The 225,044-nt window shown below is 72.9% G+C and carries 213 protein-coding genes, 4 tRNA genes and 2 pseudogenes (1 of these 219 only partly in view); 68 read left to right on the forward strand and 151 right to left on the reverse strand.

What is annotated here, in order from left to right:
* Positions 1-10: 10 nt before the first annotated feature.
* From CFP65_RS15050 to rfbB, 5 genes are all read right to left on the reverse strand, one after another.
* Positions 11-895 carry a glycosyltransferase gene (locus tag CFP65_RS15050; RefSeq protein ID WP_104816582.1) on the reverse strand — a complete coding sequence of 295 codons (885 nt, stop codon included), beginning with the start codon at positions 893-895 and terminating at the stop codon, positions 11-13.
* A 4-nt stretch (positions 896-899) separates the two neighbouring features.
* Positions 900-1,706, reverse strand: a complete 807-nt coding sequence (locus tag CFP65_RS15055) for a glycosyltransferase family 2 protein (protein WP_104816583.1) — start codon at positions 1,704-1,706, stop codon at positions 900-902.
* Positions 1,703-2,101 (reverse strand): DUF2304 domain-containing protein, encoded by a 399-nt coding sequence (locus tag CFP65_RS15060; RefSeq protein WP_104816584.1) that lies wholly within the window; start codon positions 2,099-2,101, stop codon positions 1,703-1,705. Before CFP65_RS15060 ends, CFP65_RS15055 begins: the two co-directional genes overlap by 4 nt.
* A 188-nt stretch (positions 2,102-2,289) precedes the next feature.
* Entirely contained in the window at positions 2,290-3,153 is an 864-nt protein-coding gene (gene rfbD, locus CFP65_RS15065; protein ID WP_104816585.1) for a dTDP-4-dehydrorhamnose reductase, read from the reverse strand.
* On the reverse strand, positions 3,150-4,124 hold the full coding sequence (gene rfbB, locus CFP65_RS15070) for a dTDP-glucose 4,6-dehydratase (RefSeq protein WP_104816586.1): 975 nt from the start codon (positions 4,122-4,124) through the stop codon (positions 3,150-3,152). Before rfbB ends, rfbD begins: the two co-directional genes overlap by 4 nt.
* An 81-nt stretch (positions 4,125-4,205) precedes the next feature.
* On the opposite strand from rfbB, the gene rfbA reads away from it, so the two are divergent.
* A complete protein-coding gene (gene rfbA, locus CFP65_RS15075; protein ID WP_104816587.1) occupies positions 4,206-5,096 on the forward strand; it encodes a glucose-1-phosphate thymidylyltransferase RfbA in 891 nt (296 codons plus the stop codon).
* Complete coding sequence (rfbC, locus tag CFP65_RS15080) at positions 5,093-5,689, forward strand: dTDP-4-dehydrorhamnose 3,5-epimerase (protein WP_104816588.1); 597 nt, start codon at positions 5,093-5,095, stop codon at positions 5,687-5,689. Before rfbA ends, rfbC begins: the two co-directional genes overlap by 4 nt.
* A gap of 102 nt (positions 5,690-5,791) precedes the next feature.
* Here rfbC and tuf read toward each other — a convergent pair whose 3' ends face one another.
* From tuf to CFP65_RS15105, 5 genes are all read right to left on the reverse strand, one after another.
* Complete coding sequence (gene tuf, locus CFP65_RS15085) at positions 5,792-6,985, reverse strand: elongation factor Tu (RefSeq protein WP_104816589.1); 1,194 nt, start codon at positions 6,983-6,985, stop codon at positions 5,792-5,794.
* 193 nt (positions 6,986-7,178) lie between these two features.
* The gene (gene fusA, locus CFP65_RS15090) at positions 7,179-9,284 is read right to left on the reverse strand and encodes an elongation factor G (protein ID WP_104816590.1); all 2,106 of its coding nucleotides are present in this window, start codon (positions 9,282-9,284) and stop codon (positions 7,179-7,181) included.
* A 39-nt stretch (positions 9,285-9,323) separates the two neighbouring features.
* Complete coding sequence (gene rpsG, locus CFP65_RS15095; protein WP_030457432.1) at positions 9,324-9,794, reverse strand: 30S ribosomal protein S7; 471 nt, start codon at positions 9,792-9,794, stop codon at positions 9,324-9,326.
* Between the two features lie 2 nt (positions 9,795-9,796).
* On the reverse strand, positions 9,797-10,168 hold the full coding sequence (gene rpsL, locus CFP65_RS15100) for a 30S ribosomal protein S12 (RefSeq protein ID WP_014144289.1): 372 nt from the start codon (positions 10,166-10,168) through the stop codon (positions 9,797-9,799).
* A 422-nt stretch (positions 10,169-10,590) separates the two neighbouring features.
* Complete coding sequence (locus CFP65_RS15105) at positions 10,591-11,049, reverse strand: DUF1707 and DUF4190 domain-containing protein (RefSeq protein WP_104816591.1); 459 nt, start codon at positions 11,047-11,049, stop codon at positions 10,591-10,593.
* A 282-nt stretch (positions 11,050-11,331) separates the two neighbouring features.
* On the opposite strand from CFP65_RS15105, the gene CFP65_RS15110 reads away from it, so the two are divergent.
* The 5 genes from CFP65_RS15110 to CFP65_RS15130 all read left to right on the forward strand — a co-directional run bounded on the left by CFP65_RS15110 (position 11,332) and on the right by CFP65_RS15130 (position 17,303).
* Positions 11,332-12,138 carry an ABC transporter ATP-binding protein gene (locus tag CFP65_RS15110; protein WP_104816592.1) on the forward strand — a complete coding sequence of 269 codons (807 nt, stop codon included), beginning with the start codon at positions 11,332-11,334 and terminating at the stop codon, positions 12,136-12,138.
* Entirely contained in the window at positions 12,135-13,790 is a 1,656-nt protein-coding gene (locus CFP65_RS15115; protein ID WP_104816593.1) for a transporter, read from the forward strand. The genes CFP65_RS15110 and CFP65_RS15115 overlap by 4 nt, the downstream gene beginning before the upstream one ends.
* Before the next feature lie 227 nt (positions 13,791-14,017).
* Entirely contained in the window at positions 14,018-15,211 is a 1,194-nt protein-coding gene (locus CFP65_RS15120) for a DUF2786 domain-containing protein (RefSeq protein WP_371682533.1), read from the forward strand.
* Between the two features lie 63 nt (positions 15,212-15,274).
* On the forward strand, positions 15,275-16,030 hold the full coding sequence (locus CFP65_RS15125; RefSeq protein ID WP_104816594.1) for a Sir2 family NAD-dependent protein deacetylase: 756 nt from the start codon (positions 15,275-15,277) through the stop codon (positions 16,028-16,030).
* Positions 16,031-16,088: 58 nt separating this feature from the next.
* Positions 16,089-17,303 carry a cytochrome P450 gene (locus tag CFP65_RS15130; RefSeq protein ID WP_104816595.1) on the forward strand — a complete coding sequence of 405 codons (1,215 nt, stop codon included), beginning with the start codon at positions 16,089-16,091 and terminating at the stop codon, positions 17,301-17,303.
* On the opposite strand, the gene CFP65_RS15135 is transcribed toward CFP65_RS15130, so the two are convergent.
* On the reverse strand, positions 17,300-17,788 hold the full coding sequence (locus CFP65_RS15135) for a hypothetical protein (RefSeq protein WP_158702177.1): 489 nt from the start codon (positions 17,786-17,788) through the stop codon (positions 17,300-17,302). The genes CFP65_RS15130 and CFP65_RS15135 overlap by 4 nt on opposite strands.
* On the opposite strand from CFP65_RS15135, the gene CFP65_RS39985 reads away from it, so the two are divergent.
* The gene (locus CFP65_RS39985; protein WP_158702178.1) at positions 17,771-18,070 is read left to right on the forward strand and encodes a hypothetical protein; all 300 of its coding nucleotides are present in this window, start codon (positions 17,771-17,773) and stop codon (positions 18,068-18,070) included. The genes CFP65_RS15135 and CFP65_RS39985 overlap by 18 nt on opposite strands.
* Before the next feature lie 205 nt (positions 18,071-18,275).
* Here CFP65_RS39985 and CFP65_RS15145 read toward each other — a convergent pair whose 3' ends face one another.
* Entirely contained in the window at positions 18,276-19,310 is a 1,035-nt protein-coding gene (locus CFP65_RS15145) for an ADP-ribosylglycohydrolase family protein (RefSeq protein ID WP_104816597.1), read from the reverse strand.
* A 68-nt stretch (positions 19,311-19,378) separates the two neighbouring features.
* On the opposite strand from CFP65_RS15145, the gene CFP65_RS15150 reads away from it, so the two are divergent.
* On the forward strand, positions 19,379-21,631 hold the full coding sequence (locus CFP65_RS15150) for a helicase-associated domain-containing protein (RefSeq protein ID WP_104816598.1): 2,253 nt from the start codon (positions 19,379-19,381) through the stop codon (positions 21,629-21,631).
* Positions 21,632-21,680: 49 nt separating this feature from the next.
* Here CFP65_RS15150 and CFP65_RS15155 read toward each other — a convergent pair whose 3' ends face one another.
* The 14 genes from CFP65_RS15155 to CFP65_RS15225 form a co-directional block, all read right to left on the reverse strand.
* Complete coding sequence (locus CFP65_RS15155) at positions 21,681-22,340, reverse strand: response regulator transcription factor (RefSeq protein ID WP_305778272.1); 660 nt, start codon at positions 22,338-22,340, stop codon at positions 21,681-21,683.
* A 24-nt stretch (positions 22,341-22,364) separates the two neighbouring features.
* Positions 22,365-23,585, reverse strand: coding sequence for a sensor histidine kinase (locus CFP65_RS15160; protein WP_254552401.1), 1,221 nt, complete (start codon positions 23,583-23,585; stop codon positions 22,365-22,367).
* Between the two features lies 1 nt (position 23,586).
* Positions 23,587-24,276 carry a DUF4097 family beta strand repeat-containing protein gene (locus tag CFP65_RS15165; protein WP_104816599.1) on the reverse strand — a complete coding sequence of 230 codons (690 nt, stop codon included), beginning with the start codon at positions 24,274-24,276 and terminating at the stop codon, positions 23,587-23,589.
* Between the two features lie 241 nt (positions 24,277-24,517).
* Complete coding sequence (locus tag CFP65_RS15170) at positions 24,518-28,411, reverse strand: DNA-directed RNA polymerase subunit beta' (protein ID WP_104816600.1); 3,894 nt, start codon at positions 28,409-28,411, stop codon at positions 24,518-24,520.
* Positions 28,412-28,514: 103 nt separating this feature from the next.
* A complete protein-coding gene (rpoB, locus tag CFP65_RS15175) occupies positions 28,515-31,988 on the reverse strand; it encodes a DNA-directed RNA polymerase subunit beta (RefSeq protein WP_104816601.1) in 3,474 nt (1,157 codons plus the stop codon).
* 690 nt (positions 31,989-32,678) lie between these two features.
* Positions 32,679-33,062, reverse strand: coding sequence for a 50S ribosomal protein L7/L12 (gene rplL / locus CFP65_RS15185; protein ID WP_104816602.1), 384 nt, complete (start codon positions 33,060-33,062; stop codon positions 32,679-32,681).
* A 91-nt stretch (positions 33,063-33,153) separates the two neighbouring features.
* A complete protein-coding gene (gene rplJ / locus CFP65_RS15190) occupies positions 33,154-33,717 on the reverse strand; it encodes a 50S ribosomal protein L10 (protein ID WP_104816603.1) in 564 nt (187 codons plus the stop codon).
* A gap of 315 nt (positions 33,718-34,032) precedes the next feature.
* A complete protein-coding gene (locus tag CFP65_RS15195) occupies positions 34,033-34,893 on the reverse strand; it encodes a hypothetical protein (RefSeq protein ID WP_158702181.1) in 861 nt (286 codons plus the stop codon).
* A 152-nt stretch (positions 34,894-35,045) separates the two neighbouring features.
* Entirely contained in the window at positions 35,046-35,978 is a 933-nt protein-coding gene (locus CFP65_RS15200; protein WP_104816605.1) for a hypothetical protein, read from the reverse strand.
* Between the two features lie 152 nt (positions 35,979-36,130).
* Positions 36,131-36,853: a 50S ribosomal protein L1 gene (gene rplA, locus CFP65_RS15205; protein WP_104816606.1), complete on the reverse strand. Its 723-nt coding sequence runs from the start codon at positions 36,851-36,853 to the stop codon at positions 36,131-36,133.
* A gap of 77 nt (positions 36,854-36,930) precedes the next feature.
* Entirely contained in the window at positions 36,931-37,365 is a 435-nt protein-coding gene (rplK, locus tag CFP65_RS15210) for a 50S ribosomal protein L11 (RefSeq protein ID WP_104816607.1), read from the reverse strand.
* A gap of 172 nt (positions 37,366-37,537) precedes the next feature.
* Complete coding sequence (nusG, locus tag CFP65_RS15215) at positions 37,538-38,458, reverse strand: transcription termination/antitermination protein NusG (RefSeq protein ID WP_174805535.1); 921 nt, start codon at positions 38,456-38,458, stop codon at positions 37,538-37,540.
* Positions 38,459-38,684: 226 nt separating this feature from the next.
* Positions 38,685-39,044, reverse strand: coding sequence for a preprotein translocase subunit SecE (secE, locus tag CFP65_RS15220; protein ID WP_104816608.1), 360 nt, complete (start codon positions 39,042-39,044; stop codon positions 38,685-38,687).
* Between the two features lie 151 nt (positions 39,045-39,195).
* Positions 39,196-39,268, reverse strand: a tRNA-Trp gene (locus CFP65_RS15225).
* A 189-nt stretch (positions 39,269-39,457) separates the two neighbouring features.
* Here CFP65_RS15225 and CFP65_RS15230 point away from each other — a divergent pair.
* Positions 39,458-40,693: a pyridoxal phosphate-dependent aminotransferase gene (locus CFP65_RS15230; RefSeq protein WP_104816609.1), complete on the forward strand. Its 1,236-nt coding sequence runs from the start codon at positions 39,458-39,460 to the stop codon at positions 40,691-40,693.
* A gap of 91 nt (positions 40,694-40,784) precedes the next feature.
* A complete protein-coding gene (locus CFP65_RS15235; protein WP_174805536.1) occupies positions 40,785-41,801 on the forward strand; it encodes an adenosine deaminase in 1,017 nt (338 codons plus the stop codon).
* A gap of 117 nt (positions 41,802-41,918) precedes the next feature.
* On the opposite strand, the gene CFP65_RS15240 is transcribed toward CFP65_RS15235, so the two are convergent.
* The 7 genes from CFP65_RS15240 to CFP65_RS15270 all read right to left on the reverse strand — a co-directional run bounded on the left by CFP65_RS15240 (position 41,919) and on the right by CFP65_RS15270 (position 45,755).
* Positions 41,919-43,061, reverse strand: a complete 1,143-nt coding sequence (locus CFP65_RS15240) for an IS30 family transposase (protein WP_371682514.1) — start codon at positions 43,059-43,061, stop codon at positions 41,919-41,921.
* A 166-nt stretch (positions 43,062-43,227) separates the two neighbouring features.
* Positions 43,228-44,268, reverse strand: coding sequence for a UDP-N-acetylmuramate dehydrogenase (locus tag CFP65_RS15245; RefSeq protein WP_104816611.1), 1,041 nt, complete (start codon positions 44,266-44,268; stop codon positions 43,228-43,230).
* 54 nt (positions 44,269-44,322) lie between these two features.
* Positions 44,323-44,745, reverse strand: a complete 423-nt coding sequence (locus tag CFP65_RS15250) for a MaoC family dehydratase (RefSeq protein WP_104816612.1) — start codon at positions 44,743-44,745, stop codon at positions 44,323-44,325.
* Positions 44,746-44,749: 4 nt separating this feature from the next.
* Positions 44,750-45,208, reverse strand: a complete 459-nt coding sequence (locus CFP65_RS15255; protein ID WP_104816613.1) for a MaoC family dehydratase N-terminal domain-containing protein — start codon at positions 45,206-45,208, stop codon at positions 44,750-44,752.
* A gap of 107 nt (positions 45,209-45,315) precedes the next feature.
* Positions 45,316-45,480 carry a 50S ribosomal protein L33 gene (gene rpmG / locus CFP65_RS15260; protein WP_006604855.1) on the reverse strand — a complete coding sequence of 55 codons (165 nt, stop codon included), beginning with the start codon at positions 45,478-45,480 and terminating at the stop codon, positions 45,316-45,318.
* Between the two features lie 83 nt (positions 45,481-45,563).
* A tRNA-Met gene (locus tag CFP65_RS15265) sits at positions 45,564-45,636 on the reverse strand.
* 46 nt (positions 45,637-45,682) lie between these two features.
* Positions 45,683-45,755, reverse strand: a tRNA-Thr gene (locus CFP65_RS15270).
* Positions 45,756-46,021: 266 nt separating this feature from the next.
* Between CFP65_RS15270 and CFP65_RS15275 the strand changes: the two genes are divergently transcribed.
* Entirely contained in the window at positions 46,022-47,278 is a 1,257-nt protein-coding gene (locus CFP65_RS15275) for a hydrolase (RefSeq protein ID WP_104816615.1), read from the forward strand.
* 10 nt (positions 47,279-47,288) lie between these two features.
* Here the strand turns inward: CFP65_RS15275 and CFP65_RS15280 are convergent, their stop codons facing one another.
* The 6 genes from CFP65_RS15280 to CFP65_RS15305 form a co-directional block, all read right to left on the reverse strand.
* On the reverse strand, positions 47,289-48,635 hold the full coding sequence (locus tag CFP65_RS15280) for a hypothetical protein (RefSeq protein ID WP_104816616.1): 1,347 nt from the start codon (positions 48,633-48,635) through the stop codon (positions 47,289-47,291).
* A 142-nt stretch (positions 48,636-48,777) separates the two neighbouring features.
* Entirely contained in the window at positions 48,778-50,805 is a 2,028-nt protein-coding gene (locus CFP65_RS15285) for an APC family permease (protein ID WP_371682418.1), read from the reverse strand.
* A 368-nt stretch (positions 50,806-51,173) separates the two neighbouring features.
* Complete coding sequence (locus CFP65_RS15290; protein ID WP_104816618.1) at positions 51,174-53,051, reverse strand: APC family permease; 1,878 nt, start codon at positions 53,049-53,051, stop codon at positions 51,174-51,176.
* 120 nt (positions 53,052-53,171) lie between these two features.
* Positions 53,172-53,723: a universal stress protein gene (locus tag CFP65_RS15295; RefSeq protein WP_254552402.1), complete on the reverse strand. Its 552-nt coding sequence runs from the start codon at positions 53,721-53,723 to the stop codon at positions 53,172-53,174.
* Positions 53,724-53,804: 81 nt separating this feature from the next.
* The gene (locus CFP65_RS15300; RefSeq protein ID WP_158702182.1) at positions 53,805-54,023 is read right to left on the reverse strand and encodes a hypothetical protein; all 219 of its coding nucleotides are present in this window, start codon (positions 54,021-54,023) and stop codon (positions 53,805-53,807) included.
* Positions 54,024-54,182: 159 nt separating this feature from the next.
* Positions 54,183-54,263, reverse strand: a tRNA-Tyr gene (locus tag CFP65_RS15305).
* 216 nt (positions 54,264-54,479) lie between these two features.
* On the opposite strand from CFP65_RS15305, the gene CFP65_RS15310 reads away from it, so the two are divergent.
* Entirely contained in the window at positions 54,480-54,968 is a 489-nt protein-coding gene (locus CFP65_RS15310) for a YajQ family cyclic di-GMP-binding protein (RefSeq protein WP_104816620.1), read from the forward strand.
* Positions 54,969-55,130: 162 nt separating this feature from the next.
* On the forward strand, positions 55,131-55,811 hold the full coding sequence (locus tag CFP65_RS15315; protein WP_158702183.1) for a hypothetical protein: 681 nt from the start codon (positions 55,131-55,133) through the stop codon (positions 55,809-55,811).
* Positions 55,812-56,097: 286 nt separating this feature from the next.
* On the opposite strand, the gene CFP65_RS15320 is transcribed toward CFP65_RS15315, so the two are convergent.
* Complete coding sequence (locus CFP65_RS15320) at positions 56,098-56,940, reverse strand: hypothetical protein (RefSeq protein ID WP_104816622.1); 843 nt, start codon at positions 56,938-56,940, stop codon at positions 56,098-56,100.
* Between the two features lie 149 nt (positions 56,941-57,089).
* Positions 57,090-57,563, reverse strand: a complete 474-nt coding sequence (locus tag CFP65_RS15325; protein ID WP_104816623.1) for a hypothetical protein — start codon at positions 57,561-57,563, stop codon at positions 57,090-57,092.
* Between the two features lie 161 nt (positions 57,564-57,724).
* Between CFP65_RS15325 and mug the strand changes: the two genes are divergently transcribed.
* On the forward strand, positions 57,725-58,297 hold the full coding sequence (gene mug / locus CFP65_RS15330) for a G/U mismatch-specific DNA glycosylase (protein WP_104820892.1): 573 nt from the start codon (positions 57,725-57,727) through the stop codon (positions 58,295-58,297).
* Here the strand turns inward: mug and CFP65_RS15335 are convergent.
* Positions 58,294-59,187 (reverse strand): LysR family transcriptional regulator, encoded by an 894-nt coding sequence (locus CFP65_RS15335; protein ID WP_104816624.1) that lies wholly within the window; start codon positions 59,185-59,187, stop codon positions 58,294-58,296. The genes mug and CFP65_RS15335 overlap by 4 nt on opposite strands.
* A gap of 152 nt (positions 59,188-59,339) precedes the next feature.
* Between CFP65_RS15335 and CFP65_RS15340 the strand changes: the two genes are divergently transcribed.
* The 3 genes from CFP65_RS15340 to CFP65_RS15350 all read left to right on the forward strand — a co-directional run bounded on the left by CFP65_RS15340 (position 59,340) and on the right by CFP65_RS15350 (position 61,329).
* Positions 59,340-60,344 (forward strand): NADP-dependent oxidoreductase, encoded by a 1,005-nt coding sequence (locus tag CFP65_RS15340; protein WP_104816625.1) that lies wholly within the window; start codon positions 59,340-59,342, stop codon positions 60,342-60,344.
* A 97-nt stretch (positions 60,345-60,441) separates the two neighbouring features.
* Entirely contained in the window at positions 60,442-60,858 is a 417-nt protein-coding gene (locus CFP65_RS15345) for a nuclear transport factor 2 family protein (protein ID WP_104816626.1), read from the forward strand.
* Between the two features lie 132 nt (positions 60,859-60,990).
* Positions 60,991-61,329 carry a DoxX family protein gene (locus CFP65_RS15350; protein ID WP_104816627.1) on the forward strand — a complete coding sequence of 113 codons (339 nt, stop codon included), beginning with the start codon at positions 60,991-60,993 and terminating at the stop codon, positions 61,327-61,329.
* Positions 61,330-61,333: 4 nt separating this feature from the next.
* Here CFP65_RS15350 and CFP65_RS15355 read toward each other — a convergent pair whose 3' ends face one another.
* Positions 61,334-61,735 (reverse strand): YccF domain-containing protein, encoded by a 402-nt coding sequence (locus tag CFP65_RS15355; RefSeq protein ID WP_104816628.1) that lies wholly within the window; start codon positions 61,733-61,735, stop codon positions 61,334-61,336.
* A 190-nt stretch (positions 61,736-61,925) separates the two neighbouring features.
* Here CFP65_RS15355 and CFP65_RS15360 point away from each other — a divergent pair, with 190 nt between their 5' ends.
* Positions 61,926-62,372, forward strand: a complete 447-nt coding sequence (locus tag CFP65_RS15360; protein WP_254552403.1) for a hypothetical protein — start codon at positions 61,926-61,928, stop codon at positions 62,370-62,372.
* 5 nt (positions 62,373-62,377) lie between these two features.
* On the opposite strand, the gene htpX is transcribed toward CFP65_RS15360, so the two are convergent.
* The 11 genes from htpX to CFP65_RS15415 form a co-directional block, all read right to left on the reverse strand.
* Positions 62,378-63,241 carry a zinc metalloprotease HtpX gene (gene htpX / locus CFP65_RS15365; RefSeq protein ID WP_104816629.1) on the reverse strand — a complete coding sequence of 288 codons (864 nt, stop codon included), beginning with the start codon at positions 63,239-63,241 and terminating at the stop codon, positions 62,378-62,380.
* A 107-nt stretch (positions 63,242-63,348) separates the two neighbouring features.
* Positions 63,349-64,911, reverse strand: coding sequence for an NADH-quinone oxidoreductase subunit N (locus tag CFP65_RS15370; protein ID WP_104820894.1), 1,563 nt, complete (start codon positions 64,909-64,911; stop codon positions 63,349-63,351).
* A gap of 51 nt (positions 64,912-64,962) precedes the next feature.
* Positions 64,963-66,507, reverse strand: coding sequence for a NuoM family protein (locus CFP65_RS15375; RefSeq protein ID WP_104816630.1), 1,545 nt, complete (start codon positions 66,505-66,507; stop codon positions 64,963-64,965).
* Between the two features lie 46 nt (positions 66,508-66,553).
* Positions 66,554-68,560, reverse strand: a complete 2,007-nt coding sequence (locus CFP65_RS15380; RefSeq protein WP_104816631.1) for an NADH-quinone oxidoreductase subunit L — start codon at positions 68,558-68,560, stop codon at positions 66,554-66,556.
* Entirely contained in the window at positions 68,557-68,922 is a 366-nt protein-coding gene (gene nuoK / locus CFP65_RS15385; RefSeq protein ID WP_104816632.1) for an NADH-quinone oxidoreductase subunit NuoK, read from the reverse strand. The genes CFP65_RS15380 and nuoK overlap by 4 nt, the downstream gene beginning before the upstream one ends.
* The gene (locus CFP65_RS15390; protein ID WP_104816633.1) at positions 68,922-69,632 is read right to left on the reverse strand and encodes an NADH-quinone oxidoreductase subunit J; all 711 of its coding nucleotides are present in this window, start codon (positions 69,630-69,632) and stop codon (positions 68,922-68,924) included. Before CFP65_RS15390 ends, nuoK begins: the two co-directional genes overlap by 1 nt.
* Positions 69,629-70,192 carry an NADH-quinone oxidoreductase subunit I gene (locus tag CFP65_RS15395; RefSeq protein ID WP_104816634.1) on the reverse strand — a complete coding sequence of 188 codons (564 nt, stop codon included), beginning with the start codon at positions 70,190-70,192 and terminating at the stop codon, positions 69,629-69,631. Before CFP65_RS15395 ends, CFP65_RS15390 begins: the two co-directional genes overlap by 4 nt.
* On the reverse strand, positions 70,192-71,145 hold the full coding sequence (nuoH, locus tag CFP65_RS15400; protein ID WP_371682534.1) for an NADH-quinone oxidoreductase subunit NuoH: 954 nt from the start codon (positions 71,143-71,145) through the stop codon (positions 70,192-70,194). The genes CFP65_RS15395 and nuoH overlap by 1 nt, the downstream gene beginning before the upstream one ends.
* Positions 71,146-71,147: 2 nt before the next feature.
* Positions 71,148-72,377 (reverse strand): NADH-quinone oxidoreductase subunit C, encoded by a 1,230-nt coding sequence (locus CFP65_RS15405; RefSeq protein ID WP_104816636.1) that lies wholly within the window; start codon positions 72,375-72,377, stop codon positions 71,148-71,150.
* Positions 72,374-72,946 (reverse strand): NADH-quinone oxidoreductase subunit B, encoded by a 573-nt coding sequence (locus CFP65_RS15410; RefSeq protein ID WP_104820895.1) that lies wholly within the window; start codon positions 72,944-72,946, stop codon positions 72,374-72,376. The genes CFP65_RS15405 and CFP65_RS15410 overlap by 4 nt, the downstream gene beginning before the upstream one ends.
* A 38-nt stretch (positions 72,947-72,984) precedes the next feature.
* The gene (locus CFP65_RS15415; RefSeq protein ID WP_104816637.1) at positions 72,985-73,392 is read right to left on the reverse strand and encodes an NADH-quinone oxidoreductase subunit A; all 408 of its coding nucleotides are present in this window, start codon (positions 73,390-73,392) and stop codon (positions 72,985-72,987) included.
* 378 nt (positions 73,393-73,770) lie between these two features.
* Here CFP65_RS15415 and CFP65_RS15420 point away from each other — a divergent pair, with 378 nt between their 5' ends.
* Complete coding sequence (locus CFP65_RS15420) at positions 73,771-74,976, forward strand: sensor histidine kinase (protein ID WP_174805537.1); 1,206 nt, start codon at positions 73,771-73,773, stop codon at positions 74,974-74,976.
* A 191-nt stretch (positions 74,977-75,167) separates the two neighbouring features.
* Here CFP65_RS15420 and CFP65_RS15425 read toward each other — a convergent pair.
* The 5 genes and pseudogenes from CFP65_RS15425 to CFP65_RS15445 form a co-directional block, all read right to left on the reverse strand.
* Positions 75,168-76,253 (reverse strand): annotated as a pseudogene (locus tag CFP65_RS15425) (S1C family serine protease).
* 246 nt (positions 76,254-76,499) lie between these two features.
* On the reverse strand, positions 76,500-77,645 hold the full coding sequence (locus CFP65_RS15430) for a glycosyltransferase (RefSeq protein ID WP_104816639.1): 1,146 nt from the start codon (positions 77,643-77,645) through the stop codon (positions 76,500-76,502).
* Entirely contained in the window at positions 77,642-80,533 is a 2,892-nt protein-coding gene (locus tag CFP65_RS15435; protein WP_104816640.1) for a bifunctional glycosyltransferase family 2 protein/CDP-glycerol:glycerophosphate glycerophosphotransferase, read from the reverse strand. The genes CFP65_RS15430 and CFP65_RS15435 overlap by 4 nt, the downstream gene beginning before the upstream one ends.
* A 116-nt stretch (positions 80,534-80,649) precedes the next feature.
* Entirely contained in the window at positions 80,650-82,266 is a 1,617-nt protein-coding gene (locus CFP65_RS15440) for a glycosyltransferase family 2 protein (RefSeq protein ID WP_104816641.1), read from the reverse strand.
* Positions 82,267-82,489: 223 nt separating this feature from the next.
* Complete coding sequence (locus tag CFP65_RS15445; protein WP_104816642.1) at positions 82,490-84,751, reverse strand: serine/threonine-protein kinase; 2,262 nt, start codon at positions 84,749-84,751, stop codon at positions 82,490-82,492.
* A gap of 418 nt (positions 84,752-85,169) precedes the next feature.
* Between CFP65_RS15445 and CFP65_RS15450 the strand changes: the two genes are divergently transcribed.
* Positions 85,170-85,811, forward strand: a complete 642-nt coding sequence (locus CFP65_RS15450) for a TetR family transcriptional regulator (protein WP_104816643.1) — start codon at positions 85,170-85,172, stop codon at positions 85,809-85,811.
* Positions 85,812-85,961: 150 nt separating this feature from the next.
* On the opposite strand, the gene CFP65_RS15455 is transcribed toward CFP65_RS15450, so the two are convergent.
* The 6 genes from CFP65_RS15455 to CFP65_RS15480 all read right to left on the reverse strand — a co-directional run bounded on the left by CFP65_RS15455 (position 85,962) and on the right by CFP65_RS15480 (position 91,664).
* Positions 85,962-86,903 carry a beta-ketoacyl-ACP synthase III gene (locus CFP65_RS15455; RefSeq protein WP_104816644.1) on the reverse strand — a complete coding sequence of 314 codons (942 nt, stop codon included), beginning with the start codon at positions 86,901-86,903 and terminating at the stop codon, positions 85,962-85,964.
* A gap of 141 nt (positions 86,904-87,044) precedes the next feature.
* Positions 87,045-87,944, reverse strand: coding sequence for a L,D-transpeptidase family protein (locus CFP65_RS15460; RefSeq protein ID WP_104816645.1), 900 nt, complete (start codon positions 87,942-87,944; stop codon positions 87,045-87,047).
* A gap of 283 nt (positions 87,945-88,227) precedes the next feature.
* A complete protein-coding gene (gene mqnE, locus CFP65_RS15465; RefSeq protein WP_104820896.1) occupies positions 88,228-89,391 on the reverse strand; it encodes an aminofutalosine synthase MqnE in 1,164 nt (387 codons plus the stop codon).
* A gap of 67 nt (positions 89,392-89,458) precedes the next feature.
* Complete coding sequence (locus CFP65_RS15470) at positions 89,459-90,421, reverse strand: threonine/serine dehydratase (RefSeq protein WP_104816646.1); 963 nt, start codon at positions 90,419-90,421, stop codon at positions 89,459-89,461.
* A 4-nt stretch (positions 90,422-90,425) separates the two neighbouring features.
* The gene (locus tag CFP65_RS15475; RefSeq protein WP_104816647.1) at positions 90,426-90,887 is read right to left on the reverse strand and encodes an Lrp/AsnC family transcriptional regulator; all 462 of its coding nucleotides are present in this window, start codon (positions 90,885-90,887) and stop codon (positions 90,426-90,428) included.
* A gap of 120 nt (positions 90,888-91,007) precedes the next feature.
* A complete protein-coding gene (locus CFP65_RS15480) occupies positions 91,008-91,664 on the reverse strand; it encodes a UbiX family flavin prenyltransferase (protein WP_371682419.1) in 657 nt (218 codons plus the stop codon).
* A gap of 199 nt (positions 91,665-91,863) precedes the next feature.
* Here CFP65_RS15480 and CFP65_RS15485 point away from each other — a divergent pair, with 199 nt between their 5' ends.
* Positions 91,864-92,613: a cyclase family protein gene (locus CFP65_RS15485; RefSeq protein WP_104816648.1), complete on the forward strand. Its 750-nt coding sequence runs from the start codon at positions 91,864-91,866 to the stop codon at positions 92,611-92,613.
* 194 nt (positions 92,614-92,807) lie between these two features.
* A complete protein-coding gene (locus tag CFP65_RS15490; RefSeq protein WP_104816649.1) occupies positions 92,808-93,518 on the forward strand; it encodes an MOSC domain-containing protein in 711 nt (236 codons plus the stop codon).
* Here the strand turns inward: CFP65_RS15490 and CFP65_RS15495 are convergent.
* The gene (locus CFP65_RS15495; protein ID WP_254552405.1) at positions 93,504-94,751 is read right to left on the reverse strand and encodes an RNA polymerase sigma factor; all 1,248 of its coding nucleotides are present in this window, start codon (positions 94,749-94,751) and stop codon (positions 93,504-93,506) included. The two genes, CFP65_RS15490 and CFP65_RS15495, sit on opposite strands and share 15 nt — an antisense overlap.
* Positions 94,752-95,021: 270 nt before the next feature.
* On the opposite strand from CFP65_RS15495, the gene CFP65_RS15500 reads away from it, so the two are divergent.
* The gene (locus CFP65_RS15500) at positions 95,022-95,906 is read left to right on the forward strand and encodes a ParB N-terminal domain-containing protein (RefSeq protein WP_104816651.1); all 885 of its coding nucleotides are present in this window, start codon (positions 95,022-95,024) and stop codon (positions 95,904-95,906) included.
* 64 nt (positions 95,907-95,970) lie between these two features.
* Positions 95,971-96,768 (forward strand): DUF6551 family protein, encoded by a 798-nt coding sequence (locus CFP65_RS15505; RefSeq protein WP_104816652.1) that lies wholly within the window; start codon positions 95,971-95,973, stop codon positions 96,766-96,768.
* Between the two features lie 70 nt (positions 96,769-96,838).
* Here CFP65_RS15505 and CFP65_RS15510 read toward each other — a convergent pair whose 3' ends face one another.
* The 5 genes from CFP65_RS15510 to CFP65_RS15530 all read right to left on the reverse strand — a co-directional run bounded on the left by CFP65_RS15510 (position 96,839) and on the right by CFP65_RS15530 (position 101,313).
* Positions 96,839-97,195, reverse strand: coding sequence for a YciI family protein (locus CFP65_RS15510; protein WP_104816653.1), 357 nt, complete (start codon positions 97,193-97,195; stop codon positions 96,839-96,841).
* A 117-nt stretch (positions 97,196-97,312) separates the two neighbouring features.
* Complete coding sequence (locus CFP65_RS15515) at positions 97,313-97,684, reverse strand: VOC family protein (protein WP_104816654.1); 372 nt, start codon at positions 97,682-97,684, stop codon at positions 97,313-97,315.
* Positions 97,685-97,721: 37 nt separating this feature from the next.
* The gene (locus CFP65_RS15520) at positions 97,722-98,861 is read right to left on the reverse strand and encodes an acyltransferase (protein WP_104816655.1); all 1,140 of its coding nucleotides are present in this window, start codon (positions 98,859-98,861) and stop codon (positions 97,722-97,724) included.
* Positions 98,862-98,962: 101 nt separating this feature from the next.
* Entirely contained in the window at positions 98,963-99,859 is an 897-nt protein-coding gene (gene mqnP / locus CFP65_RS15525; protein ID WP_174805538.1) for a menaquinone biosynthesis prenyltransferase MqnP, read from the reverse strand.
* On the reverse strand, positions 99,856-101,313 hold the full coding sequence (locus tag CFP65_RS15530; RefSeq protein WP_104816657.1) for a menaquinone biosynthesis decarboxylase: 1,458 nt from the start codon (positions 101,311-101,313) through the stop codon (positions 99,856-99,858). Before CFP65_RS15530 ends, mqnP begins: the two co-directional genes overlap by 4 nt.
* A gap of 114 nt (positions 101,314-101,427) precedes the next feature.
* On the opposite strand from CFP65_RS15530, the gene CFP65_RS15535 reads away from it, so the two are divergent.
* From CFP65_RS15535 to CFP65_RS15550, 4 genes are all read left to right on the forward strand, one after another.
* Positions 101,428-101,712 carry a PLDc N-terminal domain-containing protein gene (locus CFP65_RS15535; RefSeq protein WP_104816658.1) on the forward strand — a complete coding sequence of 95 codons (285 nt, stop codon included), beginning with the start codon at positions 101,428-101,430 and terminating at the stop codon, positions 101,710-101,712.
* 446 nt (positions 101,713-102,158) lie between these two features.
* Positions 102,159-103,760: an acyl-CoA carboxylase subunit beta gene (locus CFP65_RS15540; RefSeq protein ID WP_104816659.1), complete on the forward strand. Its 1,602-nt coding sequence runs from the start codon at positions 102,159-102,161 to the stop codon at positions 103,758-103,760.
* Positions 103,761-103,829: 69 nt separating this feature from the next.
* The gene (locus CFP65_RS15545; protein WP_104816660.1) at positions 103,830-104,027 is read left to right on the forward strand and encodes an acyl-CoA carboxylase epsilon subunit; all 198 of its coding nucleotides are present in this window, start codon (positions 103,830-103,832) and stop codon (positions 104,025-104,027) included.
* 156 nt (positions 104,028-104,183) lie between these two features.
* Positions 104,184-105,611 (forward strand): PKD domain-containing protein, encoded by a 1,428-nt coding sequence (locus CFP65_RS15550; RefSeq protein WP_104816661.1) that lies wholly within the window; start codon positions 104,184-104,186, stop codon positions 105,609-105,611.
* A gap of 68 nt (positions 105,612-105,679) precedes the next feature.
* Here the strand turns inward: CFP65_RS15550 and CFP65_RS15555 are convergent, their stop codons facing one another.
* The 7 genes from CFP65_RS15555 to hemL form a co-directional block, all read right to left on the reverse strand.
* A complete protein-coding gene (locus tag CFP65_RS15555; protein ID WP_104816662.1) occupies positions 105,680-106,084 on the reverse strand; it encodes a hypothetical protein in 405 nt (134 codons plus the stop codon).
* A 127-nt stretch (positions 106,085-106,211) separates the two neighbouring features.
* On the reverse strand, positions 106,212-107,351 hold the full coding sequence (ccsB, locus tag CFP65_RS15560; RefSeq protein ID WP_254552406.1) for a c-type cytochrome biogenesis protein CcsB: 1,140 nt from the start codon (positions 107,349-107,351) through the stop codon (positions 106,212-106,214).
* A gap of 3 nt (positions 107,352-107,354) precedes the next feature.
* Entirely contained in the window at positions 107,355-109,100 is a 1,746-nt protein-coding gene (locus CFP65_RS15565) for a cytochrome c biogenesis protein ResB (RefSeq protein WP_104816663.1), read from the reverse strand.
* 2 nt (positions 109,101-109,102) lie between these two features.
* Complete coding sequence (locus CFP65_RS15570) at positions 109,103-109,894, reverse strand: cytochrome c biogenesis CcdA family protein (protein WP_104816664.1); 792 nt, start codon at positions 109,892-109,894, stop codon at positions 109,103-109,105.
* Complete coding sequence (locus CFP65_RS15575; protein WP_104816665.1) at positions 109,891-110,490, reverse strand: TlpA disulfide reductase family protein; 600 nt, start codon at positions 110,488-110,490, stop codon at positions 109,891-109,893. The genes CFP65_RS15570 and CFP65_RS15575 overlap by 4 nt, the downstream gene beginning before the upstream one ends.
* A 129-nt stretch (positions 110,491-110,619) precedes the next feature.
* Positions 110,620-111,270: a histidine phosphatase family protein gene (locus tag CFP65_RS15580; protein WP_104820899.1), complete on the reverse strand. Its 651-nt coding sequence runs from the start codon at positions 111,268-111,270 to the stop codon at positions 110,620-110,622.
* 23 nt (positions 111,271-111,293) lie between these two features.
* Positions 111,294-112,646 (reverse strand): glutamate-1-semialdehyde 2,1-aminomutase, encoded by a 1,353-nt coding sequence (gene hemL, locus CFP65_RS15585; protein WP_104820900.1) that lies wholly within the window; start codon positions 112,644-112,646, stop codon positions 111,294-111,296.
* Positions 112,647-113,076: 430 nt separating this feature from the next.
* Here hemL and CFP65_RS15590 point away from each other — a divergent pair, with 430 nt between their 5' ends.
* The 3 genes from CFP65_RS15590 (at position 113,077) to CFP65_RS15600 (ending at position 114,928) form a co-directional block, all read left to right on the forward strand.
* Entirely contained in the window at positions 113,077-113,559 is a 483-nt protein-coding gene (locus CFP65_RS15590; RefSeq protein ID WP_371682420.1) for a hypothetical protein, read from the forward strand.
* 69 nt (positions 113,560-113,628) lie between these two features.
* Positions 113,629-114,414: a hypothetical protein gene (locus CFP65_RS15595; protein ID WP_254552407.1), complete on the forward strand. Its 786-nt coding sequence runs from the start codon at positions 113,629-113,631 to the stop codon at positions 114,412-114,414.
* Between the two features lie 202 nt (positions 114,415-114,616).
* Positions 114,617-114,928: a DHHA1 domain-containing protein gene (locus CFP65_RS15600; protein ID WP_158702184.1), complete on the forward strand. Its 312-nt coding sequence runs from the start codon at positions 114,617-114,619 to the stop codon at positions 114,926-114,928.
* A 173-nt stretch (positions 114,929-115,101) separates the two neighbouring features.
* Here the strand turns inward: CFP65_RS15600 and CFP65_RS15605 are convergent, their stop codons facing one another.
* The 4 genes from CFP65_RS15605 to CFP65_RS15620 all read right to left on the reverse strand — a co-directional run bounded on the left by CFP65_RS15605 (position 115,102) and on the right by CFP65_RS15620 (position 123,797).
* Positions 115,102-116,451, reverse strand: a complete 1,350-nt coding sequence (locus CFP65_RS15605) for a lipase family protein (RefSeq protein WP_104816668.1) — start codon at positions 116,449-116,451, stop codon at positions 115,102-115,104.
* A gap of 727 nt (positions 116,452-117,178) precedes the next feature.
* Positions 117,179-120,679, reverse strand: coding sequence for a S8 family serine peptidase (locus CFP65_RS15610; RefSeq protein ID WP_104816669.1), 3,501 nt, complete (start codon positions 120,677-120,679; stop codon positions 117,179-117,181).
* Positions 120,680-120,864: 185 nt separating this feature from the next.
* Complete coding sequence (locus CFP65_RS15615; RefSeq protein ID WP_254552408.1) at positions 120,865-121,641, reverse strand: hypothetical protein; 777 nt, start codon at positions 121,639-121,641, stop codon at positions 120,865-120,867.
* Complete coding sequence (locus CFP65_RS15620; protein WP_158702185.1) at positions 121,638-123,797, reverse strand: AMP-binding protein; 2,160 nt, start codon at positions 123,795-123,797, stop codon at positions 121,638-121,640. Before CFP65_RS15620 ends, CFP65_RS15615 begins: the two co-directional genes overlap by 4 nt.
* Before the next feature lie 199 nt (positions 123,798-123,996).
* On the opposite strand from CFP65_RS15620, the gene CFP65_RS15625 reads away from it, so the two are divergent.
* Both CFP65_RS15625 and CFP65_RS15630 read left to right on the forward strand, forming a co-directional pair.
* On the forward strand, positions 123,997-125,049 hold the full coding sequence (locus CFP65_RS15625) for a tyrosine--tRNA ligase (RefSeq protein ID WP_158702186.1): 1,053 nt from the start codon (positions 123,997-123,999) through the stop codon (positions 125,047-125,049).
* Positions 125,046-126,281 carry an ATP-grasp domain-containing protein gene (locus CFP65_RS15630; protein WP_104816671.1) on the forward strand — a complete coding sequence of 412 codons (1,236 nt, stop codon included), beginning with the start codon at positions 125,046-125,048 and terminating at the stop codon, positions 126,279-126,281. Before CFP65_RS15625 ends, CFP65_RS15630 begins: the two co-directional genes overlap by 4 nt.
* Before the next feature lie 68 nt (positions 126,282-126,349).
* Here CFP65_RS15630 and CFP65_RS15635 read toward each other — a convergent pair whose 3' ends face one another.
* From CFP65_RS15635 to CFP65_RS15665, 9 genes are all read right to left on the reverse strand, one after another.
* On the reverse strand, positions 126,350-127,306 hold the full coding sequence (locus CFP65_RS15635; RefSeq protein ID WP_104816672.1) for an LLM class flavin-dependent oxidoreductase: 957 nt from the start codon (positions 127,304-127,306) through the stop codon (positions 126,350-126,352).
* Position 127,307: 1 nt separating this feature from the next.
* Positions 127,308-128,180 carry an LLM class F420-dependent oxidoreductase gene (locus tag CFP65_RS15640; RefSeq protein WP_104816673.1) on the reverse strand — a complete coding sequence of 291 codons (873 nt, stop codon included), beginning with the start codon at positions 128,178-128,180 and terminating at the stop codon, positions 127,308-127,310.
* A gap of 24 nt (positions 128,181-128,204) precedes the next feature.
* A complete protein-coding gene (locus CFP65_RS15645; RefSeq protein ID WP_104816674.1) occupies positions 128,205-129,188 on the reverse strand; it encodes an aldose epimerase family protein in 984 nt (327 codons plus the stop codon).
* A 1-nt stretch (position 129,189) separates the two neighbouring features.
* Positions 129,190-129,981, reverse strand: coding sequence for a phytanoyl-CoA dioxygenase family protein (locus tag CFP65_RS15650; RefSeq protein WP_104816675.1), 792 nt, complete (start codon positions 129,979-129,981; stop codon positions 129,190-129,192).
* Positions 129,982-129,998: 17 nt separating this feature from the next.
* The gene (locus CFP65_RS15655; RefSeq protein WP_158702187.1) at positions 129,999-131,432 is read right to left on the reverse strand and encodes a hypothetical protein; all 1,434 of its coding nucleotides are present in this window, start codon (positions 131,430-131,432) and stop codon (positions 129,999-130,001) included.
* Positions 131,429-133,366 (reverse strand): hypothetical protein, encoded by a 1,938-nt coding sequence (locus CFP65_RS38940; protein ID WP_158702188.1) that lies wholly within the window; start codon positions 133,364-133,366, stop codon positions 131,429-131,431. Before CFP65_RS38940 ends, CFP65_RS15655 begins: the two co-directional genes overlap by 4 nt.
* Before the next feature lie 99 nt (positions 133,367-133,465).
* Positions 133,466-133,615: a hypothetical protein gene (locus CFP65_RS38945; RefSeq protein WP_158702189.1), complete on the reverse strand. Its 150-nt coding sequence runs from the start codon at positions 133,613-133,615 to the stop codon at positions 133,466-133,468.
* 236 nt (positions 133,616-133,851) lie between these two features.
* Entirely contained in the window at positions 133,852-135,126 is a 1,275-nt protein-coding gene (locus CFP65_RS15660) for a hypothetical protein (RefSeq protein ID WP_104816677.1), read from the reverse strand.
* A gap of 27 nt (positions 135,127-135,153) precedes the next feature.
* Positions 135,154-136,011, reverse strand: coding sequence for a TauD/TfdA family dioxygenase (locus CFP65_RS15665; RefSeq protein WP_104816678.1), 858 nt, complete (start codon positions 136,009-136,011; stop codon positions 135,154-135,156).
* Positions 136,012-136,112: 101 nt separating this feature from the next.
* On the opposite strand from CFP65_RS15665, the gene CFP65_RS15670 reads away from it, so the two are divergent.
* Positions 136,113-136,748 (forward strand): HAD family hydrolase, encoded by a 636-nt coding sequence (locus tag CFP65_RS15670; protein ID WP_104816679.1) that lies wholly within the window; start codon positions 136,113-136,115, stop codon positions 136,746-136,748.
* 18 nt (positions 136,749-136,766) lie between these two features.
* Here CFP65_RS15670 and CFP65_RS15675 read toward each other — a convergent pair whose 3' ends face one another.
* The gene (locus CFP65_RS15675) at positions 136,767-138,344 is read right to left on the reverse strand and encodes a class I adenylate-forming enzyme family protein (protein WP_104816680.1); all 1,578 of its coding nucleotides are present in this window, start codon (positions 138,342-138,344) and stop codon (positions 136,767-136,769) included.
* Positions 138,341-138,601 (reverse strand): phosphopantetheine-binding protein, encoded by a 261-nt coding sequence (locus CFP65_RS15680; protein WP_104816681.1) that lies wholly within the window; start codon positions 138,599-138,601, stop codon positions 138,341-138,343. Before CFP65_RS15680 ends, CFP65_RS15675 begins: the two co-directional genes overlap by 4 nt.
* Before the next feature lie 119 nt (positions 138,602-138,720).
* On the opposite strand from CFP65_RS15680, the gene CFP65_RS15685 reads away from it, so the two are divergent.
* Positions 138,721-139,224 carry a PaaI family thioesterase gene (locus CFP65_RS15685; RefSeq protein ID WP_104816682.1) on the forward strand — a complete coding sequence of 168 codons (504 nt, stop codon included), beginning with the start codon at positions 138,721-138,723 and terminating at the stop codon, positions 139,222-139,224.
* Here CFP65_RS15685 and CFP65_RS15690 read toward each other — a convergent pair.
* The 13 genes from CFP65_RS15690 to CFP65_RS15750 all read right to left on the reverse strand — a co-directional run bounded on the left by CFP65_RS15690 (position 139,214) and on the right by CFP65_RS15750 (position 153,470).
* Complete coding sequence (locus CFP65_RS15690; RefSeq protein WP_104816683.1) at positions 139,214-139,723, reverse strand: hypothetical protein; 510 nt, start codon at positions 139,721-139,723, stop codon at positions 139,214-139,216. The genes CFP65_RS15685 and CFP65_RS15690 overlap by 11 nt on opposite strands.
* The gene (locus CFP65_RS15695) at positions 139,720-141,324 is read right to left on the reverse strand and encodes a pyridoxal phosphate-dependent aminotransferase (protein WP_104816684.1); all 1,605 of its coding nucleotides are present in this window, start codon (positions 141,322-141,324) and stop codon (positions 139,720-139,722) included. Before CFP65_RS15695 ends, CFP65_RS15690 begins: the two co-directional genes overlap by 4 nt.
* A gap of 64 nt (positions 141,325-141,388) precedes the next feature.
* Positions 141,389-142,363 carry a ParB/RepB/Spo0J family partition protein gene (locus CFP65_RS15700; protein WP_254552409.1) on the reverse strand — a complete coding sequence of 325 codons (975 nt, stop codon included), beginning with the start codon at positions 142,361-142,363 and terminating at the stop codon, positions 141,389-141,391.
* Positions 142,364-142,503: 140 nt separating this feature from the next.
* Positions 142,504-143,148, reverse strand: coding sequence for a LysE family translocator (locus CFP65_RS15705; RefSeq protein WP_158702190.1), 645 nt, complete (start codon positions 143,146-143,148; stop codon positions 142,504-142,506).
* Positions 143,149-143,256: 108 nt separating this feature from the next.
* Positions 143,257-144,171 (reverse strand): alpha/beta fold hydrolase, encoded by a 915-nt coding sequence (locus CFP65_RS15710; protein ID WP_217368163.1) that lies wholly within the window; start codon positions 144,169-144,171, stop codon positions 143,257-143,259.
* Positions 144,171-145,529 carry a hypothetical protein gene (locus tag CFP65_RS15715; protein WP_104816686.1) on the reverse strand — a complete coding sequence of 453 codons (1,359 nt, stop codon included), beginning with the start codon at positions 145,527-145,529 and terminating at the stop codon, positions 144,171-144,173. Before CFP65_RS15715 ends, CFP65_RS15710 begins: the two co-directional genes overlap by 1 nt.
* Entirely contained in the window at positions 145,526-146,791 is a 1,266-nt protein-coding gene (locus tag CFP65_RS15720; protein WP_254552410.1) for an ATP-grasp domain-containing protein, read from the reverse strand. Before CFP65_RS15720 ends, CFP65_RS15715 begins: the two co-directional genes overlap by 4 nt.
* The gene (locus tag CFP65_RS15725; protein WP_104816687.1) at positions 146,788-147,720 is read right to left on the reverse strand and encodes an alpha/beta hydrolase; all 933 of its coding nucleotides are present in this window, start codon (positions 147,718-147,720) and stop codon (positions 146,788-146,790) included. Before CFP65_RS15725 ends, CFP65_RS15720 begins: the two co-directional genes overlap by 4 nt.
* On the reverse strand, positions 147,698-149,029 hold the full coding sequence (locus tag CFP65_RS15730) for an MFS transporter (RefSeq protein ID WP_174805539.1): 1,332 nt from the start codon (positions 149,027-149,029) through the stop codon (positions 147,698-147,700). The genes CFP65_RS15725 and CFP65_RS15730 overlap by 23 nt, the downstream gene beginning before the upstream one ends.
* 123 nt (positions 149,030-149,152) lie before the next feature.
* Positions 149,153-150,403: an ATP-grasp domain-containing protein gene (locus CFP65_RS15735; protein WP_104816689.1), complete on the reverse strand. Its 1,251-nt coding sequence runs from the start codon at positions 150,401-150,403 to the stop codon at positions 149,153-149,155.
* Positions 150,404-150,508: 105 nt separating this feature from the next.
* Positions 150,509-150,844, reverse strand: coding sequence for a Rieske 2Fe-2S domain-containing protein (locus CFP65_RS15740; protein WP_158702191.1), 336 nt, complete (start codon positions 150,842-150,844; stop codon positions 150,509-150,511).
* Positions 150,832-152,253, reverse strand: coding sequence for an iron-containing redox enzyme family protein (locus CFP65_RS15745; RefSeq protein ID WP_104816691.1), 1,422 nt, complete (start codon positions 152,251-152,253; stop codon positions 150,832-150,834). The genes CFP65_RS15740 and CFP65_RS15745 overlap by 13 nt, the downstream gene beginning before the upstream one ends.
* A gap of 119 nt (positions 152,254-152,372) precedes the next feature.
* On the reverse strand, positions 152,373-153,470 hold the full coding sequence (locus tag CFP65_RS15750; protein ID WP_254552411.1) for a 50S ribosomal protein L11 methyltransferase: 1,098 nt from the start codon (positions 153,468-153,470) through the stop codon (positions 152,373-152,375).
* 397 nt (positions 153,471-153,867) lie between these two features.
* On the opposite strand from CFP65_RS15750, the gene CFP65_RS15755 reads away from it, so the two are divergent.
* The 9 genes from CFP65_RS15755 to CFP65_RS15795 all read left to right on the forward strand — a co-directional run bounded on the left by CFP65_RS15755 (position 153,868) and on the right by CFP65_RS15795 (position 162,961).
* Complete coding sequence (locus tag CFP65_RS15755; RefSeq protein ID WP_104816692.1) at positions 153,868-154,668, forward strand: 2OG-Fe(II) oxygenase; 801 nt, start codon at positions 153,868-153,870, stop codon at positions 154,666-154,668.
* 82 nt (positions 154,669-154,750) lie between these two features.
* Positions 154,751-155,278 (forward strand): methylated-DNA--[protein]-cysteine S-methyltransferase, encoded by a 528-nt coding sequence (locus CFP65_RS15760; protein ID WP_104816693.1) that lies wholly within the window; start codon positions 154,751-154,753, stop codon positions 155,276-155,278.
* A 44-nt stretch (positions 155,279-155,322) separates the two neighbouring features.
* Complete coding sequence (locus CFP65_RS15765) at positions 155,323-156,036, forward strand: 2OG-Fe(II) oxygenase (protein ID WP_104820908.1); 714 nt, start codon at positions 155,323-155,325, stop codon at positions 156,034-156,036.
* On the forward strand, positions 156,026-156,340 hold the full coding sequence (locus CFP65_RS15770; RefSeq protein ID WP_104816694.1) for an Ada metal-binding domain-containing protein: 315 nt from the start codon (positions 156,026-156,028) through the stop codon (positions 156,338-156,340). Before CFP65_RS15765 ends, CFP65_RS15770 begins: the two co-directional genes overlap by 11 nt.
* Complete coding sequence (locus tag CFP65_RS40940; protein ID WP_254552412.1) at positions 156,337-157,179, forward strand: hypothetical protein; 843 nt, start codon at positions 156,337-156,339, stop codon at positions 157,177-157,179. The genes CFP65_RS15770 and CFP65_RS40940 overlap by 4 nt, the downstream gene beginning before the upstream one ends.
* 135 nt (positions 157,180-157,314) lie before the next feature.
* Complete coding sequence (locus CFP65_RS15780; protein ID WP_254552413.1) at positions 157,315-158,763, forward strand: MFS transporter; 1,449 nt, start codon at positions 157,315-157,317, stop codon at positions 158,761-158,763.
* Between the two features lie 44 nt (positions 158,764-158,807).
* Complete coding sequence (gene asnB / locus CFP65_RS15785; RefSeq protein ID WP_104816695.1) at positions 158,808-160,640, forward strand: asparagine synthase (glutamine-hydrolyzing); 1,833 nt, start codon at positions 158,808-158,810, stop codon at positions 160,638-160,640.
* A gap of 99 nt (positions 160,641-160,739) precedes the next feature.
* Positions 160,740-161,948 carry a cytochrome P450 gene (locus CFP65_RS15790; RefSeq protein ID WP_254552968.1) on the forward strand — a complete coding sequence of 403 codons (1,209 nt, stop codon included), beginning with the start codon at positions 160,740-160,742 and terminating at the stop codon, positions 161,946-161,948.
* Between the two features lie 89 nt (positions 161,949-162,037).
* Complete coding sequence (locus CFP65_RS15795) at positions 162,038-162,961, forward strand: L-tyrosine/L-tryptophan isonitrile synthase family protein (RefSeq protein WP_104816696.1); 924 nt, start codon at positions 162,038-162,040, stop codon at positions 162,959-162,961.
* Between the two features lie 56 nt (positions 162,962-163,017).
* Here CFP65_RS15795 and CFP65_RS15800 read toward each other — a convergent pair whose 3' ends face one another.
* From CFP65_RS15800 to CFP65_RS15830, 7 genes are all read right to left on the reverse strand, one after another.
* A complete protein-coding gene (locus CFP65_RS15800) occupies positions 163,018-163,797 on the reverse strand; it encodes an ABC transporter ATP-binding protein (protein ID WP_104816697.1) in 780 nt (259 codons plus the stop codon).
* The gene (locus CFP65_RS15805; protein WP_104816698.1) at positions 163,794-164,900 is read right to left on the reverse strand and encodes an iron ABC transporter permease; all 1,107 of its coding nucleotides are present in this window, start codon (positions 164,898-164,900) and stop codon (positions 163,794-163,796) included. Before CFP65_RS15805 ends, CFP65_RS15800 begins: the two co-directional genes overlap by 4 nt.
* Complete coding sequence (locus CFP65_RS15810; protein WP_104816699.1) at positions 164,901-166,022, reverse strand: ABC transporter substrate-binding protein; 1,122 nt, start codon at positions 166,020-166,022, stop codon at positions 164,901-164,903.
* A 22-nt stretch (positions 166,023-166,044) separates the two neighbouring features.
* Positions 166,045-168,267: a cation-translocating P-type ATPase gene (locus tag CFP65_RS15815; protein ID WP_104820912.1), complete on the reverse strand. Its 2,223-nt coding sequence runs from the start codon at positions 168,265-168,267 to the stop codon at positions 166,045-166,047.
* A 44-nt stretch (positions 168,268-168,311) separates the two neighbouring features.
* On the reverse strand, positions 168,312-168,608 hold the full coding sequence (locus CFP65_RS15820) for a hypothetical protein (protein ID WP_371682421.1): 297 nt from the start codon (positions 168,606-168,608) through the stop codon (positions 168,312-168,314).
* 30 nt (positions 168,609-168,638) lie between these two features.
* Positions 168,639-169,331, reverse strand: coding sequence for a sigma-70 family RNA polymerase sigma factor (locus CFP65_RS15825; protein WP_104816700.1), 693 nt, complete (start codon positions 169,329-169,331; stop codon positions 168,639-168,641).
* 132 nt (positions 169,332-169,463) lie between these two features.
* Positions 169,464-170,261, reverse strand: coding sequence for a PE-PGRS family protein (locus CFP65_RS15830; protein ID WP_104816701.1), 798 nt, complete (start codon positions 170,259-170,261; stop codon positions 169,464-169,466).
* A gap of 692 nt (positions 170,262-170,953) precedes the next feature.
* On the opposite strand from CFP65_RS15830, the pseudogene CFP65_RS42505 reads away from it, so the two are divergent.
* Positions 170,954-171,295 (forward strand): annotated as a pseudogene (locus CFP65_RS42505) (glycosyltransferase); the annotation flags it as partial.
* Positions 171,296-171,606: 311 nt separating this feature from the next.
* Positions 171,607-173,043, forward strand: a complete 1,437-nt coding sequence (locus CFP65_RS15840) for a CoA transferase (RefSeq protein ID WP_254552414.1) — start codon at positions 171,607-171,609, stop codon at positions 173,041-173,043.
* 24 nt (positions 173,044-173,067) lie between these two features.
* On the opposite strand, the gene CFP65_RS15845 is transcribed toward CFP65_RS15840, so the two are convergent.
* The 4 genes from CFP65_RS15845 to CFP65_RS15860 form a co-directional block, all read right to left on the reverse strand.
* Positions 173,068-173,940 (reverse strand): JmjC domain-containing protein, encoded by an 873-nt coding sequence (locus tag CFP65_RS15845; protein ID WP_104816704.1) that lies wholly within the window; start codon positions 173,938-173,940, stop codon positions 173,068-173,070.
* 34 nt (positions 173,941-173,974) lie between these two features.
* Entirely contained in the window at positions 173,975-174,844 is an 870-nt protein-coding gene (locus CFP65_RS15850; protein ID WP_104816705.1) for a JmjC domain-containing protein, read from the reverse strand.
* Between the two features lie 89 nt (positions 174,845-174,933).
* A complete protein-coding gene (locus CFP65_RS15855) occupies positions 174,934-175,125 on the reverse strand; it encodes a hypothetical protein (protein ID WP_104816706.1) in 192 nt (63 codons plus the stop codon).
* Between the two features lie 294 nt (positions 175,126-175,419).
* Complete coding sequence (locus tag CFP65_RS15860; protein ID WP_104816707.1) at positions 175,420-176,430, reverse strand: LuxR C-terminal-related transcriptional regulator; 1,011 nt, start codon at positions 176,428-176,430, stop codon at positions 175,420-175,422.
* A gap of 248 nt (positions 176,431-176,678) precedes the next feature.
* Here CFP65_RS15860 and CFP65_RS15865 point away from each other — a divergent pair, with 248 nt between their 5' ends.
* Entirely contained in the window at positions 176,679-176,924 is a 246-nt protein-coding gene (locus CFP65_RS15865; protein WP_104816708.1) for a response regulator transcription factor, read from the forward strand.
* 22 nt (positions 176,925-176,946) lie between these two features.
* Here CFP65_RS15865 and CFP65_RS15870 read toward each other — a convergent pair whose 3' ends face one another.
* Together CFP65_RS15870 and CFP65_RS15875 are read right to left on the reverse strand one after the other, a co-directional pair.
* A complete protein-coding gene (locus CFP65_RS15870) occupies positions 176,947-177,342 on the reverse strand; it encodes a RidA family protein (protein WP_104816709.1) in 396 nt (131 codons plus the stop codon).
* Positions 177,343-177,471: 129 nt separating this feature from the next.
* Positions 177,472-178,242 carry a Clp protease N-terminal domain-containing protein gene (locus tag CFP65_RS15875; RefSeq protein ID WP_104816710.1) on the reverse strand — a complete coding sequence of 257 codons (771 nt, stop codon included), beginning with the start codon at positions 178,240-178,242 and terminating at the stop codon, positions 177,472-177,474.
* Positions 178,243-178,377: 135 nt separating this feature from the next.
* Between CFP65_RS15875 and CFP65_RS15880 the strand changes: the two genes are divergently transcribed.
* Positions 178,378-178,770, forward strand: coding sequence for a hypothetical protein (locus CFP65_RS15880; RefSeq protein ID WP_104816711.1), 393 nt, complete (start codon positions 178,378-178,380; stop codon positions 178,768-178,770).
* A 219-nt stretch (positions 178,771-178,989) separates the two neighbouring features.
* Positions 178,990-180,111: a PD40 domain-containing protein gene (locus CFP65_RS15885; protein WP_104816712.1), complete on the forward strand. Its 1,122-nt coding sequence runs from the start codon at positions 178,990-178,992 to the stop codon at positions 180,109-180,111.
* Positions 180,112-180,121: 10 nt separating this feature from the next.
* Here CFP65_RS15885 and CFP65_RS15890 read toward each other — a convergent pair whose 3' ends face one another.
* Both CFP65_RS15890 and lysA read right to left on the reverse strand, forming a co-directional pair.
* A complete protein-coding gene (locus CFP65_RS15890) occupies positions 180,122-180,703 on the reverse strand; it encodes a hypothetical protein (RefSeq protein ID WP_104816713.1) in 582 nt (193 codons plus the stop codon).
* A gap of 36 nt (positions 180,704-180,739) precedes the next feature.
* Entirely contained in the window at positions 180,740-182,014 is a 1,275-nt protein-coding gene (gene lysA / locus CFP65_RS15895; protein ID WP_104816714.1) for a diaminopimelate decarboxylase, read from the reverse strand.
* Positions 182,015-182,178: 164 nt separating this feature from the next.
* On the opposite strand from lysA, the gene CFP65_RS15900 reads away from it, so the two are divergent.
* Positions 182,179-182,757, forward strand: coding sequence for a DUF4291 domain-containing protein (locus CFP65_RS15900; RefSeq protein ID WP_254552415.1), 579 nt, complete (start codon positions 182,179-182,181; stop codon positions 182,755-182,757).
* A gap of 44 nt (positions 182,758-182,801) precedes the next feature.
* On the opposite strand, the gene CFP65_RS15905 is transcribed toward CFP65_RS15900, so the two are convergent.
* Together CFP65_RS15905 and CFP65_RS15910 are read right to left on the reverse strand one after the other, a co-directional pair.
* A complete protein-coding gene (locus CFP65_RS15905) occupies positions 182,802-184,439 on the reverse strand; it encodes an RICIN domain-containing protein (protein WP_104816716.1) in 1,638 nt (545 codons plus the stop codon).
* A gap of 148 nt (positions 184,440-184,587) precedes the next feature.
* Positions 184,588-184,827, reverse strand: coding sequence for a chaplin (locus CFP65_RS15910; protein WP_104816717.1), 240 nt, complete (start codon positions 184,825-184,827; stop codon positions 184,588-184,590).
* Positions 184,828-185,055: 228 nt separating this feature from the next.
* Here CFP65_RS15910 and CFP65_RS15915 point away from each other — a divergent pair, with 228 nt between their 5' ends.
* The 4 genes from CFP65_RS15915 (at position 185,056) to CFP65_RS15930 (ending at position 186,475) form a co-directional block, all read left to right on the forward strand.
* Positions 185,056-185,310, forward strand: coding sequence for a chaplin (locus CFP65_RS15915; RefSeq protein ID WP_104816718.1), 255 nt, complete (start codon positions 185,056-185,058; stop codon positions 185,308-185,310).
* Between the two features lie 134 nt (positions 185,311-185,444).
* Complete coding sequence (locus CFP65_RS15920; protein WP_104816719.1) at positions 185,445-185,687, forward strand: chaplin; 243 nt, start codon at positions 185,445-185,447, stop codon at positions 185,685-185,687.
* A 40-nt stretch (positions 185,688-185,727) separates the two neighbouring features.
* Positions 185,728-185,988, forward strand: coding sequence for a chaplin (locus CFP65_RS15925; RefSeq protein WP_104816720.1), 261 nt, complete (start codon positions 185,728-185,730; stop codon positions 185,986-185,988).
* Positions 185,989-186,088: 100 nt separating this feature from the next.
* On the forward strand, positions 186,089-186,475 hold the full coding sequence (locus tag CFP65_RS15930) for a hypothetical protein (protein ID WP_104816721.1): 387 nt from the start codon (positions 186,089-186,091) through the stop codon (positions 186,473-186,475).
* A gap of 110 nt (positions 186,476-186,585) precedes the next feature.
* On the opposite strand, the gene CFP65_RS15935 is transcribed toward CFP65_RS15930, so the two are convergent.
* Entirely contained in the window at positions 186,586-187,248 is a 663-nt protein-coding gene (locus CFP65_RS15935) for a hypothetical protein (RefSeq protein WP_104816722.1), read from the reverse strand.
* Positions 187,249-187,518: 270 nt separating this feature from the next.
* On the opposite strand from CFP65_RS15935, the gene CFP65_RS15940 reads away from it, so the two are divergent.
* The 3 genes from CFP65_RS15940 to CFP65_RS15950 all read left to right on the forward strand — a co-directional run bounded on the left by CFP65_RS15940 (position 187,519) and on the right by CFP65_RS15950 (position 188,772).
* A complete protein-coding gene (locus CFP65_RS15940; RefSeq protein WP_104816723.1) occupies positions 187,519-187,863 on the forward strand; it encodes a rodlet layer protein in 345 nt (114 codons plus the stop codon).
* A 101-nt stretch (positions 187,864-187,964) separates the two neighbouring features.
* Entirely contained in the window at positions 187,965-188,312 is a 348-nt protein-coding gene (locus tag CFP65_RS15945) for a rodlet layer protein (protein ID WP_104816724.1), read from the forward strand.
* 202 nt (positions 188,313-188,514) lie between these two features.
* Positions 188,515-188,772 carry a hypothetical protein gene (locus tag CFP65_RS15950; protein WP_104816725.1) on the forward strand — a complete coding sequence of 86 codons (258 nt, stop codon included), beginning with the start codon at positions 188,515-188,517 and terminating at the stop codon, positions 188,770-188,772.
* A gap of 75 nt (positions 188,773-188,847) precedes the next feature.
* Here the strand turns inward: CFP65_RS15950 and hemB are convergent, their stop codons facing one another.
* The 7 genes from hemB to CFP65_RS15985 form a co-directional block, all read right to left on the reverse strand.
* Complete coding sequence (gene hemB, locus CFP65_RS15955; RefSeq protein WP_104816726.1) at positions 188,848-189,825, reverse strand: porphobilinogen synthase; 978 nt, start codon at positions 189,823-189,825, stop codon at positions 188,848-188,850.
* Positions 189,826-189,943: 118 nt separating this feature from the next.
* A complete protein-coding gene (locus CFP65_RS15960) occupies positions 189,944-191,587 on the reverse strand; it encodes a bifunctional uroporphyrinogen-III C-methyltransferase/uroporphyrinogen-III synthase (protein WP_104816727.1) in 1,644 nt (547 codons plus the stop codon).
* Positions 191,584-192,558, reverse strand: coding sequence for a hydroxymethylbilane synthase (hemC, locus tag CFP65_RS15965; protein ID WP_104820914.1), 975 nt, complete (start codon positions 192,556-192,558; stop codon positions 191,584-191,586). Before hemC ends, CFP65_RS15960 begins: the two co-directional genes overlap by 4 nt.
* A gap of 44 nt (positions 192,559-192,602) precedes the next feature.
* Complete coding sequence (locus CFP65_RS15970; protein WP_104816728.1) at positions 192,603-193,970, reverse strand: glutamyl-tRNA reductase; 1,368 nt, start codon at positions 193,968-193,970, stop codon at positions 192,603-192,605.
* A 67-nt stretch (positions 193,971-194,037) separates the two neighbouring features.
* The gene (locus tag CFP65_RS15975; RefSeq protein ID WP_174805540.1) at positions 194,038-194,898 is read right to left on the reverse strand and encodes a redox-sensing transcriptional repressor Rex; all 861 of its coding nucleotides are present in this window, start codon (positions 194,896-194,898) and stop codon (positions 194,038-194,040) included.
* Positions 194,899-194,999: 101 nt separating this feature from the next.
* Positions 195,000-195,680 carry a 3'-5' exonuclease gene (locus tag CFP65_RS15980; protein ID WP_104816729.1) on the reverse strand — a complete coding sequence of 227 codons (681 nt, stop codon included), beginning with the start codon at positions 195,678-195,680 and terminating at the stop codon, positions 195,000-195,002.
* A gap of 147 nt (positions 195,681-195,827) precedes the next feature.
* Positions 195,828-196,106 (reverse strand): glutaredoxin family protein, encoded by a 279-nt coding sequence (locus CFP65_RS15985; RefSeq protein ID WP_254552417.1) that lies wholly within the window; start codon positions 196,104-196,106, stop codon positions 195,828-195,830.
* Positions 196,107-196,202: 96 nt separating this feature from the next.
* Between CFP65_RS15985 and CFP65_RS15990 the strand changes: the two genes are divergently transcribed.
* The 3 genes from CFP65_RS15990 to CFP65_RS16000 all read left to right on the forward strand — a co-directional run bounded on the left by CFP65_RS15990 (position 196,203) and on the right by CFP65_RS16000 (position 199,833).
* Positions 196,203-197,132 (forward strand): HAD family phosphatase, encoded by a 930-nt coding sequence (locus tag CFP65_RS15990; protein WP_104816731.1) that lies wholly within the window; start codon positions 196,203-196,205, stop codon positions 197,130-197,132.
* A gap of 414 nt (positions 197,133-197,546) precedes the next feature.
* The gene (locus CFP65_RS15995) at positions 197,547-198,389 is read left to right on the forward strand and encodes an ECF subfamily RNA polymerase sigma factor, BldN family (RefSeq protein ID WP_371682422.1); all 843 of its coding nucleotides are present in this window, start codon (positions 197,547-197,549) and stop codon (positions 198,387-198,389) included.
* Positions 198,390-198,642: 253 nt separating this feature from the next.
* A complete protein-coding gene (locus tag CFP65_RS16000) occupies positions 198,643-199,833 on the forward strand; it encodes a DUF5667 domain-containing protein (RefSeq protein ID WP_104816733.1) in 1,191 nt (396 codons plus the stop codon).
* Between the two features lie 153 nt (positions 199,834-199,986).
* Here the strand turns inward: CFP65_RS16000 and CFP65_RS16005 are convergent, their stop codons facing one another.
* From CFP65_RS16005 to proC, 9 genes are all read right to left on the reverse strand, one after another.
* Positions 199,987-200,646, reverse strand: coding sequence for a zinc ribbon domain-containing protein (locus tag CFP65_RS16005; protein WP_104816734.1), 660 nt, complete (start codon positions 200,644-200,646; stop codon positions 199,987-199,989).
* 37 nt (positions 200,647-200,683) lie between these two features.
* Positions 200,684-201,694: a lysophospholipid acyltransferase family protein gene (locus CFP65_RS16010; protein WP_104816735.1), complete on the reverse strand. Its 1,011-nt coding sequence runs from the start codon at positions 201,692-201,694 to the stop codon at positions 200,684-200,686.
* A 7-nt stretch (positions 201,695-201,701) separates the two neighbouring features.
* Complete coding sequence (locus CFP65_RS16015) at positions 201,702-202,736, reverse strand: NAD-dependent epimerase/dehydratase family protein (protein ID WP_104820916.1); 1,035 nt, start codon at positions 202,734-202,736, stop codon at positions 201,702-201,704.
* Between the two features lie 162 nt (positions 202,737-202,898).
* Positions 202,899-202,997 carry a 30S ribosomal protein bS22 gene (locus tag CFP65_RS16020; protein WP_003948845.1) on the reverse strand — a complete coding sequence of 33 codons (99 nt, stop codon included), beginning with the start codon at positions 202,995-202,997 and terminating at the stop codon, positions 202,899-202,901.
* A 143-nt stretch (positions 202,998-203,140) separates the two neighbouring features.
* Positions 203,141-203,350 carry a helix-turn-helix domain-containing protein gene (locus tag CFP65_RS16025; RefSeq protein WP_104820917.1) on the reverse strand — a complete coding sequence of 70 codons (210 nt, stop codon included), beginning with the start codon at positions 203,348-203,350 and terminating at the stop codon, positions 203,141-203,143.
* 257 nt (positions 203,351-203,607) lie between these two features.
* Positions 203,608-204,792: an acetoin utilization protein AcuC gene (locus CFP65_RS16030; protein WP_104816736.1), complete on the reverse strand. Its 1,185-nt coding sequence runs from the start codon at positions 204,790-204,792 to the stop codon at positions 203,608-203,610.
* Positions 204,793-204,801: 9 nt separating this feature from the next.
* The gene (locus tag CFP65_RS16035; RefSeq protein WP_104816737.1) at positions 204,802-206,010 is read right to left on the reverse strand and encodes an MFS transporter; all 1,209 of its coding nucleotides are present in this window, start codon (positions 206,008-206,010) and stop codon (positions 204,802-204,804) included.
* A 101-nt stretch (positions 206,011-206,111) separates the two neighbouring features.
* Complete coding sequence (locus CFP65_RS16040; RefSeq protein WP_104816738.1) at positions 206,112-206,771, reverse strand: HAD family phosphatase; 660 nt, start codon at positions 206,769-206,771, stop codon at positions 206,112-206,114.
* Between the two features lie 17 nt (positions 206,772-206,788).
* Positions 206,789-207,610: a pyrroline-5-carboxylate reductase gene (proC, locus tag CFP65_RS16045; protein WP_104816739.1), complete on the reverse strand. Its 822-nt coding sequence runs from the start codon at positions 207,608-207,610 to the stop codon at positions 206,789-206,791.
* A gap of 177 nt (positions 207,611-207,787) precedes the next feature.
* On the opposite strand from proC, the gene CFP65_RS16050 reads away from it, so the two are divergent.
* The 3 genes from CFP65_RS16050 to CFP65_RS39990 all read left to right on the forward strand — a co-directional run bounded on the left by CFP65_RS16050 (position 207,788) and on the right by CFP65_RS39990 (position 210,427).
* Positions 207,788-209,350, forward strand: a complete 1,563-nt coding sequence (locus CFP65_RS16050; RefSeq protein WP_104816740.1) for a PHB depolymerase family esterase — start codon at positions 207,788-207,790, stop codon at positions 209,348-209,350.
* Between the two features lie 85 nt (positions 209,351-209,435).
* Positions 209,436-209,882 carry a hypothetical protein gene (locus tag CFP65_RS16055; protein ID WP_158702193.1) on the forward strand — a complete coding sequence of 149 codons (447 nt, stop codon included), beginning with the start codon at positions 209,436-209,438 and terminating at the stop codon, positions 209,880-209,882.
* A gap of 110 nt (positions 209,883-209,992) precedes the next feature.
* Positions 209,993-210,427, forward strand: a complete 435-nt coding sequence (locus tag CFP65_RS39990) for a hypothetical protein (RefSeq protein ID WP_174805541.1) — start codon at positions 209,993-209,995, stop codon at positions 210,425-210,427.
* A 50-nt stretch (positions 210,428-210,477) separates the two neighbouring features.
* On the opposite strand, the gene CFP65_RS16065 is transcribed toward CFP65_RS39990, so the two are convergent.
* From CFP65_RS16065 to CFP65_RS16085, 5 genes are all read right to left on the reverse strand, one after another.
* Positions 210,478-210,990 (reverse strand): hypothetical protein, encoded by a 513-nt coding sequence (locus CFP65_RS16065; protein WP_104816742.1) that lies wholly within the window; start codon positions 210,988-210,990, stop codon positions 210,478-210,480.
* A 131-nt stretch (positions 210,991-211,121) separates the two neighbouring features.
* A complete protein-coding gene (gene ilvD, locus CFP65_RS16070; RefSeq protein WP_104816743.1) occupies positions 211,122-212,966 on the reverse strand; it encodes a dihydroxy-acid dehydratase in 1,845 nt (614 codons plus the stop codon).
* A 92-nt stretch (positions 212,967-213,058) separates the two neighbouring features.
* A complete protein-coding gene (locus CFP65_RS16075) occupies positions 213,059-213,847 on the reverse strand; it encodes a class I SAM-dependent methyltransferase (protein WP_104816744.1) in 789 nt (262 codons plus the stop codon).
* A 48-nt stretch (positions 213,848-213,895) separates the two neighbouring features.
* On the reverse strand, positions 213,896-214,699 hold the full coding sequence (locus CFP65_RS16080) for a sugar phosphate isomerase/epimerase (protein WP_104820918.1): 804 nt from the start codon (positions 214,697-214,699) through the stop codon (positions 213,896-213,898).
* 312 nt (positions 214,700-215,011) lie between these two features.
* A complete protein-coding gene (locus CFP65_RS16085; protein ID WP_104816745.1) occupies positions 215,012-216,025 on the reverse strand; it encodes a Ppx/GppA phosphatase family protein in 1,014 nt (337 codons plus the stop codon).
* Positions 216,026-216,193: 168 nt separating this feature from the next.
* Between CFP65_RS16085 and CFP65_RS16090 the strand changes: the two genes are divergently transcribed.
* From CFP65_RS16090 to CFP65_RS16100, 3 genes are all read left to right on the forward strand, one after another.
* A complete protein-coding gene (locus CFP65_RS16090) occupies positions 216,194-216,949 on the forward strand; it encodes an alpha/beta fold hydrolase (protein WP_104816746.1) in 756 nt (251 codons plus the stop codon).
* 212 nt (positions 216,950-217,161) lie between these two features.
* Positions 217,162-217,788, forward strand: a complete 627-nt coding sequence (locus CFP65_RS16095; RefSeq protein WP_158702194.1) for a DUF6542 domain-containing protein — start codon at positions 217,162-217,164, stop codon at positions 217,786-217,788.
* Positions 217,781-219,340 (forward strand): LCP family protein, encoded by a 1,560-nt coding sequence (locus CFP65_RS16100; RefSeq protein WP_104816748.1) that lies wholly within the window; start codon positions 217,781-217,783, stop codon positions 219,338-219,340. The genes CFP65_RS16095 and CFP65_RS16100 overlap by 8 nt, the downstream gene beginning before the upstream one ends.
* An 89-nt stretch (positions 219,341-219,429) precedes the next feature.
* Here the strand turns inward: CFP65_RS16100 and CFP65_RS16105 are convergent, their stop codons facing one another.
* From CFP65_RS16105 to CFP65_RS16120, 4 genes are all read right to left on the reverse strand, one after another.
* Positions 219,430-220,395: a cytochrome c oxidase assembly protein gene (locus CFP65_RS16105; protein WP_158702195.1), complete on the reverse strand. Its 966-nt coding sequence runs from the start codon at positions 220,393-220,395 to the stop codon at positions 219,430-219,432.
* Between the two features lie 79 nt (positions 220,396-220,474).
* Positions 220,475-220,840, reverse strand: coding sequence for a hypothetical protein (locus CFP65_RS16110; protein WP_104816750.1), 366 nt, complete (start codon positions 220,838-220,840; stop codon positions 220,475-220,477).
* Positions 220,840-222,162, reverse strand: coding sequence for a WXG100 family type VII secretion target (locus CFP65_RS16115; protein WP_104816751.1), 1,323 nt, complete (start codon positions 222,160-222,162; stop codon positions 220,840-220,842). Before CFP65_RS16115 ends, CFP65_RS16110 begins: the two co-directional genes overlap by 1 nt.
* Positions 222,159-222,452, reverse strand: coding sequence for a hypothetical protein (locus tag CFP65_RS16120; RefSeq protein WP_158702196.1), 294 nt, complete (start codon positions 222,450-222,452; stop codon positions 222,159-222,161). Before CFP65_RS16120 ends, CFP65_RS16115 begins: the two co-directional genes overlap by 4 nt.
* Before the next feature lie 130 nt (positions 222,453-222,582).
* On the opposite strand from CFP65_RS16120, the gene CFP65_RS16125 reads away from it, so the two are divergent.
* Complete coding sequence (locus CFP65_RS16125; RefSeq protein ID WP_104816753.1) at positions 222,583-223,221, forward strand: hypothetical protein; 639 nt, start codon at positions 222,583-222,585, stop codon at positions 223,219-223,221.
* A 7-nt stretch (positions 223,222-223,228) separates the two neighbouring features.
* On the opposite strand, the gene CFP65_RS16130 is transcribed toward CFP65_RS16125, so the two are convergent.
* The gene (locus tag CFP65_RS16130) at positions 223,229-224,512 is read right to left on the reverse strand and encodes an SUKH-4 family immunity protein (RefSeq protein WP_104816754.1); all 1,284 of its coding nucleotides are present in this window, start codon (positions 224,510-224,512) and stop codon (positions 223,229-223,231) included.
* Positions 224,509-225,044: the 3' portion of a toxin glutamine deamidase domain-containing protein gene (locus tag CFP65_RS42120; protein ID WP_158702197.1), read on the reverse strand. It continues 2,494 nt past the right edge of the window; only the last 536 of its 3,030 coding nucleotides appear in the window; the start codon falls outside the window, past its right edge; it ends in the stop codon at positions 224,509-224,511. Before CFP65_RS42120 ends, CFP65_RS16130 begins: the two co-directional genes overlap by 4 nt.

Consider the following 225,044-nt stretch of genomic DNA (forward strand, 5'->3'; position numbering starts at 1 on the left):
CGGACAGGCCCTAACGGGCGGCGTGGCGGAGCATCGCGGAGACGCCGGGGCGGCCCGCGTGCCGGGCGGCGCCGGGGAGCAGGGTGAGGGCGTGCAGGCGGGAGGAGAGGTGGAGCCGGGCCACTTTGGCGGCCTGGGGCCAGCCGAAGGCCTCCAGTCGGTCGGCCGTCTCCAGGAAGAAGCGCTTGGCCTCCTCGAAGCGGTGGCCGGTGTAGGCCTTGGCGGAGGACTCGCTCTCGGCGTGCCGGCGGTAGCTGAAGCAGACCTCGGGGGTGGTGGCCAGGGTCTCCCCCGCGACCAGCAGGTCGATCACCAGGGCGAGGTCCTGGATGACGCCGAGGTCGGCCCGGAAGCCGTACCGGCGGACGGCGTCGAGGCGCCAGCAGATCGAGGGGAAGTAGAGCCAGTTGCCGCGCAGCAGGCTCACCGCGAGCTCCTCGCCACCGAGCAGCGCCCGGCCGGGGCCCTTGGGGGCGTAGAGCTTGCGCTTGGTGCGGTCGGCGAGGGTGTCGTACGGGAGGCCGTCGCTGCCGATCACCTCGACGCCGGGCTGGATCATCGCGGCCTCGGGCTCGCGGTCGGCGGTGGCCCGCACCACGTCCAGGTAGGACGGGCGCATCAGGTCGTCGCAGCCCATCAGCACCACGTACTCGGCCTCGGCCAGCTCCAGGCAGCGGTTGAAGTTGCCGGTGACGCCGAGGTTGCGCTCGTTGCGGAAGTACCGGACCCGGGGGTCGGCCAGCGCCTCGAACCACTCGGGCACGCCCGGCTCGCGGCCGTCGTCCACGACGGTCAGCCGCCAGTCCGCCCCGTTCTGGGCGAGCACGCTGCGCACGGCGGCCTGCATCTGGGCGAAGTCGCCGTAGTACGGCATGGTGATCTCGAAGCGGTGCATCTGCTCAGACCTCGGCCTCGGCCGCGTACTCGGCCGCGTAGCGGGCCGGGCGGGCGGCGAAGGCGGTGTAGTACGAGGAGCCGGGGGCGAGCTCGCGCAGGTCGCGGGGGATCCGGCGGATCATCGCGAGCAGCAGCACCAGCCCGGCGCGGACCAGGTAGATGGTGGCCTTGACCGGCGAGGCGCTGGGCCGGCCGGTGGTGCGGGCGCGCATGGCGACCGGCACCTGGCGGACGGTGAACCCGCAGCGGGCGGCGCCGACCAGGCTCTCCACGGTGTCGCCGAGGTACTCGACGGGGTACCAGCGGGCGAAGAACTCGATCAGCGGCCGGTTGCAGGCCCGGAAGCCGGAGGTGGTGTCGGTGAGCTTGGCGCCGGTGATCCGGGAGAGCACGGCGGAGAGCAGCCGCATCGCCCAGCGGCGCGGGCCGCGGGCCTGGTACTCGCCCTCGCCGGCGAACCGGGCGCCGATCACCAGGTCGGCCTCGGTGAGCTTCTCGAGCAGGGCGGGCACGTAGGAGGGGTCGTGCTGGCCGTCGGCGTCCACCTGGATGGCCACGTCGTAGCCGTGCAGCTGGGCGTAGCGGTAGCCCAGCCGCATCGCGCCGCCGACGCCGAGGTTGTACGGCAGCCGGGCCACGGCGGAGCCGGCCGCGGCCGCCACCTCGGCGGTGCGGTCGGTGGAGCCGTCGTCGACCACCAGGGTGTCCACGTACGGGAGCTGGCGCTTGATCTCGCCGAGCACGCCGGGCAGGCCGTCGGCCTCGTTCCAGGCCGGGAGGATGATCAGGATGCGGCGGGCGCCGGTCATGAGCTGTGCTCCGGGGTGGAGTCGGCCGAGCTGCGCTGCCGGCCGCCGTCCAGCGGCATGCCCTGCTCGGCGAGGTGGGCGCGGATCAGGGCGACGTCCTCGGCCAGCGTCCTGGTCTCGGCCTCCAGCCGGCTGGCCTCCCAGCTCAGGTGCAGGCTGACCAGCAGCACCAGGACGAAGCCGGCGAAGAGCACCAGGCTGACCCCGGAGGCGACGCCCAGGCGGCGGGCGGTGGAGTCCAGCAGGTGCGGGACGAACCCGAGCGGGGCGATCACCAGCCCTATGCTCAGCCAGATCGCCGCGTACTTCTCCCGCAGCTGCTGCCTGCGCAGCAGCTCCAGGATGTAGGCGAGCACCACGATGCCGGTGATCGAGGTGAGAAAGGAGAGTTGCACTGCCGGTGGCGCCTTCCGTGCGCGGGCGGTCCTCGTGGTGCCAGGCCCCGTGGGTGCCTGTGGTGTCAACAGCGTAGAGCAGCCCGGGGTGACGCCACGGACGGGTGACGCCACCGTGGTGACGCCACCCGCGCAGCCCCTAGGGCTCGTCTTCAGACCCCCGCCTGCGGGGCGTCTGAAGACGAGCTCTAGCCGAGCAGGTCGGCGAAGGCCGGGCGCCGGAGCGCCTCGGCCAGCGAGTCGCGCCAGGCCGGCAGCGGGGCGAGGCCGGCCGCCTGCCAGCGGTCGTGGCCGAGCACGCTGTAGCCCGGGCGGGTGGCCGGGCGGGGGAAGGCGGCGGAGCTGGTGGGCTTGATCCGGTCGGGGTCGAGCCCGGTCAACTCGTAGGCGGTGCGGGCGAGTTCGTACCAGGTGGCGCTGCCGGTGGCGGTGCCGTGGTAGATCCCGGCCGGGGCTTCGGCGGCCCGGCCGAGCGCGACCAGCTGTCCAGCGAGGGCCAACGACCAGGTGGGCTGGCCGAGTTGGTCGTCGACCACGTCCAAACTCGGGCGCTGGGCGGCCAGTTTGAGCATAGTGGCCACGAAGTTGCCGCCGTGCTCACCGTAGAGCCAGGCCGTCCGCACGATGTAGCCGCGCTCCGGCAGGAGTTCGAGCACCGCCCGCTCCCCCACCAGCTTGCTGCGCCCGTAGGCGTTCAGCGGGCCGGTGGCGGCGTCCTCCGGGTAGGGCTGCCCGGCGTCGCCCGGCAGCACGTAGTCGGTGGAGACCTGGATCAGCCGGGCGCCGGTCTGCGCACAGGCCTCGGCCAGGTGGCGAACTCCCGTGCCGTTGACGGCGGTTGCCGCCTCCTCGGCCGTCTCGGCGCCGTCCACGTCCGTCCAGGCGGCGCAGTTGACCACCACGTCATGGCCGGCCACGGCGGCCCACACCGCCGCCGGGTCGGTGATGTCCAGCGCACCGCGGTCCAGCGCCGTCACCGGTGCGTCGCCGAGCACCGAGACCACGTCCCGGCCGAGCATCCCGCCCGCGCCGGTCACCAGCCAGGAGGTCACTTGAGGCCCGCCTTGGCCTTGAGCGGCTCCCACCAGGCGCGGTTGTCCCGGTACCAGGCGACGGTGGCGGCCAGGCCGTCCGCGAAGGAGACCTGCGGCTCGTAGCCCAGCTCGGTGCGGATCTTGGTGATGTCCAGCGAGTACCGCAGGTCGTGGCCCTTGCGGTCGGTGACGTGCTCGACCCGCTCCCAGCCGGTGCCGGTGGCCTCGAGCAGCAGGCCGGTCAGCTCCTTGTTGGTGACCTCGGTGCCGCCGCCGATGTTGTAGACCTCACCGGCGCGGCCGCCGCGCATCACCAGCTCGATGCCCCGGCAGTGGTCGGAGACGTGCAGCCAGTCGCGGATGTTGCCGCCGTCGCCGTACAGCGGCACGGTCTTGCCGTCGATCAGGTTGGTGGTGAAGAGCGGGATGACCTTCTCGGGGAACTGGTAGTACCCGTAGTTGTTGGAGCACCGGGTGACCACCACGTCCATGCCGTGCGTGCGGTGGTAGGCCAGCGCCAGCAGGTCGGAGGAGGCCTTCGAGGCGGAGTACGGGGAGTTGGGCGCGAGCGGCCACTCCTCCGTCCAGGAGCCTTCGGCGATCGAGCCGTAGACCTCATCGGTGGAGACGTGGACGAAGCGGCCGACCCCGTGCTTGCGGGCGGCGTCGAGCAGCACCTGGGTGCCGACCACGTTGGTCAGCACGAAGGGCCCGGCCCCCTCGATCGAGCGGTCCACGTGCGATTCGGCGGCGAAGTGCACGACCACGTCGTGGCCGGCCATCACCTGGTCGACCACCTCCGGGTCGCAGATGTCGCCGCGGACGAAGGAGTACCCGGGGTGGTCGGCGACCGGCGCGAGGTTGACCTCGACCCCCGAATAGGTGAGTTTGTCCAGCACGGTGATGCGAGCGGAGGCGTCCGCGCCGAGCAGCGAACGGACGAACTCCGAACCGATGAACCCGGCTCCGCCGGTCACAAGGATGCGCATAGTTCGCGAAGTGTACCGCCGCACGGCCAATTTCCGGGTTCGTCCGGCTACCCGCCGTCATCGCCTGGATAGGCTGCCGCCATGCGAGGAATTCTGCTGGCCGGTGGGACCGGCTCGCGGCTCTGGCCGCTGACCCGCGCGGTGTCGAAGCAACTGCTCCCGGTCTTCGACAAGCCGATGATCTACTACCCGCTCTCCACCCTGGTGATGGCCGGGATCAGCGAGATCCTGATCATCACCACCCCCGAGGACCAGGAGCAGTTCCGCCGGCTCCTCGGCGACGGCTCGCAGTTGGGGCTGCGCCTGGAGTACGCGGTGCAGGAGCGGCCCGAGGGCATCGCCCAGGCCTTCGTGCTGGGCGCCGAGTTCATCGGCACCGAGGGGGTGGCGCTGATCCTGGGCGACAACATCTTCCACGGCAGCGGCCTGGGCACCCGGCTGGCCGAGCACACCGACGAGAAGGGGGGCCGGGTCTTCGCCTACCCGGTGGCCGACCCGCGCGCCTACGGGGTGGTCGAGTTCGACGCCGAGGGCACCGTGCTCTCGATCGAGGAGAAGCCCGAGAGCCCCAAGTCCCGGTACGCGGTGCCCGGGCTGTACTTCTACGACAACCGCGTGGTGGAGATCGCCCGGGCCCTGGAGCCCAGCGCCCGGGGCGAGTTGGAGATCACCGCGGTCAACGACGCCTACCTGCGCCGGGGCGAGCTGCACGTCACCAAGCTCGACCGGGGCACCGCCTGGCTGGACACCGGCACCTTCGTCTCGATGGTGCAGGCCTCCGAGTTCGTCCGGGTGATCGAGGAGCGCCAGGGCTTCAAGATCGGCTGCCTGGAGGAGACCGCCTGGCGGGCCGGCCTGATCGACGACGACCGGCTGCGCGAGCTCGCCGAGCCGCTGCTCAAGAGCGGCTACGGCCGCTACCTGCTGGACCTGCTGGCCGAGAAGGCCCAGAACGAGGAGAACGTCCGTTGAAGTTCCGCGAGTTGAGCATCCCGGGGGCCTTCGAGATCACCCCGCAGCAGCACGGCGACCCGCGCGGACTCTTCATGGAGTGGTACCGCCACGACCGCCTCGCCGAGGTGGTCGGCCACCCGCTGCGCCTGGCCCAGGGCAACCTCTCGGTCTCGGCCAAGGACGTGGTGCGCGGCATCCACTTCGCCGACACCCCGCCCAGCCAGGCCAAGTACGTCTCCTGCGTGCGCGGCGCGGTGCTCGACGTGGTGGTGGACATCCGGGTCGGCTCGCCGACCTTCGGCCGCTGGGAGTTCGTCCGGCTCGACGACGTGGACCGCCGCTCGGTGTACGTGCCGGAGGGCTTCGGCCACGGCTTCTGCGCGCTGACCGACGACGCCACCCTGCACTACGTCTGCTCCGAGACCTACAACCCCACCGGCGAGCACGCGGTGCACCCGCTCGACCCGGACCTGGCCATCGAGTGGCCCACCGAGGTGCCGCAGCTCTCGGCCCGGGACGACGCCGCGCCCACCCTGGCCGAGGCGCTCAGCGCCGGCCTGCTGCCCTCCTACGAGGAGTGCGTGAAGTACACCGAGTCGCTGAAGGTCTGACAACGCCAGAGGGCCCGCCCCCTCCACCGTCCTGACGGACGGGGAAGGAGCGGGCCCTCTGTTGGTCAGACTGAGCCGGAGCCAGTCAGAACCTCAAGGAAATTACTTGAGGATCTTGGTGACCTGGCCGGCGCCCACGGTACGACCACCCTCACGGATGGCGAACTTGAGGCCCTCCTCCATGGCGATCGGCTGGATCAGCACGACCGTCATGCCGGTGTTGTCGCCCGGCATGACCATCTCGGTGCCCTCGGGGAGGGTCACGACGCCGGTCACGTCCGTGGTACGGAAGTAGAACTGCGGGCGGTAGTTGTTGAAGAACGGGGTGTGACGGCCACCCTCGTCCTTCGACAGGATGTACGACTGGGCCTCGAACTCGGTGTGCGGGGTGACCGAACCGGGCTTGATGATGACCTGGCCGCGCTCGACGTCCTCGCGCTTGATGCCACGGAGGAGCAGACCGACGTTCTCACCGGCCTGGCCCTCGTCGAGGAGCTTGCGGAACATCTCGATACCGGTGACCGTGGTGGTGGTCTTGGTGTCCTTGATGCCGATGATGTCGACGGTCTCGTTGACCTTGAGGACACCACGCTCGATGCGGCCGGTGACGACGGTGCCACGACCGGTGATCGTGAAGACGTCCTCGATCGGCATCAGGAACGGCTGGTCCACGGCGCGGGCCGGGGTCGGGATGGCCTCGTCGACGGCGTGCATGAGGCCGAGGAGCTTCTCGCCCCACTCCTTGTCGCCCTCGAGCGCCTTGAGCGCCGAGACGCGGACGACCGGCAGGTCGTCGCCCGGGAACTCGTACTCGGAGAGGAGCTCACGGACCTCGAGCTCGACGAGCTCCAGGATCTCCTCGTCGTCCACCATGTCGGCCTTGTTCAGGGCGACGACGATGTAGGGGACGCCGACCTGGCGGGCCAGGAGGACGTGCTCCTTGGTCTGCGGCATCGGACCGTCGGTGGCCGCGACGACGAGGATGGCGCCGTCCATCTGGGCCGCACCGGTGATCATGTTCTTGATGTAGTCCGCGTGACCCGGGCAGTCGACGTGGGCGTAGTGACGCGCCTCGGTCTGGTACTCGACGTGCGCGATCGAGATGGTGATACCGCGCTGCCGCTCCTCCGGCGCCTTGTCGATCTGGTCGAACGGCGTGAAGGGGTTGATGTCCGGGTACGCGTCGTGCAGCACCTTGGTGATGGCCGCGGTAAGGGTCGTCTTACCGTGGTCAATGTGACCGATGGTGCCGATGTTGACGTGGGGCTTCGTCCGCTCGAACTTCGCCTTCGCCACTGCAGTCCTCCTGAGGACAGTTCTGTACGCCGTGCTGACGTCAGTTGGTCTTTGATCGGGTTGGGCACGGGCCACCGGTTGGCGACCCGCACCGTCCCGCGGTTTGGGCGGAGGAGACCCGGGGGAATCGCGTGGATTCCCCCGGTTCGCCTCCTAATAGCCTAGAGGTTGTGAAACGTCCCGATTACGGGAGTCACTCGCCCTTGGACTTGGCGATGATGTCGTCCGCCACGTTCCGCGGAACCTCGGCGTACGAGTCGAACTGCATCGAGTAGCTCGCGCGACCAGAGGTCTTGCTGCGCAGGTCACCGACGTAGCCGAACATCTCGGAGAGCGGCACCAGCGCCTTGACGACGCGAGCACCGTGACGCTCCTCCATGGCCTGGATCTGGCCACGGCGGGAGTTGATGTCGCCGATCACGTCACCCATGTAGTCCTCGGGGGTGGTGACCTCGACGGCCATCATCGGCTCGAGCAGAGCCGGCGAGGCCTTCTTGGCACCTTCCTTGAACGCCATGGAGCCAGCGATCTTGAACGCGAGCTCGGAGGAGTCGACGTCGTGCGAGGCACCGTCGAGGAGCGTCACGCGGACGCCCTGCAGCGGGTAGCCGGCGAGCACACCGAACTCCATGGCCTCCTGGCAGCCGGCGTCGACCGAAGGGATGTACTCCTTCGGGACGCGGCCACCGGTGACCTTGTTCACGAACTCGTAGCCCTCGCCGGCCTCGATCGGCTCGATCGCGATCTGGATCTTCGCGAACTGACCCGAACCACCGGTCTGCTTCTTGTGCGTGTAGTCGATACGCTCGACGGCCTTGCGGATCGTCTCGCGGTAGGCGACCTGCGGCTTGCCGACGTTGGCCTCGACCTTGAACTCACGCTTCATACGGTCGACCAGCACCTCGAGGTGCAGCTCGCCCATGCCCGCGATGATGGTCTGGCCGGTCTCCTCATCCGTGTTGACCTGGAAGGACGGGTCCTCCTCGGCCAGACGCTGGATGGCGGTACCGAGCCGCTCCTGGTCGCCCTTGGACTTCGGCTCGATCGCGACGCGGATGACCGGGGCCGGGAAGTCCATGGACTCCAGGATGACCGGCTGCTTCTCGTCGGACAGGGTCTCGCCGGTGGTGGTCTGCTTGAGACCCATGACGGCGACGATGTCGCCGGCGCCCACCGAGTCGATCTCCTCACGCTTGTTCGCGTGCATCCGGTAGATCTTGCCGATGCGCTCCTTCTTGCCCTTCACCGAGTTGAGGACGGCGGTGCCGGCCTCGAGACGCCCGGAGTAGACGCGAACGAAGGTGAGCTTGCCCAGGTGCGGGTCGGACATGATCTTGAACGCAAGCGCGGCGAGCGGCTCGTCGTCCGAAGCCTGGCGGACGATCTTCTCTTCGTCGTTGCCCGGCTTGGTGCCCTCGATGCCCTCGATGTCGAGCGGCGACGGCAGGTACTTCACGACCGCGTCGAGCAGGGGCTGGACGCCCTTGTTCTTGAAGGCGGAGCCGCAGAAGATCGGCGTGAAGGCCGACTCCAGGGTGCCCTTGCGGATCGCGGCGACCAGCAGCTCCTCGGGGATGTCCTCGCCCTCCATGGCGAGTTCCATCACCTCGTCGCTGACGTTCGACACGGTGTCGAGGAGCGCCTCGCGGTACTCCTCGGCCTGGTCGACCAGGTCGGCCGGGATGTCGACGGTGTCGTACATCTCGCCCTTGGTCGCCTCGGGCGACCAGACCAGGGCCTTCATCTTCACCAGGTCGACGACGCCGACGAAGTCGGACTCGGCACCGATCGGGAGCTGCATCACCAGCGGGGTCGCGCCGAGGCGGTCCACGATGGTCTGCACGCAGAAGAAGAAGTTGGCGCCCGTGCGGTCCAGCTTGTTGATGAAGCAGATGCGCGGGACACCGTAGCGGTCAGCCTGCCGCCACACGGTCTCGGACTGGGGCTCGACACCGGCGACACCGTCGAACACCGTCACGCCACCGTCGAGGACGCGCAGCGAACGCTCCACCTCGACGGTGAAGTCGACGTGACCCGGGGTGTCGATGATGTTGATGGTGTGGTCGCTGTCATCGAGCGTCCAGTGACAGGTCGTCGCGGCCGACGTGATCGTGATGCCGCGCTCCTGCTCCTGCTCCATCCAGTCCATGGTGGCAGCGCCATCGTGGACCTCACCGATCTTGTACGAGACACCGGTGTAGAACAGGATCCGCTCGGTGGTGGTGGTCTTGCCCGCGTCGATGTGCGCCATGATCCCGATGTTGCGGACCTTGGCGAGGTCAAGGGAGGTTGCAGCCATGGTGGCTCGTTCTCTCTCTGTCTAGTGACGGGGTTCGGACTACCAGCGGTAGTGCGCGAAGGCCTTGTTGGACTCGGCCATCTTGTGGGTGTCCTCGCGACGCTTCACGGAAGCACCGAGGCCGTTGCTGGCGTCGAGGATCTCGTTGAGCAGACGCTCGGTCATGGTCTTCTCGCGACGGGCGCGGGAGTAACCGACGAGCCAGCGGAGCGCCAGGGTGTTGGCGCGGCCCGGACGGACCTCGACCGGCACCTGGTAGGTGGCGCCACCGACGCGGCGGGACTTGACCTCGAGGGTCGGCTTGACGTTCTCGAGCGCGCGCTTGAGGGCGACCACGGGGTCGGCACCGGTCTTCTCGCGGACGCCCTCGAGGGCGCCGTACACGATCCGCTCGGCGGTGGAGCGCTTGCCGTGCAGCAGGATCTTGTTGACCAGCGAGGTGACGAGCGGCGAGCCGTAGACCGGGTCGATGATGACCGGGCGCTTCGGGGCAGGACCCTTACGAGGCATTCTTACTTCTCCTTCTTGGCGCCGTAGCGGCTACGAGCCTGCTTGCGGTTCTTGACACCCTGGGTGTCGAGCGAACCGCGGATGATCTTGTAGCGGACACCAGGAAGGTCCTTCACACGGCCACCGCGGACCAGCACGATGGAGTGCTCCTGCAGGTTGTGGCCCTCGCCCGGAATGTAGGCGGTGACCTCGATCCCGCTGGTGAGGCGCACACGGGCCACCTTACGAAGCGCGGAGTTCGGCTTCTTCGGGGTGGTGGTGTACACACGCGTGCAAACGCCACGGCGCTGGGGGGAGCCCTTCAGCGCGGGCGTCTTGTTCTTCTCGACCTTGTCCTGCCGGCCCTTTCGGACCAGCTGCTGGATCGTAGGCACCGTTTCTCCGTTTTCTGTGTGCCAAGGCTGCGTAAAACTAACCTGCGGTGACCCCAACTCTCCGACCCACGCGGTCGGGTGTGTTGAGCCTCTTGGAGGAGGAATCGCGGAATCCCGTGAGCTGATGTGCACAGCGACGGCGCTCGCGACACCGGAGTACTGCGTACTCCGGCGGCATCGGCCGGTGTGCTTGCACGCACAAGGACCCGGGGACACCCCAGGCACAAGGTCAGAGCGTACCTAGCGCATCGGCGCCGGTCAAAACAAATGCAACGCCGCAGCTCGGCGCCGACGGGGACGGGACACCCGAGTGGCGCAACGGGGTAGCTGCCGTCTTACCACAGACGGCCGCTCCGGGCGAGCCGGGACCACCTGGCGAGCCGGATCCGCGGCGGGCCGCGGGGCAGCCGGCCCGCGACCGGTCAGTGGCCGCCCGCGAACACGGCGACCAGGGCCAGCAGCGCCCAGCCGGCGACCGAGATCCAGCCGAGCACCAGGGCGGCCGTGACCAGGCCCTCACCCTCCTGGCGGCGCTGCTTGAGCTGCCGGGACGCGATGTGGCCGGTGATCACCGCGGGCAGGCCCAGCAGGCCCATGGTGGGCAGGCAGAGCACGCCGAGCACCAGCGAGGCCACCGCCATCGGGTTGGTGGGCGCCTTCGGCGGCGCGGCAGGGAAGAAGGTCTGCGGCACACCCGGCGGGAGACCGCCCAGCGGGCCGGCCGGGAGGTCGGCGGTGAGCTGGGCCAGCTCGCCGTAGGTCTTGGCCGCACTGGCCCAGTCGAACCGCTGGGAGTACTCCTCGGCGGTCAGCCGGCCCTCGGCGTAGGCGGCCTTGAGCACGTCCACCGCCCGGTCGCGGTCGGTCTGCGCGGCACGCATCCCCGGATGGGGCTGCGGAGGCTGACCCCACGGCTGCACGTCCACCAGGCACCTCCCACGGCGACGGGACGCCCCGTGCGCCCCCACTGTCATGGTGCAGGACGAACGGGCCCGCGCGTTAGTTGCAACCCGGGCGCGCCGACGGGGCACGGATCCACCCGAACGGCGGCGACACACCGGCCGACCGGCGGATTCCGGCCCGGCGGCGGGCGGTGAGAGGCTGTCGGCGAAGAGGCTCCGGACCCCAGTCCGGACCAGGCACCAAGCAGGGGGACCAGCGCCATGCAGGCGACCACACCACCGACCGCCGCCGTGAGCATCCACAACCTGTGGAAGCGCTTCGGCGAGCACACCGCCGTCGCCGGGCTCACCCTCGACCTGCCGGCGGGCTCCTTCATCGGTCTGGTCGGCCCCAACGGCGCCGGCAAGACCACCACCCTGTCGATGGCCACCGGCCTGCTCCGCCCCGACCACGGCACCGTGCTGGTGCACGGCGCCGACGTCTGGGCCGACCCGGTGGCGGTCAAGGCCCGGATCGGCATCCTGCCGGAGGGCCTGCGGATGTTCGAGCGCCTCAGCGGGCGCGAACTGCTCCAGTACAACGGCCGGTTGCGCGGCCTGCCGGGCGCCGAGGTGGACCGCCGGGCCGAGGAGCTGCTCACCGTGCTCGACCTGCTCGGCGCCGCCGACAAGCTGGTGGCCGACTACTCCACCGGCATGCGCAAGAAGATCGGCCTGGCCGCCGCGCTGCTGCACAACCCCGACGTGCTCTTCCTCGACGAGCCGTTCGAGGGCGTGGACCCGGTCTCGGCCCAGACCATCCGGGGCGTGCTCAAGCGGTACGCCGCGGCCGGCTCCACCGTGGTCTTCTCCAGCCACGTGATGGAGCTGGTCGAGCAGCTCTGCGACTGGGTGGCCGTGGTGAACGCCGGTCAGATCATCGCCCAGGGTCCACTGGACGCCGTCCGCGGCGACCGCTCGCTGCACTCCGTCTTCCTGGAGCTGATCGGCGTCCGCGAGGACGACGGCGCGGCCCTCGGCTGGCTCGGCGGCGCCGCCGCCCACGACCCCGCGGGTGGCGAGCGATGAGCCGCACCGACCTCGGGGCCGACCCGGCCGCCCGGCCGGCGGATCGCCACCCCCTGCCGGCCGACCGCGAGGTCGTCCGCACGCTCGTCCGGCTCAAGCTCCGGCTGCTCGCCAACGGCCTGCGGCGCAGCCCGCAGCGCCGGGCGGTCTACCTGGTGGGCACCGGCATCGGCCTGCTGTTCGTCGGGCTGATCGCCACGGCCTTCGCCTTCCTGCACGGGCACGCGGGCGCGGCCGACGCCGCCGCGCTGCTGGTCTCCGGGATGACCCTGTCCTGGGCCGCGCTGCCGCTCTTCCTGTTCAGCACCGACGAGAGCGCCGACCCGACCCGGCTCACCATGCTGCCGCTGCGCCCGCGCGCCATGCTGCGCGGCACCCTGCTCGGCGCGCTGATCGGGCCCGGCCCGGTGCTCACCACCCTGCTGCTGACCGGCGCGGTGATCGCCGCCGCCACCGGCGCGGCGGCCGTGCCGTTCGCGGTGCTCGGGGTGCCGCTCGCGCTGGTCACCCTGGTCACGCTCTCCCGGGCCGTCGCGGCCGGCAACGCCCGGCTGCTCTCCTCCCGCCGGGGCAAGGACTTCGCGATCTTCGGCGGCCTGCTCTTCGCGCTGCTGATCCAGGGCGGCAACATCCTTTCGCAGAGCGTCCTCGGCGGGAAGGGCTCCCTGGACCTCTCCGGGCTGCACCCGGTGGCGAGCGTGCTGCGCTGGGTGCCGCCGGTCAGCGCGATCGACGCCGCGCGCAGCGCCGGGGACGGCGCCTACGGCACCGCCGTGGCCCAGCTCGCGCTGGCCGCCGCGCTGCTGGCGCTGCTGCTGCGCTGGTGGGGCGGCACGCTCCAGCAGCTGATGGTGACGGCCGACGCCTCCACCCAGATCGACACCGCCTCGGTCTCCCGCTCCCGGCTCACCGGCATCCTGCCGCCCGGCCGGGCCGGCGCGGCGATGCAGCGGCACCTGCGGTACGCCTGGCGCGAGCCCCGGGCCAAGGCCGCCGTCTTCACCAGCATCGGCATGACGCTGGTCTTCTGCGTGCTCTCGGTGGTGCAGGGCTGGAGCTCGGTGTACGTGGTCGCGGTGGCCGGGCTGATGCTCGGGCTGCAGATGGTCAACCTGTTCGGCATGGACGGCTCGGCGTTCTGGATGGTCGCCTCGACCATCGCCACCCGGCGGGACGCCCGGGACGAGCTGCGCGGCCGGGCGCTCGCGGTGGTCGCGTACGCGGTGCCCAGCGTGCTGGTGCTGGCCCTGGTCCTGGCCGCCGCCACCGGCCAGTGGGGGCAGCTGCCCGCCGCCTTCGGCCTCACCCTGGCCGGCCTCGGCTCGGGCCTCGGCCTGGGCGCGATGCTCAGCGTGCTCGCGCCGTACACCATGCCCGCCGACAGCAACCCGATGCGCAACGCCGCGCCCGGCCAGAGCGGGGTGGTGCTGCTCAACAGCTTCGGCTCGATGGTCGGGGTGGCCGTGCTGACCGCCCCGGTCGGCGTCCTGCTGGGCGTGCTGGCCGGCACCGACTCCCCCACCTGGCCGGTGCTGCTGGTCGGCCCGCTGTACGGCGCCCTGCTGGCCGTGGTCGGGGTCCGGACGGCCGCCGAGCGGCTGCTGCAAAGGCTGCCGGAGATCCTCGCGGTGGCGGTGGAGCGCAGCAGCTGACACCGTGCCCCGGCGCTCCGGCCGGCCGGAGGCCGGTGCCCGTGGCTGCACCGCCCGGGCGGGCCGCCGCGCCCGGCCTATCGGCGCCGCTGCGCCTGGTCCCGACCCTCCGTTCCCCGCCCCCGTCTGCCCGGCCCGCCGCCCGGGCGGCCGCACCCGGCATCATTGGCGGGGTGGGCCGGAGCGAGGGAGAGCGTGGCGTGAACGAGCAAGGCGGGACGGAGGCGCTGCTGGCGCAGGCCGTCCAGGACGTGGTCGCCGCGCAGCCCAAGCGCCTGGACCGGGCGCTGGACGGCGGGGCCTCGCTGCTCGCGGCCTCGGCCGAGCGGTGGCCGGCGGTGAGCCGGGCGGTGCTCGGGCACGCCGAGCAGGCCGTCGGCCGGGCCTGGACGGTGGGCTGGCGGCCGGCCGATCTGGTCCGGGTGGTGCGGCGCTCGCTCGGCCCGGTGCACCTGGCGCTCGCGGTGGACCTGATCGCCGCCGAGGGCCGCCGCCACGGCGCCGCCACGCTGGACCGGCGCTGGCAGGAGCAGCTGCGCGAGCTCGCCGTGGAGGTCTGGTGGGGCCCGGACGAGGCGTACCTGGGCGAGTTCGCCGCCCGGCACCGGCTGGACCGCTTCGCGCTGGCCACCGCCGTGCTGGAGCTCTTCCGGGCCTGGGCCGTGCTGCCGCCGATCACCCCGGTCGGCCCGGCGCCGGGCGCCACCCCGGCCCGTCCGGTCGGCCCGGTGGAGGGCGAGCCCCGGATGCTCTCCCGGATCCGCGCGCTGCTGGCCAAGGCCGAGTCCACCGAGTACCCGGAGGAGGCCGAGGCGCTCACCGCCAAGGCCCAGCAGCTGATGGCCCAGCACTCGATCGACGAGGCCCTGCTGGCCGTGGGGCGGCCGACCGCCGCCACCCCGGCGGCGCTGCGGATCGGTGTGGACAACCCGTACGAGAGCCCGAAGACGATGCTGCTGGACGCGGTGGCGGGGGCCAACCGCTGCCGGGTGGTCTGGGCGAAGGAGTTCGGCTTCTGCACCATCGTCGGCTTCGACGGTGACCTGGACGGGGTGGAGCTGCTCTACACCTCGCTGCTGGTGCAGGCGACGTCGGCGATGCACCGGGCCGGCAGCCGGCAGCACCTGGACGGCGCCTCCCGCACCAAGGCGTTCCGCCAGTCCTTCCTGGTCGCCTACGCGGCGCGGATCCGCGAGCGCCTGGCGGCCGCCACCGAGGAGGCCACCCGGGCCACCGAGGACTCCCGGCTGCTGCCCGCGCTGGCCGCCCGGGAGGCCGCCGTGGACCGGACCATCACCCGGATGTTCCCCAAGCTCACCGCCCAGCGCGTCCGGGTCTCCGACGGCGAGGGCTGGACGGCCGGGCGGGCCGCCGCCGACCGGGCCGACCTGCACGGCCGCAAGGGCGCCATCCGGCGCTGAGGCCCGGGCCGGCTGACGGAAATTGCTCGCGCCGGGGCGGGCGGGCCCGTAGCGTCCGGTGGCATGAGCCGTGACGCCGCGCCCCGCCGCCCCCTGATCGCCGCCCTCACCGGGGCCGGCATCTCCACCGACTCCGGGATCCCGGACTACCGGGGGCCGAACGGGCTCTGGCGGCGGGAGCCGGGGGCCGAGAAGCTGGTCACCTACCAGTACTACGTCGCCGACCCGGAGATCCGCCGCCGCTCCTGGCTGCTGCGTCAGGAGGCGGAGACGCTGACCGCCGAGCCGAACGCGGGCCACCGCGCGCTGGTGGAGCTGGAGCGGGCCGGGGTGCCGCTGCGGGTGCTGACCCAGAACGTGGACGGGCTGCACCAGCGGGCCGGGCTGCCCGACCGCAAGGTGTTCGAGCTGCACGGCACCGCCCAGGAGGTGGACTGCCTCGACTGCGCGGCCCGCACCCCGATGGCCGAGGCGCTGGCCCGGGTCGCGGCCGGCGAGCCCGACCCGGCCTGCCTGGCCTGCGGCGGAGTGCTCAAGCCCGCCACCGTGATGTTCGGCGAGCTGCTCGACACCGAGCTGCTGGCCAAGGCCGAGTCGGTGGCCCAGGCCAGCCAGCTCTTCCTGGCGATCGGCTCCACCCTCCAGGTGTATCCGGTGGCCGGCCTGGTCCGCCTCGCCGCCGAGGCCGGCGCCCGGCTGGTGATCGTCAACGCCGAGGAGACCCCGTACGACCACCTCGCCGAGGAGGTGATCCGCGAGCCGATCTCCACCGCGCTGCCCGCGCTGGTCGGCCGCGTGCTGGCCGGGGAGTTCGGCTGAGGGCGGTGCGTACGATGGCGCCGCTCTGACGTGTCGTGACGGTCGTGACGAGAGGGGTGTGGTCGAGGTGCTGGGGTTCGATCCGGGGTCGGCGGCGTTCGTGGCCGAGCCGTACCAGGCGTACGCGGCGCTGCGGGAGCGGGCGCCGGTGGTGCGGTACGAGCCGACCGGGCAGTGGCTCGTCCCGCGGTACGCCGAGGTCAACGCGCTGCTGCGGGACAGGCGGCTCGGCCGCAGCTACACCCACCGGTTCAGCCACGCCGAGTTCGGCCGCCCCGAGCCGGATCCGGCGCACGAGCCGTTCCACACCCTGAACGACCACGGCCTGCTCGACCTGGAGGGCCCCGACCACACCCGGATCCGCCGCCTGGTCACCAAGGTCTTCACCCCGCGGACGGTCGAGGCGCTGCGCCCGACGGTGGCCGCGCTGGCCGGCGAGCTGGTCGACGGCCTGCTGGCGGCCGGCGGCGGCGATCTGATCGCCGAGGTGGCCGAGCCGCTGCCGGTGGCCGTGATCGCCGAGCTGCTCGGCGTGCCGGCCGCCGACCGGGGCCTGCTGCGGCCCTGGTCGTCCGCGATCACCGGCATGTTCGAGCTCGACCCGACGCCGGAGACGGCCCGCCGCGCGGTGGCGGCCAGCACCGAGTTCTCCGACTACCTGCGCGGGCTGATCCGGCTGCGCCGCACCGACCCCGGGGCGGATCTGCTCAGCGAGCTCGTCCAGGCCCACGACGAGGGCGAGGCGCTCACCGAGCAGGAGCTGATCTCCACCTGCGTGCTGCTGCTCAACGCCGGCCACGAGGCCACCGTCAACACCACCGGCAACGGCTGGTGGGCGCTCTTCCGCCACCCCGGCGAGTTGGCCCGGCTGCGCGGCGCGGTGGACGGGCTGCTGCCCACCGCCGTGGAGGAGCTGATGCGCTGGGACACCCCGCTGCAGCTCTTCGAGCGCTGGGTGCTCGACGAGATCGAGATCGGCGGGGTGACCATCCCGCGCGGCGCCGAGGTCGCCCTGCTCTTCGGCTCCGCCAACCGCGACCCGGCCCGCTTCACCGACCCGGACCGGCTCGACCTCGCCCGCGCCGACAACCCGCACATCTCCTTCGGTGCCGGCGCCCACTTCTGCCTCGGCGCCCCGCTGGCCCGGCTCGAACTCACCGAGTCCTTCGGCGCCCTGCTCCGCCGGGCCCCGGGCCTGCGGCTGGTCCGGGAGCCGTCCTGGCAGCCCGGGTACGTGATCCGGGGCCTGCGCGAGCTCGTCGTCGAGGTCTAGCCCGCCGGGGTGTCCAGGTGGACCAGGCCGGAGACGCTGAAGATCAGGATGGTGTCGACGGTGGCCGGGTGGGTGGCGGCCGGGTGCGGGAAGGTGATGCTCGGGCCCTGCGCGCCGCCGAACTCGGCGGTCTCGCCCGGCTTGATCAGCACCCCGGCCGAGGTGAGCGCGTGCTCGGGCCCCTGGCTCCCGGCGAGGGTGGCCCGGCCGTCCGGCGCCGTGCTCACCATCGACAGGTGCTCGGCCACCTGGCCTTCGTTGCGCACGGTCAGCGTGAGCGCCCCACCCGCGAGCTTCGCGCCGGTCAGCTCCAGGTGCGACCGCGGCCCCTGCACCGAGAGCACCCCCGGGGTGGCCGGCCGGAGGGTAGCGGCGGGCGCAGCCGCGCCGGAAGAGCAACCGGTCGCCAGCAGGGCCGTGGCACCGGCGGCAGCCACCAGCGCGAGGGCCCGGCGGAGAACGGTGGGGTGGGCCGTGGCAGTCATGGCCACCAGTATGAGCACCCTTACGCCCACCCCGGCCGCTGCCCCACCGCTCCCACCGCTCCCACCGCTCCCGCCGCTCCCGCCGCTGCGGCGGCGGCGGCGGCGGCGACGACGGCGGCGACGGCTGCGGCGACGGCGACGGCGACGGCTGCGGCGGCGACGGCGACGGCTGCGGCGGCGACGGCGACGGCGGCGACGGCGACGGCTGCGGCTGCGGCTGCGGCGGCGACGGCGACGGCGGCTGCGGCGACGGCGGCGACGGCGGCTGCGGCGACGGCCTGACCGGTCGGCTGCCCGGCTGACGGACTGACCGGCTGACCGACTGCCTGACCGGTCGGCTGCCCGACTGACCGACTGCCTGACCGGTCAGCTGCCCGACGGGCCGACGGGCCGACGGGCCGACGGGCCGAGCCTCCCGCTTGCTCGCCAGCCGCCCCACCGACCCGCTGCCGCCGACCTACCTGCTCACCGCTCCTGCCGGACCGCCTCAGGCCGGGTAGCGGGCCGCGAGACCGTCCCGGGTGCCGGTGGTGAACGTCGCCACCAGGTCCTCGGCCACCTGGAGGATCACCTCGCGGCCCTCGACCACCGAGGTCCACTCCGCCGGGAGGCCGGCCTCGCCGTACGCGGCGCCGACCAGGTTGCCGCAGACCGCTCCGGTCGAGTCGCTGTCGCCCGAGTGGTTGGCCGCGAGGATCACGGCCTGGCGGGCGTCGGCTCCGGCGAGGGCCGCGTAGACGGCGATGGCCAGGCACTCCTCGGCGACCCAGCCGAGGCCGACCCGCTCCACCGACTCGGAGCTCGGCGTGCCCTCGGCCGCGATGGCGACGGCCCGGCGGAGGGCGGCCACGGTCTCCTCGGCCGAGGGGTGCGCCGCCGTCTGCTCGATCGTCGCGGCGACGGCCTCGGGCAGCTGCGCCCCGGCCGCCACCCGGCTGGTCAGGGCCGCGAAGGCCCCGGCGGCGAGGTAGCCGGTCGGGTGGCCGTGGGTCAACTGGGCCGCCTGGGCGGCGAGTTCGAAGGAGGCCTCCGGCCCGAGCCCGATCAGCCCGAAGGGGGCCGACCGCATCACCGTGCCGCACCCCTTGGAGTGGGCGTTGACCGGGCCGGGCTCGCCGAGCGCCGCCGGGGGCGTGAACTCGCGGTGGTACTCCAGGCCGCTCAGGCAGGCGTTGCCGGGGGCGCGGCGGGCGTAGAGGAAGGGCTGCTCGGCCAGCCAGCCGTCCGGGGCGGTGGGCGCCTCGTCGTACTGGGTGCGCAGCCAGCGCTGGTACGCGGCGTGCAGCGCGGCCACCGGCGGCCGGGTCTCGTGCAGCCGCCCACGGATCAGGCCCTCGGCGGTGAAGAGCGTCATCTGGGTGTCGTCGGTGACCTGCCCGTGCTTGGGCAGCTCGGTGATGCCCTCCGGCCCGTACTCGTCCCGGATCCGCTCCAGCACCTGGAACTCCACCGGCCACCCGAGGGCGTCCCCGACCGCCCCGCCCAACAACGAACCCCGTACCCGCGCGATGAACTCGACCATGCCGCCGAGCCTATCCACTGCCCGGCGCTTCCCATGCCCCGCGCTTCCTAGAATGGAGCGTGGACGAGATGACGGCCTGGCTGGGCTCCCTGACTCCCGAGCGGCTGGCCGCACTGGCGGCGCAGCGCGGCCTGCCCCAGGTGCCCGGCGCCGCCCCCGCCACCCCCGAGCACCTCGCCACCCAGCTGCTCGGCGCCAACTCCGTTCTCACCGCGATGAGTTCGCTCAACCGTCCGGAGCTCCAGACCCTCACCGCGGTGGCGGCGCTGGCCGCCCGGCTGCACGGCCCGGCCGCCACCGACCAGCACGGGCCGGTCGGGTTCGCCGGCACGGGCCCGGTGCGGCGGGCCCCGGCGGGCCGGGCGCCGGAGCCCGGGGAGCGGCTGGTGCCGAGAGCCCTGCTGCTGGCCGAGTTGGGCCCGGCGGCCGAGCCGGTGCTGGCCCGGCTGGTGGCGCAGGCGCTGGTGCTGCCGGTGGCCGGTGAGCAGCTGGCCGTGCCGGCCGTGCTGCACCGCAGGGCCGCCGAACTCCAGGGCCTGGGAAGGCCGTTGGCGCAGCTGCTGCCCGCCGCGCACCGGGCCGCCGAGCTGCGGCGGATCGCCCGCACCCTCGGGCTGCCCGATCTCCCGCAGGACGCCTCCGACCCACTTGCCGACCAGCAGACCGCACGGCTCCTCGAACGGCTCATCGCCGCCCTCGGCGAGGCCGAGCGGCTGCGGCGGCTGGTGGCGCAAGCGCCGCCGGAGGCCGTGGAGTTGCTCGACGTCCTGCTGCCCGGGCCGCCCCGGGTACGGGTCGGCTGCTTCGCGCCGGATCCGGGCACCCACGGCAAGTACCTGCTGAGCGACGGCAGTTCGGTCGATCCGGGTGAGCACTGGCTGGCTGCGCGCGGCCTGCTGTTGCCGGTCGGGGGCGGGCTGGCCGAGCTGCCGTACGAGATCGGTGCGGCCCTGCGCGGCGACACCCCGCTGCCGTTCACCCCCACGCCGCCGGCCCCGCCGACCCACCCGCTGACCAGCCGTCAGCCGGGCCGGGCCCAGGCCGCGGCCGCCGAGGCGGCCGGCCGGGCCGAGCTGCTGCTGCGCACCACGGCCGCCGAGCCGCCGGCCCTGCGCCGCACCGGCGGCCTGGCCGTCCGCGACGCCAAGGCGCTGGCCAAGGCCCTCGCCACCGACGAGCGCGAGACCCGGCTCTGGATCGACCTCGCCGCCAACGCCGCCCTGCTCGCCCCCCACCGGATGCCCGACGGCACCCTCCGGCTGCTCCCCACCGAGCGGTACGACGCCTGGCTGGCCGCCACCCCCGCCGAGCGTCTGGTGCCGCTGCTCGCCACCTGGGCCGTCACCCCGGCGGTCTTCACCCGCTCCCCGGAGGGCGGCGCACTGGCCACCCCGGACGACCCCACCGCCGTCCCGCTCCGCCGCTCCGCGCTGGAGCTCCTGGCCGCCCTTCCCCCGGGCCGAGGCCTGGCCGCACCCTCCGCCGAGACGACCCCCGTGCACCACGTCCGCGACGCCCTCGCCTGGCAGCAGCCGCTCCTCCCGGCCCCGGACCCGGCGGCCGTGGCCGCCACCCTCGCCGAGGCCGACCTGCTCGGCCTGGCCGCCGAGGGCGCCCTCACTCCGACCGGCCACGCCGTCCTCGGGCTGCTGCGCGCCGGTGCGGCCCGGCACTTCCCGGCCGTCCCCGGCGCGGGCCCCGACCTCTCCCGTCACCCCGCACTCGCCGAAGCCGTCAGCCGCTTGCGGGAAGCCCTCACCGGCCAGCTGCCGCCCCCGCAGCGCACCGCCCGGTACCAGGCCGACCTGACGGCCCTGGTGGCCGGCCGCCCGGCGCCCGCGCTGGCGGAGCTGCTCGACGCGGTGGCCGACCGGGAGTCGGAGGGCCAGGCGGTGGTGTGGCGGTTCGGGCCGGCCTCCGTGCGGCGGGCGCTGGACGCGGGGGCCGACCCGGTGGAGCTGGTCGCCGGGCTGGAGGCCGTGGCCGAGGGCGGCCACCGGCTCCCCCAGCCGCTCGCCTACCTGATCGCCGACACGGCCCGCACCCACGGTCGGATCCGGGTGGTCGAGACCGCCTGCTGCCTGTGCTCGACGGACGAGGCCCTCGTCCTGGAGCTCGCGCACAGCCGGGCCCTCGCGCCGCTGGGGCTGCGCCGGATCGCCCCGACCGTCCTGCTCACGGCCGTCTCCGCCGCCGAGACCCTGGCCGGGCTGCGGGCGGCCGGCTACGCCCCCGTGCTGGAGGCCGGGACCGGCACCACGCTGGTGGAGCGCACCCCCGTGCTCCGCTCCACCAGCCAGCTGCCCGAACTACGGCCCTAGCCGGCCCCCCCCGGGTCCCGGGCCCCGGGCCCCGGGCCCCGGGCAGCCCTCAGGACTCCCCCGCGACGACCGCCCCGGCCTCGTACGCGAAGACCACCGCGTGCACCCGGTCGCGCAGGTGCAGCTTGGCCAGCACGTTGCTCACGTGCGTCTTCACGGTGTGCTCGCTGACCGTCAGCTCGGCCGCGATCTCGGCGTTGGACAGGCCCCGGGCGAGCAGCCGCAGGGTCTCCTGCTCCCGCCCGGTCAGCTGGTCGAGCAGCCGGGAGCGCGGCACGGCGGCCGGGCCGCCCGGGCGGCGGGCGGCGAACTCGCCGATCAGGCGGCGGGTCACCGAGGGGGCGAGCAGCGCCTCGCCGGAGGCGACCATCCGGACTCCGTGCACCAGGTCGTCCCGGCGGACGTCCTTGAGCAGGAAGCCGCTGGCCCCCGCGTACAGCGCGTCGTAGACGTAGTCGTCGATGTCGAAGGTGGTCAGCATGATCACCCTGGTCTCCGGGTGGCCGGCGCAGACCTGCCTGGCGGCCTCCAGGCCGTCCATCACCGGCATCCGCACGTCAAGCAGCAGCACGTCCGGCCGGTGCTCGGCCACCGCCGCCACGGCCTGCGCGCCGTCGCCGGCCTCGGCCACCACCTCGATGTCCGGCTGCGCGTCCAGGATCATCCCGAACCCGGCCCGCACCAGCTCCTGGTCGTCCGCGACCACCACCCTGATCAATGCCCAACCCCCGTGTCAGCCCAGTGGCAGCTTCGCGCTCACCAGGAATCCCTCGCCGTCCTCGCGCGGCCCGGCCCAGGCCTGGCCGCCGCAGGCGGCCGCCCGTTCCCGGACGCCGACCAGCCCGCGCCCGCCGGACCACCCGGCGCCACGGGCCCGGGCACCGCCCGGGCCGTCGTCGGCGACGGCGACCTCCAGCGCCTCCCCCGTACGGGTGAGGCGGACGCTCACCCGGCCGGCCCCGGAGTGCTTGACCGTGTTGGTCAGCGCCTCCTGGACGATCCGGTACGCCGCCGTCTCCACGTCCGGGGGCATCGTACGCTGCCCCTCCAGTCGAAGATCGAGATCGACCTCGATCCCGGCCCCGCGCACCCGCTCGGCCACCCCCGCCAGCTCGGCCAGCTTCGGCTGCGGCGCCAGCTGCGGGCCCGCGTCCTCCGTCTTGAGCACCCCGAGCACCCGGCGCAGCTGCACCATGGCGTCCCGCCCGGAGTCGGCGATGGTGTCGAAGGCGCGGACCGCCCGGTCCGGGTCGCTGCGCACCACCACCGGGCCCGCCTCGGCCTGGATCACCATCAGCGAGACGGCGTGCGCCAGGATGTCGTGCATCTCGCGGGCGATCCGCCCGCGCTCCTCGGCCACCGCCCGGGCCGCGTCGCTGGCGGCGCGCAGCCCCAGCTCGTGCGCCCGCTCCCGCTCCAGCGCGGCCAGCCGGCGGTTCTGCCGCACCAGGGTGCCGAAGACGAAGCTGCCCACCGACATCATCAGGCTGAACAGCATCCCGTTGATCGAGTACGTGCCGAGCACGTTCGCCACCACCAGGGCGGCCAGTGTGCTCCAGCGCTGCCACTCCTCGGCCCGGTCGGCCACGGTGTAGATGCCGATCACCATGTAGAGCTCGACCTGCGGCTGCGCGTTGTGCGCCACCACCGAGAGCACCAGCGCGGGCAGGCCGCAGAGCAGCAGCACCAGCGCCGGGGCCCGGCGCCGCCAGGGCATCGGCAGGGCGGTGCTCACCGCCAGCAGGTAGGTCCACCAGGGCCAGCCGCTGTCGTGGAAGACCGCCCAGACCGAGACCACCGCCGAGAGCAGCGCCAGCAGCCCGTCCGCCACGTACGGGCTGACGCCCCGGGGTCTCGCCCATCGCCGCGCCCAGTCCACGTCCGCCCCCTCCGGCTCGGGCGGCCGGCCCGCCCCCGGGAGCAGATCCTGCCGTACCCGCAGGTCGGCGGGCACCTCAGGCCCCCGTGACGGTGACGTCGCCCGTCTGGGTGGTGGCGGTGACGGTCCGGGTGGCGGCAGGGTCCTGCCGGACGCCGACGTTGACGTTGCCGGTCTGCGCCTTGGCGTTCACCTGGTAGGCGGCGGCGGTCGGCAGCTTCAGCCGGATGCTGCCGGTCTCGGTGCTGCCGTGCACCTCGCTGACATCGCCGGTGAAGGTCGCCGAGACGTCGCCGGTCTGGCTGCTCAGGCTGGCCTTCGCCCCGGCCAGCTCGCCGGCGTGGATGCTGCCGGTCTCGGTGCGGGCGTCCACCTCGGCCTTCAGCCCGGCCAGCTGCACCGAGCCGGTGCCGGCCACCACCCGGACCACCGTGCCCGCCGGCACCTTCACCTCGTACCCCACCGCGCAGTCGTGGTCCGGGCAGCTGTACCCGAGGGTCAGCGTGCCGTCGGCGGCCGTGGCGTGGGTCGCGTCCGGCTGCTCGTCCCGGTAGCTGCGGTGCTCGGTGACCTGCACGGCCGTCCCGCCGCCGGTGACCTTCACGTCCCCCGTGTCGCTCCGCACCACCAGCGTCTTCACCGCCTCCCCCACCCCGTAGCTGACGTCCTCGTGCTGCCGGTCGTCGCTCAGGAAGCACCCCGACATCCCGAACAGCACCGCCCCCGTGATCGCCGCCGCACCCAGCACCCGCTTGAACCCGCTCATCCCCGTACCCCCTGCTCGTTCTCCGCCCGGCCTCCCCGGACACCGAGAATCCTGCCCGCCACCCCCCTCACCCCGACTCCCCCGCCCGGGCGGTTTACCCGCCTCCCCCTCAGGAGGGAGTCAGGGTGCCGAGGGGAAGCGGTGGTCCGCCTGCACGAACGGCCCTTTCGGGCCAAGGGTGGGAACGCCGCAGGGCGGCCACCCCGTGAGGGGTGACCGCCCTGGCGGATCAAGCAGGGACTCAGCCGGTGTACGGGCCGTAGTCGTAGTCGTCCAGCGGGACGGCCTGGCCGGAGCCGGTGCCGAAGGGCGACAGGTCGTAGTCGTCGTAGCCGACGGCCGAGTACATCGCGGCCTTGGCCTCCTCGGTCGGCTCGACCCGGATGTTGCGGTAGCGGGGCAGACCCGTACCGGCCGGGATGAGCTTACCGAGGATGACGTTCTCCTTGAGGCCAAGGAGCGGGTCCGACTTGGCGTGGATCGCCGCGTCGGTGAGCACCCGGGTCGTCTCCTGGAAGGAGGCGGCCGACAGCCAGGACTCGGTGGCCAGCGAGGCCTTGGTGATACCCATCAGCTGCGGACGGCCGGAGGCGGGGTGACCGCCCTCGGAGACCACACGACGGTTCTCGGTCTCGAAGCGGCCGCGCTCGACGAGCTCGCCCGGGAGCAGCTCGGCGTCGCCCGACTCGATGATCGTCACGCGGCGGAGCATCTGCCGGATGATGATCTCGATGTGCTTGTCGTGGATCGACACGCCCTGCGAGTTGTAGACCTTCTGGACTTCGGCCACCAGGTGGATCTGGACGGCACGCTGGCCCATGATGCGCAGGACGTCGTGCGGGTTGGTCGCACCCATGGTCAGCTTCTGGCCGACCGCGACCGCCTCGCCCTCGGAGACCAGCAGCTTGACACGCTTGGAGACCGGGTAGGCGATCTCGTCGGTGCCGTCGTCCGGCGTGATGACGATCTTGCGGGTCTTCTCGGTGTCCTCGATCCGCACGCGGCCGTCGGCCTCGGAGATCGGGGCCACACCCTTGGGGGTGCGGGCCTCGAAGAGCTCGACGACACGGGGCAGACCCTGGGTGATGTCGTCACCGGCCACACCACCGGTGTGGAAGGTACGCATGGTCAGCTGGGTGCCGGGCTCACCGATGGACTGGGCGGCAATGATGCCGACCGCCTCACCGATGTCGACCAGCTTGCCGGTGGCCAGCGAGCGGCCGTAGCAGAAGGCACAGGTGCCGACGGCCGACTCACAGGTCAGGATCGAGCGGGTCTTGACCTCGGCGATGCCGTGGCGGATCAGCTCGTCGATCAGCACGTCACCGAGGTCGGTGTTGGCGGTGGCAAGGAGCTTGCCGTCCACCGTGATGTCCTCGGCGAGCATGCGGGCGTAGACGCTGGTCTCGACGTCGTCCGTCTTGCGCAGGACGCCGTCGGCACCGACGGTGCCGATCGCCAGCTTCAGGCCGCGCTCGGTGCCGCAGTCCTCCTCGCGAATGATGACGTCCTGGGAGACGTCGACCAGACGACGGGTGAGGTAGCCGGAGTCGGCGGTACGGAGGGCGGTGTCCGCGAGACCCTTACGGGCACCGTGGGTGGAGATGAAGTACTCCAGCACGGAGAGACCCTCACGGAACGACGCCTTGATGGGTCGCGGGATGGTCTCGTTCTTCGCGTTGGACACCAGACCACGCATACCGGCGATCTGACGCATCTGCATCATGTTTCCACGAGCACCCGAGTCGACCATCATGAAGATGGGGTTCGTCTTCGGGAAGTTCGCGTTCATCGCCTCGGCGACCTCGTTGGTCGCGCGGGTCCAGATGCCGATGAGCTCGCTCTTGCGCTCCTCGTTGGTGATCAGGCCGCGCTCGTACTGGCGCTGCACCTTCTCGGCCTGGGCCTCGTAGCCCTCGAGGATCTGCGGCTTGCTCGGCGGCACGACGACGTCCGAGATGGAGACGGTGACGCCCGAGCGGGTCGACCAGTGGAAGCCGGCCGCCTTCAGGTTGTCCAGGGTCGCCGCGACGACGACCTTGGGGTAGCGCTCCGCCAGGTCGTTGACGATCGCGGAGAGCTGCTTCTTGCCCACCTCGTAGTCGACGAACGGGTAGTCCTCGGGCAGCAGCTCGTTGAAGAGCGCGCGGCCCAGGGTGGTGTCCAGGCGGAAGGACTCGCCCTCGAACCAGGCCGGCTGACCGTCCTCGTCCACCGGCACGGTCCAGCCGCGGGGCGGCACGGTGCCGATCGGCAGGCGGAGCGAGATCGGGGCCTGGACGTCCAGCTCGCGGGCGTCGAAGGCCATGATCGCCTCGGCGGTGGAGGAGAAGGAGCGGCCGGCGCCCTTCACCTCCTCGCGGTCCGAGGTGAGGAAGAACAGACCGAGCACCATGTCCTGGGTCGGCATGGTGACGGGGCGACCGTCGGCCGGCTTCAGGATGTTGTTCGAGGACAGCATCAGGATGCGGGCCTCGGCCTGCGCCTCCGCGGAGAGCGGCAGGTGGACGGCCATCTGGTCACCGTCGAAGTCCGCGTTGAACGCGGTGCAGACGAGCGGGTGGATCTGGATGGCCTTGCCCTCGACCAGCTGGGGCTCGAAGGCCTGAATGCCGAGGCGGTGCAGGGTGGGCGCACGGTTCAGCAGCACCGGGTGCTCGGCGATGACCTCTTCGAGGACGTCCCACACGACCGGGCGGGCGCGCTCGACCATGCGCTTGGCCGACTTGATGTTCTGCGCGTGGTTCAGGTCGACCAGGCGCTTCATCACGAACGGCTTGAAGAGCTCCAGCGCCATGGCCTTCGGCAGACCGCACTGGTGCAGCTTGAGCTGCGGGCCGACGACGATGACCGAACGGGCGGAGTAGTCGACTCGCTTGCCGAGCAGGTTCTGGCGGAAACGACCCTGCTTGCCCTTCAGCATGTCGCTGAGGGACTTCAGCGGACGGTTGCCGGGGCCCGTGACGGGGCGACCACGACGGCCGTTGTCGAAGAGGGCGTCGACCGCCTCCTGGAGCATGCGCTTCTCGTTGTTGACGATGATCTCGGGCGCGCCGAGGTCGAGAAGCCGCTTCAGGCGGTTGTTGCGGTTGATCACGCGGCGGTACAGGTCATTCAGGTCGGAGGTCGCGAAGCGGCCACCGTCCAGCTGCACCATCGGACGCAGGTCCGGCGGGATGACCGGGACGCAGTCCAGCACCATGCCGTTGGGCTTGTTGGTGGTCTGCAGGAACGCGGAGACGACCTTGAGGCGCTTGAGCGCACGGGTCTTCTTCTGGCCCTTGCCGCTGCGGATGATCTCGCGCAGGCGCTCGGACTCCTCGGCCAGGTCGAAGGTCTCCAGGCGGTCCTTGAGGGCCGCGGCACCCATCGAGCCGGAGAAGTACGTGCCGAAGCGGTCGCGCAGCTCGCGGTAGAGCAGCTCGTCGCCCTCGAGGTCCTGGACCTTGAGGTTCTTGAAGCGGGCCCACACCTCGTCGAGGCGGTCGAGCTCGCGCTGCGCGCGGTCGCGCAGCTGCTTCATCTCGCGCTCGGCACCCTCGCGCACCTTGCGGCGCACGTCGGCCTTGGCGCCCTCGGCCTCCAGCTCGGCGAGGTCGGTCTCGGCCTTCTTGGCGCGGTTCTCCAGGTCGGAGTCGCGACGGTTCTCGATCTGCTGGCGCTCGACCGAGACGTGCGCCTCCAGGGACGGGAGGTCGCGCTGGCGACGCTCGTCGTCCACCCAGGTGATCATGTAGGCGGCGAAGTAGATGACCTTCTCGAGGTCCTTGGGAGCAAGGTCGAGGAGGTAACCCAGACGCGACGGGACACCCTTGAAGTACCAGATGTGGGTGACCGGGGCGGCCAGCTCGATGTGGCCCATCCGCTCGCGGCGGACCTTGGCGCGAGTGACCTCGACGCCGCAGCGCTCGCAGATGATGCCCTTGAAGCGGACGCGCTTGTACTTACCGCAGTAGCACTCCCAGTCCCGGGTGGGGCCGAAGATCTTCTCGCAGAAGAGCCCGTCCTTTTCCGGCTTCAGGGTGCGGTAGTTGATGGTCTCCGGCTTCTTGACCTCGCCGTGGGACCACTGGCGGATGTCGTCGGCGGTGGCCAGGCCGATGCGGAGCTCGTCGAAGAAGTTGACGTCAAGCACTGGTCGTCAAGCCCTCTTTCGTGAATCGAGAGTCTGTCTGTTGGTCTGAGGGGGGCCTGGGGGCTGGGCCGGCTCTCAAGGGTGAGAGCCGGCCCGGCCTCCGTCAGACCTCTTCGACGCTGCTCGGCTCGCGCCGGGACAGGTCAATGCCGAGCTCCTCGGCCGCGCGGAACACGTCCTCGTCGGAGTCCCGCATCTCGATGGACGAGCCGTCCGAGGACAGCACCTCCACGTTGAGGCAGAGCGACTGCATTTCCTTGATGAGCACCTTGAAGGACTCGGGAATGCCGGGCTCGGGGATGTTCTCGCCCTTGACGATGGCCTCGTAGACCTTCACGCGGCCGAGGACGTCATCGGACTTGATGGTGAGCAGCTCCTGCAGGGCGTAGGCAGCGCCGTACGCCTCGAGGGCCCACACCTCCATCTCACCGAATCGCTGACCACCGAACTGCGCCTTACCACCGAGCGGCTGCTGGGTGATCATCGAGTACGGACCGGTCGAACGGGCGTGCAGCTTGTCGTCGACCAGGTGGTGCAGCTTGAGGATGTACATGTAGCCGACCGAGACCGGCATCGGGAACGGCTCGCCGGAGCGGCCGTCGAACAGGCGGGCCTTGCCGGTGGAGTTCACCAGGCGCTCACCGTCACGGGTGAGGGTGGTGTTGTCCAGCAGGCCGGTGATCTCGTCCTCGCGCGCACCGTCGAAGACGGGGGTGGCGAGGTTGGTGCCGCCGGTGACGTTGTCGGCGCCGATCGCCTGCAGGCGCTGGGCCCACTCGTCGGCCAGGCCGGAGACGTCCCAACCCTGCTTGGCGAGCCACCCGAGGTGGATCTCCAGGACCTGTCCCGGGTTCATTCGGGACGGGACACCCAGCGGGTTGAGGATGATGTCGACCGGGGTGCCGTCGGCGAGGAAGGGCATGTCCTCGACCGGGAGGATCTTGGAGATGACACCCTTGTTGCCGTGGCGGCCGGCGAGCTTGTCACCGTTGGTGATCTTGCGCTTCTGGGCCACGTAGACGCGGACCAGCTGGTTCACGCCCGGGGGCAGCTCGTCGCCCTCTTCGCGGTCGAAGACGCGGACGCCGATGACCTTGCCGGACTCACCGTGCGGCACCTTCAGCGAGGTGTCGCGGACCTCACGGGCCTTCTCACCGAAGATCGCGCGGAGCAGGCGCTCCTCCGGGGTCAGCTCGGTCTCACCCTTGGGCGTGACCTTGCCGACCAGGATGTCGCCGGTGACGACGTCCGCACCGATCCGGATGATGCCGCGCTCGTCGAGGTCGGCGAGGACCTCCTCGGAGACGTTCGGGATGTCCCGGGTGATCTCCTCGGGGCCCAGCTTGGTGTCACGGGCGTCGACCTCGTGCTCCTCGATGTGGATCGAGGAGAGGACGTCGTCCTGCACGAGGCGCTGCGACAGGATGATCGCGTCCTCGTAGTTGTGACCCTCCCAGGACATGAACGCCACGAGGAGGTTCTTGCCGAGGGCCATCTCGCCCTCGTCGGTGCAGGGGCCGTCGGCCAGCACCTGGTTGACCTCGACGCGGGAGCCCTCGTCGACGAGCACCTTCTGGTTGAAGGCGGTGCCCTGGTTGGAGCGGGTGAACTTGGCGGCGCGGTACGTGGTGTACGTGCCGTCGTCGTTCGCCACGGTGACGTAGTCGGCCGAGACCTCCTGGACGACACCGGCCTTCTCGGCCACGATCACGTCGGCGGCGTCGACCGCACAGCGGTACTCCATGCCGGTGCCGACCAGCGGAGCCTCGCTCTTCAGCAGCGGCACCGCCTGACGCATCATGTTGGAGCCCATGAGCGCGCGGTTGGCGTCGTCGTGCTCGAGGAAGGGGATCATGGCGGTCGCGACCGACACCATCTGGCGCGGCGAGACGTCCATGTAGTCGATCTCGGTGCCCGGGATGTAGTCGATCTCGCCGCCACGACGGCGGACCAGGACACGCGGCTCGGCGAAGGTCAGCTCAGCCGTCAGCGGGGCGTTGGCCTGCGCGATGACGTAGCGGTCCTCCTCGTCGGCGGTGAGGTAGTCGACCTGCTCGGTCACGACACCGTCGATCACCTTGCGGTACGGGGTCTCGATGAAACCGAACGCGTTGACCCGGCCGTACGAGGCCAGCGAGCCGATCAGACCGATGTTCGGGCCTTCGGGGGTCTCGATGGGGCACATGCGGCCGTAGTGCGAGGGGTGCACGTCTCGGACCTCGAAGCCGGCGCGCTCACGGGAGAGACCACCGGGGCCGAGGGCGGAGAGACGACGCTTGTGGGTCAGACCGGAGAGCGGGTTGGTCTGGTCCATGAACTGCGACAGCTGGCTGGTGCCGAAGAACTCCTTGATGGAGGCGACGACCGGCCGGATGTTGATCAGGGTCTGCGGCGTGATCGCCTCGACGTCCTGGGTGGTCATGCGCTCGCGAACGACGCGCTCCATACGGGCGAGACCCGTACGGACCTGGTTCTGGATCAGCTCGCCGACGTTGCGGAGGCGACGGTTGCCGAAGTGGTCGATGTCGTCGACCTCGACCACGATGTCGCGGCTCTCGCCGTCACGCCACTCGGTCTCGCCGGCGTGCAGCTTCACCAGGTACTTGATCGCGCCGATGATGTCCGGCTCGGTGAGCACGCCGGAGTCCAGGGACTCGGCGTTGCCCAGCTTGCGGTTCACCTTGTAGCGGCCGACCTTCGCGAGGTCGTAGCGCTTCGGGTTGAAGTACAGGTTCTCCAGCAGCGTCTGCGCGGCCTCGCGGGTCGGCGGCTCGCCGGGGCGCAGCTTGCGGTAGATGTCCAGGAGCGCGTCGTCCTGGCCCTGGGTGTGGTCCTTCTCCAGGGTGGCGCGCATCGACTCGTACTCGCCGAACTCCTCGAGAATCATCTCGTTGGTCCAGCCGAGGGCCTTGAGCAGGACGGTGACCGACTGCTTGCGCTTGCGGTCGATGCGGACACCGACCATGTCGCGCTTGTCGATCTCCATCTCCAGCCAGGCACCACGCGAGGGGATGACCTTGCAGGAGTAGATGTCCTTGTCGGACACCTTGTCCAGGGTGGAGTCGAAGTACACGCCCGGGGAGCGGACCAGCTGCGAGACGACGACACGCTCGGTGCCGTTGATCACGAACGTGCCCTTGTGGGTCATGAGCGGGAAATCGCCCATGAAGACCGTCTGAGACTTGATCTCACCGGTCTCGTTGTTGGTGAACTCGGCGGTGACGAAGAGCGGGGCCGCGTACGTGAAGTCGCGGTCCTTGCACTCGTCAATGGAGTTCTTCGGCGGCTCGAAACGGTGGTCGCGGAAGGTCAGCGACATCGACCCACTGAAGTCCTCGATCGGGGAGATCTCTTCGAAGATCTCCTCCAGACCGGACTTGGTGGGGACGTCCTGACCACTCTCCAGGGCCGCCTCGACCCGGGACTTCCAGGCCGCGTTGCCGAGCAGCCAGTCGAAGCTCTCGGTCTGCAGGGCGAGGAGGTTCGGGACCTCGAGGGGCTCCTTGATCTTCGCGAAGGAGACGCGGAGCGGGGCGGTGGAATTGGCGTTGTTCGAGGCGTTGCGCGGCGCGGCCAAGAGGGGGGTCCTTCCGAGGGCTCGGAGCTCACTACGCGCGTACCGGCCGGGCCTTGCCGAGGGGATCTCCGGAGGGAAAACACCAGGTCAGGGCAGCGACCACTCCGGGCGACGAGTCACGGAGCAGTTAACAGGCAGCGCAAAGGGACAGTGTAGCCAAAAGGCACACTGCTGACAAGCCCTGATTCGGAGACCGAATCGGACACCCCTTCCTCGCACAACCGTCGACCCGGGCCGAGCCCGGGCCGCCGCAACCTCACGAGGTGTCACTTCCCTGTCGGGGCCCTGAATATGCATCCAGGGCCGCACCGACCGGAAGGCCACCGAGACGTGGGGCGCGCGCTTTGAGAATCGCGCTCCCCAGGTCGTTCGTCAAGGCCCGGCCGAACCGTGGACCTCGCTCCGTACATCGCCGCCGGCCCCCTCCGCGTTACAGAACCCGTGGTGGGAGCCACCGTGGCGACAGCGATCACCATACCCGGCCGTACCGACAGCGGCCGAGCACCGAGCCGCCCGGACTGACAAAGTCCGGATCCGCCGCCCGGCCCGGTCGGTACCCGGACCGGGGCACCCGGAGGGGCCCGGGCCGGGGAACGCAAAAAGGCCGGGCCGGCCACCCCGAAGGGTGGCCGACCCGGCCACGAGGAACTCGCGAGGAGAACCTCAAGCCCCCTCAGAGGGGGCAGGAAGTCACTTGACGGTGACCTTGGCGCCGGCGCCCTCGAGCTGGGCCTTGGCCTTCTCGGCAACGTCCTTGGCGACCTTCTCGAGAACCTTGGCACCAGCGGTGTCGACGAGGTCCTTGGCCTCCTTCAGGCCGAGGGAGGTGAGGGCGCGCACCTCCTTGATGACCTGGATCTTCTTGTCACCGGCGCCATCGAGGATGACGTCGAACTCGTCCTGCTCCTCAACGGCCTCGGCGGCGACAGCAGCGCCACCGGCGGCGGCAACGGCAACCGGGGCAGCCGCGGTGACGTCGAACTTCTCCTCGAAGGCCTTGACGAACTCGGAGAGCTCGATGAGGGTCATGCCCTCGAACTGCTCGAGCAGCTCGTCCTGGGTGAGCTTCGCCATGATGGCGTCCTTCCACTAAATCGGCAGGTGGTGCCGGTAGGTATGGGGTTGGCGGGCGCAGGCCCGCTGCGAGGGGTGAGCCTCGGCCGAATTACTCGGCCGCGGCGTCCTCGGCGGCGGGAGCCGGCGTACCGGCACCGCCCTGCTCGACCTTGTCGCGCAGCGCGTCCACGGTGCGGACGAGCTTCGACGGCAGGGCCTGGAAGACCGCGGCAGCCTGCGAGGGCTTGGCCTTCAGGGCACCCGCCAGCTTGGCGAGCAGAACCTCGCGGGACTCGAGGTCCGCGAGCTTCTTGATCTCGTCGGCGGACAGCGCCTTGCCGTCAAGGACACCGCCCTTGATGACGAGAGCGGGGTTCTCCTTGGCGAAGTCACGCAGAGCCTTGGCCGACTCCACCGGGTCACCGGTGACGAAGGCGACAGCCGTCGGACCGGCGAACAGGTCGTCCAGCGTGTCGATCCCGGCCTCGTTGGCCGCAATCTTGGTCAGCGTGTTCTTCACCACGGCGTACTCGGCGTTCTCACCGAGCGAGCGGCGAAGCGTCTTGAGCTGCTTCACCGTCAGACCGCGGTACTCGGTCAGCACGGCCGCGCTGGACGCACGGAACTTGTCCGTGATCTGCGCAACGTCTGCAGCCTTGTCGGGCCTAGCCATAGGCGTACGCCTCCTTCCGTGATGTAGAAGTCGGGCCGACCGCGAGTGTCGACCATTCCCACCTCGGACACACCAGGCGAAGGAAGCCCCTGCAAAACAGTGAGAGCCCCGGTGCGCAGGCGCACGGGGCTCTAAGTGACCTCGACGGCCTCACGGCAGAACCGTGCGGACCGGAAGTCCAAGCTCCAAACACTCCTGCGCGGGCTGCCTGCGACGAAGCGCAGATCCTTCGGTCGGCCAGCCCTTGCGGGACAGCGCGACAACCAGCGGTCTTTGGCTTCGACTACCGTACCCGACGGGTACCGTCGCACCAAATCAGCCCCTGCCGAGCAGGTCCGGCAGGGGCCGGCCGCCGCCGTCCGTGGTGTCGGCCTCGGCCGGGGCCAGCACCGAGAGGGTGGCACCGGCGTACTCGCTGTAGCGGACGGTGTCGTCCAGCTTGCCGGTGGGGCCGCTGCCGGTGCGGCGGAGCTGGAGCAGCTCGTCCTTGTCGCCCAGCCAGAGGTCGAGGGTCAGCCTGCTCACCCCTCCGGCCGACAGGGCGGCGCGCAGGGCCTCCCGGCGGGGCGCGGGGAGCTGGGTCTGCGCCGCCACGTACGCCGTGACGGTGGTGGCGACCCGGTAGTGGTGGGCGGTGGTCTCGCCCAGCTTCTCCTCCCCCAGCAGCTCGGGGGCCTCCACCGCGGTGGCGGCGGCGAGCGCGACCACCGGGTTGAGCCGGTCGACCAGGCCCGCGTACGGCACCTCGCGCTGACCGTCCGGGCCCGCCGGGGCGGAGAACCGCTCCCAGTGCCGGCCGCCCAGCCGGGCGGCGGTGGCCTGGTCGCCGCCGAGGTAGGCGGTGGTGTCGAGCACCACGGCCTGCTCGGTGGAGCCGGTGCGCTGGAACTGGAGCACGGTCTTGGGCGCCCAGAACAGCATGCCGGTGGCCGCGGTGCCGCCGAGCAGGCAGCTGTAGCGGGCCCGGCGGTCGGTGTGCGCGGCCAGCTCGGCCGAGAGCAGCACCCCGTGCGGGGAGCGGTCGGTTGGGGTGGCTTCCGGGGAGGCGGTGCTCAAACCGGCCGTGGCCGAGGGCCGCCGCTCGGCGCCGGGCTTGGGGTCGGCGGCGCTGGAGCAGGCCGTCGCCACCGCCGCCACCAGGGCCACCCAGGCGCCCGCCCGTACCTGCCGCCGCACCACACGCGCCTCCTCGCTCCGGAGCACCACCCTGCCACGCCCGCGCGGCAGGGCCGAAGCGGGGGCCGGTCCGGTGGCGGCTGCGGCTACGGCTGCGGCTACGGCTGCGGCTGCGGCTGCGGCTGCGGCTGCGGCTGCGGCTGCGGCTGCGGCTACTTGAGCATGTCGGCGAAGTCCATCACGTCGCCGGCGGCCGGGGCCGTCACCTGCGGCGCGCTGCCGAGCGCGGTGTAGCCGACCGTCACCGGCTCCTTGCTGCCGTTGCCCACGTTGTCGCTGCTCTGCTGGACCAGCTCGCCCCCGCCGTTGATCCAGAAGTCGGTGGTCACGCTCGGGCGGTTCTTCTTCAGGGTCGCGGTGACCAGCTGCTTGAGCTGGTCGCTCAGGCCCGGCATGCCGGCGACCAGCGCCTCCACCGGCAGCTCGCTGCGCAGGTGCACGGTGCTCGCCCCGCCGACCTGCTCGCTGCCGACCTTGCTGAGCTTGCCGCCGAGCGCGTTGGCGGTGAGCTGCACGGCCGGGTTGAGGGTCTGCAGCATCGCGGTGAGCGAGCCGGCGTCCTCACCGCCCGGGGCGCCCTGGCCGGCCGACTTGGTGTCCAGCTTGAGCCAGTGCTTGCCGCCGAAGCCGGCCGCCGTCTCCTCGTCCACGCCCAGGTAGAGCTGGTCGGCGGTGACCAGCAGCTTGCCGGGCCCCTCCGGCGTGTTGAGGCTCAGCTCGAAGGCGGCGGGCGCCTTCCAGCTGTACGCGCCGGTGCCGCCCGCCTCCGCGCTGGTGCCGGTCATGGTGAGCTTGGCGCTGCCCGCCTGCTGCATCACGGTGGCCGAGGCCAGCAGCAGCTCCTTGGGCGCCTTCTCCGCCAGCCCCGGGATCGGCGCGGCGGTCGAACCGGGGGCCGTGGCGGGTGCCGTACCGGGGGCGCCCGACCCGGTGGCGGGCGCCGCGCCGGTCGGGGCTCCGCCGGTCGTGGCACCGGCCCGCACCGAGGGGCTCGCCCCGCCGGCCGCCTGGTCGCCCTTCGCCGCCGTCGACCCGCCGCCGCTGCCGCAGGCCGCCAGCAGCCCCGCGGCCAGCAGGGCCGACACCACTCGCACCGTACGCACCACAGACCCCCACACCCGCTGTTCGGCCACTGGCTGCGGACTCTACCCGGGAACGCCGACGGGCCCGTACCCCCGATGGAGGGGGTACGGGCCCGTCGGTCGCGGGACTCGACTACCGAATCCGAGCCTCAGGCTCAGAGGGCGGCCGGGTCCTCCTCGACCAGGAGGTTGCGGGTGCGGTTCGGGTCGACCTGGATGCCGGGGCCCATCGTGGTGGAGACGGCGGTCTTCTTGATGTAGCGGCCCTTGGCGGCGGCCGGCTTGGCCCGGAGGACCTCGTCGAGCGCGGCGGCGTAGTTCTCGACCAGCTGCTCGTCGGAGAAGGAGGTCTTCCCGATGATGAAGTGCAGGTTCGAGTGCTTGTCGACGCGGAACTCGATCTTGCCGCCCTTGATCTCGTTGACCGCCTTGGCGGTGTCCGGGGTCACGGTGCCGGTCTTCGGGTTCGGCATCATGCCACGGGGGCCGAGCACGCGGCCGAGGCGGCCGACCTTGCCCATGAGCTCCGGGGTGGCGACGACGGCGTCGAAGTCCAGACGGCCCTTGGCGACCTCGTCGATGAGCTCGTCGGAGCCGACGATGTCGGCGCCCGCAGCACGCGCGGCCTCGGCACGCTCGCCGGTCGCGAAGACCAGGACCCGAGCGGTCTTACCGGTGCCGTGCGGGAGGATCACGGTGCTGCGGACCATCTGGTCGGCCTTGCGCGGGTCGACGCCCAGACGCATGGCGACCTCGACGGTGCCGTCGAACTTGGTGGTGGAGGTCTCCTTGGCGAGGCGGATGGCCTCGAGGGGAGCGTAGGTGCGGCTGCGGTCGACCTTGACGTCCGCGGCCTTCAGAGCCTTGCTGCGCTTCACTGCTTCTCCTGAAGGTGAATGGAGTTGTGGTGTGGGCCGGCGCTCGGCCCTCCCACGGGGGTGATGACGGGAGGCTGTCAGCCCTCGACGGTGATGCCCATGGAACGGGCGGTGCCGGCGATGATCTTCTCGGCGGCGGCCACGTCGTTGGCGTTCAGGTCGGGCATCTTGAGCTCGGCGATCTCACGGACCTGGGCGGCGCTGAGCTTGGCCACCTTGGTCTTGTGCGGCTCGGAGGAGCCCTTCTCGATGCCCGCGGCCTTCAGGATGAGGCGCGCGGCCGGCGGCGTCTTCGTGATGAAGGTGAAGGAACGGTCGTCGTAGACCGTGATCTCCACCGGCACGATCATGCCGCGCTGCGACTCGGTCGCGGCGTTGTAGGCCTTGCAGAACTCCATGATGTTGACGCCGTGCTGACCGAGCGCGGGGCCGACCGGCGGAGCGGGGTTGGCCGCACCAGCCTTGATCTGGAGCTTGATAAGCCCAGTGACCTTCTTCTTCTTGGGAGGCATGCTCTCTCCGGGTCCTTCTGAGAGGTGGGTGTTGATGCGTACCGGACCGGAGCGACACCCGGTCGTACGGCACACATCCGCCCAGGCTAACGCGGATGCGCCGCTGGACCAAAACGGATTGAGGGTGGGGCCATCGCCCCACCCTCGATCCGAAGCCTTGTACTAGCTCGGGCTAGTTCTTCTGGATCTGGTCGAAGGAGAGCTCGACCGGGGTCTCGCGGCCGAAGATCTCGACCAGGCCCTTGACCTTCTTCGAGTCCGGGTTGATCTCGTTGATGGTCGCCTGCAGGGTGGCGAACGGACCATCGGTGACGGTGACCGAGTCGCCGACCTCGAAGTCGAGCACCTGGACCTCGACCGGGCGGACCGGGTTGGCCTTGCCGGCCTCGCGGGCGGCCTGGCGCTCCACGTCCGGGGCGAGCATCTTGACGACCTCGTCCAGGGTCAGCGGGTACGGGTCGTAGGCGTTGCCCACGAAGCCGGTGACACCCGGGGTGTTGCGGACGACGCCCCAGGACTCGGCGTCCAGGTCGAGGCGGACCAGCACGTAGCCGGGCAGCTTGTTCTGGCGGATCGTCTTGCGGTCGCCGTTCTTGATCTGGACGACCTCCTCCTGCGGCACCTCGGCCTGGAAGATGCGGTCCTCGACGTCGAGGGAGATCGCGCGCTGCTCCAGGTTCTGCTTGACCCGGTTCTCGTAGCCCGCGTAGGTGTGGATGACGTACCACTCGCCCGGCGCGGTGCGCAGCTTCTCGCGGAACTCGGCGACCGGGTCGACCTCGACCTCGGGCTCCTCGACGGTCTCGACCTCGGCGGCGGCCTCGTCCTCGGACTCGGCTGCCTCCTCCTCGGTCTCGTCGGCGGCGACGTCCTCGTCCTCGACGTCCTCGGTCTCGTCCTCGACGTGCAGCGCGGCCTCCTCGGCCGGCTCGAACGCCTCGTCCGCAGCCTCGATCTCGTCCTCATCGGCGTCCGCGCCGTCGATGATCTGCTCGGCCGCCTCGGCGTCAGCAGCCTCAGCCGCGTCCAGCTCGGCGGCGACATCCGCCTCGCGGACGGTCTCGTCGGCGTCGTACAGGGGGGACTCAGACACTGTGGCTGCTTCTTTCCTGGGATGTAGATGGAACGGCCCCGGGCCGCCGGCGAGCTGGGGGGCACGCGCGGACGCGACTCGGTTGACTCAACAGTACCGAGTCAACGGTACTGGCCTCATCCGGTCCGCGCAGACAGCTCGACCCGGGCTCCGCCAGAAGGTGTCTGGTGGCAACCCGGGTCGAGGGTGAAAGCTTGATGCGAGGGGCCCGACGAGGGGGCCCGGCTCAGCCGAAGATCAGCAGGCTGAGCTTGGAGAGTCCGTAGTCCATGCCGGCCACGATGGCCATGATCACGACGACGAAGGTCACGACCACACTGGAGTACTGGACGAGCTCGCTGCGCGTCGGCCAGACGACCTTGCGGAGCTCGGCGATGATCTGGCGGTAGAACAGCGCGGCCCGAGCGAAGACGCTCTTCTTGGCGCGCTTGCCGCCCTTCGCGCCGTCGCCGCCGGCGGCCCTGTTGGCCCGCTTGCGGTCGCGGCGGGAGAGGTTCTCCTCGGCGTCGGCAGGGACCGCGTCGTTCACGCCTGCGGCGGAGTTGCCGCTCTCAGGCGTTGCGGTGGAGCCCGTGGTCTCCGTCACTCGTCCTCACCTGAATCCGGGTCCTGCCGAGGCGTCGCCTACGTACCTGTGGGGGCACGAGCGCTCCGGCGAAAGCAGTGCGGTTTTTGGCCCTCTCCGCATCAAGCCCGCTCGCTCTGTGGAGCGAACGGGCTCGGTACGGATCAAGCAGCAGGGCAAGAGGGACTTGAACCCCCAACCGCCGGTTTTGGAGACCGGTGCTCTACCAATTGAGCTATTGCCCTACGGAGCTTTGCGGCTCCGGAGATGACCACCAACCTACAGCATCCGGGCCTCGGCGTGATGTACGCGTCGGGTGGAGCCGCACTTCGGGAGCCATCGAGCAGTGAGTGTACGGGATTCTCCGGGGTTTGGTCGAACCACATCCTGAAACCCCGGTGCTGGCCGCGCGTGCTCTCTGGGACGATGCAGGTATGAGCGCTTCCACCCCCGCCCCCCGTCCTTCCGACCGTCGTGTCTCGGCCCGGATCGGTGCGATCGCCGAATCCGCCACCCTCGCGGTGGACGCCAAGGCCAAGGCCCTCAAGGCGGCCGGTCGCCCCGTGATCGGCTTCGGCGCCGGCGAGCCCGACTTCCCGACCCCGGGCTACATCGTCGACGCCGCCGTGGCCGCCTGCCAGGACCCGAAGTACCACCGCTACACCCCGGCCGGCGGCCTGCCGGAGCTGAAGGCCGCCATCGCCGCCAAGACGCTGCGCGACTCGGGCTACCAGGTGGACGCCTCCCAGGTGCTGGTCACCAACGGCGGCAAGCAGGCGATCTACAACGCCTTCGCCGCGATCCTCGACCCGGGCGACGAGGTCATCGTCCCGGCCCCGTACTGGACCACCTACCCCGAGTCGATCCAGCTCGCGGGCGGTGTGCCGGTCGAGGTGGTCGCCGACGAGACCACCGGCTACAAGGTCTCGGTGGAGCAGCTGGAGGCCGCCCGCACCGAGAACACCAAGGTCGTCCTCTTCGTCTCCCCCTCGAACCCGACCGGCGCGGTCTACACCGAGGCCGAGGCCGAGGCGATCGGCCGCTGGGCCCTGGAGCACGGCCTCTGGGTGCTCACCGACGAGATCTACGAGCACCTGGTCTACGGCGACGCCACCTTCACCTCGCTGCCGGCCCTGCTGCCCGAGCTGGCCGACAAGTGCATCGTGGTCAACGGCGTGGCCAAGACCTACGCGATGACCGGCTGGCGGGTGGGCTGGATGATCGGCCCCAAGGACGTGGTGGCCGCGGCCGCCAACCTCCAGTCGCACGCCACCTCCAACGTCTCCAACGTGGCCCAGGCCGCCGCGCTGGCTGCCGTCTCCGGTGACCTCTCGGCCGTCGAGGAGATGAAGACCGCCTTCGACCGCCGCCGCCGGACCATCGTGCGGATGCTCAACGAGATCGAGGGCGTCTTCTGCCCCGAGCCGCAGGGCGCGTTCTACGCCTACCCCTCGGTCAAGGGCCTGCTGGGCAAGGAGATCCGCGGCAAGCGCCCGCAGACCTCGGCCGAGCTCGCCGCCCTGATCCTGGACGAGGCCGAGGTCGCGGTCGTCCCCGGTGAGGCCTTCGGCACCCCGGGCTACCTGCGCCTCTCCTACGCGCTGGGCGACGCCGACCTCGCCGAGGGCGTCGGCCGGATGCAGAAGCTGCTGGCCGAGGCCCGCGACTGACGGCTCCTCGACCCGGCCGCCCCTGTCACCCTTACGAGGGACCTGACAGGGGCGGTTCTCATTTGCCGTCCGGATGCGGCAGGATCGGTCAATGGAACTGCTTCGCGATGTCCGCGCCCTCCCGAAGGCCCATCTGCACCTGCACTTCACCGGCTCGATGCGGCCCACCACCCTGCTCGAACTGGCGGCGAAGCACCGCGTCCGCCTGCCCGAGGCGCTGGCCTCCGGTCAGCCCCAGCAGCTGGACGCCACCGACGAACGCGGCTGGTTCCGCTTCCAGCGGCTCTACGACACCGCCCGGTCGGTGCTGCGCGACGAGTCCGACATCCGCCGGCTGGTCCTGGAGACGGCCGAGGACGAGGCCGCCGACGGCTCCCGCTGGCTGGAGATCCAGGTCGACCCGACCTCCTACGCCCCCCGGCTCGGCGGGCTCATCCCCGCCCTCGAGCTCGTCCTGGACGCCGTCAAGGTGGCCTCCGAGGCCACCGGGGTCGGCATCCGGGTGCTGGTCGCCGCGAACCGGATGAAATCCGAGATGGACGCCCGCACGCTGGCCCGGCTGGCCGTCCGCTACGCCGACCAGGGCGTGATCGGCTTCGGCCTCTCCAACGACGAACGCCGCGGCCTGGCCCGCGACTTCGACCGCGCCTTCGCCATCGCCCGCCGCGGCGGCCTGCTGGCCGCCCCGCACGGCGGCGAACTGGCCGGCCCCGACTCCGTCCGCGACTGCCTGGACGACCTCGGCGCCGGCCGGATCGGCCACGGCGTCCGGGCCGCCGAGGACGACCGCCTGATGCAGCGCCTGGCCGACCGCCAGGTCACCTGCGAGGTCTGCCCCTCCTCGAACGTCTCCCTGGGCGTCTACGAGCGCGCCCAGGACGTCCCGCTGCGCCGCCTCTTCGAGGCCGGCGTCCCGATCGCACTCGGCGCCGACGACCCCCTGCTGTTCGGCTCCCGCCTGGCCGCCCAGTACACGCTGGCGCGCGAGGTGCACGGCTTCAGCGACGCCGAGCTCGCCGAGCTGGCCCGGCAGTCCGTCCGGGCGACGCGGGCGCCGGAGGACGTGCGGAAGGCCATGCTGGCGGACATCGACGCATGGCTGGCCTGACCGCTCAGGGCAACCACTTCAGGGGCGCGGGGAACGGCGCGCGCAACCGTGCACCTTCGTAGGGCCCTGGTCGCGCAGGGTGGTTTCTAGCGGTCGTTGCAACACGTGGTTGGTTGTCTAGGCCGTGTGGAGTTTATGCAGGCGCTCGGCTGGGGTGTCCCAGTCGAGCGTTTTGCGTGGGCGGCCGTTGAGTTGGGCGGCGACGGCGGCCAGGTGTTCGGGGCTGTGGACGGACAGGTCGGTGCCCTTGGGGAAGTACTGGCGGAGCAGGCCGTTGGTGTTCTCGTTGGAGCCGCGCTGCCAGGGGCTGGCGGGGTCGCAGAAGTAGACCGGGACGTCGGTGGCGATCGTGAAGTCGGCGTGCCGGGCCATCTCGGCGCCCTGGTCCCAGGCCAGGGACCGCCTGAGGTGGGCGGGCAGGGTCTGGACGGTCGCCACGAGGGCGTCGCGGACCTGTTCGGCGCCGCGGCCGGCCGGGAGGTGCAGGAGCATGACGTAGCGGGTGGCGCGCTCGACCAGGGTGCCGATCGCCGAGGCGCCGTCCTTGCCGATGATCAGGTCGCCCTCCCAGTGGCCGGGGACGGCCCGGTCGTCCGCCTCCGCGGGGCGTTCGCTGATCATGACCATGGGGTGGGCGAAGCGGGGGCGGCGGGTGGCGGCCTGCCGGTGCGGGATCCGCCGGGCCCGGCCGGTGCGCAGGGCGGCGGCGACCTCGCGGCGCAACTCGCCCCGGCCCTGGAGGTAGAGGGTCTGGTAGACGGTTTCGACAGCCACGTGCATCTCCGGCCGGTCGGGGAAGGTTTCCCGTAGAGCCTGGCAGATCTGCTCCGGGCTCCACCTCAGGTCCAGGAGGTGCTGGATGAAGTCCCGCAGCTCGGGAGTCTGCCCGATCTTGCGCGGTTTGGGGCGGGGCCGGCGGGCGTTCGCGCGGGCCTGGGCCGCGTGCGGGCGGTAGGCGCCGCTGACCGGGTGGGCGTTGCGGGTGATCTCCCGGCTGACGGTGGACGGGCTGCGGCCGAGTTCCGCGGCGATTGCCCGGACGGTGGCCTTCTCCCGCAGCCGGTCGGCGATGTGGATCCGTTCCGCCTCGGTCAGGAACCGTGACCGCCCTGCCGGCCCGGTCGGCGGCGCCGGCTTCCCGTCGAGGTCGAGGGGAGCCGGCGCCGTGCGCTGGGTGCCGGTCGGCTTGCGCCCGTTACGCCACTTCTGGCCGGTCCTGCGGTCGACGCCGACGATCCGGCATGCCTCGGTGTTGCTCACGCCCTGCTGCACGAGCCGGGAGTATGCCGCCCGCTCCCGCAGCAGCTTCCGCCGACCCTGCGGTCTGCGGTTGCCACGGATCTCGAAGTCCATCGCATCCCCTGAACTGGGGTGTTGCAACGACTCCTAGAACCCAAGCAGTTCCCCGCGCCCCTGGGAGGTGCAACTACAGCTCTACACCAACGGTGACCGGCTCGTTCACCAGCTCCACGCCGAAAGCCTCGCGGACGCCCTCGCGGATCTCGCGGGCCAGGGCCAGCAGGTCGGCCGTGGTGGCGGTGCCGCGGTTGGTGAGGGCGAGGGTGTGCTTGGTGGAGAGGGTGGCCGGGCCAGTGCCGTAGCCCTTGGTGAAGCCGGCCTGGTCGATCAGCCAGGCGGCGGAGGTCTTGGTGCGGCCGTCGGGCGCCGGGTAGAGCGGGGCGGTGCGGCCGTCGAGGCGGGCCGCGAAGGCCGCGTACTGCTCGGGGTCGAGCACCGGGTTGGTGAAGAAGGATCCGGCGGACCAGGTGTCGTGGTCCGCCGGGTCGAGCACCATGCCCTTGCCCGCCCGCAGCTTCAGCACCGTGTCGTACGCCTGCCGCAGGTCGACCCGGCCCTCGGCCTCGACGCCGAGCGTGCGCGCGACCTCCGCGTACTTGACCGGCGAGGAGAGCCCGCCCGCGTCCTCCAGCGCGAACCGCACCCGCAGCACCACGTACCGCTCGGGCTCCGCCTTGAACCGGCTGTGCCGGTAGGAGAACTCGCACTCGGCCCCGCTCAGCGTCACGGTCTGCCGCTCGCGGCGGTCGTAGGCGACCACCTCGGTGACCGTGCTCGCCACCTCCTGGCCGTACGCGCCGACGTTCTGCACCGGGGTGGCCCCGGCCGAGCCGGGGATGCCCGCCAGGAACTCGATCCCGGCCAGGCCGGCCTCGACGGTGCGCTCCACGGCGCTCGCCCAGACCTCGCCGGCCGCCAGCTCCAGCCGGGTGCCCGCCAGCGCGAAGCCGGTGGTGGCCACCCGCAGCACGGTGCCGTCGAACCCGGCGTCGCCGATCACCAGGTTGGAGCCGCCGCCGATCACCAGCAGCGGCTCGCCCGCCGCATCGGCCTCGGCCACGGTGGCGATGATCTCTTCGTCCGTCACCGCCGTCACCAGACGGCGGGCCGGCCCACCGAGCCGGAGGGTGGTCAGCTGGGCCAGCGGGGCGTCGTGTTCTACATGCACGCGCTCCAGCGTACGGGGGCGGCACCGTGGCCCCGCCCCCGCACCGCTCGCCGGTCAGCCGAGCCTGACCACCGCGCGGGACATGCCGAGCACCTTCTGGCCCTCGAAGGTGGCGGTCAGGTCGACCCGGACCTTCTGGTCGTCCAGCTTGGCGGCGACCTTGCCGGTGACCTCGATCACCGAGCCGGTCGCGTCGTTGGGCACCGTCACCGGGCGGGTGAAGCGGACGCCGTACTCGACCACGGCGGACGGGTCGCCGACCCAGTCGGTGACCACGCGGGCGGCCTCGGCCATGGTGAACATGCCGTGCGCGATGACGTTCGGCAGACCGACCTCGAGCGCGAACTGCTCGTTCCAGTGGATCGGGTTGAAGTCACCGGAGGCACCGGCGTAGCGGACCAGCGTGGCGCGCGTCACGGGGAAGCTCTGCGCGGGCAGCTCGGTGCCGACCTCGACCTCGTCGTAGCTGATCGCCATCGTTCTACTCCCCTGCCTGGTCGGCGGCCCGGGCCACCAGCGTCATGACGGACGTCACCACGTGCTCGCCGCTCTCGTCGTGCACCTCGCCGCGGACGGAGAGCACGTCGTTGCCGGCCAGCGACTTGATCGAGTCGATCGTCACGCTGACGGTCAGCCGGTCGCCGGCCCGGACGGCCCGGGTGTAGGCGAACTTCTGGTCGCCGTGCACGACCCGGGTGAAGTCCAGGCCGAGCTCGGGGTCGTTCACCACCTGGGCGGCGGCCTGATAGGTGATCACGAACGGGAAGGTCGGCGGGGCGATCACGTCCGGGTGGCCGAGCGCCTTGGCGGCCTCCTGGTCGGTGTACGCGGGGTTGGCGTCACCGATCGCGACGGCGAACTCGCGGATCTTCTCGCGGCCCACCTCGTACGGCGCGGTGGGTGGGTAGGTACGGCCGACGAACGACTGGTCGAGCGGCATGAACAACTCCCTCGGATACGAAAAAAGCTCCAGCCCGCTCCCCGGTGAAGGGGTGCGGGCTGGAGCTTAAGGCCTTGTCACACAGGCCCGTTGAAGCCCTTGGAGGGTCAGCGGGTCTCGCGGTGCGCGGTGTGCGAGTTGCAGCGCGGGCAGTGCTTCTTCATCTCAAGACGGTCCGGGTCGTTACGCCGGTTCTTCTTGGTGATGTAGTTCCGCTCCTTGCACTCCACGCAGGCCAGCGTGATCTTCGGGCGGACGTCGGTGGCAGCCACGGGAGTGCCTTCCTGGACAAATGAATAAGAACACGACAAGAGTAGCCGATCGGGAGAAACCCCTCCCGATCGACTACGCGGGGTAGCGGTGACCGGACTTGAACCGGTGACACAGCGATTATGAGCCGCTTGCTCTACCAACTGAGCTACACCGCTTAGATGATCGACACCCGCCGCCGAGGCGACGAGACCCGCTCACCAGAGCCCCCATGCGGAATCGAACCGCAGACCTTCTCCTTACCATGGAGACGCTCTACCGACTGAGCTATAGGGGCGAACGAGGAAGACATTACACGGTTCCGAGCCAGAGGTGAAATCCGTATCCGACGCGGAAGATCGCAGGCCAGCCCCCCGAACGGACAAGCCGATCGAGGACAGTCGTTCGACCTGACCTGCGAAGCGACGGCATCCCCCTCGCGCGACGCGCCGCCGCCTTCCGAGCGGCCCGCCCGGGATCCCCCTAGGCTCGACCGGTCGGTCCAAGGGACCGTCCGGGCGCCGGGGCACCCCCGGGGTCCGCCGGAGAGCGAGGAGCCCGGCGATGACCGCAGACCGTGCACCCGGCCCGCACCAGGGCCCCGCCCCCAACCCGCTCGGCCACGGGCCGGTGCTGCTGCTCGCCGGAGCGCGGCTGGCCGACGGCCGGGTGGTCGACGTGCGGATCAGCGGCGACCGGATCCAGGCCGTCGGCACCTCCGGCAGCCTCGGACCGCTGCCCGCCCTGCCCGGGGGCCCGACCACCACCACCGGCGCCCGGATCGACCTCAGCGGCTACCTCCTGCTGCCCGCCCCCGCCGAACCGCACGCCCACTACGACTCCGCCTTCTCCGCCACCCTGCCCAGCCCGCCCCCGGAGACCCGGGCCGATCTCGTCCGCCGGATCACCGAGGCCGCACTCACCTCCCTCGGCTACGGCGCCACCGCCCAGCGCACCCACGTTCGGATCGGCGACGTGCACGGGCTCGGCCGCCTGGAGGCCGTGCTCACCGCCCGGCAGGCGCTGCGCGGCCTGGCCGACCTCCAGGCCGTCGCGATGCCCCGGCTGCTCACCGGCCTGGCCGGGGCCGACGGCCGGGCCCAGCTGCGGGACGCGCTCAAGCTCGGCGCCACCGCCGCCGGCGGCTGCCCCGACCTCGACCCGGATCCAGTCGGGTACGTGCAGGTGCTGCTCGAGGCCGCCCGGGAGGCCGACTGCCCGGTCGACCTGCACACCGCCGCCGCCGACCCGGTCGCGCTGGCCCGGCTCACCGCGGCGCTCGCCCCGCTGCGCCCCCGGGTCACCCTCAGCCCCTGCTCGGCCCTCCCGCCGGGCGGCGCCACCGTGCTGGCCACCGCCGGCATGCGGCTGGTCTGCCTGCCGCAGAACGGCTCCTGTATCGGCCTGGAAGGGCTCGCGCCGGGTCTGCGCCCTTCCCTGGTAAGGGAGTTGACCGAGGCCCGGGTGCCCCTCGCGGCCGGCAGCGGCGCCCTGCGCGACCTCTCCAACCCGGCCGGCCGCCCCGACCCGCTGGAAGCCGCCTACCTGCTGGCCGCCTCCGGGGCGCTCGGCCCGGACGCGGCCTACGAGGCCGTCTCCAACCAGGCCCGGGCCGCACTCGGCCTGCCGCTGGTCCGGGTGGACGCCGGCTTCCCCGCCGAACTGCTCGCCGTCCGGGGCGACAGCCTGCCCGGCGCGCTGGCCGGCGGGCACAGCCGCCTGGTGGTGCACAGCGGCCGGATCGTGAGCCGCACCAGCGCCGTCCGCGAGTTCGCCGACACCGTCGCCCTGGCCCTGCCCCGGCAGGGCTCGCCGGGGTAGCCCCCGGACTTCAGCGGAACTCGCGCAGGCGGGGGCGGACGGCGAGCAGCACCAGGCCCACCACCGACCCGAGCACCAGGCCGCCCGCGATCCGCGCCCCGACTCCCAACGCACCTTCGGCAGCGGTGAGTTCGTGGTCGAAGGCGCGCTGGTTGAGCGCCAGGGTGTCGCCGACCGCCTCGGCGAAGCGGTCGAAGTCGCCGTTGGACTGGCCGCCGGCGGTGCCGGTGTCGTAGGCCACCGCCTCCCGCACCTGCCCGGCCTCGCGCAGCCCGCGCAGCTCACGGTCGTCGGCCTGGTAGGTCCGATAGGCCGCCAACTCGTCGGTGGCCGCCTGCTGTTCGCCGGGGAAGGTGACGTTCCTGAGCTCGGCGGCCAGCTCGTCCTCGGCCTGCTTCGCCTCCGCCCGGAAGCTCTGCTCGTAGGCGGCCGCCCGGCTCGGGTCGGTGAGGTAGCGGCTCTCGTCGGCGTTCATGTCGTAGGCCACCGCGCGGGCCCGGCTGAGGGCGATCACCGAGTCGTAGGCGCTGCGCTTGGCCGTGTCCAGATGGGTGGCGGTGGCGTCGGTCAGGGCGGCCGCAGCCAGCAGGGCCCCGGCCGCGAGCAGGATGGCCGCGGCCAGGGGCGGGCTGATCCGGCGGTGGAAGCGGGCGGTCAGCTGGAGCTGGAGCAGCAGCAGGGCGCCGAGCGCGGTGGCACCGACCAGCAGCAGCCACCAGCGGCCGGCCTGGAGATCACCCCGCTGAGTGGCGTAACTCTGCGCGACCGCATGGTCGTTGGCGTCGGTGACGGCGTCGGCGGCGGGCAGCAGGGTGGTGCGCAGCAGATCAGTGGCCCGCCGGTAGTCGGCCAGCGCCGCCGGAGCGGGCTGCCCGGCGGGGGCGGCGGCCTGGTCCTCCTGGAGCTCGGCCCGGGCCACCAGGGCTTCGTACGCGCCGAGTTGGCCGAGCACGGTCTGCACCGCCCGCTGTCCGTCCGGGTCGGTGGCGGCCTGGGCGGCGGCCTGGAGGTCGGCGTCGGCCTGCGCGCGGCGCTGCTCGTAGGTGGCCAGGGCGCCGGTGCGGGTCTTGGTGAAGTCCGAATCCCCGCCCACCAGCAGCAGGTTGGCGACCTGGGCGTCCATGTCGTTGAGCGCGAAGTACAGGTCGGCCGAGCGGACGGCCTGCGGGGCTTCCCGGTGGCCGATCGCGTCCAGGCCGGTGCGGGCGCCGCCGAGCAGGGTCGCGGTAACGGCGCCGGCGGCGAGCAGCGTGGTGACCGCGAGGGCGGTGAGGGCGCGGAGCAGCCGTGGGGTGTGCCACCAGCCCCGGGTCAGTACGGCGGGTCGGTGACCCGGTTGCAGTGCGACCGCCGCCATGGCGTTCCCCTCCCCCGGGTGCGCGGGAGTCCGGCGCACCCGGGGCAGACGCTAGGCGTGCGGTGCTCGGTCGCACGCCCCGCTGACGCGCCCTTGACGCCGCCCGGGCCGATCTTGACGCGCCCTTAGCGCCGGGCGGTCGTCACCGTCGCGCGGGTTCGCGGCGCGGGGCGGGCTCGCCGCGGCGGACCGAGCCCGGGGCGCGGCGGGAGGGGTGGTCGGCCCGGCCGGCCGAGGAGAGCTGCCAGGGCACGCTGATCACCATCACGCCCGGGGTGAAGAGCAGCCGGCTCTTCAGCCAGAGGGCGGACTGGTTGTGCAGCAGGTGCTCCCACCAGCGCCCGACCACGTACTCGGGGATGAACACGGCCACCGCGTCCCCCGGCCCGGCCTGCCGCACCTGGCGCACGTACTCGACCACGGGCTTGGTGATCTCGCGGTACGGCGAGTCCAGCACCCGCAGCGGCACCTCGATCCCGTGCTCGGCCCACTGCCCCGCCAGCGCCTCGGTGCTCTCCGGCTCGACCGCGACGGTGACGGCCTCCAGCTCGTCCGGCCCGAAGGCCTCGGCGTAGCGGAGCGCGCGCAGGGTCGGCTTGTGCAGCTTGGAGACCAGCACCAGGCCGTGCACCTTGGCCGGCCGGACGGCCGGCTGCTCGGGGGTGACCGCCGGGGTGAGCTCGGCGGCGACGGTGTCGTAGTGGCGGCGGATGCCGCGCATCATCACCCAGAGCACGGCGGCGGCCACCACGGCCAGCCAGGCGCCCTGGGTGAACTTGGTGATCAGCACGATCACCAGCACCAGCGCGGTGACCAGCGCCCCGGCGCCGTTGATCAGCCGGGAGCGCTGGGCGGCGGCCCGGGCGGCCGGGTCGGTCTCGGTGGTCAGCGCGCGGTTCCAGTGCCGGACCATGCCGAACTGGGAGAGCGTGAAGGAGGTGAAGACGCCCAGGATGTAGAGGTGGATCAGGCTGGTGACGTCCGCGTCGTACAGCCAGAGCAGGCCGCCGGCCACCACGGCCAGCGCGATGATGCCGTTGGAGAAGGCCAGCCGGTCGCCGCGGGTGTGCATCTGGCGGGGCAGGTAGCGGTGCTCGGCCAGGATCGAGGCGAGCAGCGGGAAGCCGTTGAAGGCGGTGTTGGCGGCCAGGATCAGCACCAGGGCGGTGACGGCCTGGATGCCGTAGAAGAGCACGGTGTCGGAGCCGCCGAAGACGGCCGCCGCGAGCTGGGCGATCACGGTGGGCTGGGCGGCGTTCGCGCAGTCGCCGGCCGCCTGGGTGAGCCGGCAGGGGTCCTCGACGTAGTGCACCTTGGCGATCAGCGCGAGGCTGGTGATGCCGACGAACATCACCACGGCGGTCACGCCCATCACGGCCATGGTGCCCGCCGCGTTCTTGGACTTCGGGGCCCGGAAGGCGGGCACGCCGTTGGAGATCGCCTCCACGCCGGTCAGCGCGGTGCAGCCGGAGGCGAAGGCCCGAAGACCGAGCATCAGCAGGCCGAGCCCGGCCAGGGTGTCCTTGCCGTCCACCGGCAGGATGCCCGCCCCGGCGCTGGAGGCCACCGGCGGGTGTCCGAAGGCCGCCTTGAGCACCCCGGTCACCACCAGGAGCAGGATGCCGCCGATGAAGAGGTAGGTCGGCGCGGCGAAGGCCTTGCCGGATTCGCGCACCCCGCGCAGGTTCACCGCCGTCAGCAGGGCGACGAAGCCGACCGCCAGGGCCACCCGGTGCCCGGCCAGCGAGGGGAAGGCCGAGATGATGTTGTCCACCCCGGAGGCCACCGAGACGGCCACCGTCATCACGTAGTCGACCAGCAGCGAGGCGGCCACCACCAGGCCGGCGCCGGCCCCCAGGTTGCGCGAGACCACCTCGTACGAGCCGCCCCCGCTCGGGTAGGCGTGCACCACCTGCCGGTACGACATCACCACCACGGCCATCAGCGCGACCACGCCCGCCGCCACCCAGGGCGTCAGGTAGAGGAAGGCGGTGCCGCCGACGGTGAGCACCAGCAGGATCTCCTGGGTCGCGTACGCGACGGAGGAGAGCGGGTCCGAGGCGAAGATCGGCAGCGCCAGCCGCTTGGGCAGCAGCGTCTCGCCCAGCTCCTCGCTGCGCATGGCCTTACCGATCACGAGGCGCTTGAGCGCCTGGGGCACGTTGAACACGGAGGCGAGCGTAGGCCGGTCGCTCCGCTCCGCCATGGGCCGAGACGGAGTGGAGCGCCGGGGTTTCTAGCCGTTTGGTAGCAGTTCCGCAGGCTTCATCGTTATCTCACCTTCGATTCTTAGGATGTGCTGCGGGCGGCTCCTGGGGTGCCTCACCTTCGGGCCCGCGGAGCGGCTGACCTCCGGGCCCGCGGAGTGGCCGGCCTTCGGGTCTACGGAGCGGCCAGCCTTCGGGGCTGCGGAGCGGCCAGCCTTCGGGGCTGCGGAGCGGCCGGCTTTCGGGCCTGCGGAGCGGCCGGCCTTCGGGGCTGCGGAGCGGCCGGCTTTCGGGCCTGCGGAGCGGCTGACCTCCGGGCCTGCGGCGTGCCTCACATCCGGAGCCGGAGGCGGCAGACCACGGCGTCGGTGTGGCGGCGCAGCGCGCGGTCGATCACCGCGCCGCGCTGGTTCTGCAGGGCGCGCTGCCAGAGCCGGGCCGGTTCGACCTCGGGGATCAGCACGGTGATCCGGTCGTAGGCGCGGGCGGCGGCCAGTTCGTTGGCGTAGCCGGCCAGCGGGCGGCCAAGGCGGCGGTGGGCGTCCGGCACCTCGACCAGCGGCACGCCCGGGTTCCACAGCTCCCAGTCCCGCTTGAGCGCCTCGGCGGCCGCCCGGTCCTCCGCGTCCGGCTCGGTGTGCATCACGGTCACCGCCACCACCTCGTCGCCGAGCGAGACGGCGGCGCAGAGCGCGTCCCGGGTCAGCCGGGTGATGGTGTGCACCGGCACGATCACCAGCGAGCGCTGCCGGGTGACGGCGCCGGGCACCCGGCCGAGTTCGAGGCGTTCGCCGATCCTGGCGTAGCTGCGGTGGACCAGTTCGAAGAGCAGCACCAGCAGCGGCAGCGCGAGGCAGATGCCCCAGGCGCCCTCGGTGAACTTCGTGCCGGTGACCACCACCGTCGCGGTGCCGGTGAGCAGGGCGCCGGCGCCGTTCAGCAGCGCCTTGCCGCGCCAGCCCGGGCCGCGCTGCCCGAACCAGTGCCGCACCATCCCGACCTGACAGATCGTGAAGCCGACGAACACCCCGATCGCGAAGAGCGGCACCAGGCTGTTCACGTCCCCGCCCGAACCGACCAGCAGCCCGGCCGAGACCAGCGCGAGGAAGAGCACGCCGTGCCGGTGCACCTGGTGGTCGGCGCGCAGCGCGAAGACGTGCGGCAGGTGGTTGTCGCGGGCCAGCAGGCGCAGCAGCACCGGCAGGCCGCCGAAGGAGGTGTTCGCGGCCAGCGCGAGCAGCACCACGGTGGCGAACTGCACCAGGTAGAAGCCGAACCCGTGGCCGAGCGAGGCGTCCGTCAGCTGGGCCAGCACGGTGACCCCCGCCACCGGCTGGAGGTGGAAACGGCCGATCAGCACGGCCAGCCCGATCAGCATCACGCCGAGCAGCGCCCCGAGCGCCACCTCCGTCCGCTGCGCCCGCCGCACCCGCGGCGCCCGGAAGGAGGGCACGGCGTTGGCCACCGCCTCCACGCCGGTCAGCGCCGAACAGCCCGAGGCGAAGGCCTTGAGCAGCAGCAGGACGCCGACGCTCGTCGCGTCGCCGCTCAGCGCCGTCGCCTGGCCGGCTGCGGCCGCGGTCGCCGTAGCGGCCGGCTCGGTGCGGAACAGGCCGACCACGATCACCGTCAGGATCGCCAGCACGAACACCGCCGTGGGCACCATGAACCACCGGGCCGATTCGGCGATCCCGCGCAGGTTCACCGCCGTGACCAGCGCGAGTACCCCCAGGCAGAGCCAGACCCGCTGGTCGTACAGCCCCGGCACCGCGGAGGTCAGCGCCGCGACGCCGGCGGTCACCGAGACCGCCACGTTCAGCACGTAGTCGACCACCAGCGAGGCGGCGGCGGTGAGCGCCGTGCGGCGGCCCAGGTGCGCCTTGGCCACCGCGTACGAGCCGCCGCCGTCCGGGAAGGCCGCCACCACCTGCCGGTAGCTGGCCACCAGCACCGCCAGCAGCACCGCGATCGCCACCGTGACCGGCAGCGTGAACCCCAACCCGTAGCTGCCGGCCGCCGCCAGCACCAGCACGATCGACTCCGGGCCGTACGCGACGGAGGCCATCGCGTCGAGGGAGAGGGCGGCGAGGCCGCCGAGCACGCTGAGGCGGTCCCGGCTCTCGCCGGGGCTACCGGCCTCCCCGGGGCCGTCGGTATCCGGGGGTTCCTCGGTGCGCGGTGCGCTCTGCTGCCGGGTGGTGCCCATCATCTCCGCCTGCTTCCTGTCGGGTGCGGCTCGATCCTCGATCCCGACGGGTGGCCCGGCCTCCGGCCCGTACGCGATCCATACGCGCGATGGCCGGGCCCTGACGCCTCCCTGACGCCCCCTCTACTGCGGGAGGGGCTCGTGCGGCAGGTGGAGCAGCGAGCGGCGGTGGTACGACTCCAGCTCGCGCTGGAGGGCCGGCCTCGGGACGGCGAGCACCGGGCAGGTGGCGTGCCGCAGCGCGTACCGCGCCACCGAGGGCCGCCACCACCTCCCCCGCCCGGCCCCCACCACCAGCACGTCCTCCGCCCGGTACGCCATCGCCACCAACGCCGGCCCGGCCTCCCCGCGCACCAGCACCGACCTCATCGGCACCCCGGCCCCGCCGCCCCCGAACGCCTCCGCCAGCGCCGTCCGCAACCGCTCCTCGGCCGCCGCCCGCACCGCCGCCAACAGCGGCGGACACGGCGACCGCCGGTACCCGTGCTCACCCCCGGGCGGCACCCACGTCAACACCGCCACCACCTCGCCCCCACTCCCCCGTGCCACCCCCACGGCCCGGTGCAGCGCCGCCAGACTCCCCAACGACCCCCCGACCCCGACCACGACCCGCCCGCCGCCGCCGCCCATCTCCACCCCCACCCAGCCGACCAACTCCACCAGTCGACCAGCCACCCCGCCCCTGCCCCCGCGCCGTTGACAACCCCCTGATAGCCACAGCCCCGATCCGTGCGGAGCCCTGACGACCGAGCGCCACTACCCCCATCGCCCGGTAGCCGCACCGCCCGCCGGCCACTCGACCCGCCCGGAGCCGAAGCGCCGAACGGCAACCGAGTCCTGCTCCGCCCAGATCCGGTCCCCCGGCAGCAGAAAGAGGGGACGGTCGAACACGTACACCGCGCACCCGGGCTCGAAGCGGACGTGGTCGAGCAGCAGCATCCTGGGTGCGGTGGCCGGTACGCCGGTGAGCCTCATGCCGGCCATCATCGCGAGCCCCCGATCCGACGGCCACCTCTTCCCGGTGCACCCCGAGAACTACCCCTGTCGGCCCCCGGCACCGCTGCCCGTCGGCAAACGAAAAAAGCGGCCCCCGACCTGCGTTTCCGCACGTCAGGGACCGCTTCTTCTATCCGGTGGCTGGTGCAGGGTTCGAACCTGCGTAGCTTGCGCGACAGATTTACAGTCTGCTCCCTTTGGCCGCTCGGGCAACCAGCCAGGGATTGTGTCTCTCGGGGCTCGCCCCGTTCGACTGGGTAAACCTTACCTGATGGATGGGGGTGCTTCGCCACTCGGTTGGTCACGTGGGGATCAAGGTGGCGGCGTGGGCGTCGGGGGCGGGGCGGGGGTGTGCTGGATAGGCTGGGGCCGCTCCTGCCTTCGAGGGGGTGGGGGCTGCCAGTGAAGCCAGAGCATCAAGGAGACCAACACACCATGGCCGACTCCAGTTTCGACATCGTCTCGAAGGTCGAGTGGCAGGAGGTCGACAACGCGATCAACCAGACCTCCCGCGAGATCGCCACCCGCTTCGACTTCAAGAACGTCGGCGGCGAGATCAAGCGCTCGGGCGAGAAGATCGAGATGAAGGCCAACGGCGAGGAGCGCGTCAAGGCGATCCTGGACGTGCTGAAGGACAAGTTCATCAAGCGCGGCCTGTCCCTGAAGGCGCTGGACGCGGCGGAGCCGCAGCTGTCCGGCAAGGAGTACAAGATCTTCGCGGACATCAAGGAAGGCATCACCCAGGACGATGCCAAGAAGGTCGCCAAGATCATCCGGGACGAGGGCCCGAAGGGCGTCAAGGCGCAGGTGCAGGGCGACGAGCTCCGCGTCACCTCCAAGAGCCGCGACGACCTCCAGGCCGTGCAGGCCCTGATCAAGGGCAAGGACCTGGACTTCGCGGTCCAGTTCGTGAACTACCGCTAGTCGCCGGTCCCGGCCTGCGCGCAGGCGGCGCGCGGGTGCAGGTGGTCATCGAGGGCGCGGCGAGAGCAGGTCGGCGGGGTGTGGACCCCGTGGACGGGCTCTCGTCGCGCCCTCGGCGATTTCGCGGGGCTTCGGGGCAGGCTGAGTGGATGGGATGAGGGGATGGGAACGGAGAGCGGGACGGCAGGAGCGGGGCGGGCGGGGTTCGCGCACGTGCCGGGCGGGCCGGTGGTGTTGACGGGTGGGGAGGAGCTGGGCGGGACCGGCGGCGGGACGGTGCTGGACTTCTGGCGGTACGCGCTGCCGGATCTGCGGACCAACACCACCCGGGGGCTGCTCGCGGAGTACCTGGTGCACCGGGCGGTCGGGGCGCGGGCGCGGAACGAGGAGTGGGCGAGCTTCGACGTGCTGAGCCCGGACGGGCTGCGGATCGAGGTGAAGACCAGTGCGTACCTGCAGTCCTGGGGGCAGGCGCGGCATTCGAGGATCACCTTCTCCCGGCTGCGCGGGCGCACCTGGAGCCCGGAGGAGGGCTCCTCCGACGGGCCCACGTACAACGCGGACGTGTACGTGTTCGCGCTGCACACCGCTCTCGACCACGCCGACTACGATCCGCTGGACGTCGGGCTCTGGCAGTTCCACGTCACCGACCTTGCGGCGGTGGCGAGTTCGGGCCGGGCCAGCCTCGGGCTGGCCACCGTGCGGCGGATCTGCGGGCCGCCGGTCGGGTACGACCGGTTGGCGGCGGCGATCGCGGAGGCCGGGCGGCGGAGCCCCGAGCCGGCGGTGCCGCAACCCGAGGACGGCGGGTCGGGGCGGGGTTCCGGGCCGGGTCGATCCTGATCTCGCCGCGTCGGATCGCGCACCGGCCGGGGGCCTGCGACCACGTGGTGGCGGGCGAGGTGAGTGCGCCGGCCTGGGGCTGGATCACCGAGCCGACACCGGAGTTGTGGGAGGCGATCGGCCTCGGGGAGCCGGTGCGGGCGACCGGGGGGGGAACACCGATCGGCGGGCCGTCCGGCGCTGCACCACCTGCCTGGCGGCGCTGGGGAAGCCCTGAGCGGGCAGCAGGGCCGGGGCCCGGGCCGAGGGGGTCGGTCCGGGCCCCGGGAGAGGGGTCAGCGGGGCGTCACGGGGTGATCAGCGTGGTGGCGGTGGCCGTGGTGGCGCTCACCGCGTCCACGGAGAGCGGGGAGACCAGGTTCTTGACCGAGGCCGGGTCGGGTTTGGTGGCGGTGGCGGCGGTGACCAGGGCGGCGGCGTCCTTCTGGAGTTTGGCGAGGGCGTCGGCCGGGTTCACCGCTGCGGGCACCGGGAGGGACGGGGTGGGCGCACCGGAGACGGGCAGCGCCGGGGTCGGAGCGGGGAGGGCCGGAGCGGGGAGGGCCGGAGCGGGGAGGGCCGGCACCGGCGCCGGGACCGGGACGGGGAGGTCCGCCGGGACGGAGCGGTCGACGGCGCCCAGCGGGAGCGGTGGCGCCGGCGGCACACCGGGCAGGGCCGGAGTCGAGGGCAGGGACGGGGTCGCCGGGAGGGACGGCGGGGTGGGGAGCTTGCCGAGCAGGTCCTGGATGGCGGACTGGAGCCCGGCCAGGAGTTTCTGCAGCAGGGAGGCGTCCGGGGTGGCCGAAGTCGCCGAGGAGACCAGGTCGGTGACGGTCTTGAGCAGGCCGCCGAGGGCACCGAGCGCGTCGAGGGCCTTGCTCGGGTCGGGTACGGCCGGCACGGCGGGCACGGCTGGCACCGAGGGGGTGCTCGGCACAGACGGGACGGTGGGGGTTCCGGCGGCGGGAAGGTGGGTGAGGACCGGGTGGTGCCCGGCGGTGGGCGGGAGGTCGGCCACGGAGTGGTGGGCCGAGACGGTGGTCGCGGTGGCGGCGTCGGCGGCGTCGGCGACGTTGACGGACGCGGTGGCGACTGTGGTGAAACCGAGTGCGGCAGTCAGCACTGCGGCCGTCCAGGTGGCACGCATGACTTGCGTTTCCTCTCAGTGAAAGTTCAGGCATTCGCCTCGACTTCACGTTGAGCCACCCGGGGCACCACGGCCACTGGTGCGTGCGCCGAACGGGTCCCGCTCCGGGCTGGGCCCGGGCTCGGTCGGCGTGTCGCGATCGGGGCCGGTCAGCCGACCAGCCAGTCCGTCAGGTGACGGTGCCGCAGCAGGCCGACGGCGTCGAACTCGTCGCCCCGGTCGGCCTTCTGAGCGCCCAACCGGCGCAGTGCCTGCGAGATCGGGGTGTCGATCAGCGGGGCCCGGCTCGGTTCGCCGGTGCCGATCGGACCGAAGTCGATCTTCCCGTCAAGCCAGACCGCCGCGCACTGCGAGCCCACCCCGCCGAAGTACTCCGCCTCGACGTACGCGATCGGGCCCGCCTGCGACCAGGCACCGAGGCGGTGGCCGAAGCCACCGGGGAAGTGGGTGAAGCCGGGCAGCGCCGGGCGCTCCGGGTCGGCCACGGTGTCGTACAGCTGGTCCGTCATCGGGATGAGCGCCAGCCCCTGAGCCAACCCGATCACCCGGGCCGTCGGGACCTCGGCCGCCACCACCTTCGCCAGGTCGACGGCGGTGATCATGGCCCTCAGTTCGTATGACATTCAGTCATTCTGGTGCACCGCCGGGAGTCAAGTCACCAGAATATTCGAACTGACTATGCATTTTCGGCCGCAATCCGGTGTGGCGCGACGGGACATGGAGTGACAGGACGGGGGCGGCGGGCGGGGTGGCCGGTCCGGGATGCGGGCAGACTGGGGTGGTGATCACGACCAAGCGCCCCACCCCCGCCGAACTGGCCGCCGCGCAGGACGCCCTCATCCCGGACGTGGCCGCGCCCGGTCTGCGGGTGCTGTTCTGCGGCATCAACCCCGGCCTCTGGTCCGGGGCCACCGGCCACCACTTCGCCCGGCCTGGCAATCGCTTCTGGCCGGCCCTGCACCGGTCCGGCTTCACCCCGCGACAGCTCCGGCCGGAGGAGCAACTGGAGCTGCTCGCACTGGGGTTGGGCATCACCAACGTGGTCGGGCGGACCACCGCCAAGGCCGACGAGCTGACCGCCGAGGAGTACCGCGCGGGTGGCGCCGCCCTGGTCGAGCGGGTCACCCGGCTGAAGCCCCGGGCGCTCGCCGTGCTCGGCATCGGCGCGTACCGGACCGGCTTCGGCCGGCCCAAGGCCGTGGTCGGCCGCCAGCCGGAGGGGATCGGCGGGACGGAGGTCTGGGTGCTGCCCAATCCGAGCGGCCTCAACGCGCACTACTCGCTGGACGCGATCGCCGCGGAGTTCCGGCGGCTACGCGAGGCGGTGGATGGTCAACTTGCCGATGAAACAACCTAGTTGGTGCGGCTGGTGCCGGGCGGGAGCGGGGCCGAGCGCAGCTCGCGGATCAGCTCGCGGACGGCGGTCGAGCGGGCCAGCTCGGGGGTGGTGACGTAGCCGACGGTGCGGGTCGGCGGACGCGGGCCGAGTTCGGTGACGGCGAGGCCGGGCGGGGCGCCGAGCAGGGTGAGGCGGGGGACGATCGACATGCCGACGCCCTGGGCGACCATGGCGAGGGTGGCGAGGTCGTCCTCGACGTTCATCCGGGCGGGCGGGATCCAGCTCTGCTGCGACCACCAATCCCGGGTGTAGGAGCCGCAGTTCTCGTCCCAGTCGACCAGCGGGAGGCTGTGCGGGCGGGCGTGGCCGGCCGGGGCGACCAGGGCGTAGGTCTCCTCGAAGAGCCGCCCGGCGAGCAGGCCGGGAGCCGGCTCGACCTGGGCGTCCAGGGTGGCCAGCCCGAGGTCGGCGCGGCCCTCCGCCACCTCGCCGGCCGTACCGCGGCCGACCTCCCGGACGATCCGCACCTGCGGCCGCAGCCCGGGGTGCCGCTCGGTGAGCCGAGCCAGGGCGCCGGGCAGCAGGTGGACGGCCACGCTGCGGAACGCCGCGATCCTCAACTCTCCTTCCACGGCGCCGCTTTCGGCGGCACGGGCCTCGGTGCCGAGCAGGTCGAGCAGCCGCAGCACCTGCCGGGCGTGCAGCACCGCCCGCTCCCCCGCCGGGGTCGGCCGGGCGCCGGCCCGGCCGCGGTCGAAGAGCACCGCCCCGATCTTGCGCTCGCAGCCGCGCACGGCGTGCGAGACGGCGGGCTGGGAGAGCCCGAGCGCGGTGGCGGCGGCCGTGAAGCTGCGCTCGCGCTCGACGGCCACCAGGATCCGCAGTTCGTGCGGGGCGAGATCGGTCATGAACCGCAACCTAGCCGAGGGACGGCGCGAGATCCATAAAAGCCGTGCATGGAAGGCCCGCCAACCATCGACGCCAACCCCTGCCACTCGCCCCTGACCTGCGGATACGGTGGCGCCACAGCCACCCGCCCCCTCCCGACAGGAGCAGCGCCATGCCCAGTACCGCCCGTTATGTCCAGCAGATCGCCCGCCCGCAGGGCGCCCCGCGTCCGACCGACTTCACCTTCCTGGAGGGCCCGCTGCCCACCCTCGAGCCCGGCACCGCGCTGGTCGAGAACGTCTACCTCTCGGTCGACCCGTACATGCGCGAGGTGATGGACGAGGGCGTCGGCGAACTGCACACGCCGATGGAGGGTCGCTCGATCGGGCGGGTGATCAGCTCGGCCACGCCCCAACTCCGTACGGGTGACCTGGTGTTCCACCGCCAGGGGTGGCGCACGCACGCGCTGGTGCGGCCCGAGGAGGCCCGGGTGCTGCCCCGGTACGAGGGGGTGCCGCTGAGCGCGCACCTGAGCGTGCTCGGCGGCACCGGGCTCACCGCGTACGTCGGGCTGACCAAGATCGCCCGAGTCCGGCCCGGGGAGAGCGTGTTCATCTCGGCCGCGGCCGGCGGGGTGGGCAGCGCGGCCGGGCAGATCGCCCGCCTGCTCGGCGCCGAGCGGGTGATCGGCAGCGCCGGCTCGGCGGCCAAGGTGCGGCACGCCACCGAACGGCTGGGCTACCACGCCGCGTTCGACTACCACGACGGCCCGGTGGGCGAGTTGCTGCGGCGCGCGGCCCCCGAGGGCATCGACGTGTACTTCGACAACGTCGGCGGCGAGCATCTGGCCGGGGCGCTGGACGTGCTGCGCGAGCACGGGCGGGTGGCCTGGTGCGGGGCGGTCTCCCAGTACAACGCGGCCACCCCGCCCGCCGCGCCGCGCAACCTCTACGAGGTGGTGCACAAGAGCCTGCGACTGGAGGGCTTCCTGGTGCGCAACTACCGTGACGCTCAGCGCGAGTTGGAGGACTTCCTGGTGCCCCGACTGCGCTCCGGCGAGGTGGTCGCGGACGAGACCATGGTGGTCGGCTTCGACCGGGTGGTGGACGCGTTCCTGGGCATGCTGCGCGGCGAGAACCTCGGCAAGATGATCGTGCAGGTCGGCGACCCGGCGTGAATCCGACCGTGCGGCGGGCCGGCCGTGGCGGCGGCCCCGGCCGCTCTGCCAGAGTCGCAGGAGCACGAACCGCTCACGCACCGTACGGAGAAGCACCATGAGCCTGCGCCCGCCGCTGCCCCCGTTCACCGCCGAGACCGCCCTGGCCAAGGTCCGGGCCGCCGAGGAGGCCTGGAACAGCCGTGACCCGGAGCGGGTGGCGCTCGCGTACACCGAGGACTCCGAATGGCGCAATCGCGACGTCTTCCTGCGCGGCCGGGCCGAGATCGTCGAGTTCCTGCGCGCCAAGTGGGCAAGGGAGTTGGAGTACCGGCTGCGCAAGGAGCTGTGGGCCTGGACGGAGCACCGGATCTCGGTCCGGTTCGAGTACGAGTGGCACGACGCGGCCGGCCAGTGGTGGCGCAGCTACGGCAACGAGCAGTGGGAGTTCGCCCCGGACGGGCTGATGGCCCGGCGCTACGCGAGCATCAACGACCTGGCGATCACCGCCGCGGACCGGCGGCTGCTCGACTGAGTCGCGGGGGGCGGAAAAGTCTTTTCCGGCGGGCTGTCACACTCCCGGGACCCGGCGGGTCATGGGGGTGAAGGACACCGAAGCAGGCCGGTGCGAACTCCGCACCGGCCCCCGCCAGATGGGAGCACCACCATGTCGACCAGCCACCTCGTCGTCACCGGGATCGCCGCGTTCATGGCCGCCTTCTCCGCCGGGGCCCTGCTGCTGCGCGCCGAGTTCGTCGTCGGCCCGCTCGTCGAGTACCGCGTCCCGCAGAGCTGGTGGACTCCGCTCGGGCTGGCCAAGGCCGCCGGGGCGGTGGGCCTGGTGCTCGGCCTGTTCGTCCCCTACCTCGGCGCACTGGCCGCGATCGGCCTGGTCCTCTACTTCGCCGGGGCCGCCGTCACCGTGCTCCGTGCCCGCAGCTACGGGCACGTCGCCTTCCCGCTGATGTACCTGGCCCCCGCCGCCCTCACCCTGGTCTTCGCCTGAGGGCTCAGCGGCCGCCGAAGCCCTGGTCGCTGGGCACGACCTCGCGGCCGAGCGGCATCAGCGAGATCGGGATCATCTTCAGGTTCGCCCAGCCGAAGGGGATCCCGATGATCGACAGGAACAGCGGGATGCTGGTGACCAGGTGGCCGATCGCCAGCCACCATCCGGCGAACACCAGCCAGATCACGTTGCCGACGCAGGACGGCGCCCCGGCCCCGGGCTTCTCCACCGTCGTCCGCCCGAACGGCCAGAGGATGTAGCCGGCCAGGCGGAACGAGGCCACGCCGAACGGAATCGTCACAATCAGGATGCAGCAGACGATGCCCGCCACCGCGTAGCCGATCGCCATCCAGAGCCCGCAGAACAGCAGCCAGAGCACGTTGAGTACGAAATCGATCACCTTCATGGCCCCACCCTCCCACGCGACACCCTGCCGAAAGCCATACCCGCTCTGGCGAGCCCCCGGACGCCCCGGCCGGGTTGCGGGGGCCCGAGGGGTGGCTGAGGCTGCAGACGTCGGAACGACCGTCAGATGTTCGAATCCGGCCGGGTCGGCCGCCGCGCCGGATTCGGGCGGCGGAGGCTGGGAGGCCGCCATGGCGCAGGCGTCAGGTCCGTACTACGACCCGTCCGGGCCGGTGCCCGCACCCGGGGGCGGTGGCCGGGGGAACTCCGGGGCCGTCACCGGACTGGTGCTGTTCGCCGGGGTGATGATGCTGGTGGACGGGCTGCTGGGGGTGTTCCAGGGGATCGTCGCGGTGGCCGAGGACGACGTGTACGTCGCCACTCCGCGCTACGCCTTCCAGTTCGACCTGACCTCGTGGGGGTGGATCCACATCGCGGTGGGCGCGGCCGTGGCGCTGGTCGGCTTCGGGGTGGTGAGCGGGGCGGCCTGGGGCCGGGTGCTGGGCATCGCGGTGGTCTCGGTGAGCCTGATGCTCAACTTCCTCTTCCTGCCCTACTACCCGATCTGGTCGCTGGTGGTGATCGCGCTGGACGCGTTCGTGGTCTGGGCCCTCTGCACCTACCGCGACCCCGTGTAACCCGGTCAGCTCCGGTGGCCGGCCATCCGCTCCAGGCGGGCGATGCGCTCGGCCATCGGGGGGTGGGTGGAGAAGAGCCGGGCGCCGGCCTCACCGGGGCGGAAGGGGCTGGCGATCATCATGTGGCTGGCGGTCTGGAGCTGGGGCTCGGGCGGGAGCGGGAGCTGCCGGGTGCCGGTCTCCAGCTTGCGCAGGGCGCTGGCCAGGGCCAGCGGGTCGCCGGTGATCCGGGCGCCGTCGGCGTCGGCCTGGTACTCGCGGGAGCGGCTGACGGCCAGCTGGATCAGGCTCGCGGCGAGCGGGCCGAGGATCATGATCGCCAGCACCCCGACCAGGCCCGGCCCGTCCTCGTCGTCGCTGCGGCCGAACGGGACCAGCCAGGCGAAGTTGACCAGGAACATGATCACCGAGGCCAGCGCCCCGGCCACCGAGCTGATCAGGATGTCGCGGTTGTAGACGTGGCTCAGCTCGTGGCCGAGCACCCCGCGCAGCTCCCGCTCGTCCAGCAGCCGCAGGATGCCGTCGGTGCAGCAGACCGCGGCGTTCCGCGGGTTTCGCCCGGTGGCGAAGGCGTTCGGCGCCTGGGTGGGCGAGATGTAGAGCCGGGGCATCGGCTGGCGGGCCGCCGTCGAGAGCTCACGGACGATCCGGTACAGCGCGGGTGCCTCGATCTCGCTCACCGGCCGGGCCCGCATCGCGCGCAGGGCCAGCTTGTCGCTGTTCCAGTACGCGTACGCGTTGGTGCCGAGCGCGACCAGCAGGGCCAGCACGAAACCGACCCGGCCGAAGAAGCTGCCGATCACCAGGATCAGCGCCGACAGGCCGCCGAGCAGCGCGGCCGTCCTCAACCCGTTGTGCTGGTGACGCACGGCAGGCCCTCCAAGTGGTGCGGTGGGAAGCCTCTCTGCTTCGTCCCTCTGCCGAGATCAACGGCGGGACGAGCCAAGTTCGTTCCCTCGCGCACCGCCCGGGCGGCTCAGAACAGTGTGCCGCTGACCACCTGGAGCACCAGCTGCGGCGCCACCGAGAGCACCACGGCCACCCCGGCGGTGAGGCCGAGAGTCGCGCTGAGGGCCGCCGGCAGCCGGCCGGAGGTCTCGGAAGCGGCCGCCGGTGCCGGGGCGAAGAGGCGGGCCGTCCAGGTCAGGTAGTAGGACAGTGCGATCACCACGTTGACCGCCATCACCACGGCCAGCCAGCCGAGACCGGCGTCCACCGCCGCCCGGAAGACCACCACCTTGCCGAACAGCCCGATCACGCCCGGCGGCAGGCCGGCCAGGCAGAGCAGGAAGAAGGCCAGCGCCAGGGCCGCCCCGCGGCGCCGGGCGAAGAGGCCGCGGAAGTCCGAGAGCCGGGCCGAGGGCTGCGTACGGGCCACGGCCGCCACCACGCCGAAGGCGCCGAGGTTGACCACGCCGTAGATCAGCGCGTAGGCGACGGTGGCGCCAATGGGGCCTCCCTGGCCGGAGGCTGGGGAAGGGTTGCCGTTGCCCGCGTACCCGGCGGCCGCGATCGGGACCAGCAGGTAACCCGCCTGGCCGACCGAGGACCAGGCCAGCAGCCGGACGGCGCTGTGCCTGGTGCCGGGCCGCTGGCGCAGCGCGGCCACGTTGCCCGCCGTCATGGTGAGGGCGGCCAGCACGGCCAGCGCCAGGCCCCAGGTGTGGCCGTACGGGCGGAAGGCGATGGTGGTGACCAGGGCGAGGCCGGAGAGGCCGGCCGCCTTGCCGACCACCGAGAGGTAGCCCGCCACCGGCAGCGGCGCGCCGATGTAGGTGTCCGGCACCCAGAAGTGGAACGGGACGGCGGCCAGCTTGAAGGCGAAGCCGACCAGGGTGAGCGCGGCGCCCGCCTCGGCCAGCGGCTTGAGCCGGCCGGGGGCGTGCGCGAGGCCCTCGGCGATGTCGGCCAGGTGCAGGCTGCCGCTCGCGGCGTAGACGAAGCTGACGCCGAGCAGCATCACGGCGGTGGCCGTGACGGAGGAGAGGAAGAACTTCAGCGCGGCCTCGGCGCCCCGGCCGTCCCGGCGCAGCGCGACCAGCGCGAAGGCGGGCAACGAGGCCACCTCCAGCGCGATGATCAGCGTGGCGAGGTCGCGGGCGGCGGGCAGCAGGGCGGCGCCGGCGGCGCTGCTCAGCAGCAGGAACCAGTACTCGCCGCGCGGCAGCTCCTCCTCGTCCACGGTGTGGATCGAGAGCAGCGCCGCGATCAGCGCGCCGCCGAGGGCGAGCAGCTGGAAGACCAGGGTGAAGTGGTCGGCCACGTAGCTGCACGCCCCGCTCCCGCCGCGCAGGCAGAAGGTGGCGCGGGTCGGGTGGGTGGCGGGCGGGATCAGCGCGACCACGGCCAGCGCGAGGGCGGCGGCGGTGACCCAGCCGAGCGCCTTCTTCCGGCCGGCCGGCAGGAAGAGGTCGGCGAGCAGCACCAGGATGGCGGCCACCGCGGCGATCAGCGGCGGGGCGATGGCCCCCCAGTCGATGTGCTGGATCAGGCCGCCCGGGTCGGCGACGGCCAGCTGAGCGGCGGAGTGCGGTGTCATGGCGGGCTGCCCCAGGAGCTCGAACGGACCGATGGCGGAGCTGTGCACGGTTCAGCCACCCCCGAGGAGGTGCTTGACGGCCGGGTCGGAGAGCCCGAGCAGCAGGGCCGGCCAGAGCCCGGCGAGCAGGGTGAGCGCGGCCAGCGGGGTCCAGCTGACGGCCTCGTACCGGCGCAGGTCCGGCAGCTCGGCCACCGGCGCGGGCTGCTTCGGATCGCCCATGCAGACCCGCTTGACCACCACCAGCAGGTAGGCGGCGGTCAGCAGGGTGCCGAGGCCTGCCAGCACCATGTACGTCAGGAAGGCCGGCCGGGAGAGCCCGGCGGCCGGGTCGAAGGCGCCGAACATCGCCAGCAGCTCGCCCCAGAAGCCGGCCAGGCCGGGCAGCCCGAGGCTGGCGGCCGCGGCGAAGGCCAGCAGCGCGCCGATCCGCGGCGCCCGGCCGTACAGCGCCGCACCGGTGGCCCCCGCGAGGGTGTCCAGCTCGGCGGTGCCGTACCGGTCCTTGAGCGCGCCGACCAGGAAGAAGAGCAGGCCGGTGATCAGGCCGTGCCCGATGTTGGCGAACAGCGCGCCGTTGACGCCCACCGGGGTGAGCGAGGCGATGCCGAGCAGCACGAAGCCCATGTGGCCGACCGAGGAGTACGCGATCAGGCGCTTGAGGTCGCCCTTGGCGCCCGGCCGGGCCAGCGCCAGGCAGGCCAGCGAACCGTAGAGGATGCCGACGGCCGCGAGCGCGCCCAGGTACGGGGCGAAGGTGGCCGTGCCGTCCGGCACGATCGGCAGCAGGACGCGGACCAGGCCGTACGTGCCCATCTTGAGCAGCACGCCGGCCAGCAGCACCGAGCCGACGGTCGGGGCGGCCGTGTGCGCGTCCGGCAGCCAGGAGTGCAGCGGCCAGGCGGGGGCCTTGACGGCGAGGCCGATCAGGATGGCCAGCGCGGCCAGCACCTGGGTGGTGTGGCTGAGCCCGCTGCCGTGCGCGGCGGCCAGCTTGGTCATGTCGAAGGTGCCGGCGTTCAGGCCGATCAGCAGGAAGCCGAGCAGCATCACGGCGGAGCCGAGCAGGGTGTACAGGATGAAGCGGTTGGCGGCGGGCACCTTGCGGCCGCTGCCCCAGCGCGCGATCAGGAAGTACATCGGGATCAGCACGATCTCGAAGGACAGGAAGAAGAGCAGCAGGTCGAGCACCACGAAGGTGGAGAGCATGCCGACCTCGAGCAGCAGCAGCAGGCCGGTGAAGGAGCGGGCGCTCGGCACCCCCTCGCCCTCCGGCAGCCGCTTGGTCGAGTAGACCGCGCAGAGGAAGGTGAGCAGCGCGGTCAGCACCAGCAGCGGCAGCGAGATGCCGTCCACGCCGAGGTGCAGCCGCACCCCGAGGGCCGGGATCCAGCCGACGTCGGTGACGGCCTGCATCCGGCCGGGCCGGTCGTGGTCGAAGCCGGCCGCCAGCGCGATGGTCAGCAGCAGCACCAGGCCGGTGAGGCCGGTGCCGAACCGCAGCGCCGCCCGGTCGGTGCCGAGCACGCCCGGCAGCAGGGTCAGGGCGGCGCCGGCCAGCGGCAGCAGCAGGAGGGCGATGAGGACCGCGTTCATCGGTGACTCCAAGTGGGGGCCGCAGAGGTGGCGGACAGGTCGTGGTTCATGAGCCGACCGCCACCAGGACGGTGAGCAGGACGACCCCGGCCAGCAGGGCGCTCAGGTAGGTCTGGGCGTTGCCGCTCTGGGCCTTGCGGACGACCCAGCCGAGCAGCTGGGCGCCGTTGCCGCTGCCCCGCACGTACGTCTCGACCACCTCGCGGTCGAGGAAGCGGACCAGCTGCGCGGCCCCGGCCACCGGCCGGACGAACAGCGCGCTGTACAGCCGGTCGACGTGGAAGCCGTGCTGGGCGGGCCGGTAGAGCGGGCCGAGCAGCACCCGGCCCGGGTCGACCGGGAGCCGCTCCGCCTCGGGCGCACCGGCCTGGCCGGGCACCGGGCCGGCGGCGGGGCGGGCCGTGCCGCGGGTGGCGACCGAGCGCCAGGCGGCCCAGCCGATCAGCAGGCCGGCCACCGCCAGGCCGGTGCCGATGATCGCGGTGCCGGTGGAGGGCCGCAGCGAGCCGCCGTCCAGCAGGGCGGGCAGCCAGTCGCTGCGCAGGCCCGCCACGCCGAAGGCCATGGTGGGCACGGCCAGCACCCAGAGCGGCCAGCGCATCGCGCCGGGCTCGGCGTGGCCCGGGTCGGCCTCGTCGATCTCGGGCGAGTACGGCGCGTCCTCGGCCGCGGCCACCGCCCGGGCGGGGCCGCCGTGGAAGGTGACCAGCCAGAGCCGGGCCGCGTACGCGGCGGTGAGCAGCGCGGTGACCAGGGCCGCGACCAGCACGATCCACCCGGCGGCGCTCGGCACGGCCGAGGCCGGGCCCAGGCCGTTGGTGATCGCCTCGCCGGTGGCGGCGTGCTCGGCGGCGGTGAGCACCGCCTCCTTGCTGAAGAAGCCGGAGAACGGCGGCAGCCCGACCAGGGCCCAGAGGCCGATGCCCATCGTCCAGTAGGCGTCCGGCACCCGCTCGCGCAGGCCCTGCAGCCGGGACATCGCGGAGATGGAGTTGGTGTGCGCGGCGTGGATCACCACACCGGCGGTGAGGAAGAGCAGCGCCTTGAACGCACCGTGGCTGACCAGGTGGAAGACGGCCGCCTGGCGGTCGCCGGCGGCCAGCGCCCCGGCCATGTAGCCGAGCTGGCCGACGGTGGAGTAGGCGAGCACCCGCTTGAGGTCGTCCTGGGCCAGCGCGCAGAGCGCCGAGCCGACCATGGTGACGGCGGCCATCACGGCCAGCACCACCAGGGCGGCGCCGGAGAGCAGGAAGACCGGCAGCAGCCGGGCCACCAGGTAGATGCCGGCCGCGACCATGGTGGCGGCGTGGATCAGCGCGGAGACCGGCGTCGGGCCGGCCATCGCGTCCGGGAGCCAGGTGTGCAGCGGGAACTGCGCGCTCTTGCCGGCCACGCCGGCGAGCAGCAGCAGCGCGATCAGCGTGGGGTGGCCGAGCCGGCCGTCGGCGGCGGCCGCCAGCACGTCCGGGATCCGGAAGCTCTTGGCGTCGGCGCCGAGCAGGAAGATGCCGAACAGGAACGGCACGTCGCCGAGCTTGGTGACCAGGAAGGCCTTGAGCGAGGCGGAGCGCGCGTCGGCGGTCTCCCAGTGGTGGCCGATCAGGAAGTACGAGCAGATGCCCATGATCTCCCAGCCGACCAGCAGCACGATCAGGTCGCCCGAGTAGACCACCAGGAACATCGCGGCGGTGAAGAGGGAGACCAGCGCCGCGTAGGACGGGTAGCGCGGGTCGTCCTTCAGGTACGCGGTGGAGTAGACCTGCACGCAGGTGGCGACCAGACCGACCAGCACCGAGATCAGCGAGCTGAAGCCGTCCAGGTGGAGGGCGAGCGCGATGTCCGGGCCGCCGGTCGGGGCGAGCCGGGTGGCGGCGTCCAGGCTCTGGCCGGTGCCGAGCTGGAGCGCGACCACCAGGGCCAGCACCGCCGAGGCCAGCACCGGCAGGATCGCCAGCGGCCGGGCCAGGCCCGGGGCCTTCTTCCCGGTGGCCAGGGTGGCCGCCGCGCCGAGCGCGGGCAGGGCGGGGACGAGGGCGGGGAGGGCGAGGTTCATGCGACGGCCTCCGTCGTCTCTTCGGCGGCTGCAACGCCGGCCTCGGCGGCCTCGGCCTTGTCGCCGAGGGCGGTGAGGCGGTCGACGTCGGCCGTGCCGCGGGTGCGGAAGACCAGCAGCACGATGGCCAGGCCGAGGCCGATCTCGGCGGCGGCGACGGTGATGGTGAAGAGGGTGAGCGCCTGGCCGGCGTGCAGCGAGTCACGCAGCCAGGCGTCGAAGGCGACCAGGTTGAGGTTGACGGCGTTGAGCATCAGCTCGACGGACATCAGCACCAGGACCACGTTGCGGCGGGCGAGCACGCCGTAGACGCCGACGCAGAAGAGCAGCGCGGCCAGGACGGCTGGATAGGCGAGGTGCATCAGCTCTCCTGCGGCGGGGTCGGGACGGTCCGGACCGTCGAGTCGCCGACCGGGTTCGCGGTGCCGACCGGCTTGGTGCTGCCGACCGGCTTGGCGTTGCCGACCGGCTTGCCGACGCGGAGCTTGCCCGGGCGGGGCTTGGCGGGGCGCTCGCCCTTGGTGCGGGAGAGCACGATCGCGCCGACCAGGGCGGCGAGCAGCAGCACCGAGAGCGCCTCGAACGGCAGCACCCAGTGCCGGAACAGGTACTGACCCGTCACCTCGGTGCTGCCACCGCCGGCGCCGAGGTCGATCCAGCTGGTGCGGAAGGCGTCCACCACCAGGGTCACCAGGGTCGCGGCGGCGGCCACGGCCACCCCGAGCGCGACCCAGCGGTTGCCCGAGTCCGCGTCCGGGGAGCGGCCGATCGGCGCCCTGGTGAGCATCAGCCCGAACAGCACCAGCACGACCACCGAGCCGAGGTAGATCAGCACCTGCACCCAGGCGATGAACTCGGCGGTGAGCAGCAGGAACTCGATCGCCAGCCCGCCCAGCGCCACGACCAGCCAGAGCGCGGCGTGCACCAGCTGCTTGGTGGTCACCGAGACCAGGGCCGCGCCGAGCACGGCCAGGCCGACCAGCACGAAGACGATCTCCGCCCCGGTCGGGGAGAGGAAGCCACGGGCGGCGGGGGCCAGGCTGCCGGCGGCGAGCTGAAGGTGAGCGTTCACTTCGCCTCCTCCTCGTTCGCGGCCTGGGCCGCTGCCGCGATGGCCTTCTCGGCCGCCTTGCGGGCGGTGGCGATCTCCTTGGGCTCCTCGGCCGCCGGGTCGAGCGCGGGCGGCGCGGGCACCGTCCACATCCACTCGCGGAGCTTGTCCCGCTCGTGGGTCAGCTCCAGGATGTCGGTCTCCGCGTACTCGAACTCCGGCGACCAGAACAGCGCGTCGAACGGGCACACCTCGATGCAGATCCCGCAGTACATGCAGAGCGAGAAGTCGATGGCGAACCGGTCCAGCACGTTGCGGGTGCGGGCGCGGGCGTTCGGGTCGGCGGCGGGCAGCGTCTCCTTGTGGGAGTCGATGTAGATGCACCAGTCCGGGCACTCGCGGGCGCAGAGCATGCAGACGGTGCAGTTCTCCTCGAGCAGCCCGATCACGCCACGGGTGCGCGGGGGGAGCTGGGGCTGCACGTCCGGGTACTGCTCGGTGACGGTCTTCTTCACCATCGTCCGCAGGGTGACGGCGAGGCCCTTGGCCAGACCGGCACCGGGGAGGTTGAGGGGAGCCATTAGGAGATCGCCACCTTGACGATGCCGGTGAGGGCCAGCTGGACGAGGGCGAGCGGGATCAGCACCGTCCACGCGAACCGCATCAGCTGGTCCTCGCGCAGGCGGGGGTAGGTGACCCGGAGCCAGATCACCACGAAGGCCAGGGCGAAGGTCTTGAGGATCGTCCACAGCCAGCCCAGCTGGTCGTGGAACGGCCCGTGCCAACCACCCAGGAAGAGCACCGAGGTCAGCGCCGAGACCACCAGGATGCCCGCGTACTCCGAGAGCAGGAAGAACGCGAAGCGCAGCCCGCTGTACTCGGTGTACGCGCCGAAGATGATCTCCGAGTCGGCGATCGGCATGTCGAACGGCGGCCGCTGCAGCTCGGCCAGGCCGGCCGTGAAGAACACGAACGCCCCGATCGCCTGCCACGGGATCCACCACCAGTGGAACCCGTCCACGATCCCGCCCAGCGAGACCGTCCCGGCGGCCATCGCCACCGAGGCGGCCGCGAGCAGCATCGGCAGCTCGTAGCTCATCAGCTGGGCGGCGGTACGGAGGCCGCCCAGCAGCGAGAACTTGTTGGCGGAGGCCCAGCCGGCCATCAGGCTGCCGAGCACCCCGATGCCCATGACCGCCAGCACGAAGAAGATGCCCGCGTCGACCGCCTGGCCGACGAACCCGTTCGGCCCGACCGGGATGGCGATCAGCACCACCAGGTACGGCAGCAGCGCCACCACCGGCGCGATCCGGAACACCCGCCGGTCCGCGCCCGTCGGGACGATCTCCTCCTTCTGCACGAACTTCACGCCGTCGGCGACCAGCTGCGCCCACCCGTGGAACCCACCGGCGTACATCGGGCCGAGGCGGCCCTGCATGTGGGCCATCACCTTGTGCTCGGTCTGACCGATGATCAGCGGGAAGGTGAGGAAGACGACCAGCGCGCCGAGGCAGCGCAGCAGTGTGTCCAGCAGGTTCACGCGCCGGCTCCGTTCTCGCCGTCGTTGCCGTTGCCGTTGCCGTTGCCGTTGCCGTTGCCGTTGCTATTGGCATCGCCGTTGGTATTGGCGTCGCCGCTGTTGCTGTCGTTCGCGGGCTCCGACGGGGCCGGGGGCTCGGCAGCCGGGGCGGCGGCGGGCTCCGCGGCGGGCTCGGCCTCGGCGTGGGCCGGGGTCGGGGTGTGCCAGGGGGCGTCCGCGGACTGGGTGCGGGCCGGGGCCGGACGGCGGGGCTCGGTGGGGCCGGCCCCCGTTGCCGCAGGCTCGGCGGACTCGGCGGACTCGGTCGGCGCGCCGGGCTGCGGCGCCGCCGTCGGCTCTGCGGCCGGGGTCTGGCTGACCGAGCCGTCGGCGATGCTGCGGGTGCGGCGCGGGCGGTCGGCGCGCAGCGGCGGGGCGGCGGAGGTCCCCTCGGTGGCCGGGGCCTCGCCGGGGGCGGGGGCGGGGGTCCCGGCGGGGGCGGCCTGGCTGACCGAACCGTCCTCGATGCTGCGGGTGCGGCGCGGACGCGGTGCGGCGCCCTCGGCGGCACCGGCCGCGGCTGCGGCCCCGGCTCCGGCAGCCGCGCCGGCGGCGCCGGCTGCTGCGCGGGGGGTGCGGGCGGCGCGGGCCGGGCGTTCGGCGACCGGGGGGAGGGTGCCCTTGAGCGGGCCCCACTCGTTCGGGTCGGGGACGCCGGCGGGCTGCATCTTGCGCCGGGCCGGGCCACCGCCGTCGTGGCTCTCGCCCGGCTCCTTGGCGCCCGGCCAGTCCTTGGCGACCCGGGCGGCCAGGACGAACTCCTTGCGGAGCGGGTGCCCCTCGAAGCCGTCCGGCAGCAGCAGGGTGATCAGGTGCGGGTGCCCGGTGAAGTCGATGCCGAACATCTCGTGGGTCTCGCGTTCGTGCCAGCCGGCCCCGGCGTAGACGCCCACGGCGGTCGGCAGCGCGGCCTTGTCGCGCGGCACCCGCGTCCGCAGCACCAGGTGCCGGACGCCCGGCCCCCGCACCTCAGCCAGGTGCACCAGGACGGAGAAGCCGTCGGCGAGCTCGTCCACGGCGCTCAGCCAGTCGAAGTAGCTCAGGCCGAGCCCGTCCCGGGCGCTGGTGAGCGCCTCGATCCAGTGCTCGGCGGGCACGTCGACGGTGAGCAGCTCGTACGCCTCGGCGGCGGTGGCCCACTCGCCGATCGCGGCGGCGGTCTGCTCCGGCGTCAGTACGTCGTTCACCGCTCACCTTCCGGCCCGGCGACGAGCGGCCTGCGCAGCGCGGACGCGGGGGCCGCGTACCGGGCGGGCAGCGACTCGGCCGCGATCTTCTCCTGGAGCTTGAGGATGCCCTGCAGCAGCGCCTCGGGGCGGGGCGGGCAGCCGGGCACGTAGACGTCCACCGGGATGATCTGGTCGACGCCCTTGGTCACGGCGTAGGAGTCCCAGTACGGGCCGCCGGAGTTGGAGCAGGCGCCGAAGGAGATCACGTACTTGGGCTCGGGCATCTGCTCGTAGAGCCGCTTGACCGCAGGGGCCATCTTGTCCGTGACGGTGCCCGAGACGATCATCAGGTCGGCCTGGCGGGGGCCGGGCGCGAACGGGATGACGCCCATCCGGATGAAGTCGTGCTTGGCCATCGACGCGGCGATGAACTCGATCGCGCAGCAGGCGAGGCCGAAGTTGAAGCACCAGAGGCTGTAGCGGCGCCCCCAGTTGAGCACGATCTTCACCGGGTCGGGGGTGAGCCGGGCGAGCGGGCCGATCCGGCGGGTCTCGACCTCGGAGCCGGGCGCGCCGACGGTCGGCATCCCGAGCGGGATCGTGCCGCCGGAGCCGTGCGAGTGTGTCACGTCCATTCCAGAACGCCCTTCTTCCAGGCGTAGAGCAGCCCGACCGCGAGGAAGCCGATGAAGACGAACATCTCCACCAGCGTGGCCATCCCGAAGCCGGCGGCGGCGAAGACCGTCGCCCACGGGAAGAGGTAGATCGCGTCGACCGCGAAGATGACGTAGAGGAACGCGTAGACGTAGTAGCGGATCTGGGTGTGCGCCCAGCCCTCGCCCACCGGATCGACGCCGCACTCGTAGCTGAGGAGCTTCTCCGGCGAGTAGACCACCGGGCGGAGCAGGCGGTTCGCGGTGAAGGACACCGTGATGAAGAGCACGCCTACGACGAGCAGCAGGCCCACCGCCGCGTACGCGTCGAAGTAACCACTGCCCACTGCGGGGTCGGCAGCGGCCAACTGCCCGTTCATGCCCTCGCCTCCACATCGCGGTACGTCGGACGGTCCGGACCCGCCCGGCCGGGCGGATTCCCTGGGGTTCCGTGCGGTTCTTTACATATCCATAACCATGGCTAGGCGTGAGTCTAAGTGCAGCGCTGAAGTCCCCCTGCACCCTGCTCGGCCCGCAAGACACTCCGTGGACAGCGCGTTCCGGGTGCCGCCCTCGCCACAGTGCCCACACCGGGGTGGGGATAACCCCCGCCCGAAGACACGTACCACCACCATGGTCGCGGGGACGGGCCGGCGGGGATGCTGGTGCCCACGGCGGTCACCGAGGGGCCGCTCGCGAGCTGTTCAGTAGGGGTGCGGCGGTCCGGTCGGCCCATGGAGGAGAGGAGAGTACGGGCGATGGCGGGAGTCGGTGTGGGTGAGAAGGGGGTGCGGCCCGGCAAACCCCCGCTGTACGGCGCGAAGCTCTGGGGTCAGGTGCAGCACCTGCTCCTCAACTTCCCCCTGGGCCTCATAGGGTTCGTCTTCACCGTTGTCATGTTGTCCACCGGGTTGGGCCTCGCGGTGACGGTGGTCGGGCTTCCGCTGCTCGCCGCCGGGCTGGCCGGGGCCCGGGCGCTCGGGGCGCTGGCGCGGCGGCGGGCCAGGCTCGGGCTCGGCGTGGAGGTGGCCGAGCCGGCCCCACTGGTCACCAGCCGGCCGGGGGTGGCGGGCTGGGTGACGGCGAGTCTGACGGACGGGCTCAGCTGGCGGTCCGCGCTGTACAGCTTCCTGCTGCTGCCCTGGGGCGTGCTCAGCTTCGCGTTGACGCTCACCCTGCTGGTGGTCGGCTGGCCGGTGCTGCCCTGGGCGATCGGCGGCCTGGCGGCGGTCGACCGGATACTCATCGGCAGCCTGCTCTGCCCGACGGCCCTGTCGATGCGGGTCCGCGAGCTGGAGGACGACCGGGGTGCGGTGGTCGACACCGCCGCCGCCGACCTCCGGCGGATCGAGCGCGATCTGCACGACGGCGCCCAGGCCCGGCTGGTGGCGCTCTCGATGGACTTGGGCCTGGCCAAGGAGCGGCTGGCCGAGGCCGAGTCCCCCGAGAGCGTGGCGGTGGCGGCCAAGATGGTGGGCGCCGCGCACGGCGAGGTCAAGCTGGCCCTGCAGGAGCTGCGCGATCTGGCCCGGGGCATCCACCCGGCGGTCCTGACCGACCGCGGCCTCGGCCCGGCCCTCTCCGCGGTGGCGGCCCGGTGCACCGTGCCCGGCGGGGTGCAGGTGCAGGTCGAGCTCAAGGGGCCCGACGGCACGGTGGAGCGGCCCGATTCGGCGGTGGAGGGCATCGCCTACTTCACCGTCAGCGAGCTGCTGACCAACGTCTCCAAGCACGCCCGGGCGCGCAGCGCCTCGGTCGAGGCCTGGCGCCAGGCCGACCGCCTGATGGTCCAGGTCCGCGACGACGGCCGGGGCGGCGCCGCCGCCTACCCGGGCAGCGGCCTGGCCGGCCTCACCGAGCGGGTCGGCGCGGTGGACGGCGTCCTCCTGGTCGACAGCCCCGAGGGCGGCCCGACCACGGTCACCATCGAGCTCCCCTGGCACACCCGGGCCACCCGCCGGTAGCACCCTCACCCAGGGCCGCTCCACCCACCGGCGGCGTTCCCGACGCCGGCCGACACCAGCCGGTCCCGCCCCTCTCCCCCTGCCTCTCCCCCACCCCGCGCATGACCGGGCCCGGTGGGCGCCCGACCCTTGCGCGGTAGGCGGCCACCGGGCCCGGGGCCTGGCGGGTGTGGAGCGGGAGGCGGGAGCGGTCAGAGGCTGCCGAGTGTGGCGTCGGCGGTCTTGGTCTGGCCGTCCCGCTGGTAGGTCACGGTGACCTTCGCCCCCGGCTGGAGGGCGGCCAGCGCCGTGGTGAGCGAGCTGAGCGTGGTGACCGGGGTGTCGCCCAGCTTGGTGATCACGTCACCCGGCTGGAGGCCGGCCCCGGCCGCCGCGCCGCCCGAGGCGACGGTGACGATCACCGCACCGGAGGGCTTGAAGTCACTGCTGAAGTAAGTGCGCGCGGTGATGCCCAGCGCCGCCCGGCCGGAGTTGCCGACCTTGCCGTCCTTGATCAGCTGGTCGGCGATGCTGGTGATGGTGGCGGCGGGGATGGCAAAGCCGATCCCGGGGGCGGCGCTGCCGTTCATCTCCTGGTCGACGGCGGCCAGGGTGTTGATGCCGATCACCTGGCTGGCCAGGTTGACCAGGGCGCCGCCGCTGTTGCCGGGGTTGATCGCGGCCGAGGTCTGCACCATGTTGCCGATGGTCGCCCCGGGCGAGTCCGTCGAGCGGGGTTCGGAGACGGTCCGGCCGGTGGCGGAGACGATGCCCTGGGTCACCGAGGAGGAGAGCCCCAGCGGGCTGCCCATCGCGAGGGTGATCTGGCCGACGGCCACCTTGCTGCTGTCCGCGAAGGTGGCCGGCTTGAGGCCGCTGGGCGGGCTGCTGAGCTTGATCACCGCCAGGTCGGAGTCCGGGTAGCTGGCCACCAGGGTGGCGTCCAGGCCCTTGGTGCTGTTGGCCAGCGTCACCGTGAAGGTGGTGGCGCTGCCGACCACGTGGGCGTTGGTGACGATGTCGCCCTTGGTGTCGTACACGATGCCCGAGCCGAGCCCGGAGGCCGTGGTGATCTGGACCACCGAGGGCAGCACCGCGCCGATCACCCGCTAGTAGTCGTCCTGGAGCTGGTTGCTGGTGTTCGGCGCCGCCGTGCTGGCCGAGGCCGAGGCCGAGGCGGAAGCCGAGCCCGAGCCCGAGGAGGAGGCACTGGCCGCCGAGGAGGACGAGGAGGAGCTGCTGGTGCAGCCCGTCACCACCAACCCGGCCAGGGCCAGCGCCGCGCCGGTCAGCAGCAGCCGGGGGCCGGTCGGCCGGGGGCCGGCCGGGAGCGGGCGGGTGGTGGGTTCCTTCTTGCGGTGCACCTGGGCTGCCTCCGGTTCCGTACGCAGGACCGGCCCGAGGGGATGGCGCCTCAATTCGAAGCAGACGGCCGGACTTTGTCAGCATTTCACCGTTATGTCCGTTTCCGCAGCCCGACGCGCCCGGGATTCCGCCACCCGCACCACGCGCACCGGTGGCGCCGCGGCGCCACCGCCTGCCCCTCAGGACTCCAGCAGCGCGAAGAGCTCCTCCCAACGGGCCGTCACGTGCTCGGGCGAGTACCGCCCGATCGCCTGCCGGGCCCGTTCGCCCATCGCCTCGCGCAGTTCCTGGTCGTCCATCAGCCGGCCGAGCCGCTGGGCCAGCACCGAGGTGTTGCCGGTCGGGGCGAGCAGGCCGTCCTCGCCGTCCCGGATGATCTCGTGCACGCCCGGGGCGCAGTCGAAGGCCACGCAGGGCACGCCGCAGGCCATCGCCTCCATCAGCGACAGCGGGAAGCCCTCGCCCCGCGAGGAGAGCGCGAACATCGCCGCCCCCGCCAGGGCGCCCGGCACGTCGTCGGTGCGGCCGGCGAACTCCACCGACTCGTCCAGGCCGAGCGCCGTGCACTGCGCCTTGAGCGCCGCCTCCTCCTCGCCGAGGCCGAAGATCCGCAGCCGCCAGCCGGGCCGTCGGTCCACCGCCGTGGCCCAGGCCTCGAGGAGCAGGTCGTAGCCCTTCTCCTGGGCCAGCCGGCCGATGCTGACCACCACCCGTTCGGCCGGTTCGGCAGCGGCGGGCCGGACGTCGAAGGGCAGCGGGTTGGGGATGCCGCAGGTGGAGTTCATGCCCTCGCGGATCCAGGCGTCGGCGTCCTCGTCGGTGAGCACCACCAACCGGTCCACGTCGGCGTAGTGCCGCTTGACCCGGCCGAAGCGGGAGGAGGCCTTGCAGGTCTCGAAGGACTCGTGGCTCATCCCGATCACCTGGAGCCCCTTGAGGTCGGCCCGGGCCACCCACTCCATCGCCCAGACCTGGGTGACGATCACCACCGCCCCCGGCCCGGCGGCCCGGAACATCGCGCTCATCCGCTCCGCAGCGGCCCGCACCCCCGCTGCCCGCTCCGCCTCGCGGCGGCGGGCCCGGGCGTCCAGGCGCTGCCAGGGCAGCTTGGGCGCCCAGGCCGGCGCCGGGTGCTCGGCGTAGAGGGTGGTCATCCCGTACGGGAGGTCGTCACCGAAGTCCTGGTGCAGCACCGCCGGGGTGATCCCGATCAGCTGCACCCGGTGCCCGCGCCCGGTGAGCAGCCCGGCCATCCGGTGCGACCAGCTGGAGACCCCGCCCAGCTCGTCCACGCTGTTGCTGACGATGAAGATGTCGCGGCTCATCGGCCCTCCTCCGTCCTGCCGGTGCGCGGGAACATCAGGTCGGCGATCCGGGCCGCCGCGTCCCCCCGGTCGTACTCGCCGTACTCGGCGACGAACCGCCGCCGCTCCTCCGCGTACTCCTTTTCCACCGCGTCCAGCTCCTCCAGCGCCTCGAAGAGCCGCTCGGCGTCCCGCAGCACCGGGCCCGGGGCCTCGCGCAGCAGGTCGAAGTAGGTGCCGCGGGTGGATTCGGCGTACTCCTCCCAGTCATAGGCGAAGAAGAGCATCGGCCGGTCGAGCAGGGCGTAGTCGAACATCAGGGAGGAGTAGTCCGTGATCAGCGCGTCGGAGAGCAGGTAGAGCGGGGTGACCTCCTGGACCTGCGAGACGTCGATCACCCGGCCGCGCACCGAGGGCGGCAGCACCACCTTGTCGAGGTAGTGGCAGCGCACCAGCAGGGTCAGCCGGTCGCCGAAGCGCTCGGCGAACCGCTCCACGTCGAAGGGCAACTCGAACGGGCGGGCCACCCCGGCGCCGTCCGAGCGGAAGGTGGGGGCGTAGAGCACCACCGGGCGGGAGAGGTCGATGCCCAGCTCCCCCGCGAGCTGACGGTCCTTCGCCGCGCCCTCGCGCACCAGCGCGTCGTTGCGCGGGTAGCCGGTGCGCAGCAGCTGCCGCTCGGTGATCCGGTAGGCCGGGGCGAGGGTGCGCACGTCGTGCTCGGAGCGGACCACGAAGTGGTCGAAGCGGTCCAGGCCGGCCTGGTACTCGGCCTGGCGGGCCGGGCTCTGGCGCTTGAGCGAGGCCAGGTCGTAGCCCATCTTCTTGAGCGCCGAGCCGTGCCAGGTCTGGATATAGGTGGTCTCGGGCCGCTTGCGCAGCCGGTACGGGTACCCCTGGTTGTCCACCCAGTACTCGGCCTGGGCCAGCGCCCGCAGGTACTCCCAGGACCAGCGGCGGACCAGCTTGGCCCCCGAGGGGAAGCCCTCGGCGCTGCGCGCGTAGGACCAGACGGCCGTCATCGGCGCACCGCGCCGCGCCAGCTCCTCGTACACCGCGCGCGGGTTGTCGCTGTACTGCTTGCCCTGGTGGCTCTCGAAGACCACCTGGCCCTTGACCACCGGCAGCTTCTGCAGCACCTGGTGGTAGACCTTGAGCTTGGTGTCCCCGTCGGCGAGCTTGCGCTTGAGCTTGAGGCCGCCGCGCACCGTGCGGCGGGCCCGTTCGGCGGCGGCGTTGGCCAGCGCGCCGGCCTCGCCGCGCACCGCCCGGTCGAGCAGGTCGGTGGCCCGGCGGGCCGGGGCCGATTCGGCGGCGAGCTCGAAGGTCAGGTGGTCGCGGTCGGAGCGCTCGGGCCGCAGCCGGTCGCCGGTGAGCCTGGTCAGCCGGGGCCGCACCCGGGAGGCCTCGGCCCCGGCCAGGTCGTAGCTGCCGACGGTGATCCGGCTGACGGTCCGTTCGCCGTCGACGGTGAGCACCAGCCGCACGTCCCAGACCCCGTCCACCACGCCGAGCGGGCGCAGCCGCTTGGCCAGGTCGGCCCGGCCGCGCCAGTGGATGCCCTCGCCCTCGTGCCGCACCTCGGCCACCGGGAAGGCGAAGGTCTGCAGCCCGCCCCGGCGGGCGGTGAACTCCAGCCTGGCCGCGAGCCTGGCCCCGGCCGGGATCCGTCCGAGCGGGTTGACCACCCGTCCGGCCAGCTCCACCCCGTACGGGCCGAGCGCGTACCGGGTCAGCTGGTTGCGCAGGAAGAGGGTGCCGAGCGGCGCCGCGTGGTAGCCGGCCTCGGTCACGTCGAGCACCCGGCGGCCCTCGGGGTCGTCCAGGTGACGGCCCGTCCAGTAGACCCGGCCGTCCCGCTCGGCCAGCGGGCTGGAGAGCTTGTCCCGGTTGATCAGGGTGTCGATCGCGGGCAGCAGCTCGGCCCAGTCGTCCCGGGCGAGCAGGTACGCGCAGATCCGCTGGATGGCCGGGGTCTCGGCCACCGCCTCCGGGTCGAGCCCAGCCAGGTAGGCCCGGGCGTGCTCGGCGAACTCCGCCCGGAAGCTCTCCGGGAGGAACGGCAGGTCGCGCAGGTGCAGCACCAGGTCGTGCTTGAGGAACTTCACGTCCTTGCGGTACTTGAGCTCGACCATGCCCCGGTCGGCCAGCATCGCGTCGATCCGGCGGTGGATCTCCAGCCGGTCGGTGAAGTTGCGGATCTCGTGCCGCCGGTTGGAGAGCGAACGCTCACTGCCCTTGGCCGGGGCGGCCACGTCCCACCAGTAGACCCGGTTGGGGATCAGCGTGATCCGCTCGGCGGCCAGGTACGCCTGGGCCGAGAAGAGCAGGTCCTCGTAGAGGATCCCGACCGGGAACTCCAGGCCGGCCCGGAGCAGGAACTCCCGGCGGTACGCCTTGTTGGTCGAGAGGGTGTCCCAGACCAGCAGGTCGGGCAGCTCGGTGATCGAGTCCAGGGTGCGGGTGCGCCGGTAGATCCACGGGTACCAGGCGTCGGTCTTGCCGTGCCGGCTGCCCAGGAAGCGGCGCACGCTCAGCCCCGAGACCAGCTCGGCCCCGGTGCGCTCGCCCGCCTCGTAGAGGTTGCGGCAGGCGTGCGGGTCGAGCTCGTCGTCGCTGTCCAGGAACATCACGTACCGGCCGCGCGCCTCGGCCACACCCCGGTTGCGCGGCGCGCCGCACCCACCGCTGTTCTCCGCCAGCCGGAAGGCCCGCACCCGGGCGTCCCCTTCAGCGAGCCGTTCGGCCACCGCGAAGCTGTCGTCCGTGCTGCGGTCGTCGACGATCAGCACCTCGACCCCGCGCAGCGACTGCGTCAGGGCGGAGCGGACGGCCCGGGGCAGCCGGACGGCGTCGTTGTAGACGATGACGACGACACTGACCAGCGGGTCCGGTTGGCTGGAGGGCATGCAACGGTCCTTGCTGTATGCGGGCAATTCCACTGATTCTGCCACTTTCGTGCAAGGCTGCGGCCCCACCTCCCAGGGGCGCGGGGAACGGCGCGGGCATCCCCAGGGGCGTGTACTCAGCGCGCCAAGGCCCGCCGCAGCCTGGCCCTGACGACTTCCCACCCACCGCGGACGCCGTCGGCGACCCGAAGCCCCAGCTCCCCGTTGTTGGTCTCGTACGACTGCACGAGAGCGATCCGCGCCAGCGGCCGGTACACCACCGCGTGCTGCTTCCCCCCGCCCGGCCGCACCGCCGTCGTGGCCGCCGAGCCGTCGGCATAGCGCAGCGTCAGCCGCAGCGCCCAGGAGGTCATCTCGCCCACGTCGCGCAGCTCGAAGGCGTCCACCACCGCGCCGGCCGTCCAGCCGCCGGCCGGGTGGTCGGCCAGGGTGAGTGTGCGGCGGAGGGCGAACGGCGGGCCGACCCGGGTGCGGAGTTCGAGTTCGGCGCCGGTCGGGTGGGCGGCCGAGACCAGGCCGTACGGGTCGTGCAGGCGCAGCGTCAGTTCGGTGGCGCGGGCGAGCCGGGCGGTGCCGTCCACCGCGAGCGGCAGCCGGGCCGGGGGCAGCTTGGTGAGGCCGGTGAGCGGGACGCCCTCGGCGAGCAGCGGGGTGCCGTCCGGGTCGGCCAGGTAGGGCGGGGCGAGCCGGGCCGGGTTGGCGGCGAGCTCGCCGAGGCGGGCCAGCTCGGTGCCGCGGACGGGCTCGGGGCGGGCCAGCAGCAGCGCGGCCACCCAGCGCCCGGCGGGGGTGGCGGCGGCCAGCGCGGCGGGCTCGAAGGTCTCCAGGTGGGCCCGGGCCACGGGCCACCAGGCGGCCCGGTAGTCGGCGGGCTTGTGCCGCAGCTCACGGACGTACATCCGCAGGTCGTGGTCGACGAACTTGGTCTGCGCGGCGGTGGCCAGCCCGGGCTCGCCGGCCTCGGCGAGCAGTCGGACCACCTCGGCGTGCGCGTCCACCCGGTCCTGCCAGTTGCGGATCTCGTCCCGCCGCAGCGAGATCGACTGCCGCCCGGCCTCCCGCCGCACGTGCCAGAGGTAGACCGTCTCGCCGACCGCGACCAGCCGGGGCGAGGCCGCGTAGAGCCGGGCGGTGAAGGCGAAGTCCTCGTAGTGCACCGCGCCCTCGGCGAAGCGCACGCCGTGCCGCTCCAGGAAGGCCCGGTCGTAGAGCTTGTTGACGCAGAGGGTGTCGCGCAGGAAGGCCGGGTGCGAGCGGATGCCCTCGTAGCGCCGGGGCGGGGCGCCGACGGCCGGGAAGAGGTCGCGCTGCCAGGGGGTGTCGGTGCCGGCCGGCAGTTCGCGCCGGACGCAGACCCCGGCGACCACCTCGGCCCGCTCGGCCAGCGCCGTGGCCAGCAGGGTGCGGGCGGCCTCGGGGGCGAGCACGTCGTCACTGTCGAGCAGCATCACGTACGGGGTGCGGGCGGCGGCCAGGCCCTCGTTGCGCGGGGTGCCGCAGCCGCCGCTGTTCTCGGTGCGGGTGATCACCCGGACGCGGGATTCGGCGGCGGCCAACCGGGCGAGCCGGTCCGGGGTGGCGTCGGTGGAGGCGTCGTCGACCACGATGACCTCGGCCACACAGGGGCCCTGGTCGAGCGCCGAGCGCACCGCCTGCTCGATCAGCGCGGCGTCGTTGTACACGATCACCACCACGCTGACCTGCGGTGTTTCGCCGGGGCTCCTGCCGGTCATCCGCGACTTCGCCCCTCATTCCGTGCGCCCTCATCGGGTGTGCGGCACGCCTGGAGGCCCCGCAAGCCGTCTGTGATCGTACCGGACGGTACGCGCCGAGTGCCCGATTACCACCGTTCGCCCCGCCTGTCCGATTGTCCGGCCTTCACCCCACCTCGCCCCAGGGGTTCCCCGGTTCTCCCCCTGAACCCCCAGCTTTCTCCCCCCTTGCCCTCATCCGACCTCAGGAGGGCACGGCCGTGCCGTAGAACGCGTCCAGCGCGTAGACGCAGCGGTCCTTGCTGCCCACGAAGACCCGGCCGCCGACGGCCACCGGCGAGCCGGTGAGCTCGCCCTTGGTGCCCAGCTCCCAGCGGAGCCGACCGGTGGTCAGGTCCAGGGTGTGCAGCGAGTGGTCGCGGCTGCCCACGTGCACCAGGCCGTCGCCCACCGCCGGGGTGCCGACGATCTCGCCCCGGGCCCGGTAGCGCCAGCGCTCCCGGCCGGAGGTGGTGTCGAAGGCGTGCAGGGTGTCGCCCGCCGAGACCAGCGCGGTGCCCGCCGAGAGCACCACCGGCTCGGCGCCCTGCCGGCCGCCCGTCCGACCGCGCCAGCGGTCCCGTCCGGTGGCGGCGTCCAGGGCGTAGACGGTGCCGAGGTAGTCGGCCACGTAGACCGCCGCGCCGTCCAGCGCGGGCGGGGTGAAGAGCACCACCGCCGCCTCGAACCGCCAGCGCTCGGCCCCGGTGGCCGCGTCCAGCGCGTGCACCCGGTGGCCCGCCGTGACGTACAGCACGCCGCCCTGCTCCACCGGGCGCGAGGGCACGTCCCCGCCGACCGGGAAGGACCAGCGCAGCCCGCCGCCGCGCGGGTCCACGCAGCGCAGTCGGCCGCCGCCGTAGTAGTAGACCGCCCCGGCCACCAGGGCCGGGCCGGACTGCGGGTTCTCGTAGTCCTGCTGGGCGTCCTCGGCCCGCCAGAGCTCGGCGCCGCTGGCGGCCGAGCGCAGGTGCACCCCGCCGCCCCGGGTGCCGCAGCAGAGCACCCCGTCGGCGGCGTCCAGGGCGTAGACCCAGCCGTCCAGCGAGCTGCGCCAGCGCTCGGTGCCGTCGGCCACGTCCACGGTGTAGAGGTGCGGGCCGTCGGCGGCGTGCACCCGGCCGGCGTCCACGGCCAGCGCCCAGGCCACGTCCCGGGTCTTGTAGCGGCGCTGCCCGGAGCCGATGTCCAGGGCGTGCACCTCGAAGCTGGAGACGAAGAGGGTGCCGTCGGCGACCACCGGGGTGCCCCAGACGTCGTTGGACATCCGGAACCGCCAGGGCCGCCAGCGGGCCGGCGGGGCCGCCCGGCGGACCCAGTCGGTGGCCGGCGGCGCCGCCGCCGTGCCGTCCGGGTGCTCGACGCGGGGGCCGGGCCCTATCCGGACGTCGCCGGGCAGCTGCACCTCCACCGCGCTCGGCTCGCTGCTCCGTCTGCTGCGCCCGGCCAGCTTCTCGGTGGCCGCGTCGGCGTCCAGCACGGCGCTCGGCTGCACCGGGCGGGGCTGCACCGGACGGGGCACCGGCGGCGGCCCGGCCGGGGGCGGCGGGGCGAGCGGACGCTGCGGGGGTACGTTGCGCCGACCGCGCCGACGCTCGATCAGGTCGAGCGCGGCGGGCGGCAGCCAGTCGCCCGCGTCCCCGGCCGCGTCGTCCCGGGAGAAGAGGTGCGGGGCCAGCTCGGACTGGATCTGAGCCGGAGTCGGCCGGTGCTCGGGGGCCGGGCGCATGCAGGCCCGGACCAGGTCGACCAGGTCCACCGGCAGGCCGGAGAGGTCGGGCTGGTCGCGGAGCAGTTGGAAGACCGTCTCGACCGGGTTGGCCCCGTGGTACGGCGCGTGGCCGGTGGCGCAGAAGACGAGGAGCGAGCCCAGCGAGAACACGTCGCTGGCGCCGGTGACGCTGCGGCTGTCCCGGGCCTGCTCGGGCGACATGTAGGCGGGGGTGCCGACGGCCACGTTGGTCATGGTCAGCCGGGAGCTGGAGACCCCGGCGGCGATGCCGAAGTCGATCACCCGGGGGCCGTCCTCGACCACCAGCACGTTGGAGGGCTTGAGGTCACGGTGCACCAGACCGGCGGCGTGGATGGACTGCAGCGCCTCGGCGATCCCGGCGATCAGCCAGCGGGCGGCGTCCACCGGCAGCGGGCCGCACTCGGTGACCAGGTCCTCCAGCGAGGGGGCCGGCACGTAGGCGGTGGCCAGCCAGGGCACCCGGGCGTCCGCGTCCGCGTCGACCACGGCGGCGGTGTAGAAGCCGCCGACCGTCTTGGCCGCGGCGATCTCCCGGGCGAAGCGCACCCGGAACAGCTCGTCCTCGGCCAGCTCCCCCCGCACCGTCTTGATCGCCACCCGGCGGCCGGAGGCCGACCTCGCCAGGTAGACCAGCCCCATCCCGCCCGCGCCGAGCCGCCCCAGCACCTCGAAGGGCCCGATCCTGCGCGGATCGTGCGCCGTCAGCTGGTCCACTCCGCTGCCACCTCCCCGTCGCCCCACCGCCCCGGACCGGACGGTCTGCCGGGCGGGTGCGCCACCCTCAGGCGGGTGGGCCGCCCCGATTCTCCAATGCCCGCCCCGCCGGAGCCAATCTCCCCCGCCGCCCGCGCTGTTTCTCCCCCGCCCCGGGCCCGAGTTCCGCCTCCGGCGGCAGGAAGGTGACAAGGACCCGGCCACCTGCGCGCTGCGGTCTGACGGTCACTCTGCGCGACCCGAGCCCCCCTCAGCCGACCCTTCGTCACGCTGTGGGTTCATCAGCACACGGGGGGGCTCCGAAACCGGTTGTGGACGCGCCGTGAATATCCGGGCACACGCTCCCTTAGCACCCCCGGGCGGAGTAATAGTCGCATCACCGAATCGCGGCAAGATCGTGCCACGGTAAGCTGACGGCATGACAGGACAAGTTCGCACCGTCGACGGTCGCGTCGCCGGGCGACGCGGACAGGAGACGCGGCAGAAGCTGCTCGACTGCCTCCGCGAGATGCTCAGCACGTCGCCGTACCGGGACGTCAAGGTCATCGACGTCGCCCGTATGGCGGGTACCTCCCCCGCGACCTTCTACCAGTACTTCCCCGATGTCGAGGGCGCCGTCCTTGAGATCGCCGAGGAAATGGCCGAGGACAGCGGCGGGCTCAAAGAGCTCGTCGATGGAAAGTCCTGGGCGGGAAAGACCGGCTTCGCCACTTCGGAAGAACTGGTGGACGGATTCCTCGCCTTCTGGCGCAAGAACGACGCCATTCTCCGAGTGGTCACTCTCGGTGCGGCCGAAGGGGACAAGCGGTTCTTCAAGATCCGCATGAAGGTCCTCAACTCGGTCGTGGCCCCGCTCACCGAAGCGGTGCGGGGCAACCAGGGCAAGACCGACAAGACCGTGGAGCCGGCCGCCATCGCCGGTTCGCTGGTCTCGTTGCTGGCCTCCGCCGCCGAGCACTCGAAGGCGTTCACCTCCTGGGGCGTGAAGGTCAAGGACCTCAAGCCCAACCTGGCGCTCCAGGTCTACCTGGGTGTCACCGGAAAGAAGCCGCCCAAGTAACCAGACCTCACCTGCCAAGCCCGCAGCGGCATCGGCCGTGCCTCGGGGGAGGTCCGCCGACGCCACCAGCCAGTTGCGCCCACGCGCAACTGGCTGACTGCGTTTCCCCCGGGGAGGACTTCCCCCGCGGAGGCCCTTCCCCGCGGAGGACTACGGGCAGCGGATGACCTGGCCGGCGTAGGCGAGCCCGCCGCCGAAGCCGAAGAGCAGCACCGGGTCACCGGATTCGAGCTCGCCGCGCTCGACCAGCTTGCTGAGCGCGAGCGGGATGGAGGCGGCCGAGGTGTTGCCGGATTCGACCACGTCGCGGGCGATCACCGCGTTCGGGGCGCCGAGCTTGTTGGCGATCGCGTCGATGATCCGCAGGTTGGCCTGGTGCGGCACGAAGCCCTTGAGCTCGCTGGGGTCGATCCCGGCCTTGTGGCAGGTCTCCCGGGCCAGTGGGGCGATCTTGGTGGTGGCCCAGCGGAACACGGTCTGGCCGGCCTGGCTGATCGTCGGGTCCCAGCCCGTGATCACCACGGCGTCGCCCTTCTCCGGCTCGGAACCCCAGACCACCGGGCCGATCCCGGCCTGGTCGTCCGGCACCGCCTCCACCACCGCCGCCCCGGCGCCGTCGCCGAAGATCACGCAGGTGGTGCGGTCGGTCCAGTCCAGGGTGTCGGACATCCGCTCGGCGCCGATCACCAGGGCCCGGGTCGCCGCGCCCGCGCGGATCGCGTGGTCGGCCGAGGCCAGCGCGTAGGAGAAGCCGGAGCAGACGGTGTTGATGTCGTACGCGGCCGGGCTGGGCACCCCGAGCCGGGCCGCCACGGCGGCCGCGGTGTTCGGGCTGCGCTCGATCGCGGTGCAGGTGGCGACCACGACCAGGTCGATCTCCTGGGCGTGGCGGCCGCTGTGGGCCAGCGCTTTCTGCGCGGCCTCGGTGGCGAGGTCGACCAGGGTCTCGTCGACCGCGATGTGCCGGGTGCGGATGCCGACCCGACTGCGGATCCACTCGTCGTCGGTGTCGACCAGCTTCGCCAGGTCGTCATTGGTGAGGACCTTGGGCGGCTGGTAGTGGCCGAGCGCCACGATGCGGGAGGCGGTCATACAGCCACTCAACCCGGTTACCGGCGAGTCGGCTGGTGACGCCCTGGCACAAGGTCCGGGCCCGGAAGCTGTAGGAGGCGGACAACGGCCCGTGTGCCCCAAGGGGCGCCGGCTGTATGGTCCGGGGGAAACCGCTGGGTGTCAGGTGGCCAGCGAGGCGGCGTCACCCATGGCTATCACGGGGTGGGCGGCCGGGTCGAGCTGCCTGATCAGCTCGGCCATGTGGTCCTCGGTCAGCGAGACGCAGCCGTGGGTGGGGCCGCCGTGGTCCACGTGCAGCCAGATGCCGCCGCCCTTGGCCGCGCCCTCGGGCTGCCGGGAGTCCAGCGGGGAGTTGCCGGGCACCCGGTTGTAGTTGATCGCGACCACGTAGTCGAAGGAGCCGGCCAGCGGCTCGTTGTTGAAGCCGGTGCCGCCCATCACGAAGGCGTCGTCCTGGCTGTAGGGCAGTCGGCTGCCCGGGTCGGGCTTGCGGCCGCCGGCGTCGGTGAGCGCGAAGACGCCGATCGGGCTGCGCAGGTCGCCGGAGGCGTGGTCCTCCGTCCAGCCCTTGTACGCGTTGTGGGCCGGCCAGCTGGTGCCGGCCGTCCAGCCGGAGCCGTTGCGGGTCCACAGGGTCACGGTGGCGTCCGAGGAGTCCTTGCCGTGGCCGGAGGCGAGCAGCACCTGGTTGGTGCCGGCCGGGATCTTGGCGGCGAAGGCCGGGCCGAGGCCGGGTATCGCGTTGAGGGCGGCGGGGGTGCGGGCCGAACGGTCGGCGGCCGGCGGGTCGGTGTGGCTCGGCTGGTCCGGCGTGGCCGACCCGCTCGGGGCCGGCTGGTCCGGTACGCCGGCGGCGGTCACGGCGGAGGTGGTGCCCCGGCCCGGGCCGACGGTGAACCAGCTCGCGGCGGCGGCCAGCAGCAGCGCCGTGCTGCCCATCACCTTGCCGGCCCGCCGCTTCGGCGGCTTGCGGCGGCGTCCTCGGTGCCCGGCGGGGGCGGCGGTCTCCGGGGCAGCCTGACGGCGACGCTGGCTTGGGGCACGGCGAGTACCGGACATACCGACGATCCTTCCAAAACCACCGGCCCCTGCGGAACCCGTGGCGTGTGGTGAGCCTGTGAGCATACGCGTTCCGTCACATGAACGCCGACCACCAGGAAGGACGCAGGTGGGCGGCCCCGCGGTTGTGTGGGCCCGCCCACAGCGGGGGTGCGACGGCCGGTCAGCTACCGCCGGGTACCGGGGTGCCGGGGATCGTCCGGTTCCGATCGGTGCCGTGAACGGCGGAGAGGCCCCCGGACGGCGTCCGGGGGCCTCTCTCGTACCTGCGGCGTACCTGCCGTCAGAGGCGCATGGCCTGCGGGGTCTCCCGGCGGTTCAGGTCCGGGCCCTCGTACTCGCGGATGATCTCGTAGCGGGTGTTCCGCTCCACCGGGCGGAAGCCCGCGTCGCGGATCAGGCCGAGCAGGTCGTCGCGGCCGAGCTTGTTCGGGGTGCCGAAGTTGTCGGCGTCGTGGGTGATCTTGTACTCGACCACCGAGCCGTCCATGTCGTCGGCGCCGTGGCTGAGCGCCAGCTGGGCGGTGGTGACGCCGTGCATGACCCAGAAGACCTTGACGTGCGGCACGTTGTCGAAGAGCAGCCGGGAGACCGCGAAGGTCTTCAGCGCCTCGGCGCCGGTGGCCATCTCGGTGCGGGCCATCAGCTTGTTGCGGACGATGCCGTCCTTGGAGTCGTGGAAGTCGTGCTGGTAGCGCAGCGGGATGAAGACCTGGAAGCCGCCGGTCTCGTCCTGGAGCTCGCGCAGCCGCAGCACGTGGTCGACCCGGTGGCGGGGCTCCTCGATGTGGCCGTAGAGCATGGTGCAGGGGGTCTTGAGCCCCTTCTCGTGCGCCAGGCGGTGGATCCGCGACCAGTCCTCCCAGTGGGTCTCGTGGTCGACGATGTGCTGGCGCACCTCCCAGTCGAAGATCTCGGCGCCGCCGCCGGTCAGCGACTCCAGGCCGGCGTCGATCAGCTCGTCCAGGATCTCGCCGGCGCTCAGCCCGCTGATCTTCTCGAACCAGTGGATCTCGGTGGCGGTGAAGGCCTTGAGCGAGACGTTCGGCAGGGCGGCCTTGAGCTCGCGCAGGGAGCGCGGGTAGTAGCGCCAGGGCAGCGTCGGGTGCAGGCCGTTGACGATGTGCAGCTCGGTGAGCGACTCGCTCTCCATCGTCTTGGCCAGGCGGACGGCCTCCTCGATCCGCATGGTGTACGCGTCCTTCTCGCCCGGCTTGCGCTGGAACGAGCAGTACGCGCAGGAGGCCGCGCAGACGTTGGTCATGTTGAGGTGGCGGTTGACGTTGAAGTGGACGACGTCGCCGTTCTTCCGCGTCCGCACGAGGTGCGCCAGGCCGCCCAGCCAGGCCAGGTCGTCGCTCTCGTAGAGGGCGATGCCGTCCTCGCGGGTCAGCCGCTCACCCGAGTGGACCTTCGCCTCGAGCTCGCGCTTCAGCCCTGCGTCCATGCGGTTGCCCGCCTCCTCATTCACCATGCCGATTTCACCGTGCCGTCTGACCGCACCGAGCCTACGCCTACCCGGCGAGCAGCTCCGCCAGCAGCTCCGGCGCCAGGTTGCCGCCGCTGACCACCGCGGCGAAGCAGCGGCCGTCCAGCTCCTCGCCCCGGTGCAGGTACGCGGCCGTGGCCACCGCCCCGGAGGGCTCGGCCACCAGCCGCCCGCGCCGGGCCAGCACGGCGACGGTGTCGCGGATCTCCTGCTCGGAGACGGTGACGATGTCGTCCACGTAGGCCAGCAGGTGCTGGAAGGGCAGCTCGCCCACCGAGGTGGTGCGCAGCCCGTCGGCGATGGTCCGGTAGGTGTCGGCCACCGGCCAGCTGATCCGCTCGCCGGCCCGCAGGCTGGCCCGGGCGTCGGCGGCCAGCTCGGGCTCGACCCCGATCACCCGCACGCCCGGGCAGGTCAGCTTGAGCGCGGCGGCCGTGCCGGAGATCAGCCCGCCGCCGCTGACCGGCACCAGCACGGTGTCCAGCTCGTCCGGCGCGTCCTCGCCGATCTCCAGGCCGACGGTGCCCTGACCGGCGATCACGTACGGGTCGTCGTAGGGCGGCACCCAGACGTACCCCTGCTCGGCGGCCAGCTGGGCCGGCAGCACGTCCCGCTCGGCCGGGGGCACCAGGATCACCTCGGCGCCGTAGGCCCGGGTGGCCTCGACCTTCGTCGCCGGGGAGGTGCTCGGCATCACGATCACGGCCTTGATGCCGAGCAGCCCGGCGGCGTATGCCACCGCCTGGGCGTGGTTGCCGCTGGACTGCGCCACCACGCCCCGGGCCCGCTCGGCCTCGCTCAGCGCGGCCAGCCGGTTGTAGGCGCCGCGCAGTTTGAAGGCCCCGGTCGGTTGCAGGCTCTCCGGCTTGAGCCAGAGCCGCCGCTTGCCGTCCGCCGCCCAGGGGCAGGGCAGCAGCGGCGTCCGTACCGCGACCCCGGCGATCCGCCGCTGGGCCGCGCGCAGTTCCTCGACACCGATCAGTGCCAACGCGTCACTCCCCTTCGGCCGTCGGAAGGTCGCTCACTCGGTTCTCCCACTTGGTGGAGAGGACGACCGTGGTGCGGGTGCGGGCCACGCCCTTGGTGCCGGAGAGCCGCTTGACCACCGACTCCAGGCCCTCGACGTTGGAGACCCGCACCTTGAGCATGTACGAGTCGTCGCCCGCGATGAACCAGCAATCCTCGACCTCCCCGAGCTCCTTGAGCCGGTGCGCGACGTCCTCGTGGTCGGCCGCGTCGGTCAGCTGAAGGCCGATCAGGGCGGTGACGCCGAAGCCGAGCGTGGCCGGGTTGACCGTCGCGCGGTAGCCGGTGATCACCCCGGCCTGCTCCAACCGGTTGATCCGGTCCGTGACGCTGGGGCCCGACAACCCGACGAGGCGGCCGAGTTCGGCGTACGACGCGCGCCCGTTCTCCCTCAGCGCCTGGATGAGCTGCCTGTCCACCGTGTCCATATATCCGCCCGCGTCCTTCCGAACCTCACCAGACCCACAGATCAGTATCCGGATTCGAAGGCGTCATGCGCGGATCGACCCGGATATCACAGAGAACATACTCTCCCGTAACGGCCCGGCTTACGCGACCTTGCCTCCCGCGCCCAACTCGCCCTCCCAGCGCCGGTACAGAGCGTGCGGCACCCCGACCGCGTCCAGCACCCGCCCGGCCACGAAGTCCACCAGCTCGCGGGCGGTCGAGCCCCCCGCGTAGAACCCGGGCGAGGCCGGGAGCACCACCGCGCCCTGCGCGTCCAGCTCGACCAGGTGCTTCAACGTCACCCCATTGAGGGGGGTCTCGCGGACGCACACCACCAGCGGGCGCCGCTCCTTGAGCGTGACGCTGGCCACCCGCTGCAGCAGGTCCTTGCTCAGGCCCAGCGCCACCCCGGCCACCGAGCCGGTGCTGGCCGGCACGATCAGCATCCCCTTCGCCGGGTACGAGCCGCTGGAGGGGCCGGCCGCGAAGTCGCCGGCCGGCCAGTAGCGGACGCCGCTCAGGTCGGTGGCCCCGATCCACTCCCGGAGGTCCTGCTCCCAGTGCCCGTCCCGGAAGGAGATCCCGGTCTCGTCCAGGATGGTCAGCCGCGCGGCCCGGCTGACCACCAGGTCCACCGCCTCCCCCGCCGCCAGCAGGGCACGGATGACCGAGGCCGCGTACGGGGTCCCCGACGCCCCGGAGACCCCGACCACCCAGGGCCGGCGGGGGTGTGGGGGTGTGGTCTGTTCGCTGTCCATGCGGTCCATCTTCACCCGGAGACCGGGTGCGGCCCGCTCCGGCGCGGCGGGCCGGGCCTGCGGCGGGGCCCGTACTGGGCCTGCGGCGGGGTTCGTGCCGGGCTCGGCGGCTGCCGCAGAGCGGGCCCGGGCCTGCGGCGGGGCCCGGGCTGGGCTCGGCGGCTGTCGCGGAGCGGGTGCCGCGCGGCAGGATGGGCCCATGGCGCCGACGCTGCTCGACCTCACGCACCCCGTGACCTCCGGCATGCCCGTCTACCCGGGCGACCCCGAAGTGCTGCTCGAACCCGCCCTCACCACGGCCACCGCCGGGGTCAACGTGCTGGCGCTGCACCTGGGCTCGCAGTCCGGCACCCACGTGGATGCGCCGTACCACGTGGACGTCACCTGGCCGACCCTGGACGGGCTGCCGCTCTCGCTCTTCACCGGGCCGGCCGTGCTCGCCGACCTGCGCGGCCTGGCGCCGCGGACGGCGGTGACCCCCGATCAGCTGGCTCCGGCCCTGGACCTGCTCACCCCGGGGGCGGTGCTGCTGCTCGCCACCGGCTGGGCCCGGCACTGGGGCACCGACCACTACCTCGCCCACCCCTACCTCTCCCCCGAGGCGGCCGCCGCCATCGCGGCGGCGGGCGTGCGCACCGTCGGCATGGACGCCCTCAACATCGACCGCACCCCCGACCCGGGCCCGGCCGACCCCGGGGTGGCGGCCCTGCTGGCCGACCTGACCGACGAACACGACCCGGCCGCCGCCGAGCCGTTCTCGCTGGCCGCCCACCGGGCCCTGCTCGGCGCGCCGGGCGGCGCGGTGGTCGCGGAGAACCTCACCGACCTGACCCCACTGCTCGACGCCCAGGCCGCCGGCCGGGGCGTCTCCGTCTCGCTCTTCCCGCTCCGCCTGGTGGCGGCCGACGGCGCCCCGGTCCGAGCCGTGGCCACCCTCGCGGCCGACTGACCCCGGCCTGCGGCCGACCGACCCGCGTCCGGGGCCGACCGACCCACGCCTGCGGCCGACCGAACGGCTCGCGCGGCCGACCGACCCGCGTCCGGGGCCGACCGGCCGGGCCCGCGTGGCCGGCTGACCGGGCCTCAGCTGCCGCGACGGGCATAGGTCTAGACCAAGTCTGGGGCCGCCGCTACCCTCGCTCCATGGGAGAGATCATCGGGGTGGTCGAGCGGATCTGGCGCTACCCGGTCAAATCCACCGGCGGCGAACGGCTCGACTCCGTGGAGGTCGACCCGCGCGGCCTGGCCGGCGACCGGCTGTACGCCGTCCGCGACGGCGAGGGCAGGTTCGGCTCCGGCAAGACCACCCGCCGCTTCCGCCGGATGGACGGCCTGCTCCGCCTCTCCGCCCGCCTCGGCCACCGCCTGGACGCCCCCGTCCTGCTCGACCCCCTCGGCAGCCCGGTCGCCGATCCGACCGCCTTCCTCCGCGCCTACCTCGGCCGGGAGGACGTCGAGCTGGCCCGCGAGGACGCCGTCTCCCACTTCGACCAGCTCCCGGTCTCCGTCCTCACCACCGCCACCCTCGGCTGGCTCCGCAGCGTCCTGCCCGCCACCGTCATCGACGAACGCCGCTTCCGCCCCAACCTCCTGCTCCGCACCCCGCCCGGCACCCCGCCCTTCACCGAAGACACCTGGTGCGGCCACCCCGCCACCACCCGCACCGGCCTCACCCTGCACTTCCTCCGCGCCAGCGAACGCTGCGCCATGACCGGCGCCCCCCAGCCCGGCCTCCCGCACGCCCCCGAGATCCTCCGCACCATCGCCACCCACCACGACAACCGCCTCGACGCCCTGGCCGAGGTCACCCACCCCGGCCGCCTCTCGGTCGGCGACGAGCTACGCCTGGTCTGACCCCAGCTCCGCCGCCCGCCGCAGCAGCAACTGCCGCTCGCGGGCGTTGCCGGCCAGGGCCGCGGCGCGTTCGAGTTCGACGCGGGCCTCGGCGGGGCGGTCGAGCCGGGTGAGGAGGTCGGCGCGCAGGCTCGGCAGCAGGTGGTAGCCCGCCAGGGCCGGGGCCAGGGCGTCGACCAGAGCGAGGGCGGCGGCCGGGCCCTCGGTCATCGAGACGGCCACGGCGCGGTTGAGGGCGACCACGGGGGACGGGGTGAGGGCCGCGAGGCGGTCGTAGAGCGCGAGGATGGTGGGCCAGTCGGTGTCCTGGTAGGTGACGGCCCGGGCGTGGCAGGCGGCGATGGCGGCCTGCAGCCCGTACGGGCCGAGCGGCGCGCCGAGGGCGGTGGCGCGGGCCAGGGCGGCGTAGCCGCGGTGGACGAGCAGGCGGTCCCAGCGGGTGCGGTCCTGGTCGGCGAGCAGCACCGGCTCGCCGTCGGGGCCGGTGCGGGCCGAGGCCCTGGACGCCTGGATCTCGAGCAGGGCGGCCAGGCCGTGCACCTCGGCCTCGGCCGGCATCAGGCCGGCCAGCACCCGGGCCAGCCGCAGCGCGTCCTCGCAGAGCGCGGGCCGCAGCCAGTCGTCCCCGGCGGTGGCCGAGTACCCCTCGTTGAAGATCAGGTAGATGACCTCCAGGACGGAGGAGAGCCGGGCCGCCCGGTCGGCCCCGTACGGCACCTCGTACGGCACGTCGGCCTTGGCCAGGGCCCGCTTGGCCCGGACGATCCGCTGGGCCACCGTCGGCTCGGCGGCCAGGCAGGCCCGGGCGATCTCCTCGGTGGTCAGGCCGCCGAGCAGCCGGAGCGTCAGGGCGATCCGGCCCTCGGTGGAGAGCACCGGGTGGCAGGCCGTGAAGATCAGCCGGAGCAGGTCGTCGTCGATGGACTCGGGGTCGGCGGGCTCCGGGGGCGGCACCGCCTCGACGAGGGTGCGGCCGACCTCGGCCAGCTTGCGGGCGTAGGTCTCCTTGCGGCGGACCAGGTCGACGGCCCGGTGCTTGGCCGTGCTCATCAGCCAGCCGGCCGGGTTGGCCGGCACCCCGTCGCGCGGCCACTGCTCCAGGGCCGCGACCAGCGCGTCCTGCGCCAGCTCCTCGGCGATCCCGACATCCCGGACGGTCCGGGTGACCACCGCGATGATCTTCGGCGACTCGATCCTGAACACGGCTTCGACTGCTGCGCTTGGCTCCGTCACGCCCACCATTGTCCGGCTGGACTGTGTCAACACCTGGCGTCATCGCCCCGCCGCGCCGAATCATGACGCATTAAATCGTTCAAAAAATGACACTTTCAGTCAAGTTTGACGACCAGACGCGCGATGCAGGGGAAAACCGAACAGTTGTGTCTGCCCATGCGACTGATCAACTGGTTCATTTGTGCGCCAGCATGAGCCTCGGATAATGTCCCCCTTGTGAGTGACGACGGGGGAGTTCGTTGACGACAAGGGGGTGCATCATTGATCCATATGAATATTCTGGTCGCCGACCTGGGAACGGCCGGGTCGGCGCGGGATTCACTGGATGACCTGGAGCCACTTTCAGCATCGATCTTAAAGAAAGGCATCAAGGAGCCCATCCTGGTGGATGCGGACATGACGATCCTGAGCGGCCACCGGCGCCGGGCGGCATGTGCGGCACTGGGCCTGGAGTCCGTCCCCTGCTTGAGAGCCGAGGATGTCGTCGAGGCATCAGCCGTGCTACAGGAGCACACGCTCGCAACGACCGCCGAATGCATCGTCCCGATGACAGTCATGGAACGCCTGCGATTGGCCATCAGGCTGCACGCGTTGCCACGACCGGCGGACATCCCGCAAAAGGATTTCTCGTACGACGCCTACACGGGCCCCGCAGTGGGAATGCCCTCCCGCTCGTACTGGAGAATTCGGTCGACCTTCTTCAAGACCCGCCTGGGCGACTCCGACCCGACCGGGGAGAGCCAGCGCGCGCAGCAGGTGCTCGATCTGATGCTGGACGCCGTCGACTTCGATTTCGCCGGCCGATCGTCGGCCAAGATGATCGAGGATCTGCACAACATCTTGCTTCACGGTGGCGACATCCCCATCTCGCTCGACCATATTGCCGTCAAGGTCAAGAAGGCTGCGCCCTACCTGCCGACGCTCCCACGTGAGCGGCAGGCCGGCTCTTCCGGCGCCACCTCCACAAGGCGGTCGGCGGCCGAGATCAGGCGGGCAGTGGACACGATCTCCGGCGCCTGTGTCGGAATCGCCCGCTTCACCGAGATCGGACCACTGTCCAAGACCGAACGCACCTACCTACGGCGCGAGATCCGGGACGCACGACACGTCCTGCTGAAGCTCGATGAGCTGATCAAGGGAGCAGAGATTGCCTGACGAGTCATACCCGGTGCCAGCGGATTCCGGACGTACAACGGCCTTCGAGCTGATCCCGCCGAACATGGTCAAGACCGACGGGAGGGTGAACACCAGACCGGTCGACCGCTCCTGGGTCGCCCGGAAGCTCCGGGAGGGATTCGATCCGGAGCGGATCGGAGTCCCGAGTGTCTCGGCACGCCTGGACGGCACCTACGTCTGGTTGGACGGCCAGAACCGTGGCGCTCTCTGCCGAGCCGCAGGGCATGACGAAAAAGCCGTCAACATGAAAGTGTTCCGCGGCTTGAGCCTGGAGCAGGAAGCCGAGTTATTCCTGGGCCTCAACGACAACCGGCGCGTCGCGCCCATCTACCGGTTCATGGCCGAGTACACCGCAGGCCGGCCGGAGGCGGTGGAGATCGTCGGCATCGCGACCGACCAGGGGTGGACGATCTCCGACGGTGGGGCCCCCAATGCCATTCACGCCGTCGCCGCCCTCTCGACCGTCTACCGGTCAAGCGCCGAAACCCCGGGCACGACCCTACGAGATGTCCTCAGGATCGTGTCGGAGTCCTGGGGGTACTCCCCTGAGGGGGTGAACGCACACTTGCTGCTCGGGCTGGCATCGGTCCTGAACGGCGAGACGGAGGCGGAGATCGACCACGCCACCCTGATCCGGAAGCTGGCGGCCCACGGCGGTGGACCGTCCAGCATCCTCGGCAAGGGACGCGGGCTGCGCGACGCCATGGGCTGCAAGGTGACCGAAGGCGTCGATCAAGTCATCAGGGGGATTTACAACTCCGGCAGGCGAGGGCGCTCCTCCCGGCTGGAGACGTGGAACTCCCGCGGTTCGCGCCGGGATCCCGGCCAGGAGAAGCCCTGAGCCTGACCCATGATCGCGCCTGAAGGCCCGCTGATGTCATCAGCGGGCCTTCAGGCGTGCGCTGCGAAGCTCAGCCTTCGGCGATCTCGCGGAGCTCGGCGGCCACCGTCCACTCGGCCGGGTGGATGGCGAGGAAGCGGTTGGTCCACTCCAGGGCCTCGGCCTTGTCCTTGCACTGCATGATGGCGTACCCGCCGACGACCTCCTTGGTCTCGGTGAAGGGGCCGTCGGTGTAGGCGAGCCTGCCCTCGGACCAGGTGATCCGGGTGGCCTGGGCGGTGGGGGTGAGACCGGCCGTGTCGAGCATGACGCCGGCCTTGGTGATCTCCTCCAGGAGGGCGCCCATCTTCTGCTCGAAGTCGGCGGGGAAGTCCTTCGGGGGCAGCTGGCTCTCGTCGATCCGGATCATCGAAAGGAAGCGCGGCATGGTGACTCCTCGGTCGGGGAGCGGGGCCTGCCCCCGCTCTCACCTGTGTGTCGAACGGGGACGGGCCGGATCGACAGCTCCGCCGAAGAAATCCGGAAAACTTTCCGCCGACCCGGCCTACCGGGCCCTGACCAGGCAGAACGGGTGGCCCGCCGGGTCCACGTAGACCCGGAAGTCGGTCTCCGCGTCCTTGCGGACGGCCCCGAGCTCCAGTACCCGCGCCTCCGCCGCGTCCAGGTCGTCCACCTCCAGGTCGAGGTGGAGCTGCTGCGGGTGCGCCGGGTCGGGCCAGCGCGGCGGGCGGAAGTCCTCGACCCGCTGGAAGCCGAGCACCAGGCCGCCGGGCGCGTGCACCGTGGACCATTCGGTGTCCAGCGACCAGCGCGGGTCGGGCCGGTCCACCTCGCCCCCGAGCAGGGCGGCGTAGAAGTGCGCCAGCCCCGCCGGGTAGTGACAGTCGAGAACCACGCACTGCAGTCTGCCGATCACCCTTCCAGGATAGGCAGCGCAGCCCGCCGGAGGGCCCTCACACGCCCGGGGCCGCCGGTCGGGCACCGCGGCGGCGGGTGAGCAGCCGCTGGCAGGGCTTCTCGACGAACTCGTGCAGCGCGAAGGCCCCGACCAGGGAGACCGAGAAGACCGCGACCAGGTTCGGCACGGTGGCGATCGGCGGGTGGTGCCGGAAGACCTCGTTGCCGGTGACCATCACCAGCTCGTGCACCAGGTAGAAGGCGAAGGAGGCCTCGCCGAGGTAGACCAGGTGGCGTTGGCGGAAGACCGAGCGGGTGCCGCGCGAGTCGGCCCGCCCGGCGGCGGCGACCAGCAGCGTGTACGGGACGATCGTGGCGGCCGCGTAGTGCATCGGCTCGGGCAGGTGGTGCACGCCCCAGAGCAGGGCGACCAGCGCGAGGGCGGAGCTGACCGTGAGGCCGGGGCCGCGCCAGTGGCCCTCCTTGACCAGCAGGGCCAGCGCCACGCCGATCGTGAACTCGACCAGCCGGGTGGCCGGGAGCATGTAGACGGGGTAGCTGGGCTTGACCGCCGGCATCAGGTCGAGCCACCCCAGCACCGGCGGGAGGAGCAGGACGAAGGCGTTGCCGCCCAGCACCACGCCCCAGCGGCCCCGGGGCGAGAGCCGGCGGACCAGCGCGAGGGCGAACGGGAAGCAGAGGTAGAAGAACGCCTCGCAGCTGAGCGACCAGGAGACCCCGTTGAAGCCGAACCAGTACTCGCGGGAGTTCGGCACCCAGGCCTGGGTGAGCGTCAGGTTGGCGAGGGCCACCGGCAGCCGCAGCTGCCCGCCCACCCAGAGGTAGAAGGCCAGCGCGAGCAGGAAGGTGGCCAGGTGGCTCGGGTATATCTTGGCGAACCGCCGCCACCAGAACCGGCCCTTGCGCTCGCCCGGCCGGGCCGACCAGGCGAGCACGAAGCCGGAGAGCAGGTAGAAGAACGAGACGGCCGAGACCCCGCCGTAGGTGAGCTGCCAGACCGTGTCCCGGCTCTCCCGGGTGCCGAAGAAGGTGTCCTCGTTCGCGAAGTGGTAGACGAAGATCAGCCCGGCGGCGAACATCCGGAGCCCGGTCAGCGAATCGAGCCGCCGTCCCGGCCGGGCCGGCCCCGCCGTCGGTCCGGCGGCTGGCAGGCGGACGGCCTCAGCGGTGTGCACGTGTCTCCCCCACGTCGACGGCCCGGCCGACGGGTGGTGGGAGGCCGGCCAGGTCCGTCCGCGATCCTAGGATCTCCTTATACGGACGGCCTGACCGGGTGTCAGACTCCCAGGCCGCGGATCACCAGGTCGAGCAGCGTGCAGAGGAAGAGCGAGACCCCGACGAAGCCGTTGGTGGTGAAGAAGGCCCGGTTGAGCCGGGAGAGGTCGCCGGGCTTGACGATCGAGTGCTCGTAGAGGAAGGCCCCGACCACCACGGCGATGCCCACCCAGAAGGCCGCACCGGCCCCGGTGAGGACGCCGTACCAGACCAGCAGCCCGGTGGTGATCACGTGGCAGACCCGGGCGCCGTACAGCGCCCCGGCGATGCCGAACCGGGCCGGCACCGAGCGGACGCCCTCGGCGCGGTCGGCCGCCACGTCCTGGCAGCCGAAGATCAGGTCGAAGCCGCCGATCCAGACGCCGACCGCCAGACCGAGCACCACGGCCTCCCAGGACCAGCTGCCGGTGACGGCCAGCCAGGCCCCGATCGGGCCCATCGCCTGGGCCACGCCCAGGATCGCGTGCGGGAAGTCGGTGAAGCGCTTGCCGTACGGGTAGACCACCATCGGCACCACCGCGACCGGCGCCAGCGCCAGGCAGAGCGGGTTGAGCAGCGCGGCGGCCCCGAGGAAGACCAGCAGGGCGATCGCCGAGCCGACGTACGCGGTGCGCAGCGAGACCGCGCCGGTGACCAGCTCGCGGCCGGCGGTGCGCGGGTTCCGGGCGTCGATCTCGCGGTCGATGATCCGGTTGGCGGCCATCGCGAAGGTGCGCAGGCCGACCATGCAGACGGTGACGATCAGCAGCTGGGCCCAGTGCACCCGCTTGTCGTCCAGGTACATCGCGGTCAGCGCGGCGATGTACGCGAAGGGGAGGGCGAAGACCGAGTGCTCGATCATGACGAGTCTGAGGAAGGCCTTGGCCGGGCCCGGGGTGACGGCGGCAGCGGTGCTCACAGTCCGTACTCCTTCCAGCGGCGGTCGACGAGGGTGGCGGTGGCCGGGTCGGAGGAGACCATCTCGGGCCAGCCGCCGTCCCGGGTGTAGCCCTCCTCGGGGAGCTTGCGGGTGGCGTCGATGCCCGCCTTGCCGCCCCAGAACTGCTGGTAGGAGGCGTGGTCGAGGTGGTCGACCGGGCCCTCGACCACGGTGAGGTCGCGGCTGTAGTCGGTGTTGCCCAGCGCCCGCCAGGCGACCTCCTGGTAGTCGTGGACGTCGCAGTCCGCGTCCACCACGATGATCAGCTTGGTCAGCGACATCATGTGGGCGCCCCAGATGGCGTGCATCACCTTCTGGGCGTGCTTGGGGTACTTCTTGTCGATCGAGACGATCACGCAGTTGTGGAAGCCGCCGGCCTCGGGCAGGTCGTAGTCGACGATGTCCGGGATGATGATCTTCAGCAGCGGCAGGAAGAACCGCTCGGTGAACTTGCCCAGCGGGCCGTCCTCGGTCGGCGGGCGGCCGACCACGATCGACTGGAGCAGGGGCCGCTTGCGCATGGTGACGCAGTCGATGGTCAGCGCCGGGAAGGGCTCCTGCGGGGTGTAGAAGCCGGTGTGGTCGCCGAACGGCCCCTCCGGCAGCATCTCGCCCGGCTCCAGCCAGCCCTCCAGCACCACCTCGGCGTCGGCGGGCACCTGGAGCGGCACGGTCTTGCAGTCCACCATCCGCACCCGCTCGCCCGCGACGAACCCGGCGAACAGGTACTCGTCGATGTCGCCCGGCAGCGGCGCGGTGGCCGCGTAGGTGACGGCCGGCGGGCAGCCGAAGGCGATCGCGACCGGGAGCTTCTCGCCGCGCTTGGCGGCCACCGCGTAGTGGTTGCGGCTGTCCTTGTGGATCTGCCAGTGCATGCCGATGGTCCGCCTGTCGTGCCGCTGCAGGCGGTACAGACCGAGGTTGCGGATGCCGGTGTCCGGGTCCTTGGTGTGGGTCAGGCCCAGGTTGAAGAAGGACCCGCCGTCCAGCGGCCAGGTGAAGAGGGCCGGCAGGTCGTCCAGGTCGACGTCCTCACCGGTGAGCACGACCTCCTGGACGGGCGCGTCGCCGGACTTCACGTTCTTCGGCGGCACGTGCGCCATCGAGGAGAGCTTGCCGAAGGCGTCCCGGAAGCCGGTGAAGCCCTGCGGCAGCTCCGGCTTGAGCAGACCGGCGATCTTCTCCGCGATGTCGTCCGGCGACTTGAGGCCGAGCGCCTTGGCCAGCCGGCGCTCGGTGCCGAACACGTTCATCGCCAGCGGGACGGAGCAGCCCTTGACGTTCTCGAAGAGCAGCGCCGGTCCCTTGGCCTTCTGGACGCGGTCGACGATCTCGCCGATCTCCAGATAGGGGTCGACCTCGGCCTTGATCCGCCTGAGGTCGCCCTCACGCTCGAGGGCCCGGAGGAATGAGCGGAGATCGTCGTATGCCATGCGTGTCAGTATCCGATACGCGCGGCCCGGAGCACGCACGCGGGGCACGCTCGGGGGGCTCGAACGGCTAGCCTGGGGCCCGCCCGCACCGTCCACTCCGGGGAGACCGTCGCCGTGCTGAGGATCCTGCCGTCGCTGCTCGTCATCGCCCTCTGGATCTGGGCCTTCATCGACTGCGTGACCACCCCCGAGCGCGAGGTCCGGCACCTGCCGAAGGTGGTCTGGGTGATCGTGGTGCTGCTCTTCCCGCTGGTCGGTTCGGTGGCCTGGGTGGTGGCCGGCCGCCGCCGTCGGCCCAGGGCCGCGGCCGGGCCGATGGTGGCCCCGGACGACAACCCCGAGTTCCTCGCCTCCCTCGACCACAGGCTGCGCGAGCAGGACGACCCCGAGAAGCCCTGACCCCCGGCGGGCCCCGGCCGCCCCGAGCGGGCCGCCGCCGCCCCGGCCGCGCCGCCGAGCCGGGCGTTTGGCGCATCCCTACGAGTCCGCGCCTCAAACCCGTCACGTGCCGTTCACCCCGGACGGCCCGTCGCCCCCGGCGCGCGCCACGGCGGCGCGCCCTCGACACGCCGCCGCGCCACCCGTCTGACCTGCGACTACAGCGAAACCCCCGGCGCGCCTGAAGCGCGGTGTGCTGAGGGCCGATCACGCCCCGATCGCGGCTCGTGCCCGTACGCCTTCTGTCAGGCCCTTACATGTTCTGGGGCTCGACCTTGTACGAAATCGACGCCGAAATCGGGGTGTGCTCCCTCGTAGTGTCGTAAGTGAAGAAGTGTTCGCTGCAGCAGCCACCGCCCCAGCAGGTCGGCCGCCGGACAGTTCCCACAGACTTGGAGTGGTTCGACATGACGGTTCTGCACGAGGCGCAGGTCGGCGACGAGATCCCCGAGATCCCGGCCGACGCGCACGGGCGGGTCGCCGAGCTGCGGGACCTTCGGGACAAGGTCCGGCGCGGCCCCAGCGAGAAGGCCACCGAAGCCCAGCACGCCAAGGGCAAGCTCACCGCCCGCGAGCGGATCGAGCTCCTCCTCGACGAAGGCTCCTTCCACGAGATCGAGCCGCTGCGCCGCCACCGCGCCACCGGCTTCGGCCTGGAGGCCAAGAAGCCCCACACCGACGGCGTCATCGTCGGCTGGGGCACCGTCCACGGCCGCACCGTCTTCACCTACGCCCACGACTTCCGGATCTTCGGCGGCGCCCTCGGCGAGGCCCACGCCCAGAAGATCCACAAGATCATGGACATGGCCATCGCCGCCGGCGCACCCCTGGTGTCGCTGAACGACGGCGCCGGCGCCCGCATCCAGGAGGGCGTCACCGCGCTGGCCGGCTACGGCGGCATCTTCCAGCGCAACACCCGCGCCTCCGGCGTCATCCCCCAGATCTCCGTCATGCTCGGCCCCTGCGCCGGCGGCGCCGCCTACTCCCCGGCGCTCACCGACTTCATCTTCATGGTCCGCGAGACCTCACAGATGTTCATCACCGGCCCCGACGTCGTCCAGGCCGTCACCGGCGAGAAGATCACCCAGAACGGCCTCGGCGGCGCCGACGTCCACTCCGGCGTCTCCGGCGTCTCCCACTTCGCCTACGACGACGAGCAGTCCTGCATCGAGGAGGTCCGCTACCTCCTCTCCCTGCTCCCGCAGAACAACCGCGAGATGCCCCCGGCCGTCCCCACCGACGACCCGGTCGAGCGCCGCAACGACTCGCTGCTCGACCTGGTGCCGGCCGACGGCAACCGCCCCTACGACATGCGCAAGGTCATCGAGGAGATCGTCGACCACGGCGAGTACCTCGAGGTCCACGAGCGCTGGGCCACCAACGTGCTGTGCGTGCTGGCCCGGATCGACGGCCACGTCACCGGCATCATCGCCAACCAGCCCCAGTCGCTGGCCGGCGTGCTGGACATCAACGCCTCCGAGAAGGCCGCGCGCTTCGTGCAGATGTGCGACGCCTTCAACATCCCGCTGGTCACCATGCTCGACGTGCCCGGCTTCCTGCCCGGCGTCGACCAGGAGCACGACGGCATCATCCGCCACGGCGCCAAGCTGCTCTACGCGTACTGCAACGCCACCGTGCCGCGGATCCAGCTGATCCTGCGCAAGGCCTACGGCGGCGCGTACATCGTGATGGACTCGCGCTCCATCGGCGCGGACCTGTCCTTCGCCTGGCCCACCAACGAGATCGCGGTGATGGGCGCCGAGGGCGCCGCCAACGTGATCTTCCGCCGGGACATCGCCGGCTCCGAGGACCCGGAGGCCACCCGGGCGCAGAAGATCAAGGAGTACAAGAGCGAGCTGATGCACCCGTACTACGCGGCCGAGCGCGGCCTCGTGGACGACGTGATCGACCCGGCCGAGACCCGCGCCGTGCTCGCCTCCTCGCTCGCCATGCTCCGCACCAAGCACGCCGACCTGCCCAGCCGCAAGCACGGCAACCCGCCGATGTAGTCAGGTCTCCACCCAGCACCAGGCTCCTGCCAGCCGAATCCATCTCGCACCGGGGGAGAAACCCACACCATGACCGCTGACATCAAGATCACCCGCGGCTCGCTGAACGACGAGGAGCTGGCCGCCCTCACCGCCGTCCTGCTGGCCCGCGCCGCCGCCGGCCAGGCCGCCGCCGCGGCCACCGTGATCGAGCCCATCGCCCGCTGGCAGCGCCTGGAGCGCCGCCCGGCCTACTACTCCCCCGTCAGCTGGCAGCAGGCGGCGTAACGCCCCTGCCGCCCGGCGGCACCCGAACGGCCACCCCCTCCCCAGGGGGTGGCCGTTCGGCGTTTCGATGCGGAGGCCGTACAACCTTCCCGCAATCAAGGCGGTCTGACGGGACGAAGTACCGTCCACTCACTTCGTCACCAGGGGATCCCAACCGTGCGCCTGCGCCACCTGGCCGGTCTCGCGACCGCCACCGTCATCACCCTCGGGATCGGCCTGCCGCTCCCCGCCGCCGTGGCGGCCTCCGCCGAGGCAGACCCCGTCTTCGCCTCCATGGGGATAGGCAGCACCGACGGGCCGCTCGAATACGGCGTCGGATTCGACGCCACCAGCCCGTCGCCGATCGTCAAGAAGACCCTCGACTTCGGCGACGGCACCGTGCTGGACGTCACCGACCAGCACTCGGCCACCCACGCCTACACCAGCGAGGGCAACTACACCGTCACCTTCACCGCCACGGACAAGGACGGCCACACCGGGCACTACTCCCAGGTCATCCCTGCCTCCTACCGCCCGACGACCTACACGCCCGTGCCGCCGAGCCGGCTGCTCGACACCCGGCAGGCCGGCCACCACGCGCTCGGCGCCGACCAGACCGTCACCTTCAAGGTGCCGTCGGTCCCGACCGCGACGACCCCGATCCGGCCGACCGCCGTGGTGCTCAACGTCACCGCCGTGGACAACAACGGCGCCAGCTTCCTGACGGCCTACCCGGCCGGCAGCCCGCGACCGGCCACCTCGAACGTCAACTTCGGGCCGAAGCAGGTGGTGCCGAACCTGGTCACCGTCCCGGTCAGCGCCGACGGCAGCGTGACCGTCTACAACAAGGCCGGTTCGGCCGACGTCGTGGTGGACGAGTTCGGCGTCTACGCGTACCGGGGCGACTACTTCACCGCCCAGGCCCCCACCCGCCTCCTGGACACCCGCACGAGCCACCGGGTCGGGCCGGACGGCGAGGTGGCGATCCAGGTGGCCGGGGTCAACGGCGTGCCGGCCGACGCCACCGCCGCCGTGCTGAACGTGACCACCACCGGCTCCGACGCACCGAGCTACCTCACCGCCTACCCGAGCGGCACCGACCGCCCCGGCACCTCGAACCTCAACTTCACCGCCGGCCAGACCGTCGCCAACCAGGCGATCGTGCCGATCGGCAAGGACGGCAAGGTCCGGGTCTACAACCACAGCGGCAGCACCCAGGTGATCGCCGACCTCTTCGGCTACTACGGCCACGGCGCCGGGGCGCAGTTCACCGCGACCACCCCCAAGCGCCTGGTCGACACCCGCACCGGCAAGGGCACCCCGGTCGGGCCCGGCGCCACCCTCGCCGTCCCGACCGGTGTGCCCACCGGCTCGACCGGGGCCGTGCTCAACGTGACGGCCACCGCGCCCACCACTCCCGGCTACCTGACCGTCTTCGCCGACAAGGCCACGCGCCCGGCCACCAGCAACCTCAACTTCCTGGCCGGCCAGACCGTGCCGAACCACGTCACCACCCCGCTCGGCGCGAACGGCGCCTTCGACGTCTACAACTTCAACGGCAGCACCCAGGTGATCGCCGACCTCTTCGGCTACTTCACCAAGTAGGCAGCACCCGAAGGGCCCCTGGAGACCGTCCGGTCTCCAGGGGCCCTTCCGGTGTCCGCCAGGCGCCGCTAAGCCGCCGTCAGGGCTGCCGAGCGGCCCTCGTGCATGGTGTGGAGGTTGGCGGCCAGCCGCTGCGGGTCCTGGCTGAGCCAGAGGCGGACGGCGGCGCCGAGGACGGCGCTGGCCGAGCCGAGGCGGACGCCGGTGGCCTGGGCGACCCGGGCGGCGGCCAGGACCAGGAGGTCGGAGAGGGCCGCCGGGAGCCAGACGGTCTGGGCGCAGGGGGCCGGCGGCGTGAGGGCCGCCAGGAAGCGGTAGGCGTCGGCAGTGCTGGCCACCGTCGGCAGCACGTCCAGGAGGCCGTCGGCGACCACCTCCGAGACGTCGCTGCGGTGACCCTGCGCCAGCCTGCGCAGCAGCGCCCGCTCACCCGCGGTGATCCGGACGGTCAGCATGACCTCGTCGCACTCCATCGCGCGGCCCTTCCTCGCGGCTTTCGCGGCTTCTCCACCATCGGCACAGGTGCTCCGCCGGGCGTGTCCCGAAACCTCGCGCCTCGGGACTACGCCGACTGGAGCCGGTCTTTCGTCAGGTCGGCCCTCAGCCGACACCCGCGTACGAGTGCTTGCCGGTGACGAAGATGTTGACGCCGTAGTAGTTGAACAGGTAGCAGGCGAAGGCCAGCAGGACCAGGTACGCGGCCTTGCGGCCCTTCCACCCGGCGGTGGCACGGGCGTGCAGGTAGGCGGCGTAGACCACCCAGGTGATGAAGGACCAGGTCTCCTTCGGGTCCCACTCCCAGTACTTGCCCCAGGCCGCCTCGGCCCAGATCGCGCCCGCGATGATGGTGAAGGTCCAGAGCGGGAAGACCACCGCGTTGATCCGGTACGAGAGCTTGTCCAGCGAGGAGGCGGCAGGCAGCCGCTGCCAGATCGAGGCCGAGGTGCCGAGCGGACCGGTGGTCAGGCCCGCCGCGATCCGGCGGTCGTAGGAGTCCTTGCCCAGGTAGAGCACGGTGGCGACGAAGCCGGCGTAGAGCGCGCCACCGCAGATGATCGCGGCGGAGACGTGGATGGCCAGCCAGTACGAGTGCAGGGCGGGCACGAGCTGCTCGGAGGCGGTGTAGAGCACGCTGACCGCGAGGCCGAGGGTCAGCACCACGGCGACGGTGACCGGCAGGCCGAGCCAGCGGACGTTCTTCTTGGCGAGCAGCAGGCCGAGGTACACCAGCACCATCGTGAGGCCGAAGGCGCAGGAGAACTCGTACATGTTGCCCCACGGCGGCCGGTTGACCGACAGGCCGCGGGTGACCACGCCGCCCAGGTGCAGCAGCGCGCCCAGGACGGTCAGCGAGATGGCGATCCGCCCCGCGAGGTCACCCTTCTCGCTGTCGCCCGCCGCGCCCGGGCCGTCGGGCCGATCGTCCTCACCGCGGCCGCTGGTGACCACGGTGGCGCCCGCGTCGGCCAGCGCCGTGCGGGTCAGCGTGGTGGTGCCGCCACCGGCCGCGGCGACCGTGACGGTCACCTTGCGAGCGCCTTCGGAGGCCTGGGCGGCGGCCACCGTCTCGGCCAGGGTGGCCTGTTCGGTGGAGCGGACGGCGATGGCGCCCTTGCTGCCGAAGGTCCACTCGAAGATGTGGGCGAACATGGCGAGCAGGTACACGGCCATCGCCGCGTAGATCAGCTTGTTGGACAGGTCGGCCAGTTGCAGGTCGACCCCGGCGGCGGCGAGAGGCACCGTCTACTCCTTGGCTTGCTGGTCAGCGGGGCGGGCAGGGTCAGTTGCGGTGGGTGCTGCGGGGCTGTCTGCCGAGCTGTCCTCGTCGAGCGCCGGCGCCTCCGCCTGGAGGTCGACGGCGATCTCGGCCAGCTCCTCGGCGATCTTCGCCGACTCGCTGCGGGCCAGGCCGGCCACCTCGACCAGGGTGCGGCCGTCCGGCGTGGCGGTGGCCCGGATCCAGATCCGGCGGCGCTGCACGAAGAGCGAGCCGATCAGGCCGAGGATCGCGCAGACGGCGCCGGTGAGCGCCACCGCGTTGCCCGGGCGGTGCGAGACGGTGAAGCTGGCCCACTGCTGGTACCCCTCGAAGGTCACCGAGCCGTAGCCGTCCGGCAGGGTCCAGCCCTGGCCCGGCTTGAGCTTCACGATCGCGGGCTGGCCGTTGACCGTGAGCTGGGTGACGCCCTTGGGGTCGAGCTGGTAGACGTTCTGCGGCAGACCCGAGTCGGTGCGCAGGTCACCGGCGAAGGCCCGGAGCACCAGCGCGGGGTCGGCCGCGTCCGGGAAGAGCGAGATCGGGCCGGTCTTGTCGAAGCTGGCCGGGGCGGTGGGCAGGAAGTAGCCGTTCAGCGCCAGCTGGGTCTTCTTGCCGTCCTTCTCACCGTAGTCGTTGACCTTGATCACGCCGGTCGAGGTGAGGTTGGCGTCCTGCGGCAGGAAGGCCGTCGGGCCGGTGTACACCTTCTGGCCGGCCGCGTTCTTGACCGTGACGACCGGGGCGTAGCCGTGGCCGATCAGGAAGACCTTGCTGCCGCCGATCTCCAACGGGTGGTTGACCTCGATGTCGCCCTTGGTGGTCTTCGAGCTGTCGTCGCCCGTCCAGTAACGGATGTGCGCGGTGAACTGCCGGGCGCTGCCGATCTGGTCGCCGGTGGTCTGGTACCTGGCGGTGAAGCCGTCCAGCTTGAAGCCGAAGGCGTCCAGGTCCTCGGGGGTGTAGAAGGCCGAGCCGGTGAAGTCGTCCAGCTGGGTCATGGTGTTCGAGTAGCCCTGGCCCTCGATCACCAGCTTGCCGCCCTGGCCGCTGGCCAGGGCGGCCCAGCCGAAGCCGGCCACCAGGGCGAACAGCGAGAAGTGGAAGAGCAGGTTGCCGACCTCGCGCAGGTAGCCCTTCTCGGCCGAGACGGCGCCCCCGCCCAGGTGGCTGCGGAAGCCGCGCTTCTTCAGGTGCTGGTACGCGGCGGTGTTGACCGCCTTGGCATCGGCGCCGGTGTGCCAGGCTGCGTAGACCGGCATCCGGGTCAGGGTGCCGGGGGCGGCCGGGGGCTGGGCCCGCAGCACGCCGACGAACTGCCAGGTGCGCGGGACGATGCAGCCCGCCAGCGAGATGAAGAGCAGCAGGTAGATCGCCGAGAACCAGACCGAGCTGTAGACGTCGAACAGCTGGAGCTTCTCGTAGAGCGGGGTGATGCCCTTGTGGGCCTGCTTCCAGGTGTCGACCTTGAAGCTGTTCTGGCTGTTCTGCGGGATCAGCGAGCCGGGGATGGCGGCCAGCGAGAGCATGAACAGCAGGATCAGCGCGACCCGCATCGAGGTGAGCTGCCGCCAGATCCAGCGGAGCCAGCCGAGCACGCCTATCCCGGCGGGGCCGTCGCTCTCCACCGGCGCGCTGCTCAGCCGCTCGGCCGAGAGCTCGTCAGCCGCCGGGCGGGCGCCGGGTTCGGCGTCCGGCGCGTCCTCCGGGGGGCGGGTGCGGGTGTCGCTCACGGTCAGATTCCGATCGAGGTGGAGGCGAAGGTGCTCTGCAGCTGGCTGATCATCGCGTCCCAGGCCCCCGTGACGAGCAGCAGGCCGACGGCGACCAGCATGCCGCCCCCGATCCGCATCACCCACTGGTAGTGCTGCTTGATCCAGCCGAACGCGCCGAGCGCACGGCGGAACGCGAGCGCGGCCAGGATGAACGGTACGCCGAGCCCGAGGCAGTAGAAGACCATCAGCAGCGCGCCGCGCGCCGGGTCGGCCTGGTTCCAGGCCAGCCCCTGGATCGCCCCGAGGGTCGGGCCCATGCACGGGGTCCAGCCCACGCCGAAGACGATGCCGAGCAGCGGCGCCCCGGCCAGGCCCACGGTGGGGCGCCGGTGGGTGCGGAACTCACGCATGCTCAGGCCGGGCACCAGGCCCATGAAGGCCAGGCCCAGCAGGATGGTGAGCAGCCCGAGGACCACGCTGATGACCTGCTTGTGCTCCTGCAGGGTCATGCCGAAGTAGCCGAAGAGCGCGCCGCCGGAGACGAAGACGGCGGTGAAGCCGAGCATGAACAGCACCGAGCCGAGCAGCATCCGCCCGCGCTTGGCGCCCTTGGCGTCGGCGAGGTCGGCGGCGGAGAAGCCGGTGATGTAGCTCAGGTAGCCGGGCACCAGCGGCAGCACGCAGGGCGAGAAGAAGGAGACCAGCCCGGCGGCCAGCGCCACCGGGACGGCCAGCAGGATCGCCCCGCTGCTGACGACGCTCGCACCGTCTGCCAGGGAGGCGGCCTGGCCGGCGAGGAGTGCGCCGCTCACTGCTGCTTCTCGGCGACGATCGGCTTGAGCAGGTTCTCCAGGTCCTCCGAGGAGAGCGCCCGGAGCGAACGGGCGGCCAGCTTGCCGTCCCGGTCGACCACGATGGTGGAGGGGATGGCCTGCGGGTTGAGGCTGCCCTTGGGGAACTTGAGGATCTGGGTGCCGTCCGGGTCGTACAGGCTCGGGTAGGTGATGCCGAAGTTCTTCTCGAAGGCGATCGCGTTGCCCGGGTCGGTGTCCCGGGTGTTGATGCCGAGGAACTGCACGCCCTGGCCCTGGTACTTCTGCGCGACCTCTTCCAGACCCTTGGCCTCGGCCCGGCACGGGCCGCACCAGGAGCCCCAGACGTTGAGCACCACGACCTTGCCCTTGTAGTCGGCCAGGGCCGCCTTGCCGCCGTCCAGGGTGGCGCCGCCGATCTCCGGAGCGTCCTGCCGGTGGCCGGCCGTGGTGGTGTCGAGGCCGCCCTTGCCGGTGATGAAACCGGTCTGCCCGCCACCGCCGGAGGCGCCCGAGGAACAGGCACCGAGGGTCAGCGCGGCGGTGGCCGCGACCACGGCGAGCAGGGCGGTGCGGCGGCGATTGGTCCCAGACATGTGAAAAGTTTCGCATGGGACTTCAGGCCCTCGGAGGGGGGTCCGGCCTTGTCGGTCGGACCCCCTCTGACCTGCGGCGATCGTACTTATGATCCGTTTATGTCCCGTAGGGTCCCGGCGGGGCCGCCGTTACGCCCCGAAGCTCTTGCCGACCGGCTTGTCGCCCTTCTTGCCCTTGCCGATCAGGTGGGCCGGCAGCAGGTCGCGGGCGGGCTCGGAGTAGCCGACCGAGACGAGCTTGTCGCCCTCGTAGGTGAAGCTGGTGAGGGAGGCCAGCGAGCACTGCCGGTTGCGCGGGTCGTGCCAGAGCCGGCGCTTCTCGGCGAAGGAGCGCACCGTCCAGATCGGCAGCTGGTGGCTCACGCAGACCGCCTCGTGCCCCCGGGCCGCGTCGCGCGCCGCCGCGAGCGCGGCCATCATCCGCACCGCCTGCTCGAGGTACGGCTCGCCCCAGGAGGGCTTGAACGGGTTGGTGAGGTAGCGCCAGTACCCCGGGTTCTTCAGCGAGCCGTCGCCGACGCCGAAGGTCTTGCCCTGGAAGATGTTGTCGGCCTCGATCAGCCGCTCGTCGGCGGCGATCTCCAGGCCGTGGCTCTTGCCGATCGGCGCGGCCGTCTCCTGGGCGCGCTCCAGCGGGGAGGCGACCACATACGTGATGTCGCGCCCGGCCAGGTGGTCGGCGACCCGGTCGGCCATCTCCCGGCCGAGCTCGGAGAGGTGGTAGCCCGGCAGGCGCCCGTAGAGGATGCCCTCCGGGTTGTGCACCTCGCCGTGCCGCATCAGGTGGACGACGGTGGTCTCGCTCACTTGGACTCCCCCTTGGGCAGGTCGGTGGCCTGGGCGGCGGCCTGGGCGGCGGCGGGCAGGGCGGCGGCGATCCACTCGATCGCGCGCTCGTCGTGCGCGGCCGAGACGAACCAGGACTCGAAGGCGGAGGGCGGCAGGTAGACGCCCTGGCTGAGCAGGCTGTGGAAGAAGGCGTTGAAGCGGAACCCCTCCTGGGTGCGGGCCTCGTCGTAGTTGGTGACGGGCGCCTCGGTGAAGAAGACCGAGAACATGTTGCCCGCGGTCTGCAGGCGGTGGGTCACGCCCTCCTTGGTCAGCGCGGCGGTGACCAGGCCGGAGATCTCGGCCGAGACGCGGTCGACGGTGGCGTACGCCTCGTCGGTGCAGTGGCGCAGCTGGGCGAGGCCGGCGGCGGTGGCGATCGGGTTACCGGAGAGGGTGCCCGCCTGGTAGACCGGGCCGGCCGGGGCGAGGTGGCCCATCACGTCGGCCCGCCCGCCGAAGGCCGCGGCCGGAAAGCCGCCGCCCATCACCTTGCCGAAGGTGAGCAGGTCGGGGGCCCAGCCCTCGTGCGCGGCCTCCAGGCCGTACCAGCCGGCCTTGGAGACGCGGAAGCCGGTCATCACCTCGTCGCTGATGAACAGCGCGCCGTCGGCCTTGCAGAGCTCGGCCAGGCCCTTGTTGAAGCCGGGCAGCGGCGGGACGACGCCCATGTTGCCGGGGCTCGCCTCGGTGATCACACAGGCGATCTGGCCGGGGTGCGCCGCGAACGCCTCGCGGACGGCGTTGAGGTCGTTGTACGGCAGCACGATGGTGTCGCCGGCCTGGGCGCCGGTCACGCCCGGGGTGTCGGGCAGGCCGAAGGTGGCCACGCCGGAGCCGGCGGCGGCCAGCAGGGCGTCCACGTGGCCGTGGTAGCAGCCGGCGAACTTCACGATCTTGGCCCGGCCGGTGAAGCCGCGGGCCAGCCGGATCGCCGACATGGTGGCCTCGGTGCCGCTGGAGACCAGTCGCACCTGCTCGACCGGGGCGATCCGGGCCACGATCTCCTCGGCCAGCTCGACCTCGCCCTGGCCGGGCGTGCCGAAGGAGGTGCCGCGGGAGACGGCCTGCTGGACGGCCTCGATCACGGCCGGGTGGGCGTGGCCCAGCAGCATCGGGCCCCAGGAGCACACCAGGTCGACGTACTCCCGGCCGTCGGCGTCGGTCAGGTAGGGGCCGTTGCCGGAGACCATGAAGCGGGGGGTGCCGCCGACGGCGCGGAAGGCGCGCACCGGGGAGTTCACGCCGCCGGGGGTCACGACCGAGGCTCGGTCGAACAGCGACTGGGACTGCGGGGCCTCGTACGGGTAGCTCTTGGGGTTCGTCACCCGCACATGGTCTCAAATCGTGTCCTTGACCTCCGCATGTCGGACCCGAACATCTGGAACGATGATCCGAGTACTGTCGTGCTGCCCGCCCGCTGCTTGCGCTCGCCTTCCCCACGGCTTGTTCTCATCCGCTTGACGGATCAGTCAGACTGTCCGTGGGCGGTTGCGGTGCGTGGTGGCGGCACGGTGGCCGGGCAGGTGTGCCACCTTGGCGTGTTACACCTGCACGAGACGGGGTAATGGGCACGTTCGGAGGGACACCGAGCGTGCGGGGGTCTGTCGATTCCGGCGAATTCCGGTGAGGATGGTCCGAGTGTCCGAGGCGCAGGACGGCTTCGAGGAGGCCGCGGGTACTTCCCGTCGGCCCACCGGGGCTGCTGGCGGGGGTGCTGGTGCGGGCAGGGGAAGGCGGGGTGAAGGACGCGTGGGGGTGACCTACAAGTACTTCGGCGCACCCGACCGGGCCACCGCCGCGAGAGTCCCCACCGCGCTCGGCCCCGGCGGCCTCGGCCTCGACGCGGGCGAGCTCGGCACCCTCGGTCGCCTGGGCGACCTGATGGAGACCAGCGGCTCCGGCAACGGCCACCTCTCCACCAAGATCAAACCGGAGACCATGAGCGCCATGGTCCTCACCGGCATCACCGGCGTCCCCCTCCACCAGGTCCCGCCCCTGGAGCTCGTCGTCCTCCACCCCGACTACGCGGTCGTCCAGCTCCCCCACACCGTGGTCGAGCCCCTCCGCAAGGCCGACGAAACCGAACTCGGCGCCGCCGCCTTCATCTGGTCCACCGTCCCCGACCGCCGCGGCCCCCGGGACGCCTTCGTCATCTACACGATGCTCCACGAGTGGCAGGACTTCGCGAACCGGCTGCACGACGCCGGGCACCAGCTGTACTGCCTGGTCTGGCCCTGAGTCTGCGGTCGGCAGCGGGCGACAGCGTGTGCACGGCTCGCCCGCGGCCCGGGACTCGGAGGTTCGACGGTGGATCATCAGCGCCCCTCCGTAGAGGAGATCCTGGCGCGCCTGCCGGAGCTCGCGCCGTACGGCCGCGAGGCTGCCCGGCTGCGCCCCGAGCGCGGCGAGCCCGGGGTCGGTGACAGTTCGATCGGCGGCCCACTGCGGTGGCCGGCCGACGAGCCGTGGCCCAGGTGTCCGGTCCAGGAGGACGGAGGACCGGACGGGTACCCCGCGATGGTGCCGCTGGCCCAGGTCCACGCCCGTGACGTGCCCGGGCCCTGGTGGCCGGACGGGGTGGATCTGCTGCAGGTGCTCTGGTGCCCCGTCGAGCACTGGGACCCTCCGGCCGGCCAGGCCGACGTGAGCCCGGTGGTCGAACTGCGCTGGCGGCGCAGCGCCGAGCTCCTCGGCGTGGCGGTGGCCGGCCCACCGGAGCCGTCGGAGCGCTACGAGGAGGAGTACCTGCCGGAGCCGTGCGTCTTCTCGGTGGAGCGCCTCACCGACTTCCCCTACCGCGAGGAGCTGCCGCCCGAGCTACGACCCGCCCTCCAGCAACTGGTGCGGGACACCGACCCCGAGGGCAAGGACGTGATCACCCGGGTCGCCGGCTGGAAGCTCGGCGGCTGGCCGACCTGGCACCTCAGCTCACCCGGCACGCCCGCGTGCCGGACCTGCGGGGACCAGACGACCCTCCTCCTCACGATCGCCAGTGACGACGTGACGGATCTCGTCGTCGGCCGCTGGGGCGACCTGCGGATCTTCACCTGCCCGACCGACCACACGCACCCGTTCACCGCCGACCTGCACTGACACCGGTTCAGCCCCACCCCGACCGACACCGGCCCCACACGCAGCCAGACCGGGCAGAGCTCGGTCACAGGCCCAATCGGCCCCAGTCCGCGTCCGGGTGATCGGACTTGAGCAGGTCGACCATGAGTTCCCAGAACGAGGGGTAGCGGAACGCGCCGGGGTACCAGTTGGCGAAGGCCCAGGCCTCCCACTCCCCTCGGCGTTGACCGACCTCGACCCCAGCGAACTCCGCACCCTGGCGGCCAACACCGCCGACCTCCTCAACGGCGAGCACGCCGTCGTCGTCCTCGGCACCGAGCACGACGGCAAGGCCCTCCTCGCTGCTGCCATCACCCAGGGCCTCCACAACACCGGCGCCCAAGCCAGTCCGATCCTCACCACCGCTGCCCGCTTGGTCGGCGGCGGCACTGACGGCAAGGGCTCGGTCGCCAGCGCCGGCGGACGTGCCCCGGAATGCCTCGACGAGGCAATCGACATCGCTCGCCGGGACGCGGCCCACGCTCTCAGCCGGTAGGCCCGAATCCCCATCTGACTCGGGTGTTCACGACTGGGGTTGACCTGTGCCGTCGCGAGCCTTCGAAGGTCGCCTCCCGTGTCCCTGGTGATCGTTTCCCGTATTCCGGGTCCGGTGCCAGAGGTGGCCTCTAGACAGTCTTGGCGAAGTCCGCTGCGGCCACCGTCAGGTCCTCATCCGGCGGGGACCGTCTCGTCAGCCGCAAGTGAGTTGCCCTCGGCGATGCTGCCGCAGGAGGACGGGGCCTCCTCGCCGGCGAACCGGGCGCGCAGCCAGGCGAGCGCGGTGGGCACCGTGGCCATGGGTGCGGTCAAGTGGCTGAGGGCGTCGTACTGCTGGTACCAGACCGCGGCGCCGCCCTCGGCGCAGTACTTCCGCGCCAGCGCCCGTGTGTCCCCGGCGACCGCGACGCCGTCGCCAGAACCGATGCCCGCGATGTTGCCCGTGGTTCCCTCGAGAAAGCCGGCGTTGCCCTGGCCGATGTAGCCGGGGACGGTCGGGGTCGGTGCCAGGCCGAGATTGGTCTTGTTGACCGCCTCGACGAGCTCGGGTACGGAATCTGGGTTCGCGTACTCCGGCTTCGCCATCTGCTTCCACGTCAGACCGGGGTAGTGGCCCAGCGCGTCGGCGATCGAGGAGTGCTGAAGCTCGTCGACCAGCTGCTTGCCGTAGTCGTTCAGGTACTTCTCGAGGTCGAGGTCGTACGAACGCGCTTGCCCGATGAGCAACTCCGGGATGAGCCCGGACCACACCTGACTGCCTTGGATGTACCTGAGGATGTGCGAGGGCTTCACGAGCAGCCCGCCCTCGGCGTATCCCACCAGGCGCTTGTTGATGTCGGGAGCGTACTGGGGGGCGAGGGAGGCGGCCCAGTTGGTCGCGACGGCGCCGCCGGAGTAGCCCATGAGGCCGAAGCGCGCGTCGGGGCTGATGCCGGTCCTCGACGCCGCGCTGGAAGCGGCACGCAGGGAGTCCAGCGTGTTGTACCCGTACTCGCGGGAGGCCGTGAGGTGGGCGGCCTGCCCCTCGGTGTCAGGGAGGACGACCTCGTAGCCTGACAGCAGGAGCGACGCCACGAGCGTGGACTCTCCGTTCGCGATCAAGCCGCCGGGCAGCTTGACGTTGCCCGCGACCGCCCGGGACGGACCGTCTTCGGGGTCGAGCGAGTCGTAGAACGACTGGTACGACACGACTCGGTGGCCGTCGCCGCCAGGGCTGCGCAGCACGGAGGTCACGCCTGCGGACGGGTGGCCCTGCTCGTCGGTGGTGCGGTAGAGCAGCTGCGTCGCCTGGAGGGGTGTCACGATACCCAGGACGTGGTACGGCAGCGTCCGGACCTTGAGCACGTCCCCGGGCATGTACGAGGACAGCGGCTTGCTGCCGTCGTAGGTGTAGAACGCGTCGCCCCCGGCAGCCGTCGACGAGGGCTGCTCCTGAACGCCGAACGCGACACCGGGCGCCGCAGCGGCGGCAAGGGCGACGACGCCCGCGATCGCGGCGCGCCGCACTCCGAATTTGCGCATGACTCTCCCAAACGGTGTAAGCGGATCAGAGAGATGACCGCTACGGCCGGACGGGGGGTGGCCGATGGTCGGTTCCGGCTCAACCTAACAAAGGCGCACGGCAGTTGACCAGGGCACGCCAGAGTCTTCTCGGGACGAACGGCGGCTGAGTCAGCGGCCCCGCTCCGCCGATTCCCTTGTGCCGCCGACCGATCGGAACGGTGCAGTGCCGGGGCCCTGACCACCGACCGAGCGCGTGAGTTGCGGATGGGCTTTTGCTCTGGGGCTGCTGTTGGAGGGGACCGAGGGGAGCACCACGTCGGCCAAGGGCGTCTTGCCGGAACTCCACTCCCCGTGGGGACGCCAACTCTCGCGGGCACCTGACCTCCCCGAACCGCCGCCTGAGCCACCGGATTTCAGCCGCGAAGGCCCACCGGGTTCGCGCGCCGCCTCGAACAAGCCTCCGCAACGCAAAGATCCCGCCCGATCACAGGGATCGGACGGGATCTCGTAACCATTCACGAGTCTGACTCGTGAATGGCCAATCCACGTCGGCGGTACCAACTGACCAGCTCGACAGCTTGAGCCGAGGTGTCGATCAGTGCCTCATGCGCTCCCAAACCGAGTGCCCCTCAGCGAACCGGCGCACCACCACCGAGCTTCGATTCTCGGGCTCTGACGGCATGCGCACTGGAGGTTTGGCCGCGTGATCAGGGGCAGCCTCGGTGGGGTTGGGGGTGATGGTAGGTCAGGTGATGTTGTAGCGGTAGGGGATGGCTGCCAGGACCGAGCCGGTCGTGCTGATCAGGCTGCTGCCGGTGGAGGCGGTTGCCGGGGCGGTGACCAGGTAGAGGGTGCCGGAGACGGTGGTGCCCTTGGCGGCGGTCGGGGTGATGGTGATCTGGAGCGAGCCGGTGGCTCCGGGCTGGACGGTCACCGGGGTGGTGGCCGGGGCGGTGGCGTTGAAGGCTGCGGCGTACGGGTCGCCGGTGTTGGAGGTCAGCGCCGGGTCGAAGGCCAGGGTGTGCGCGGTCGCGGTGATGGTGGAGGTGCCGGCCGGTGCGCCCGTGGTCGGGAACGGGCCGATCTGGGCCAGGTAGGTGGTCCAGAAGCCAGGGACGACCGGCTGGGCGGCCGAGCCCGTGCTCTGTGCGGTCGAGGTGGTCGAGCCCTTCTGGGCCTGCTTGAGGTTGCCGAAGAGGTCGGGCGAGCCGGTGGGGCCGGTGATCTCCAGCTGGGCCGGGGTGCTCGAGGCGGCGACTGCCGTCAGCCGGTCGGTGCCCGGCGGGATCAGGAAGCCGGGGGCCTGGGTGTCGGGGGTCAGCGGCAGTGCGACCGCCCCGGAACCGCCCTGCGGCACCAGCGGCAGGTCGACCCTGCCGGTCAGCCGGCCGTCGGCCTGGACCTGCTGGGCGGCCGCGGTGTTGTTGGTGTAGGTCACCGTCACCGTGGTCGCCTGGCCGGCCGGCAGCTTGGCCGTGCCGCTGTTCGGCAGACCGGGGGCCGCGGCGAGGTCCTGGTCCAGGCCGATGGTGCCGTTGAAGGTCTGGCTCGGCTCGGCGCCGGTGACCGGGTTGACGACCAGCACCACGAAGCGCCAGCGGCCGGCCGCCGGGGTGATCGCGGTGGTCGAGAGGCCGGCCGCCGTGCCGGTGAACGTGTTCTTCGCGTCGAGCAGCGCGTTGCTCTCGACGTCGACCGGGGTGCCGTTCGGGCTGATCAGGACGCCTTGCAGCAGGACCTTCTGGTCCTGGCCGAGCGTCAGGCCGACCCGGAGGTCCTTGCGGCCCTTCGGCACGTCGAAGGCGTAGGTGAAGCTCTGTGCCGGCGCGCCCGGGCGGCCGTTGCCGCCGGTGACGGTGCCGGTGAAGCTCCCGGTGCTGCCGGAGACCGGGACCAGGGTGCGCAGGATGACCGGCACGCTGGTGGTGCGGCCGTTCGAGTCGGTGACGGTGACCGACTCGGAGCTGTCACCGCTGGTGGTCGGCGTGGTCAGCCGCACGTGCAGGGTCTTGGTCTGCCCCGGCGCCAGCGTGGTGGCCTGCGGGGTGACGGTGCCCGCCGCAACCGCGCGCTCGAACGAGGTGGCCAGCTGGACCGGGCCGGTCAAGCCCCGGTCGCCGGCCGGGGTGTAGAGGATCGCCTTCCACTGGCCGGCGACCGGGTGCGGGACGTCCACGGCGCCGTAGTTGGGCGAGAGCCGCCCGCCCTGCGGTCGGGTGGCGTTCTCCAGGCGTCCGGCCGGATCCAGCAGCGTCATCCGGACGACCGGCGTGACCTTCCCGGGGCTGTACACCCCTCCGGCCCAGGCTATCGACGTCGCCAGCCGGTCCACGCCGGGCGGGACGGTGATGGTCACGTCGTGGTGCACCCAGGTGGCGCCCGTGGTGGCGTAGGTGAAGGCCGGGTCGGTGGCCGAGTTCAGCGGCACGGTCTGCCGCTCCTCCGACACCGGGACGAAGGTACGGGTGGCCGCGCGGACGGTCTGCGGACCGGTGCCGGTGTTGGCCACCGTGACGTCCGCGGTGTGGGTCGAGCCCGGGGCGCCGGTGATGTCCACCTGGCCGCTGGTGACGACGACGGTGGAGCCGATCCGGGCCGGGGCCTGGTAGCCGCGGGCGGCCTCGACGGCGGCCCGGACGTTCAGCAGACCGGCGCCCTGCTCGTGGGCGGGCAGGCCGAGGTCGGTGGCGGTACCGGTGAGCAGCGCCTTGACCAGGGCCGGGGCCGGCGAGGCGCCGTGGTGGCCCTCGCGGTAGGCCTGGATCACGTCGGCCGCCGCACCGGCGGTCAGCGGCGCGGACTGGCTGGTGCCGCTGAACGCCTGGATCGGACTGGCCTCGCCCTTGTAGTCGAAGCAGCCGGCGTACTTGTCGGTGTCGGTGCTGCACAGCGCCCAGTCGGTCTCCCCCGGGGCCACCAGGTCGACGGTCCGGCCGCCCTGGGTGAAGCCGCCCGAGGAGATCGACGAGATCCGGTTGTTCGCCCAGGTCCCGTTGGAGAACGGCGCGGCCGCGAAGCCGGTCTGCTGGTACGACTGGTCGTCGGTGGAGGCACCGACCGTGATCACCCCGGGGCCGGCGGCCGGCGTGGCGATGGTCCCGTTGGCTCCGGAGTCACCGCTGGCGACCGTGACGGTCACTCCGGCCGCGGCGGCCTGGGCGTTGAACAGCGAGATGGTGTCGTGCGCGCCGCTGTCCGGGGTCACGCTGCTGCCGAACGACTCGTTCAGCACGTCCACGTGCGCCACCGAGACCGCGTAGTCGATCGCCTGGAGGATCGCCGAGTTGGAGAAGGAGCCGGCGCCGGCGGCCTTCAGGGCGACCAGCGAGGCGTCCGGCGACACGCCCTGGATCCGGATGGTGCAGCCGGCCGGCAGCGGGTGGGCCGGGTTGACGAACTTCGACAGGTCGTAGCTCCCCCGGCCCTGCGCGACCATCGCCGAGGCGTCGCCGAAGGCTTCGAGCGCACCGCTCGGCGCGTCCCATCCCTCGCCCGAGAAGTCCTGGTGGTCGACGATCGCGTGCGAGCCGTCGGGCCGGATGAAGTCCGGGTGGTCGGGGTCGAGGCCGTCCGCGATGTAGGCGACCTTGACGCCCTTGCCGGTCGCGATCCGGTCCGCGCCGGGGGCGTCCGAGGTGCTCGCGGTGTGGGTCAGGTAGAGCGCCTCGGGCTCCAGGAGCGGCTGGGACGGGTCGCTCGGGCAGATCGCGCCGCCGTACGGCCCGCTGTCCGCGGCGGCCGCAGCCGGGGCGGACGGGACCGGGGCGGACAGGACCTTCGGCAACCCGGTGCGCCCGGTCGCGGCCGGGGCCGTCGGGGTCTTCGGCGCGGCGGGGGCCGTCGGGGTCACCGTGACCGGCAGGTCGGGGACCACCGAGGCGACCGCCGGGTTCGCGGCGAGCCGGGCACGCAGCGCCGGGCTCACCGTCGCCGAGAACGCGTTGCCGACCACGAAGCTCTTGACGTCGGTGCCGCCCGCGGCCTTGACCGCGGCCAGCAGCGGGGCCTGTGCGGAGACGGCCTGCTGCCTGCGCGTGTTCAGGTGGGCGGCGTCGGCCGGTGTGCCCGGGAGCTGGTCACCGAGGATCACGATGACCGGGGCCGGTGCGCCGCCGTCGGCGGTCGCGGCGGTCGAGGGCGCGGGGAGGGTCGGTGCGCTCCAGGCAGTGGCCCCGGGGGCCACTGCCATGGCGGCGGCGACGGCGAGCGTGGCCGCCGCCCTCGGCGGTCTGTGCCGACGGATCATCGGATCATCCTTCATCTGACGTATAGTCAGGTTGCTTGGGGGGGAGAGCGGTTCGGGACGGAAGGCGGTCACGCGCTCCCGGCGGCAGGACGGAACGGCGACACGTCGGAACAGCGGAACCGCGACACGGCGGAACGGCGACGCGGCGGAACGGCGACGCGAAGTGGCCCGGGCCGTGGGGTGGTTCAGGCCGTGGGGCCGGCCGGGACGGCGGTGTCGGGCAGGTCGACGCAGCTGGAGGCGTCCGACTTCTCGTCCGCCAGGAAGATCGTCTGCGCCATCATGCGGTAGCGGCTCATGCTCTCCCGGAAGGTCTCGACGGACTCCTCCGGGTGGACCGAGTCGATCACCGCGTGCGGGCCGATGGCGTTGAACTGGTGCGAGGTGCCGCGCGGGACCTGCATGTCCACCCACGAGTTCTCCGGCACGACGAGGTTGTAGCGGCGCCGGGTCACGCCGGGCGGGGTCCCGGGCAGGTCGTCCTCGAACATGGGGGGTGTGAACGGGGTGACGCCGGGGACCTCGCCGATGACGAAGGGCGAGAGGCTGGAGACCCGGATCCGGGTGCCCGGGCCGGTCATCATCCGGACGAACCGGAGGCCGGTGTGCAGGTGCATCCGGGAGCAGATGTCCCGTTCCTCGACGTCGAAGAAGTCCATCAGGTAGCGGTCGGCGAAGTAGCCGTCGAACGGAGGAGCGAGCATGTAGACGTCGCCCTCCTCGAAGGTCTGGGCGCGGACTATGCCGTCCGCGTCGGCCGTGGTCGCCTCGGGCGTCCGGTGGGCCTGCCGCACCACCCCGGCCAGTGCCTCGACCACGGCGAGCGCCACGGCCGGCGGGAACCGCACGACCGGGGTCACCCGGTTCCGGGACGGATCGCGGAAGCCGACGACGTCGTGCACCTCGTTCTCGTCGTCCGGCTGGTACTTCATGGCTCCGGTGCCGTCAGTCGCGACGTTCACTGGGCAGGCCTCCTTGTGTCGTTCGGGGATTCGGTGCGGCCCCAGACCACGCCGCCGAGGTCGTGCCGCCCCGCGCGCAGGGCGGAGAAGCCCAGCGCGGTGAAGCCGGCCTCGGCGAGCAGGCGGAGCCATTCGGCTCGGGTGAGGAACCCGCCGCGGTCCCACCACCCGTCGAGCGCGCAGAACAGGAAATCGAGCGCCCAGGGGGCACCCGCCACCGGGCTGGAGCCCTCACCCAGGACCAGCCTCCCGCCGGGGGCCAGCAGTGAGTGCAGGTGCCGCAGTGCCGCGGGCTTGTCGGCGGCGCAGTGCACGGCGTTGGTGGCGAAGACGGTGTCGAAGCGACCGGTCAGTGCCGCGGGGGGCTCGTGGTCGAAGTCGAAGACCAGGCCGGTGCCGGGCCACTGCCCGCGGGCCACCAGGGCCGGTTCGCGGTCGGACCAGAAGAACTCCCCCGTCACCTCGCCCGCGATCAGCGCGGTGGTGTTGCCGACGCCGGTGCCGACCTCGAGCACCCGTCCGTCGAGCAGGCCGCCCTGCCGCAGCGTTCGGGCGGTCAGTTCGGCGTAGGCGCCCATCGGCCACTCGGTCATGAGCCGCTTCCACAGACCCGGGTGACTGCGCATCAGGGCCGAGCCGTCCACGCTGCCGTCGGCGAGTCCGGGCCAGGCCGCCACAAAGGCGTCGAGGGCGTCGTGGGCGACGCTGCGGGGGCCGTCCGTGGCGACCGGCGGCAGCGCGGCGACGGCGCGTGCCTGGGCGAGGATGTGCCCGGCCCGGGCGCAGGTCGGGCGGTGCGGACTGGCCAGGAGCGCGAGCGCGGCTTCGCGGGCGTAGCCGAGCAGCGCGGCGTAGCGGTGCGTGCTCTCATAGCCCGCCACCAGCGCCCGGCCCATGGCGAGCCGCTGCGGCTTGCCGGTGGAGGTCGCGCGGTAGCCCTCCGACGCGACGACGGCGGGGCGCAGGGCCGGGACGGCGTCCAGGCGCAGGAGCTGGTCGAGGGTGGCGCCGTCGAGCACGGCGCCGATCTCCTGCCCCAGCGGGTCCTGTGCGACCGGGACGGCGGCGAAGGTGCCGGGCACGCCCGCCTCCCGCCACTGCCGCTCGATGTCCACCGGGTGGTGCTTCTCGCCGCCCCGGTTGACGACCTCCTTGCGCCGGCCGCGCAGCACGAGCAGGCCGCGCCGCAGCTCGCCGAGGTCGCCCGTGCGCAGCCAGCCGTCCGGCGTGATCGTCTCGGCCGTCGCGGCCGGGTCCTCCCAGTAGCCGGACATCCGGTCCGCCGTGCGGATCCACACCTCCCCGTCCCTGAGGGAGAGTTCGGTGCCGGCGAGCGGCAGCCCGACCGGGGGTGTGGCCTCGACGTACTCGCGGGCGAACTCCGAAGGGTCCAGCAGGGGCGTGACGAAGCTGAAGTTCACCGCTTCGCTCAGGCCGTAGCCCTGGCGCAGCCGGGGCCCGTAGGTGCGGGCGAACCGGGCCGCGAGGTCGCTGGTGAGCGGCGCGGCGGCGGTGATCAGGTAGTCCAGGGACTCGGGCCACGGCGGCGGGTCCGCCAGCAGCTCCGGCAGCATCGCCGGCACGATCGACGCCGTCCGGGCGCCGCCGTCGGCGAGTCGGGCGAAGTACTCGCGCGGGTGGAAGCGCTCGCTGAGGATCAGCGGCGCGTCGGCGAGGCGCGTGCCCATCAGCGACATCATCAGCGCGTTGACGTGGAAGAGCGGCAGGCAGGTGCCGTGCGGGCGGTCCGGGCCGAAGCGGTGCAGCGCGGCGACCTTGCGGGCGTTGCCCAGCACGGCCTCGCGGGAGAGCCGCACGCCCTTGGGGCGGCCGGTGGAGCCGGAGGTGAAGATGACGAACGCGAGTCCGTCGGCCTCGGGGTGGCCGGGGTCGCCGTCGAGCTCGCGCACGTGCGGGTCACCGCCGGCGGCGGCGTCGATCACGAGCGAGGCGGACGTGCGGCGCGCGGCCTCGGCGAGGTCCGCGTCCGGGGTCCGGGGGTGCAGCGGTACGGCCACCAGGGAGAGGTCGAAGCACGCGGTCAGGATCGCGGCGAGTCGGGGGCCGTTGGGACAGCGCACGACGACGCGCGACCACCGGGGCAGCCCGGCCAGCTCAGCGGGTGCACCGGCCCCGATGGCCTTGGTCTGCTCCACGCTCTCCACCTCCGTCGGAATCCGCAGGCCGGGGTGTGGCCCCGGCGTTCGCGGCTCACTATGCGTGGCGGGCTCCGGCAGTGTCCACGGTGGCAAAAGGCCCGGTGAACACGGTGTTCGACTGCTTCCGGGAGGCGGTCGAACGGATGGTCGCGGTCGCTCCGCCGGTGCTTGAATGCGGCGACCAAGGGGAGGGACGATGGCCGAACTGGACCGGTCCGTGGCGGAGGTGCTCGCGCTGCTGCGCGGCGGTGGGGACCTGCGGGAGCTGCTCGCGTTGACCACGGCCCGCCGTGGTCTGAGCCTCTCCGATCTGACGCCCGACGCGCAGGCGGCACTGCTGGCCGAGCGCGCGGACGTGGTCCAGCCGTCGGCGGACGCCCTGGCCGCGCGGATCGCCTCCGCCGCCACCGCCGGCCGGCCGCTGGTGGCCAAGTTCACCGTGGAGCCGTTCGGTGCGGAGTTCCACCTCGGGAACGTGGTACCGCTGCTGGTGCTGGACCGGCTGCGCCGGATGGGACACGAGGTGGTCATCGTCCTGGGCGACGTGACGGCGAAGGCCGGCGACGCTTCGGGGGCCGTCGCCGGCGTCCCGCGGCTGACGGACGACCTGATCCACCGGAACTTCGCCGCGTACCGCGCACAGGTGGCCCCCTTCGTCGACTTCGGCTCCGTCCGGGTGCGGCACAACGCGGACTGGCTCGCGGACCTGCGCCTGCCGCGCCTGCTCGCGGTGGCCGCCCGAGTCCCGCTGTCGCTGTGGTCGCACGAGGAGCCCGCGACGGTGGCACAGCTGCTGCACGCGACGGCGAAGGCGATGGACTCGATCGAGGTCGGGGCCGACCTGGAGGTCGGCGGCAGGTACCTGACCGACGCGATGGCCGTCTGCCGCCACGTCATGGCGGCCGAGGGGCTCGACCCGGAGATCACGCTGACCACCCCCCTGGTCGAGGGCGTCGACGGCGGCGCGCTGATGAGCGCCTCCCGTGGCAACCACGTGCCGCTGTCGGCTTCCGCACCCGAGGTGTTCACCCGCGTCCGGGCGATCGCGCACCGGCTCGTCGTGCCCTATCTGCGGGCGCTGACGGAGTGGCGGGACGTCGAGATCGACGCCGCCCTGGCCGGATTGACGCCGGAGCGGCTGCGGGTCGCGGTCGCGGCCGAGGTCACCGCCGCACTGCACGGGTACCCGGCGGCGCGCCACGAGTTGGACATCCACTGCCACAAGACCGAGGAAGGGACGGGCCGATGAAGGTCCTCATGCTGCGCCACAACCTGCACCAGCTGGTGCTGGAGCACGCCGACGAGGTGTACGCCGTGCTGGACGACTCCGCGGGCTGCCGCGCGCTGCCGCCAAAGACGCTGGAACGCTTCGCGGGCGTGTACCGGATCTCCTCCTACGACTCGCTGGAGGAGCTGAGCGCGGTGGCGGGCGATCTGCTGACCCGTGGCACGGGCATCGACCGCGTGGTCAGCTTCGCCGAGTTCACCCAGTACGCCGCCGGCTACCTGGCGCACCTCCTCGGGCTGGAGCACTTCTCCCCCGCCCTCGCACTCGCCACCCGCGACAAGCGGGTGACCAAGGCGCTGGCCGCCCGGGCCGGGCTCCCGGTCGCCCGGTGGTACTCGATCCCCGACGTCACCGACCGGCCCGACCCGGCCGCGATCGAGGAGGCCGTCGGCTTCCCGCTCGTCCTCAAGCCCGCCGGCGGCTGGGGCACGCTCTCCACGGTCAAGGTCCACGACCGGGAGGAGCTGGCGGAGATCCTGGCCGGCTACTCGACCGAGGCCGAGCTCGTGTCGCGGCAGGCGGTCGCGGAGGAGTTCATCGACGGCGAGGAGTTCCACGTGGACGCCGTGTGGCGCGAGGGTGCGCCCTGGATCTTCCACATCAGCCGGTACTTCTCGCCGCGGCTGCGCGCCTGGGTCGGGCACACGCCGCACGGCTCGGTCATGCTGGCGGAGCAGGACCACCATGAACTGTACGACCAGGTGCGGAAGTTGCACGTCCAGCTGAACGAGGCGATCGGCCTGGAGCGCGGCGCGACCCACCTGGAGGTGTTCCGGGAGCACGAGTCCGGCCGGCTGGTCGTGTCGGAGATCGCCTCGCGGGTGGGCGGGGCCAACGTGTCCGAGGTGGTGGCGGCGCGGGGCGGGGTGCACGGCGGCGTGGTGGCGCTGCACGAACTGCTGGACGGCGACCTCACGGGCCTGGCCTTCACCGAGGGCGCGTTCGCGTCGGTCGGCTGCCTGTGCCTGGTGCCGGACCGCTCCGGCACCATCACCGCCATCGCGAGCCGCGAGGAGCTGCTCGCCCATCCGAACGTGGTCGACGCCGCCGTGTACCGCCGGGCGGGCGACACGGTGGAGGTCTCGCACCCGTCCGCCTGGTGCGCTCTGCTGGTCGTCGGCGCCGATTCCGAGGCGGAACTGCTGGACGTCGTCGAGGAGTTGGCCGCCACCTACCGGGTCGAGACGGCCTGAGGGCAGGCGCGGACGAGTCAGGGCCTCCACGGCGGAACCACTCCGTCCGTGGAGGCCCTGGTCGCGGTCTACCGCCGCGCGGCGGCCCGCGCCAGCGACCGCACCGCCGGCGCGACCTGGGTCGCGACGAGTTCGAGCGTCTGCCAGTCCACCGGTGCCTTGACGGCCAGCAGGAAGTCCCGCACGCCCATCCGCACATACGGCCGCAGGGCCTCGACGCACTCCTCCACCGTCCCGAAGCTGATGTACTGGGCGCGCAGCGCCTCCGGCGTGTCCGCCAGCTCCGCCGCCGCCCGGCGGGCCGTCTCGGCCTCGTCGCGGGTGACCACCGCGCGGAAGGTGATGGACTTGCGGACCTCGCCGGGGTCGCGGCCGATCGTGGCGCAGGCGGCGTCGAAGGCGTCCGCCTTGCGCTGGTACAGCTCCGGGGAGAACGGCAGCGCGTTCCAGATGTCGGCGTGGCGGGCGGCGATGGCGACAGTGCGCCGCACCCCGTCCCCGCCGACGATCAGCGGCAGGTGCGGCTGGAGCGGCTTGGGCGCCAGACAGGCCCGGTCGAGCCGGAAGTGCCGGCCGGCGAAGGAGGTCTCGTCCTCCGTCCACAGCCGGCGCAGGACCGTGCAGGCCTCGTCCAGCATGTCCAGGCGCTCGCGCGCCGCCGGGAACGGGATGCCGTACTGCTCGTAGCCGCGGTCGGTGCCGCCCGCGCCGACGCCGAACTCCAGCCGGCCGCCGGACACGTGGTCGAGCGTGGCGGCGATGTTGGCGGTGAGCGCCGGGTGGCGCCAGGTGACGGGCGAGACCAGCATGGCGCACCGGATCCGGTGGGTCCGGGCGGCCAGGGCGGCGAGCAGGGTGTTGCCCTCGAAGCACGGCGAGTCGGGGGCGAACGCCCACGGCCGCAGGAAGTCGAAGAGCGAGATCCAGTCGTAGCCGAGGTCCTCGGCCTGCTCCCAGAGCCTCAGGCAGGCCTCGAAGCTGCCGTGCAGCTGCCCGGAGTGGACGCCGAAGCGGAGGTCGTCCACGTCAGATCCCCTTGACGGCCGGCACGACCTGCTCACCGAGCAGGGCCAGCGGTTCGAGGTTCTCGATGCCGGGCACACCGCCGATCGCCGTCTCGATGCCGAGCTCCGCGAGGGCGCCCAGCTCGTCGAGGATCCGGGGCACGTTACGGCCGTCCGGGCCCGGGTCGAGCACGTAGTACGCGCTCTTCTCGATGGTGTCGTAGTCGCGGCCCTCGCGTTCGCAGTGCTCGCGCAGCACGGCCAGCTTGCGCGGCAGGTCCGGGCCGGGGAAGAGGTTGCACGCCTGGGCGTACTTGGCGACCAGGCGCAGCGTCTTCCGCTCGCCCATGCCGCCGACCATGATCGGCGGGTGCGGACGGCTCAGCGGCTGCGGCGAGTTGAGGGTACGGGCGGCGTGCACATGGGTGCCCTCGAACGGCTCCTCGCCCTCGCCCCACATCCGCAGGCACAGCCGCAGGGTGTCCTCCAGCCGCTCGAACCGCTCCGCGACCGGGGGGAACGGCAGGCCCAGGCCGTGGTTCTCCTCGGCGTTCCAGCCGGCGCCGATGCCGAGCACGGCCCGGCCGCCGGAGAGCACGTCGAGGGTGCTGACGATCTTCGCGAGCAGGCCGGGGTGCCGGTGGGTGACGGCGGTGACCAGGGTCATCAGCTTCGCCCGCGAGGTGTGGGCGGCCAGGAAGCCCAGCGTGGTGTACGCCTCCAGCATCTCGCCCTCCGGCGGGCCGACGGAGCTGACCTGGAACAGGTGGTCGGCCACCGAGATGTACGCGAACCCCGCCGCGTCCGCCTCGGCGGCCACCCGGCCCAGCCGCGGCCCCAGCCGCGCGGGCCCGCCCGACCAGGTGAAGTCCCTGATCTGAACACCGAGTCTCATCGTTCCTCCTGATCTGTGCGGCGGTCAGCCCGCCGTGAACTCGTGCACGGTGCGACTGCGGTAGACCTGCCCGGGGTCCAGTCGCACCGACGGGAAGTCCGGCCGGTTCGGCGCGTCGGGCAGCGCGCTGGTCTGCAGGCAGATCCCGCTGCGCGGACGGGCGAAGCGGTCCGCGGTGTAGACGCCGGTGCCGGGCGCGTCGGTCGTCACCCGCATCGCCCGCCCGCTGGCCGGGTGGGCCAGCTCGACCGTCCCGACCGGGCCGTCCAGGACGAAGAAGCGGTCGATCGCGGTGCCGCGCAGCGGCCGGGGGCGGGTGAAGTCGTGCTCGGTGCCGCGCAGCGGCTCGGGCGGCCCGGGGACGGGCACCATCCGCTCGCCGAACCGGATCGCGCGCGTGCCCCCGATGCGGAGCGTGTGCCCGTCGATGGTGCCCCCGCCCGCGAGGTTCCAGTACGTGTGGTTGGTCAGGTCGACCACGGTGGGCGCGGTGGTGGTGGCCCGGTGCTCGAACTCGATGCCGTGCTCGCCCAGCCGGTACACGGTCTCCGCGCTCAGCTCGCCCGGGTAGCCCTGGTCGCCGTCCGGGCTGACCAGCCGCAGGGTCAGCGACATCGTCGCCGGGTCGGGCTCGGCCTCCCACACCAGGCGGGAGAACCCCTCCCGGCCGCCGTGCATGTGGTGCCCGCGGTCGTTGAGGTCGAGCTGGTACTCGACTCCGTCGAGCCGGAACCGGCCGTGCCCGACGTTGCGCGAGAAGCGGCCGAGCGTCGCGCCGAGGTAGGGGTTCTTCAAGCTCTCGTAGCCGGCCAGGTCGGGGAAGCCGACGGCGACGTTGACGCTGCCGCCGGCCCCGTCCGGCACCCAGAGCTCGGCCAGGGTGGCGCCGTACGTCCAGACCACGGCCCGCAGGCCGCCACCGCCGTCCAGTTCGTAGGCGTCGACCCGGCGCGGGCCCTGGCCGGCGGTACCCGCCGTGGTGCCGACCGGGCGGCAGCGGATCGGCATGTCAGACGTCCAGCAGGAAGCGGGCCGCCGGGCTCAGCCGGGCGAGCGTCTCCGGGCGGGCGTAGCGCGCCTGGTCGAGCTGCTGCGGGTTGCCCCGGCGGGTGAAGTACCCGTGCAGGGCGCGGCGCGGGGCGCCGCTGCGGTTGAGCGTGCCGCCGTGCCACAGGTGCCCGTTGAAGAGCAGCAGCGAGCCGGCCGGTGCCAGCACCAGCCGTTCGTCCGGGTGCGGCGCGAACGGGTCCTCGAGCGCCTCCTGCGGTGCCCGGCCCCAGCGGTGCGAGCCGGGGACGACGCGGGTGGCGCCGTTCTCCTCGGTGAAGTCGTCCAGGATCCACATCGAGTTGCAGGCCTGGTACTCGCCCGGGGCGAGCGGCCCGCCGGGCCAGTCCGTGTGCAGCGCCTGGTGCCCCTCGCCGGGCAGCGCGGCGCGGCTGCTCACCGAGGAGAGCTTGAACTCGCCGAGCAGGTGCGCCACCCCGGCGAGCAGCACGGGGCTGGTGAAGCACGCGTCGAACTCCGGGCCCTTGTTCACCAGGTCGGACAGCCGCATGGTGCCGGCCTCCTGGCCGACTTCGCTGCCGCCGCGGGCGCCCTCCGCCTCGGTCAGCCGGCCGAGGCGGGCGCGGAACGCCGCCAGCATCGGCGGGGTGAACACCCCGGGGAGGAAGGCGTAGCCGTCCTCGTCCAGGCGTTCGAGGACGTCCGCGCCGGGCATCCCGGGCCCGACCCCCAGCTCTGCCAGCGCGCGGGCGGAGTCGATCCCGCCGTACGAACCGGTGTGCACGATGGGCACTGGTCTCTCCTTCGCCGTCAGGTACGGCTGAGTGCGTGGTCGTTGACCTCCACCCCGAGCTGCAGCAGATCGGCGCGGAGTCTGTCGGCGAGCGCCCAGTCCCGGGCGCGCCGGGCCGCGGCGCGGGCCGCGACGAGGCCGTGGACGGCGTCCTGGTCGGCCTGCCGCGCGGGCCCGGCCTCCAGTTCGCCGCGGGTGAGGGTGCCCAGGCCCAGGCCCAGCAGCGCGTCGGCGGCACCGACGAGGACCCGGCGCCCCACCTCGGTCAGCTCCGTCGAGTTGGCGATCTCCTGGAGGACGGCGAGCGCCTGCGAGGAGTTCAGGTCCGCGCAGACGGCCGCGTCGAGGCGGTCGAGCAGCGCGAACGCCTCGGTGTCCTCGGCCGGTACGCGGGCCAGGGCCTCCTCGTGGGTGGACACCTCGCGCGCGGGCACGGCCGACTCCAGGCGGGCGGCCAGCCGGCGCAGCGTCCTGGCCGCGGTGTCGAGGGAGTCGGCGGTCACCGTCTGCTTGCCGCGGTAGTGCCCGCTGAGCAGGAACAGCCGCACCGCCATCGGGTGGGTGCCCGCCGCCACGATGTCGCCGAGCCGCATCGAGGCGGCGCCGCGCACCATCGGCTGGTCGCCGAAGGTGAGCATGTCGTGGTGCATCCAGTGCCCCACCCACGCCCGGCCGTCCCCGTGGTACGCCTCGCTCTGGGCGATCTCGTTGACGTGGTGCAGCTCCCGGTGGTGCTTGCCGCCGGTGTGGATCTCGAAGTGCTCCCCCAGCAGCGCGGTGGCGATGGTGGAGCAGCCGAGGTGGCCACCGGGCAGGCCCCAGCCCCACGGCGACTCCCAGCCCCGGGGCACCGCCGACGGCGCCGCGCAGCGCCACAGCGCGAAGTCCGCGGCGTTGCGCAGGCCCGGCGGCCGGACGCCCCGGACGCCCTCGCGCTGGGCGTCGAGGTCCAGCCCGGCCAGCTCGCCGTAGCGGGGCAGCCGCGCGGTGTCGAAGTAGAGCCCGGTGTCGGTCGCGTAGGCGAAGCCCTTGCGCTGGAGCTCCTGCGCGAAGGCGATCATCTCCGGGACGAAGTGCGAGGCCCGCGGGTACTCGTCGGCGCGCAGGAAGTTCAGCCTGGCGAGGTCCTGCCGGAAGACCCGGGTGTAGTGGGCGGCCACGGCCTCCACCGGGTCGGCCGGGTCGCCCAGGCCGGGTGGGACCTCCAGCGGTGAGCCGTCCCGGCCGCGGTCCACGTCGGTCACCATGAAGACGTGCCGCGTCCGGTGCCCCTTCCACCGCAGGGTGCGGCGCAGCACGTCGAACCCGGCCGCACCGCGCAGGACGCCGAGGTGCGGGTGGGCGAACACCAGCGGTCCGCAGCTGAAGATGCGGACGGTGCCGTCCGCCTGGAAGTCGGACCACTGCCGGCCGAGCGAGTTGAACAGCCGCAACGGGCGCAGGGTGCTCACGGGGTCTCGGCTCCTCGTACGGTCAGCGGCCGGCGCAAGGTGCAGAGCGCCCCGTCGACGACGACCGGCGCGCCCAGGTTGTAGAACCCCGGGGCGAGCGTGGGCGGCGGGGTCCAGCGCAGCACCAGGTCCCGCCGGACCCTGGCGTCCAGCAGCAGCGCCCGCGGGCCGAGGTCGTACAGCGTGGGTGCGAGCTGCCGCAGGGTGATCTGGCCGGTCATGGCGCCGACCCCGTGCTCGGGCCAGCGCCCGAGCCTGACCCGGTACTCGACCGGCTCACCCGGTGTCACCGTGTCGGGCCCGTCCAGCCAGGCCAGCTCCAGCTCCGCGTCGGTGTCGCTGACATTGGCGCAGCGGTCGCAGTGCAGCATCGTCCGGTGGGCGCCGGTGGCCGACACCTCGCGCCGCGTCAGCGAGGCGCGGGAGCCGCAGTAGGGGCAGCTGACCTCGGTCGGCGGCCCGGCGACCGCGGTCGCGCCGTAGACGCGCTCCAGGTCAGGGGTGGCGTCGAGCGAGAGCCGCACGAACGCCTCGTGCACCACTTCGTGCAGCGCCGCCCAGCCGGAGGACTCGGCGGCGGCGAGGGCGGTGAGGTCGTCGTTCCAGCCCGACAGACCGATCCCGGCCGCCACCATCGGCGCCGACTCGCGCAGGCGGGCCACGGTCGCACCGACGTGCTCGGCGAGGGCGGCCGGGTACGCGAACCGGCCGGGCATCGCCTCGGCGGCGTCCTGGAACACGCGGTCGGTGAAGGCCAGCCTGGTCCCGGAGGTCCAGACCCGGTGGACGGCGCGGTGGTCCTCGTCGGTGTGCCGGGAGACCACCTGCACCGGGTGTTCGTGCCGCTGCGCGGTGTCGTGCAGCCAGACGCCGAGCGCGCTGCCGGGCACGGGGGCGACCCAGAGCGGGTCCGCGTCGCGGTCACCGACCAGGATGGCGCGGTCCGGGCCGGCGCCGGGGGTGCGCAGCAGCCCGGCCGGCCCGCTCAGTGCGGCGGCCGGCTCCGGGTCACCGCCGTCCAGGGCGACGGTCGGGTCGCCGACCAGCACCCACGGCGGGTCGTCGTTGGTGGCGGGGTCGGCCAGGTAGGCGGCGTTGAGCATCAGGACCACCTCGCCCAGCGGCGTGCCGCGGTCGGCCAGCAGGCAGGCGGCGAGGAAGGCCGCCTCGTCGAGCGGCCAGTGCTTGTAGGTGGTGACCACCTGCCGGACGGCGCCGGGCCGCAGCAGGCCGCGCAGGATGCCGCCCCGCTGGTCGAACCGGGCGTGCGCCGGCAGCACGCCGTCGCAGATGCCCAACATCAGGACGTCGCCGGGGAGTTCGCGTGGCGCGATCAGCCGCGGCCGCTCCAGCGTGCCGTCGGGGCCGGGCTTGGCGCCACGGCACGGACCGCCTGCGGCGCAGGGCAGGTAGCGGGTGAGGGCGTCGCCCTCGGCCTCGCGCAGTCCGCACAGCAGGGCGCGGCCGAGCGGCGAGTCGATGCCGTTGCTGTGGCTGGTGAGGCCGGTGACGCGGCGGGTGGAGCCCAGCAGCGGGGCCGGGTCCGCGGCGGCGACGTCGAGCAGGTCGAGGGACCCGTACGTGCCGTGCAGCGCGACCAGCGGCGACTCCTCCAACCAGGCCGCGACGCCGGGGCGCCCGGCTCCGGTCCAGTCGGCCAGCTCGCGGGCGTGGTCCTCCGCGGCGGCGGTGCCGCGCCAACCGTCGATCAGACCGATGGCCACACCGGCGTGGTGGGCGGTCCGCACGATCTCGGCCAGCGTGCGGAAGTCGACGTCGGGGCCGAGGGACAGCACCACGGCGCCGGGCGCGCGGGTCAGCTCCGCCAGTAGCTCCGGGACGCCCGCGACGATGGTCGCTTCCCGTCCCCTGGCCGCGGCGAACACCTTCGCGGCGGCGGCTCCGCCGGGCAGTCCGGCGACTGTGAGGTTCATGCCTGCTCCGAGGTGTCGTCATCCGTTGGTGCGTCCGGCCAGATGGACCGGGCGGCCCACCCCTGGAGGGGGGACCGCCCGGTTCTGGGGGGTGCGCGATTACCAGCACATCTGGGTCGGGCTGCTGGTCAGCTTGCACGCGTTCGGCGTCACGGCGGCCGACTTGGTCGCGGTCTGGGCCGGGGCGGCCGAGGCGACGCCGGCGAGGGCGACGGTGACGGCAGCGGTGGCACCAGCGGCGGCGGTCATGCGCTTCACCTGCTGAGACGTGAGAATCATTGGTATTCACCTCCTCCTTTTCTTCGGAGCGACTGGGGATGAGTAGAAATTTAGATTCCGCCCGACTGTTCATCAACTGCCCTGCGAACAAGCGGTGTTCGACTGCGGATCGGCCTCGGTTGAAAGCCCGGAAAAGCGAAGGAGCACCGCACCCACATAAGGGCGCGGTGCTCTGGGAATAGGCTCGCAAAAGGCCGGCTCGGCCGTCAGCCCGGGGTCGGCACCAGGGCGTCCGCGGTGGACAGTTGGAGGCCGAGCACCTGGTCGGCGGCCGAGGCGACGAACCCGCCGGGATCGCGGTGCGGCTCGTGCAGCGCCTCTTCCAGCACGGCGAGGGCCGTCGCGGTGTCGAGGTCGTCGGTCAGGGCCTCGGTGAACCGCCGCAGCAGCTCGGCGGCCGGCCCCTCACCGGTGCGCTCCCGGGCCTCGGCCCAGCCGGGCGGGGCGGGGAGCCGGGCGGACCGGGCCAGCGCGGCCAGCCGGACCAGGGTGCCCTGGGCCCGGGAGAGGGCCTCGACGGTGAAGGAGGGGCGCGCGCGGTAGTGGCTGCGCAGGAGCAGGAGCCGGAAGGCCAGCGGGTGGAAGCCCGAGCGGCGCAGGCTCGCGAGCGAGGGCGCGCCCCGGTAGCGGCTCAAGGCGCCGGAGTCGGTGGGCAGCAGCGCGTGGTGCATCCAGTGCCCCACCCATCGGGTGCCCCGGGGCAGCACGGCCTCGCTCTGCGCGATCTCGGCGAGGTGATGGTGGTGGCGCTGGCTCTCGCTGCCCACGTGCACGCCGACGGTCGGCCCGAGGGTCGCCGCGACGGCCGAGCAGCCGACGTGCCAGCCGGGGCGGCCGGGCCCCCACGGTGACGCCCAGCGCTTGGCGTGCAGGTCACGCCAGTCCTCCAGGTGCCACAGCGCGAAGTCGTCGGGGTGGCGGCGCCGGGGATCGGGTTCGGCTCCGGCCCGCAGCGCGCGCAGCTCGGGGCCCGGGTCGCCGAAGACCTCGAACTCGGACAGCCGCCCGGTGTCGAAGTAGACACCGGTGGCGAGGCGGTAGGTGAACCCCGCCTGCTCCAGCGACCGGACGAGGTCGATGACGGGGCCGACGGAGGTACTCGTCGGCCGCTGCTCCGGTGGCAGCACGCCCACGGCGAGCAGGTCGGCGTGCAGCGCCGCGGAGTTCTGCTCGGTCCGCGACCGGACGGCTCCCGCCTGCGCGGTCGCGGCCCACGGGACGCCGCCCGTCGGGGTGGGCGCCGGCGCAGGCGCGGCGATGTCCGGCACGGCCAGCAGGAACCGGGTGGGGGTACCCAGCCAGTGCAGGGTGCGGCGCAGCACGTCGGTGCCGACGAACTGGGTCAGATGGCCGATGTGCGGCGCGGTGTCCGGCAGCGGCGCACAGCCGAAGACGCTCAGCTCGCCGTCGCCGTGCGGCAGCGGACTCGTCGCCGCGCCGGCGGTGTCGTGCAGGCGCAGTCGCGGTACGTGGAGGGGCAAGGCGGTGCCTCCGGGGGTCGGTACGGGTCAGCGCGCCGTGACGCGCAGGCGCTGGAGGTGGCGGCGGGCCCCGGCGCCGAAGCGGCCGGCCGTCCGGCCGTGGAAGAAGCGGGTGTTGTCGATGACCGCGAGGGTGCCGCGCCGCCAGCGGACGCCGAGCGCCGCCTCCGGCTGGTACATCGCGGCGAGCAGGGCCGCGATCGCGCCGTTGACCGCCTGCGCCGGGTCCGGGCCGGACGGGGCCTGGCCGGTGGTCCGCCAGTGCAGGGGCTGCCGGTCGAAGTCGCGGAAGGAGAAGGCCGTCCGGTCGCCGAGGGCGCGTGCCACGGGCGGCACGCCGGGGGCGTCGCGGTAGCTGGTGCCGTGCAGGGCCCGCAGGTGGTGCGGGCTCAGCCGGCTCGCCACGGTGTCCATCGGCACCAGGACGGTACGGGCGGCCGTACCGTCGTCGCCCGGGTCCCGGCACATCAGGACGATGTACCGCGGCTGGGCGGTCAGCGGCCGTCCGCTGCCCTCGCTGTGCAGGGTCAGCGGCCCGGTGGAGAAGGGCTGGAGCGAGATGTCCTCGGTGCGCGCCTGCTCACTGACCAGGTTGAGGATGCGGCCCCGTTCCACGTACGGCCGCACCGCCGGATCGGTCTCCTCGCCGATCTCGCCCAGCTCGGTGCCGAGCGCGAGGAACTCCGCCGCGTCCAGTGGCTCGTCCAGCCGGGCGAGCGCCAGGCCGGTGTCCCGGACCTGTTCGCGCACCCACGGGACCAGCCGGGAGAGCCCGGCCGGGGCGGGGTGCGCCGCCGGCTCCGCCAGCTCGTGGCCGGACTCCAGCAGTCGTGTCCGCAGGCCCGGGTGCGGGTGGTCCGGCCGCGGCGTAAACGTACCGAACATGGTCGGGATACCTCCGTTCGACGGCCAGCCCGAGTATGGGCAGCGCCCGCGCGCCCGGCAATCACCGGCTTGAACGCCGGGGCCCGTACTAGCTTGGCCGGGTGCGCGCTCCCCTGGTCTGCTTCGATCTGGATCTCACGCTGGTGGACAGCACCCCGGCGGTCGCCGCCGTGCTGCGCTCCACCGCACTGGCCCTCGGCCTGGACGTCGACGTCGCCTCGGTGGTGGCGGGCCTCGGTCCGGCGCTGGAGGACCTGCTGGGCGCGCAACTGCCGCCCGCGGCCGCGGGCCGGCTCGCCCGCGCCTACCGCGACCGGTACGCCTTGGAGGGGCCCCGGCACGCCGGGACGCTCCCCGGTGCGCACGAGGCGATCGGGGCGGTGCGCCGGCACCGCGGCGGGGTCGTGGTGGTGACGGGGCAGAGCGAGCGCACGGCGAGGGCGCACCTCGCGCACGCGGGCCTCGAGGTCGACGCGGTCGTCGGATCGGTGTGGGGGCCGGCCAAGGCCGATGTGCTGCGCGCGCACGGCGCGTTCGCCTACGTCGGGGACCATCCCGCCGACATCGCCGCGGCCCGCTCGGCCGGCGCGGCGGCGGTCGGCGTCACCACCGGCCGCCACGACGCGGCGGCGCTGGCCGAGGCGGACACCGTGCTGCCGTCCCTGGCCGGGTTCCCCCGCTGGCTGTCGGCCGTTCGACCGCTGCCGGGCCGCGCTCGAACGGCCGGCCGGCTCTGACGGCGGGCCGGCCCGCCGTCAGAGCCCGAGCGTGCCGCGCAGCTCGGGGCGCAGGATCTTGCCGGTCGCGGTGCGCGGCACCACCGGCACCCGCACGATCCGGTGCGGCAGCGCGGCGGCCGGGAACAGGGTCCGCAGGTGCGCCGCGATCTCGGCGTCGCGCTCCGCCGCGGTGACCACGGCCGCCGTGATCCGCTCCCCGTCGAAGCGGTGCGGCACCGGCACGCACGCGGCGTCACGGACGAAGTCCAGCGCGCACAGCGCGCGCTCCATCTCCTCCAGGGAGACGGCCTCGCCCCGCACCTTGGCGATGTTCTTGGCCCGGCCGGTGATGACCAACAGCGGGTCGGCCCCGCCGCGCTCGACCAGGTGCCCGAGGTCGCCCGAGCGGAACCAGCCGCCCTGGAACGCCGCGGCGGTGGCCTCGGGGTTGCCGCCGTAGCCCGCCATCACGCTGTGGCCGCGCATCCGGATCTCGCCGGTGCCGCCCGGCGGGCACGGCGTCCCGTCCTCGGCGAACACGGCGATCTCGCAGCCGAACACCGCAGCGCCGACCGGCGGGACGTCCGTCTCCAGCATCACCCGCCGGTACTCCCCCGCGCCGAGGTCGGTCGGAAGCGTGGTGGAGAAGTTCGTCGTCTCCGTCAGACCGTAGCCCTGGACCACCCGCGCACCGAGCGTGCTCGCGACCCGGCGGGCGGTGGAGACCCCCAGCGGCGCGGCTGCCGTCAGGAAGTAGTCGAACCCCGGCGGGAGTTGCGGATCCCGCCAGGTCTCGAGCAGCGCCTCCAGCACGCTCGGCACGGCGCTCGCGATCCTCGGCCGGTACCGGCGCAGCAGCTCCGGGTAGCCGAACGGGTCGAACCGCGCGGCCAGCACGACGTGCGCCCCCGCGTTGAGGGGGGCGAAGAGCGTGGTGTGCACGCCGTTGGCGTGGTGGATCGGCAGGAAGCCGAGCACCCGGTCGCCCGGGCGCAGGCGGTGGTGCCGGCAGAACGCCTCCGCGTTGGTGGCGGCGTTGCGGTGGGACTGCACGACGATCTTCGACGCCGCGGTGGAGCCCGAGGTCGCGAACAGCACCGCCGCGGACGCCGGGTCGAGGGCCGTCACCGGGCCGCCGGGGGCGGGCGCGGCCGGGGCCCGCGTGAAGTCCGGGACCGCCACGGCCTCGCCCAGCGGGCAGTCGACGGCGGGGGACCGCAGCACGAGCACGGCTCCCTGCGAACGCGCCTGGCTCCGCATCCGGTCGGCCGGGTCGGCGGGCCCCAGCATCTGGCAGGACGCGCCGGCCCGCAGCACGCCGAACAGCGCGACCACGGACCACAGGTCGTTGAGCGGGACGAGGGCGACCACGTCGCCGGGCCGCACCCCGAGTTCGGTCCGCAGCCAGTGGGCGCAGGCCGCACTCGCCGCGTCGAGCTCGCCGTACCTCAGCGTCGACTCCTCGCCGTCGGCGGACACGGCGGTCAGGTACGGCGCGTCGGGACGCAGGCGCGCCTGCTCGGCCAGCGCGGCCGGCATCGTCGGGTACCGGCCGAGATCCCGCTCGTCACCGATGCCCCGGTAGCGGTGGACGGCCTCCGCGTCCGGGGTCATGCCCCGGCCGCCGGGTCGAGCAGGCCGCGGAGCGCCTCGACGACGGTCCGCACCGTGGCGAAGGTCTGCCGGTTCATCGTCCCGGCCGGGAAGCGGACCCCCAACTCCTGTTCCAGCCGGGCGATCAGCATGACCACGCCCATCGAATCGACGCCACGGTCGGCGAGCGGCAGATCCATCGCATCGGCCCCCGACACCCCTGGGGTGCCGACGAGGTCGGTGACCATGCGGTCGACCGTGGCGGTCAGTTCGTCCATGGCGGACGGCTCCTCACTTTTCGTACGGGTGGGTGGTCGAGCGCCGACCCTAGTGCGCGATCCGGGTGTACAACCGGGCTCGCGGAGCCGGGAGATGACGCCGGAGATACCTTGGCGTCATGGCACACGCACCGCGCCCGGCCGCCTCGGCCCTGCTCACCCCGTCACCGCAGGCCGGGCCGCCGGTCTTCGCCGGGCCGTCCCCGGACAATCCGCACCTGCCCGAGCAGGCGGGCTGCCACGGCTGCGACCCGGCGCTGCCGGGCGGGCTCGGGGTGCACTGGGACGGCGTGAGCGCGCCGGTGGTCACCATGACCGCGCGGATCGGGGCCGGGCAGCAGGGCGCCGCGGGCACGGCCCACGGCGGGGTGCTCTCGGCGCTCGCCGACGAGGCGATGGGCCGCCTGGTCTGGTCGCTGGGCGGCCGGTACGCCACGGCCCGGCTGGAGGTGGACTACCTGCTGCCGGTGCCGGCCGGGGCCGAGCTGCGGCTCACCGTCCGGATCTGTGCCGTGGACGGCCGGAAGGTCTACGTCGAGGCGGAGGCCGAGCACGAGGGGCTGCCCTGCGTCCGCGCCGCCGCGCTCTACGTGCGGCACGCGGACCGGGCCGTCAGCGGGTGAACGAGCCGAGATCGCAGGCCAGGTAGACCCGGCGCATCCACCCCTCGGTGCGGACGGGGCCGTACCGGCGGAACCCGAACGCCTCCAGGAGGCGGACGATCCCGGCGAGGTCGGGATTGGTCTCGGCCCGGAGCGCCCCGGCGCCGGACCGGGCGGCCTCCTCGGTGGCCCGGCGCACGCACATCGGCCCGTACAGCTCGCCGTCGGCGAGTCGCTCCGGCCGCACGGCCAGCCGCCGCAGGTACGCGGGACGGACGGCGGGCGGGAAGATCCCGAGGTCGACCTCGAAGGCCGGCGTGCTGGTCAGGGCGAACATCGCCGCCGCGGCGCCGTCCACCCGGAGCAGGTGCACCCGGCCCTCGCCGACCAGCAGTTCGGTGCTGTGCGGGTTGCGCTGCGGCACGGGCAGCCCGTACGAGGCGGCCACGTGCAGGTCGGAGGCGAGGAGCAGGTCGTGGACCTCGCCGGGGTCGGTGGCGGTCTCCCAGTCGGCGGTCACCGGGCGACCTCCCGGTACTGACGCTCGGCCAGCCGGTCCAGCGCCGTGGTGAGCCGGTCCCAGGGCTGGGCGGTGGTGAGGCGGACGTAGGGACCGCCGAGGCAGAAGGTGAGCGCGCCGGGGAAGACCGACACCCCGGTCTCGCGCAGCAGCGTCCGGAAGCAGGTGTACGAGTCGGCGAAGCCGTCGAAGCGGGCGGCCAGGTTGATGGAGAAGCGGGCGGGTATCACCGACACCCCGGGCAGGGCGAGGCCCGCCGTGAAGGAGTCGCGCTGCTCCCGCAGGGACCGCTCGCGGCCCCGGCGCTCGGCGCGGTAGCCGTCGTAGGCGCGTTGCAGGGCGGCGGTCCTGATGCCGTAGCCGGATTCGAACTCCGCGACCTGCGCGGGGCCGAGCTCGTCCAGGCCGTGGTGCGACCAGCGTTCCATCCGGGCGAGCACCTCGACCAGGGTGTAGAAGACCGAGGGCGGACCGCCCGAGGTGGTGGAGGCGTACTCGTAGTACTCGTCGATGAAGGACTCGTCCGCGAGCAGCCAGCCGATCTTGAGGCCGGGGGCGGACCAGTTCTTCGACAGGCTGCTGACCCTGACGACGTTGCGGGCGGCCCGGGCCGGGGACAACGGGTACGCCTCGCCGAGCCATTCGTGGCACTCGTCGAGCAGGATGATCGTGGAGGGGGAGGCCGCCTCGACGAGGCGGGTGAGTTCGGACTCGGGCAGCAGGGTGCCGGTCGGGTTGGCCGCGGTCTGCAGCAGCACCAGGGGCGTGTCCGGGCGCAGGGCGTCGATCAGCGGCTGGGCGGAGACCGTCCCGTCGGCCGAGGAGAGCGGCACCAGCCGGATCTGGCCGCGGCGGGCGACGGACTCGACCAGGGGCGGGTAGTTGGGGATCGCGCAGATGGCGGGTGCGGTGGCGCCGCGCAGCACGAGATCGGCCAGACCGCTGATCGCGGAGGTCGCGCCCATGGTCAGGGCCACGTTCTCCGGCCCGTAGGCCGACCCGGGCAGCCGCGCGCTCTCGTAGCCCGCGACGGCCTCGCGGGCGCTGGTGCGGCCGCGGGAGTCCGAGTAGCCGTACCAGTCGCGGACCAGGGCGTAGGACATGCAGTCCTTGAGCACCTGGGGCAGGCCCCAGTGCTCCTCGTCGACCGCGCCCCCGGAGAGGATGACGTCCGCGCTCGGGCGCAGGTCGCCGTAGAGGTCGTCGCGGAAGTAGGAGTTGAAGAGCTCCTTGACCAGCCCCGAGGTCGCCCGTGAGGAGAGCACCTCCTCCACGGTGACCTCCCGCCGGGGGGTGGAGGCGCGCCAGAGCCCGGCCGCCCCGGTCCGGTGCCCCGGCTCGCCGACCTCGGCCTCGACCCGGCCGAGGTACAGGTCGCGCAGCTGCTTGGGGTCGCCGGGGTCGGCCGCCCGTCGGTACACCTCCAGCCACCGCTCGTCCGGCCCGGGGTCGAGACCGGCTGCCGCCCCGGTGACCGGCTGCCGCACCGGCGGCAGGACCGGGAACTCCGGGCGTGCCGCGGGCCCGCCGGGCAGCGGCGAGAACAGCGCCGGAGGGTCGGTCGCGAGCGGGGGCGCGAGGAAGCGCAGTGCGGTGGTCATGAGGGCTCCCGGCCTGGCGCCGAGGCACAGGCTGTCGTAGGTGAGCGGTGAGCGGTGAAGGCGGTCAGGAATCGGCTTGGTGGCGCTGCTGGAGCAGCGTGGCGAACTGCTGCCACTGGGACGCGCACTGGCCGGCGAGCTGCGCCACCACGTCCCGGCGGTGCGAGGGGACGGTCTCGACGAACGTCTCCCAGTGGGCGGGGGTGATGGTGTTGGTGTTGAGTACGCGCAGCAGCAGCCGGCCGATCTCGGTCAGCCGCAGCGACGGGTCGCGGCGCAGGTTCTCCAGCACCACGGTCGGCTCCGGCAGCCGCTCCGGCGGGGCGGGGGCCGCGATCCGCGGGGCCGCGGTGGCACCGGCCCGGCGGGGCGGCGGCGCCGGGTCCTCACCGCGGTTGAGGCGCTGGCGTACGTCGCTGGCCGTCCCCAGGGAGATCCCCGCCAGCTTGCTCACCTCGCGCAGCGCCATCCCCGGATTCGCCCGCATCAGCTCGCCGGCCCGACGCCGGCCCGGCGTCACGTCCACCGGCCGCACCCGGCCGTCCCTGCCCACCCGCACCGCCGGCGCGTCGGGCAGCTCGGTGCGCCGCCGCACGGAGACCACCAGCTTCGCCGAGATCGCCGCCACCGAGGCGATCGTGCGGTCCGACCACTCCGGATGCATCCGCACGATCCGCTCCGCCGCCGCCGTCCGCTCCGCGAGCGTCAGCGGCAGCCCGTGCTTGACGTTGCGCCGCACCGCGAGCACGAAGGCCGCGTCGGCATCCCCGTCGAAGAACCGCACCAGGATGTCGGGCTCCCCGCGCAGCCTCGCCGCCAGCAGCCGGTGGGTGCCGTCGATCACCCGCATCGTCGGGCGGTGCACCGTGATCGGCGGCAGTTCACCGTCCTGCTCCGCGAGCGCCCGGACGTGGTCCGCGTTGGCTCCCGCCACCCGAGGGGAGTCCCCCTCCCGGATCGACTGCAGCGGCACCCGCACCACCGGTACGTGATCCGCTTCCACCTGCGCCGCCCCGGGCATCCCCATCGCCAGCTCCACTTCGTCGACCGTCCCGCTTCCGACCTGCGCTGTTGCGTGGCGGAAGCCGCTCACCGGTTGCCAGACCGGAAGCTATTCGAGGGCGATCAACAGCCGATCTCCAACCGATCATCGGCCGGGCCGGCCGGGGCGCCGCTGGGTCAGCTGCCCAGGGCCAGGCGGATGCCGAAGGCGATGAAGGCCAGGCCGAGGCCGAGGTCGAGCCAGCGCAGGAGCGGGCGGCGGGTGGCCGGGGCGCGGCGCTCGAGGAGGGTGGCCAGGCGGGTGGTGGCCTCGGTGAGGGCGACCAGCCAGAGGGTGCCGAGGGTCAGGTAGACCGCGCAGAGGACGGCGAGGGAGCGGACCGGGGGCTGGCCGGGCGGGATGAACTGGGGGAGGAAGGCCAGCAGGAAGAGGCCGACCTTGGGGTTGGTGCCGGTGCAGGCCAGGCCCTTGAGGTAGGCGCGGCGGCGGTCGGCGGGCTCGGGGGCGGCGGCCCGGGCGGCGGGGCCGGCCGGGGGGTGGCGCAGGGCGCCGACCGCCGCCCGTACGCCCCAGTAGCAGAGCAGGGCGGCGCCGACCCACTGGAGGGCGCGGAAGAGCCCGCTGTCGGCGGTGAGCAGGAGGGAGACGCCGAGCACGGAGACGGTGGCCTGCAGGGCGCCCGCGGTGATCATGCCGGCGGCGGCCGCGAGCGGGGCGGCGCGGCCCCGCGAGCCGAAGGCCAGGCGCAGGATCAGGGCGGCGTCCGGCCCCGGCGCGATGATGACCACCAGCGAGCTGAGCAGGAAGGCGGTGCTGATCACGATGGAGTGAGCATTCGTCGGACTTCCTGGTGGGGACGGGAGAGAAGCGGCGGGCAGCCGGGGCCGGTGGACCGGCGCCGGCTGCCCGCCAGGGGTGCGCGGCCGGGGTCAGCCGGCCTTCCAGAACTCGCGCAGGAGGGCGAAGACGGCCTCCGGCTCCTCGACGTGGCCGAAGGAGCCGCTGCGCTCCAGGATCTCGAAGCGGAACTGGGGCGCGTGCACGACGAAGTCACGCTGCAGGGCCGGGTAGAGGGCGCGGTCGAAGCGGCCGGCCAGCACCAGGGTCGGGGCGGTGATCTCCTTGAGGCGGGGGCGGAAGTCGGGGAGCCGGGCGACCTCGCCGCCGATGATGAAGTCCACGTCGGCGCCGACGAAGACGGGGTAGAGCTCGATGTTGCGGGCGCCCGGCTCGTTGAGCAGGAGGGCGGCGTTGTCCGGGTCGAAGAACCGGACCAGCTTGGTGGCGGCGGCGAACTGCTCGCGCAGCTCCAGATCGGTGGAGACGAAGCCCTGGGCCCGCAGCTCCTGGATCCGGGCCCAGACCTCGGGGGCCTGGTTGGCCAGCTCCCGGTTGATGTTGGCGTGGTTGAGCTGCCACATCTCCGGGCTGTGCAGGCTGTTGGCCAGGATCAGCGAGCGGACCAGGTGGCCGTGGTCCAGGGCGAGCGCCTGGCCCAGCAGGCCGCCGTAGGAGAACCCGTAGACGTGCACCGGCCCGAGGTCCAACTCCTCGATCAGCGCGGCCAGATCGGCCACATCGCTCTCGAAGGTGATCTCGGCGAGCGAGGCCGGGTGGTCGGAGCGGCCGCGGCCGTACAGGTCCACGTAGATGACCTGGTGGTCCTCGGCCAGGGCGGAGAAGAACGGGTGGAAGACCAGGTGCGAGCCGGCCGGGCCGAGGCCGGAGAGCAGCAGGACCGGGTCGCCGCTGCCCTCCGTCTCCACCCAGAGCCGCCGGCCGCGCACCTCGTAGTGCCGCCCCTCCGGGTGGTGGATGGTGCTGTCGCTCTGCTGACTGGTCATCAGAGTCCTTCTCCGTCCTGGTACGTGAAGACCCCGGCGGTGCGGGTCATCGCATGGGCGCCGATGCCGATCACGGCGCTCTCGTTCGCGGGCAACGCGCGGGCGTAGCTGCCGGCGTAGCCCTGCGGAGTGACGAACAACCCCCAGGCGGCCTGCCATTCCTCCACCGCGCCGGTCTCCGGGGAGACCACCGGCTCGGCGCGGGGCACCACGCGCTGCTGCACGATGGCCCCGGCGGCGTCCACCGACTCCAGGGCCAGGCGCCAGGCCTGCTCCTCGACCTCCCAGCCGGCCACGATGCCCGAACCGCCGTAGCGGGCATTGGGCTTGAGGATCAGTTCGGTGCGGCGGTCCATGCACTCCTCGACCAGGGCGGCGGAGGGCAGGGCGAAGGCCCCGCCGATCGCCCTGGTCCAGGGCACCACCCGGTCGATGACGGCCTGTTCGGCGGCGTCGAAGCTGCTCCGGGCCCGCGGGTCGGAGAGCATCGCCAGGCAGGCCTTGTTGTTGTAGAGGTTGGACTCCATCGGGGTCCAGAGCACCAGGGTGCCCGCCTCGTGGGCCCGGAAGACCGGCTCGGCCAGGGCCTCGCCGTCCGGGGCCTCCAGGATCTCGTCGGCCGAGTAGCAGCGCAGCACCACGTCCAGCTTCCGGCCGTTGAGCAGCACCCTGTCGCCCTCGGCCTTGACGTCACTGATCTCGCCGATCATGAAGTCCAGGCCGAAGCCGAGCATCAGCTCCTCGAAGGCCCGCCAGGCGTCCCCGTAGCCGGCCAGGCCGCCGGGGGCCTCCAGCAGGGCCACCACCGGCTCGCGGCCGGGGGCGACCTGAGCCCCGGCCGTCCGCAGGGTCTCGGCGATCAGGCGGCCGGTGTCGGTGTACTTCAGGTCGTGCTCCTTCGCGAACCGCGCGAAGGAGTCGACGCCGAGCAGCAGCCGGGGCAGCTCGCCGGAGCGCTCCACCCCGCCCAGCTCGCTGGCCACGTTGAACTCCAGCAGCCGGAAGGCGGTGCCGTCGTGGTACATGTCGGCCCGGCCGTACTGCGGCGGCTTGGCCCCGCCGAAGCGGGTGATCAGCCGGGTGCGCCGCTCGTTGATCGCCAGCGCCGCGCAGTAGCGGGCCAGGTCGCCGTCGAACAGCCGCTCGGGCAGGGTGGTGAGCAGGTCGAAGACCCCGATGACGTCCTCGGCGAACGACCGCACCTCCCGCTCCCCGACGAACAGCGGCCGGGGGAAGAGCCGTTGGCCCGAGGAGGCGGAGAGCAGCGGCGGCAGGTCGACCTCGGCCATCGCGGTGCGCAGCCGGCTGCCGTCCGCCAGGCTCTCGGCCAGGTAGCGCTCCGTGACTCTGTCGGTCATGGGGCCGGCTCCTCGGTGACGATGAGCCCGGCCTCGATCCGGCGGACCTCCTGGTAGTCGGACCAGGTCTGCTCCCGGTCGGGGCCGGCGAGCACCGCGAAGCCGAGGCTCAGGGTGTTCAGCAGGTCCTTGGTGACCTCCAGCCGGTCGCCGTTGGCGACCCCGACCACGTGGGCGTGGTGGGTGGCCAGCTTGCCGATCTCCTCCAGGCACTCGGCGTTGCGCACGATGCCGGCGGCCCGGCTGATCAGGAAGACCACCAGGGTGGCGTTCTGCAGCTCGTAGTGCTCGGGCAGCTCGCCGGCCCCGGTGAAGTACCGGACGGCGCGGTCGATCTGGCTGTCGCCGGTGGCGACCCGGCAGAACCGGGGCTGGCCGCCGCCGTGCGGGCGGGCGTTGAGCTCGATCAGGCGCGGGCCGTCCTCGGTGAGCATCACCTCGACGTGCGCGGCGCCGTACCGGAAGCCGACCGCGTCGAGGAAGGCGCGGACGTACGCGACCAGTTCGGGCACCGCCGGCTCGTCCGGGGCGACCCACTCCATGGCGTCGTAGACGGCCATGTGCTCGCCGTTGTCCACCTTGGAGTACCGGCAGAGGTCGGTCACCGTGTGGACGCCGTCGTGGCTGAACACGTCCACCACGTACTCGACGCCGGTGACGAACTCCTGGACGAGCATCCGGTCGTTGACGATCCGCCACTGGTTGGGCCGGCCGAGCTGGGCCTCGAAGACCTCGCGCCAGTCCTCGCGGACCCGGGTGACGCCGTCGGTGCTGGCGCTCTTCGGCGGCTTGACCACCAGGTCGCGGCCCTGCAGGCCCTCGCGCTCGATCCAGGCGGCGACCTCGTCGGGGTCATCGGTGCAGATCTGCCGGATCACCGGCAGGCCGGCCAGGCGGGCCGCCTCGGCCATCTCCCACTTGTGCCGGCGGGCGGCCCGGGTGGCGGGCACGTTGGCCCTGTCCTCGGTGACCTGCTCGGCGAGCAGGTCGGCCAGCTCGACGCCGGATTCGGCGCCGGGCAGCACGCAGCGCGGGCCGAGCTCGCGCAGCCGCGCCACCACGGCGTCCAGGTCGCCGTCGTAGGTGATCACCTCGGGGAAGTCCTCGGGGTGGAAGGAGGCCCGGTAGACCTCCGGCATGTCGGGGCTGGAGAGCACCGCGACCACCGGCACGCCGGCCTCCTTGAAGGCCGGGGCGTACATGCCCCCGGAGGAGAACGGGTCGACGATGACCGCGGGGCCCGCGGGGTCGGCGAGGGTCACTGCGCCACCCCCGCCAGGCGGGCCGCGGCGGTGCAGTAGCGCAGCCAGGCGTCCATCACGTTCGGCGAGAGCTGGCGGGCCCGGACGGCGGCGTGCACCAGGCCGGGCTCGACCACCAGCTCGACCTCGGTGCCGTGCTTGCGCAGCTGCTCGGCGTAGGTGGTGGAGTCCACCACCAGCGAGTCGAGTTCGGCGCCCATGATGTACGCGGGCGGCAGCTGGTGGAACTCACCGCGCACCAGCGGCGAGACGTACGGGTCGAGCACGTCCTTGGCGTCCGGGCAGTAGCAGGCGGTGTAGTACTCCATCTCGCCACCGGTGAGCAGCGGCGCGTCCTCGCCGCCGTCGCGCCAGCGGGAGAAGTCCAGCACCGGGCTGATCGGGGCCTGGCCGGCGATCTTCGGGCCCTGGCGGTCGCGGGACATCATGCAGAGCACCACGGACATGTTGCCGCCGGAGCTGTCGCCGCAGACCACCACCCGCTCGGGGTCGATGTCGAAGCGGTCGGCCTCGGCGACCACCCCGGAGAGCGCGCCGTAGCAGTCCTCCAGACAGGCCGGGAAGGGGTGCTCGGGGGACATCCGGAAGTCCACCGCGATGGTGGTGAGGCCGGAGTTGGCGGCCAGCTCGGCGGCCACGGTGTTGTGCGTCTCCAGCGAGCCGACCACGAAGCCGCCGCCGCGGATGTAGAGCAGCACGCCGCGGCCCTTGCGGTCGGCGGGGCGGTAGACCCGGAGCGGGATGGTGCGGCCCTCGTGCTCGACCGAGTCGTCCTTGATGTCGACCCCGGCGGGCAGCTCGTAGGGGAACTCCCGGCCGAGGCCGAGGTAGAGCTCCCGCTGCTCGGCCACCGGGCGCAGGTAGAAGTCCGGCGGCATCGCCTTGTTGCTGCGGGAGACGAACTCCTCAATTCCCGGCGCGTACGGCATGGTTCTCCTTCGATACGGGGCTGAAGACTGCGGTGCGCATGCCCCTGCGGAGCAGCGCCGGGAGGCAGAGCACGGTGCCGATGGCACCGATCCACATGGCGCCGGTCAGGCCCACCAGGGCGGTGGCACCGGAGGCGGCGAGGCTGCCGAGCGAGATCATGCCCCAGATCAGGAAGCGCTGGACCGAACCCACCCGGGCCAACATCTCCGGCGGGGCAATGAGCTGACGGAGCGTCAGGGAGGTCGGTGAGTAGGACCCCTCACCGATGCAGTGGAAGATGGAGCCGAAGATCAGACCGCAGACCCCGGCGATCCCGCCGATCGAGCCGAGGGCGGGCATGGCCACGATGCCGAGCACCGACATGGCGGCCGAGATGGCCAGCGCCTTCTCGTAGCCGATCCGCTCGCCGAGCTTCGCGGAGATCACGTTGCCGATCGGGTAGCCGGCCGCGGCGGCGCCCACCACGATGCCGATCCAGGACGGCGAGAGGCCGAGCACGTTGCGGCAGTAGAGCACCAGGCTGGTCATCACCATGGTGAGGAAGAAGGTGTAGGTGGCGCCGCAGGCCAGGATCGGCTGCAGGACGGGGTGGGCCTTGACGAACTTCAGGCCCTCGCCGACGCTCTTGCGCATCCAGCCGCGCTCGCGCGGAGTGGGCACCCGGGGCGGCTCCCGGTGCTTGATCAGCAGCAGGGTGATCACCGAGACCGCGAAGCCGAGCGTGTCGGCCGCGATCCCGAGCACCACGCCCAGCAGGGCGATGACCGGGCCGGCCGCCATCGGGCCGAGCGCCTGGGAGGTGGACTCCGAGAGGGCCAGCCGGGCGTTGCCCCGGTGCAGGTCCTTGGGGTTGGTGTACAGGTTGGGCAGGTACGAGGTGTACGCGACCTGGAAGAACACCACGGCACAGCCGCTGATCGTGATCAGCACCAGCAGCGTGACGAAGGACAGCGAGTGGGCGGCGGCCAGCAGCCAGATGGCGCCGAAGGCGACCATCTGCAGCGCGTTCGCGCCGATCATGGTGGCCAGCCGGGGCAGCCGGTCCACGATCGCGCCGGCCTGGAGGCCGAGCAGCAGGAACGGCAGGAAGAGCGCGAACTTGAGCAGGGCGGCCTGGGCCGGCGAGGCGCCGAGCGCCGTGACCGCGAGCAGCGGCAGGGCCAGGGTCATGAACTGGTCACCGAACAGGCTCACCGACTGCCCGGCCCAGAGCAACCCGAAGTCCCGGCGCGCCGTCGGCGCGTTGGCGGGCTCGGCGACGGCCTCGGCCGCCGCGACCTGCTGCTCCGTCTCGTTGGCGGCGGTCACGAGGCCGCCGCCGGGCATTCGACCGAAGACGTCTCCATGTGTGTCTCTCTCCTCAATCCGATGACGTGCCCGGCCGGGGGTGCCCGGCCGGCGGTTCTCAACTCAGGCGCCTTGTGGGCTGGTTCAGCGCATCCGTACGGTGACGGCGCGGCGGGCGGCCTCGGCCGCGCGCTCGCAGTCGGCCGCGGTGTCGCCCTCGACGACCAGGTAGCCGTACCGGCTGGTGACGTGGCCGGCGGGCGGCAGCAGCAGCTCCTGGCCGGGCCCGGCGAGCACCCCGTGGGCGGTGACCACCTCGGCGAGGGCGGCCTCGTCGGCCAGCACCTCGGCCACCGTGCCGTCCGCCTCCGGGTAGAGGAAGTGGATCGCGGCCACCTTGTCGCGGGTCTGCGCGGTGTCCGGGCGCCGCCCGGTGGCCACCTCGACCGCGACCCGGCCGGGGTCGACCCCGGTGGCCACCGAGCCCACGTACGGGATCAGGTCGCCGCCGAGCCGGGCGTTGATCTCGATCACCTCGGGGCCGTCCGCGGTGAGGCGCAGCTCCGTGTGGGTGATGCCGGTGTGGTAGCCGGTGGCCCGGTGGGCCCGGGTCAGCACGTCCAGCAGCCGCGGGTCGGTGAGCAGCGGGTCGCCGGCGTCGACGGTGTGGCCGATCTCCTCGAAGTACGGGTCGAAGCCGCTGATCTTGCGGGCCACGAAGAGCGGCAGCAGCTCGCCGTCGACCAGCGCGGCGTCCACGCTGATCTCCTCGCCGGTCAGGTACTCCTCGACCAGCACGCCGGCGTCGAAGTACGGCACGCCGTCCTCCTCGGCGCCCCTGGCCTCGGCGTAGCCGGCCGCCAGGCCCTCGGCGTCGGCCACCGCGTTGACCCCGAAGCTCGCGCCCAGGGCACGGGGCTTGAGGATCACCGGGTAGCCGATCCCGGCGGCGGCAGCGGCGGCCTCCTCGAGCGAGGAGACCAGCACGGAGGTGGCCTGCGGCACTCCGGCGGCGGCCAGCGCGGCCCGGGTCTGGTGCTTGTCGCGGCAGCGGCCGACGGCCTCCGGCGGGGTGCCGGGCAGGCCGAGCGCCTGCTGCAGCTCGGCGGTCTGCACCATCCGGACCTCGTCCCAGCAGAGCACGCCGGAGACGGTGCGGTCGGTGGAGAGCTCCCGGGCGGCGGCCAGCATGGCGGGCACGTCCAGGGTGTCGACCACGGTGAAGCCCGCGATGTAGCGCTTCTCCCAGGTCGGTTCCTGCGTCAGGAAGAGCCAGACCTGCGCGGCACCGGCCACCAGGTCGAGCAGGTATTCGCGGTAGAGGTGGTAGCCGCTGCTGACCAGGATGATCAGCGGCTTCTCGGTGGAGTCACCCGGGCTCAGCGGGTCGGTCATCGGTCTCTCCCGGTGTTGCGGTGGGCGGGCCGGCAGGCCGGGCGCGGGGCCCGGCCTGCCGGCCGACGGATCGTCATCGGAGGGGTGGATCCTCGGTGCGGGCTCTCAGCAGCCCGTCAGGCCGGTCGACAGCGGGCGGTGCTGGAGGGTGTAGCCGAGGCCTTCCGGGTCCGGCAGGACGGCGGTCACCCTGTCCCCGCGCCGGACGGAGGGCAGCCCGGCCTTGATGGCCTTGGTGACCGAGGTGGCCCGGTCGTGCCAGGGGCAGACCAGCCGGGTGCGGCCGGGCTCGAACTCGGCCAGGTTGAGCGGGCCGCCGCGGTGCGGGCAGTTGGCCGAGAGGACGAAGGAACCGTGCTCGGTCCGGGCGTAGACGTAGGCGGAGTCGCCGATCGTCACGCAGTTGTCGCGGCCCTCGACCGCGAAGTTCACGACAGGCATGCGCGGTAATCCCCCACCGAGTGGATCTCGTAGACGCACTCCTCGGATTCGATGATGGCTCCGTGGAGCCGGTTGCGCTGGATCACCGTGCCCTCGCCGGCCTCCAGGATCTGGTGCGACTCGAAGCCCGCGACGAACTTCATGGTGCCGGAGACGATGTGGCACAGCTCGTCGCCGTCGTGGCAGTGGGTGTTGGACAGCTCGCGGTAGGGCTCGACGATGTTCGCCACCGGCGGGGTGACTTTGCCGGAGGAGATGGCCTCCCAGACCGGGGCGTGCAGCTCCCGGTTGGTCTGGCCGGCGTCCACCCAGGCGATCTGCTCGGCGAAGTCGCGGTCGGCGATGTCCGAGATGAGCTGGAACTCCTCGAAGCCGCGCACGATCTCGGGGATGATCACCTCGCCGTGCTCCTCGACCAGCGGCAGGATCAGCTTCTCCAGCGCCATCTTGCCGTGGTGCACGTCGATGCCGATGTGCTCGGTGAAGTACTCGACGTCCACGCCGGGGCCGAAGACCTTGGTCAGCAGCTCGGCGGCGCGGCGGCAGAAGTCCACCAGGGCGGTCTCGGTGTAGTACAGCGCACCGATGTACCGGAAGAACAGCTCGTGGTTCTTCCCCAGGTAGTGGAAGTAGTTGTTCACCATCAGGCTGCTGTTCAGGTAGTACTGCCAGTAGTGGTGCACGTCCGAGCGCAGGCCGACGGACTCCAGGGTGCGCTCGAAGAGGTGGCTGTGCTTCGTCTTGTGGACGCCGTAGCCGTACTCGTCGATGATGATCTTGAACCACTCGGACTGCGCCGGGCCGTAGTAGCCGAGCACGTTGCGCAGCATGGGCGAGGCCTCGGAGAGGAAGTCCGGGGCGAACTGGATGAGCCAGGTCTTGGCGGCCCGGACCGGGTCGGCCGACTTCTCGATGGCTATCTCGGAGAGCGTGGGCTTGGTCAGGTCACGCTCCTCCAACGCCCGGAGGTACGTCTCGAGTTCGGCCTTCGTCCACTTGCCGGAGACCTCGACCTCCTGCTCCAGGAAGCCGAACGCGAACTTCTCCATCGACGGGCGGATGATCTCACCGAGCGCGCGGTTGCTCGGGCTGTAGTACTGCTTGAAGTCGGCCCACTTGTCCTTGAACCCGCCCTTGGGCAGGAACATCAGATCGGTCTCGTAGATCGCGGTGAGGATGCGCTGCGCGGCCAGGCCCTCGTAGTGGAGCACCTCGCTGCGCGGCAGGACGCGGGCGAAATCGAGGTACGGGAGCACCTGCGGCCGGAGCTGGCGACGATACGGGTTGTCGTCGTTCTCCCATTCCTCGTTGTCGAGGTAAACCGGGTTCGTCGCGAACTGCACGACGTATTCCTTGAGCTGCTCGGGTGTCAGCTCGAACGGCTTGTGCGGGGGAAGTGCGTGGCTCATTCTCGACCTTTTCCAAGTGGTGGGATGGCTCTGCGGACTCGGGGGTGGAGAGCGCCTACTCGGAGGCGGGGAATGCCGGCTCGGAGACGGGGATCACCGACTCGGCGACGCGGATCCGGTCAGGAGACCGAGGAGACGGAGAGGCGGCCGCTCTCCCAGACGAAATCGAACTTGACCGGCTGGCCGGCCACGACCTCGATCGGCTCGGCGAGCGGGATCATCGCCTGCATCCAGTGCGAACTCTTGTTGTCCGGCGCGTTGCGCAGGACCACGCCGGCGCCCAGGTCCATGTCGAACCAGGCGACCACGCCGTGCACGGTGCCGTCGGCGGTGGCGGTCAGCGCCACCGGGGTGCTGCCGTCGTCCAGCGAGCCGTGGACGAAGTCGAACGTCACCAGCTCGGTGGCCTCGGAGAGCAGGGTGTGCGGCCAGGTGTGCAGCCGGACCGGGAAGTGGCCCACGGTGGAGAGCGTGTTGAGGACGCCGATGTCGAAGCCGCAGGCGTTGTGCACCTCGTTGAGGCCGGCGATCACGGGCGACTGGAGCAGGGCGCCGTGGATCCGGGCGCTGGGCGGCATCAGGATCCCGCCGGGGGCCAGCAGGTGCTCCCGGGCGTGCCGCATGGTCGGCATGATGCCCTCGCCGATCAGGCCGCAGTCGACGATCTCGGAGACGATCACGTCCACCGGCCGCTCCAGGTCACGGCCGACCACCAGCTCGTCGGACCGCTTCGCGACCACCGTGATCACGTCGGACAGCCCGTGCGCGGCGACCACCTGGGTGGCGATCTCGGCCATCAGCGGGTTGGCCTCGCAGCTGATCACCTTGGCGGCACCGGCGTTGGCCGCCATCATCGCCAGCAGGCCGGTGCCGGCGCCGATGTCGAGCACGTGGTCGCCCGGCTTCACCTGGCGCTCGACCGCGGTGGCCAGGGCCCCGTTGCGCTCGATGTCGTTGAGCATCGCGAAGTGCCAGCGCGGGATGAGGTCCCGGGCGAGGTTGCCGACCAACTGCGAGGTCGGGGTGGTGGCGTCGACGACGGCGGCCACCGTCTCGTTGATGTTCGCCGAGATCCGGGCGATCTCGGCGGCACTGGCCTGGAGCGAGGCCAGCAGGAGCCTGCCGGGCCCGCTCAGGGCGCGGTCACCGACCGGGGAGTCGGCTAACTCTCGGATGATTTCTGCGGTACCGGGAAAATCGACGACCTTGCCTTGCACGGTCTCCCCCAAACGAGAGGTAGGTGGCGTAGCAAACGGGGACAGGGACGGGCAGCTGACCCAGCGTGGGAAGAAGAGGAGTTTTCTCTGGCGGAGTTCCGATCCGACCGGGCCCCTCTGCGATCGAGTAGAGCACAGCGGGAAATGACCTGACAAGGAAGGTCAGGATTGCTTGATCCCGACAGGGGCTACATGCGAGCGGAATTTCGATCCGGAGTGGCCCCGGTCACTCGCCGGAGGGGCTTTGTCGGCATTTTTCTGACGCGTCCGGAGGATGTCCCTTCGGTAATCGCCCCGACCGGCCATTGTCGGCGCCGGACTACGTCATATCGGTTTTCTGAGGGTGATGTCCGAAAAGTGCCAGCCTCCCCGCCCGGAGCGGGCCATCATCGGAAGCATGGACAGCACCGCCACGCCCCTCCCGCTCTTCGACCTGCCGTCTGTGCCCGCCGACGTACCGACCCTGCCGCAGCCGGCGGCCGCGCCCCACTCGGCGGCCCTGCCGGCCCTGGCCGGGCTCGACTGGCCCGCCCTGTACGAGGAGTTGGACCGGGAGGGGGTCGCGGTCACCCCACCGCTGCTGACCGCCGAGCAGTGCGCCGAGCTCGCCGACACCTTCGACCGCCCGGGGCTGTTCCGCTCCACCGTGGTGATGGAGCGGCACGGCTTCGGCCGCGGCACCTACAAGTACTACGCCGACCTCGATGCCGTGCCCCTCGTCCGGGCCCTGCGCGAGAGCCTCTACCCACCACTGGCCCGGCTGGCCAACCACTGGGCGGCCCAGCTGGGCGAACGCTCCTTCCCCGGCACCCTGGGCGAGTTGACGGCCGAGTGCGCCGCCCACGGCCAGCACCGGCCCACCCCGCTGCTGCTGCGGTACGGCGCGGGCGACCACGCCTGCCTGCACCAGGACGTCTACGGCGAGCTGGTCTTCCCGCTCCAGATCGCCATCCTGCTCGACCGCCCGGACCAGGACTTCACCGGGGGCGAGAGCGTCTTCGTCGAGCAGCGCCCCCGATCGCAGTCCCGCGCGATCGTCCGGCGCCCCGGCCAGGGCCAGGGCCTGGTCTTCCCGGTCCGCCACCGCCCGGTCCGCGGCCCGCACGGCTTCCAGCGCCACCCGATGCGGCACGGCACCAACACCGTGACCACCGGCCGGCGGCGCGTGCTGGGCGTCATCTTCCACAACGCCGTCTGACACCGACGCCGTCCGAAACCGACGCCGGCTGACACCGACGCCGTCTGACACCGAACCACTCGAGCAGAGAGCCAGAGAGACCATGACGCTTTCCACCACCGTCTACACCACCGTTTACACCACCGTCGACAGCCCGCTGGGCCAGCTGCTGCTGGTGGGCGAGGAGTCGGCCACCGCCCCGGGCGGGATCGCCCTCGCCTCCCTCTCCCTGCCCGGCCAGAAGGGCGGGGCCCAGGTGCAGGACGGCTGGCAGCGGGACGACGCGGCCTTCGCCGAGCCGGTCGCGCAGCTGGAGAAGTACTTCGCCGGCGAGCCGGCCGGCTTCGCCCTGGAGACCACCGTCCGCGGCACCGACTTCCAGCGCCGGGTCTGGGCCGCCCTGGAGGCCATCCCGTACGGCACCGTCACCACCTACCGGCAGATCGCCGAGCAGGCCGGCTCCCCCGCCGCCGTGCGGGCCGTCGGCGCGGCCATCGGCGCCAACCCGCTGCTGATCGTCCGCCCCTGCCACCGGGTGATCGGCGCCAACGGCTCGCTCACCGGCTACGCGGGCGGCCTCCCGGCCAAGCAGCACCTGCTCGCCCTCGAGGGCGTCCGCACGGCCGCGTGAGGGAGACACCCGTGATCACCGAACCCGCAGCCGCGCTGCCCGGGATGCTGCCCGACTCGTTCGCCGACCGGGTCGCGGCGGCCGACTGGGCGGCCCTGGGCGAGGAGTTGGACGCCCACGGCTGCGCGGCCACCCCGCAGCTGCTCACCCCGGCCGAGTGCCGGGAGATCATCGCGTACTACGACCGGCCGGAGCTCTTCCGCACCACCGTGGACATGGCCCGGCACCGCTTCGGCTCCGGCCAGTACCGATACTTCACCCATGACCTGCCCGAGCCCGTGCGCGGGCTGCGCGAGGCGTTCTACCCGCACCTGCGCACGATCGGCACCCGCTGGGCGGAGCTCCTGGGCCGGCCGGCGCCCTGGCCGGCCGAGTTCGACCGCTGGCTGGAGGAGTGCCACCGGGGCGGGCAGGCCAAGTCCTCGCAGATCCTGCTCCGTTACGAGGCCGGGGACTGGAACGCCCTGCACCGCGACCTCTTCGGCGACCTGGTCTTCCCGCTCCAGGTGGTGATCGGCCTCGACGAGCACGGCACCGACTACACCGGCGGCGAGTTCCTGCTGGTCGAGCAGCGGCCGCGCGCCCAGTCCCGGGGCACCACCACCGTGCTGCGGCAGGGCCACGGCCTGGTCTTCACCACCCGCGACCGCCCGGTCCGCTCGGCCCGCGGCTGGTCCGCGAGCCCGGTCCGGCACGGAGTCAGCACCGTCCGCTCCGGCCGGCGGCACGCGCTGGGCCTGGTGTTCCATGACGCCTGACCGGCCGTCGGCCGCCCGGGGCGAGCACCCGGCCCGGCGGCCCGGCTACACCCTGCTGGGAGCCGACGGCCGGCCCTACCGCAGCAGCAGCCCCGGCGCCTTGGGCGGCCACCGCCGGGGCCGGCTGTACGGCCGGCTGGACTGCTCCTCCGCCCTGCGCGCGATAGCCGCCGGCGGCTACGTCAAGCACCGGGTCTTCTTCGCCGACGAGGCCACCGCGGTCGCCGCCGGCTACCGGCCGTGCGCCACCTGCCTCCCGGTCGAGTACCGCCGCTGGGCGGCCGGACGAGAGGACCGACGATGACCCGCACCCCGAAGCCCGCCGACTCCCGCTCCCCGCGGGCCGGATCGGCCGAGCCCGTCCTCCGACGGGGTCCGCTGCCGGCCGGGCCGGCGGGGCTCGCCTCCGACGGCCCGCGCCCGGGCCGGCCCTGGTCCCCGTCGGCCGGAGCCGCCGAGCCCGCTGCCCGGCCGGCCGCACCGCTGGTCAGGCCGACCGGGCCCACCGGCCACAGCCTGCGCCCGGCTCGGCCGGGGTCCTCGCAGGCCGGGGCGGCGGGGGCCTCGCCGGTCGGGCCGGCGGGGGCCTTCGCGCCGCGCCCGGCCCGGCCCGGGTCCCCGCTGGTCGGGCCGGCGGAGCTCGCCGTGCACGGCCCGCTCGCCGCTCCCCGGCCGCACGGCGAGGGCGAGTTGGCCGCGCTGGTCGGCCGGCTCACTGCGGCGCGGGCGCGGACGGTCTGCGTCGGGCACAGCCGGGACGAGGCCTCCCGGGCCGCCGCGCTGGCGTTCGCCGAGGCCTGGGGCGCCCTGCCGGGCCGGCTGGTGTCGGCCGTCGTGGACTGGCCCGAGCAGGCGGCCTCCTGGCTGCGGCCCGCCCGGCGGCTGGCCGCCGGCCAGCCGGACGCCTGGGTGATCGCGGCGGCGCCGCTCGGCTGGGCCCAACTGGCCCGCCGGCTGCGCCAGAGCACCGACTGGGAACCGGCCCGCACCTACGGCTTCGCCTCCCTCGCCCAGGCAGACCTCCTCACCCTCGCGGGCCCCGGCACCCTGGAGGGCCTGCGCGGCGTGACCGCCGACGGCGGCTGCTGGGAGGTCGCCGACGACGCACTGACCGGATACCCGGCACCCCGGCAGTCGCCGTGATGACAATCGGATCGCCCGGGAACTCCTCGGCCTAGGCAGCCGACAGCTCTGGGGACGGCACCGCCCGGTGTCGCGCCAAGAGCTGAAGGGCCTCCCCATGCGCGCACCCGGCAGACCGTGCTCGGGACTCCCCCGTTGAGCCGGATAGAGCCGGCTGCCCGCGCGGGCGACCGGTGGAGCCTGGTGGCGGTGGCGGGCCTGCTGTCGTTCACCGCGATGCTCGACATGAACGTGGTGACCATCGCGGTGGGCGACCTCGCCCGGGAGCTGCGAGTCCCGGCGGCCACCGCGCAGTGGGCCGTCCTCGGATACCAACTCCCGCTGGTCGCCCTGCTCCTGCCGGTCGGACGGTGGCTCGACCGGGCGGCGGTCCGCCCGGCGCTCGGGGCGGCGCTCGCCGGCTTCGCCCTCGGCTGCGGGGCGGCGGCCCTCGCCCCCTCGATCGGCTGGCTGATCGCCGCCCGGCTGATGCAGGGGGCCTGCGGCTCGGTGCTGTTCGTGCTGATGCCGGTGCTGGCCGCGGGCGCCGTCCGGCCGGAGTTGCGCGGGCGGGCGATGAGCGTGCCCGCGACTCTCGGGCCGCTCGGCGCGGTCGCCGGGCCGGCGATCGGCGGCCTGCTGCTGGACCACCTCGGCTGGCGGGCCGTCTTCCTGGTCGTCCCGCCGGTCTGCCTGGCCGCCTGGCTGACGGCCCGCCGGGCCCTCCCGTCCACACCACCACCGCCCCGGCCGGGGCGAGCCGCGCTCGGCGCGGCCGCACCGGCAGCCGCCACGGTCACACCGCCGCACCGCCCGGCACGGGCCGCGTTCGGCGAGGCCGGGCTGGTGGCCGGGGCGGTGGCGGCGGTGCTGCTGGGGCTGACCTTCGCCGCCGGTGCGCCGGGCTGGGCGTTGCTGGTGCTCGCCGGGATCCCGCCTGCGGTGGGGTGGTTGCGCCGGCCGGGTGGGCGGGCGGTGCGGGAGGTGCTGCGGGCGGGCCGCACCGCCGGTGTGCACGGGGCGGTGCTGGCGCTCGGTGCGGGCTTCGCGGCCACGCACCTCGTCCTGGCGCTGCAGTTGCAGCGGGACGGTCGGCACAGCGCCACCGCCACCGGCCTGGTGCTGCTCTGCTTCCCCCTGGCGATGGGGGTGTTCGGCCCGCTGGGCGGGCGGCTGGCCGACCGGTTCACCCCGCGCAGGGTGGCGGCCGCCGGTGGCGCCCTGACGGCGCTCGGCCTCCTCTCCCTGGTACCGCTGGAAGCGGGTTGGTCGCTGCCGTCGATCGCCTGGCGGCTCGCCCTGGCCGGGGCCGGCACGGGCCTGTACGGCGGCCCGGTGCAGGCGCTGGTGATGGCGGCGGCGCCGCCGGGCCGGGCCGCGACCGCCGGGGCGGCCGTGCAGCTGGCCCGCAGCCTGGGCTTCACGCTCGGCCCAGCACCGGCGGTCGCCCTGTGGAGCCACTGGGGCCCGCACCCGGCACTGTTCGCCGCCTTCCTGGCCACCGCCCTGGCGGCCGGCCTGCTCGCCGTCCCGGCCCGGCAGCCGCGCGCCGTCCCGAGCCCCGACCCCCGCCGGCCGGCGGACGCACCGCTCGACCGCGCCTGACCAGTCGCCCCCATCAACGCTTACCCACCGAGGAGTGCACCCGCATGTGCGGCATCACCGGATGGGTGTCGTTCACCGACGACACCCGCGAGCCCACCCCCGTCATCGAGGCCATGACGGCCACCCTGGCCCGGCGGGGCCCGGACGCCGGCGGCGTCTGGGCCGGCGCGCACGCCGCGCTGGGCCACCGCCGCCTGTCCGTGCTCGACCTGGCCGGTGGCACGCAGCCGATGGTCGACCGCGCGGCCGGGCCGACGGCCGTGCTGTCGTACAGCGGTGAGGTGTACAACCATCACCAGCTGCGGGCCGAACTGCGCCGGCTGGGCCACGAGTTCCGCACTCGCAGCGACACCGAGGTGGTGCTGCGCGGGTACCTGGAGTGGGGCGAGGGGCTGGCCGACCGACTGGAGGGGATGTACGCCCTCGCGGTCTGGGACGAGCGGCGCGAACGGCTGCTGCTGGTGCGCGACCGGCTGGGGGTCAAGCCGCTGTACTGGGCGCAGATCGAGGGCGGGCTGGCCTTCGGGTCCGAGCCGAAGGCGCTGTTCGCCCATCCCGAGCTCTCGCCCGTGGTGGACGCCGACGGGCTGCGGCACGCGTACGGGCTGCTGTTCGACACCGGGCCGACACTCTGGGCCGGGGTGCGCGAGGTCGAGCCGGGCGGGGTGCTGGTGCTCGACCGCGCCGGCCGCCGCGAGCGCCGCTACTGGGAGCTGACGGCCCGTGAGCACACCGACGACCTGCCCGGCACGGTCGAGCGGGTCCGCTCGCTGGTCAACCGGGCGGCCCGGGCGCAGCTGGAGGCGGACGTCCCGCTCTGCAGTCTGCTCTCCGGCGGGCTGGACTCCACGGTGGTCACCGCGCTGGTGGCCGACGAACTGCGGCTGGCCGAGGGCCCGCAGGCCCGGCTGCGCTCGTACGCGGTGGACTACAGCGACCAGGCCGAGCGGTTCACCGGCGACGTGCTGCGCACCGGGCACGACACGCCGTTCGCCGCCGAGGCCGGTGCGTTCATCGGCACCGAGCACGCCACCGTGGTGCTCGACCCGGCCCGACTGCTGGATCTGGAGCACCGCCGGGCCGTGGTCGCCGCCCGGGATTCGCCGATCGGCGTCGGCGACATGGACACCTCGCTGTACCTGCTCTTCGGCCGGATCCGCGAGCACTCGACGGTGGCGCTCTCCGGCGAGGCCGCCGACGAGGTGTTCGGCGGGTACCCGTGGTTCCACGACCCCAAGGCGCGGGCCGCCGCCACCTTCCCCTGGCTGCTGGTCACCGGCGACGAGGCCGCGATGCCGCTGCACCCCGGGCTGGCGCCGCTGCTGCGGATCGGCGAGTACCGCGCCGACACCTACCGGGACGCGCTCGCCGCCGTGCCGCACCTCGACGGCGAGAGCCCGGTCGAACACCGCCAGCGCGAGCTGCAGCACCTGTCGCTGACCCGCTGGCTGCGCCAACTGCTGCACCGCAAGGACAGGTTGTCGATGGCCCAGGGCCTGGAGGTGCGCGTCCCGTACTGCGACCACCGGCTGGTCGAATACGCCTTCACCACCCCGTGGGCGCTGCAGAGCCACGACGGCCGGGAGAAGAGCCTGCTGCGCGAGGTGGCCCGCGGCCTCGCCCCGGCCTCGGTGCTCGCCCGCCCCAAGAACCACTACCCGGCCACCCACCACGCCGAGTACAACCGCGGCCTGCAGCGGCTCGCCGCCGAGGCGCTGACGGTGCCCGGGGTGCGCGACCTGGCCGACGAGCGGGCCCTCAAGACCGACCTCGACACCCCCGCCGAGCAGCTCGCCTGGGGCCGCCGCCTGCGGTTGGAGCGGGTGCTCGACCTCGCGCTCTGGCTGGAGCACCACCGCCCCACCCTCGCCCTCTGACCGGAAGGACCCCCCGTGACCGACCTCGACCACCCCACCGCCCTCCCCGCCTCACCCGCCGCCCGCTGCCCGGTCACCGGGCAGGCGGCCGGCGAGCCGATCCCGCTGCTCGGCGCGGCGTACAAGCGCGACCCCTACGAGCTGTACCGCCGGATGCGGGCGGCCGGGCCGGTGCACAAGGTCCGCTTCCCGTCCGGCATCCACGCCTGGTTGGTGACGGGCTACGCCGCCGCGCACGCCACCCTGAACGACCCCCGGCTGGGCAAGGACCACGCGCTGGGCAACGAGAACTGGCGCCGCCTGGCCTCGATCATGCCGGAGCCGCAGCACTCCCAGCTCCAGGTGCACCTGCTGCACCAGGACGCGCCCCGGCACACCGCGATGCGCCGCCTGATCACCGAGGCCTTCACCGCCCGCCGGGTGGAGGAACTGAGCTGCCGCTTCCAGGAGTTGGCCGACGAGCTGGTGGACGAACTGCCCGCACAGGGCGGGGCCGACCTGGTGGCCGGCTTCGCCGCGCACTACCCCTTCCGGGTGCTCGCCGAGGTGATCGGCCTCTCCCCCGCACTGGCCGCCCGGTTCGACCGCGACTGGGGCAAGGTCGTCCAGCCGGTCGGTCCGCAGGACCCGGGCCGACCCGCGTACGAGGGCCGGTTGCGCGCCCTCCAGGGGTACATCGCCGAGGTGGTCGCCGCCCAGCGGGCACACACCGCACCCACCCTGCTGCGCCGGCTGGTACTGGCCCGGGACGAGGGCGAACTCACCCGCGAGGAGCTCGACTCGATGGTCTTCCAGCTGCTGGTGGCGGGCCAGGAGCCGGTCACCAACCAGATCAGCACCATGCTGGTCACCCTGCTGCGCCACCCGGACCAGCTGGCCCGACTGCGCGAGGAGCCCGGGCTGCTGCCCCGGGCGGTCGAGGAACTCCTGCGCCACGACAGCGCGTTCGAGCTCACCACCTGGCGGTTCCTGGCCGAGGACGCCGAGCTGCACGGCACCCGTGTCCCGGCCGGTGACTCGATCATCGTCTCGCTCTGTGCCGCCAACCGTGACCCCGACCAGTACCCCGACGCCGACGCCCTCGACTTCGACCGCCCCCGCGGCACCCACCTGGCCTTCGGCCACGGCAGCCACCTCTGCCCCGGCGCCGCCCTCGCCCGGGCCGAACTCCGGATCGCCCTGGGCACCTTGATCCGCCGCCTGCCCGGCCTGCGCCCGGCCGGCGACCTGGACGAGCTGACCTGGATCCCCGCCGTCCTGGCCCGCGGGGTCGACAGCCTGCCCGTGGCCTACGACCGCCGCCACTGACCCACCTCGCCGCAGACCCTCCCCACCGCAGAGCGGTCCGGCCCCGAGCCCGCCGGACCGCCACCAGCCGTGCCCCGACGGAGCCCCTGATGCCTTCCACTGCCACCCCGACCGCGATCTCCGCCGCCATCCTCGACCTGCTGCTGCCCCACCGACGCGGCGGCGCCTCGGAACTCCCCTGCCGGCCCGCCGACTTCCCCGAGCAGCTGCGCCAGCTGGACGCCTTCACGGCCACCCAGGAGGAGGTCGTCTTCACCCTGCCCGGCTTCCCCTGCAAGTCGCCCAGCCCCGACAAGGTGCTCGGCCACCTTCCCGACGAGGGCGAGCGCCGCGCACTGGCCTTCCTCGACGAACTCTGCGCCTCCGTCCGGGCCGTCCACCCGCCCGGCGCCCGGCTGGTGGTCTGCTCCGACGGGCACGTGTTCGGTGACCTGATCCGGGTGCCGGACGAACACATCGACGCCTACTCCGACGCGCTGAAGGCGATGATCGAGCACGAGGGGCTGCGGCGGCTGTCCGTCTTCGACCTGCGCGACGTGCTCGGCGAGCTGCCGCACGAGACCAAGCGGGCGCTGGTGCACGCCCGTTACGCACCCACGGTCGAGCAGTTGCGGGCCGAGCTCCGCACGGACGAGCAGTCCCGCGCCCTCTACTGCGGCATCACCCGCTTCCTCACCGAGGACACCGTGGACTTCACCGGCACCCGCTCCGCGCTCCAGCGCGAGTGCAGACGGCGCGCCTACGGCGTGATCCAGCGCAGTCGGGCCTGGGGCGAGCTGATCGCCGAGCACCACCCCCGCTCGGTGCGGCTCTCGATCCACCCGCAGCCGCGCGGCGCGGCCAAGTTCGGCATCCGCCTGCTGGCGGCGGCCGACGCCTGGACCACCCCCTGGCACGCCACTCCGCTGCGCCGGGCCGACGGCCGGTTCGAGCTGGTCCGCCGGGCCGAGGCCGAGGCGAGGGGCCGGCTGGTGCTCCGGGCGGGCCGGCCCAGCCACTACGAGGCCACCTGAGCCGGCCTCGGGCCCGGCCCCTCGTGCGGGGTGCCGGGCCCGAGGCCGACGGAGGGTCAGTCGAGGGTGCCGCCCCGGTGGTCGAAGGCGATCAACGGGTCACCGGTCAGCGGGTGTTCGGTGACGGCGGCCCGGACGCCGAACACCTCGGCGAGCAGCTCCGGGGTGAGCACCTCGCGGGGCTTCCCGGAGGCCACCAGGGTGCCGCTCCGCAGCACGTGGAGGCGGTCGCAGACGGCAGCAGCGGCATTCAGGTCGTGCAGCGCGACCAGGGTGGTGGCCCGCTCGGCCCGCAGCAGGGCGAGCAGCTCGACCTGGTGGCGGATGTCGAGGTGGTTGGTCGGCTCGTCCAGCACCAGCACCTCCGGCTGCTGGGCCAACGCGCGTGCCAGCAGCACGCGTTGGCGCTCACCGCCGGAGAGTTCGGCGAAGCGGTGCCCGGCGTGGCCACCCATGCCGACCCGCTCCAGGGCCAGCGCGACCTGCGCCCGGTCCTCCGCACTGTCGGCCGCGAAGGCCCGCTGGTACGGGATCCGGCCGAGGCCGACCATCTGGCCGACCGTCAGCTCGAAGGTCTCGCCGCGCTCCTGGGGCAGGGCGGCGAGGTGGCGGGCAGTGGCGGCCCGGGGCAGGGCGGCGAGGTCCCGGCCGTCGAGCAGCACCCGGCCGGCCCGGGGCGCGAGGTGGCGGTAGACGGCCCGCAGCAGGGTGGACTTGCCGCTGCCGTTGGGCCCGATCAACCCGGCGATCTCGCCCTCCTCGGCCACCAGGTGGACCCCGGCCACCACGTCCCGGCCGGCGAGGGCGACGTGCAGGTCGTCGAGGGCGAGTCTCACCGGGCCTCCTGGCGGCGGTCGAGCAGGTAGAGCAGGGCGGGGGCGCCGAGCAGTGCGGTGACCACGCCGATCGGCAGCTCCTGGCTGTCCAGGGCGGTCCGGGCCAGGGTGTCGACGGCGGTGAGCAGCACGGCCCCGGTCAGCGCGGAGAGCGGCAGCAGCCGGCGGTGGTCGCCGCCCGCGACCAGCCGGCACAGGTGCGGCACCAGCAGGCCGACGAAGCCGATCGCGCCGGAGACGGCGACCAGCACGCCGGTGAGCAGGCTGGTGACCAGGAAGAGCTCGCGGCGCAGCCGGTCGGGGTCGATACCGACCCCGGCGGCGGTCTCGTCGCCGAGCACGAGTGCGTTCAGGGCGCGGGCGCGGGCCTGGAGGGCGAGCGCCCCCAGCACCACGGCCCCTGCGGGGAGGGCGAGTTGGCTCCAGGTGGCGCCACCGAGGCTGCCCATCAGCCAGAACAGCACCCCCCGGGTCTGCTGCTCGTCCCCGGCCTGGAGCACCAGGTAGCTGCAGAGCCCGCTGAGGAACTGGCCGACGGCGATGCCGGAGAGCACCAGGCGCAGCGGGGAGAAGCCGCCGCCGCGCCGGGCCGCCAGCCAGACCAGCGCGAGCGAGCCGAGCGCACCGGCGAAGGCGGCGGCCGAGACGCCGAGCGCGCCGCCGGCTCCGAGGCCGAGCACGATCGCCCCGATCGCCCCCAGCGAGGCGCCGGAGGAGACCCCGAGCAGGTAGGGGTCGGCCAGCGGGTTGCGGACCAGGGCCTGCACGGCGGTGCCGACCAGGCCGAGCCCGGCGCCGACCAGGGCGGCGAGCAGCGCCCGGGGCACCCGGAGCTGCCAGACGATCAGGTCGCGGGTGCCGGGCACCGGCCGGGCACCGGTCAGGTGGCGGCCGACGACGCTCCACACCTCGCCGGCGGGCACGTCCACGCTGCCGAGCGAGACGGCCAGGGTGAGGGCGAGCAGCAGCGCGAGCAGGAGCACTGCGGCGAGCGCGCCGGGCCGCGAGCGGAGCGAGAGCCCGCGGGCTCGGGAGACCTTGGACCGGACAGCCGTGGCGGGCGCCGGGGAGGGCGCTTCGGCCGGGGCCGGAGAGGCCGGCATCTACCGGCCGTCCTTGACCAGGTCGGGGTGGAGGGTGTGGGCGATCTGCTGCACGGTGTCGGCGTTGCGCAGGCCCGCGATGGTGGTGACCTCGGAGCCGATCCGCAGGAAGCGGCCCTGCCTGACGGCGGCCAGCTCCCTGGTGGCGGGGTTGGTGCGCAGGAACTGCTCGGCCTCGTCGAAGGCCCTGGCGGTGGCCTCCGCGCTGCCCCGGTTGCGGACCCCGAGCTGGATCCAGTCGGGGTCGGCGGCGACCACGTCCTCCCAGCTCACCGGCTTGAAGTCGCCCTCGCAGCCGGCGAAGACGTTGCGGGCGCCGGCCAGCGTGACCACCGCGTTGGCGACCTGCCCGCCGCAGACGGCCATCGGCTGCTTGGTGCCGGCGTCGAAGTCGAAGAAGAAGTAGCCGGGCCGCCGGTCGGCGCCCAGCCCGGCCAGGGCGGCGGTCACCCGGTCGGTCTTCGCCGTCATGGCGGCCACCAGTTCGTCGGCCCGGGCCAGGGTGCCGGTGACGGCGCCGAGCCGCTTGACGTCCTGCTCGACCTCGGCGAGGTCGGTCCTGGCCGCCTTGCCGCCCGCCGGGCAGGCGGTGGAGAGCAGGTACAGGTGCTTGATCCCGGCCGCGGTGAACTCCTGCTCGCTGGGCGGCCCGCCCATCCCACCGCCCATCGACATCGCGCCGAAGGTGTCGATGTACAGGTCGGCGCCGGAGCCGAGCAGCTTCTCCTTGGCGATCACCATATCGCCGAGCACCGGCACCTTCGCGCCCCGGGCCGCGAGCTCGGCGGGCAGGTAGCCGGCGCCGGGCGGGAAGCCGGTGCCGATCAGCCGTTCGCCCGCACCGAGTTCGAGCAGTAGCTCCAGCGCCGAGGCGTTGCTGGTGACGATCCGCTTCGGGGCCGCCTCGAAGACGGTCTGCTTGCCCGCGCAGTCCGCGACCCGGACGGGGTAGGCCGCGCCCGCCGTGGCGTCGACGGCGGCCGCCTTCGCACCGCCTGCAGCCGCGTTCGCATCGCCTGCGGCCGCCTTCGCGTCGCCGCCCGGACCGGCGGGCCCGCTCGCGCACCCGGCGGCGAGCAGGGCCACCGCGGCCACCAGGCCGCACACACCGCGAATTCGCATGAGTCACTCTCCTGAAGCTCTGTCACTGTGGCTCGCGCGTGCGGGCTCGCTGTACTGGTCGGGCCGGCCGCCTCCCGAGTTCCCGGTGCACCGGCGTGGGCTGCCAGAGCCTCAGCCGCAGGCTGTTGCCGACCACCAGCACCGAGCTGGCGGACATCGCGAGGGCGGCCAGCGCCGGGTTGAGCAGGCCGAGCGCGGCGAGCGGCAGCAGCACCGCGTTGTAGCCGAACGCCCAGGCCAGGTTGGTGCGGACGGTGGTCAGCGTGCGGCGGGCCAGCCGGGCCGCGGTGACCAGGGAGTCGATGTCGCCGCGGACCAGGGTGAGCCCGGCCGCGCCGATCGCGGCATCGGTGCCCGAGCCCATCGCGATGCCCAGGTCGGCGGCGGCGAGCGCGGCGGCGTCGTTGACGCCGTCGCCGACCATCGCCACCGTCCGCCCGGCGGCGCGGAGTTCGGCCACCAGGGCGGCCTTGCGCTCGGGCCCCGCCTCGGCGTGCACGGTGGTGATGCCGAGCTCGGCGGCCACCGCGCGGGCCGGGCCGGGGCGGTCGCCGGTCAGCAGCACCACCTCCGCGCCGAGCGCCCGCAGCTGCCGGACGGCCCGCCAACTGCCGGCCCGCAGGGTGTCGCCGACCGTCAGCACGGCGGCCGGAAGGCCGTCCAGCTCGACCAGGACGGCGGTGCGTCCGTCGGCCTCGGCGGCGTCGAGGGCCGCGCGCAGCGCCGGGTCCTCCGGTACGGCACCGGGCCGGCCGACCCGTACCGCCCGGCCCTCGACGGCGGCCCGCACCCCGGCCCCCGCGGTGGCGGCGAAGCCGGTGACGGCGGGCAGCGGCTCGCCGGTGCGGCGGGCGGCCGTCGTGACGGCGCGGGCGATCGGGTGCTCGGAACGGTGCTCCACCGCCGCGGCCAGCCGCAGCGCCTCGGCGGGGTCCACGCCTGCGGCCGGCGTGGTGCGCAGCAGCTCCGTCCGACCGGTGGTGAGGGTGCCGGTCTTGTCGAGCAGCACGGTGTCGATCCGGCGCAGGCTCTCCAGCACCTCGGGCCCGCGCACCAGCACGCCGAGTTCGGCGCCGCGCCCGGTGGCGGCGAGCAGCGCGGTCGGGGTGGCCAGGCCGAGCGCGCACGGGCAGGCCACCACCAGCACGGCCACGGCGGCGGTCACCGCCGCCTGGGCCCCGGCACCCGCACCGAGCCAGTAGCCCAGGACGGCCGCCGCGAGGCCGAGCACCACCGGGACGAACACGGCGGCCACCGCGTCGGCGAGCCGCTGGGCCTTGGCCTTCCCCGCCTGGGCCTCCGTCACCAGGGCGGTGATCCGGGCCAGCTGGGTGTCGGCGCCGACGGCGGTGGCCCGGACGAGCAGCGAGCCGCCGAGGTTCAGGGTGGCCCCGGTGACCCGGTCGCCCGGGCCGACCTCGACCGGCGCGCTCTCCCCGGTCAGGATGCCGAGGTCCACGGCGGAGCCGCCGTCCACCACCAGGCCGTCGGTGGCGATCCGCTCGCCGGGCCGGACGGTGAACTCCTGCCCCGGCAGCAGCCACTCCACCGGTACGGTCCGCTCCGCGCCGTCCTGGCGCACCGTCACCTCGCGGCTGCCGAGCGCGGCGAGCGCCCGCAGCGCCTGCCCGCCCCGCCGCCGGGCCCGGCCCTCGAGCAGCCGCCCGCCCAGTACGAACAGCGGCACGCCGACCGCCGCCTCCAGATAGAGGTGCGTCCCGCCTCCGGCGGCGGAGAGCGACATCGGCATCCGCATGCCCACCGCCCCCGCGCCGACGAACAGCAGCGCGTAGCCGGACCAACCGAATGCGGCGAGGACACCGAGGCTGACCAGGGTGTCCATGGTGGCGGTGGCATGCCGCAGCCCCCGCCCTGCCCGCCGGTGGAAGCCCGCCGAGCTCCAGGTCACCACCGGCAGGGCGAGCGCGGCGCAGAGCCACTGCCAGCCGGCGAACTGCCACCCCGGCACCATCGAGAGCACCAGCACGGGCAGGGCCAGCGCGCCCGTCACCACCAGCCGCCGCACCTCGGCCCCGCCCTCCCCCGGCTCATCCTCAGAGCAGTCGGCGGTGACCGGTGCGGCGGTGTAGCCGGCCCGCTCGACCTCGGCGATCAGCTCGGCGGGCGGCAGGTCGGCGGGGTGCAGCACCCGGGCCCGGCCGGTGGCGAGGTTGACGGCGACGGTGACGCCCGCGAGCCGGGCCAGGCGCTTCTCCACCCGGCCGACACAGGCGGCGCAGGTCATCCCGCCGACGGCCAGGTCGGTGACCCGGCTCGGCGCGGCGCCGCTCACCGGCCGCCGTCCGTGTCCGACATGCCGTCCATACCGTCCATGCCGCCGTGCCCGTGCCCGGGGGCCGTCCCATCGGTGGCCGGCCGCACCCCGGGCGCGGCCGGCCCGACCGGACCGGCCGGCCCGACCGGACCGACCGGGCCGACCGCCCGGCCGAGGGCCCAGGAGACGGCGAAGACGAGGGCGAGCAGCAGGACGAAGCCCGCCAGCAGCACGGGCGGCCGGAGAGCCGGCTTGGAGGTGTTCACACCCGAGCAGTCGGACCGCACCACCCCCGGGTTCCCGCCCACCACGCCCGGCCCTCCCTCCTGGGCCGCAGGCCCTCAGGCCGCGCAGGCGACCGTGGGGTGGTCGGCCTGCTCGGCGGCGGCCAGTTGTCGGATCAGGACGCCGCGGGCCCGGCTCACCCGGGAGCGGACGGTGCCGATCGGGCAGCCGGTCAGCTCGGCCACCTCCTCGTAGGGCAGGCCCACCAAGGCGGTGAGCACGAAGGCGTCCCGCCGTTCGCGGGGCAGCGCGTCGAGCAGCTCGCCCAGCGCGACGCCCTCCTCGAAGCCCGGCAGCGCGCAGGGCTGGGCCCGCTCGGCGGCGCCCTGCCAGTCCTCGGTGTCGAGCAGCCGGGGCCGGGCCGCCGCGAAGCGGTACCGGTCGACGACCACGCGCCGGGCGATCGAGAGCAGCCAGGTGCGGGCCGAGGAACGGCCCTCGAACCGCGGCAGGCTGCGCAGCGCCCGCAGGTAGGTGTCCTGGGTGAGGTCGTCGGCGGCCTGCGGCTCGCCGCTGAGGTGGGCGACGAACCGCCGGACGTCGGCACGGGTGGCCCGGACGAACCGCTCCACCGCGGCCGGGTCACCGGAGCGGGCGGCGAGCGCCCAGGCGGTCACGGTCGGGTCGTCGGCACGGACCCGCCCAGTGACGGTCCGTGTGGTGGCGGTCCGTGTGGTGGCGGATTGCCCGGGGGCGGTCCGTACGGACGCAAGGGTGGCGGGGCGTGGGGTCGGGATGGCAGGAGGCATCTCCGGGTGTCCTTAACTCGGAAGACGGGAGCGGCCGCGACGGCCGCAGGGCCGGATCCGGGGCGCACGGCGGCGGCGCCGCTGCCCGGGCGGGCACGGCGTCGGCCGGAGAGGCCCCGGTGGGACGGGCCGTCAGAGGACGGCGGTCCGGACCGGTGGTCCCCGAGTGGTGAGGGTGTGGACGAGCAGCCGGCTGCGCGGCCGGCGGGTGGTGGTGCCGCTGCGCCGCAGCCGCGGCGGCCCGACGGGCCCGACCGTGCCCAGCAGCAGGAGCACGGGGGCGAACAGCCAGGCGGCGACCGTGCCGGCCAGCCGGTGGACGGCGCGTTCGCCCGCCGCCAGCCAGAGCCCGAGCAGCAGCGCGGCCAGCAGGTGGGCGACGAGCATGCCGGACATGCCGCCTGCGTGCTGGTGGCCCACCATGGCCATCGCGTGGTGCGGCAGCACAGTACCGGCCATCGCCATGCGCGGCATGTCGGCCATCACGGAGGCGTCGGGCAGGCCGGCGGACAGGTCGACGGGCACGACGCTCAGGCCGCTGCCCGGAGGTCTCGCCGGGTCCAGGCCCGCCGCAGCGGCCAGGCTCGCGGCCTGCTCCTCGGTCAGCGGCCCCGCGTTGCAGAGCAGCAGCTGCGCCCACCGGGTGGCGAGCCCGCCCGAGTCGGGCGCGGCGGAGCCGGCCTGGCCGAGCGAGAACACCGCGTGCAGGGCCGCCTGGATCCCGACGGTCAGCCCGGTGACCAGGAGCGGGCCGCGCTCGCGGCGGGCCGTCAGCCAGGCGATCACCCCGGTGCCGCCGAACGCGGCGGCCAGCGCCCAGCCGGGCACCGGCACGCCGGACATCAGCACATGGCCGAAGGCCGCGAGCAACACGCAGGCGGCCGCGAACACCGCAGCCCGCCCCACCCGTACGACTCGTCCTGACTCCATGGCCGGCTCATCGTCGCATCCTTCACACCGCCCGGCCCCCCGCCGTCGGAACTTCCCGACCACCTCCACGGCGTGACGCAGGTCACCCGCCCCGGCCGGGAACTCCCGCCGCCGGCACCCCGACTACTCATCCGGCCCCGCTCTGCCCGCCGAGCCACCCCGGCCGCTTACACCTGTTCTGACCTGCGAAAACGCGCCCCCTTGCCATTCTCACCCCATCCACCGTCGCACCCGGGGCCAGGGTTGTGACGAGCACCTCTTCTGACGAAGTACGGAGTGCGGTACGGACCACCGCGCACAGCGCGGACCGCCTGCCCCGTCCGGCCCGCCCGGGACAATCGTCGAGCTGGTATTCGACGATGAGTCACCGGGGGCGGGTCATGGCGGATTTTGTCGACATAGAGAGAATTGAGACGGTCGAGGCACTGCGGCACGCGGCGGCCGAGGTGCAGGACCGACTGCTGGTCGAGCGGTCGGCGGAGGCGGCCGAGCTGATGGCCGACGGGTTCGCCCGAGCCCATCCGGAGTTGGCCGCGAAGAGCGGGTTCGCCCGGTGGCAGTTGGTGGCGGCGGCGGTGGTCGGGGTCGTCGCCCTGGGGGTGCTGGCGCTCGCGCCGCTGGTGGCCCTCATGGCGTTCACCGCACTGTCGGCGGCGTACAGCCTGCTGCACGCCGTGATCGCGGTGGCCGGGATGCGGGGAGCCCGCCCCGAGGCCGACCACCCGCCGGCGGACGAGGAACTGCCGACGTACACCGTGCTGGTGGCCGCGTACCGGGAGGCCGAGGTGATCGGCGACCTGGTCCGGCAGCTGGCCCGGCTCGACTATCCGGCGGACCGGCTGGAGGTGCTGGTCCTGCTGGAGCGGCACGACCCGGACACCCTCCGGGAGGTGCTGGCGGCCGACCCGCCGCCGTTCCTCCGGGTGGTGCTGCTCCCGCCGGGGCCGCCGCAGACGAAACCCCGGGCGATCAACCTGGGCCTGCTGCTGGCCAAGGGCGAGCTGCTGGTGGTCTTCGACGCCGAGGACCGGCCGGAGCCGGAGCAGCCGTCGCCCGCAGCGGGGCGGCCCGCGCCAGAGCGGCCCTGCAGGCGGCCAGAGCCCCGGCCGCACTGCTCGCGCCGCCCTGAGCCGTCGGGCCCTTCGCCCGCATGGTCGGCCCGTTCGGCTCCGGCGGCAGGCAGGCCCTCACCCGTCACCCGTCACCCGTCACCCGCCACCCGCCACCCGCCACCCGGCCGAAGGTCGGGGCGGGCGTGGCGGTGTACTGGTGGTGATCCAGTACGTCGTGGTGCCTGCCCTGCTCGGGGGTGGGGCGAGGTGGGGCGAGAGGCCGGGTGGGTGTGGTGTCGGCAGTGCGGCAGGACATGGTGGCGGAGGCCTGGGGGCTGCTCGGTGGGGCGGCCCAGGCTCTCGACGGCGTGCGGTGGAGCGGGCCGGACGGCGTGCTGGGTTCGCGGCTGGCGGTGCGGACGCTCGCGGAGGCGAGCGTGGCGGTGGCCGGGCTGGCGGCGGCCGAGTTGGCGGCGGTCCGCGGCGGCGGCACGGCACCCCGTGACGGTGCGGCGCCCGGGGTGCTGGTGGACAGCGGGGCCGTCGCGGCGGCGTACGCCAGTGACCGGGTGATGCGGCTGGACGGGGTCGAACTGACCAGTTGGGCGGCGCTCTCGCGGTTCTGGCGCTGCTCGGACGGCTGGGTGCGCACCCACGCCAACTACGACCACCACCGGCGGCGGCTACTCGAGGGGCTGGGCCTCGACCCGGAGTCGGCGGACACGCCGGAGACCACGGCGGCGGTCGAACGGGCCGTCGGCACTCGGACGGCCGACCGGGTCGCGGCGGAGGTGACCGCGCGCGGCGGCCTGGCCGTGGCCGTCCGGAGCCCGGGCGCGTGGGCCGCGCACGAGCAGGGGGCGGCGGTGGCCGGTCTGCCGCTGCTGAGCCTGGAGCGGGTCGGTGCGGCCCCGGCCGTCCCGCTGGCCCCCTGCCCGGACGGGCCGCTGCGGCCCGCCGCCGGGCTGCGGGTGCTCGACCTCACCCGGGTGATCGCCGGGCCGGTGGCCACCCGCACGCTCGCGCTGCTCGGCGCGGACGTGCTGCGGATCGACAGCCCCCGGCTGCCCGAGATCCACGCCCAGCACCTGGACCTGGACACCGGCAAGCGGTCCTGCCTGCTCGATCTGGACCGCCCCGCCGACCGGGCGGCCTTCGAACGGCTGCTGAGCACCGCCGACGTGGTGGTGACCGGCTACCGTCCGGGCGCCCTGGACCGCTTCGGGCTGGACTCCGCCGCCCTGCTCGCCCGCCGCCCCTCGCTGGTCACGGCCTCGCTCTGCGCCTGGGGCCGCACCGGCCCCTGGCAGCACCGCCGGGCCTTCGACAGCGTGGTGCAGGCCGCCGTCGGGATCGCCGAGATCGAGAGCGGCCCGGACGGCACCCCGGGCGCGATGCCCGTCCAGGCCCTCGACCACTCGACCGGCTACCTGATGGCCGCCGCCGTCCTCCGCGCCGTCACCCGCCGCACCACCGAGGGCGGCGGCTGGCGGGCCGAACTCGCCCTGGCCCAGACCGCCGCCTGGCTGCTCCGCCAGCCGATCGCGGCCGAGCAGCCGCCCAAGGAGCCGGCGGCGAGCGACTGGACGGCGGCGCAGGAGACGGCGGAGCGGGAGACGGCCTTCGGCAGGCTCCGCTACGCGCTCTCGCCGGTCCGCATCGAGGGCGGCCCGGCCGACTGGGCTCGCTCGGTGGGGCCGATGGGCGCGGACGCACCCGAGTGGCTCTGAGCACCCGGGCCGGGCAGAGCCTCGTCAGGCGCTCTGCCGCATCGCCTCCCGGGTGCAGGCAACCAGGTCTTCCGGGGTGAGCGAGTCGAGGGTCAGGCGGGCGTGGGTGAGCAGGTCGGCGGCGGCTGCCTGCAGGGCCGGGTCGTCGAGCGGGCGGCCCGGCAGGTAGGAGGTGTCGGCGAGGACGGCCTGGGCGAAGGCGTAGAGGTTGGCGGTGGCGGCCTCGCGGATGGTCAGCGAGAGGTGGGTGGAGGGCCCGTCACCGACGGCGATCGCGCTGTGCGCGAACCCCCGTGGGACGTAGAGGACTTCGCCCGGCTGGAGCACGGTGTCCAGCAGCACCTCACCCGGGTCACCGTCCTCCCGGTCCGGCACCCAGTGGCCGTCCGCCGGGCCGCCGTGCACCAGCCAGCGCTTGCTGCCGGTCAGTTGGACGGCGAGCACGTCGGCGTCGTCCCGGTGCACGGGCCGGCCCTGGGTGCCCGGCGGGGTGCGGAAGAAGAACGCCTCCACCTGCCGGCCCAGCTCCGCGCCCAGACCGCGCGCCAACTCCCGTGCCCCCTGGTGCCACTGGTCCACGTACCGGAGCAGCACGGTGGCGTCCTCGTCCCGGATCAGGGCCCGGACCTGGAACGCGTCGGCGTAGTCGGTGAGCACCTCGCCGAGCACCACCCGGGGGCGGCAGAAGCGCTCGGTCGGCAGGTGCGCGTCCCGCTGCACCAGGCCGATGTACGGGACCTTCAACAGGCCGTCCTCCAGGCGCTGTTCGATCTCGGCGTAGGTGACGGCCCCGACCGGCGGGTCGGTGGGGCGCAGGACGGCGGGGCGGGTGCGCCAGAGCTCGGTCAGGAAGTGGTGCTCGTCCTCGACGCAGCGGCGCAGCCAGGTGGCGGTCATGGTGGGTCACTCTCCTGCGAGGGGCTCAGGCGGCTCAGGCGGTGGGACGGCTGCTGTGGGCGTTGCGGCGGGCGGCGGAGACCAGTTCGGCGGGGGTGAGCTCGTCGAGGCGGGCCCGCAGGTGGTCCAGCAGCTCGGCGGCGGCCTTGGTCAGGTCGGCGTCGTCCAGCGGGCGGGCCGGGAGGGTCAGGCCCTCGGCGAGCCGGGACTTGAGCTGGGCGCGGAGGTGGCCGGCGCCGGCCTCGCGGAGCACCACGGTCAGGTGCAGGGAGGGGCCGTCATCGGTGGCCCAGGCCCGGTGGGCGTAGCCGTTGGGCACGTAGAGCACCTCGCCGGCCCGCACCACGCCCTCGAAGAGGGGCGTGCCGGGCCGCTCCTCGCGGACGGGCTGCCAGGAGGCGTCGGCGGGGCCCGGGTAGACCTCCCAGTGCTTGGCCCCGGAGAGCTGGAGCACCAGGATGTCGCCGTCGTCACGGTGCACCGGGCCGCGCCGTCCGGGCTGCGAGTGGAAGAGGAACGCCTCGGTGAGGCGGCCGAGTTGCTCGCCCAGGCCCTCGGTCAGCGAGCGCACGCCGGGGTGCCAGTGGTTGAGGTAGCGCAGTTGGAGGGTGGCGGACTCCGCCCGGATCAGCTCCCGCACCTTGGCCGCGTCGGGGTAGCCGTACACCGGCAGGCCGGCCACGGTGCGCGGGGTGCAGTACCGCTCCTCCGCCACGCTGCCGTCCAGGGTGAACAGGCCCGCGTACGGGGTGCGGAGGGTGCCGCTGTCGAGCAGCGCCTCCAGGTCGGCCGGAGCCAGCAGCTCGACCGGCGGGTCGGCCGGGCGCAGCAGGGCCGGGCCCTGGCGCCACTGGTGCCGGAGGAAGTCCTCCAGGTCGGGGATGCAGCGGGCGAGCCAGTCCATGGCGCCTCGACTCCTCTCGGAAGAAGCTCGGTCGGTGGGGAACGTGGGCTCCGGCGGCACACCCGCCGGAGCCCACGCCGGGGGGACGGTCAGATGACGTCCGGGTGGCAGCCCTCGCAGCGGTCCGGGGTGACGTGACCGGCGGTGACGGCCGTCGGGGTGGCCGCCATGGCCTGGGCGGACGGCGCGAACACCGCGCCACCGATCGCCGCGGCGACCGCGACGGAGAGCGCCGCCTGACGGGTGAGCGCCGCGAACTTGGCCGGGGACTCGAACTTCATGGTGAGCTCCTTCTGGTGCGAGGGCAGGTCGAACTGCCCTGCTGGCGAGGTGAGTTGGCGATGTGCCGAGAGCTGCTGCCCGGCCCGGTCCCCGATCGGACCGGCCGGGCCGCTCGCCCCTTCGGCGATGGCTCAATGCTGCGGCCGAGCGGCGGACTCGGGAAAGTCACGGGCTTCCGGTTCAGGAATCCCTGGACCGGGGAACGGGTTCAGCCCCGCCGGGACGGGCACGGACGACCGACCAGCGGGCACGGGCGGCCGACCAGCGGGTATGGGGGCGGTGCCGGGCGGGTGTCAGTCGTCGAGCAGGCCCGCGCGGGCGGCGGCCACGCCGGCCTGGAAGCGGCTCTCAGCGCCCAACTGCGCCATGATGTCGGCGATGTGGCGCCGGGCCGTGCGCAGCGAGAGGCCGACCCGGCGGGCGATCGTCTCGTCCTTGAGGCCGCCGGCGAGCAGCCGCAGGATGGTGCGGTCGATCTCCTGCGCCACCTGCCCGAGGCCCTCCTCCGCGGCCGAGGCGAACGGGCGGGCCACCGCCCAGGCCTGATCGAAGATCTCGCAGAGGTACGCCACCAGCGACTCCTCGGTGACCACCACCGCGCCCGTGGAACCGTCGCTGAGCGGCACGAAGGCCCGGCTGCGATCGAAGACGATCAGGCGGCCGAAGAGTTCGTGCAGGGTGCGGTACTCGGCGCCGAGCCCGGCGGCGGCCTCCACGTAGGCCTGGCTGGGGCCGTTGAAGCGGGCGGTGTGGTGGTAGAGGGTGCGCATCCTGACTCCCCGGGCCAGCAGCGCGCGGTCGCGGCGGAGCGCCTCCTGCATGGCCTCGGGCACCCGGGCCCCGCCGCCGGGCTGACTGGCCAGCACCTCGCGGCGGCACTCGGCGGAGGCGCGGTCGAGCGCGGCCCGGACTTCGGGCAGGGTGGCAATGACCCGGAGGCCGTCCCCGACGGGCGGGCGGCCGCCGTCCAGGTAGTACGGGAGGAAGCCGGCCAGCCGGGCCCGCCCCTCGGCCAACTGCTGCTGGCAGTGGGCGATCTGGGCCTCGATCGGGCCGGTCAGCACGTCCACGGCGGCCGAGGGGCCGACCGCGCGGCCCCGGGCCGGATCCTGCGGGTCGGAGTGGACGAGGCCCCAGCCGGCCAGCCGGGCCAACGCGGGGGCGGCGGCGGCCGGGTCGAGCCCGAGGGCGGCCAGGTGGCCGGCCAGGGCTCCGGGGTCGAGCCGGCCGTGCTCCAGCACCCAGGCGTAGGCGGCGGCATCGACCGGATCGGGGGTGGCGAGGGGCGGTGGCTGTACCGACATGTCCGCTCCGTCCCCTGCTCAGCTTGCTGCCACGGCAGTTGGTGAGGTGACCGGCCGATGGTGCCCAGGCCACCGACTCTCCATGCTAGGGACACGCCAACGACCGCACCCGAGGATGCCCGCGAGGTCGTCACCTGTCTGCCCGGCCGCCTCCCGAACCCCCGCCGTGCGGGCCGACCGACCCCACGGACCGACCCCACCGACCGACCCGACCCACCCTGGCCGCCCGAACCCGAAGGAGCCCGACCGTGACCCCCAGCGCCGCCGGCCCCTCTGCATCCAGGACCGAACCAGCCCTCAGCCGCCGCGAGTCGGAGGTGCTCGCCCTGCTCGCCCAGGGCGCCACCTACGCCGCCATCGCCCGCGACCTGCGGCTCAGCCCGCACACCGTCGACACCTATCTGCGCCGGATCCGCGCCAAGACCGGCGCCACCGGCCAGGTCCAACTCACCCTGCTCGCCTACCGCATCCACGGCTACCCGGCGGCGGCCTGAGCCCGCCGGCCGTCCTCCCGGGTCAGCGAGGTTCCGGCAGGACGGCCAGCGCGTCGATCTCCACCCGGAAGTCCGGGTGCACCAGGCCGGCCACCTTGACCAGCGAGCAGGCCGGGGCCCGGTCGGCCCGCTGGTGCTCGTCGCGGACCTTGCGGAAGGCCGGCAGATCGGCCAGGTCGGTCAGGTAGACCGTCAGCTTCACCACGTGGTCGAGGTCGGTACCGGCCGCGGCCAGCGCGAGCGCCAGGTTGGCGTACACCTGGCGCAGCTGCGCCTCGGCGTCACCCACGCCGACCGGCTGCCCGGCGGCATCGGCCGGCACCTGGCCGGAGACGGCGACCATCGGCCCGCCGAAGACCACCGCGTGGCTGTAGCCGTTGACCGGCGGGGCCCCCTCGGGCCGGACGAAGTGCTCCATCTGCTCCCCCTGACGTGCCGTCGACGAACGCTCAGGACCCGGGCCGCCACAAGGCAGCCCGGGTCGGTGGTCATTATGCGCGACACGCAGCAGCAGGAGCCTCGCCGATCAGGCCCCCTGCCACTCCTGCTACTCCTGCCGCTCCCGCCCCGACGGCTCGGCCTGCTCAGCCTGCTCGGTCTGCTCGGCCTGGAGGGCGGCCAGCACCTCGACCAGGTACGCCTCCACGGCGGGCTTGTCGAGGCCGAGAGCGGTCAACGGACCCTCCCCGGCCTCGTGTTCGAGCAGGGCGAGCAGCAGGTGCTCGGTGCCGACGTAGTTGTGGCCGAGGCGGAGCGCCTCACGCATGGTCAGTTCGAGCACCTTGACGGCCCGGGCGTCGTACGGGATGAGCGCCGGGACGTCCTCGGCGGCCGGCGGCAGCACGGCGGTGGCCGCCGTACGGAGGGCCTCCGGGGTGACGCCCCGGGCCTCGATCGCCCGGACGGCCAGCCCCTCGGGCTGACTGAGCAGGCCGAGGGCCAGGTGCGCGGGCCCGATCTCCACGCTGCCCGCGGCCTTCGCCTCGTTGTGCGAGGCCGCCACTGCACTGCGGGCCCGGGGCGTGAACCGGGCGAAGCCCTGGCTCAGGTCGAGCTCGCTGGGCTCGCCCTTGGGGACGAAGCGCTTCTGGGCCGCCTGCCGGGTGACACCCATGCTGCGTCCGATGTCGGTCCAGGAAGCCCCGGACCGCCGGGCCTGGTCGACGAAGTGGCCGATCAGGTGGTCCGCCACCTCGCCGAGGTGGTCGGCCGCGATGACGGCGTCGGAGAGCTGCTCCAACGCATCCGTGTGGACCTTCTTGATGGCATCGATCAGGTCGTCGAGCCGCACGTTCGTGAGCTGAATCTGGTTCGCCATGCGTCAACCATAGGTTGACACCCTCGGCACCGTCAACCATCGGTTGACGATCCCTCGGGTCCAGCCGAACGGGTGAGCGATGGTCCGATCAACCCTGACACCGGGAATACGGTATGCATGCGAATGACACTGAGAGTGACGACCGCGGCGACCTTGGCCGCCCTCGCCGGCTTCGCCGGAGTGGCCCCGGCCTGGGCCGACACCCTGCTGGAGACCAAGCCCTGGGCCTGCGAGGAGCCCTACTCCGGGGAGCTGGAGTGCGGCCCGGCCATGCCCGTGCCGCCGGGTGCCTACCTCTGGGTCGGCGCCGAGACCGCCGGGCCGACCATCTTCACCGCGTACTCCGGCGAGGGCGACCAACGGGTGCAGATCGGCTGGGGCGAGATGTACGGCGCCGGCGGCGCCTTCCGGCTCTACACCAACGACACCGACCAGACCGTGCTCGTCCACATCACCGAACACGCCGACGCCCCCGAGAACCGCTGCGGCACCCGCTTCGAGCAGGGCACCTACGAGGTCCGGATCTGACCCCGGATCGACCGACCGAACACCTGACGGGCCGTCGGATGTCAGTTGCACGCCTGTGACAGGAGACGGACCCTTCGCGGACGGCCCGTCCGGCATGCTTCTCGTGTCGCACAGAGAGCGCCGAAAGCTACCGGACGGGCCCACAGCCCACAGGGGGGAGCAGGGCTCTGGCGAGAAATCCACAGCCCGTCACACTCACCGTTCCTGGGGGGAACCACCATGTCCGCTCGCGCCCGCCGCCGCTCCTCCGCCGTCGCCCTCACCGTCGCGATCACCACCGGCGCCACCCTGCTGCTCACCGCCTGCGACCCGTCGGCCGGCTCCACCGGCTCCACCAAGACCGACGCCGCCGCGCAGGCCCCGATCGCCGCCGCCCCGGTGGCCGCCGGTGCCGCCGCCCAGAGCGCCGCGCCCAGCACCGCCCCGAGCGCCCCGGCCGCCGCCGTCCAGCCGGCCGCCGACACCACGCCGTCCCGCGCGGCGAGCGCCGCCCCGCAGGCCGCCGAGCCGGCCGCCCCGCTCAACGGCACCGCCCACAACGGCCTGACCATCAGCAACGGCACCCGCTACGTGGTCATGAACGGCACCACCGTCGACTTCGGCACCGCCGTCCGTGACCTGGCCTGGTCCCCCGACGGCCGCAAGGCCGCCTTCGTGGACGGCAACGGCGACCTCGCGGTGGCCGCCCCGGACGGCACCGGCCGGATCACCGTCGCCAAGCACGGCGCGGGCGAGACCTGGTCGCACCCGGCCTGGCAGGTCGCCCCGGCCCTCGCGGACGGCACGATCCGCGCCAAGAACAACCTCCAGTTCGTGGTCACCACGGGCGGCACCACCCGTCTGGAGACGGTGGTCGCCACCGGCGGCACCCCGCAGCCGCTCCGCCTGGGCAGCTACTCCGAGGAGAACTTCTCGCCCAACCCGGAGACCGGCAACACCTGGGTGTCCGGTGGCACCAGCTACGGCGCCACCGCCTACGCCAACAGCGAGAACGGCGAGGTCTACTACCGCGACGACAACCTGCGCCAGCAGGGCGGCTCGGTCACCAAGGGCTCCGAGCCCACCATCTCGCCGGACTCCCGGGACATCGTCTTCGTCCGCGCCTCGCACGGCCACGACCACCTGTTCGCGTACCGCTCCGGCCGCCAGGGCCAGCCCACCGTGGTCGACCTGACCCCGAACGCCACCACCGACTACACCGAGCCGACCTACTCCCCCGACGGCCGCACCATCGCGGCCCGCACGGCGGACGGCATCGTCACCCTCCCCGCCGACGGCTCCGCCGCGCCGAAGCTGGTCTCCGGCTACCACGGTCTGCCGAGCTACCGTCCGCAGGCCTGATCAGCGAACCTCACGCCCTCCGGTCCAACTCGGCCCGGAGGGCGTCGAGGTGGGCGTCGGCGGTGTCGTGCGGCAGGTACTCGACCACGTCGAGGAAGCGGAACAGCACCTGAGCGGGCGTCACCGCGTACTCGTAGTCGGCGAAGCCGACCACCGCGCCGAGCTCGCCCCGGGCGGTGCCGCGCACCAGGTGCGCGGTCAGCTCGTCCGGCTGGTCGGCGGTCAGCGAGCGGCGGGCGTTGGGGCGGGCCAGGTACGGGCAGACCATCGAGGCGTAGAGCATGCAGGCCCGGTGGCCGGGGGCCTCCAGGGTGGGGGCGAGGTTGCGGTACGGCCGCCCGGCCGCCAGCGCCTCGCCGATCGCGGCGCTCTCACCCGCGCCGACCACCCGCCAGACCGGCCCGGGCGGCATCAGCTGGTCGCAGACCGAGCAGAGCCGCCCGTTCGCGCAGTCGGCACTGCGGCCGTAGTCGGTCCGGGCGAACTGCGGTTCGCCGTCCTCCCAGGGCGTGATGGCGGGCACGGGGTAGCCGCGCCCGTCCTGCGGACGCTCCGCCACGGCCGGGGGCTTGGGCACCAGATCGAATCGCACCGACCATAGGTACCACACCGCTCCCGGCAGGCGGCCTCAGCAGCCGGTCTCCAGCGCGAGCAGCTCCGCCACCGTCTGCCGACGGCGGATCAGCCGTGTCTCGGCGCCGTCCACCAGGATCTCCGGGATGAGCGGGCGGGAGTTGTAGGTCGAGGACATCGAGGCGCCGTAGGCGCCGGTGTCGTGGAAGACGGCCAGATCACCGACCTCGCAGACCGGCAGCGGCACCGGCTCCACCTCGCCGCCCTCGACCTGGGTGAAGACGTCTCCGGATTCGCAGAGCGGGCCGGCCAGCACGGTGTCGCGCAGCGGGGCGGTGAGCGGCGCGCCGGCCGGGTCGAGCAGTGAGACCCGGTGGTGGCTGCCGTACATCGCGGGCCGCATCAGGTCGTTGAACCCGGCGTCGACCAGCACGAAGTGGTTGCTGCCGACCGGCTTCTGGGCCCGCACCTCGGTCAGCAGCACGCCCGAGCCGGCCACCAGGAAGCGGCCCGGCTCGATCTCCAGCCGTACCGGGTGGCCGAGTTCGGCCGCCAGCTCGCGGCGGGCCGCGTCCCAGATCCGGAAGTACCGCTCGGTGTCCACCTCGGGCTGCCCGGGCGCGTACGGCACCGAGAGCCCGCCGCCGGCCGAGATCGCCCGCAGGTCGTGGCCGGTGAGCCGGGCCTGCTTGAGCATCGTCTCGCAGACGGCCTCCAGGTGGCCGTAGTCCACGCCCGAGCCGATGTGCATGTGCAGGCCGACCAGGTCGAGCCGGTGCTCGGCGACCAGGGCGAGGGCCCCGGCCAGGTGTTCGTGCCAGATGCCGTGCTTGCTCTGCTCGCCGCCGGTGTTGGTCTTGCGGCTGTGGCCGTGCCCGAAGCCGGGGTTGATCCGGATCCAGACCGGGTGGCCGGGGGCGACCCGGCCGAGCTGGTCGAGCATCTGCGGGGAGCCCGCGTTGACGGGTATGCCGAGCTCGACCACCCGGCGCAGGGTGGCCCGGTCGAGCAGGTCGGCGGTGAAGACCACCGGCTCGTCCGCGCCGCCGGGCCGGTAGCCGGCCAGCAGGGCCCGCTCGATCTCGCCCAGCGAGACGGCGTCCACCGCCACGCCCTGCTCGCGCATCAGCCGCAGCAGGTGCACGTTGGAGCAGGCCTTCTGCGCGAACCGGATCACGTCGAAGCCGCGCAGCCGCTCGATCTGGGCCCGGATCACCCCGGCGTCGTAGACCCAGGCGGGCGTCGCGTACCGCTCGGCCAGCCCGGCCAGCCGCGCGCCGTCCAGGTCTCCCGGGAAGCCGCCACGCGCAAAGCCGTCCGCACCGCTCATGATCCGCCCCGCTCAGTTCGGCGGCCGTCCGTCTCCGGCCGCCCCTCGGGCCGATCCTGCAAGACCGGGCCGGGTGTCCGCCGAACTGTCCACCAGCCGGATGATCACCGTCTCAGTGCCGAAATCAGCGGAGCCGCCGGCTCCGCTGCGGCAGGATGGGAGTCATGCCCACCCCCGTACGCCAGATCAGAGCCGCCCACGACGCCCGGACGATCACGGTCTACCAGGCGTTCTGCCCCGAGATCGCCGGGCCGGCGGCGGAGACCGGGCGCTTCCCGGCGGAGTTCAGCCGGGAGCGGATGACCTGGATCAAGCCCTCCTTCCTCTGGATGATGCACCGCAGCGATTGGGGCCGCAGCAGCGGCCAGCAGCGCGTGCTGGCCGTCACCATCCACCGGGACGGGTTCGAATGGGCGCTCGGGCAGGCGGAGTTGAGCGGGTACGACGCCTCGGTGCACCGCTCGCGGGAGGAGTGGCGGCGGGCCGTGCGGCGCTCCGAGGTGCGGGTGCAGTGGGATCCGGAGCGCAATCTGGCGATGCAGCCGCAGCGCCACCGTTCGCTCCAACTCGGCCTGCGCGGCGAGGCGGTGCGGCGGTACGCGGAGGAGTGGATCACCGGCATCGAGGACGTCAGCGCGCTCGCCGAGCAGGTCCGGGTGGAGCGCCGCCCGGAGTTGCTGCCGGCCGAGCGGCCCTACCCGCTGCCCGCGCAGCTGGCCGTGCGGATCGGGGCCGACGGCTGAACCACCAGCCGCCGGCCCCGAGTTGACGACCAGCGAGTAGACGGCTAGCCGTGCAGGTAGACGATGCCGAGCTTGGTCAGCTGCCACTGCTGCGCGGTGGAGCCGGTGTCGGCGGCCAGCGCGACCAGCGGGTTGCCCTGGCCGTCGGTGGCCGGGCCGGCCGTGGCCACCTTGGACTGGTCCTGGGAGTCGGCGAGTTCGTAGACCCCGGTGGCGGTCTGCTTGAACACCCAGTGCTGGTTGCCGCCGCCGTTGCAGCCCCACTGCTCGAGCTTGGTGCCGGGGGCGGTGGACCCGCCGGTGGCGTCCAGGCACATGTTGCGGTTGCCGCTGAAGTCCAGCTCGTAGCTGCCGCCGGCCTTGGCCTCGAAGACGAAGGACTGGTTCAGGCTGCCGGCGGCCGGGTAGACGATCGCGGCCCGCCCGTTGGTGCTGTCCCCGTAGGTGCCGCCGCCGGAGAGGTCGAGCACCTTGCCGGTGGCCAGGTTGGTGAGCTGGTACCAGGCGCCGTCCTCGGGCTTGTCCGGGAAGGGCAGGCCGGGGGTGAGCGGTTCGATCGAGGTGCCGTCCTGCTGGTTCAGCGTGCAGAACGCCTCCTGCTGGCCGGGCTGTTGGTAGAACTGCGCCAGGCAGGCGCCCTCACCGCGGTAGCCGGCGACCCGCAGGTGGTACGACTGCCGCACCATGTTCATGCAGACGCCCGGGATGGAGATCGGGGAGTCGCAGCCGTTCCGGGTCTTCTCCGAGGTGTCGATCACGTCGCCGTTGGTGTACTCGTACGGCGAGCTGGTCCACTCCGCGCAGACCTCGTGGCCGTAGCTGACCCGGCGCTGGTCGAGGTAGCGCACCCCGGGCACCTGGGAGGCGGCCGTCCGCAGCGCGTCGCTCAGCTGCGGCACCACCCAGTTGTGCCCCCAGGCCAGGTCCTCGGGGAAGGCCGGGCAGCCGTCGGCGACCTTGCCGACGTAGTCGTTGCGCCGGATGTCCGGGGTGATCGGGGTGAAGTAGGACTGGAAGACCAGCTGGTACGAGGAGTCGTCGTACCCGGCGGTGCGCATGGTGTTGCGCACGTCGGTGAGGGCGGCGACCACCTTGGGGATCACCCTGACGGCGCGCTGGCGGATCGAGTCGCTGCCGATGGTGTCCCGGCAGCCCTGGGACTGCGGGATCGGGAAGTACTGGGCCAGGCAGCTGAGCATGATGCCGCTGAAGTCGAAGTCGTCGTTGGCGCCGATGGTGACGACCACCATCTTCACGTTGTACTGGGCCGCGGTCTGGGCGAGCTTGACGTCCTGCTTGGGCTCGCCGAAGTCGCCGCTGCCGCCGCCGGTCACCTTGGCCAGCTCGGGGTCGCTGACCAGGTCGCCGGTCTGGGCCCCGGAACAGGCCAGGTCGATCGGGGCGACCCCGGCGATGCCGGTCACGTAGATCTCCGACTTGTCGTGCCGGTGACAGTAGTTGGTGGGGGTGTCGGTGCCGGTCTGGTACGCGTCGCTCGTGTCCGTACCGGCGCCCTCGCCGGATATCGCGCTGTCGCCGAGCGCGACGATCGCAGCCGGTCGGTCGGTCCGGACGGAGGACGAACTCGCCTGGGCGGCAACCGCGTTCGGGAAGGCGGCGAGGGCGAAGGCGGCTGTCAGACCGGCCGCGGTGAGCAGCGCACGGGGTTTGGACCTGTTCACGCCTGACTCCTTGCGGGTGGGGGGACCTACAGAAGATGAGCCGGGCTCACATGCTAGGTACTGACAAGTAACGCAACAAGGTTTTTGACACGCGCAAAGGCCGCCACCCCTCACAGGAGGGGCGGCGGCCTTCGGAGTGGCGTCAGATTCAGCCGACGTTGGCGCAGGAGTTGCCGAACGCCGGGTTCAGGGCGCCGATGACGCTGACGGTGTTGCCGCACAGGTTGACCGGAACGTGAACCGGGACCTGGATGCTGTTGCCGGAGATGACACCGGGGGAGCCGGCGGTGACGCCCTCCGCCTCGGAGCTCGCCATGGCCGAGCCGGCACCGGCCGCGACCAGACCGGCGACAGCGGCGCCGACGGCGGCAGCCTTCTTGATGCTCATTCGAGTCTCCTCATTGAGTGTTCGGGATTGGAGCAGGTGCCATCCTCAACGGCCCGCTCCCCCCGCGGTTGTGCTCCGCACCGAACAATCACCCACTCGCACCAATCAACGGCATTCGGGTGATCACCGAAGGCACCCGTTTCCCCGCGGCCGCTCCGTCGTTCTTCCTGGCGATACAGGCTTCACCGCTCCACCCCGCTCGGCTCGACCCAGAAATGAGATCGCATCATGCGCAAGCTCGCCTACGGCGCGTTCGGCTCCGCGGCCACCGCGGCCCTGCTGCTCGGCGGCGCCGCTGCCGCTTCGGCCCACCACGCCCACGGCGCGTCGGCCGAGGCCGCCACGGTGAACTCCCCCGGTGTCATCGCCGGCAACACCGTCCAGGTGCCGGTGCACATCCCGGTCAACCTCTGCGGCAACACGGTCAGCGTGATCGGCGCGCTGAACCCGGCGTTCGGCAACTCCTGCGCCAACGTCTCCTGACCGAGGCCGGCCGAACCGGTCGGGCGAACGCCGGGCCGACCGAGCGGACACCCCCGCAGCATCGGGTGCGGTTCACCCCGCACCCGGCCCCCGACCAGAACCCGTCGGGCAGAACGAACGAAGGAACGAACACCATGCGTGACCTCAAGAAGACCGCCGTCCTCTCCCTCGCCGCCGCCGGCCTGGTGCTGGCCGGTGCCGGCTCCGCCATCGCCTCCTCCGAGGCCGAGGGCGTCACCGCCGGCTCCCCCGGCGTGATCTCCGGCAACAGCATCCAGGTGCCGGTGCACATCCCGGTCAACGTCTGCGGCAACAGCGTCGACGTGATCGGCCTGCTCAACCCGGCGTTCGGCAACTCCTGCGCCAACGTCGGCTGACTCAGCCACTCCCCTGTACTGATCTAGGAGATCGACCCCCATGCAGAACGTGAAGAAGGCCGCCGTCCTCTCCGCCGCCGCCGCGGGCCTGGTGCTGGCCGGTGCCGGCTCGGCGCTGGCCTCCTCCGAGGCGGAGGGCGTCACCGCCAACTCCCCCGGTGTCGCCTCGGGCAACAGCATCCAGGTGCCGGTGCACATCCCGGTCAACCTGTGCGGCAACAGCGTGAACGTGATCGGCCTGCTCAACCCGGCGTTCGGCAACTCCTGCGCCAACGTGGACGCCGGCGACGAGGACTGCTGATCACTCCCTGATCGGCGTCCGCCGCACATCCCCTGCCCCCCGGCCGCCCAGGCCGGGGGGCAGTTCGGCTTCCTGCCCCCTCGCCAGCAAAGGACTTCTGATGACCCGTAGGACCAGCGGGCTCGGCCTGGCCGCCGTCGGCGCGGCCCTGCTGCTCGGCTCCGCCGCCGCCCCGGCCGCCCAGGCCGCCGAGCAGGGCGCACCCGAGCTCCCCACGCCCTCCGCCCACCTCTCCAAGACGGAGGTCGGCCCGGCGGTGCACGCCACCACGAGCGCCCTCGGCTACGCCTTCGCGCCCGCCAAGTCGCTCCGGCTCGACCCCTTCGCCCAGTCCTCCGCCGACCTGCTCGACAACGAGCTCGCGGTCAAGCCGGACCAGGGCCTGCGCCCGGTCACCACCCAGACACTGACCGGCCCGCTGAGCAACGGCGGGGGCGCGAAGGACCTGGTCGGGGTCGGCCCGGCGCTCGGCCTGCTGCCCGGCTGAGCACGCGCGAGCACGCGGCGCGCGCGAGCGCCCGGCGCACGCGCGTGGGGCCCGGCACCGTCTCCCCGGTGCCGGGCCCCTCAGTCGTACGGGCGGCCCGTACGGTCGGCTCAGTCCGAGGAGTTGAGCACCTCGGTCACGGTGCCGGTGGTGGTGTCGGTGAGGTCCTTGGCCGCGCCGGTCACCGAGAGGTGCTTCTCCGGGCCGCCCAGGGTCGCCTTGGCGCCCGGGATGGCCTGCACCGGGGCGGCGATCAGCTGCGGCTCGAGCTCGCCGAAGGCCACGTCCTGATCCTGCGGGCGGCCGTCGGGGCCGTCCACCAGGGAGAGCGGCTGGCCCATGGTCAGGGCCGGGCCGGCGGTGTGCAGCGGGGCGGCAGGCGCGTCCAGCAGCAGGTTGCCGAGCTCGGTGGAGCGGTCGGCGGCCGGCAGCGGCACCGCGGCCTGGAGCGAGGGGCCGACCCGGCCGGCGTTGACGGCGGGCACCACGTGGTCCGGGATCAGCTGGTGCTTGGCGTGCTCCTCGGGCACCGGCGGCATCACCAGCGAGGTGGGCACCCCGCCGGAGATCTTGCCGCCCTCGGGCAGCACCCCCAGCTTGTCGGTCGCGCCGCCGAGCGGGATCTCGAAGGGCACCTCCCTGCCGGAGAGCTCGTGCTCGACGGCGGCGACCTGGCCGGGCGTCATGGCCGTGGCGGTGGCCACCCCGGGGGCGGCCACCACACCGGCACCTGCCGCGAGCAGCAGGGCGCCCGCCCGCTTGGAGAGCTTCATTCGATTCACCTGTTCTGTCCGGAGCCGAGGATCTGCGAGAGCCGCAATCAATCGCTCAACGAGACAGCCACGGGTGGATTGCGAGGGTTAACCGGTTCGGACTAATAGTCAGACCGCAGAGCGCCCCCGGCCGTGATCGAAAAAGACTTCTCGAGGATTTCGCGTAACTTTCCCCGTCGTCATTCTTTGATTCAGATGTCGCAGCCACGGCGGCGGCGGGGTCGGGAAATCCGCCCCTCGGTTCGCCGGAAATTCAGAGAGGTTCTCCCCATGCTCAAGAAGACTTTCGCGACCGCCGGTCTGGTCGCGGCTGCGGTGGCCGCCGCGGCCGTGCCCGCCAACGCGATCGGCAACGCCGACGGCTCGGCGGCCTCGATCGAGGGCAACGGCGGCACCAACGCGACCGGCACCTGGGGCAACCACAGCCCGAACTTCCACTTCCTCGACAACCCGAACATCTGCTTCCCCGAGATCCACAACGTCGGTGTCGCGGTGCTCGGCGTCGCGGTGCCGGTCGAGGTCCAGGCCCTGAACAACCAGCCGAAGCAGACCTGCGTGGTCGGCCAGAGCACCGCCGGCAGCGGCGATGGCGGCGTCTCCCACCTGGTCGGCTGACCTCACCGCACCACTGGATCGGCGGCACCTCCAGTGCCGCCGACTCACCCCTCTTCCACTCCCGCTCCACTCACCATCAGATCCGTAAAGGAATCAGAACAATGATCAAGAAGGCGTTCGCCACCCTGGGCGTTGCCGCTGCCGGTCTGGCCATGGCCGCCGCCCCCGCGATGGCCATCGGCGACTCGGACGGCTCCGCCACCTCCCTCCAGGGCAACGGCGGCACCAACGCGACCGGCACCCAGGGCAACCACAGCCCGAACTTCCACACCCTCGACAACCCGAACCTCTGCCTGCCCGAGGTTCACAACATCGCGGTCGGCGCGGCCATCGGCCTGGCGATCCCGGTCGAGGTCCCGGTCCTCAACAACAAGCCGACCCAGCAGTGCGTCGTCGGCCAGAACACCATCGGCTCGGGCGACGGTGGCGTCAGCCACCTGATCGGCTGATCTGCCGAAGCATCGACCGCAGGGCCCGGGGGAGCGTCCCCCCGGGCCCTGCGGCCTTTCGCCGTCCGGGCCGGGCCGCTGTCACCCCTGCGGCCCGGCGCGGCGCCCCACGGGCGGTCACCTCGTGTGACAGCCTGACCACTCAGCCCTATCACCGCAGCTCACGGCACCTGCCGCCGAGCTGCACGAGAGAGGACAGACCATGAAGAGCAAGCTGGGCAAGGCCCTGCTCGTCACCGCCGGCGCGCTGGTCCTGGCCGGTGTCTCGGCCCCCGCCTACGCCCACGTGGCCGCCGGTGGCGGCGGCGAGTTCTTCGCCACCGCCGACTGCCCGTTCCTCGCCGGCGAGCAGCACGGGTGGGCCGCGACGGACCACATCTTCGCCGCGTACGAGCAGCACGGCTGGGCCAACAGCCACGCGCTCGGCGGCGGCGAGGACGGCATCGCCGTCATCGAGTAGCGCTCACCCCGAGAGCACCGGAGGCCGGGCCCCGCTGTGGGGAGCCCGGCCTCCGGCCCGTTCTCGTCCGGTGGGTCAGAGCATCCGGGCGGCCTCGACCGCCCAGTAGGTGAGGATCTGCTCGGCGCCCGCGCGGCGGATCGAGGTGAGCGTCTCCATGATCATGCGCTCCCGGTCCACCCAGCCGTTCGCGGCGGCCGCCTCGACCATCGCGTACTCGCCGGAGACCTGGTACGCGGCCACCGGCACCGGCGAGGCGTCGGCCACCTGCCGCAGGATGTCCAGGTAGGCCATGGCCGGCTTCACCATCACCAGGTCGGCGCCCTCGGCCACGTCCTGCTCCAGCTCGCGCAGCGACTCCCGCGCGTTGGCCGGGTCCTGCTGGTACGACTTGCGGTCGCCCTTGAGCGAGGAGCCCACGGCCTCCCGGAACGGCCCGAAGAAGGCCGAGGCGTACTTGGCCGTGTAGGCCAGGATCCCGGTGTCCTGGTAGCCTGCCTCGTCCAACGCCCGCCGGATCACGCCGATCTGACCGTCCATCATCCCGGACGGCCCGACCAGGTGCACCCCGGCCTCGGCCTGCACCAGCGCCATCTCCTCGTACCGCTTGAGGGTGGCGTCGTTGTCCACGCTGCCGTCCTCGGCCAGCACCCCGCAGTGCCCGTGGTCGGTGTACTCGTCCAGGCAGAGGTCCGACATGACGACGAGGGCGTCACCGACCTCCGAGACCACGTCCCGGATCGCCAGCTGCAGGATCCCCTCCGGGTTGGTCCCCTCGCTCCCGATCGCATCCTGCACCTCGGGCACCCCGAACAGCATGATCCCGCCCAGCCCGGCCTCCGCAGCCTCCACGGCGGCGCGGCGCAGGGTGTCCCGGGTGTGCTGGACGACGCCCGGCATCGAGCCGATCGGCTTCGGCTCCGTGATCCCCTCCCGGACGAAAGCGGGCAGGATCAGCTCGGCCGGATGCAGCCTGGTCTCGGCGACCAGCCGCCGCATGGCCGGGCTCTGCCGGAGCCGACGCGGGCGAACGTAAGGGAACTGAGCAGGCACAACGTCTCACTTTCTCCGCTTACAGAAACCACTTCAGGGGCGCGGGGAACTGCGCGCGCAACCGTGCACCTCCGTAGAGGGCTGGTCGCGCAGTTCCCCGCGCCCCCGGGCGTAACGTCTAGCGCGCCTTCCTCCGGGAACCCGGGCGCCGCTCGCTCGGACGGTAGACCGGCTCACCGGCCGCCACAGCAGTATCCCGCCGTCCGGCGCCGAACTCGGCCAGCGCCTGCGCCAGAGCGGCAGCGCTGGGCGCCGGCGCCATCACGTCCACCCGCAGGCCGTGCTCCTCGGCGGTCTTCGCCGTGGCCGGGCCGATGCAGGCGATGATCGTGACGTTGTGCGGCTTGCCGGCGATGCCCACGAGGTTGCGGACCGTCGAGGACGAAGTGAAGAGCACGGCGTCGAAGCCGCCGCCCTTGATCGCCTCGCGGGTCTCGGCCGGCGGGGGCGAGGCGCGGACGGTGCGGTAGGCCGTCACGTCGTCCACCTCCCAGCCGAGCTCGACCAGGCCGGCCACCAGGGTCTCGGTGGCGATGTCGGCGCGCGGCAGCAGCACGCGGTCGATCGGGTCGAAGACCGGGTCGTACGGCGGCCAGTCCTCCAGCAGGCCGGCGGCCGACTGCTCGCCGCTCGGGACGAGGTCGGGCTTCACGCCGAAGTCGACCAGGGCCTGGGCGGTGGTCTCGCCGACGGCGGCGACCTTGATGCCGGCGAAGGCGCGGGCGTCGAGGCCGTACTCCTCGAACTTCTCGCGGACGGCCCGCACGGCGTTGACCGAGGTGAAGGCGATCCACTCGTAGCGGCCGGTCACCAGGCCCTTGATCGCCCGCTCCATCTGCTGCGGGGTGCGCGGCGGCTCGACCGCGATGGTCGGCACCTCCTGCGGCACGGCGCCGTAGCCCCGGAGCTGGTCGGAGAGGCCGTGGGCCTGCTCCTTGGTGCGGGGCACCAGGACGTTCCAGCCGAACAGCGGCTTGGTCTCGAACCAGGAGTACGAGGACCGGTGTGCGACCTGCTCGCCGACCACGGCTATGACCGAGGTGGCGGGGTCGACCGGGGCCGAGACCGGGGAGGGCAGCACGCGGGCTGCCTTCAGGTCGGCGGCGATGGTCGCGAGCGTCGCGGTGAAGGTGCGCTGGCGGGTGGTGGTGCCGGAGAGCGTCGCGCAGAGCGCGGCGTCGGGCTTGCGGCCCTGGGCGACCAGCGCGTTGGCGGTGGCGGGCAGCTGGCCGAGCGTGGTGCGGACGACCAGGGTGGTCTCCGGCGCGCCGAGGTCGACCAGGGCGCCCGCGAGCAGCGCCGCGCCGTCCACGAAGCGCACGTCCGCGCCCTGGCTGCCGCGCAGCGGCACGCCGGCGTAGGCCGGGACGCCGACGGACTGGGCCACGCCGGGGACGACCTCGAAGGCGATCTCGGCCTGGGCGCAGCGGAGCATCTCCTCGGCCGCGCAGCCGTCCAGGCCCGGGTCGCCGTCGACGGTGCGGACGACGTGGCGGCCCGCGCGGACCGCCTCGGCGACCAGCTTGGCCACGTCCAGGCCGTCCTCGTCGCACGGGGTGTGCACCTGGACGCCGCTGGGGCAGTGGGTGCGCACGGCGGCGGCGGTGAGCGGGTCGGCGATCAGGATGTCGGCGGAGGCGAGCACCTCGACCGCGCGCAGGGTGAGCAGCCCGGGGTCACCGGGGCCGGCTCCGAGGAAGGTGCAGCGACCGGCCGGGGTGGCCGGCGTGCTGGTCGGGCTGGTGGCGGCGGTGGGGCTCATCGGGCTCGCTCCCCCATCAGAGTGGCCGCGCCCGCTTCGAGCAGCCGGGCGGCGAGCGCGTGGCCGAGGGCCGTCGCCTGCCGTTCGGCCGTCTCGTCGAGGACAAGCGGGCCAGTGGCGGTCATCTTCAGCAGGGTGGCGCCGTCGACGGTGCCGACCACGCCCTCCAGCCGCAGTTCGGTGCCCTCCCAGGCCGCGAGCGCGGCCACGGGGGCGGAGCAGCCCGCCTCCAGCGCGGCCAGCAGGGCGCGCTCGGCGGTGACGGCGGCCCGGGTGGGGGCGTGGTCGAGGGCGGCGAGCTCGCGGGCCAGGTCCGGGGCGAGGCACTCGACGGCGAGCGCACCCTGGCCGGGCGCCGGGAGCATCAGCTCGGGGTCAAGGTGCTCGGTGAGGTCGGCGCTGCGGCCGAGCCGGTTGAGGCCGGCGGTGGCGAGCACCACGGCGTCCAGCTCGCCCTTGGTGACGTAGCCGATCCGGGTGTCCACGTTGCCGCGGATCGCCACCGTCTCGAGGGCGGCGCCGCGCGCGGCGGCCCAGGCGTTGAGCTGGGCCATCCGGCGCGGGGAGCCGGTGCCGATCCGGGCGGTGTGCCCGGCCAGCTTCTCGACCAGCTCCTCCAGGGTCAGCCCGTCCCGGGCCACCAGCGCGTCGCGCGAGTCCTCGCGCTCCGGCACGGCGGCCAGGATCAGGCCCGCGGGGGCGGCGGTGGGCAGGTCCTTGAGGGAGTGCACGGCCAGGTCGATCTCGCCCGCGAGCAGCGCGTCGCGCAGTGCGGAGACGAAGACGCCGGTGCCGCCGATCTGGGCCAGGGCCTCGCGCGAGGTGTCGCCGTAGGTGGTGATCTCCACCAGCTCGACGGGCCGCCCGGTCACCCGGGAGACCTCGCGGGCGACCATGCCCGACTGCGCCATCGCGAGGGCGCTGCGGCGGGTGCCGAGGCGCAGTGGCGCGGCTGACTCTTGACCATTCATCAGGTGATCGTCCCGGTCGTGCTCGTGGGGGTCTGTCGGGTGGTTCATCTGGTGCCTCCCGCGGGGGTGGCGGTACTGCTGGGCCCGGCCTGGGCACCGATCGGGGTGCCGGACACAGCCTGCACCGCCGCGAGGTCCAGGTCGAACAGTTCGCGCAGGGCGTCGGCGTACCCGGCGCCGCCCGGCTCGGCGGCCAGCTGCTTGACCCGCACGGTGGGGGCGTGCAGCAGCTTGTCGACGACCCGCTTGACGGTCTGCGAGACCTCGGCCCGGATCCGCTCGTCCAGGCCGGGCAGCCGGGTGTTGAGGCGGCCGAGCTCGCTCAGCACCACCTCGGAGGCCATCGCGCGCAGCGCGACCACGGTGGGCGCGATCCGGGCGGCCCGCTGGGCCGCGCCGAAGGCGGTCACCTCGTCGGCGACGATGCCGGTGACGGCGTCCACGTCGCCCGCGCCGGGCGTGGCGGCGTCGGCCTCGGAGAGGCTCTCCAGGTCGACCAGCAGCGCGCCGGGCAGCTCGTGCACCGCGTGGTCCACGTCGCGCGGCATCGCCAGGTCGAGGAAGGCGAGCGGGGTGTCGGCCGTCCGGCGCTCGACGGCGGCGGCCACCTGCCCGGCGGTGATCACCACGCCGGCCGCGCCGGTGCAGGAGATCACCAGGTCGACCTCGGCCATCGCCTCGGCGGTCTTGGCCCAGTCCACCACCTGGACGGCCACCGCCTGGGCGGCCCCGCCCAGGTTGGCGGCCAGCCGCTCGGCCCGCTCGGGCGTGCGGTTGGAGATCAGCAGTTCGGACACCCCGGCCCGGACCAGCGTGGCGGCGGCCAGCGAGCTCATCGAGCCGGCCCCGACCACCAGGGCCCGCTTGCCGGCGATCTCCCCGGCGCCCTTGGCGATCTGGTCCAGCCCGAAGGTGACCAGCGACTGGCCGGCCTTGTCGATGCCGGTCTCGCTGTGCGCCCGCTTGCCGACCCGCAGCGCGGTCTGGAACAGCTCGTTCAGTCCGCGCCCGGCGGTGTGCTCCTCCTGCGCCCGGGCCAGCGCGTCGCGCAGCTGGCCGAGGATCTGGCCCTCGCCGACCACCATCGAGTCCAGGCCGCAGGCCACCGAGAAGATGTGGTGGACGGCGCGGTCCTCGTAGTGCACGTAGAGGTGGGAGGTGAGCTCCTCCAGGCCGACGCCGCTGTGGTGCGAGAGCAGCAGGGAGAGCTCGGCCACGCCCGCGTGGAACTTCTCCACGTCGGCGTAGAGCTCGATCCGGTTGCAGGTGTTGACCAGCGCGACCTCGCCGACCGTCTCGTTGGCGGCGGCGTCGCGCAGCAGCAGGGCCGGGGTCTCACCGGTCAGCGCGGCACGCTCCAGCACGCCGACGGGGGTCGTGCGGTGGCTCAGCCCAACGACGAGAAGACTCATGCCCGCCCCTTGTCCGTACAGCCGCGGTGGCTCCTACCGCCGCGGCGCTTCTGGTCCCGGTGGCCGTTCACGCGGGCATCACCGCGGACAGGTCACCCTCGGGGCCGGGCTTGCCGCCCTTGCCCGGCTCCGGCTTGGCCTGGCCGCCGGCAGCCCGGCGCAGCTTGGCGGCGGCGGCGCGGACCGGGCCGGGGGCCCGGTCGAGCACCGAGTCACCGCGGTCCGGCTCCTCGCCGGCCTTGCGCTGCTCGTGGAAGGCCAGGATCTGGAGCTCTATCGAGAGGTCGACCTTGCGGACGTCCACGCCGTCCGGCACGTTGAGCACCGTCGGCGCGAAGTTCAGGATGCTGGTCACGCCGGCCTCCACCAGCCGGTCGCAGACCTGCTGGGCGGCCCCGGGCGGGGTGGTGATCACACCGATCGAGACGTGCTGGCTGGCGACGATCTCCTCCAGCTCGTCCATGTGCCGCACCGGCAGCCCGGCGGCGCTGCCGCCGACCACGGACGGGTCGGCGTCCAGCAGCGCGGCCACCCGGAAGCCACGGGAGGCGAAGCCGCCGTAGTTGGCCAGCGCGTGCCCCAGGTTCCCGATGCCGACGATGACGACCGGCCAGTCCTGGGTCAGGCCCAGCTCGCGGGAGATCTGGTAGACGAGGTACTCGACGTCGTAGCCGACACCGCGGGTGCCGTACGAGCCGAGGTAGGAGAAGTCCTTGCGCAGCTTGGCCGAGTTCACCCCGGCGGCGGCGGCCAGCTCCTCGGAGGAGACGGTCGGGACGGAGCGCTCGGAGAGCGCGGTCAGCGCCCGCAGGTAGAGCGGGAGCCGGGCGACGGTCGCCTCCGGGATGCCCCGGGCACGCGAGGGTCGGCGCGAGGCGCCCTGGTCGGGCCCCTGCGAACTGCTCTGTGGTGATCGGCCGATTGCCACGGTGCTCCTGTGGGTGAAGCTGGGCTTTGGCAGCCAGGCTATGCGTTTGTGAACGTGTGCACAAAGATGGTGTCCGTTTTGTCCCCGCACAGTGATGCGCATCACTCGCCACCCAGTGCGGTCAGCACCAGGCCCGGACGCTCGCCGCCCTGCGGCCACGGCCCGTACGGGGCATCGCGCCGGATCAGCGCACCGGCCGGCCGGAGGGCGGCCCGGCCCAGGCGCGGCCAGGGCACCCGGGCGGCCGCGGTCAGCGGCTCGGCCCAGTCCACCGGCGGGCACTTCAGGGTGTGTACGCAGTGCCGCAGCAGGTCGGCGGTGGCCCGGGCGTCGCCCAGCGCGGTGTGCGCGGGATACCAACCGAGCCCGGCCGCCGCCACGCAGGCGGCCAGGCCGTAGCCGCCGGCCCCGGCCAGGCGGCCCCGGGCGAGGCTCATCGTGCAGAGCAGCGGGACGGGCGGCAGGGGTATCCCGATCCGGGCGAACTCCCGCTCCAGGAAGGCCCGGTCGCAGCTGACGTGGTGGCCGACCAGCACCCGGCCGGCCAGCCGCTCCAGCAGGTGCGGTGCGACCTCGCGGAAGCGCGGGGCGCCGACCACGTCCTCCTGGGCGATCCGGTGCACATGGGTGGGTCCGACCGGCCCGGCCGGGTCGAGCAGCGTGGAGAACTCGCCCTCGGGCCGCAGCTGCTCGTCCAGCAGCACCACCGCGACCTCCACCACCCGGTGGCGCCACGGGCTGCGACCGGTGGCCTCGACGTCGACCACGGCGTAGCCGCGCATGGGAGCCCTCCTCCGTCTACAGCCCCCGGCGACCAAAACGATTAGATCGTAAGCCGACCAATGCAGGAGAAGAAAAGCCTTTCAGGCACGCCCTGGCAACGATTCGGCCTCCCACCCCCGCCGTCCGGCGGGGGTGGGAGGCCGAGCTCAGGCGCCCAGGCCGGCCCGGAGGCGGCGCTCGTCCACGCGCCAGAAGTCGTGCTGCTCGCCGTCGATCAGGGTCACCGGGATCTGCTCCCAGTAAGTGCGGTACAGCTCCTCGTCCTGGGTGATGTCCTTCTCCTCGAAGGCGGCGCCGAGCTCGCCGGTCACCTTGAGGATCACCTCGCGGGCCTCGTCGCAGAGGTGGCAGCCGGGCTTGCCGACCAGCGTGACGGTGCGCTCGGCCGGCTTCTTCTTGGTGTCGCGTCGCAGCAGTGGGCTCACCGGCCCATTGTGGGCCACGCGCCGGATGCGGGTTGTTAACGACGGCGGCATGCCGCGGCCATGGGTCTCACAAGCGGAGCTGACTATGCTCGACGCATGGCCGCGTTGCGAAGGCTCACCCAGGCGAGGCGTACCCCGACCGAGCGGACCGCCCTCGCGGGCGAGGCCGCCGCCGAGGCGGCCGAGGCCGCCCTGGTCGCCACCCCGAAGCGTGCACCCAAGGCGCCCGAGGGCAACCACACCCCCACCCCCGACGACCCGCGGGCCGCCGCCTTCTTCGACTGCGACAACACCATCCTGCGCGGCGCCGCCATCTTCTACCTGGGCATCGGCCTCTACCGCCGCCGCTTCTTCAGCCGCTGGGACGTGGCCCGGTTCGCCTGGCAGCAGGCCTCCTTCCGGTTGCTCGGCTCGGAGGACCCGGCGCACATCGCCGACGCCCAGGACACCGCGCTCGGCCTGGTCGCGGGCAAGCGGACGGCCGAGCTGGAGCAGATCTGCGAGGAGATCTTCGAGCAGGTCATCGCCGAGAAGATCTGGCCCGGCACCCGGGCCCTGGTGCAGATGCACCTGGACGCCGGCCAGCGGGTCTGGCTGGTCACCGCCGCCCCGCTGGAGGTGGCCCGGATCATCGCCCGCCGGCTCGGCATGACCGGCGCGCTCGGCACCGTGGCCGAGGCGGTGGACGGCGTCTACACCGGCCGCCTGGTCGGCGGCCTGCTGCACGGCGAGGCCAAGGCCGCCGCGGTGGCCGCGCTGGCCCGCCGCGAGCAGCTCGACCTCACCCACTGCGCCGCCTTCAGCGACTCCGCCAACGACATCCCGATGCTGGCCCTGGTCGGACACCCCTACGTGGTGAACCCGGACGCCACGCTCCGTCGCCACGCCCGACGGATGGGCTGGCGGGTCCGCGACTTCCGCACCGGCCGCAAGGCCGCCCGGATCGGCCTGCCCGCAGCCGCGGGCCTCGGCATCCTCGCCGGGCTCGCCGCCGTCACCCTCGCGGAGCGCCGCAAGCGCCGCTGAATCCAGGCCCGACCCGGTGACGCCCTGTCACACCTACGGGCGAAAAATCCGGCGCGCTCCGATCCGCTTCGGGCCTGACCGATTCCGATCGTTCGACTCCTCGCCAAACTCGGCGGTTGCCGGGCCCCAGGACGGGGAAACCGCCGCCCCACCTGCCAAATCTGTCACTTGGAGTGCACGGATGGTCACTTGCAGCGGAGCAGTCGGGGTCAGGGTCGGTCAGTTCCAGCTGAATATGCACGCGAAGCGGATCTCAAACGACCACTTCGGCCACAGGGTGTAGCTGTCATTGCACAAAGCGTTATTCTCTCCTGGATGCACGCCACCCACGCGTCCCGTGTGACGGGGGGTCAGGAAGTGTGCTCTCCGCGCAGGCGGAGGTGATCCGTCCACAGTTCTGCCTCTGGGAGTCCCGTGTACCCACCCGTCCGGAACGACGCGCCTGCCACCTCCCGCCCGTCGGCCGCCCCCATGCGCTCCGGTACGCGCGTCGACCGCCTGTGGGCCGCGATCCGCGAGTTCGAGCTGTACGTGCCCCAGGTGGTGCCCCAACCCGCCCTGGCCGGCGGCACGTTCGGCGGAGCGCCGCCGGGCGCCCTGCTGCGCTCGACCACGACCAGCGGCACCACCGGCACCCGCAGCCGCGGCACCACCCTCGGCGGCGGCCGCAGCCGGGCCCGCACCACGCCCAGCCCCGGCTTCGAGACCGAGCACAACCCGATCATGGAGCTGGTCGAGCGGGCCCAGGCCGGCGAGAGCGAGGCCTTCGGCCGGCTCTACGACCACTACGCCGACACCGTCTACCGGTACATCTACTACCGGGTGGGCAGCCGGGCCACCGCCGAGGACCTCACCAGTGAGACGTTCCTGCGCGCGCTGCGCCGGATCGGCACCTTCACCTGGCAGGGCCGGGACTTCGGCGCCTGGCTGGTGACCATCGCGCGCAACCTGGTCGCCGATCACTTCAAGTCCAGCCGCTTCCGGCTGGAGGTCACCACCGGCGAGATGCTCGACTCCAACGAGTGCGAGCGCAGCCCGGAGGAGTCGGTCCTCGAATCCCTCTCCAACGCGGCCCTGCTCGACGCCGTCCGACGGCTCAACCCGCAGCAGCAGGAGTGCGTCACCCTCCGCTTCCTGCAAGGGCTTTCGGTGGCCGAGACGGCCCGGATCATGGGCAAGAACGAGGGGGCCATCAAGACCCTCCAGTACCGTGCCGTCCGCACCCTCGCCCGGCTGCTGCCCCCCGACGCCCGGTGACCCCTGCGATAGCCCTCCGTGTGGCCCGGCCGTCATCGGCGCAGGTCGGGCGACACGTGCGGGTGAATGAGCGGTCACATGATCAGCCGTGCGTAACCAGCGGCGGGCGCCGCTCGTTGGCCAGCATGCAAACCCCCACCGGCCCAACGGTCAAGCAAGGTCAAGGACTGTCACCCGATGGTGTGGTTATGGCTTGCCGGAGCAACCGTCCGGTGGGCCGGGGTGTCGACAACGACGAAGGGAGGTGTGGCCCGTGACGGCAAACGTGCTGGAGCACCGGCGGGCGAAGGCCTTCGCCGAGGCGCTGGAGGCCCACCAGAGGGAGGCCGTACCGAACACCGGTACGCCTGAAGCGAGTTCGCCCACCGGCGCGTTCGCGGAGCTGCTGTCCGTGGCGGACGACCTGGGCGGGCTGCCCGGGCCTTCGCTGACCGGCGAGGCCAGGTCCGTCCAACGCGCCCAGCTGATGGCCGCGTTCGAGCAGGAGTGGGCCGGTGGCCAGACCGCCCGCGTCCCGCAGCAGCGCAGGCACCGGGGCATCCGGGCCGCCCGGCGCGGCCGTTGGGGCCGTCGGCTGGCCATCGGCGGGCTGGTGGCGGGAGTTGCCGTCGGCGGCTTCACCGGCGCCGCCTTCGCGAGCTCCAACGCCCTTCCGGGGGACGCGCTCTACGGCATGAAGCGCGGCCTGGAGGGCCTGCGGCTCGACCTGGCGGGCTCCGACAGCGAGCGCGGCGCACTGCTGCTCGACCAGGCCTCCACCCGGCTGGAGGAGGCGCAGAACCTGCTCGGGCGGGCCGGCCGCGAGGACGGGCTGAGCCCGGCCGCCGTCGACCAGGTCCGTCGGGCCCTGGACGACATGCACGCGGAGGCCGTCCGCGGCCGGGAGCTGCTGCGCTCGGTCTACCGGAGCAACGGCTCGCTCGCCCCGATGCGGAAGCTCGCGACCTTCGCGGACGGGGAGGACGGCCGGTGGGCCGCGATCCAGGGGCAGTTGCCCCCGCAGCTCACCACCGAGGCCGGCCGGGTCGACCGCTTCTTCGGCGACGTGAACGAGGACGTGGCCCCGCTCCACCTGGAGCAGCCCCCGGCCAAGCCCGCCACCGGCGTGGCCCCCGCCGCACCGGCCTCCGGCAGCTCCGCCCCCGAGGACGCCCCCGAGCCCAGCAAAGCGGCCTCCGGCGGCTCCGCGGCGAACGGCGGCCCGGCCAGCCGGCAGCCCCAACCGCAGTCCGGCGTGGGCGGCCTGGTCCACTCCCTCACCGACCCCCTCACCGGCACCACCGGCAACGGCACCGCCCCCACGGGCAACGCCACCCCCGGCACCGCCCCCAAGTCGGCCCCCACCCCGGCCCCTTCGGCAGCCCAGACCACCCCGGAGGGCACCCCCCAGGGCCTGACCATCCCGCCCTTGCTGCCGGGATTGCTCCCCGGACTAGGGCTTTAACCCATAGGGGCGCGAGGAACTGCGCGAGCTCGGAAGACGACCACCTGTCGCCTCCCGCAGCGCGCAGTTCCTCGCGCCCCTGGGTCTGTGCCACTGACTCAAGGGATCGAAGATCGGTCCGCTTCTCCCGACCTCGCGCAGTTCCTCGCGCCCCTACCTTCGCGTTCCACAAGTGGGGCAGAAAGCCGAACCGTCCGGCACCGTCGCCTGGCAGGACGTGCAGGTGCTCGGCTGGGCCAGGCGGTAGCCACAGGCGCCGCAGAAGGCCGAGCCGTGCGTCTCGTGGTTGCACTGGGGGCAGACCAACTGGCGCGGGGCGGAGACGTCGTAGGACTGGCCGGCCTGCTGGCCGGCGTCCCAGGCGCGCTGCTCGACCATCGCGTTCATGCCGCGCTGCCGCGCTGCCTCGGCCTCGGCGGCCGTGTCGGGGGCGCAGCCGTGGCAGAGCCCGACCGAACCCGAGAAGCACCGCCCGCAGACGTACGAAGTACACCTCGCGCAGCGGTCGAAGTGGCCCTGGGCCTGGGTGATGGCGCGTTGGAAGGCGGCGTCCCGGGAGCTACCCCAAGTCGCGCCGGCCAGGCCGTCGGCGGCGTTGCTGATGGTGCCGCCGTTGCCGCCGAGGACGCTCCACGCGGCGGAGACGCCCTTGCTGACCCAGCTGGCGGCCCGGCCGGTGGTGAAGGACTCGAAGGGCGACCGCCAGGTGTCCGAGCACCGCGAGCAGTGGAACTCGAACTGGAAGCCCGACCCGGTGCCGTACTGCTCGCACAGGTCACGGTAGTTGTTGCTGAAGTAGATCTCGTTGCTCATGAGCCGAACGCCCCCACAGAGGTGACCAGAGAGAGGCTCAGAAGAATACCGATCGGCGCTGCATCAGCAGCTTGTAGAGCGTGTGCTGAATTGTTTCGCGGACCTCGTCGGTGAGGTCGAAGACCAGCATCGGGTCGTCCGCGGCCTCGCGGGGCAGGCTGTCGGTGGGGATCGGCTCGCCGAACTGGATGGTCCACTTGGTGGGCAGCGGGAGGGCGCCGAGCGGGCCGAGCCAGGGGAAGGTGGGGGTGATCGGGAGGTACGGGAGGCCGAGCAGGCGGGCCAGCGGCTTGAGGTTGCCGATCATCGGGTAGGTCTCCTCGGCGCCGACGATCGAGCAGGGCACGATCGGCACCTGGGCCTTGATCGCCGAGGCCACGAACCCGCCCCGGCCGAAGCGCTGGAGCTTGTACCGCTCACTGAAGGGCTTGCCGATGCCCTTGAAGCCCTCCGGCCAGACGCCGACCACCTCGCCGCGCTCCAGGAGGGCCTGGGCGTCCTCGTTGCAGGCCAGGGTGTGGCCGGCCTTGCGGGCCAGCTCGCCGATGCCGGGGAGCACGAAGACCAGGTCGGCGGCGAGCATCCGCAGGTGGCGCCGGTGCGGGTGGTGGTCGTGTATGGCCACCTGGGTCATCACGGCGTCCAGCGGGATGGTGCCGGAGTGGTTGGAGACGATCAGCACCCCGCCCTCGGCCGGGATGTTCTCGATGCCGCGGACCTCGACCCGGAAGTACTTCTCGGCGATCGGGCGGAGCACCGAGAGCACGACCTCCTCGGTGAGCTCCCGGTCGAAGCCGAACTCGTCCACCTCGTAGTCGCCGGTCAGCCGGCGCCGCAGGAAGGACAGGCCGTTGGCGGCCCGGCCCTCCCAGCCCTTGCCGAGGGCCCGCTCGGCGGCGGCGCCCAGCGGGCCGGCCAGGGCTCCGCCGACGGCGCCGGCGATCCGGTCGGCCAGGCCGGCGGGGGCCTGGTCGGCGGCCTGGTAGCTGGGGGCGGATTCGATCGGGATCACCCGGGCCTCGGCGGCCCGCTCACTCGCGGCGGTCATCGCTGCCTCAGCTCCTCGGCAGGGTCGGGGTCCGCTCGGCGCCGAGCAGGCGGCCGAGCCGGTCGGTGACGGCGGCCAGCCGTTCGGGCGGCAGCAGGCCGGAGCGCTGCGCCGCGGCGAACTCGGCGAAGGCCTCCGCGGTGGCGAAGCGCGGCTGGTAGCCGAAGGTCTCGCGCAGGTGGGTGGTGTCCACCACCCGGCCGTGGGTGAGCAGCTGGAGCTGCTCGGGCGAGACGTCGGCGATCCTGGTCTGCCGGGCCAGCGCGGCGACCAGGCCGAGGGCGGGGGCGAGCAGCGGCACGGTCGGCCGCCCGAGCCGGCGGGCGCACTGGGAGAGCAGCAGCACGCCCTCCCCGGCCACGTTGAAGGTGCCGGGCCGGGGCTCGGGTCCGGCGGCGAGCCGGAGCACCTCGATCACGTCGTCCTCGTGGACGAACTGCAGGCGCGGGTCGTGACCGAGCACGGTGGGCAGCACGGGCAGGGCGAAGTACTCGGCCAGCGGGGTGTCGCCGGCCGGGCCGAGGATGTTGGCGAAGCGCAGCACGGTGACGGCGCAGTCGGGGCGGCGGCGGGCGAAGCCGCGCACGTAGCCCTCGGCCTCGGTGGCGTCCTTGGCGAAGCCGCCCCTGGGCAGGTTCTTGGGCTGCATCCGCTCGCCGAAGACGGCCGGGTCGCGCGGGGCGGAGCCGTAGACCCCGGTGGTGGACTTCACCACCAGTCGGCGCAGCCCGGGGGCCTTCTGGCAGGCGCCGAGCAGCTGCATGGTGCCGATGACGTTGCGTTCCTTGACGGTGGCCCGGCTGCCGGGGCCGATCGCGCTGACGTCCAGGTGCACCACGGTGTCCACCTCGTGCTCGGCGATCACCCGGGCCACCGTGGGCCGCCGCAGGTCGAGCCGGCGGAAGGCGTACGAGGGCTCGGCGGCGGGTTCGCGCGAATCCACCCCGATCACCCGGTCCACCCCGGGGCTGCGGCTCAGCTCCGCCGCGAAACGATCGCCGAGGCGCCGGGCGACTCCTGTGACGAGCACCACCTTGCCCACCTGCTGCACCCTCCTCGAACGCTCCCCAGCAGCACCGTACCGCGCCGGCGATTGAGCGCCGCTAACGCGGGCCCGGATGTCTGAAGTCCGGACGGCGTCCGGGTACAGCACTGCCCGCCCCGGCTGGTGCCGAGGCGGGCAGAAGAAGCGTCTACCGCAGTATTACTTCTTGTTGCGACGCTGAACGCGAGTCCGCTTCAGAAGCTTGCGGTGCTTCTTCTTGGCCATACGCTTGCGACGCTTCTTGATGACAGAGCCCACGGAACAACCCTCGCTCACTGAGACTCGCGCCCGTGAGAGACGGAGTCCATACGACTGACGGAGGGCCTAGCCTACCTTCCGTGCGCCCAGCACCGTAATCGTGTCCCCAACGAGTGGGAAACCGGTGGTGGACTACGCGACTCCTACGCGCTCTCGAGCCGCACGTAGGACTCCTTCAAGTAGTCGTGGACCGCCTGCTCGGGCACCCGGAACGAGCGACCCACCCGGATCGCCGGGAGCTCTCCGCTGTGCACCAGGCGGTACACCGTCATCTTGGACACCCGCATGACCGAGGCGACCTCGGCCACGGTCAGGAAGACGACCTCCTGAAGGGGGCGTTCGCCGGAACTCATGACCCTCACCCGACCCTTAACCCGTGTGCAAGGCACCGGCTTCCCCTCCGGTGACTCCACCGGCACACGTGTATCCCCAGAGTAGTTATGGGTGGTACCAGTGGGAAGAGGGAGAAGCCCAGTCTCTGTACGGTGCGAGATGCGTCTGTTGCAGTACGTAGTCACTCGACGGTTGGGTGCGATCCGGGTACGCACCGCCGTCCACCGGCGCGGGCGCCTGGCGTGCGCGCCCTCACCCCGCGGCGCGAGCCGGGCGGTCAGGGCAGCAGGCCGTGGTGGGGGAAGACGGCCCGGCGGGCGGCCAGAATGGCCTGGTCAAGCCGGTCCCCGGGGTCGTAGCCGGCGTCGTCGAAGTCGCGCCAGTAGGGCGTCACGCCGTCCGTCATCCGGGTGGGCGCGGTCTGGCCGGTGGTGCGCAGCACCTCCGCGCGCCAGGCCTCCGGGGTTTCGGCGGCCGGGTCGAGCGGGTGGCCGGCGGCGGTTGCGACCAGATGCGTCCACGCCCTCGGTACGACCTCCACCACCGCGTACCCGCCCCCGCCGAGCGCCACCCAGCGGCCGTCCGCGTACCGGTGGGCCAGCTCGTGCATCGCACCGGCGGCCTCCCGCTGGGCGTCCAGGCTGACCGCCAGATGGGCGAGCGGATCGTCCAGGTGGGTGTCGGCCCCGTGCTGGCTCACCACCGCCTGCGGCCGGAAGGCCGCCAGCAGGCCCGGCACCAGCGCGTGGAAGGCCCGCAGCCAGGCCGCGTCGCCCGTCCCGGCCGGCAGCGGCAGGTTGGCCGCCGAGCCGGGCGCGCCGTCCCCGCCGGTCTCGGTCGACCAGCCGGTCTCCGGGAAGAGCGTGGCCGGGGTCTCGTGCAGCGAGATGGTCAGCACCCGGGGGTCGTCCCAGAAGGCCTGCTGCACCCCGTCCCCGTGGTGCACGTCCAGGTCCACGTACGCGACCCGCTCCGCCCCCAGCTCGAGCAGCCGGGCCACCGCCAGCGCGGCGTCGTTGTACACGCAGAAGCCGGCGGCCCGGTCCGGCATCGCGTGGTGCAGCCCGCCCGCGAAGTTGACAGCGTGGCCGGCCGCCCCCGACCAGACCGCCTCGGCCGCCGCCACCGACTGCCCCGCGATCAGCGCGGAGGCGCTGTGCAGGGTGGGGAAGGCCCAGTTGTCCTCGGTGCCGAGCCCGTGCCGCTGGTCGGTCAGCGAGGGGTCGGCGGCGACACGTTTCACCGCCTCCACGTACGCCGCGGAGTGCACCAGCCGCAGCGTCGAATCCCCGGCCGGCGGGGCCGCCTTGACCTGCACGCCGGGCGCGCCGGTGAGGCCGAACTCCTCGACCAGCCGCATGGTCAGGGCCAGCCGCCGGGGGTCCATCGGATGTCCGGGGCCGAAGTCGTACGTGGTGACGGCTTCGTCCCAGTACAGGTGGAGACCGCAGGAGTCGTGCATGGCTCCAACCTACTGGTTGCGCCCAGTTGCCTTCTCCAGAGCCATGTGTCCGGGGGTGGCGATGCCGAACTCCCTTGCGAAGAAGAGGATCGCCAGCACCAGCACCATGGGCGCCAGCAGGGCCAGCCGGTAGGAAGCGGCGTCGGCCAGCGCCCCCACCAGCGGCGAACCCACCAGGAAGCCCACGTAGTTGAAGAGGTTGAGCCGGGCCACGGCGGCGTCGGAATCGGCCGGGAAGCGGCGGCCGCCGGCCGCGAAGACCTGGGGGATGATCGCGCAGATGCCGAGGCCGAGCAGGGTGAAGCCGGCGATGCCCGTCCACGGCGAGGGGGCGGCGGCGGCCACCGCGAAGCCGAGCGCGGCGACACCCGCACCGGCCCGGACCACCGCGCCCGCGCCGAACCGCTGGACGGCCCGGTCGCCCACCGTGCGGCCGGCCAGCAGGGCCACCATGTAGCCGAGGTAGGAGAGTTTGGCCAGGTCGTCGGGGCTGCCCAGGCCGTCGGTGAGGTACTTGACGCTGTAGTTGGAGACGGAGGCGTCGGCGATGTAGGCGAAGGCCATCACCGCGCAGAGCGGCAGCAGCGGGCGCCAGGGGATCGACCGGGCGGCGGCCTCGGCGGCCTCCCGCACAGCGTCGCCCAGCTCGGCCCGGCCGGCGAAGCGGGTGCCGACCAGCAGCGAGAGCGGGATCAGCACGGCCGCGCTGACCCCGAACAGCTCGTCCAGACCCAGGTCGTAGTGCGAGCCGAGGCCGGCCAGCGCCGCACCGAGGATGCCGCCGGCGCTGAACGCGGCGTGGAAGCCGAGCATGATGCTGCGCCCGTACCGGCGCTGCAGGCCCACCCCGAGCATGTTCATCGAGGCGTCCAGCGCGCCGACCAGCAGGCCGAAGGCGCCCAGCGCGATGCCCAGTTGCCAGAGCGCGGAGCCGAGCCCGGCCCCGGCCAGGGTCAGGCAGAGCAGCGGCTGCACCACCCGCAGCACGGCCCGGGCGCTGCTGCGCCGCACCAGCTGCTCCGAGCTGATCGACCCCACCCCGGCCAGGATCGGCACGGCGGCCAGGAAGACCGGCAGCAGGCCGTCGCTGAGGCCGTACTGCTTCTGGATCTCCGGGATGCAGGTGACCAGCAGGGCGAAGGTGGTGCCCTGGAGCAGGAAGCTGACCGCGAGCGCCGCCCTCGCCTGCCGGAGCCTCGGGGTGATCTCCTCGGGCATGCCGCACCTCGCTACTCGCCGGTATGTCGATGTTGGCGAGAGCGTAGGGGCTGGAACGTTTTTGCGGGAGAGATAAAACGGGCAGCCTTTCCGCGCCAGCCTCAGCCGAGCGGGCCCAGCAGGCCGAGCACCTCGCCCAGATCGGTGATCAGCCCGGTGGCCCCGGCGCCGGTGAGCTTGGCCGGGTCGGTGAGCGCCGCGTAGCCGTACACGTCCATCCCGGCCGCCCGGGCGGCGAGCACGCCGTTGCGGCTGTCCTCGATCACCAGGCAGCGGGCCGGGTCGACGCCCAGGGTGCGGGCGGCGTGCAGGAAGAGGTCCGGGGCGGGCTTGCCCACGCCCACGTCCTGGGCGCTGAAGATCCGCTCCTCGCGGTGGTGCTCGCGCAGGCCGGTCAGGTCGAGGGCGGTGCGGATCCACTCGTGGTGCGCGGAGGAGGCCAGGCAGTACTCGACCCCGTCCCGCTGGAGCGCCTTGAGCAGCTCCCCCGCCCCGCGCACGGGCGCGAGCTCGCGCCCGAAGGCCGCGAACACCCGCCCGTGGAACAGCTCGTCGAACCCCTCCGGCAGCGCCGCCCCGTACCGCTCGCCGACCACGTCGTGCACGGTGTGCGCGGCGCAGCCCATGAAGTCCCGGTACGAGTCCTCGACGGTGGTCGGGTACCCCAGCTCGGTCAGGTACTCGGCGAGCACCCGGTTGGAGATCGGCTCGCTGTCCACGAGCACGCCGTCGTTGTCGAAGATCACCAGGTCGTAGCGCATGGCCCCGAGCCTAGTGATCACTTGCCGCCGGAGGCCAACTCCCGCGACCGGTCCCGGGCCGCCTCCAGGGCGCCGAGCAGGGCGGCCCGGACACCGTGGTTCTCCAGCTCGCGGATGGCGGCGATGGTGGTGCCGGCCGGGGAGGTGACGGCCTCGCGGAGCTTGACCGGGTGCTCGCCGGAGTCGCGGAGCATGATCGAGGCGCCGATCGCGGACTGCACGATCAGGTCGTGGGCCACGTGCCGGGGCAGGCCCAGCAGGATGCCGGCGTCGGTCATCGCCTCGACCAGGAAGTAGAAGTAGGCCGGGCCGGAGCCGGAGAGCGCGGTGGCCGCGTCCTGCTGGGATTCGGGCAGCCGCAGCGCCTTGCCCACCGAGCGGAAGATCTCCTCCGTCCGGGCCAGGTGCAGCTCCGTGGCGTGCGAGCCGCCGGAGATGACGCTCATCCCCTCGTCCACCAGCACCGGCGTGTTGGGCATCACCCGGACCACCGGGGTGCCGGCCGCGAGCCGCTCCTCGAACCAGGCGGTCGGGATGCCCGCCGCCGCCGAGATGACCAGCTTCTCGGCGCCGATGTGCGGGCCGAGCTCGTCCAGCAGGGTGCCCATGTCCTGCGGCTTGACCGCGAGGATCAGGGTGTCGGCCAGCTTCGCCGCCTCGGTGTTGCCCACCACGGTCACGCCGTACCGCTCGGTCAGCTCGGCCGCCCGCTCCGGCCGCCGGGTGGTCACCAGCACGTCGGCCGGGTCGGTGCCCGCCCGCAGCAGCCCGGAGAGCAGCGCCTCGCCGATCTTGCCGGTGCCCAGGAAGGCGATCTTCTGTCCGCTGCCGCTGGCCATGACCTGCTCCTCACGTCTTGGTACGTGCCGCCATCCTCGCACCGGCACGGCCCTTGGTGCGGGTACGTCCACGTGCTGGGCCGACACCGCGTCGCCCCGCCGGGTGTCCGCCCGTACCGTCCCCGGCCGCACCGGGCCGCCGTACCGTCGCGGCACCCCCACGAAGGAGCAACTGCCATGCGGTACAGGAGAAGTACGCGGTACGGCTGGGCCGTGACGGCCCTGTTCGGGCTGCTCGCCGGCCTGCTGGCCCTGGTGCCCGGCCGGGCCCAGGCGGCCACCCTCACCGAGGTCACCGGCTTCGGCTCGAACCCGGGCGCGCTGCGGATGTTCCGCTACGTGCCGGACGGCCTGCCCGCCGGCCGCCCGCTGGTGGTCGCGCTGCACGGCTGCACCCAGTCGGCCGCGGCCTACGACGACGCCTCCGGCTGGACCCAGTGGGCCCGGCCGTGGGGCTTCGCCCTGCTGCTGCCGCAGCAGACCAGCAGCAACAACCCGAACTCCTGCTTCGACTGGTACACCCCCGCCGACTTCTCCCGCGACCAGGGCGAGGCGCTCTCGGTGAAGCAGATGGTCGACCGGATGAAGACCGACTACGGCAGCGACGCCGGCCGGGTCTACGTCACCGGCCTCTCGGCCGGCGGGGCGATGACGGCCGCCCTGCTCGCCGACTACCCGGACGTGTTCGCGGGCGGCGGCATCGTCGCGGGCCTGCCGTACCACTGCGCCACCACCCAGGTCGAGGCCAGCGTCACCTGCATGACCACCGGCCGCACCCAGACCCCGGCCCAGTGGGGCGACCTGGTCCGCGCCGCCGACCCCGGCTGGACCGGCCCATGGCCCAAGGTCTCGCTCTGGCAGGGCAGTTCGGATTCGGTGGTCAACCCGGGCAATCTCGGCGAGCTGACCAAGCAGTGGACGGACGCGGACGGCACCGGCCAGACCCCGGCCCTCTCCGAGACCGTCGGCGGCTACCCCCACCAGGTCTACGCCGACCCCGACGGCCAGCCCCGGGTGGAGACTTGGTCGATCACCGGGATGGACCACGGCCAGCCGATCGACCCGGGCAGCGGCCCCACCCAGTGCGGCACCGCCGGCGCGTACCTGCTCGACGCCAACATCTGCGCCTCCTACTGGATCGCCAAGTTCTGGGGCCTGGACGGCACTTCCCCCACTCCCACTCCCTCACCCACTCCCACACCCACCCCCTCCCCCACCACCGGTTCGATCACCCTCACCGACGACACCACCCACGACGGCTACGTGAAGGCCGCCGCCGACGGCAGCTCCCCCAGCGTCGGCACCCTGGCCGACTACCTCGGCCTCGCCGTGGGCCGGGGCACCGACGGCCAGCAGAACCGGGCCCTGCTCTCCTTCGACACCTCCACCCTCCCCGCCGGCGCCACCGTCACCGGCGCCCGACTGACCGTCAGCTGGGCGAGCGGCAGCGGCAACCCCTTCGCCGGCGCCGACCTGGTCGTCGACTCCCGCACCGGCTGCTTCGGCAACAGCTGCGCCACCGCCCCGGACGACTGGCAGGCCACCCCCACCACCCCGGCCGCCGCCACCCTCGCCCCCTTCACCACCGGCACCCGCACCTCCACCACCTTCACCCCCACCGTCACCCCGGGCACCCCCCTCCAACTCCGCCTGGAGTTCGACCACCCCCTGACCAGCACCGCCTACCTCTTCCTCCAGCGCGGCACCCACGCCACCCTCACCCTCGACTACCGCCGCTGACCCCGGGGCGAGCCAGGGTCGGCCCCGGGGAAACTCAGGGTCGGCCCCTATGGCTTCCGGGGGCCGGGCGGAGCACCGTGGAGGCATGGGACACGGAGATTTGTCGCGGAGTGAGGGCAGGCAGCTCGCCGTAGCGTCGGCGACGCTGGGGCCCTGGAAGACGGCGGCCAGGGTCGGGGCGGTGGTGGGGGCGGCGGCGCTCGGGGTGGATCTGATCACCGGGCACTGGTCGACCGACATCCTGGCCGGGCCGGTCGGGCTGGCACTGTTCTTCTTCTTCCTGGTCGGCACCGTCGGCGGCAAGGTGCGCGAGCACGGCGACCGACGGCTGCACCGCTGGGCCGAGCAGCACCCCTGGGAGTCGGCGCTGCCGGCCGCCGGGGCGCTGCTGGTGCTCAACACGCTGTCGTTGACGCTGCTGGGCAGCTGGGGGCTGTTCGGGGCGCTGTTCACCTCGCTGCTGCCGGCCGGTCTGCTGCTGGTGGTCGCCGGGGTGGTCGGTTCGGTCAAGCGGGCGCGAAAGAATCCTTGAGTACGACAAGCGGATGTAACGGCTGAAAACGGGACGTACCGACCAGATGGCCGGAGGGAGAAATCGCTCCGGCCTCCCGCCGCACCACCTCGGGTCTGCATACTGACCGCGTGCCGATCGCCGAAGACCCAGACGCGCGCTCCGCCGAGGAGCCCGAGAACGACCCCTTCGAGGGGCTCGTCCTCGACGAGGACTTCGTCCGGGCCGCCCCCGTCAAGGAGCAGTCCGGCCGGGCCCGGATGCTCGCCGCCCGCTGGCAGCGCGAGGCTCCGGCCGTCACGCCCCCGCACGGCCACCCGGCGCCCCCCGCCCCCGAGGCCGGCCGAATGCGCCGGCTCCGCGGCCGGGTCGGTCAGCGCTGGCAGACGGTACTGATCGTGCTCTGCGTGATCGGCATGGCCGCACTCGGCCTACGCCTCGGCGACTCCGGCAAGCCGGCCCCCGCCCCGAGCCCGGCCCCCACCCAGGTGGTCACCACCCCGAGCTCCCCCGCCGACGGCACGGCCTCCCCGTCCCCGAGCCCGAGCGCCCCGAAGCTGATCTGAGCACGACTTCACCGGACGGGACGTGCCACCGCACCCCGCGGAGCCGACCGTCAGCCCTTGCGCTTGCGGTCGGGCCGCCCGGTGCGGCTCGACTGCCGGCGCTGGTGGGCGGCCAGGGCCTGCTCGTAGCGGGCCCGCTTGACCGACTCGCCGGGAGCCTCGACCAGGCTGCGCAGGAAGTACGCGAGCAGCGAGCCGACGCAGCCGATCGCGAACAGGGCGCCGAGCGACTTCTCCTCGGCCATCCAGCCGGTCAGGTTGTCGCGGCCCTCGGCGAGCAGCTTCCACATCCGCAGCGCCGCCAGGCAGGAGCAGACGGCGATGGCGGCGACCAGCAGCACGTAGACGAAGCCCCCCGCATCGGAGAGCCGCACCCCGCTGAGGCCGAACTTCAGCACGAGGGCCGCCGCCACGGCGGCCAGCAGCGCCCCGAGCGGCACCAGCACCCGCCGCAGCCGGTAGTCACCACCGCGCTCCACCCAACTCGTACCGAACCACCGGATCGGCTCCGGCTCGGGCGCAGTGGACGACGGACGGACGGGGGCTTTCCGGGGCTCGCTCACGCCTCCGATTATGACCCGACCGGCACCACCGAGGGCGCGGGGCTCCGCCTGTTCGACTGCGTGCGCGACCGGCCATGCACCTCCGTGCACGGTTGCGCGCGCAGTTCCCCGCGCCCCTGCTGTGGTTTCTCTCAGCCGAGCTTGCTCACGTCGCGGACTGCACCCTTGTCCGCCGAAGTAGCCATCGCCGCGTAAGCACGCAGCGCGGCCGAGACCGGGCGGACCCGGTCCTTCGGGCGGTAGCCGCCCTCGGCCTCCAGCTTGATCCGGCGCTCGTGGAGCTCCTCGAAGGAGACCTTGAGCTCGACCGAGCGGTTCGGGATGTCGATCGAGATGACGTCGCCGTCCTCGACCAGGGCGATGGTGCCGCCGGAGGCGGCCTCCGGGGAGGCGTGGCCGATGGAGAGGCCGGAGGTGCCGCCGGAGAAGCGGCCGTCGGTGATCAGGGCGCAGGCCTTGCCCAGGCCGCGGCCCTTGAGGAAGGAGGTCGGGTAGAGCATCTCCTGCATGCCCGGGCCGCCCTTGGGGCCCTCGTAGCGGATGACCACCACGTCGCCCTCCTTGACCCGCTTGGTGAGGATCGCGTCCACCGCGTCCTCCTGGGACTCCAGCACCACGGCCGGCCCGCTGAAGGTCCAGATCGACTCGTCGACCCCGGCGGTCTTCACGATGCAGCCGTCCTCGGCGAGGTTGCCGTAGAGCACCGCGAGCCCGCCCTCCACCGAGTACGCGTGCTCCACCGAGCGGATGCAGCCGCCGGCCGCGTCCGTGTCCAGCGACTCCCAGCGCTCGGACTGCGAGAAGGCGGTGGCGGAGCGGACGCAGCCGGGGGCGGCGTGGAAGAGCTCGACGGCCACCTCGGTGGCGGCGCCGCCGCGGATGTCCCAGTCGGCCAGCCACTGCTCCAGCGAGGCGGAGTGCACGGTGTGCACGTCCTTGTTGAGCAGGCCGCCGCGGTGCAGCTCGCCGAGGATGGCGGGGATGCCGCCGGCCCGGTGCACGTCCTCCATGTAGTAGTTGCCGTTGGGGGCGACCTTGGAGAGGCAGGGCACGCGGCGCGAGATGGCGTCGATGTCGCGCATGTCGAAGTCCAGCTCGGCCTCCTGGGCGGCGGCGAGCAGGTGCAGGATGGTGTTGGTCGAGCCGCCCATCGCGATGTCCAGGGCCATCGCGTTCTCGAACGCGGCCCGGGAGGCGATGGCGCGCGGCAGCACCGACGCGTCGTCCTGGTGGTAGTACCGCTTGGTGATCTCCACGACGGTGCGGCCGGCGTCCTCGTAGAGGGCCTTGCGGGCGGTGTGGGTGGCGAGCACCGAGCCGTTGCCGGGCAGGGCCAGGCCGATCGCCTCGGCCAGGCAGTTCATCGAGTTCGCGGTGAACATGCCCGAGCAGGAGCCGCAGGTCGGGCAGGCGTTCTCCTCGATGATCGCGATGTCGGCGTCCGAGACGGACTCGTTCACCGCGTCGGAGATCGCGTTGACCAGGTCGAGCTTGCGGACGGTGCCGTCCACCAGGGTGGCCTTGCCGGCCTCCATCGGGCCGCCGGAGACGAAGACCACCGGGATGTTGAGGCGCAGCGCGGCCATCAGCATGCCGGGGGTGATCTTGTCGCAGTTGGAGATGCAGATCAGCGCGTCGGCGCAGTGCGCGTTGACCATGTACTCGACCGAGTCGGCGATCAGGTCGCGGCTGGGCAGCGAGTAGAGCATGCCGTGGTGGCCCATGGCGATGCCGTCGTCCACCGCGATGGTGTTGAACTCGCGGGGGATGCCGCCCGCCTCCTTGATCGCCTCGGAGACGATCCGGCCCACCGGCTGGAGGTGGGTGTGGCCGGGCACGAACTCGGTGAAGGAGTTCGCCACCGCGATGATCGGCTTCCCGAAGTCCTCGCGGGCTACGCCGGCCGCCCGGAGAAGCGCCCGGGCGCCTGCCATGTTGCGACCGTGGGTGACCGTACGGGACTTCAGCTCGGGCACTGTGCTCCACTCCTTCGAGGGGCGGGACGGAGTTCTAGGCCACCGAGCCTACGCCCGCCGTCCACCCGGCGGACGCACCGTCCGCGATGCGGTCAGCCCGCAGCGGTGGTGGCCACCGTGAGCTCCAGCCGGTACGGCTCGGTCACCAGGCCGTCGGGGAATGCGGCCAGCAGCGCCGCCCGCTCCTCGGCCAGCACCCGCTCGCGCACCTCGGGCTGCTCCACCGCGAAGTACGACTTGGAGCGCAGGTCGGTGATCACGCTGTCCACGGGCAGGGTGCGCTCCCAGCGCAGGGTCACCGTGCTCAGCCGCAGGTCGTGGTCGGCGAGCGGCTCGGTCACGCCGTTGCGGGTGCCGTAGTAGTGGTGCGAGGAGAGCTTGGCGGCCAGCCGCCGCTCCTGCTCGTCCAGCCACGGCACCGACTGGTCCTTGATGTTCCACCAGAGCGCGAGCGAGCCGCCCGGGCGCAGCACCCGGATCGCCTCCGGGATCGACCTGGCCGGGTCGGTCCAGTGGAAGGCCTGGGCGTAGGTGACCAGGTCGGCGGAGTCGTCGTGGAAAGGCAGCTCGTCGCCGCCCGCCTTGACCACCGGGAAGCCGGGGGTGACGGCGCGCAGCTGGTCGGCCATGCCCTGGCTGGGCTCGACGGCGATCACCCGGGCGCCCCGGGCGGTCAGCAGCCGGGTGGCGATGCCGGTGCCCGCGCCCACGTCCAGCACGTCGGCGTCCTTGAGCGGACGGCCGGTCAGGCGCTCGATCTCCTCGAACAGCTCGCCAGGGTACGAGGGCCGGCCCGCGTCGTACTCGGCGGCGACCGCTCCGAAGGAGGCGGCGTGCCGCTGGTGAACCTCCGTCAGGTCCCTGTCGTCCGTGTCCGTCATGGCTCCCCCATCCGTCCGGTGTGCTGCCACCCATCCAAGCACCGGCGCTCAGGGGCGGCGGGCGGGGGTGGCCAGGTGCAGCCGGGTGAAGGCCAGCGCCTCGGCCAGATCGGCCTCGCGTTCGGCGGGGGAGGTGGCGCGGCGGGTGTTGACCTCCAGCACGACGTGGCCGCCGAAGCCGGTCCGGGCCAGCCGCTCCAGCAGCTCGGCGCAGGGCTGCTTGCCCCGGCCGGGGATCAGGTGCTCGTCCTTGCCGGAGCCGAGGCCGTCGGCCAGGTGGATGTGGGCCAGCCGCTCCCCCATCCGGTCGACCATCCCGAGCGCGTCCACCCGCGAGGTGGCCGCGTGCGAGAGGTCGATGGTGAAGTGCCGGTACTCCTCCTCGGTGACGTCCCAGCCGGGGGCGTAGGCGAGCACCTCCCGGTCCCGGTAGCGCCACGGGTACATGTTCTCCACGGCGAAGCGGACCTCCGTCTCGCCCGCCATCCGCGCGATGCCCTCGACGAACTCGCGGGCGTACTGCCGCTGCCAGCGGAACGGCGGGTGGACGACCACGGTGTCCGCGCCCAGCTTCTCGGCGGCGGCCCGGGCCCGGACCAGCTTGGTCCACGGGTCGGTGGTCCAGACCCGCTGGGTGATCAGCAGGCAGGGGGCGTGCACGGCGTGGATGGGCATCCGGTGCGCGTCCGCCAGGCGGCGGAGCGCCTCGATGTCCTGGCTGACCGGGTCGTTCCAGACCATCACCTCGACCCCGTCGTACCCGAGCCGGGCGGCCAGCTCGAAGGCCGTCACGGTGTTCTCCGGGTAGACCGAGGCCGTGGAGAGCAGCACCTTGGTGTCCGGCACGTGCAGCTCGGGATGCGGCGGCAGCACCAGCCGGTCGGTGGTCCGCAGCAGCGGCGCCGCCGTGGCCGCCTTGCCGGCCCGGGCCTTCTTCACCGCCTTGACGGCCTGCACCGCCTGGGAAGACGTGACCACCCGGGCGGCCTTGGCCGCCCGGCGGGTGCGGGTCCTCTCCTCGTCGTCCACGGAAAACAGCGTAAGCGGTGTACCAGGGGCGCGGGGAACCACCAGGGGCGCGGGGAACTGCGCGAGTGCGGAAGAAGCGGAGTCGCCATCTCACCCACTCAGCCAGTTGCACCGTCAACGGATAGTGCAACCGGCTCAGCTCGTAAGACTGCGGCCCAGTGCATGGTCGGCCGCGCCGTTCCCCGCGCCCCCGGAGATTGCAAGTGCAGGCCGGCGTTCGGCGGAGCCGTCCAGAGCATCCAAGCGCCGCAGGATGATCCCCTCCCGGAGGGCCCACGGACAGATGGTGAGCTCCTCCAGGCCGAAGAGGTCCATCGCCGCGTCGGCGACGAGAGCTCCGGCCAGCAGCTGTCTGGCCCGGCCCTCGGAGACGCCGGGGATGCGGGACCGCTCGGCCACCGTCATGGCGGCCAGCCTCGGCACCCAGGCGCCCAGGCCGGTGCGGCTGAGCCGGCGCGGGACCAAGGGGCCCGCCTCCGCGCTGGCGGCGCCGGTCATCCGGGCCAGCTGCTTGAAGGTCTTGGAGGTGGCCACGGCGTGGTCGGGCGTGCCGAGCCGGGCGAACTCGCCCGCGACCTGGGCGATCTCGGCCCGGATGTAGCGCCGCAGCTCCCGGACGTCGTCCGGGTCCGCCACGTCCCCGGGCAGCCGGGCGGTGAGCCGGCCGGCGCCCAGCGGCAGGGAGCAGGCCACGTCCGGCTGCTCGTCGATCCCGCAGGCGATCTCCAGCGAGCCGCCGCCGATGTCCAGGTTGAGCAGCCGGCCGGAGGACCAGCCGAACCAGCGGCGGACGGCCAGGAAGGTCAGCCGGGCCTCGTCCTGGCCGGAGAGCACCCGCAGCTCGACCCCGGTCTCCTCGGCCACCCGGCGCAGCACGGCCTCGCCGTTGGCGGCCTCGCGGACGGCGGAGGTGGCGAAGGGCAGCAGGTCGACCACGCCCTTGTCCTCGGCTACCCGGATCGAGGAGGCCACCATCCCGACCAGCTTGGTCACCCCGGTCTCGGTGATCGCGCCGTCCCCGTCCAGCAGCTCGGCGAGCCGCAGCTCGGCCTTGTGCGAGTACGCGGGCAGCGGGGCAGCACCGGGGTGGGCGTCCACCACGAGGAAGTGGACGGTGTTGGAACCTACGTCGAGCACACCGAGTCGCATAACGCTCCACGCTACGCGATCTCCCCCGTCACCAGCCCCCTCCGTGTCCCACCTGTGTTCCGGGGCCCCGTCAACCGGCGTCCCGCCCAGGGCATTTGAGCCGGTTGCGGGCGGCCCGAGCTGGGTAGCTGCCTGCCGTCCCGCACCACGACCCTCAGGAGTCACGCCATGACGATCAGCCACCTCGCCGTCGGCACCGGCCCGCACAAGGTGATCGCCCTGCACGACTGGTTCGGCACCGCCGCCGGTTGGGGCCCCTTCCTCGACCACCTGGACGGCGAGAGCTTCGGCTACGCCTTCCTCGACTACCGCGGCTACGGCGAACGGGCCGACGTGCCCGGCGAGTTCACCCTGGCCGAGATCGCCGCCGACACCCTCGCGCTGGCCGACCAGCTCGGCTGGGAGCAGTTCTCCCTGATCGGCCACAGCATGGGCGGCAAGGCCGCCCAGCGCGTGCTGGCCGAGGCCCCTGGCCGGGTCCGCAAGCTGGTCGGCGTGACGCCGGTGCCGGCCTCCGCCTACCCGCTGGAGGGGGAGGCGTACGAGCTCTTCCACGGCGCGGCGGCCGAGCCGGGCAACCGCAGGGCGATCCTCGACCTGGTCACCGGGCAGCGGGCCACCGGCACCTGGCTGGACGCGCTGACCGCCCGCTCGGTGGCCGGCTCCCGCCCGGAGGCCTTCGGCGCCTACCTGACCGACTGGTCCACCCAGGACTTCGCCGACCGGATCGCCGGCTCCCCGCTGCCGGTCAAGGTCTACGTCGGCGAGCACGACCTGGCCCTCACCCCCGAGCTGATGGCGGCCACCTGGCTGGCCCACTACCCCGCCGCCGAGCTGGAGGTGCTGCCGAACTCGGGCCACTACCCGATGCACGAGGTCCCGGTGGCCTTCGCGACCTCCCTGGAGGCCTTCCTGCGCAGCTGACCCCACCCGGCGCTCACCCGCGCCCACCCGGTGCTCCGCCGTCCGGGTCCGGTCCCGGCGAGCCGCGCTGGCGGTGGGCCGACGAGCCGGTTCTGATACCTACCGTGTCCGGGGTCGTTAGACACGTGCGGCAGGCGCGTCCGGCCCCGGGCCGGACGGCCGGGCCGAGGACTGTCGCCGTGCCCGTGGGCCGACCGGTAAGGGGTGAGCACGTGAGTGACCAGTGGAGGGGCCGGACGGCTCCGGAGCCCGCGCTCCGCCACGGACGGCCGGTGCCCGCCCCGGCCCGCAGCCGCCGCCCGGACGCGGACCGGACCGGCCCGACCGGGCCCCGGCGCTCCCCCGAGGCCGAGGCCGAGCCCGACCCCCGGCACCGGCCCGGCCCCCGGAACGGGCCCTCCTCGCACAAACACCCCGGCAAGGCCGGCCGGCGGCGGGCCGGGGCGCTGGCCGCACTGCTGCTGGTCGGGCTGCCGCTGCTCGGGGCGACGGTGGACGAGGCCTCCGGGCCCGGGGTGGGCGGGGTCTTCGCGGTGACCACCGTGCTCGGCACGGGGGCGGCCACCGCCCTGGTCAGCCGGGCGGGCTGGTGGTGGGTGGTGCCCGCCGTACCGCCGCTGGTGCTGGGGCTCAGCGCGCTGGCCGAGGTGCTGGGCGACGGAGAGAAGTACCAGGACGCCAAGGCCCTCGGCGCGGGTGCCGTGGGCTGGGCCGTCCGGGGCTTCCCGGTGATGCTCGCGGCGCTGGCCACCGCCCTGCTGGTCGCCCTGGTGCGGCTGCGCCGGGCGGCCGTCCGGCGGTCCGCCGACCGCCGCGCGGAGGGGGCCCGCCGTGGCTGACCGCCGCTCCCCGGGCCTGCTGCTCGGCCGCACAGCGCTCTGCGCCTTCTCCCTCACCGTGCTCGCCGCCAGCGGCCTGACCTGGTACGAGTACCACGCCCTGGACGACGGCCTGATCAAGTCCGACGCGCTGCGCACCGTCCGCCAGGGCGCGCCCCCGCGCCTGGACAACTCGGTCAACCTGCTGCTGATCGGCCTGGACAGCCGCAAGGACATGGACGGCAACGACCTGCCCTCGCAGGTGGTCTCCGAGGAGCTGCACGCCGGCTCCTCCAGCGACATCGGCGGCTACAACACCAACACCCTGATGGTGCTGCACATCCCGGCCGACGGCGGCAAGGTCACCGCGCTCTCCATCCCGCGCGACGACTGGGTGCAGACCGTCGGGGCCGACGGGAAGATGCACAAGATCAAGGAGGCCTACGACATCGCCAAGGCCCGCGCCGAGGCGAAGCTCGGGGGCAAGGGGCTCTCCAAGGCCGAGCTGGAGCGGCAGAGCCGGGAGGCCGGCCGGGCCGCCACGCTGGCCACCGTGCAGCAGTTCCTGGGCATCCCGATCGACCACTTCGCCGAGGTCAACCTGATCGGCTTCTACGACATCGCCAAGGCGCTGGAGCCGATCCAGGTCTGCCTCAACCACGCGGTGAGCGACCCGATCGTGGCCCGCACCGCGACCCACGAGGGCGGCGGCACCGGCCTCAAGCTGCCCGCCGGGGTCTCCAGCCTGAACGCCTCGGACGCGCTCTCCTTCGTCCGCCAGCGGCACAACCTGCCCGGCGGCGACCTGGACCGCACCCACCGGCAGCAGGCCTTCATCTCCTCCGTCGAGTACAAGCTCAAGCAGCAGGGGATCTTCGGCGACCTCGGCAAGCTGCAGGCGCTGTTCGACGTGGTCAAGAAGGACGTGGTGACCGACAGCGCCTGGAACATCCTCGACTTCGCCCAGCAGGCGCCCAACCTCACCGGGGGCAACGTCGAGTTCAACACCCTGCCGATCGCCGGCTTCAAGACCATCAACGGCCAGGACGTCAACGTGGTCGACCCGGACCTGATCAAGCGGATCGTCCGCCAGCTCACCGGCCACGACGGCGCCGCCCAGGCCGCCCCGCCCGCGGCCACGCCCAGCTCGGCCCCACCGACCGCCGACCCCTCGGCAGCCCCCTCGGCCGCCGAGAGCGCGGCCCGGCTGACCGGCACGGTGGACGTGTACAACGGCTCCTCGGTGGCGCACGCGGCCGCGACCGAGTCCAAGGCGCTGACCGCCCTGGGCCTGACCGAGGGCAGGATCGGCACCGCCACCACCCGCCCGAGGACCACCACGGTGACCTACGGCCCGGGCGCCAAGGCCGCCGCCGAGGCCGTCGCGGCCCGCTACCGCACCACCGCCACCCTCGGGACGACGGCCCAGCCGGGCCACCTCACCGTCACCCTGGGCGCCGACTACACCGCCCCGGCCACCGCCGCCCCGACCCCGGAGACCTCCCAGCCCGCCGAGGCCCTCCCGATGCAGGGCCCGGCGGTCAAGGCCGGCGGCATCCCCTGCGTCAACTGACGACTACCAGGGGCGCGAGGAACTGCGCGCCCAGCCCCCCACCTCGCCGCACGCACCCCCTCAGCCCCCGCCCCGCTCCCCGAACGTCCTCACTGCGCCCCGTACCGCCCGGCGAACCGCGGATCGGTCTCCCACCACGGCCTGTCACTCTCCTCCGCCTCCACCTGCCGCACCGGAACGGCGGCCGCAGCCGCTTCCGCTGCGTCCAGCTCCCGGTCCACCTGCACGGTCCGGGCCCGCTCCTCCCGGATCACCCGCACGATCAGGGCCACCATGAACGGCAGGCCGGCGATGTCGCCGAGACCCCAGAGCACGGCCCCGCCCCACTGCTGGTCCAGCTGCGGGCCCATGCCCCAGGGGCGGGCCAGCTGGGCCCAGTAGTCGGGGACGAGCAGGTGGGAGCCGAAGACCAGCACGAAGCCGAGCGCCGCGTCGAAGATCACCTCGACCACGGTGATCACCACCCCGACCATCGGGTGGTAGTGCCGCCCGACCGGGTCGAGCTGGAGCCGGGGCCAGAAGTAGGCCAGGCCGAGCAGCACGAAGGAGACGTGGAAGACGGTGTTCCACAGGCTCGTGGTGAGCGAGAGCCGGTACCAGTCGGTGAAGTAGAGCAGCCAGGGCGGCACCACCAGCAGCACGGTGGAGACCAGCGGGAACATCAGCACCTTGGAGACCCGCCCGCGCAGCGCCCCGAGCAGCCGCTCCCGGCCACCCTCCCCCGCCAGCTCGGCCAGCACCGTCACCGGCGCGCCCATCGCGAGCAGCAGCGGCACCACCATGAGCAGCACCACGGCCTGCACGGCCCGGTCGGTGAAGAACAGCTTCTCGTACACCCCGAGCCCGGAGCTCACGGTGAACAGCCAGAGCGCCAGCCCCAGCAGGAAGGCGGTGGTCCGCCCCGGCGGCCAGGCCTCGCCGCGCCGCCGCAGCCGCCCGAGCCCGGCCAGGTACCCGGCCAGCCCGAGCAGCACCAGCACCGTGACAGCCGGCTCGAACTGCCACTCGGTGAACACCCGGCCGAGCGTCCACTCCGGGGGAAAGGTCCCGTTCACTCCCACCAACCACCCTCGCGTTGCGACCAGCCCACCGATTGTGGCACCGGCCGGGCCAGCCGCTCCGCGAGGGTCGGCGCTAGTGGGGCGGGTTGGGCCCGAGGCAGATCAGATAGGTCTTCTGGGAGTTACCGGAGGTGTACGAGCCCTGGTACGAGCCGATGGTGCCCGGCACGTCCTGGCAGCTGCGGGTGGTGGGCAGCACGTTGTACCGCTTGAGCACCACCGCGTTCGCGGTGGACGCGGAGCACTTCACCACCTTGGGCGCCTTCGAGGCGCCCGCCTCGTACTGCACGCAGTTGCCGGTCAGCGGGCCGCTGCCGCCGTGGAAGAAGGTGGACCAGAGGGCGAAGGCCAGCAGCGCGCCCGGCAGGCCGAGCAGCAGCACGCCGAGCACCAGCTTGGCCTTCCAGGTCAGCTTCTTCTTCTCCTCACCGCCGGACATCAGCCGAACGCCTGCTCGATCCGGGACCTGTCGACCCGGTACGGCTCCGGGTTCTCGGTGCCGGCCTCCACGCCCTGGACGTCCTTGTTGCCGGTGACCTTGCCGGCCGCCCACTGGCCGATCTCGCTGTCGCCGAGCGTGCCGTGCACGTCGCCCGGGACGTCGGCGTACTTGGTGCCCTGGAGGCGGTAGCCGATCTCACCCTCGACGGCGGTGCGGAAGGTCTCGTCCTTGGCCGCGCCCTTGACCGCGCCGAGCACCGAGCCCTTGACCGCGCCGCCCAGGCCGATCGGCACGTGCGGGCCGCTCCTGCCCTCCTCGCCCTCTGCGGGCGGCTCCTGCTGCGGGCCCCGGTGCAGGCGGCCGCGGTCGTTGACGGTGTGGTCACCGAAGACCGCGTCCTTGAAGGCGTTGTCGATCTGGTTGCCGACCCACTTGTCGGCCCTGCCGGCGGCCTTGCGCGCGGCGTACTCGCCGAGCTTGCCGGCCACGCCCTCCATCGAGCCGGCCTCCTTGGCGTCCTTGAGGATCTTGCCGACCCCCTCGCCGCCCTTCTCCATGCCGCGCACCGCGTTGAGGGCCGTCCGCACGTCCTTGACGGCGCTCAGCGCCTCCTTGGCGTCCCGCAGGCTGCGGACGGCCTTGACGGCGGTGCTCAGCTCCTTGAGCGCCTCGACCAGCTTCTCCAGGTTGGTGGCGAGCTCCTCGGAGACCCGGGCGACGCGGGCGATGAAGGCGGAGATCTCCACCGCGTCCAGCATCGCGCCGGCGATCGCGCCGATGCCGAAGGTGAGCACGGTGATCACGGCCTCGGCGGCCAGCGAGGCGGCCAGCGCCTCGATCGCCTCGGTGATGATCTCGATCACCATGCCCTCGGCCAGCGCGCACATGGTGGCGGCCTGGTTGATGATCTGGGCGGTCTGGTCCATGCCCTCGGCGGTGGAGTCGAGCGCCTCGACCACCTCGCCCATGTGCCGACCGAAGGCGTCGGAGGCGACGCCCACCCACTGCTGGGCGAGCGGGCGGCACTCCGAGCGCAGCTGCTCGGCCACGCTCCGGACGGCCCGGGCCTGGGCCTGCCACTCCTCGGCGGCGGCGTTCAGGCCGTTCAGGTCGCCGGTGACCTTCTCCAGGTAGTGCATCAGGCCGCTGGCCTCGAGCGCGGCTTCGACCTTGCCGTCCAGCCAGCCGGTCAGGCCGCCCTTCTCGGGCTTGTGGGCCGGGGTGAGCGGCGCGGAGGGCGGGGCCGGGACGGCCTCGGTCCAGGCGTAGGCCTGGCTCGGGCCGAGGTCCACCGGGGAGACGAGCACCTGACCGTTCACTGGCCACCGCCCAGGCCCGCGGCGAGCTCCTGGTCGTGCTGGGCGTAGCTGTCGACGGTGGCGTTCAGGCCCTCCGCCGTCATGCCCAGCGCCTCGATCAGGTCGGCCAGGTTCTGCCCGTTGGCCTCGGCGTGCTGGTTGTACATCTGGTGCAGGTGGGCGGCGTTCGGCAGGTGACCGAAGGCGCTGCCCGAGAGGGCTATGCCGGCCACGGCCGAGCGGGCCTGCCCGAGTTGTCCGTTCTGTTCCCCGACGACCGACGCGTACCTACCCAAAGCCTCGGGCTGCACCCGAAAACCCTGTCCCCCCATGGCCGTTGCTCCCTCGTTCCGGCGATCAAAGCAGCCCATCGTACTGGCTGACGAACACCAGCCCTAGCACTAGGGTTGTTCGGGCCCACCGGACCGAGGAGACCCAGCCGTGAACCCGTACCCCACCCAGCAGAGCAGCGCTCCCGCGCCCCTCCACCCCGGTGAGACGGTGCTCGGCTCGTTCGACCTCGAACTGGACCCGCTGCTCCCGCTCTACTTCGACCCCAGCCGGTTCGCCGGCGCGGCCCTCGCCATGCCTTTCCGCTACCTCTGGGACGGCTTCCGGGCCTCGATGGCCATGCTCGCCCCGCCGGTGCTGCGCGAACTGCTCAGCCTGGACACCCGCTACCAGCGCCGGTACGGCCTCTACCCGATGACCCGGCTCTACCGGGCGATCCGGCGCCCGCTGCACGGCGGCTCCTGGCACGGCGGGCGGGAGTCCACCGCCGGCCGGTTCTGGCTGGCGGTGCGAACCTCTCCGATAAATCTGCAGGTCGACCACAAGCGCTTCACCTTGGTGCTGACCGACCGGCGCCTGCTGGCGCTGTACGGCACCCGGCCGGTCCTCGAGCTGCCCCGGGGCAGCTACGGCCTGCGGCCGGGCACCCCGGACTCCTGGTTCACCAAGCGGGTCGACCTGGCCTTCGCGGACGGCTCCTGGCTGGCCCTCAGCGCCGGCCGCTGGTTCTTCGGCTACAACGAGCAGGAGGAGGCCAAGGCCACCGGCCTCACCCACGCCCTGCGCTGAGCCCGGCTCAGATCAGCCCGTCCCAGAGCTGCTCGACGATGACGGCCCACCAGTTCTCCGGGTCGCCGAAGACGGTGCGGTCCAGCGCGGCCAGGCCCCACTGGAGCTCGGCCACCGCCGGGCCGGCCGCGTACGGGTGCAGCCCGGCCAGCCGGGGCAGCCGCTCGGCGAACAGGGCCAGGCAGCGGACGAAGGCGGTCAGGTCGGCGTTGCAGTAGCGGGCCACCGCGCTGTGCGGGTCGAGGGTGCGGACCTTGCCGTCGGCCGCGTCCACGGTGACCACGGCCCAGCCGTCGGAGCCGATCACGTACTGGCCGGCCAGCGCGGCCCAGGCCGCCTGGGTGGCCCGGCCGCCCCCGCCGCCCTCGGCCAGGTGCGCGCTGACCTCGGGCAGCACCGGGCCGACCCGGCTGCCGTCCAGCACCCCGTCGGCCTGCGGGTGGTGCACCGCGAAGTACCCCGGCACCTCGGCCGGCAGGCCGATCCGGGTGAGCACCCCGGCGGTCGGCTCCGGCAGCCCCGCCGCCAGCACCTCGCCCGCGCCGAACCGGCGCAGCCCCTCGGCGCCGAACAGCGCGCCGAGCCGGGCGGCCAGCTGCGGCTCGCCCTCCGGCTGGGCGGGCGGCACGGCGAGCGGGAAGGGCACCCGGTTGGGCTTCGGGTCGGCGCCCGGCAGCAGCTGCCGGACAGCGGCGGCCCGCTGGTCGAACCGCGGTCCGTACATCAGCCGGTGGCTCAGCTGGGCCTGCGGCAGCTCGGCGGCCAGGTCGAGCACGGTGTAGTTGCCGGGCAGCATGGCCAGCCGCAGGTCGGTCCGCACCCCGATCACCTGCTCGGCCTTGACCCCCTGCTCCTTCAGCTGCCACCAGGCGCGCAGCGCCGGGTGCGGGCGGCCCGGGGCCGAGCGCAGCTCCAGCACCTGCCGCTCGCCCTGGCCGTCCAGCCAGCTCAGCTCGGCCCGGTCGCCGGGGCCGGTGACCGGCGGCAGCGCCGGGTCGTACCGGTCGGCGCCGAGCTTGGCCCGGTAGAGGCCGACGATCTCCGGCACCGGGCAGGAGGGCCAGACCGTCAGCTCGCCGGTGGCCCGGTCGACCACGGCCCCGGCCGCGCCGAGCTCCTCGGGGGCCCGCCGCCCGCCGGTCAGCGGGTCGACCTGCACGGGGGCGGGCTCGGGCCAGACCACCCAGCCGAGCTCGAACTCGTGGCTGCGGACCGCGCGCGCCGCCTCCTGCGGCAACTCGCCGTTGAACCAGCGGTGCGCGATGTCCAGGGCCTGCTCGCGGGTGATCATCGGGTCTTGCTCCTGGTGCGGTGGGCGGTCAGCCGCGAGCGCGGCGGGGCGACGGCGGGGGCGGCGGCAGCGGGGGCCGGCTGCTCGACCGGGGCCGAGGCGGTCGCCGGGGCCGGGACGGCGGCCGACAGCTCGGTGAGGTCCAGCGGCCGGGAGGCCGCGTCCAGCGCGATCGCCCAGAGGCCGTGGTCGGCCGGGTGCAGCGGGCTCGGTGCCTGACGGCCCGACAGGTGGTCGAGGTAGGTCAGCGCCTTGCCGTGCAGCACGGCGTTCCAGGTGTGCGAGCGGCCGTACTCGTCCAGGGTGAGCAGCACCGCCTGGGCACCGGGCCCGGAGCGGTGCAGCGCCAGCGCGAGCTGCTCGAAGGCGCCCGTGCCGTCGCCCAGGTCGCGGAACCGGGTGCCGAGCTCGCGCTCGATCCGGTCCCGGCCGCCGCGCTCGCCCCACGGGCCGTCGGGCAGCCGGGGAGCGGCGCAGGTCGGCAGGCCGGCGAAGGTCCGCAGGCCGGAGAGCGCCAGGTCCACGCAGGTGT

It is taken from the genome of Kitasatospora sp. MMS16-BH015 (genome assembly GCF_002943525.1).
Lineage (GTDB): Bacteria > Actinomycetota > Actinomycetes > Streptomycetales > Streptomycetaceae > Kitasatospora.

Excerpts from the sequence above, each read along its gene's own strand:
- CFP65_RS15050 (WP_104816582.1), bottom strand. The coding sequence starts at position 895 with ATGCACCGCTTCGAGATCACCATGCCGTACTACGGCGACTTCGCCCAG.
- CFP65_RS15055 (WP_104816583.1), bottom strand. The coding sequence starts at position 1,706 with ATGACCGGCGCCCGCCGCATCCTGATCATCCTCCCGGCCTGGAACGAG.
- rfbB (WP_104816586.1), bottom strand. The coding sequence starts at position 4,124 with ATGCGCATCCTTGTGACCGGCGGAGCCGGGTTCATCGGTTCGGAGTTC.
- rfbA (WP_104816587.1), top strand. The coding sequence starts at position 4,206 with ATGCGAGGAATTCTGCTGGCCGGTGGGACCGGCTCGCGGCTCTGGCCG.
- fusA (WP_104816590.1), bottom strand. The coding sequence starts at position 9,284 with ATGGCTGCAACCTCCCTTGACCTCGCCAAGGTCCGCAACATCGGGATC.
- rpsG (WP_030457432.1), bottom strand. The coding sequence starts at position 9,794 with ATGCCTCGTAAGGGTCCTGCCCCGAAGCGCCCGGTCATCATCGACCCG.
- CFP65_RS15105 (WP_104816591.1), bottom strand. The coding sequence starts at position 11,049 with ATGCGTGCCGCGCAGACCGACCGCGACCGGGCGGTGGACGTGCTCAAG.
- CFP65_RS15110 (WP_104816592.1), top strand. The coding sequence starts at position 11,332 with ATGCAGGCGACCACACCACCGACCGCCGCCGTGAGCATCCACAACCTG.
- CFP65_RS15115 (WP_104816593.1), top strand. The coding sequence starts at position 12,135 with ATGAGCCGCACCGACCTCGGGGCCGACCCGGCCGCCCGGCCGGCGGAT.
- CFP65_RS15125 (WP_104816594.1), top strand. The coding sequence starts at position 15,275 with ATGAGCCGTGACGCCGCGCCCCGCCGCCCCCTGATCGCCGCCCTCACC.
- CFP65_RS15135 (WP_158702177.1), bottom strand. The coding sequence starts at position 17,788 with ATGACTGCCACGGCCCACCCCACCGTTCTCCGCCGGGCCCTCGCGCTG.
- CFP65_RS15145 (WP_104816597.1), bottom strand. The coding sequence starts at position 19,310 with ATGGTCGAGTTCATCGCGCGGGTACGGGGTTCGTTGTTGGGCGGGGCG.
- CFP65_RS15150 (WP_104816598.1), top strand. The coding sequence starts at position 19,379 with ATGACGGCCTGGCTGGGCTCCCTGACTCCCGAGCGGCTGGCCGCACTG.
- CFP65_RS15165 (WP_104816599.1), bottom strand. The coding sequence starts at position 24,276 with ATGAGCGGGTTCAAGCGGGTGCTGGGTGCGGCGGCGATCACGGGGGCG.
- rplL (WP_104816602.1), bottom strand. The coding sequence starts at position 33,062 with ATGGCGAAGCTCACCCAGGACGAGCTGCTCGAGCAGTTCGAGGGCATG.
- rplJ (WP_104816603.1), bottom strand. The coding sequence starts at position 33,717 with ATGGCTAGGCCCGACAAGGCTGCAGACGTTGCGCAGATCACGGACAAG.
- rplK (WP_104816607.1), bottom strand. The coding sequence starts at position 37,365 with ATGCCTCCCAAGAAGAAGAAGGTCACTGGGCTTATCAAGCTCCAGATC.
- CFP65_RS15230 (WP_104816609.1), top strand. The coding sequence starts at position 39,458 with ATGAGCGCTTCCACCCCCGCCCCCCGTCCTTCCGACCGTCGTGTCTCG.
- CFP65_RS15235 (WP_174805536.1), top strand. The coding sequence starts at position 40,785 with ATGGAACTGCTTCGCGATGTCCGCGCCCTCCCGAAGGCCCATCTGCAC.
- CFP65_RS15250 (WP_104816612.1), bottom strand. The coding sequence starts at position 44,745 with ATGGCGATCAGCTACGACGAGGTCGAGGTCGGCACCGAGCTGCCCGCG.
- CFP65_RS15255 (WP_104816613.1), bottom strand. The coding sequence starts at position 45,208 with ATGCCGCTCGACCAGTCGTTCGTCGGCCGTACCTACCCACCCACCGCG.
- CFP65_RS15275 (WP_104816615.1), top strand. The coding sequence starts at position 46,022 with ATGACCGCAGACCGTGCACCCGGCCCGCACCAGGGCCCCGCCCCCAAC.
- CFP65_RS15280 (WP_104816616.1), bottom strand. The coding sequence starts at position 48,635 with ATGGCGGCGGTCGCACTGCAACCGGGTCACCGACCCGCCGTACTGACC.
- CFP65_RS15290 (WP_104816618.1), bottom strand. The coding sequence starts at position 53,051 with ATGATGGGCACCACCCGGCAGCAGAGCGCACCGCGCACCGAGGAACCC.
- CFP65_RS15300 (WP_158702182.1), bottom strand. The coding sequence starts at position 54,023 with ATGAGGCTCACCGGCGTACCGGCCACCGCACCCAGGATGCTGCTGCTC.
- CFP65_RS15310 (WP_104816620.1), top strand. The coding sequence starts at position 54,480 with ATGGCCGACTCCAGTTTCGACATCGTCTCGAAGGTCGAGTGGCAGGAG.
- CFP65_RS15315 (WP_158702183.1), top strand. The coding sequence starts at position 55,131 with ATGGGAACGGAGAGCGGGACGGCAGGAGCGGGGCGGGCGGGGTTCGCG.
- CFP65_RS15320 (WP_104816622.1), bottom strand. The coding sequence starts at position 56,940 with ATGCGTGCCACCTGGACGGCCGCAGTGCTGACTGCCGCACTCGGTTTC.
- CFP65_RS15325 (WP_104816623.1), bottom strand. The coding sequence starts at position 57,563 with ATGTCATACGAACTGAGGGCCATGATCACCGCCGTCGACCTGGCGAAG.
- CFP65_RS15335 (WP_104816624.1), bottom strand. The coding sequence starts at position 59,187 with ATGACCGATCTCGCCCCGCACGAACTGCGGATCCTGGTGGCCGTCGAG.
- CFP65_RS15340 (WP_104816625.1), top strand. The coding sequence starts at position 59,340 with ATGCCCAGTACCGCCCGTTATGTCCAGCAGATCGCCCGCCCGCAGGGC.
- CFP65_RS15345 (WP_104816626.1), top strand. The coding sequence starts at position 60,442 with ATGAGCCTGCGCCCGCCGCTGCCCCCGTTCACCGCCGAGACCGCCCTG.
- CFP65_RS15350 (WP_104816627.1), top strand. The coding sequence starts at position 60,991 with ATGTCGACCAGCCACCTCGTCGTCACCGGGATCGCCGCGTTCATGGCC.
- CFP65_RS15355 (WP_104816628.1), bottom strand. The coding sequence starts at position 61,735 with ATGAAGGTGATCGATTTCGTACTCAACGTGCTCTGGCTGCTGTTCTGC.
- CFP65_RS15360 (WP_254552403.1), top strand. The coding sequence starts at position 61,926 with ATGGCGCAGGCGTCAGGTCCGTACTACGACCCGTCCGGGCCGGTGCCC.
- CFP65_RS15370 (WP_104820894.1), bottom strand. The coding sequence starts at position 64,911 with ATGACACCGCACTCCGCCGCTCAGCTGGCCGTCGCCGACCCGGGCGGC.
- CFP65_RS15375 (WP_104816630.1), bottom strand. The coding sequence starts at position 66,507 with ATGAACGCGGTCCTCATCGCCCTCCTGCTGCTGCCGCTGGCCGGCGCC.
- CFP65_RS15380 (WP_104816631.1), bottom strand. The coding sequence starts at position 68,560 with ATGAACCTCGCCCTCCCCGCCCTCGTCCCCGCCCTGCCCGCGCTCGGC.
- nuoK (WP_104816632.1), bottom strand. The coding sequence starts at position 68,922 with ATGCACCTCGCCTATCCAGCCGTCCTGGCCGCGCTGCTCTTCTGCGTC.
- CFP65_RS15395 (WP_104816634.1), bottom strand. The coding sequence starts at position 70,192 with ATGGCTCCCCTCAACCTCCCCGGTGCCGGTCTGGCCAAGGGCCTCGCC.
- CFP65_RS15410 (WP_104820895.1), bottom strand. The coding sequence starts at position 72,946 with ATGCCGACCGTCGGCGCGCCCGGCTCCGAGGTCGAGACCCGCCGGATC.
- CFP65_RS15415 (WP_104816637.1), bottom strand. The coding sequence starts at position 73,392 with ATGAACGGGCAGTTGGCCGCTGCCGACCCCGCAGTGGGCAGTGGTTAC.
- CFP65_RS15420 (WP_174805537.1), top strand. The coding sequence starts at position 73,771 with ATGGCGGGAGTCGGTGTGGGTGAGAAGGGGGTGCGGCCCGGCAAACCC.
- CFP65_RS15430 (WP_104816639.1), bottom strand. The coding sequence starts at position 77,645 with ATGAGCCGCGACATCTTCATCGTCAGCAACAGCGTGGACGAGCTGGGC.
- CFP65_RS15435 (WP_104816640.1), bottom strand. The coding sequence starts at position 80,533 with ATGCCCTCCAGCCAACCGGACCCGCTGGTCAGTGTCGTCGTCATCGTC.
- CFP65_RS15440 (WP_104816641.1), bottom strand. The coding sequence starts at position 82,266 with ATGACCGGCAGGAGCCCCGGCGAAACACCGCAGGTCAGCGTGGTGGTG.
- CFP65_RS15450 (WP_104816643.1), top strand. The coding sequence starts at position 85,170 with ATGACAGGACAAGTTCGCACCGTCGACGGTCGCGTCGCCGGGCGACGC.
- CFP65_RS15455 (WP_104816644.1), bottom strand. The coding sequence starts at position 86,903 with ATGACCGCCTCCCGCATCGTGGCGCTCGGCCACTACCAGCCGCCCAAG.
- CFP65_RS15460 (WP_104816645.1), bottom strand. The coding sequence starts at position 87,944 with ATGTCCGGTACTCGCCGTGCCCCAAGCCAGCGTCGCCGTCAGGCTGCC.
- mqnE (WP_104820896.1), bottom strand. The coding sequence starts at position 89,391 with ATGGACGCAGGGCTGAAGCGCGAGCTCGAGGCGAAGGTCCACTCGGGT.
- CFP65_RS15475 (WP_104816647.1), bottom strand. The coding sequence starts at position 90,887 with ATGGACACGGTGGACAGGCAGCTCATCCAGGCGCTGAGGGAGAACGGG.
- CFP65_RS15480 (WP_371682419.1), bottom strand. The coding sequence starts at position 91,664 with ATGGACAGCGAACAGACCACACCCCCACACCCCCGCCGGCCCTGGGTG.
- CFP65_RS15485 (WP_104816648.1), top strand. The coding sequence starts at position 91,864 with ATGGCGCCGACGCTGCTCGACCTCACGCACCCCGTGACCTCCGGCATG.
- CFP65_RS15490 (WP_104816649.1), top strand. The coding sequence starts at position 92,808 with ATGGGAGAGATCATCGGGGTGGTCGAGCGGATCTGGCGCTACCCGGTC.
- CFP65_RS15500 (WP_104816651.1), top strand. The coding sequence starts at position 95,022 with ATGAATATTCTGGTCGCCGACCTGGGAACGGCCGGGTCGGCGCGGGAT.
- CFP65_RS15505 (WP_104816652.1), top strand. The coding sequence starts at position 95,971 with ATGGTCAAGACCGACGGGAGGGTGAACACCAGACCGGTCGACCGCTCC.
- CFP65_RS15510 (WP_104816653.1), bottom strand. The coding sequence starts at position 97,195 with ATGCCGCGCTTCCTTTCGATGATCCGGATCGACGAGAGCCAGCTGCCC.
- CFP65_RS15530 (WP_104816657.1), bottom strand. The coding sequence starts at position 101,313 with ATGGCATACGACGATCTCCGCTCATTCCTCCGGGCCCTCGAGCGTGAG.
- CFP65_RS15540 (WP_104816659.1), top strand. The coding sequence starts at position 102,159 with ATGACGGTTCTGCACGAGGCGCAGGTCGGCGACGAGATCCCCGAGATC.
- CFP65_RS15545 (WP_104816660.1), top strand. The coding sequence starts at position 103,830 with ATGACCGCTGACATCAAGATCACCCGCGGCTCGCTGAACGACGAGGAG.
- CFP65_RS15555 (WP_104816662.1), bottom strand. The coding sequence starts at position 106,084 with ATGGAGTGCGACGAGGTCATGCTGACCGTCCGGATCACCGCGGGTGAG.
- CFP65_RS15575 (WP_104816665.1), bottom strand. The coding sequence starts at position 110,490 with ATGTCTGGGACCAATCGCCGCCGCACCGCCCTGCTCGCCGTGGTCGCG.
- CFP65_RS15580 (WP_104820899.1), bottom strand. The coding sequence starts at position 111,270 with ATGCGGCACGGCGAGGTGCACAACCCGGAGGGCATCCTCTACGGGCGC.
- CFP65_RS15605 (WP_104816668.1), bottom strand. The coding sequence starts at position 116,451 with ATGCGCAAATTCGGAGTGCGGCGCGCCGCGATCGCGGGCGTCGTCGCC.
- CFP65_RS15610 (WP_104816669.1), bottom strand. The coding sequence starts at position 120,679 with ATGATCCGTCGGCACAGACCGCCGAGGGCGGCGGCCACGCTCGCCGTC.
- CFP65_RS15625 (WP_158702186.1), top strand. The coding sequence starts at position 123,997 with ATGGCCGAACTGGACCGGTCCGTGGCGGAGGTGCTCGCGCTGCTGCGC.
- CFP65_RS15630 (WP_104816671.1), top strand. The coding sequence starts at position 125,046 with ATGAAGGTCCTCATGCTGCGCCACAACCTGCACCAGCTGGTGCTGGAG.
- CFP65_RS15640 (WP_104816673.1), bottom strand. The coding sequence starts at position 128,180 with ATGAGACTCGGTGTTCAGATCAGGGACTTCACCTGGTCGGGCGGGCCC.
- CFP65_RS15645 (WP_104816674.1), bottom strand. The coding sequence starts at position 129,188 with ATGCCGATCCGCTGCCGCCCGGTCGGCACCACGGCGGGTACCGCCGGC.
- CFP65_RS38940 (WP_158702188.1), bottom strand. The coding sequence starts at position 133,366 with ATGAACCTCACAGTCGCCGGACTGCCCGGCGGAGCCGCCGCCGCGAAG.
- CFP65_RS38945 (WP_158702189.1), bottom strand. The coding sequence starts at position 133,615 with ATGACCGCCGCCGCTGGTGCCACCGCTGCCGTCACCGTCGCCCTCGCC.
- CFP65_RS15665 (WP_104816678.1), bottom strand. The coding sequence starts at position 136,011 with ATGTTCGGTACGTTTACGCCGCGGCCGGACCACCCGCACCCGGGCCTG.
- CFP65_RS15675 (WP_104816680.1), bottom strand. The coding sequence starts at position 138,344 with ATGACCCCGGACGCGGAGGCCGTCCACCGCTACCGGGGCATCGGTGAC.
- CFP65_RS15680 (WP_104816681.1), bottom strand. The coding sequence starts at position 138,601 with ATGGACGAACTGACCGCCACGGTCGACCGCATGGTCACCGACCTCGTC.
- CFP65_RS15685 (WP_104816682.1), top strand. The coding sequence starts at position 138,721 with ATGGCACACGCACCGCGCCCGGCCGCCTCGGCCCTGCTCACCCCGTCA.
- CFP65_RS15695 (WP_104816684.1), bottom strand. The coding sequence starts at position 141,324 with ATGACCACCGCACTGCGCTTCCTCGCGCCCCCGCTCGCGACCGACCCT.
- CFP65_RS15710 (WP_217368163.1), bottom strand. The coding sequence starts at position 144,171 with ATGACCAGTCAGCAGAGCGACAGCACCATCCACCACCCGGAGGGGCGG.
- CFP65_RS15715 (WP_104816686.1), bottom strand. The coding sequence starts at position 145,529 with ATGACCGACAGAGTCACGGAGCGCTACCTGGCCGAGAGCCTGGCGGAC.
- CFP65_RS15725 (WP_104816687.1), bottom strand. The coding sequence starts at position 147,720 with ATGCCGTACGCGCCGGGAATTGAGGAGTTCGTCTCCCGCAGCAACAAG.
- CFP65_RS15735 (WP_104816689.1), bottom strand. The coding sequence starts at position 150,403 with ATGACCGACCCGCTGAGCCCGGGTGACTCCACCGAGAAGCCGCTGATC.
- CFP65_RS15740 (WP_158702191.1), bottom strand. The coding sequence starts at position 150,844 with ATGCCTGTCGTGAACTTCGCGGTCGAGGGCCGCGACAACTGCGTGACG.
- CFP65_RS15745 (WP_104816691.1), bottom strand. The coding sequence starts at position 152,253 with ATGAGCCACGCACTTCCCCCGCACAAGCCGTTCGAGCTGACACCCGAG.
- CFP65_RS15755 (WP_104816692.1), top strand. The coding sequence starts at position 153,868 with ATGGACAGCACCGCCACGCCCCTCCCGCTCTTCGACCTGCCGTCTGTG.
- CFP65_RS15760 (WP_104816693.1), top strand. The coding sequence starts at position 154,751 with ATGACGCTTTCCACCACCGTCTACACCACCGTTTACACCACCGTCGAC.
- CFP65_RS15765 (WP_104820908.1), top strand. The coding sequence starts at position 155,323 with ATGCTGCCCGACTCGTTCGCCGACCGGGTCGCGGCGGCCGACTGGGCG.
- CFP65_RS15770 (WP_104816694.1), top strand. The coding sequence starts at position 156,026 with ATGACGCCTGACCGGCCGTCGGCCGCCCGGGGCGAGCACCCGGCCCGG.
- CFP65_RS40940 (WP_254552412.1), top strand. The coding sequence starts at position 156,337 with ATGACCCGCACCCCGAAGCCCGCCGACTCCCGCTCCCCGCGGGCCGGA.
- asnB (WP_104816695.1), top strand. The coding sequence starts at position 158,808 with ATGTGCGGCATCACCGGATGGGTGTCGTTCACCGACGACACCCGCGAG.
- CFP65_RS15795 (WP_104816696.1), top strand. The coding sequence starts at position 162,038 with ATGCCTTCCACTGCCACCCCGACCGCGATCTCCGCCGCCATCCTCGAC.
- CFP65_RS15805 (WP_104816698.1), bottom strand. The coding sequence starts at position 164,900 with ATGCCGGCCTCTCCGGCCCCGGCCGAAGCGCCCTCCCCGGCGCCCGCC.
- CFP65_RS15810 (WP_104816699.1), bottom strand. The coding sequence starts at position 166,022 with ATGCGAATTCGCGGTGTGTGCGGCCTGGTGGCCGCGGTGGCCCTGCTC.
- CFP65_RS15815 (WP_104820912.1), bottom strand. The coding sequence starts at position 168,267 with ATGACCTGCGCCGCCTGTGTCGGCCGGGTGGAGAAGCGCCTGGCCCGG.
- CFP65_RS15825 (WP_104816700.1), bottom strand. The coding sequence starts at position 169,331 with ATGCCTCCTGCCATCCCGACCCCACGCCCCGCCACCCTTGCGTCCGTA.
- CFP65_RS15830 (WP_104816701.1), bottom strand. The coding sequence starts at position 170,261 with ATGGAGTCAGGACGAGTCGTACGGGTGGGGCGGGCTGCGGTGTTCGCG.
- CFP65_RS15845 (WP_104816704.1), bottom strand. The coding sequence starts at position 173,940 with ATGACCGCCACCTGGCTGCGCCGCTGCGTCGAGGACGAGCACCACTTC.
- CFP65_RS15850 (WP_104816705.1), bottom strand. The coding sequence starts at position 174,844 with ATGGACTGGCTCGCCCGCTGCATCCCCGACCTGGAGGACTTCCTCCGG.
- CFP65_RS15855 (WP_104816706.1), bottom strand. The coding sequence starts at position 175,125 with ATGAAGTTCGAGTCCCCGGCCAAGTTCGCGGCGCTCACCCGTCAGGCG.
- CFP65_RS15860 (WP_104816707.1), bottom strand. The coding sequence starts at position 176,430 with ATGTCGGTACAGCCACCGCCCCTCGCCACCCCCGATCCGGTCGATGCC.
- CFP65_RS15870 (WP_104816709.1), bottom strand. The coding sequence starts at position 177,342 with ATGGAGCACTTCGTCCGGCCCGAGGGGGCCCCGCCGGTCAACGGCTAC.
- CFP65_RS15875 (WP_104816710.1), bottom strand. The coding sequence starts at position 178,242 with ATGGCGAACCAGATTCAGCTCACGAACGTGCGGCTCGACGACCTGATC.
- CFP65_RS15885 (WP_104816712.1), top strand. The coding sequence starts at position 178,990 with ATGTCCGCTCGCGCCCGCCGCCGCTCCTCCGCCGTCGCCCTCACCGTC.
- lysA (WP_104816714.1), bottom strand. The coding sequence starts at position 182,014 with ATGAGCGGTGCGGACGGCTTTGCGCGTGGCGGCTTCCCGGGAGACCTG.
- CFP65_RS15900 (WP_254552415.1), top strand. The coding sequence starts at position 182,179 with ATGCCCACCCCCGTACGCCAGATCAGAGCCGCCCACGACGCCCGGACG.
- CFP65_RS15910 (WP_104816717.1), bottom strand. The coding sequence starts at position 184,827 with ATGAGCATCAAGAAGGCTGCCGCCGTCGGCGCCGCTGTCGCCGGTCTG.
- CFP65_RS15915 (WP_104816718.1), top strand. The coding sequence starts at position 185,056 with ATGCGCAAGCTCGCCTACGGCGCGTTCGGCTCCGCGGCCACCGCGGCC.
- CFP65_RS15920 (WP_104816719.1), top strand. The coding sequence starts at position 185,445 with ATGCGTGACCTCAAGAAGACCGCCGTCCTCTCCCTCGCCGCCGCCGGC.
- CFP65_RS15925 (WP_104816720.1), top strand. The coding sequence starts at position 185,728 with ATGCAGAACGTGAAGAAGGCCGCCGTCCTCTCCGCCGCCGCCGCGGGC.
- CFP65_RS15930 (WP_104816721.1), top strand. The coding sequence starts at position 186,089 with ATGACCCGTAGGACCAGCGGGCTCGGCCTGGCCGCCGTCGGCGCGGCC.
- CFP65_RS15935 (WP_104816722.1), bottom strand. The coding sequence starts at position 187,248 with ATGAAGCTCTCCAAGCGGGCGGGCGCCCTGCTGCTCGCGGCAGGTGCC.
- CFP65_RS15940 (WP_104816723.1), top strand. The coding sequence starts at position 187,519 with ATGCTCAAGAAGACTTTCGCGACCGCCGGTCTGGTCGCGGCTGCGGTG.
- CFP65_RS15945 (WP_104816724.1), top strand. The coding sequence starts at position 187,965 with ATGATCAAGAAGGCGTTCGCCACCCTGGGCGTTGCCGCTGCCGGTCTG.
- CFP65_RS15950 (WP_104816725.1), top strand. The coding sequence starts at position 188,515 with ATGAAGAGCAAGCTGGGCAAGGCCCTGCTCGTCACCGCCGGCGCGCTG.
- CFP65_RS15960 (WP_104816727.1), bottom strand. The coding sequence starts at position 191,587 with ATGAGCCCCACCGCCGCCACCAGCCCGACCAGCACGCCGGCCACCCCG.
- hemC (WP_104820914.1), bottom strand. The coding sequence starts at position 192,558 with ATGAATGGTCAAGAGTCAGCCGCGCCACTGCGCCTCGGCACCCGCCGC.
- CFP65_RS15970 (WP_104816728.1), bottom strand. The coding sequence starts at position 193,970 with ATGAGTCTTCTCGTCGTTGGGCTGAGCCACCGCACGACCCCCGTCGGC.
- CFP65_RS15980 (WP_104816729.1), bottom strand. The coding sequence starts at position 195,680 with ATGCGCGGCTACGCCGTGGTCGACGTCGAGGCCACCGGTCGCAGCCCG.
- CFP65_RS15990 (WP_104816731.1), top strand. The coding sequence starts at position 196,203 with ATGGCCGCGTTGCGAAGGCTCACCCAGGCGAGGCGTACCCCGACCGAG.
- CFP65_RS16005 (WP_104816734.1), bottom strand. The coding sequence starts at position 200,646 with ATGAGCAACGAGATCTACTTCAGCAACAACTACCGTGACCTGTGCGAG.
- CFP65_RS16010 (WP_104816735.1), bottom strand. The coding sequence starts at position 201,694 with ATGACCGCCGCGAGTGAGCGGGCCGCCGAGGCCCGGGTGATCCCGATC.
- CFP65_RS16025 (WP_104820917.1), bottom strand. The coding sequence starts at position 203,350 with ATGAGTTCCGGCGAACGCCCCCTTCAGGAGGTCGTCTTCCTGACCGTG.
- CFP65_RS16030 (WP_104816736.1), bottom strand. The coding sequence starts at position 204,792 with ATGCACGACTCCTGCGGTCTCCACCTGTACTGGGACGAAGCCGTCACC.
- CFP65_RS16035 (WP_104816737.1), bottom strand. The coding sequence starts at position 206,010 with ATGCCCGAGGAGATCACCCCGAGGCTCCGGCAGGCGAGGGCGGCGCTC.
- CFP65_RS16040 (WP_104816738.1), bottom strand. The coding sequence starts at position 206,771 with ATGCGCTACGACCTGGTGATCTTCGACAACGACGGCGTGCTCGTGGAC.
- proC (WP_104816739.1), bottom strand. The coding sequence starts at position 207,610 with ATGGCCAGCGGCAGCGGACAGAAGATCGCCTTCCTGGGCACCGGCAAG.
- CFP65_RS16050 (WP_104816740.1), top strand. The coding sequence starts at position 207,788 with ATGCGGTACAGGAGAAGTACGCGGTACGGCTGGGCCGTGACGGCCCTG.
- CFP65_RS16055 (WP_158702193.1), top strand. The coding sequence starts at position 209,436 with ATGGGACACGGAGATTTGTCGCGGAGTGAGGGCAGGCAGCTCGCCGTA.
- CFP65_RS16075 (WP_104816744.1), bottom strand. The coding sequence starts at position 213,847 with ATGACGGACACGGACGACAGGGACCTGACGGAGGTTCACCAGCGGCAC.
- CFP65_RS16085 (WP_104816745.1), bottom strand. The coding sequence starts at position 216,025 with ATGCGACTCGGTGTGCTCGACGTAGGTTCCAACACCGTCCACTTCCTC.
- CFP65_RS16090 (WP_104816746.1), top strand. The coding sequence starts at position 216,194 with ATGACGATCAGCCACCTCGCCGTCGGCACCGGCCCGCACAAGGTGATC.
- CFP65_RS16110 (WP_104816750.1), bottom strand. The coding sequence starts at position 220,840 with ATGTCCGGCGGTGAGGAGAAGAAGAAGCTGACCTGGAAGGCCAAGCTG.
- CFP65_RS16130 (WP_104816754.1), bottom strand. The coding sequence starts at position 224,512 with ATGATCACCCGCGAGCAGGCCCTGGACATCGCGCACCGCTGGTTCAAC.